The organism is Paenibacillus sp. GCM10028914 (assembly GCF_042666275.1).
In the GTDB taxonomy this organism is placed as follows: Bacteria; Bacillota; Bacilli; order Paenibacillales; family Paenibacillaceae; genus Paenibacillus_AQ.
Map to the genome: position 1 here is coordinate 57,672 of NZ_JBHTFO010000002.1, position 230,686 is coordinate 288,357.

175 protein-coding genes, 5 pseudogenes and 1 riboswitch (2 of these 181 only partly in view) are annotated in these 230,686 nt (G+C 43.3%); of the genes and pseudogenes, 138 read left to right on the forward strand and 42 right to left on the reverse strand.

Annotated elements, in window-relative coordinates:
- The 8 genes and pseudogenes from ACFQV5_RS01100 to ACFQV5_RS01135 all read left to right on the forward strand — a co-directional run.
- Positions 1-918, forward strand: partial view of an MFS transporter gene (locus ACFQV5_RS01100; protein WP_379242749.1) — the 3' portion only. It extends 291 nt beyond the left edge of the window; the window shows 918 of its 1,209 coding nt (coding positions 292-1,209); its start codon lies off the left edge, out of view; its stop codon occupies positions 916-918.
- A gap of 298 nt (positions 919-1,216) precedes the next feature.
- The gene (locus tag ACFQV5_RS01105) at positions 1,217-2,320 is read left to right on the forward strand and encodes a DUF1648 domain-containing protein (protein ID WP_379242751.1); all 1,104 of its coding nucleotides are present in this window, start codon (positions 1,217-1,219) and stop codon (positions 2,318-2,320) included.
- Positions 2,321-2,631: 311 nt separating this feature from the next.
- A pseudogene (gene ftsZ / locus ACFQV5_RS01110) lies at positions 2,632-3,579 on the forward strand (cell division protein FtsZ); the annotation flags it as partial.
- A 35-nt stretch (positions 3,580-3,614) separates the two neighbouring features.
- On the forward strand, positions 3,615-4,862 hold the full coding sequence (locus ACFQV5_RS01115) for an amidohydrolase (protein WP_379242753.1): 1,248 nt from the start codon (positions 3,615-3,617) through the stop codon (positions 4,860-4,862).
- Positions 4,859-5,164: an amidohydrolase family protein gene (locus tag ACFQV5_RS01120; protein WP_379242755.1), complete on the forward strand. Its 306-nt coding sequence runs from the start codon at positions 4,859-4,861 to the stop codon at positions 5,162-5,164. Before ACFQV5_RS01115 ends, ACFQV5_RS01120 begins: the two co-directional genes overlap by 4 nt.
- Positions 5,140-6,081 (forward strand): amidohydrolase family protein, encoded by a 942-nt coding sequence (locus tag ACFQV5_RS01125; RefSeq protein ID WP_379242757.1) that lies wholly within the window; start codon positions 5,140-5,142, stop codon positions 6,079-6,081. Before ACFQV5_RS01120 ends, ACFQV5_RS01125 begins: the two co-directional genes overlap by 25 nt.
- Positions 6,082-6,309: 228 nt before the next feature.
- Complete coding sequence (locus tag ACFQV5_RS01130; RefSeq protein ID WP_379242759.1) at positions 6,310-6,771, forward strand: DUF1097 domain-containing protein; 462 nt, start codon at positions 6,310-6,312, stop codon at positions 6,769-6,771.
- A 247-nt stretch (positions 6,772-7,018) separates the two neighbouring features.
- Positions 7,019-8,206: an MFS transporter gene (locus tag ACFQV5_RS01135; protein WP_379242761.1), complete on the forward strand. Its 1,188-nt coding sequence runs from the start codon at positions 7,019-7,021 to the stop codon at positions 8,204-8,206.
- A 13-nt stretch (positions 8,207-8,219) separates the two neighbouring features.
- Here the strand turns inward: ACFQV5_RS01135 and ACFQV5_RS01140 are convergent, their stop codons facing one another.
- Complete coding sequence (locus ACFQV5_RS01140) at positions 8,220-9,134, reverse strand: LysR family transcriptional regulator (protein ID WP_379242763.1); 915 nt, start codon at positions 9,132-9,134, stop codon at positions 8,220-8,222.
- A 123-nt stretch (positions 9,135-9,257) separates the two neighbouring features.
- Here ACFQV5_RS01140 and ACFQV5_RS01145 point away from each other — a divergent pair, with 123 nt between their 5' ends.
- From ACFQV5_RS01145 to pcp, 5 genes are all read left to right on the forward strand, one after another.
- On the forward strand, positions 9,258-10,502 hold the full coding sequence (locus ACFQV5_RS01145; RefSeq protein ID WP_379243141.1) for an amidohydrolase: 1,245 nt from the start codon (positions 9,258-9,260) through the stop codon (positions 10,500-10,502).
- Positions 10,499-10,981 (forward strand): nucleoside deaminase, encoded by a 483-nt coding sequence (locus ACFQV5_RS01150; protein WP_379242765.1) that lies wholly within the window; start codon positions 10,499-10,501, stop codon positions 10,979-10,981. The genes ACFQV5_RS01145 and ACFQV5_RS01150 overlap by 4 nt, the downstream gene beginning before the upstream one ends.
- 309 nt (positions 10,982-11,290) lie before the next feature.
- Entirely contained in the window at positions 11,291-11,986 is a 696-nt protein-coding gene (locus tag ACFQV5_RS01155) for a DUF969 domain-containing protein (protein WP_379242767.1), read from the forward strand.
- Positions 11,986-12,915, forward strand: coding sequence for a DUF979 domain-containing protein (locus ACFQV5_RS01160; protein WP_379242769.1), 930 nt, complete (start codon positions 11,986-11,988; stop codon positions 12,913-12,915). Before ACFQV5_RS01155 ends, ACFQV5_RS01160 begins: the two co-directional genes overlap by 1 nt.
- A 40-nt stretch (positions 12,916-12,955) precedes the next feature.
- Positions 12,956-13,597: a pyroglutamyl-peptidase I gene (gene pcp / locus ACFQV5_RS01165; RefSeq protein WP_379242771.1), complete on the forward strand. Its 642-nt coding sequence runs from the start codon at positions 12,956-12,958 to the stop codon at positions 13,595-13,597.
- Positions 13,598-13,813: 216 nt separating this feature from the next.
- On the opposite strand, the gene ACFQV5_RS01170 is transcribed toward pcp, so the two are convergent.
- Positions 13,814-14,728, reverse strand: a complete 915-nt coding sequence (locus tag ACFQV5_RS01170) for a phosphotransferase (RefSeq protein ID WP_379243143.1) — start codon at positions 14,726-14,728, stop codon at positions 13,814-13,816.
- 449 nt (positions 14,729-15,177) lie between these two features.
- Between ACFQV5_RS01170 and ACFQV5_RS01175 the strand changes: the two genes are divergently transcribed.
- The 4 genes and pseudogenes from ACFQV5_RS01175 (at position 15,178) to ACFQV5_RS01190 (ending at position 19,599) form a co-directional block, all read left to right on the forward strand.
- Complete coding sequence (locus ACFQV5_RS01175) at positions 15,178-15,834, forward strand: cohesin domain-containing protein (protein WP_379242773.1); 657 nt, start codon at positions 15,178-15,180, stop codon at positions 15,832-15,834.
- Between the two features lie 3 nt (positions 15,835-15,837).
- Positions 15,838-18,066 (forward strand): dockerin type I domain-containing protein, encoded by a 2,229-nt coding sequence (locus tag ACFQV5_RS01180; protein WP_379242775.1) that lies wholly within the window; start codon positions 15,838-15,840, stop codon positions 18,064-18,066.
- A gap of 99 nt (positions 18,067-18,165) precedes the next feature.
- Positions 18,166-18,369 (forward strand): annotated as a pseudogene (locus tag ACFQV5_RS01185) (FMN-dependent NADH-azoreductase); the annotation flags it as partial.
- 261 nt (positions 18,370-18,630) lie between these two features.
- Positions 18,631-19,599 carry a tRNA dihydrouridine synthase gene (locus ACFQV5_RS01190; RefSeq protein ID WP_379242777.1) on the forward strand — a complete coding sequence of 323 codons (969 nt, stop codon included), beginning with the start codon at positions 18,631-18,633 and terminating at the stop codon, positions 19,597-19,599.
- Positions 19,600-19,730: 131 nt separating this feature from the next.
- Here ACFQV5_RS01190 and ACFQV5_RS01195 read toward each other — a convergent pair whose 3' ends face one another.
- Positions 19,731-20,336: a hypothetical protein gene (locus tag ACFQV5_RS01195; protein WP_379242779.1), complete on the reverse strand. Its 606-nt coding sequence runs from the start codon at positions 20,334-20,336 to the stop codon at positions 19,731-19,733.
- 189 nt (positions 20,337-20,525) lie between these two features.
- On the opposite strand from ACFQV5_RS01195, the gene ACFQV5_RS01200 reads away from it, so the two are divergent.
- The 4 genes from ACFQV5_RS01200 to ACFQV5_RS01215 all read left to right on the forward strand — a co-directional run bounded on the left by ACFQV5_RS01200 (position 20,526) and on the right by ACFQV5_RS01215 (position 24,286).
- The gene (locus ACFQV5_RS01200; protein WP_379242781.1) at positions 20,526-21,470 is read left to right on the forward strand and encodes a phosphodiester glycosidase family protein; all 945 of its coding nucleotides are present in this window, start codon (positions 20,526-20,528) and stop codon (positions 21,468-21,470) included.
- Positions 21,451-21,876 carry a hypothetical protein gene (locus ACFQV5_RS01205; RefSeq protein WP_379242783.1) on the forward strand — a complete coding sequence of 142 codons (426 nt, stop codon included), beginning with the start codon at positions 21,451-21,453 and terminating at the stop codon, positions 21,874-21,876. The genes ACFQV5_RS01200 and ACFQV5_RS01205 overlap by 20 nt, the downstream gene beginning before the upstream one ends.
- 8 nt (positions 21,877-21,884) lie before the next feature.
- A complete protein-coding gene (locus ACFQV5_RS01210) occupies positions 21,885-22,901 on the forward strand; it encodes a glycosyltransferase (RefSeq protein ID WP_379242785.1) in 1,017 nt (338 codons plus the stop codon).
- Between the two features lie 224 nt (positions 22,902-23,125).
- Positions 23,126-24,286, forward strand: a complete 1,161-nt coding sequence (locus tag ACFQV5_RS01215) for a cobalamin-independent methionine synthase II family protein (RefSeq protein WP_379242787.1) — start codon at positions 23,126-23,128, stop codon at positions 24,284-24,286.
- A 498-nt stretch (positions 24,287-24,784) separates the two neighbouring features.
- On the opposite strand, the gene ACFQV5_RS01220 is transcribed toward ACFQV5_RS01215, so the two are convergent.
- Together ACFQV5_RS01220 and ACFQV5_RS01225 are read right to left on the reverse strand one after the other, a co-directional pair.
- A complete protein-coding gene (locus ACFQV5_RS01220; RefSeq protein WP_379242789.1) occupies positions 24,785-25,513 on the reverse strand; it encodes a CopG family antitoxin in 729 nt (242 codons plus the stop codon).
- Positions 25,514-25,515: 2 nt separating this feature from the next.
- Complete coding sequence (locus tag ACFQV5_RS01225) at positions 25,516-25,782, reverse strand: BrnT family toxin (protein ID WP_379242791.1); 267 nt, start codon at positions 25,780-25,782, stop codon at positions 25,516-25,518.
- 449 nt (positions 25,783-26,231) lie between these two features.
- Between ACFQV5_RS01225 and ACFQV5_RS01230 the strand changes: the two are divergent.
- From ACFQV5_RS01230 to ACFQV5_RS01250, 5 genes and pseudogenes are all read left to right on the forward strand, one after another.
- Positions 26,232-26,429: pseudogene (locus ACFQV5_RS01230) on the forward strand (class I SAM-dependent methyltransferase); the annotation flags it as partial.
- Positions 26,430-26,786: 357 nt separating this feature from the next.
- A complete protein-coding gene (locus ACFQV5_RS01235) occupies positions 26,787-27,179 on the forward strand; it encodes a YbaN family protein (RefSeq protein ID WP_379242793.1) in 393 nt (130 codons plus the stop codon).
- Positions 27,172-28,923 (forward strand): ABC transporter ATP-binding protein/permease, encoded by a 1,752-nt coding sequence (locus ACFQV5_RS01240; RefSeq protein WP_379242795.1) that lies wholly within the window; start codon positions 27,172-27,174, stop codon positions 28,921-28,923. The genes ACFQV5_RS01235 and ACFQV5_RS01240 overlap by 8 nt, the downstream gene beginning before the upstream one ends.
- Positions 28,916-30,574, forward strand: coding sequence for an amino acid ABC transporter ATP-binding/permease protein (locus tag ACFQV5_RS01245; RefSeq protein WP_379242797.1), 1,659 nt, complete (start codon positions 28,916-28,918; stop codon positions 30,572-30,574). Before ACFQV5_RS01240 ends, ACFQV5_RS01245 begins: the two co-directional genes overlap by 8 nt.
- A gap of 191 nt (positions 30,575-30,765) precedes the next feature.
- Positions 30,766-31,335: an SF0329 family protein gene (locus ACFQV5_RS01250; RefSeq protein ID WP_379242799.1), complete on the forward strand. Its 570-nt coding sequence runs from the start codon at positions 30,766-30,768 to the stop codon at positions 31,333-31,335.
- A 50-nt stretch (positions 31,336-31,385) separates the two neighbouring features.
- On the opposite strand, the gene hcp is transcribed toward ACFQV5_RS01250, so the two are convergent.
- On the reverse strand, positions 31,386-33,074 hold the full coding sequence (gene hcp, locus ACFQV5_RS01255; RefSeq protein WP_379242801.1) for a hydroxylamine reductase: 1,689 nt from the start codon (positions 33,072-33,074) through the stop codon (positions 31,386-31,388).
- Positions 33,075-33,283: 209 nt separating this feature from the next.
- On the opposite strand from hcp, the gene ACFQV5_RS01260 reads away from it, so the two are divergent.
- Both ACFQV5_RS01260 and ACFQV5_RS01265 read left to right on the forward strand, forming a co-directional pair.
- Positions 33,284-34,306 carry a 2-oxoacid:acceptor oxidoreductase family protein gene (locus ACFQV5_RS01260; RefSeq protein WP_379242803.1) on the forward strand — a complete coding sequence of 341 codons (1,023 nt, stop codon included), beginning with the start codon at positions 33,284-33,286 and terminating at the stop codon, positions 34,304-34,306.
- Positions 34,303-36,600, forward strand: coding sequence for a thiamine pyrophosphate-dependent enzyme (locus ACFQV5_RS01265; RefSeq protein WP_379242805.1), 2,298 nt, complete (start codon positions 34,303-34,305; stop codon positions 36,598-36,600). Before ACFQV5_RS01260 ends, ACFQV5_RS01265 begins: the two co-directional genes overlap by 4 nt.
- Before the next feature lie 137 nt (positions 36,601-36,737).
- Here ACFQV5_RS01265 and ACFQV5_RS01270 read toward each other — a convergent pair whose 3' ends face one another.
- On the reverse strand, positions 36,738-37,280 hold the full coding sequence (locus ACFQV5_RS01270; RefSeq protein WP_379242807.1) for a GNAT family N-acetyltransferase: 543 nt from the start codon (positions 37,278-37,280) through the stop codon (positions 36,738-36,740).
- A gap of 233 nt (positions 37,281-37,513) precedes the next feature.
- On the opposite strand from ACFQV5_RS01270, the gene ACFQV5_RS01275 reads away from it, so the two are divergent.
- From ACFQV5_RS01275 to ACFQV5_RS01315, 9 genes are all read left to right on the forward strand, one after another.
- Positions 37,514-39,160: a formate--tetrahydrofolate ligase gene (locus ACFQV5_RS01275; RefSeq protein ID WP_379242809.1), complete on the forward strand. Its 1,647-nt coding sequence runs from the start codon at positions 37,514-37,516 to the stop codon at positions 39,158-39,160.
- Between the two features lie 457 nt (positions 39,161-39,617).
- On the forward strand, positions 39,618-40,568 hold the full coding sequence (locus ACFQV5_RS01280; RefSeq protein WP_379242811.1) for an ABC transporter permease: 951 nt from the start codon (positions 39,618-39,620) through the stop codon (positions 40,566-40,568).
- 25 nt (positions 40,569-40,593) lie between these two features.
- Positions 40,594-41,478 (forward strand): carbohydrate ABC transporter permease, encoded by an 885-nt coding sequence (locus ACFQV5_RS01285; protein WP_379242813.1) that lies wholly within the window; start codon positions 40,594-40,596, stop codon positions 41,476-41,478.
- A 123-nt stretch (positions 41,479-41,601) separates the two neighbouring features.
- Positions 41,602-43,164, forward strand: a complete 1,563-nt coding sequence (locus ACFQV5_RS01290; RefSeq protein ID WP_379242815.1) for a type 2 periplasmic-binding domain-containing protein — start codon at positions 41,602-41,604, stop codon at positions 43,162-43,164.
- A gap of 126 nt (positions 43,165-43,290) precedes the next feature.
- Positions 43,291-45,246, forward strand: a complete 1,956-nt coding sequence (locus ACFQV5_RS01295) for a heparinase II/III domain-containing protein (RefSeq protein WP_379242817.1) — start codon at positions 43,291-43,293, stop codon at positions 45,244-45,246.
- A gap of 65 nt (positions 45,247-45,311) precedes the next feature.
- Positions 45,312-47,648 carry a helix-turn-helix domain-containing protein gene (locus ACFQV5_RS01300; RefSeq protein WP_379242819.1) on the forward strand — a complete coding sequence of 779 codons (2,337 nt, stop codon included), beginning with the start codon at positions 45,312-45,314 and terminating at the stop codon, positions 47,646-47,648.
- 231 nt (positions 47,649-47,879) lie between these two features.
- Positions 47,880-49,100: a phosphoenolpyruvate hydrolase family protein gene (locus tag ACFQV5_RS01305; protein WP_379242821.1), complete on the forward strand. Its 1,221-nt coding sequence runs from the start codon at positions 47,880-47,882 to the stop codon at positions 49,098-49,100.
- Positions 49,101-49,225: 125 nt separating this feature from the next.
- On the forward strand, positions 49,226-50,434 hold the full coding sequence (locus ACFQV5_RS01310) for a Tm-1-like ATP-binding domain-containing protein (protein WP_379242823.1): 1,209 nt from the start codon (positions 49,226-49,228) through the stop codon (positions 50,432-50,434).
- A 25-nt stretch (positions 50,435-50,459) separates the two neighbouring features.
- A complete protein-coding gene (locus ACFQV5_RS01315) occupies positions 50,460-51,290 on the forward strand; it encodes a phosphoenolpyruvate hydrolase family protein (protein ID WP_379242825.1) in 831 nt (276 codons plus the stop codon).
- Positions 51,291-51,385: 95 nt separating this feature from the next.
- On the opposite strand, the gene ACFQV5_RS01320 is transcribed toward ACFQV5_RS01315, so the two are convergent.
- Entirely contained in the window at positions 51,386-53,338 is a 1,953-nt protein-coding gene (locus ACFQV5_RS01320; RefSeq protein ID WP_379242827.1) for an FAD-dependent oxidoreductase, read from the reverse strand.
- Between the two features lie 228 nt (positions 53,339-53,566).
- Here ACFQV5_RS01320 and ACFQV5_RS01325 point away from each other — a divergent pair, with 228 nt between their 5' ends.
- Complete coding sequence (locus ACFQV5_RS01325) at positions 53,567-54,391, forward strand: MerR family transcriptional regulator (protein WP_379242829.1); 825 nt, start codon at positions 53,567-53,569, stop codon at positions 54,389-54,391.
- 69 nt (positions 54,392-54,460) lie between these two features.
- Here ACFQV5_RS01325 and ACFQV5_RS01330 read toward each other — a convergent pair whose 3' ends face one another.
- From ACFQV5_RS01330 to ACFQV5_RS01345, 4 genes are read right to left on the reverse strand one after another with little or no spacing between them, the layout of a single operon-like run.
- Positions 54,461-54,976, reverse strand: coding sequence for a thioredoxin domain-containing protein (locus tag ACFQV5_RS01330; RefSeq protein ID WP_379242831.1), 516 nt, complete (start codon positions 54,974-54,976; stop codon positions 54,461-54,463).
- A gap of 23 nt (positions 54,977-54,999) precedes the next feature.
- Positions 55,000-56,010 carry an aliphatic sulfonate ABC transporter substrate-binding protein gene (locus ACFQV5_RS01335; RefSeq protein WP_379242833.1) on the reverse strand — a complete coding sequence of 337 codons (1,011 nt, stop codon included), beginning with the start codon at positions 56,008-56,010 and terminating at the stop codon, positions 55,000-55,002.
- A 1-nt stretch (position 56,011) separates the two neighbouring features.
- A complete protein-coding gene (locus ACFQV5_RS01340) occupies positions 56,012-56,713 on the reverse strand; it encodes an ABC transporter ATP-binding protein (protein WP_379242835.1) in 702 nt (233 codons plus the stop codon).
- Between the two features lie 28 nt (positions 56,714-56,741).
- Positions 56,742-57,521 carry an ABC transporter permease subunit gene (locus ACFQV5_RS01345; RefSeq protein ID WP_379242837.1) on the reverse strand — a complete coding sequence of 260 codons (780 nt, stop codon included), beginning with the start codon at positions 57,519-57,521 and terminating at the stop codon, positions 56,742-56,744.
- A 319-nt stretch (positions 57,522-57,840) separates the two neighbouring features.
- Between ACFQV5_RS01345 and ACFQV5_RS01350 the strand changes: the two genes are divergently transcribed.
- Together ACFQV5_RS01350 and ACFQV5_RS01355 are read left to right on the forward strand one after the other, a co-directional pair.
- Positions 57,841-58,545 (forward strand): demethylmenaquinone methyltransferase, encoded by a 705-nt coding sequence (locus tag ACFQV5_RS01350; RefSeq protein ID WP_379242839.1) that lies wholly within the window; start codon positions 57,841-57,843, stop codon positions 58,543-58,545.
- A 124-nt stretch (positions 58,546-58,669) separates the two neighbouring features.
- Positions 58,670-59,836: a DUF4317 domain-containing protein gene (locus tag ACFQV5_RS01355; protein ID WP_379242841.1), complete on the forward strand. Its 1,167-nt coding sequence runs from the start codon at positions 58,670-58,672 to the stop codon at positions 59,834-59,836.
- 93 nt (positions 59,837-59,929) lie between these two features.
- On the opposite strand, the gene ACFQV5_RS01360 is transcribed toward ACFQV5_RS01355, so the two are convergent.
- A complete protein-coding gene (locus ACFQV5_RS01360) occupies positions 59,930-61,501 on the reverse strand; it encodes an acetamidase/formamidase family protein (RefSeq protein ID WP_379242843.1) in 1,572 nt (523 codons plus the stop codon).
- A 345-nt stretch (positions 61,502-61,846) separates the two neighbouring features.
- On the opposite strand from ACFQV5_RS01360, the gene ACFQV5_RS01365 reads away from it, so the two are divergent.
- From ACFQV5_RS01365 to ACFQV5_RS01385, 5 genes are all read left to right on the forward strand, one after another.
- A complete protein-coding gene (locus tag ACFQV5_RS01365; protein ID WP_379242845.1) occupies positions 61,847-62,905 on the forward strand; it encodes a LacI family DNA-binding transcriptional regulator in 1,059 nt (352 codons plus the stop codon).
- A 388-nt stretch (positions 62,906-63,293) separates the two neighbouring features.
- On the forward strand, positions 63,294-64,565 hold the full coding sequence (locus ACFQV5_RS01370; RefSeq protein WP_379242847.1) for a Gfo/Idh/MocA family protein: 1,272 nt from the start codon (positions 63,294-63,296) through the stop codon (positions 64,563-64,565).
- A 94-nt stretch (positions 64,566-64,659) separates the two neighbouring features.
- A complete protein-coding gene (locus ACFQV5_RS01375; protein WP_379242849.1) occupies positions 64,660-65,637 on the forward strand; it encodes an ABC transporter permease in 978 nt (325 codons plus the stop codon).
- Between the two features lie 19 nt (positions 65,638-65,656).
- Positions 65,657-66,529 (forward strand): carbohydrate ABC transporter permease, encoded by an 873-nt coding sequence (locus ACFQV5_RS01380; RefSeq protein ID WP_379242851.1) that lies wholly within the window; start codon positions 65,657-65,659, stop codon positions 66,527-66,529.
- Positions 66,530-66,592: 63 nt separating this feature from the next.
- Positions 66,593-68,194 carry an extracellular solute-binding protein gene (locus ACFQV5_RS01385; RefSeq protein ID WP_379242853.1) on the forward strand — a complete coding sequence of 534 codons (1,602 nt, stop codon included), beginning with the start codon at positions 66,593-66,595 and terminating at the stop codon, positions 68,192-68,194.
- A gap of 184 nt (positions 68,195-68,378) precedes the next feature.
- On the opposite strand, the gene ACFQV5_RS01390 is transcribed toward ACFQV5_RS01385, so the two are convergent.
- A complete protein-coding gene (locus ACFQV5_RS01390) occupies positions 68,379-69,410 on the reverse strand; it encodes a LacI family DNA-binding transcriptional regulator (RefSeq protein ID WP_379242855.1) in 1,032 nt (343 codons plus the stop codon).
- A 326-nt stretch (positions 69,411-69,736) separates the two neighbouring features.
- Between ACFQV5_RS01390 and ACFQV5_RS01395 the strand changes: the two genes are divergently transcribed.
- The 18 genes and pseudogenes from ACFQV5_RS01395 (at position 69,737) to ACFQV5_RS01480 (ending at position 93,237) form a co-directional block, all read left to right on the forward strand.
- Positions 69,737-71,083, forward strand: a complete 1,347-nt coding sequence (locus ACFQV5_RS01395) for an ABC transporter substrate-binding protein (protein ID WP_379242857.1) — start codon at positions 69,737-69,739, stop codon at positions 71,081-71,083.
- A 140-nt stretch (positions 71,084-71,223) separates the two neighbouring features.
- Positions 71,224-72,114, forward strand: coding sequence for a carbohydrate ABC transporter permease (locus ACFQV5_RS01400; protein ID WP_379242859.1), 891 nt, complete (start codon positions 71,224-71,226; stop codon positions 72,112-72,114).
- Positions 72,114-72,950, forward strand: coding sequence for a carbohydrate ABC transporter permease (locus ACFQV5_RS01405; RefSeq protein ID WP_379242861.1), 837 nt, complete (start codon positions 72,114-72,116; stop codon positions 72,948-72,950). The genes ACFQV5_RS01400 and ACFQV5_RS01405 overlap by 1 nt, the downstream gene beginning before the upstream one ends.
- A gap of 84 nt (positions 72,951-73,034) precedes the next feature.
- Positions 73,035-76,265, forward strand: a complete 3,231-nt coding sequence (locus ACFQV5_RS01410) for a cellobiose phosphorylase (RefSeq protein WP_379242863.1) — start codon at positions 73,035-73,037, stop codon at positions 76,263-76,265.
- 61 nt (positions 76,266-76,326) lie between these two features.
- Positions 76,327-79,077, forward strand: coding sequence for a GH36-type glycosyl hydrolase domain-containing protein (locus tag ACFQV5_RS01415; RefSeq protein WP_379242865.1), 2,751 nt, complete (start codon positions 76,327-76,329; stop codon positions 79,075-79,077).
- Between the two features lie 97 nt (positions 79,078-79,174).
- Positions 79,175-80,068, forward strand: a complete 894-nt coding sequence (locus tag ACFQV5_RS01420; protein ID WP_379242867.1) for a hypothetical protein — start codon at positions 79,175-79,177, stop codon at positions 80,066-80,068.
- 190 nt (positions 80,069-80,258) lie between these two features.
- On the forward strand, positions 80,259-80,636 hold the full coding sequence (locus ACFQV5_RS01425) for a hypothetical protein (protein ID WP_379242869.1): 378 nt from the start codon (positions 80,259-80,261) through the stop codon (positions 80,634-80,636).
- A 218-nt stretch (positions 80,637-80,854) separates the two neighbouring features.
- Positions 80,855-81,511 (forward strand): TetR/AcrR family transcriptional regulator, encoded by a 657-nt coding sequence (locus tag ACFQV5_RS01430; protein ID WP_379242871.1) that lies wholly within the window; start codon positions 80,855-80,857, stop codon positions 81,509-81,511.
- A gap of 64 nt (positions 81,512-81,575) precedes the next feature.
- A complete protein-coding gene (locus ACFQV5_RS01435; RefSeq protein ID WP_379242873.1) occupies positions 81,576-83,888 on the forward strand; it encodes an ABC transporter permease in 2,313 nt (770 codons plus the stop codon).
- Positions 83,889-83,892: 4 nt separating this feature from the next.
- Positions 83,893-84,652 (forward strand): annotated as a pseudogene (locus tag ACFQV5_RS01440) (ABC transporter ATP-binding protein).
- Between the two features lie 212 nt (positions 84,653-84,864).
- Complete coding sequence (locus tag ACFQV5_RS01445; protein WP_379242875.1) at positions 84,865-85,041, forward strand: hypothetical protein; 177 nt, start codon at positions 84,865-84,867, stop codon at positions 85,039-85,041.
- Complete coding sequence (locus ACFQV5_RS01450; protein WP_379242877.1) at positions 85,034-85,621, forward strand: ATPase; 588 nt, start codon at positions 85,034-85,036, stop codon at positions 85,619-85,621. Before ACFQV5_RS01445 ends, ACFQV5_RS01450 begins: the two co-directional genes overlap by 8 nt.
- A gap of 169 nt (positions 85,622-85,790) precedes the next feature.
- A complete protein-coding gene (locus ACFQV5_RS01455) occupies positions 85,791-86,153 on the forward strand; it encodes a BlaI/MecI/CopY family transcriptional regulator (protein WP_379242879.1) in 363 nt (120 codons plus the stop codon).
- 2 nt (positions 86,154-86,155) lie between these two features.
- A complete protein-coding gene (locus ACFQV5_RS01460) occupies positions 86,156-87,934 on the forward strand; it encodes a M56 family metallopeptidase (protein WP_379242881.1) in 1,779 nt (592 codons plus the stop codon).
- Positions 87,935-88,104: 170 nt separating this feature from the next.
- Positions 88,105-89,427: an EndoU domain-containing protein gene (locus ACFQV5_RS01465; protein WP_379242883.1), complete on the forward strand. Its 1,323-nt coding sequence runs from the start codon at positions 88,105-88,107 to the stop codon at positions 89,425-89,427.
- Positions 89,428-89,438: 11 nt separating this feature from the next.
- Positions 89,439-89,813, forward strand: a complete 375-nt coding sequence (gene cdiI / locus ACFQV5_RS01470; protein WP_379242885.1) for a ribonuclease toxin immunity protein CdiI — start codon at positions 89,439-89,441, stop codon at positions 89,811-89,813.
- Between the two features lie 392 nt (positions 89,814-90,205).
- Positions 90,206-90,910 (forward strand): ABC transporter ATP-binding protein, encoded by a 705-nt coding sequence (locus ACFQV5_RS01475; protein WP_379242887.1) that lies wholly within the window; start codon positions 90,206-90,208, stop codon positions 90,908-90,910.
- A 2-nt stretch (positions 90,911-90,912) separates the two neighbouring features.
- The gene (locus ACFQV5_RS01480; protein ID WP_379242889.1) at positions 90,913-93,237 is read left to right on the forward strand and encodes an ABC transporter permease; all 2,325 of its coding nucleotides are present in this window, start codon (positions 90,913-90,915) and stop codon (positions 93,235-93,237) included.
- A 417-nt stretch (positions 93,238-93,654) separates the two neighbouring features.
- Here ACFQV5_RS01480 and ACFQV5_RS01485 read toward each other — a convergent pair whose 3' ends face one another.
- Both ACFQV5_RS01485 and ACFQV5_RS01490 read right to left on the reverse strand, forming a co-directional pair.
- Positions 93,655-95,034, reverse strand: coding sequence for a WG repeat-containing protein (locus tag ACFQV5_RS01485; RefSeq protein WP_379242891.1), 1,380 nt, complete (start codon positions 95,032-95,034; stop codon positions 93,655-93,657).
- Between the two features lie 221 nt (positions 95,035-95,255).
- Positions 95,256-96,131 (reverse strand): annotated as a pseudogene (locus ACFQV5_RS01490) (GNAT family N-acetyltransferase).
- 327 nt (positions 96,132-96,458) lie between these two features.
- Between ACFQV5_RS01490 and ACFQV5_RS01495 the strand changes: the two are divergent.
- The 23 genes from ACFQV5_RS01495 (at position 96,459) to ACFQV5_RS01605 (ending at position 136,413) form a co-directional block, all read left to right on the forward strand.
- The gene (locus ACFQV5_RS01495) at positions 96,459-96,686 is read left to right on the forward strand and encodes a hypothetical protein (RefSeq protein ID WP_379242893.1); all 228 of its coding nucleotides are present in this window, start codon (positions 96,459-96,461) and stop codon (positions 96,684-96,686) included.
- Between the two features lie 563 nt (positions 96,687-97,249).
- Entirely contained in the window at positions 97,250-100,072 is a 2,823-nt protein-coding gene (locus tag ACFQV5_RS01500; protein WP_379242895.1) for a DEAD/DEAH box helicase, read from the forward strand.
- Between the two features lies 1 nt (position 100,073).
- Complete coding sequence (locus ACFQV5_RS01505) at positions 100,074-104,795, forward strand: Eco57I restriction-modification methylase domain-containing protein (RefSeq protein WP_379242897.1); 4,722 nt, start codon at positions 100,074-100,076, stop codon at positions 104,793-104,795.
- A gap of 36 nt (positions 104,796-104,831) precedes the next feature.
- A complete protein-coding gene (locus tag ACFQV5_RS01510; protein WP_379242899.1) occupies positions 104,832-111,164 on the forward strand; it encodes a DEAD/DEAH box helicase in 6,333 nt (2,110 codons plus the stop codon).
- Complete coding sequence (locus ACFQV5_RS01515; protein WP_379242902.1) at positions 111,164-113,257, forward strand: UvrD-helicase domain-containing protein; 2,094 nt, start codon at positions 111,164-111,166, stop codon at positions 113,255-113,257. Before ACFQV5_RS01510 ends, ACFQV5_RS01515 begins: the two co-directional genes overlap by 1 nt.
- Before the next feature lie 523 nt (positions 113,258-113,780).
- Positions 113,781-115,997 (forward strand): MrcB family domain-containing protein, encoded by a 2,217-nt coding sequence (locus ACFQV5_RS01520; RefSeq protein WP_379242904.1) that lies wholly within the window; start codon positions 113,781-113,783, stop codon positions 115,995-115,997.
- Positions 115,969-118,380, forward strand: coding sequence for a DUF2357 domain-containing protein (locus tag ACFQV5_RS01525; RefSeq protein WP_379242906.1), 2,412 nt, complete (start codon positions 115,969-115,971; stop codon positions 118,378-118,380). Before ACFQV5_RS01520 ends, ACFQV5_RS01525 begins: the two co-directional genes overlap by 29 nt.
- Before the next feature lie 301 nt (positions 118,381-118,681).
- The gene (locus tag ACFQV5_RS01530) at positions 118,682-120,058 is read left to right on the forward strand and encodes a Wadjet anti-phage system protein JetA family protein (protein WP_379242908.1); all 1,377 of its coding nucleotides are present in this window, start codon (positions 118,682-118,684) and stop codon (positions 120,056-120,058) included.
- On the forward strand, positions 120,055-120,699 hold the full coding sequence (locus tag ACFQV5_RS01535; RefSeq protein WP_379242910.1) for a DUF4194 domain-containing protein: 645 nt from the start codon (positions 120,055-120,057) through the stop codon (positions 120,697-120,699). Before ACFQV5_RS01530 ends, ACFQV5_RS01535 begins: the two co-directional genes overlap by 4 nt.
- Entirely contained in the window at positions 120,696-124,058 is a 3,363-nt protein-coding gene (locus tag ACFQV5_RS01540; RefSeq protein ID WP_379242912.1) for an ATP-binding protein, read from the forward strand. Before ACFQV5_RS01535 ends, ACFQV5_RS01540 begins: the two co-directional genes overlap by 4 nt.
- A 1-nt stretch (position 124,059) precedes the next feature.
- A complete protein-coding gene (locus tag ACFQV5_RS01545) occupies positions 124,060-125,289 on the forward strand; it encodes a Wadjet anti-phage system protein JetD domain-containing protein (protein ID WP_379242914.1) in 1,230 nt (409 codons plus the stop codon).
- Positions 125,290-125,692: 403 nt separating this feature from the next.
- Positions 125,693-127,372 carry a DUF262 domain-containing protein gene (locus tag ACFQV5_RS01550; protein ID WP_379242916.1) on the forward strand — a complete coding sequence of 560 codons (1,680 nt, stop codon included), beginning with the start codon at positions 125,693-125,695 and terminating at the stop codon, positions 127,370-127,372.
- A gap of 408 nt (positions 127,373-127,780) precedes the next feature.
- On the forward strand, positions 127,781-128,725 hold the full coding sequence (locus ACFQV5_RS01555; RefSeq protein WP_379242918.1) for a WXG100 family type VII secretion target: 945 nt from the start codon (positions 127,781-127,783) through the stop codon (positions 128,723-128,725).
- Positions 128,726-128,730: 5 nt separating this feature from the next.
- The gene (locus tag ACFQV5_RS01560; RefSeq protein WP_379242920.1) at positions 128,731-129,237 is read left to right on the forward strand and encodes a hypothetical protein; all 507 of its coding nucleotides are present in this window, start codon (positions 128,731-128,733) and stop codon (positions 129,235-129,237) included.
- Between the two features lie 118 nt (positions 129,238-129,355).
- Entirely contained in the window at positions 129,356-129,640 is a 285-nt protein-coding gene (locus ACFQV5_RS01565; RefSeq protein ID WP_379242922.1) for a hypothetical protein, read from the forward strand.
- Positions 129,641-130,039: 399 nt separating this feature from the next.
- Positions 130,040-130,177: a helix-turn-helix domain-containing protein gene (locus tag ACFQV5_RS01570; protein WP_379243145.1), complete on the forward strand. Its 138-nt coding sequence runs from the start codon at positions 130,040-130,042 to the stop codon at positions 130,175-130,177.
- A gap of 14 nt (positions 130,178-130,191) precedes the next feature.
- Positions 130,192-132,390, forward strand: coding sequence for an alpha-galactosidase (locus ACFQV5_RS01575; protein ID WP_379242924.1), 2,199 nt, complete (start codon positions 130,192-130,194; stop codon positions 132,388-132,390).
- Between the two features lie 190 nt (positions 132,391-132,580).
- A complete protein-coding gene (locus ACFQV5_RS01580; RefSeq protein WP_379242926.1) occupies positions 132,581-132,763 on the forward strand; it encodes a hypothetical protein in 183 nt (60 codons plus the stop codon).
- A gap of 168 nt (positions 132,764-132,931) precedes the next feature.
- Positions 132,932-134,215 carry a WXG100 family type VII secretion target gene (locus tag ACFQV5_RS01585; RefSeq protein ID WP_379242928.1) on the forward strand — a complete coding sequence of 428 codons (1,284 nt, stop codon included), beginning with the start codon at positions 132,932-132,934 and terminating at the stop codon, positions 134,213-134,215.
- Between the two features lie 17 nt (positions 134,216-134,232).
- Complete coding sequence (gene cdiI / locus ACFQV5_RS01590) at positions 134,233-134,625, forward strand: ribonuclease toxin immunity protein CdiI (protein WP_379242930.1); 393 nt, start codon at positions 134,233-134,235, stop codon at positions 134,623-134,625.
- A 395-nt stretch (positions 134,626-135,020) separates the two neighbouring features.
- Positions 135,021-135,281 carry a hypothetical protein gene (locus ACFQV5_RS01595; RefSeq protein WP_379242935.1) on the forward strand — a complete coding sequence of 87 codons (261 nt, stop codon included), beginning with the start codon at positions 135,021-135,023 and terminating at the stop codon, positions 135,279-135,281.
- Between the two features lie 207 nt (positions 135,282-135,488).
- Positions 135,489-135,980: a hypothetical protein gene (locus ACFQV5_RS01600; RefSeq protein WP_379242937.1), complete on the forward strand. Its 492-nt coding sequence runs from the start codon at positions 135,489-135,491 to the stop codon at positions 135,978-135,980.
- A gap of 97 nt (positions 135,981-136,077) precedes the next feature.
- Positions 136,078-136,413: a hypothetical protein gene (locus ACFQV5_RS01605; RefSeq protein WP_379242939.1), complete on the forward strand. Its 336-nt coding sequence runs from the start codon at positions 136,078-136,080 to the stop codon at positions 136,411-136,413.
- A 153-nt stretch (positions 136,414-136,566) separates the two neighbouring features.
- On the opposite strand, the gene ACFQV5_RS01610 is transcribed toward ACFQV5_RS01605, so the two are convergent.
- On the reverse strand, positions 136,567-138,420 hold the full coding sequence (locus tag ACFQV5_RS01610) for a glycosyl hydrolase family 18 protein (protein WP_379242941.1): 1,854 nt from the start codon (positions 138,418-138,420) through the stop codon (positions 136,567-136,569).
- 351 nt (positions 138,421-138,771) lie between these two features.
- Between ACFQV5_RS01610 and ACFQV5_RS01615 the strand changes: the two genes are divergently transcribed.
- The 6 genes from ACFQV5_RS01615 to ACFQV5_RS01640 all read left to right on the forward strand — a co-directional run bounded on the left by ACFQV5_RS01615 (position 138,772) and on the right by ACFQV5_RS01640 (position 147,340).
- A complete protein-coding gene (locus ACFQV5_RS01615) occupies positions 138,772-140,580 on the forward strand; it encodes a cache domain-containing sensor histidine kinase (protein ID WP_379242943.1) in 1,809 nt (602 codons plus the stop codon).
- Positions 140,581-140,586: 6 nt separating this feature from the next.
- The gene (locus ACFQV5_RS01620; RefSeq protein ID WP_379242945.1) at positions 140,587-142,164 is read left to right on the forward strand and encodes a response regulator; all 1,578 of its coding nucleotides are present in this window, start codon (positions 140,587-140,589) and stop codon (positions 142,162-142,164) included.
- A gap of 258 nt (positions 142,165-142,422) precedes the next feature.
- A complete protein-coding gene (locus ACFQV5_RS01625) occupies positions 142,423-143,352 on the forward strand; it encodes an ABC transporter permease (protein WP_379243147.1) in 930 nt (309 codons plus the stop codon).
- A gap of 18 nt (positions 143,353-143,370) precedes the next feature.
- Positions 143,371-144,285 (forward strand): carbohydrate ABC transporter permease, encoded by a 915-nt coding sequence (locus tag ACFQV5_RS01630; RefSeq protein ID WP_379242947.1) that lies wholly within the window; start codon positions 143,371-143,373, stop codon positions 144,283-144,285.
- 71 nt (positions 144,286-144,356) lie between these two features.
- Positions 144,357-145,883 (forward strand): ABC transporter substrate-binding protein, encoded by a 1,527-nt coding sequence (locus tag ACFQV5_RS01635; RefSeq protein WP_379242949.1) that lies wholly within the window; start codon positions 144,357-144,359, stop codon positions 145,881-145,883.
- A gap of 65 nt (positions 145,884-145,948) precedes the next feature.
- Entirely contained in the window at positions 145,949-147,340 is a 1,392-nt protein-coding gene (locus ACFQV5_RS01640; protein ID WP_379242951.1) for an alpha-L-fucosidase, read from the forward strand.
- A 176-nt stretch (positions 147,341-147,516) separates the two neighbouring features.
- On the opposite strand, the gene ACFQV5_RS01645 is transcribed toward ACFQV5_RS01640, so the two are convergent.
- On the reverse strand, positions 147,517-148,059 hold the full coding sequence (locus tag ACFQV5_RS01645) for a DUF2812 domain-containing protein (RefSeq protein WP_379242953.1): 543 nt from the start codon (positions 148,057-148,059) through the stop codon (positions 147,517-147,519).
- 199 nt (positions 148,060-148,258) lie between these two features.
- Here ACFQV5_RS01645 and ACFQV5_RS01650 point away from each other — a divergent pair, with 199 nt between their 5' ends.
- Positions 148,259-148,774, forward strand: coding sequence for a DUF4241 domain-containing protein (locus ACFQV5_RS01650; protein ID WP_379242955.1), 516 nt, complete (start codon positions 148,259-148,261; stop codon positions 148,772-148,774).
- 112 nt (positions 148,775-148,886) lie between these two features.
- On the opposite strand, the gene ACFQV5_RS01655 is transcribed toward ACFQV5_RS01650, so the two are convergent.
- Together ACFQV5_RS01655 and ACFQV5_RS01660 are read right to left on the reverse strand one after the other, a co-directional pair.
- Positions 148,887-150,290, reverse strand: a complete 1,404-nt coding sequence (locus tag ACFQV5_RS01655) for an MFS transporter (RefSeq protein ID WP_379242957.1) — start codon at positions 150,288-150,290, stop codon at positions 148,887-148,889.
- A 23-nt stretch (positions 150,291-150,313) separates the two neighbouring features.
- On the reverse strand, positions 150,314-152,614 hold the full coding sequence (locus tag ACFQV5_RS01660; RefSeq protein WP_379242959.1) for a glycoside hydrolase family 2 protein: 2,301 nt from the start codon (positions 152,612-152,614) through the stop codon (positions 150,314-150,316).
- Between the two features lie 162 nt (positions 152,615-152,776).
- Between ACFQV5_RS01660 and ACFQV5_RS01665 the strand changes: the two genes are divergently transcribed.
- The 4 genes from ACFQV5_RS01665 to ACFQV5_RS01680 all read left to right on the forward strand — a co-directional run bounded on the left by ACFQV5_RS01665 (position 152,777) and on the right by ACFQV5_RS01680 (position 156,618).
- Positions 152,777-154,015 carry a helix-turn-helix transcriptional regulator gene (locus tag ACFQV5_RS01665; protein WP_379242961.1) on the forward strand — a complete coding sequence of 413 codons (1,239 nt, stop codon included), beginning with the start codon at positions 152,777-152,779 and terminating at the stop codon, positions 154,013-154,015.
- 145 nt (positions 154,016-154,160) lie between these two features.
- Positions 154,161-155,171: a Gfo/Idh/MocA family protein gene (locus tag ACFQV5_RS01670; RefSeq protein ID WP_379242963.1), complete on the forward strand. Its 1,011-nt coding sequence runs from the start codon at positions 154,161-154,163 to the stop codon at positions 155,169-155,171.
- 240 nt (positions 155,172-155,411) lie between these two features.
- Positions 155,412-155,936, forward strand: coding sequence for a sigma-70 family RNA polymerase sigma factor (locus ACFQV5_RS01675; RefSeq protein ID WP_379242965.1), 525 nt, complete (start codon positions 155,412-155,414; stop codon positions 155,934-155,936).
- Entirely contained in the window at positions 155,929-156,618 is a 690-nt protein-coding gene (locus tag ACFQV5_RS01680) for a DUF3600 domain-containing protein (RefSeq protein ID WP_379242967.1), read from the forward strand. Before ACFQV5_RS01675 ends, ACFQV5_RS01680 begins: the two co-directional genes overlap by 8 nt.
- 72 nt (positions 156,619-156,690) lie before the next feature.
- On the opposite strand, the gene scfB is transcribed toward ACFQV5_RS01680, so the two are convergent.
- The 4 genes from scfB to ACFQV5_RS01700 form a co-directional block, all read right to left on the reverse strand.
- Positions 156,691-158,082 carry a thioether cross-link-forming SCIFF peptide maturase gene (scfB, locus tag ACFQV5_RS01685; RefSeq protein ID WP_379242969.1) on the reverse strand — a complete coding sequence of 464 codons (1,392 nt, stop codon included), beginning with the start codon at positions 158,080-158,082 and terminating at the stop codon, positions 156,691-156,693.
- 97 nt (positions 158,083-158,179) lie between these two features.
- Positions 158,180-158,329: a six-cysteine ranthipeptide SCIFF gene (gene scfA, locus ACFQV5_RS01690; RefSeq protein WP_379243149.1), complete on the reverse strand. Its 150-nt coding sequence runs from the start codon at positions 158,327-158,329 to the stop codon at positions 158,180-158,182.
- 190 nt (positions 158,330-158,519) lie between these two features.
- Positions 158,520-159,434: a methyl-accepting chemotaxis protein gene (locus ACFQV5_RS01695; protein ID WP_379242971.1), complete on the reverse strand. Its 915-nt coding sequence runs from the start codon at positions 159,432-159,434 to the stop codon at positions 158,520-158,522.
- A gap of 139 nt (positions 159,435-159,573) precedes the next feature.
- On the reverse strand, positions 159,574-159,726 hold the full coding sequence (locus ACFQV5_RS01700; protein ID WP_379242973.1) for a hypothetical protein: 153 nt from the start codon (positions 159,724-159,726) through the stop codon (positions 159,574-159,576).
- 207 nt (positions 159,727-159,933) lie between these two features.
- On the opposite strand from ACFQV5_RS01700, the gene ACFQV5_RS01705 reads away from it, so the two are divergent.
- Positions 159,934-160,536 carry a sugar O-acetyltransferase gene (locus ACFQV5_RS01705; RefSeq protein WP_379242975.1) on the forward strand — a complete coding sequence of 201 codons (603 nt, stop codon included), beginning with the start codon at positions 159,934-159,936 and terminating at the stop codon, positions 160,534-160,536.
- A 124-nt stretch (positions 160,537-160,660) separates the two neighbouring features.
- On the opposite strand, the gene ACFQV5_RS01710 is transcribed toward ACFQV5_RS01705, so the two are convergent.
- Positions 160,661-162,013 (reverse strand): uracil-xanthine permease family protein, encoded by a 1,353-nt coding sequence (locus tag ACFQV5_RS01710; protein ID WP_379242977.1) that lies wholly within the window; start codon positions 162,011-162,013, stop codon positions 160,661-160,663.
- 41 nt (positions 162,014-162,054) lie between these two features.
- A complete protein-coding gene (guaD, locus tag ACFQV5_RS01715; RefSeq protein ID WP_379242979.1) occupies positions 162,055-163,419 on the reverse strand; it encodes a guanine deaminase in 1,365 nt (454 codons plus the stop codon).
- A gap of 236 nt (positions 163,420-163,655) precedes the next feature.
- Here guaD and ACFQV5_RS01720 point away from each other — a divergent pair, with 236 nt between their 5' ends.
- The 4 genes from ACFQV5_RS01720 (at position 163,656) to ACFQV5_RS01735 (ending at position 168,722) form a co-directional block, all read left to right on the forward strand.
- Positions 163,656-164,504 carry an aminoglycoside phosphotransferase family protein gene (locus tag ACFQV5_RS01720; RefSeq protein WP_379242981.1) on the forward strand — a complete coding sequence of 283 codons (849 nt, stop codon included), beginning with the start codon at positions 163,656-163,658 and terminating at the stop codon, positions 164,502-164,504.
- A 294-nt stretch (positions 164,505-164,798) separates the two neighbouring features.
- Positions 164,799-166,412, forward strand: a complete 1,614-nt coding sequence (locus ACFQV5_RS01725; RefSeq protein ID WP_379242983.1) for a Na/Pi cotransporter family protein — start codon at positions 164,799-164,801, stop codon at positions 166,410-166,412.
- A 181-nt stretch (positions 166,413-166,593) separates the two neighbouring features.
- The gene (locus ACFQV5_RS01730; protein WP_379242985.1) at positions 166,594-167,469 is read left to right on the forward strand and encodes a radical SAM/SPASM domain-containing protein; all 876 of its coding nucleotides are present in this window, start codon (positions 166,594-166,596) and stop codon (positions 167,467-167,469) included.
- Between the two features lie 155 nt (positions 167,470-167,624).
- Positions 167,625-168,722, forward strand: a complete 1,098-nt coding sequence (locus ACFQV5_RS01735) for a leucine-rich repeat domain-containing protein (protein ID WP_379242987.1) — start codon at positions 167,625-167,627, stop codon at positions 168,720-168,722.
- A 144-nt stretch (positions 168,723-168,866) separates the two neighbouring features.
- Here ACFQV5_RS01735 and ACFQV5_RS01740 read toward each other — a convergent pair whose 3' ends face one another.
- Complete coding sequence (locus tag ACFQV5_RS01740; protein WP_379242989.1) at positions 168,867-170,225, reverse strand: sulfatase family protein; 1,359 nt, start codon at positions 170,223-170,225, stop codon at positions 168,867-168,869.
- A gap of 150 nt (positions 170,226-170,375) precedes the next feature.
- Here ACFQV5_RS01740 and ACFQV5_RS01745 point away from each other — a divergent pair, with 150 nt between their 5' ends.
- The 9 genes from ACFQV5_RS01745 to ACFQV5_RS01785 all read left to right on the forward strand — a co-directional run bounded on the left by ACFQV5_RS01745 (position 170,376) and on the right by ACFQV5_RS01785 (position 183,288).
- Entirely contained in the window at positions 170,376-171,254 is an 879-nt protein-coding gene (locus ACFQV5_RS01745; protein WP_379242991.1) for a helix-turn-helix domain-containing protein, read from the forward strand.
- 159 nt (positions 171,255-171,413) lie between these two features.
- Positions 171,414-173,132, forward strand: coding sequence for a sensor histidine kinase (locus tag ACFQV5_RS01750; protein ID WP_379242993.1), 1,719 nt, complete (start codon positions 171,414-171,416; stop codon positions 173,130-173,132).
- 3 nt (positions 173,133-173,135) lie between these two features.
- Complete coding sequence (locus tag ACFQV5_RS01755; protein ID WP_379242996.1) at positions 173,136-174,740, forward strand: response regulator; 1,605 nt, start codon at positions 173,136-173,138, stop codon at positions 174,738-174,740.
- A 447-nt stretch (positions 174,741-175,187) separates the two neighbouring features.
- On the forward strand, positions 175,188-176,546 hold the full coding sequence (locus ACFQV5_RS01760; protein ID WP_379242998.1) for an ABC transporter substrate-binding protein: 1,359 nt from the start codon (positions 175,188-175,190) through the stop codon (positions 176,544-176,546).
- A gap of 74 nt (positions 176,547-176,620) precedes the next feature.
- Positions 176,621-177,550, forward strand: coding sequence for a carbohydrate ABC transporter permease (locus ACFQV5_RS01765; protein WP_379243000.1), 930 nt, complete (start codon positions 176,621-176,623; stop codon positions 177,548-177,550).
- Between the two features lie 23 nt (positions 177,551-177,573).
- Positions 177,574-178,356: a carbohydrate ABC transporter permease gene (locus tag ACFQV5_RS01770; protein ID WP_379243002.1), complete on the forward strand. Its 783-nt coding sequence runs from the start codon at positions 177,574-177,576 to the stop codon at positions 178,354-178,356.
- A gap of 182 nt (positions 178,357-178,538) precedes the next feature.
- On the forward strand, positions 178,539-179,489 hold the full coding sequence (locus ACFQV5_RS01775) for a peptidyl-prolyl cis-trans isomerase (protein ID WP_379243004.1): 951 nt from the start codon (positions 178,539-178,541) through the stop codon (positions 179,487-179,489).
- Between the two features lie 47 nt (positions 179,490-179,536).
- Positions 179,537-181,483 (forward strand): carbohydrate binding domain-containing protein, encoded by a 1,947-nt coding sequence (locus ACFQV5_RS01780; RefSeq protein WP_379243006.1) that lies wholly within the window; start codon positions 179,537-179,539, stop codon positions 181,481-181,483.
- 143 nt (positions 181,484-181,626) lie between these two features.
- The gene (locus ACFQV5_RS01785; protein WP_379243008.1) at positions 181,627-183,288 is read left to right on the forward strand and encodes a type 2 periplasmic-binding domain-containing protein; all 1,662 of its coding nucleotides are present in this window, start codon (positions 181,627-181,629) and stop codon (positions 183,286-183,288) included.
- Positions 183,289-183,345: 57 nt separating this feature from the next.
- Here ACFQV5_RS01785 and ACFQV5_RS01790 read toward each other — a convergent pair whose 3' ends face one another.
- Positions 183,346-184,983, reverse strand: coding sequence for a response regulator transcription factor (locus ACFQV5_RS01790; protein ID WP_379243010.1), 1,638 nt, complete (start codon positions 184,981-184,983; stop codon positions 183,346-183,348).
- Complete coding sequence (locus ACFQV5_RS01795) at positions 184,980-186,719, reverse strand: sensor histidine kinase (protein ID WP_379243013.1); 1,740 nt, start codon at positions 186,717-186,719, stop codon at positions 184,980-184,982. The genes ACFQV5_RS01790 and ACFQV5_RS01795 overlap by 4 nt, the downstream gene beginning before the upstream one ends.
- Positions 186,720-186,875: 156 nt before the next feature.
- Between ACFQV5_RS01795 and ACFQV5_RS01800 the strand changes: the two genes are divergently transcribed.
- The 3 genes from ACFQV5_RS01800 to ACFQV5_RS01810 are packed head-to-tail and all read left to right on the forward strand — an operon-like array spanning position 186,876 to position 190,724.
- Positions 186,876-187,850: an ABC transporter permease gene (locus ACFQV5_RS01800; protein WP_379243015.1), complete on the forward strand. Its 975-nt coding sequence runs from the start codon at positions 186,876-186,878 to the stop codon at positions 187,848-187,850.
- Positions 187,851-187,867: 17 nt separating this feature from the next.
- Complete coding sequence (locus tag ACFQV5_RS01805; protein ID WP_379243017.1) at positions 187,868-188,746, forward strand: carbohydrate ABC transporter permease; 879 nt, start codon at positions 187,868-187,870, stop codon at positions 188,744-188,746.
- Positions 188,747-188,756: 10 nt separating this feature from the next.
- Positions 188,757-190,724: a beta-galactosidase gene (locus ACFQV5_RS01810; protein WP_379243019.1), complete on the forward strand. Its 1,968-nt coding sequence runs from the start codon at positions 188,757-188,759 to the stop codon at positions 190,722-190,724.
- On the opposite strand, the gene ACFQV5_RS01815 is transcribed toward ACFQV5_RS01810, so the two are convergent.
- Positions 190,725-190,871 (reverse strand): hypothetical protein, encoded by a 147-nt coding sequence (locus tag ACFQV5_RS01815; protein WP_379243021.1) that lies wholly within the window; start codon positions 190,869-190,871, stop codon positions 190,725-190,727.
- Positions 190,872-190,915: 44 nt separating this feature from the next.
- Here ACFQV5_RS01815 and truA point away from each other — a divergent pair, with 44 nt between their 5' ends.
- Positions 190,916-191,653: a tRNA pseudouridine(38-40) synthase TruA gene (gene truA / locus ACFQV5_RS01820; protein ID WP_379243023.1), complete on the forward strand. Its 738-nt coding sequence runs from the start codon at positions 190,916-190,918 to the stop codon at positions 191,651-191,653.
- Positions 191,654-192,037: 384 nt separating this feature from the next.
- Here the strand turns inward: truA and ACFQV5_RS01825 are convergent, their stop codons facing one another.
- The 5 genes from ACFQV5_RS01825 to ACFQV5_RS01845 form a co-directional block, all read right to left on the reverse strand.
- Positions 192,038-193,600, reverse strand: coding sequence for a response regulator transcription factor (locus ACFQV5_RS01825; protein WP_379243025.1), 1,563 nt, complete (start codon positions 193,598-193,600; stop codon positions 192,038-192,040).
- On the reverse strand, positions 193,601-195,274 hold the full coding sequence (locus tag ACFQV5_RS01830; protein ID WP_379243027.1) for a sensor histidine kinase: 1,674 nt from the start codon (positions 195,272-195,274) through the stop codon (positions 193,601-193,603).
- Positions 195,275-195,448: 174 nt separating this feature from the next.
- The gene (locus ACFQV5_RS01835; protein WP_379243029.1) at positions 195,449-196,336 is read right to left on the reverse strand and encodes a carbohydrate ABC transporter permease; all 888 of its coding nucleotides are present in this window, start codon (positions 196,334-196,336) and stop codon (positions 195,449-195,451) included.
- Between the two features lie 18 nt (positions 196,337-196,354).
- On the reverse strand, positions 196,355-197,293 hold the full coding sequence (locus ACFQV5_RS01840) for an ABC transporter permease (RefSeq protein ID WP_379243031.1): 939 nt from the start codon (positions 197,291-197,293) through the stop codon (positions 196,355-196,357).
- 299 nt (positions 197,294-197,592) lie between these two features.
- Positions 197,593-199,119 carry an ABC transporter substrate-binding protein gene (locus ACFQV5_RS01845; RefSeq protein ID WP_379243033.1) on the reverse strand — a complete coding sequence of 509 codons (1,527 nt, stop codon included), beginning with the start codon at positions 199,117-199,119 and terminating at the stop codon, positions 197,593-197,595.
- 204 nt (positions 199,120-199,323) lie between these two features.
- Between ACFQV5_RS01845 and ACFQV5_RS01850 the strand changes: the two genes are divergently transcribed.
- Positions 199,324-200,079, forward strand: coding sequence for a sugar phosphate isomerase/epimerase family protein (locus ACFQV5_RS01850; protein WP_379243035.1), 756 nt, complete (start codon positions 199,324-199,326; stop codon positions 200,077-200,079).
- 227 nt (positions 200,080-200,306) lie between these two features.
- On the opposite strand, the gene ACFQV5_RS01855 is transcribed toward ACFQV5_RS01850, so the two are convergent.
- On the reverse strand, positions 200,307-201,155 hold the full coding sequence (locus tag ACFQV5_RS01855; protein WP_379243152.1) for a LysR family transcriptional regulator: 849 nt from the start codon (positions 201,153-201,155) through the stop codon (positions 200,307-200,309).
- Positions 201,156-201,283: 128 nt separating this feature from the next.
- Between ACFQV5_RS01855 and ACFQV5_RS01860 the strand changes: the two genes are divergently transcribed.
- On the forward strand, positions 201,284-202,024 hold the full coding sequence (locus ACFQV5_RS01860; protein WP_379243037.1) for an SDR family NAD(P)-dependent oxidoreductase: 741 nt from the start codon (positions 201,284-201,286) through the stop codon (positions 202,022-202,024).
- Between the two features lie 89 nt (positions 202,025-202,113).
- On the opposite strand, the gene ACFQV5_RS01865 is transcribed toward ACFQV5_RS01860, so the two are convergent.
- Both ACFQV5_RS01865 and ACFQV5_RS01870 read right to left on the reverse strand, forming a co-directional pair.
- A complete protein-coding gene (locus ACFQV5_RS01865) occupies positions 202,114-202,941 on the reverse strand; it encodes a WYL domain-containing protein (RefSeq protein WP_379243039.1) in 828 nt (275 codons plus the stop codon).
- The gene (locus ACFQV5_RS01870) at positions 202,928-204,238 is read right to left on the reverse strand and encodes a helix-turn-helix transcriptional regulator (RefSeq protein ID WP_379243041.1); all 1,311 of its coding nucleotides are present in this window, start codon (positions 204,236-204,238) and stop codon (positions 202,928-202,930) included. Before ACFQV5_RS01870 ends, ACFQV5_RS01865 begins: the two co-directional genes overlap by 14 nt.
- 200 nt (positions 204,239-204,438) lie before the next feature.
- Here ACFQV5_RS01870 and ACFQV5_RS01875 point away from each other — a divergent pair, with 200 nt between their 5' ends.
- From ACFQV5_RS01875 to ACFQV5_RS01885, 3 genes are all read left to right on the forward strand, one after another.
- Complete coding sequence (locus ACFQV5_RS01875) at positions 204,439-205,239, forward strand: nucleotidyltransferase domain-containing protein (protein ID WP_379243043.1); 801 nt, start codon at positions 204,439-204,441, stop codon at positions 205,237-205,239.
- A gap of 19 nt (positions 205,240-205,258) precedes the next feature.
- Positions 205,259-206,485 (forward strand): RtcB family protein, encoded by a 1,227-nt coding sequence (locus tag ACFQV5_RS01880; protein ID WP_379243045.1) that lies wholly within the window; start codon positions 205,259-205,261, stop codon positions 206,483-206,485.
- A gap of 208 nt (positions 206,486-206,693) precedes the next feature.
- A complete protein-coding gene (locus ACFQV5_RS01885; protein WP_379243047.1) occupies positions 206,694-208,193 on the forward strand; it encodes a glycoside hydrolase family 5 protein in 1,500 nt (499 codons plus the stop codon).
- Positions 208,194-208,253: 60 nt separating this feature from the next.
- On the opposite strand, the gene ACFQV5_RS01890 is transcribed toward ACFQV5_RS01885, so the two are convergent.
- A complete protein-coding gene (locus tag ACFQV5_RS01890) occupies positions 208,254-209,234 on the reverse strand; it encodes an Ldh family oxidoreductase (protein ID WP_379243049.1) in 981 nt (326 codons plus the stop codon).
- A 221-nt stretch (positions 209,235-209,455) separates the two neighbouring features.
- On the opposite strand from ACFQV5_RS01890, the gene ACFQV5_RS01895 reads away from it, so the two are divergent.
- The 3 genes from ACFQV5_RS01895 (at position 209,456) to ACFQV5_RS01905 (ending at position 212,726) form a co-directional block, all read left to right on the forward strand.
- The gene (locus tag ACFQV5_RS01895; protein WP_379243051.1) at positions 209,456-209,773 is read left to right on the forward strand and encodes a hypothetical protein; all 318 of its coding nucleotides are present in this window, start codon (positions 209,456-209,458) and stop codon (positions 209,771-209,773) included.
- A gap of 213 nt (positions 209,774-209,986) precedes the next feature.
- Positions 209,987-211,405 carry a DEAD/DEAH box helicase gene (locus ACFQV5_RS01900; protein ID WP_379243053.1) on the forward strand — a complete coding sequence of 473 codons (1,419 nt, stop codon included), beginning with the start codon at positions 209,987-209,989 and terminating at the stop codon, positions 211,403-211,405.
- Positions 211,406-211,607: 202 nt separating this feature from the next.
- Positions 211,608-212,726, forward strand: a complete 1,119-nt coding sequence (locus ACFQV5_RS01905) for an SGNH/GDSL hydrolase family protein (protein ID WP_379243055.1) — start codon at positions 211,608-211,610, stop codon at positions 212,724-212,726.
- 85 nt (positions 212,727-212,811) lie between these two features.
- On the opposite strand, the gene ACFQV5_RS01910 is transcribed toward ACFQV5_RS01905, so the two are convergent.
- Positions 212,812-213,789, reverse strand: coding sequence for an aldo/keto reductase (locus tag ACFQV5_RS01910; protein ID WP_379243057.1), 978 nt, complete (start codon positions 213,787-213,789; stop codon positions 212,812-212,814).
- Positions 213,790-213,960: 171 nt separating this feature from the next.
- Between ACFQV5_RS01910 and ACFQV5_RS01915 the strand changes: the two genes are divergently transcribed.
- Positions 213,961-214,896 (forward strand): AraC family transcriptional regulator, encoded by a 936-nt coding sequence (locus ACFQV5_RS01915; protein WP_379243059.1) that lies wholly within the window; start codon positions 213,961-213,963, stop codon positions 214,894-214,896.
- A gap of 123 nt (positions 214,897-215,019) precedes the next feature.
- On the opposite strand, the gene ACFQV5_RS01920 is transcribed toward ACFQV5_RS01915, so the two are convergent.
- On the reverse strand, positions 215,020-216,732 hold the full coding sequence (locus ACFQV5_RS01920) for a DUF4127 family protein (protein WP_379243061.1): 1,713 nt from the start codon (positions 216,730-216,732) through the stop codon (positions 215,020-215,022).
- Positions 216,733-217,068: 336 nt separating this feature from the next.
- Here ACFQV5_RS01920 and ACFQV5_RS01925 point away from each other — a divergent pair, with 336 nt between their 5' ends.
- The 7 genes from ACFQV5_RS01925 to ACFQV5_RS01955 all read left to right on the forward strand — a co-directional run bounded on the left by ACFQV5_RS01925 (position 217,069) and on the right by ACFQV5_RS01955 (position 222,232).
- Positions 217,069-217,413, forward strand: a complete 345-nt coding sequence (locus tag ACFQV5_RS01925; protein WP_379243063.1) for a sigma factor-like helix-turn-helix DNA-binding protein — start codon at positions 217,069-217,071, stop codon at positions 217,411-217,413.
- Entirely contained in the window at positions 217,365-217,583 is a 219-nt protein-coding gene (locus tag ACFQV5_RS01930) for a helix-turn-helix domain-containing protein (protein ID WP_379243065.1), read from the forward strand. The genes ACFQV5_RS01925 and ACFQV5_RS01930 overlap by 49 nt, the downstream gene beginning before the upstream one ends.
- Before the next feature lie 64 nt (positions 217,584-217,647).
- A riboswitch (TPP riboswitch) is annotated at positions 217,648-217,751 on the forward strand.
- A 135-nt stretch (positions 217,752-217,886) separates the two neighbouring features.
- Complete coding sequence (gene tenA / locus ACFQV5_RS01935; RefSeq protein WP_379243067.1) at positions 217,887-218,573, forward strand: thiaminase II; 687 nt, start codon at positions 217,887-217,889, stop codon at positions 218,571-218,573.
- 41 nt (positions 218,574-218,614) lie between these two features.
- Positions 218,615-219,460: a hydroxyethylthiazole kinase gene (gene thiM / locus ACFQV5_RS01940; RefSeq protein WP_379243069.1), complete on the forward strand. Its 846-nt coding sequence runs from the start codon at positions 218,615-218,617 to the stop codon at positions 219,458-219,460.
- Complete coding sequence (gene thiD / locus ACFQV5_RS01945) at positions 219,457-220,284, forward strand: bifunctional hydroxymethylpyrimidine kinase/phosphomethylpyrimidine kinase (RefSeq protein ID WP_379243071.1); 828 nt, start codon at positions 219,457-219,459, stop codon at positions 220,282-220,284. Before thiM ends, thiD begins: the two co-directional genes overlap by 4 nt.
- Positions 220,281-220,949 carry a thiamine phosphate synthase gene (gene thiE / locus ACFQV5_RS01950; protein ID WP_379243074.1) on the forward strand — a complete coding sequence of 223 codons (669 nt, stop codon included), beginning with the start codon at positions 220,281-220,283 and terminating at the stop codon, positions 220,947-220,949. The genes thiD and thiE overlap by 4 nt, the downstream gene beginning before the upstream one ends.
- Before the next feature lie 347 nt (positions 220,950-221,296).
- Positions 221,297-222,232, forward strand: coding sequence for a serine/threonine protein kinase (locus tag ACFQV5_RS01955; protein ID WP_379243076.1), 936 nt, complete (start codon positions 221,297-221,299; stop codon positions 222,230-222,232).
- Between the two features lie 114 nt (positions 222,233-222,346).
- Here the strand turns inward: ACFQV5_RS01955 and ACFQV5_RS01960 are convergent, their stop codons facing one another.
- Positions 222,347-223,588 carry a vWA domain-containing protein gene (locus ACFQV5_RS01960; protein WP_379243078.1) on the reverse strand — a complete coding sequence of 414 codons (1,242 nt, stop codon included), beginning with the start codon at positions 223,586-223,588 and terminating at the stop codon, positions 222,347-222,349.
- A 445-nt stretch (positions 223,589-224,033) separates the two neighbouring features.
- Here ACFQV5_RS01960 and ACFQV5_RS01965 point away from each other — a divergent pair, with 445 nt between their 5' ends.
- The 7 genes from ACFQV5_RS01965 to ACFQV5_RS01995 form a co-directional block, all read left to right on the forward strand.
- Positions 224,034-226,202, forward strand: coding sequence for a transcriptional regulator (locus ACFQV5_RS01965; protein ID WP_379243080.1), 2,169 nt, complete (start codon positions 224,034-224,036; stop codon positions 226,200-226,202).
- 110 nt (positions 226,203-226,312) lie between these two features.
- A complete protein-coding gene (locus ACFQV5_RS01970; RefSeq protein WP_379243082.1) occupies positions 226,313-226,738 on the forward strand; it encodes a membrane-associated protease 1 in 426 nt (141 codons plus the stop codon).
- 138 nt (positions 226,739-226,876) lie between these two features.
- Positions 226,877-227,320 carry a J domain-containing protein gene (locus tag ACFQV5_RS01975; protein ID WP_379243084.1) on the forward strand — a complete coding sequence of 148 codons (444 nt, stop codon included), beginning with the start codon at positions 226,877-226,879 and terminating at the stop codon, positions 227,318-227,320.
- Between the two features lie 54 nt (positions 227,321-227,374).
- Positions 227,375-227,968, forward strand: coding sequence for an FHA domain-containing protein (locus ACFQV5_RS01980; RefSeq protein WP_379243086.1), 594 nt, complete (start codon positions 227,375-227,377; stop codon positions 227,966-227,968).
- Between the two features lie 31 nt (positions 227,969-227,999).
- Positions 228,000-228,518 (forward strand): FHA domain-containing protein, encoded by a 519-nt coding sequence (locus ACFQV5_RS01985; protein WP_379243088.1) that lies wholly within the window; start codon positions 228,000-228,002, stop codon positions 228,516-228,518.
- Positions 228,519-228,529: 11 nt separating this feature from the next.
- Complete coding sequence (locus ACFQV5_RS01990; RefSeq protein ID WP_379243090.1) at positions 228,530-229,369, forward strand: PP2C family protein-serine/threonine phosphatase; 840 nt, start codon at positions 228,530-228,532, stop codon at positions 229,367-229,369.
- Between the two features lie 26 nt (positions 229,370-229,395).
- Positions 229,396-230,686 carry the 5' portion of a PP2C family protein-serine/threonine phosphatase gene (locus tag ACFQV5_RS01995; RefSeq protein ID WP_379243092.1) on the forward strand. Its footprint extends 491 nt past the window's final position, so the window shows 1,291 of its 1,782 coding nt (coding positions 1-1,291); its start codon is at positions 229,396-229,398; the stop codon falls past the right edge of the window.

Consider the following 230,686-nt stretch of genomic DNA (forward strand, 5'->3'; position numbering starts at 1 on the left):
TATCTATTTAGATTTATCGCAGGAATCGGTGCCGGAGGAGAATATGGTATTGGTATGGCGCTTGTTGCAGAAGCTTGGCCCAAAAATAAACAAGGACGTGCGTCATCATATGTTAGTGTAGGTGCTCAATATGGTGTTATTTTAGCAGCATTACTAAGTGCGGTCATCCTTCCTACTTTAGGATGGAGAGCATTGTTCTTTGTTGGTGTAATACCTGTTATCTTTGCCTTTATCGTAAGAAAGAATTTAGATGAATCACCTGAGTGGCTCGCTGCTCAGAAGGATAAAAAAGCTAGTAAGAAAGATGAAAAGGGCAAGTTAGTACAATTGTTTGAAACGCCACGAACAGCGATTACAACAATTTCTTTAATCATAATGGCAACTGTTCAAATTGCCGGTTATAACGGATTAATGATTTGGCTACCATCGATGTTGCAAAAGTCACAAGGTTTATCTGTTTCAGGCTCTGCTATTTGGACAATTAGTACTGCCGTTGGCATGATTATTGGTATGTTAACCTTTGGACTATTCTTAGATCGATTTGGCGCAAAGCGTGCCTTTGGCCTCTTCCTTATCGCCTCTGCATGTGCTGTGTTTTTATACTCTTATGCGACTGGTAGTATGGGTGTGCTAATAGGTGGTGCAATTGTAGGATTCTTCTCAAATGGAATGTTCGCCGGATATGGAGCGTTGATTGGTGGTCTATATCCCGTTCAAATTCGAAGTACGGCAACAAACACCATTTTTAACTTTGGTCGAGCTATAGGCGGTTTTTCACCAATACTTGTCGGCTACATTCTCCAAAATTATGATATGAAAGTTGCGATGCTCTACTTAGCAGGTTTATATTGTATTTCCTTTGTTGTCATGCTAATGCTTAAAAAAGATGATTTAGGGAATGTAAGCAAAACTATATAGCCAAGTAAGTTATTTAACCATCAACTAAAATGCCTTTGCATTTTAATTGGTGGTTATTTTTTTACTATATTCAAGTGTCAGATGAGTAGCTCTGCGTAGCAAAAAGATCTGGATAAAATGTTAATTTCACCCTTGTGGTCACTAAAATCGATTATAATTAAATTTATGTTCAAGTCGATTACCTATCTTAAGTTAATAGGATAATCATACGCAAAAAGGCGTCGTGATGAATTACCTATGCTCTAAGGGTTATAGAGTATTTCTAATACACACTTATGTATATGTGGAGGCGAATGATATGACGATAATGCCTGTTATAGTAATGATCTTTGTATTTGTACCTACTATTGTCCTCATGGTAAGCATGCCTTATTTAACAAGAGAGACGATTAGTTTTGGGGTCACCGTCAGCGCTGTACAATTCCACAGTGAGCCTCTGCGCCAGATGCGGAAGTCATATGCTTGGATTAGTGCCACCCTGCATACCATCCTATTCATTGTTTGTATCATCTGCCTAATATACGGTGATGAACATTCCAAGCAACAAAGTTGGATCATTGTCACTTATTCACTCGTCATGGTCGTAATCTCCTTAGTCATAAACATGAGCTATCATTTTAAAATGAAAAGTGTACTACCTATGCTGCCTATTGCTCCGGAACCATCGATCATGGCAGTGGACACTGGTTTTCGGAAAAGAAACATTGGCTTGTCCAGTTATTGGTTTCTCATTCATGTTTTATTTATTATTGTTAGTATTGTAACTGTGCTACGCAACTACGATCTCATTCCTGATCAGATTCCGATCCATTACAACAGCAGTTGGAATGTAGACCGCTATGCAGCTAAATCTTATAGTTCTGTGTTTATGCCTACGATAATTCAAGTGTTCATAACACTTTTGTTCATATTTGAGAATTGGAGTATTCGCAGAGTGAAGCAGCAGGTTCATCCCACTGATCCGAACCGTTCCATCAGACAAGACGTAACTTTCCGCCGTACTTGGTCATGTTTTATGGTTACAGCAAGCTTCTTAATAGTTATCCTGTTATCCGTTGTGCAACTCAACATGATATCTCTGCTTAACATCAATTTCGCTATCCCCATTATCCTAATCATAATAGCCTTTATCATCCTATATGCCTTCGCCTTATCGTTCTGGGCTGGTCAGGGCGGAAGCCGCTTGGAGCGATCTGCCGATCACTCCAATGTCAGACCTGTCCATGATGATGATAAATGGCTTTTAGGTATGATTTATTTCAATCGCAAGGATCCAACCCTAATCGTCGAGAAAAGGTTCGGAGTCGGCTGGGGATTAAATTTCGGTCACCCAGTAGCCTGGCTGATTTTGCTCGGAATTATTGTACTGTTAGTTGTGGTAAGAACAAGGTTTGGAGGTTAGTACTCACCGGAGTATTCTAGCTTCACCTGCGCTTTGATCTCATGGTTGGTTCCGCCGACAACTTAATTGCTTATCAGGTTATATTATATTAAAATTATAAACGAAGATACCCCATTTGACGTTAGATCCTACTGATCTTGGGGGAGTAGAAGAATTTAATGAAGGCATTGTTAAAGTAGCTTCCTTTTAAGGAACAGCTTTAATAATGCCTTTTTCTTTAAATAACAATAGGGCAATAGGTGCTTTGAAAAAAAGTTAATGTTGGATCATTTGAGAAAGGGCATATGCAAGAGCCAGAGGGAGCGATGGAGATGGAGTTTGATACAAATTCAGTTACCATTAAGGTAATCGGTGTGGGTGGCGGAGGAAACAATACAGTAAACCGTATGATCGAGCATGGGACACAGGGTGTAGAGTTTATTGCTGTTAATACAGATATGCAAGCTATCAAATTATCACAAGCAGAGACTAAGATACAAATCGGTACAACATTGACAAAAGGTCTAGGAGCAGGCGCTAATCCGAAAATAGGTGAAAAGGCAGTCGATGAAAGCAATGAAACGCTCCGAACGAAAATGAAAGGTGCAGACATGGTGATTGTTACAGCCGGAATGGGAGGTGGAACAGGAACAGGTGCCGCTCCAGCAATTGCGGAAATTGCCCATGAGCTTGGCATTCTCACCGTTGGCATTGTAACTTATCCCTTTACGTTTGAGGGCCGTCAGCGTACAACACGAGCGGAAATTGGAATCGACTCACTGAAGAAGGCAGTAGATACTCTAATTGTTATTCCAAACGATCGTTTGTTGGGGATGATAGATAAGAATACACCTATGCTTGAAGCGTTCCGTGAAGCAGATCATGTGCTACGCCAAACGATCCAGGGAATTTCGGATATCATTACCGTACCAGGTTTAATTAATGTTGACTTTGCCGATGTCAAAACAATCATGTCCAATAAAGGTTCAGCATTAATCGGCATTGGCAGCGCAACAGGTGAAAACCGTGCTGCCGAAGCTGCAAAAAAGGCTATTTCTAGTCCATTATTTGGGGCTGAAACCTTCATAAATGAGGCTCAAGGTGTGCTGATGAAAATTACAGGCGGAACAAATTTAAGCCTATATGAAGTACAAGAGGCTGCAAATATTATTGCTTCTGATGGAGGCAACGAGTCAAATATGATTATCGGTTCTGTCATTAATGAAAACTTACGAGATGAGATTATCATAACTGTTATTGCTACCGGCTTTAATGATTCGCCCTACTAAAAAAATTTAAAAGAGGAGAGATTCCTTTGACATTATTATTAAAGAATGTGCGTTTGGAAACAGGGTATTTGGTTGACCAATCGTTTGTTACAGCTACAGAAACCAAAATAGTTGATGTCTTGATTGAAGATGGCAAGTTTATTGAAATAGCTCCAAATATCGAAGCTAGCGATGCAGTAGTAGTAGATGCCAAAAACCAACTACTCGTTCCATCGTTCAAAGAAATGCATACACATATTGATAAAACATACTTCAGTGGTGAGTGGAAAGCACCAACTCCAGCTACGGAAGGTATTTTTTCTCGTTTAAAAGAAGAAGCGACCTTATTACCTGAACAACTGGATGTAGCTGAAGAGAGAGCTCATGCAATGGTGCGACATTATATTAAAAACGGTCATACACATATTCGTACTCATGTAAATGTTGACCCCCAAATTGAGACGAAACATATAGAAATAGCGAAGCGCGTTTTAGAAAGTTATCAAGATCAAATCACATATGAAATCGTTGCATTCCCACAACATGGTGTATTACGTAATGGTCCAGAATTTTTAACAATCCTTGAAGAAGCATTACAAATGGGAGCTACTCATATCGGAGGGGTAGACCCTGCTTTAGTAGATCGCAATAGCGGTGAAGTTTTAAAAACAACTTTTCAATTAGCCGAAAAATACGATGTAGCAATTGACATTCATCTACATGAACAAAACACATTAGGGGAATTTGAAATAGGGCAAATCCTGAATGAAATCGAACAAAGATCTTTTAATAAAGAAGTAACCCTCAGTCACGCACTCGCATTTGCAGACTTGCCCCAACAATCATTAGACAAGCTAATAGATCAGATGGCTACACATAATGTCGGAGTGACAACAACGGTTCCAATTGGGGCAGGTCCGATTACAATTCCTGTGAAATATTTGTATGATCGGGGCATCAAAGTTTCTTTTGGACATGACAGCCTTATTGATCACTGGTCTCCTTTTGGAAGTGGCGATACGATTCGAAAATTAAATCAATTTATACAACGTTTTGGCTATATTGATGAATGGCATATTGGGCAGTCTTTGAAATATGCTACAGGCGGATTAACACCATTAAATGACGCTGGCGAGCAACAGTGGCCAAAAGTTGGCGATACGGCCAATGCGCTACTCGTCGATGCCGTAAGCTCTGCGCATCTGATTGCCAGACAATGTCCTATTTCGAAAGTAATTTCAAAAGGGAAGATAATTCATGATGAAGAGATAGAGCTAAAGGGGGAATTTCGATGAGTACATGGCTGCGAAATGTTCGACTAGAAATTGGTGAAACAACGTATGAAGATGGAAGCATTCAAACTAAAACCGATTTGTTTCATATTCAAGTTGCAAATGAAGGAGTCATTCAGACGATTATCCCCGCAACTGAAAATGTACCGAATACAGATGCCATGGATATGGAAGGGAAATTAGCACTTCCTGCATTCAAAGAAATGCATAATCATTTGGATAAAACGTATCTCTCATTAGGTTGGAGAGCTTGTCGTCCTGTGAAAAATTTTCCGAGAGATTGGCTCTTGAAGCAGCTGAGTTAGAGGAACTTGCTGAAACAGCGGAACAAAGAGCATCTGCCATGATTGAACTGCACTTGAGTAATGGTGTGAATCATATTCGAACGCATGTCAATATTGATCCCTTTATTAAATTGAAAAATTTAGAAGGTGTCAAAAAAGCACTGAAAGCCTATGAGCAATATTTAACATATGAAATTGTAGCGTTTCCTCAACATGGCTTGCTTGCTCATGAAGAAATGCCTGACTTATTAAGACAAGCATTGGAATCTGGTGCAACAATCTTAGGGGGACTTGACCCGGCAGGCATTGATAAAGACATCGAACAATCATTGCAAGTCACAATGGATATAGCTAAAGAGTACGATGTGGATGTCGACATGCATCTGCATGATCGTGGACAAGTAGGTTTCTATACCATGGATAAATGGCTGGACATGGTGAAAGAACAAGATTATAAGGGAGCCACTGCTTTTAGTCATGCATTTGGTTTAAGTACATTGTCACCTCATATGCAGAAGCAATTCGCCAAAAAATTAAGCGAGCATAATGCGAAAATTATGTCTACTATCCCTATTTCTATAAACTCTCAACTCATTCCAATTGATATTCTGAGAGCGGAGGGCGTTAAAGTTGCCTTGGGCTGTGACGGTTTTTTTGATTCTTGGAGCCCTTATGTTCCTGGAGATGTTTTAGAAAAAGTGCATAATTTTTGCGACTATACTGGGAAATCAAGCGAACGCTCGTTACGTGAAAGTTTAAGCTTAATTACACAAGGAGTAACGCCATTGAATGGTGAAGGTACACAAGAATGGCCTAAGACTGGAGACGATGCAAGTTTTGTATTTGTAGATGCTAGCTGCAGTGCAGAAACAGTTGCCAGACTACCGAAAAAAAGACTGTTGATGAATAAAGGGAAGTTATACAACTCAAAGCATTGAGCAAAACCGTTTTGGTTTGCCTCATCAGCAAGTAGGACGATATTGATAATCTGGCTGCCTTCAAGGCAGCTTTTTTATGGTTAAATACCGCCTCATCGTTCTTTGTATCTCGATCGAGATATCTGCAGCTATCTTCGTATAAATAAATGACGTTTGAGAAATCTAATACATATGTGCCCGTAAGTCTTTCGACTTGGTTAATGTGCTGAAATTGTAGGAGGATAGCAAATGTCATCATTGATCGTGATCGGGATTGTAACGGGAATATTGTCGGGTATTTGGGCAGCGCTAAGCATGTCGCTCGGGCTTATTACTTTTGCTGGTTTTCTAGGGTGGTCGACCTTTTTTGCCGTCGGCGGTGGAAGTAAGGGACTCAAGTCCACCTTGATAACGAATTTTAGCGGCGTGATCTGGGGGTTTCTCATGATGCAAATGTCCAATGTATTCGCTCTGTTCTTAGGTGAGACAATGGGTCTCGGTGTTGCTGTAGCGATTGGTGCATGTGGCATGTGCCTACAGTCACGTTTCAAATGGCTAGGGTTTATACCAGGGACGTTTATCGGAGCTTCTACATTTTTTGCAACGGGATTTAATCTTAGCGGGAGCATCGGTACATTGATTCTGGGTGCTTTATTCGGATATGTATCTGAGAAGGGCGTGCATGTATTAAGCCCGAAGAATAGAGGATGATGAAAGAATCGCATCGCATTTACTCCAGAAATTAAGAGAACGCTCTTTCAACTTTAGGGGCGTTCTCTTTATGATATAGATACAGCACCCTTCATGTATATCAAAAATATTAAGTCCTTATATGTTTTTCATATTTTTAATGTAGATAGCCACATGCTAATATATACAAATGCAAATGCAGATGGAGAGGGAACGGGTATTCAGTTTCTGAATCATATATTTATCTATTTAATAGAGGAGATCGTAAATGTTAAAGAAGTCAGCGTTTCCATTACTGCTATTGAACATGTTTCTAGCCAATCTAAGTATGGGTCTTGTCATCCCGATTGTGCCTGAACTTCTCGAGTTGTTTAACGCAAGTGGTCAGGCTGCGGGATATCTGGTCTCCTGCTTCGGTTTGACTCAATTTCTATTCTCACCCCTTGCAGGCAATTTGTCAGATAAGTATGGCCGTAAACCAATGATTATTATAGGTTTGATCTTATTCGCATTCTCAAACCTGCTCGCTGCGTTAGCAACCGATCTATCTTTATTATTCATATCGCGAATGATTGGCGGAGTGGGTTCAGCAGCCTTAATCCCGTCCATTATTGCGTATATTGCTGACATTACAGCAGATGATCAGCGCAGCAAGTCTATGTCATGGCTAGGTGCGTCGATGACTTCTGGGTTTATTATCGGACCAGGTATCGGAGGAATGCTAGCGGAATGGGGCATCAAAACGCCATTCTATGTATCCGCATGTGTAGGACTCATAGCGATGATTTGCAGTCTATGGGGATTGCCTGAATCGCTGTCGGAGAACATTCGTCAGATGCGTCGGCAGGTGCAGGAAAAGAGGGATAATGTTTTCAAGCAGATTGTGCTTTCGGTTCGATCTCGCTATTTTCTCCTGTTATTCATTATTTTCGCTATGACCTTCGGTTTGACGCATTTCGAAGCGATTTTTCCGCTTTTTGTCGTACAAGTTTACGGATTTACAACGCGTGAAATCTCTATACTGCTTACCGTATGTTCGCTCATCGGTACTTTGAACCAGCTTTTGTTAACCGACCGGATCACTCGACGATTCGGGGAAAAGCGGATTATTGGTGCGATGTTGTTGTTATCGGCGGTATCCCTTGTACTCTTATTATTTTCTGGCCATTTCTATTATGTCATGGCAGTCACGATGTTATTTTTTACGTTTAATAACATTTTGCGTCCCACGATTAATACGCTGCTGTCCAAAGTGGCAGGGGATGAACAAGGATTTATGGCAGGGATGAATAATGCCTATACGAGTCTCGGTATGATATTTGGACCGATGCTGGCAGGGATTTTGTTTGAAGTTCATTTCGACTTGCCCTATCTGTTTGGTGGATTTGTACTGCTAGTGAGCAGTATCTTATCGGGAAGCAGATTAAGGAAGGTACTTTCGTCTGAAGGCACTTAAACGGTCATAGCAATCAATTCATTTCCTTATGGGCATGATGCTGCTGATGCCGCCCTTCTTTTTTGAATAGTTCGATAAAATTCCGGGCCATGTTGGATAAGCGATGATTTTTAAGCCATATTAACCCAAGTGGAGAAGACATCCCAATTGCAGGAGGAATTTTATATGCATGAATCGCAATACCTTTATACCGATGAAGAAGTGTCTCCGGAATAATCGATGAACAAAAGTCAGTAGAAACTAAATCCATCAAAAGCGCAACGTCGGAACATTCGCCGATAACAGGGGGGGCCAGCTGAATCTTAGAGAAAGCTTCCAAAATGGAATAATGCACACCTAATCCCTGCGTGCTTGGCAATAAGATCCGCTCGTTAGTCATGTCCGTGAGCGTTACTTCATGTTCTAATCGTTTCTTTTTCCTGGATGTAATGAAATAAAATGGTTCAGTATACAGGTGAAGAACTGAAAAATCGTCCAATTCAAGTGGCAATCGTATGAATGCCAATTCAATAGCACGATCCCGGACTAGCTGACAAAGATGAGCGGACTCATTTTGCTGAATTTTGTACGTCACCTTTGGATATTGCTTTTGAAATTGATGTAGGATTTCAGGTAACTCAGCAACTGAAAACGTATTCACTCCAATCGTCAATCTGCCGTTTAACCCATTTCCGACTTCATTCACTTCCATTTTTGCCTCTTGCATTAATTGATCCATTTGCAATGCATAGGAATATAAGGTTTTTCCTGCATCCGTTACGACCATGTTTTTCCCGCTTCTTTCCAACAATACCGCACCGAGTTCCTCCTCCATGGCTTTCATTTGTTGGCTTAAAGGCGGTTGAGAAATATGAAGTCTTCTCGCCGCGGCTGAGATGCTCTTCTCCTCCACAATTGCAATAAAATAGCGAAGCTGTCTGATATCCATCGTTGAATAGATTCCTTTCTCATATATGCAAAACATATACAAAACTAATTTATTATATAATTTTCATTTGGTTTGTCCCATGTTAGCATATTTGTAAAGAATGAAAAAGGAGGCACATCTTCTTTGAATATTACATATTGGTTAACTAATGTTCTGTTGGAAACGGGTTTTCAAGTGGATAACGATGCGATTACGGGTACCAAAACCGATTGCTTTCATCTCTTGATCCAGGATGGGAAAGTGGCAACAATCGTTCCAGCGTGTGATTCCATTCCGGACGGCTTCCCCAAGAAAGATGCGAAACGGCTGTTAGCACTTCCCTCGTTCGTCGAAAAACATTGTCATTTGGATAAAACATTGCTTGGTGATCGATGGCGTGCGGTAACACCTGCAAGCAATATTTTTGAACGACTTGAAATCGAGAAACAAATACTTTCTACTGTGCAGACATCAACGCAAGAACGCGCGGAACAACTACTTGGTATCTACTTGAAATCGGGTGTCACGCATGTGCGTACCCATGTTGATATTTATCCTGAGGTTGGATTGAAAAACTTAGAAGAAGTAAAGCGAGCGCTGCAAACATTTGAAGGGAAGTTAACCTACGAAATCGTTGCCTTTCCACAGCATGGTTTATTGCGTTCAAAAGCTAAACAATGGGTCAGAGAAGCCCTTCGCCAAGGAGCAAGCTTCGTGGGTGGTGTCGATCCGGCTACGGTGGACGGTGATATCGAAGCTTCCTTGCAGGAAATGATGGAGCTCGCTGCAGAAGGTCATGCCGGCATTGACCTGCACTTGCATGACGCCGATCAACTTGGTGTTTTTACGATGAAACGATTGGCCCAGCTGACGAAAGAAGCAGGATTGCAAGGCAAGGTTGCCGTCAGTCATGCCTTTGGGCTGGGGGACATCTCACAAGCTCAAGCAGAAGTCATGGGAGAGCTTTTGGCGGATGCCGGGATCTCCATTATTACTAGCGTACCGGTTAGACGAAAGTTTCCGCCAGTCGGTTTATTACATAGGAAAGGTGTCACGGTTGCCGTCGGATGCGATAATATTTTGGATGTTTGGTCGCCTTTTGGCAATGGGGATATTTTGGAACGCGCCGGTCGTTTGGCGGAAGTGTCGGGATGGGTCGATGAGCGGTCGTTAGCCCAGACGCTGCAATTTATTACCGATGGCAAGACGCCGTTAAACGATAATGGCGAACAAGTATGGCCCAGAGTCGGTGACGAGGCCAATATCGTGCTGGTCGAAGCCTCATGTTCCGCTGAAGCTATTGCAAGAAGATCTAACCGTGTCGCGACGATGTTCAGAGGCGATATCGTATCAGGTTACTCCCAAATGAAAGGAATGGACATATTATGATTAATGATTCAGATATGAAGCATCTTAAGCGTTGTATTGAACTTGCAAGGACTGCTCTGGAAGCTGGCGATCAGCCATTCGGTTCTATCCTTGTCTCAGAGAGTGGAGAGGTACTTGTAGAAGATCACAACCATATTGCCGGTGGTGACCACACCCAGCACCCAGAATTCGCCTTGGCGCGTTGGGCAGCTGAGAATATGACACCAGAAGAAAGAAGCAAAGCGACCGTATATACCTCAGGTGAACATTGCCCTATGTGTGCTGCGGCCCACGGCTGGGTTGGTTTGGGGCGGATTGTTTATGCTAGTTCCTCCGTCCAACTGGTACAGTGGCTGAATGAAATGGGAATTGCCCCATCGCGTGTACGCAGTCTTCCGATCCAAGATGTTATTCGCGATACAGCTATTGACGGTCCTGTTCCCGAGCTCGCGGAGCAGGTTCATGAGCTTCATCGTAAGTACTACGAGAAGAGATCATGAACACGGTACGTTAGGGAGGAAGTTAGAGCACTTCATTAGGCTGTTATCAGTGATGACTCGACACATATAGAGAGTGTTTGGAAACTCATTTTTAATTAAGGCAGTCAGCCCTCTGATTAGGGGGCGCTGCCTTTTTATGTTTCTTGAAATGGATTAACGAAACTATAAAGAGTTCACGATAGTTTCTTTTTTATCCATTTAAAGCATTAAACTACCAAACAATACTATTTTACAATTTTAAAGGTACGATTTTATAATGAACTTTAATTACATTAAATAATTACTATTCTTAGAGAAGGAGAGCGACTTGTGGAGTTAATAGGGATTTTAATTATCATAGTAGGCTTTGCCTTGAAGTGGGATACCATTGCAGTAGTTGTTGCAGCGGGTATCTCTACTGGATTAGTAGCCAAGATGAATCCTATTGAAATTTTAGATACACTGGGGACAGCCTTTGTATCCAATCGAATAACCTGTTTATTCTTGATCACAATTCCTGTTATTGGTTTGTGTGAAAGATATGGTTTGAAGGCGAAGGCAGTTATGCTGATTAAGAAAGCAACTAACTTATCGGTTGGTGCACTACTCAGCGGCTATACTTTAATAAGAAAGATAACGATTGGGATGGGGGTAACGCTAGGAGGACACCCACAATTCGTTCGACCTCTGGTCAGCCCAATGGCTGAAGGAGCAGCTATTGCTAAATACGGAGAACAAATAGAAGAAAAAGATATGGAAAAGATTAGAGCGTATGCAGCGGCATCTGATAATATCGGTAACTTCTTTGCACAGAATGTATTCATGGCAAATTCAGGTGTGCTTTTAATTGCTTCTACATTAGAAGGAATCGGCATGCCAGTTGATACACTGCAAGTTGCTAAAGTGGCAATTCCAGTAGCCATCATTTCATTTGTGCTGTGGGTCATTCAGAATATGTTATTGGATAAAAGGCTTAAGCAAAAATATGCCGCTAAAGAAAGTGGAAAAATTAGAGGTGAGCAGTAATGGATATGACACAACTCTCTAATTTGTTATTACAAATATTTTATATCATCATCGGCTTATTCATGGGGATCACCATGGTATTCACAATCAAAGATACAAACCATAAAACAAGAATCGGTACAGCTTTATTTTGGGGCATTCTTGCTGTCATTTTCATTCTAGGAGATTATATTCCAAGTACGATTGTCGGTTTCTTAGTCGTTGTAATTGCTATTTTATCAGCAACAAAGCAAATCAATATAGGGACGTTTAAGCAGTTAGATGATACATTTGCGACTTTAAAAGCAGAAAAATTAGGGCTGAAAATCTTCATCCCATCTCTATCCATTGCAATCATCGCTATGCTTGTAGCATCTTTCACAAGCTTTCCAGGTACGGTTGCGATCGGTATTGCAGCATTGTGTGCTCTCGTACTGACGTTCATCATCACAAAAGCAAAACCGAAAGAGCTGTTGGCGGATTCGAACCGAACATTCCAATCGATTGGATCATTTGCTATCCTTCCTCAATTATTAGCATCTTTAGGTGTGTTGTTTACAACTGCGGGAGTAGGCGATAAGATTGCCTCCATCATTTCCAGTGTAATCCCGACAGGTAATGTCTTGATTGGGGTAGCAACATACTGTATCGGTATGGCATTATTTACAATCATTATGGGTAATGCATTTGCGGCATTCGCTGTTATTACGGTTGGTATTGGTGTACCGTTCGTATTCAGCATGGGTGGTGATCCTGTAATCTGTGGAACGCTTGCTCTAACAGCAGGATACTGTGGAACATTATTAACACCAATGGCGGCAAACTTTAATATGCTTCCGGCCGTATTGCTTGAAATGAAAGATAAAAACGCAGTCATTAAAGCACAAGCTCCTATCGCTTTAACATTGTTAGTTGTTCATATTTTCTTGATGTATGCTTTTGGATTTTAAGATTAAGGGTATATTACTATTTTTAATAGGAGAATGAGCCATGAAAGTACTATTAACAGGATTTGATGCATTTGGCGGAGAGCCGGTTAATCCGGCAGAAGAAGCAGTTAAAATGGTTAGTGACCAGATCAACGGAGCTGAGGTCATTAAAGTTATTATCCCTACAGTTCAAACCAAATCCGTTCAGGCTATTGAAGCTGCAATTGAAAAGCATAATCCGGATATTGTCATTTCGGTAGGTCAAGCGGGAGGAAGATTTGATATCACTCCTGAAAGAGTTGCCATTAATCTCGATGATTACAGAATTAAGGACAATGAAGGCAATCAGCCAATAGATACAGTTATTCAAGCAGATGGGCAGCCAGCTTACTTCTCGAGCCTGCCCGTAAAAGCGATGGTTAAGCATATGAATGAGCATAACATACCAGCAACTGTATCTTATACCGCGGGAACATTTGTATGCAATCATGTGATGTACGGTATTTTATACATGATCGATAAAAAGTACCCTCATATCAAAGGCGGATTTATTCACATTCCTTATATGACTTCACAGGTTGTAGATAAGAAAAACACGCCGTTTATGTCGTTGAATGATATTGTGAAAGGCTTGGAGCTTGCAATTGAAGCCTGCATTATCCATGACAAGGATATTAAAGCAGTAGGCGGAGAAATCTGCTAATGAAAAATTGTTTATAGTAAGTAATAGGCAAGTTAAGATTTTGCTAACACCAACCTATGTGTTGTCATTACACTCCACACATGTGGAGTGTTGCTCACTGTTAGTCAGGAAAGACTAATAGTTGAGGTGTATTGGCGTATAGAACAACGGAGCGGGCATTGTCCCGCTTCTTTTTTTGACCATGAACTAACGATTTCGTTAGCGGAATGACATTTCTTAATCAGCGAGAGCACGTTTTATGTTCGCTTTTGCTTCATCAACTAACCTCTCATCATTATCATCAATTGCCTGCATCATTATTAAAATGGGAATATATATGGCAATCAATCGAGCTAATATCTTCGTTTCTTCATCAACTTCCCCATATTCTTTGAAAAAGTTTGAACGCGCATTCGGGGGTAAAAAGCTATACACAACATTCAAGTCACAAGCAGGATGTCCTATATTGATATCTCCCCAGTCGATAATCCCTGAAACTCTTCCATTCTCATCTACTAGCATATTTTTAAAATGAAGGTCACCATGTAGGAATACGTACTTTTGCTTCACTTTTTCAGTTCTAAGCTGTTCTAAATAATTCGATAATGCACGATACTCTTCTTCACTAAAATGAAGGGCAATGTCGGAAAGGAATTTATGCATCTTTTCCTTACGCATCGCAATATCAGTCAGATTTCTATGGTCATGTTGAACTCCATTTTCTTGGGCAATTTGCACAGGGAATGCATGTAAGCTTTTTAAAAATTGCGCGAGCGTTGTTGCTGATAATGCACGTTGCTTGTCATTTAATCCGATTGGAAACTCTCCGGATAAATAGGGGTAGCCTAGGAAGGGTGCTGGATAACCATAATCCCCTACCCCAAAAAATAACGGTATCGAGTATGCAATGGAAAAATAATCTTTAAGCTTAGGTAGTATCTTTCCTTCCATCCTTAAAGAATTAATTGCAACTTCTCTTCTTGGAAAGCGAAATACATATTCGGTCCCGACAAGATAAACAGTGTTATCCCAGCCATGACCTAGTTTTTGTACGCTTTTTGAAGCTAACTGCGGGAACTGACTGCATATTAATTTATGAGCTAATTCTTCTGATACTTCCCATTCTGCATCCCATTGATTCGAACTTCCCATATTTATCGACTCCATCGCAAAAATAGATAATCTACTCACCTGACCTTGACTCATTTACCACATCATACCATGGATTTAATTTTCTGCTTGAGAATAACCTAACCACTTTCGTTCCTTTATCCTGCCCGTTAACGCAGCTGCAAGTCTACAACTTTAGAAGATTAACAAACCTAATTCAGCAAATTCTTGTTGTTTATCTTTTTCCACACCTGAAAGGGCCAGTACTAGCAAGGGAGGGACAGATATAGTCATGGAAGAGAAGAAAAAGAATAATAGGGATGAAAACGCTTAATTTACGTTTGGTGATTAATGCGCTATTTTAATAAAGCGGAAAATATTCGCTTGTAAAGACGACCGCTTTCGTTCCTTCCTATGATTTTAGAAGAAAGGAGGCTCTGTACAGATTCTGCTTAAATCTAAATGAAGATGAAAGAAAGGTGAGATGATTGATGAAACCAAACAGAGTCAGATGGAACAAGCTATTAAAAGTCGCAGCAGTTATGCTGCCGGTTATGCTTATTGGAAGTGCATTACAGCCCAGTGCATTTGGCACCACGGCCTCATTAGACGATCATTCAAACCCAGGCATATACCAGGAGTATAAATCCGGGAAGCCAGAACGGCCGACTGTTGGGAACGGCAGCGAGCGGAGTGCCGGGGTTATTGAAATCGAGGTTCCTGCCGAGATAAAGAGCGGAAATATGATTGAAATAAAATTAAACGTGGATGACGCCACTGATTTGTTCGCAGTGCAGGCGGTTCTAAATTACGATCCAAATGTATTTGAGTTCAAGTCAGTCAAGCCTGCAAAGCAGTTTAGGGAAGGAAGCAAGGGTGGATTTTTCGCTGAAGACCACAGCATCCCGGGTCAAACTCAGATCCTTGCATCTCAACTGCAAGGCAGTTCTCTAAATGGAGATGTGGAGGTGGCCCTTATTACGCTGAAAGCGAAGAAGCTGGATAAGTCCAGAGCAACCCAGATCACACTGGATAAGCAGTCGCTCACAGCTCATCCGGATGCGGACGAATCAGGTGTTACATATCCGCTTGCACAGAATCAGGTTCAGCAGGTTACAGTTACTGTGAAATCCAAGGGAGGTAAGTAGCAGATGACAACAACCCATTTTAGGACAAGGTTCTCTCTCTTCCTGGCCTTCATTCTTATTCTGCCGGGATTTCTGGCAGCCCAGCCTGCCAAAGCAGAGGCTGGAGGCATTAACAAGACCTTCGGAGCCCCAGAGAGGCTGGCATCTCCGATTCAGCAGATTGCTGTATTTGACAGCGCTTACGGCCAAGAGGATGGTAAAGACATCATGTACACCACCGTCAACGGCGATCCTGCAAAATTTAATGTCATCGATTTGAACAACAAGCAGTTGCTGCGCTCGTTCCCTCTAGCCGGCGCAGTTAACGCTTGGTCACATATTGTAACAGCTGACGGCACGGTCTATATCGGCGGTGGTGACAAGCTGTTCCAATATTCTCCGTTGACTAGGGATTTGACCGATCTCGGCATCGCTCTCCCAGGGGAATCTTCCATTTGGTCCCTTACGGCGGATGAACAGGGGAATGTATACGGAGGCACTTTCCCGAACGGCAAGGTTTTTCAATTTGACCCTGTATCCCGTACATTTAAGGACCACGGCTCCATGGTACCAGGGCAGCAGTATGTGAGATCCATCGATTACAAAGACGGCATCATCTATGCAGGTGTTGGATCGACTGGTCACATCATCAAGCTGAACCCAGAAACCGGAGAGAAGACCGAGTTGCCGATCAGAGAGATTCCGGGTGTAACCACACTTCCGTTCGTATACGGTCTGGATATCCGGGGAGATTATCTGTTGGCTTATATGAGCGGCAATGGCATAGCATCCCTGATCATCTATGATATGGTGGAGAACCGTTGGCTGGATGAAATCTATGACGGGTACGGCGGAGTTCATATATCACCAGAGCAGGACGGCCACGTTTATTTTGTACAGAACAAAAAAATTATGGCCTTTGATCTATCTACAGCACAAGTGACCGATACAGGCATGAGCTATGGCTCCGGACTGCGGAGCTCGGGCTGGGTAACCGAGTCTGGCGACCCTGATTTCCCGGGCAAGTCGCTGGTGACGATCCAATACGGTGGCAAAGTAACGTATTTCAACCCGCAGACGGCGAAGGTTAAGAACGTGGATGTCGGAGTTGAAGGCCAGCCGACACAAATTCACGCACTGGAAATGGGTCCTGACGGTGCGATGTACATGAGCGGTTATACCGCAGCGATCGCATCCAAGTATAATCCAGCTGACGGAAGCATTTTGACCTTCCCGATGGGGCAGGCGGAATCGATTGGCCAGCTAAATGAGAAGCTGTATTTTGGCGTCTATGCCGGAGCTGATATGAGAGTATTTGATACGACGATGCCGGTGAAGGCTAACGAGAATCCGAAGTCACTGTTCAAGATCGGAGAGAACCAGGATCGTCCATATGTAAGCACGACAGGCGACGGCAAAATATTTTTCGGATCCATCCCGGATTATGGACATCTGGGCGGTGCGCTAACCGTATATGATCCGGCGGTAGGAACCTCTTCAGTCAAGGTATTCCGTAATATTGTGCAGGATCAGAGCATTGTGGGGCTCGCTTATAAGGACGGCAAAATTTATGGCTCCACTACAATTCGTGGCGGGCTTGGCATTGATTCGTCGGCAACAGAAGCCAAAATGTTTATCTGGGATGTAGAGAAAGAACAGAAGATCGCTGAGTTTACACCAGAAATTCCTGGCGCGGTTAAAGCTCCAATCATGATTAGTGGCCTGACGTTCGATGCTAACGGCAAGCTGTGGGCAGCTGCAGATGGTATTCTCTTCTCTATTGATATGGAAGCCCAGCGTGTGATCGACAGCAAGGTAGTCTATCCGGGTGTTACCGATTATGGCATGTGGAGACCGATTCATATTCGTGTGGGCAGCGATGGTCTGCTATACACCGATCTGCATGGCAAAATCACCATTCTCGACCCGGTTACGCTGGCTCATAAGGAAGTGGGCGTTGCCGCACAGTTGATGACCCTTGGCAAGGATGGACATATTTATTATGCGGAAGGAGCCCAGCTGAAGCGGATTAAAGTATCCGAGGGTGCGGTGAATCCTCCGGTTGATCCGCCGACCGATCCGAAGCTTGGTGATGTGAACGGAGACAATGTTGTTAATGTGCTGGATCTGATTGCTATTGGCAAGCATGTAGGAGCAGATGCGAGTCAGAACAAGAAGTATGATCTGAACCAGGACGGCAAAATCACCAAAGCGGATATGGATATTGTCGCTGAGATTATTTTCAAAAGATAAGTAAATAGACAAATTGCAATCCGAAGTAAGCTTGATAATTAAGTTAAAGAGGGGCGATGGCCCCTCTACTTTTATGGTTTGAAAAGATGATATGCAGTAAGTGGTGGAATATACACCAATAATGACTGGTATACTGAAGTGGAATACTCACATAAGTATCTTAAATCCATGTTTAATTTCTTGGGTGTTGATGATTATCAAATTCTTCGAGTGCAAGGGACTAATATACTGGATCGAGAAGAAGTATTACAAAAGGGATATAAAGAGGCTGAGGAAGCCGCTTCTAAATTAGCATTGAAGTAAGGCGTCGGAGGAAAACCGAGATCCATCAAGCCGTTTGAACTGATTGGTGTAACTAACACTCAAAGTCATGTAATAAGTCGAGCGAAATGCAGGTAACCACTCCTGTTTTTCCTCGGCTTTTTTTCTTGAGTTGAGGAAGATAGAAGGCTTTGTTTGAAGATGATAAATGAATAAAGCTAGGGTATACTTTAAAATGATTTCGTTACTAATTTTAAATTGGATTTTATGATTTACTTATAATGAGAGGATTTGATTTAAACTATGGTAGAAAATTTTTGGCGGGATTTACCCAAGCCATTTTTCATACTTGCACCAATGGAAGATGTAACGGATGTCGTATTCCGTCATGTTGTAGCTAAAGCAGGCAGACCCGATGTATTTTTCACAGAGTTCACAAACTCGGAGAGTTATTGTCATCCAGAAGGAATGAAAAGTGTTCGAGGGCGCTTAATGTTTACGGAAGATGAGCAGCCAATGGTTGCGCATATTTGGGGAGATAATCCTGAGAATTTCCGACGAATGAGTCTTGGCATGGCGGAGATGGGCTTTAAAGGGATTGATATTAACATGGGCTGTCCGGTTCCGAATGTCGCACAAAGAGGAAAAGGCAGTGGTCTAATTCTTCGTCCAGATGTTGCGGCAGAATTGATTCAAGCGGCAAAAGCAGGCGGACTCCCTGTAAGTGTGAAAACACGCCTTGGCTTTAAGGAAGTAGATGAGTGGAAAGAATGGTTAACCCATATTTTAAAGCAAGATATCGCGAACCTTTCCATTCATTTGCGTACAAGAGATGAAATGAGTCAGGTCGATGCGCACTGGGAGCTCATTCCGGAAATCAAAGAGTTACGTGACCAAATTGCGCCCAATACGTTACTTACAATTAACGGCGATATTCTTGACCGTCAAATGGGGATGGAGCTTGCCACAAAATATGGTGTGGACGGCGTGATGATTGGGCGTGGTATTTTTAAAAATCCGTTTGCCTTTGAAAAAGAACCGAGAGAGCATAGTAGCAAGGAGTACCTTGATCTCCTAAGATTGCAGCTTGATCTGCATGATCAATATATAGAAGCATTGCCTCGTTCTGTTTCAGCGCTTCAGCGCTTCTTCAAAATATATGTAAAAGGATTCCGAGGAGCAGGCGAATTAAGAAATCAATTGATGAGCACGAAATCAACGGATGAAATACGAACAATGCTTGATCAGTTTGAAGTGAACAATATGGATTGATCCAGTCGGGATCACTTGAAGCACGGCAATGAATGAAGTTAAAGAAGGGATTCCTTCCTCAGACTGTCGACAAGATACCTTGTCGACAGTCTTTTTTATACATAGAAAATGGTATAAGTCATACGTAAATCTCAGTAACCTCTGCGCCAAAATCCATCAAGCATTCTCTTGGTTTCTGCTAAGGATCGAAGTTGGACAATATCCCCTCTTTCATCGAGTGTAAAGTGTCCCTTGAAAGCATCTGGCATGGCATGATATTGTTTTTCCTCTTGTTCATATGCCTGAATAAAACAATCATACCCATACTTATCCACTAAAAATGGTAACCCAAAAGCAGAACGAAGCAGCTCATATTCTTGATAGTTATAGGGTGTGCTTTCAGGGCGCTTCATCAGAATTTCTATGAATTTAGACATCAGTTTCTCGACTTCGTTCTCCGTTGCATACTTTGCATATCCTCGAATTGCAGTCAATCTCATATCTAGATAACGCTCTTTTTTAAAAGCTTTGAAGAAAAACTCCTTTAAATTGATGTCTTCACAAAATACAAGTGACTTCAATATGGTGTTGCGAATGTATAAGTTTTTAGCTAGAAAATATAGTTCTGTTAAAAATTCAACATCTGCACTTGATAACTCTATTTCCTTACATTTTTCCAGCAATTTTTGAAAATCGTCTTTATTTTCAAACCCCTTTTTTTGAGACATTTCCTTAAGTTCTTCAATGACGTCTGTCATTTGCATTCCTCCATTAAAATCGGGTTTACGCCTTTAATAGTTTCTATTATATCCCAAAAATAAATCTTGGTTTTCTGCTATGAAGAAACACCGGGTCATTTAAGTTTCATTAAAGCTTCGCTCTTTAGAATAAGAGTAAACAAAGCAAAACGCTGCTAACACTTCTATATAAGAAAGGATCAAACCGGAATGAAAAATATGTTATCCAGGCCATACAGATGGGCTGTCATTTATTCTATCTTACTGGCGTTTTCCGTTTCCTATACGCTACTAGATACCTTTGTGCTGCCTAAATCGTTAGCCGATGCTTCACAAATATCTCTACCTTCAACAACAACATCAGGATCATCTACGGAGGCAACATCCCCGGAGGCTTCAACTGGATTGGAGCAGTCTGAGGCTGTTGTAACGGATACGTCCTACGAGGACGAAAACATAAAAATCAACATTGATACGGTCCGGAAGTATGACTCAACACTTTACATTGCGGATATTCAAGTGTCAGATCCGTCGTATCTGAAAACAGCCCTTGCCAATCATGCTTATGGACGAAATATAACGGAAACAACCTCTGATATCGCAGAGGAGAACAATGCGATTTTTGCCATTAACGGAGATTTTTACGGGTTTAGGGATGACGGATATGTGCTGCGGAACGGTGTTGCTTATCGGGATACAGCCAGAAGCGGGGATAATGATGCCTTGGTTATCGATAAGGACGGCAACTTGTCCATTGTTTCCGAGGGAGAGGTAAGCTTGGATTCCCTAAGTGACCAGGGAGCATGGCAGGTATTATCCTTTGGGCCGGGGCTTGTAGAAGATGGCAACATTGTGGTTGACAGCTCTAGTGAAGTAGGACAGGCCATGAGAAGCAATCCTAGAACGGCCATTGGTCAGGTCTCTGAGCTTCATTATATTGTCATTGTCTCCGATGGACGCACGAGTGAGAGTGAGGGACTATCCCTTTTACAGCTTGCGCAGGAGCTTAAGGATCTTGGATGTACGATAGCCTATAACCTGGACGGTGGCGGATCCTCAACGATGTATTTTAACGGAGAAGTTATAAATAAGCCGACAAGCGGTAGAAGTATAGGAGAAAGAAAGGTGAGCGACATTGTCTACATTGGCTATTAATAAGGGGAGATATGAAAAGCAGCTTAGTAGAACAGCATGGATCTACTTGATCATTTCAGCTGCAGCTGTAGCTGTTGACAAGGTTTATGGTATTTACAGCCATGGAGTCGATTCAGCGGCCATGACTTGGATGTTTTTATATCCGCTGATCGGAGGTGCGCTGTACTGCTTCATCGTGGGCAAGCTTTTTCCGCGCATCACTCATTCTGCCAGCTGCCGGGTGTTTTTAAATCTTCATAATTCAGGAATTGCTGCACTGACGATTTCCAGCCTGCTTAAGGGTGTATTTGAAATTGCAGGTACAAATTCTCCCCACTTGGTTTATTACAATGCGGTGGGGTGGGGATTCCTAGCGGCAGGTCTGATTACGATGGTTGCTCCACTACTAGTGGACGTGAGAAAGTAGGGATTTTTATGATTATCTTAATTCCAGCTTACGAACCCAATGAAAGGTTAATAGACTTGATTTATGATTTAAAAGACATATGTGACTATGAGATTCTCATTGTAGATGATGGAAGCGGGCCGTCATATAAGTCTATTTTTGATACGGCTTCGAGTCTTGGATGCACGGTGTTAACCCATGAGCGCAACAGAGGAAAGGGAGCCGCATTAAAAACAGGCTTCGACTATATACAGGAAATGAAGGAAGCGGCAGGTGTTGTGACTGCGGATTGTGACGGGCAGCACTTGCCGAAAGATATTATTCGAATTGCGGAGGAAGTGCAGAAACACCAAAAAACAATCGTACTTGGCAGTAGGAAGTTTGTCGGGAAGGTTCCCTTCCGCAGCCGCTTTGGAAACAGTGTAACAAGGGGCGTATTCTCCTTTGCTAGTGGTGCGAAGGTTTATGATACACAAACGGGACTTCGCGGATTTGCGCCGGAGATGCTTCCGTGGCTGTGCAAGATTTCGGGTGACAGATTCGAGTATGAAATGAATATGCTGCTCGAGGCTGTTCCAGCAGGCTACAAGTTTAAGGAGATTGACATCGAAACCGTATATCTGGAGCAGAACAAGTCTTCTCATTTTCATTTTCTAAAAGATTCTTTCCGTGTATACCTGCCTATTGTTAAATTCAGCATGTCTTCTCTGATGTCGGCATTGCTGGATGTGCTGCTTTTTTTACTCATTCAGATCTTTACTTCGAACCTATTACTCGCTGTAGTAGGGGCACGAATCTGCAGCGCAGCGTTTAATTACACCGCTAATAGACATTTTGTATTCTCAAGGTCGAGTGTTGTACCTGTTAAGAACTCTCTGCCAAGGTATATGCTCCTTGCATTCGTTGTCATGCTTGCGAACTACGTTGTCATCGATTTTTATTACAGTACACTAGGGCTGTCCTTGATCCTTGCTAAGATTTTCACGGAGACAACCATCTTCTTGTTTAGTTATTGGGGTCAAAGGAAGTTTGTTTTTGCTAGGTAAGGTGTACTACAAACGAAATATGCATTGAAAAGCTTCTTCATCACGAAGAGGCTTTTTTCTAGTTCGCCAATAGGAGGCGTTGATAGCTGCAAGATAAGCTTAGATGTTTGTTATAGCTTTTAGCTATAACTAGATATTGTTTTTAAGTGTTACGTAGTTCGCTTTCCTTCATGCTAGAATCAAAACATTACATAAAGAGATGTGCTAACTTAGGAGGAATTTTCATGTGCAATAGATTTCAAATCGTGGGCAGCCTGCTGCGTCCGTCTGATTTATTAGAGTATAAACAACAAATTGAACATCGTGATGATATCAATTATCCGTTTTACGAAGATTTTCAAGGGTATGAAAAGACCGAATCCGATTCGATTCAAGCTGTAGTTAATAAAGAAATCGAAAATGGTTTGTCCGTTCTTACGGATGGAGAACATTCTAAATCAATGTGGCATCTGGACTTTGTCTGGGGCTTCCAAGGGGTTAGCCGCTATATAGCAGACCATGGATATTTTTTCAGAGATATCGATGGAACTTCAAAATATGAGACTCGAAAAGATATCGGTTTGCGCATTACAGGCGAATTGAGTGGGAAAAATCATCATTTTATTCAGGTGTATAAAAAACTTCAAGCTCTTGCTGGCGACCGTGAAACAAAGCTGTGCGTACCTTCTCCATCACATATTTTTGGTGAGTTATCATGGTCTGATAACATTGGCGGCAAGGATGCAGTTTATAAGGATCGACATGAGCTTAAAGATGGTCTTGTTAAGGCTTATAAAGAATTTGTCCAGGAATTTGCCGATGCTGGAGGGAAAATCCTTCAATTCGACGATTGCTTATGGGAGCTATTTGCAGATGATAACCCGAACTCCCCATATACCGGCGAGAATATCAATCAAGAGGAAGTGCAGGCTCTAGCTGCAGAGTTTATTGACATTAACAATACAATCATTGATTTTGGCCATAGCTTAGGCCTGAAAATGTGGACTCATAACTGCCGTGGTAACTATGATTCCCGTAATATGGGCGGTGGCTCCTATGCCAAAATTGCGAATCTGTTCTTGAAGCAGCTTAAATACGATCGCTTTTTCCTGGAATGGGATGATGATCGTGCAGGCTCACTTGAAGCGCTGGCGGTATTCAAAGATAAGCCTGAAACAGAAATTGTGCTTGGCTTGTTATCTTCTAAATCCAATACGCTTGATGATGAGGAACGTGTAGTTAGAATGCTTGATGAAGCATCGAAGATTATTGATAAGGATCGATTATTACTTTCGCATCAATGCGGTTTTGCATCCTGTGATGGCGGGAATGAATTAACGGAAGATGAGCAGTGGGCGAAAATTAATCAAGGACAACGTATTGCCGAGCAATATTGGGGTAAGTAAAATAATACCCTCTCCTATAGGAGAGGGTATTATTTTGTCTAAATAGCTTTAGCTAAGTTGTTACTCACTAATGCTTCTTCGATACTTAGATGGATTCTATCTGCAAAATATATCTTAAACGATGTTTCTCTTTGTAGGAGTTATAAGTGACAGATTCGCTCAAATGACTCTGTACACTTAGGTCAAGGGCTAGTTTAAAATCATACGGGGTGAGCCGTATCATAAGTAAGGGCAAGTTTTTTGAAAACTTGCCTCATAAACAAGCAAAAAACGTTTGAATGAAAAAAACTTATGATTTGGACATTTTTTTCGATAATCTGCGTCTATGTTTATTGGAAAATTACATAAAAAGATGATGGTGTCTCGGGGAGCGGGATTTCTACTTGAAGAAAATAAAAGCCCCTCCCTCGGTTCTGCGGAAGGGGCTACAATTAAAAAGCACTTTTTTACCTTTTTCTCGAACTCTTATGGTTACAAGTAATGGCTTTCTGTTTCCGCTTATGAGTTTGGTTTTCCAAGTCCAGGTGCATAGCCAGAATTATTCGATTTCAATTTGAATTGTTTCGATATGTTGTAGTTCGACTCAAATTGGACACTTGTTCGCATTTCGTTGTATTGAAATGAAAAGTTAAGAAGAATCTCCCCGTTCGTCCAATTTGTTTTGTGCTTGAGAGCTTCGATTGCATGTCTCAATAATGATCGCTGCTGTAATTTTGTTAATCCTTGCGTCTTTACCTCGACTTGGTCGTCTGTCTCCTTCGAAGGTAGGGTTCGAATACCGAACCTGCCGATTTGATTATTCCGGATTTGCACGAATATGGTCCCGGAAACCAACTGAGACAGTTCCTGCTGTAATTCAGCAAATATCAACTCCAGTTCTCGTTCCAAATACAGCTGATCGACATTCGTAGGGGGAAATATGTTCTCCTCTTTAAAAGTAGGGGCCTTCTTTTCCTCTTCGTAAGTGCGCTCAATCAAAAATTCTTTTATGAGTGTCTGATAACCCTTATTTCTCTGTTTAGCCAAAGTGCGGATGCGCTGGAGCAAGTCCCCGTCGAGACGAATTGAAATAGTTGCGGATTTTCTTTTCGGCAAATCGTGATCCTCTTCTTCGATAATGGAAGCTTCCAACAGTTCATCGCTCAAAGTGTGGTATGACCAGAATTCCGCTGCTTCCGCATCGCTCATATGTTCCGGAATCTGGTCTCTTGACGTGATGATTTTCATAGTTATCGATTCCTCCTTTTGTAAGTTCTGGCCTCAGATTCGGTGGCATCCCGTGCGGTTATAACTCGTATTTTTCCTAGTACTTTCTTTATATAAATCACGACTAATCGTCTTCCGTCTTCTGTTGAACCAATAATACCCATGTTGCCACTATGTGCAGAAAATTTTATACGCTGCGGGTCCATCAAAGCATCTTCCGCTTCGAATGGTTCAACATTATGACGAGAAATGTGTTGTATGTTTTCTTCATCCCATAAGAATAGTAACACTTAGCTTCTCCTAACAATGTATATTATTTTGTATATACAATTGTAACTCATTTTATGCTAAAAAGGTTTAGTTTCTAGAGAAACTCACCAATTCACATTGGGGGGACTTTCCGTTATAGACAGCACAGAGAGCCGTACCATAATTGTCGGAAAAGCGAAGAGTCTCGATTAGTAACTGGAAGGGATTCGCCATGTTTTGATTCATGCTTTGCGCTATCTCAACTTGGTGTTTGGTGTCTTTTATTTAACATTCTGGAAATTACTCGATTGGAAAGTTGAATTAAGCGGGTGTCATCAAGAACCCTCACTTGTTTTTTTGATAAATGAATACAACTCTCGCTCACTTCAGTTTCCTAATTATGTTATATTTTTGTCTCAGCTAGTGGGAAACGGACGGTAGTTCTATATTGTATTTGTATGATATTGCATTCGTGGAAGAGGGGGATCTCATGTCTGAACAAACAAAGATGGAGAAGGTTCATCATGTATTTGAAAAAATATCGAATCAATACGACTCGATGAACTCGATCATCACTTTTAAGAGACATACCGCATGGCGTCAAGATGTCATGAAGCGGATGAATGTTAAAGAAGGGAGTAAAGCTCTTGATGTGTACACTGGAACTGGGGAATGGGCGATTGCTTTAGTAAATTATTTTGTCTTTTTAGCCGGAAGCAGGGGTTGTGTATTAATATTCTCGAATAACCCAAGATAACATGCTGCGGACACTGAACGGGGGACACCCAGATCCATCAGGCCTTTCCTTTGTTTTTTAACATCGCCGGCTTTTAAGTACAATTTCCCCCTTGATATCCATGAAGCTACTAACGGAATGGCAGTCATATACTTTTGTGAAAAATATCACGGTTGAAATTATAAATTTAAGCTATATTCACATCTAGTGATAATGATTCTCATCGTCATTAGCATGATAGAGATCACGTTGGTGATCTTTTTTTATTTTGTGATGAAGTATTAATTTAATCTTTGGAAGGGGACTACGATGAGACCTATATATTTAGCACTAGGATTTGTTTTTTTGGGATTGGGTATCTTAGGTACCTTTCTACCCGTCCTACCTACAACACCTTTTTTGTTAGCCGCATCATTTTTCTTATCAAAGGGTTCCAAGCGATTCCATCAATGGTTTGTAGGAACCCAAATCTATAAGAAACATCTGGAGAGTTTCGTGCAGTCACGCTCGATGACATTACGGACAAAGATCGCGTTGCTTTCATTTGCTTCATCGATGTTATTGATCTCTTTTTTTATGATTCAAAATGTAGTTGTCAAAGGTATTATCGTTATCATTATGATTATTAAATATTGGTATTTTATAACCCAAATCGAAACGATCAAAGAATCAAAGAAAGGTCTGATTCTAGGTGATGATTAATAAACGGCTCATTGGCGAGCTGAAGTCTTCTAAGCAATACATTGGATGGAGTGTCCTGTTCCAGTGGCTTAGGCTGTTGGCGAACGTCCTTGCGATCTTTGCGATTGGGCATTTGCTGCAAATTCTATATCAGAAGGATTTTCATACGATTCCACTTACGGCAGGGATTCTGATTGGATCGATTGTCATTCAATGCATCTGCAGTTTGTATGCCTCGAAGATGTCATATAAAGCATCTTCTTTAGTTAAAGTTACATTACGTGAAAAAATATATCGTAAGCTTCTCAAGCAAGGCGCTTCTTACAACCAAAAGGTGTCCACGGCTGAAGTCGTCCAGGTTTCTGTCGAGGGCGTAGAGCAGCTTGAGATTTATTTTGGCAAATATCTTCCGCAATTTTTCTATAGTCTATTAGCGCCATTAACATTATTTGCGATCTTGGCATTCGTTAATTTGAAGGCTGCAGTCATTTTGTTAATCTGTGTTCCACTGATTCCGGTTTCGATTATTGCGGTTCAGAAATTCGCGAAGAAGCTTCTAAGCAAGTATTGGGGCATCTATGTGAACCTAGGAGATAGCTTCCTTGATAACTTGCAGGGTTTGACCACATTGAAAATTTATCAAGCAGATGAATTTAAAAATCAAGAAATGAATGAGCAAGCAGAGAAATTCCGCAAAATCACGATGAAGGTACTCGTCATGCAGCTTAATTCGGTTACTTTAATGGATCTCATTGCATTTGGCGGAGCCGCGCTTGGCGTCATTACAGCCGCTACGGAATTAGCTAAAGGCAATGTGGACTTTGCTGGAGCTTTTGCTATCATTTTATTATCAGCAGAATTTTTCATCCCGCTTCGCTTATTGGGGTCATTCTTTCATATTGCGATGAATGGAATGGCTGCAAGCGATAAAATCTTCCGCATTCTCGATCTGGAAGATGAGCCGGAACGAACGATGTCATTAAAGCCGCAGCAGCTAGATGTGAACTTGCAGCATGTTCGCTTTGCCTATGAAGAGCAGCGTCCGATTCTGAAGGATGTGTCGATGAAGTTCCCGCAGCAAGGCTTCACGGCTATTGTTGGACAATCCGGCTCTGGGAAGAGTACGATTGCTTCGCTTGTGATGAATCACAATAAAGGCTACGAAGGGCAAATTACAGTAGGCGGGCTAGAGTTATCCGATGTAACGGAAGCGAGTATTCATCAGCATATCACATTGCTTACACATCAGAGCTACCTATTTAAAGGCACCGTTCGAGACAATCTCTTGATGGGGAATCCACATGCGAGTGAAGAGCAAATGCTGCATGCCTTGAAGCAAGTGAATCTATATGGATTTCTAATGGAAGAACAGGGTCTGGATACGATTCTGGAGGAGAAAGCATCAAATTTATCTGGTGGACAGCGGCAGCGGTTAGCCTTCGCACGGGCATTGCTGCATGATACACCGATGTATATTTTCGATGAAGCGACCTCGAACATTGATGCCGAGAGCGAGAATGATATTATGGCAGTCGTTCACGAGTTGGCACGGGAGAAGACCATTGTACTCATCTCGCACCGACTCGCAAATGTCGTTCATGCCGATCAAATCTATATGCTGCAGGATGGCTATGTGATCGAGCAGGGGACACATGCAGAACTGTTAGTGAAGCAAGGGGAATACGCTCGCCTCTATGCACATCAAATGTCTTTTGAGCAATATGGACAAGACACAACGGACAAGGAGATGGTCTTACATGCGTAAAAGAAGCGGTTTAAATATTATGCGTAGACTGATCATTCTTGTTGCACCGTTGTGGCATGTGATGCTATTAGCGATCGTAACAGGTGTAATCGGGTTTGCATGTTCTATTTTCATACCGATATTTGGTGGATATGCCTTAGTCGATTGGTTGGAATTTAAGACTTGGTTAACGATTCCGATGATCTGTGTTGCCGTGCTTATCTTTGCTGTAATCCGTGGCGTTCTTCGATATGTGGAGCAATCCTGTAATCATTATATTGCCTTTAAACTGCTAGCAATTATTCGGGATAAGGTATTTCAATCTTTGCGTCGTCTTGCGCCTGCGAAGCTGGAAGGCAAGGATAAGGGGAATCTGATCTCCATCATTACAAGTGATATTGAGTTGCTGGAAGTATTCTATGCACATACGATTTCACCGATTGCCATTGCAAGTATTGTGAGTATCGGAATGACCTTGTTTATCGGACAATATAGCGCCTTGTTAGGAGCGGTTGCGCTGCTCGCCTATATCGTTGTCGGGGTTGTGCTGCCGTTAATTACATCTCGGATTGGCCGGGAGAACGGGGCTGCGTATCGAGAAACGTTTGGTGAGCTGAATAGCTTCTACTTGGACAGCTTGCGAGGAATGAAGGAGACCATTCAATATGCTGGCGGAGAGAAGCGTCTCGAAGAGATTAACGAACGTAGCCAGCGTCTCGGAATGACTCACAAGAAGCTAAGTGAATACGAGGGCATGACAAAAGCGATGACAGATGTGATGATTTTGTTATTCTCATCGATCATGCTGTTCACGTCCATCTATTTATACTATATCGGTACAATCGGGCTTGATGGAGTCATTATTGCAACGATTGCTATGATGAGCTCCTTTGGACCGGTTGTGGCGCTGTCTAATCTAGCCAACAATTTATTGTTAACACTAGCGAGTGGAGAACGGGTATTGAATTTACTCGATGAAGCTCCTGTTCTTGATGAAGTTACGAACGGTGTGGATGCTACGTTCGAGGATCTAGTGGTGGATCAGGTTGATTTTGCCTATGGAGCAGAATCGGTATTAAATAGCGTTAGCATGTCGGTGCCTAAGCATGCAATTATTGGTGTTCAGGGCAGAAGCGGGTCAGGCAAATCAACGCTGTTGAAATTGATGATGCGATTCTGGGATCCAACACAAGGACAGATTCGGATATCTGGGAGTGATCTGCGAACGTTGAATACGTCGAACCTGCGCGGCATGCAGAGCTTAATCACACAAGAAACTCAACTTTTTCATGATACGATTCTGAATAATATTAAGATTGCTAACCCGGCTGCAACCCATGAGCAGGTAGTCAAAGCGGCGAAGAAGGCGGCTATTCACGATTTTATTATGAGCTTACCGGATGGGTATGAGACCAATGTAGGTGAACTAGGTGATCAATTATCTGGAGGAGAGCGTCAACGGATCGGAGTTGCGCGTGCATTTCTCTATGATGCTCCGCTTATTCTGATGGATGAACCTACGAGTAACTTGGATAGTCTGAACGAAGGGATTATTCTGAAGTCGTTAAAAGAAGAAGGGGAAGAGCGCACCGTAGTGCTTGTCTCACACCGCAAATCTACCATGAACATTGCAGATCGCGTCATTAGTGTAGAGAGCGGCCGAATTTCATAGCCTAACTCTAAGCTGTCATCATCGTCTATAGCGAGTGACAGCTTTTTTTCTTATTACAATAGGTTCTTGGGTATCAATAAAGGTCGAAGTATAAGAAGATATGTTATGATCTGTAAGTGGCTTATTGTATGATGGATAATAAAATGACTGCCTCAGGTAGGTACGGATAATATAGAACATAGGAGGATTTCATGTCCTGGAGTAAATTGAAACAACAATTGGAGAGCTTTCTCTCTCCTGCGTTGAGTGGAAAGGTCGAATACCGCGCAACGAGCTATAGTTATTTACCTGGTAAAGCAGGTAATTGTTATATTACCGTAGATAAAAAGAATGTATTCAATATGAGTGATAGCGCTGGTTCAATCCGATGGTATCAGACAGAGCAGGAAATTAAGAATGATCCCAATATTCAAATCCCGATTAGCAATGAAGAGATTGAAGCGGTTAGACAAGATACCAAAGGAACCGTTCCGGAGGATCGTCTAAAAGTAATTGCAAGAAATCGAAAAATAACAGAACTTGCAAAAGAGCTTTTGTCAGCACAGACATCAATAAGTAAATCGAATTTTGTCGTTGTAGCTAATAAGTTCCTATCTACTTCTATAGATGAAAACTTAGAGAGCAATGATATCTTATTGAATATTCTAGCTTTGGTGGACAGACGAGTTGGGAAAAAGCGGATTTTAAACATGTCCGAGAAGATAAAGTTGAAGCATCCCATTGTGCAGTATTTTTATGAGCTGCGGCGTAGTACATTGTGAGAATAAATACAGAATAAAAAAGAATGCCCCGACGAAGGGCATTCTTTTTTTCAGGCACCTAGGAACATTTTCATGTCATCTTCCACATTGGTAATGCCGCCGATCCCGAAGTTCTCTACGAGGACTTTGGCAACGTTAGGCGACAGGAATGCAGGGAGCGTAGGACCCAGATGAATATTTTTGACGCCAAGATAGAGCAGGGCAAGCAGCACGATAACCGCTTTTTGCTCGTACCAGGCAATGTTGTAGGAAATCGGCAGATCGTTAATATCCTCAAGGCCGAATACTTCCTTCAGCTTCAATGCAATAACGACTAGGGAGTAAGAGTCATTGCATTGACCGGCGTCCAGAACCCGCGGAATTCCGCCGATTTCGCCTAGATCCAGTTTATTGTATTTATATTTGGCACAGCCTGCAGTCAGGATCACTGTATCTTTCGGAAGTTCAGCCGCAAAGTCGGTGTAATAGTTGCGGGACTTCATCCGTCCATCGCATCCGGCCATGACGAAGAAGCGGCGGATCGCACCGGATTTCACGGCATCGACAACTTGATCGGCCACATTCATCACAGCGGCATGGGCGAAGCCGCCGATAATCTCGCCAGTTTCAAGTTCCGTTGGAGCGGGGCACCCTTTTGCTTGCTCGATCAGTGCAGAGAAGTCTTTGGCAGCGCCGTTCGTTCCTTCTGGAATATGGCGGACGCCCGGAAAGCCGGTATTGCCCGTTGTATAAATACGGTCCTTATAACTGTCTTTCGGTGGAATAATACAGTTGGTCGTCATCAGAATCGGTCCGTTAAAGGTTGCAAATTCGCTATTCTGCTTCCACCAGGCATTTCCGTAATTGCCTACAAAATGCTCGTATTTCTTGAATGCAGGATAGTAGTGGGCAGGCAGCATTTCACTGTGTGTATACACGTCCACGCCAGATCCTTCCGTCTGCTTCAGCAGCTCTTCCAGATCCTTCAGGTCGTGGCCGCTGATGAGAATGCCGGGCCGGTTTCTAACCCCGATATTTACCTTCGTAATTTCCGGATTTCCGTAAACGGAAGTATTCGCTTCGTCAAGCATCGCCATTGCGTTTACGCCGTATTTCCCCGTTTCCATCGTTAAAGCTACCAGGTCTTGCACTTCAAGGCTGTCATCAAGCGTAGCCGCAAGTGCACGACGCATAAACCGGTTCAATTCATTGTCATCCTTCTCCAAGTGAAGAGCATGGTATGTATAAGCAGCCATCCCCTTCAAGCCGTAAGTAATCAATTCGCGCAGTGAACGGATGTCAACGCTTCGTGTGGAGAGGACACCAACCGTACGTGCTTTTTCATCAAAAGCGGCTTCGTTATCCGCTTCCCAGACGGCAGCATCAGGGAGAGTAGCCGCTGCATCCGGATATTGTTCGTTATAAAAGCCTCGTACCTCGCCGCGGAGCGCAATTGCTTCTCGGATTCTCCCCACAAACACCTCGCGGTCAAAGTTGGCATTTGTAATGGTTGCAAACAAGGAGTCCATGATAAACAGCGATACGCGCTGTTCAAGCACTTCCGGCAGCCGGACATCCAGACTGAGAAAAGAGATACCTTTTAGCAGATAAATCAGCAGATCCTGAAGATTCGCCACATCATGCGGTTTGCCGCATACTCCGACAATCGTACAGCCTGTTCCTTTGGATGCCTCCTGGCATTGAAAGCAGAACATGGACGGCTGGTGCTTTAAGGTTTGTTCTGTCGCATTGTTATTCATTATTTTCCTCCTAGTTTCAAGTGTTCATTATCGTTAAAGTCAGCATAAGACCCTCGCAATTGGATTATCAGAAGACAGTATACCCCGCCTCCGAAGTCGGATTGGTGATTGGAATCACAATTTTTTCAGTTGTGACTAAAATCACAAACCCGGCCTGGTTCTTCTTTTAAACTGAGATTAATGACCATAGAAGAAATGAGGAGAAGAACATGTCTATTTTGCCTCAAAAAAATAAACTGGGATTTTTCGAGATCCGTCTCGAATCCATCGGCGGGCTTGGCGCCAATCTGGCAGGAAAAATGCTGGCCGAAGCCGGAGTGACCGGCTCTGGACTTAACGGTTCCAATTTTTCCAGCTATGGTTCGGAGAAAAAAGGATCGCCGGTAAAGAGTTTCGTAAGATTCTGCGATCCCGAGGTAGAAATCCGTGATCACAGTCCTATTGAGCAGCCGCATGTAGTCGGCGTATTTCATGAAGCATTATATAAAACGATAGATGTCATAAGTGGATTACAGCCTGATGGAACGGTGCTTGTGAATACAGCGCGAGACCTTTCTGAAGTGGCTGCGGATCTGAATATGACACAGGGAACACTGGCCGCGATCGATGCGCTGAAAATTGCCGTTGAGGAAAAAACGAAAGTCAATACGGCGATGCTTGGTGCTTTGTTCCGGATTTGCAGTTTCCTTAACCCGGACGATATGCGACAAGTTATTCGCAAAACTTTTGAGAAAAAGCTACCACATCTCGTGGAACCGAATGTGCGGACTTTTGATAGAGGATATAACGAAGTGAAATTTCTTTCCTTAGGAAACGGCGCAGGGCTTATGGGCCAAGCGGCTTTCGTAAGAATGGAGCCGGTTCTCGGATTTGAAACGCAGGAGCTAGGCGGGATTCTGAAGGTTACGGCAAACAGCGTGCTGAAGGATCTTAGCGGCTCCCGGCAGGGTTATTTGCCGGAATACAAGCAGGAGGACTGCATTAGCTGCGCCGCCTGCGATACGGTATGCCCGGACTTCTGCATCGTATGGGAGCAGAAACCGGATAAGCGCGGCAACTTGCAGATGTTTATGAAAGGCATCGATTATCAGTATTGCAAAGGTTGCCTGAAGTGTGTGGAAGCTTGCCCGACCACCGCTTTGGCTGCCATGTTGGAAGAGCCGCATTATGCTGAACAGCATCGTGTGCCGCAATCATTTCCCTATTTAACTGCGGAGGGAGTCAAATCATGAGCATGGAAATTAAAGAAATAACGGAGCAAAAAGTGCCAGCCGCTCAAACGGCGGTATTCGAATCGGGCAACGAAATGGCCGCCATGGCGGCTGCCCAGATCAACTATCATATTATGGGTTATTTCCCGATTACACCGTCTACGGAAATCGCCCAATATCTTGACATGATGCGTACGCGCGGCGAACACGATATCAAGCTGATTCCGGCCGATGGCGAACACGGTTCAGCGGGAATCTGCTACGGCGCAGCCGCAGCCGGAGCACGGGTATTCAACGCTACTAGCGCGAACGGTTTTCTGTATATGATCGAACAGCTTCCTGTGCAGGCGGGTACTCGTTTTCCGATGGTTATGAACTTGGTGACGAGGGCGGTCAGCGGACCGCTCGATATCCGCGGTGACCATTCAGATCTTTACTATGGCCTTAACACCGGCTGGGTGATTCTGACCGCCCGTTCGCCGCAGGCGGTATATGACATGAATATCATGGCACTGCGTATCGCCGAACATGAAGACGTACGCCTGCCGGTCATTGTGGCTTATGACGGCTTTTTCACGTCGCACCAGAAACGCCGGGTGCAAATATTTACGAACCGGGAAACTGTCCAGGAGTTTGTAGGGGAACAGGCACCGGAATTCCCGCATGTGCTGGACGAGAACAATCCGATTGTCGTTGGGGCTTATATGAACGGCGACGATTTGATGAACAACCACTTCCAGCAGTCAAACGCCATGTACCGTGCGGGAGAAGTATTCAAGGAAGTGGCGGAGGAATACGAGGCTTTGTCTGGAAGATCCTATTCGCCGCTTGATCTGTACCGTATGGAAGACGCAGAGGTGGCTTTGTTCCTGCTCAATTCGGCGGCCGAATCCTCCAAAGACGTTGTGGACCGGCTGCGGGCACAAGGAATCAAAGCGGGCGTGATCAGCCCGAATATTATCCGGCCGTTCCCAGCTAAGGAAATCCGCGAGGCGCTGACAGGTGTCAAAGCGTTGCTGGTCGGCGAACGCGCGGATTCTTATGGCGCTAACGGTGCCAATCTGACGCATGAGGTCAAATCGGCCTTGCAGGAAATCCGCGGTCCGCAGCCGATTGTGCTGTCCCGCATATTTGGCCTTGGCGGGAAAGATTACTACGCGGATGATGCGGAAGCCTTCTTTGCCTTGACGATCGAGGCAATGGAGCTCGGTTATGCCAAAGTGCCGTTTGATTATTACGGCCAGACACCGGGCGATGAGGCGAAAAAGCTGCAACCGGTCATTGCACCGATGAACGGGGACAGCTTTAAATCTGGCCTGATCACAGTAAAAGTGGATGAAGAGACGAATAAGCTGTCCGTTAAAGTGCCTCCGATGCGGGCGCTTGCCGCTAAGCCAAAACGGTTCGCTTCCGGTCACGGAGCTTGTCCGGGCTGCGGTATTTTCCCGGCGCTGGAGCTCTTTTTCAAAGGGATCGAAGGCAATGTCGTCACTTTATTCCATACAGGCTGCGCTTATATCACCACAACGGGGTATCCATATAACTCTCATAAGCAAAGCTTCATTCATAACTTGTTCCAGAATGGACCGGCTACTTTATCCGGTACAGTAGAGGCGTTCCTTGAGAAGAAACGCCGGGGAGAAATTGAAGTTCCTGAGGATTTCACTTTTGTTATGGTGACTGGGGACGGCGGCATGGATATCGGGATGGGTTCAGCAATTGGGACGGCGCTGCGGGGCCATAACCTGATCATTCTGGAGTACGACAATGAAGGCTACATGAACACTGGCGCACAGCTTTCGTATTCCACGCCTTTAGGACACATGACCAGTACGTCCGGTGTTGGCAAACAGCAGCAGGGGAAATCGTTCCATCACAAAGATACGGTGCAAATGATGGCGGCGGCGAATATTCCATATGTATTTACAGGGACAGAAGCATTCCCGCAGGATCTTGTGAAAAAGGCGGCAAAAGCGCAGTGGTACGCCCAGAACGTAGGTACCGTCTACGGTAAGCTGCTCATCACATGCCCGCTGAACTGGAAATCGAGCGACAAAGATGGGGAGAACATCGTCCGTGCGGCCGTGAATTCGTGCTTCTTCCCGCTGTATGAAGTGGAACAGGGTCAAACGAACATTACGTTCGATCCGGATGCGAAGAAGAAACGGGTACCGCTCAGCGACTGGCTGAAATATATGGGTAAATCAAGACATCTGCTCAAGGAAGAAAACAAAGAAATGCTTGGTGCATTTGAAAGCGAAGTGGAGCGGCGCTGGTCGATTCTGAAAGCGAAACACGAGAACCCGCTGCTGTAGTGATAGGGGAATATATCAAATTAGATTTTTTACGTTAGATAAAATAGAGGAAAGGATGAAAGGAGATCAGGACGAACCTACCTCCATCAAGCCTTTCCTCTGTTTTTATATTAAGACATTATTCAGAACTACGTTGGTTAGATATTCGTTGCTCTTAGCCATTCCTTTTTAAGTAAGGCATACTGAAAGGTATTTTCGTATTTGGGTGTTCCGTCTTCATATTTAGTGAACGATATAAATTCCAAGAAACAGCCCTCTTTACGCATACCTAATCGCTCACATAGCTTCTGGGATCTATAGTTGTCATCCTCAACGTATGCATATATTCTTCTTGCTCCTTTTTGATCGAAGAGATAGTGTAATAAGGCTTTTGCACTTTCACTTGCATACCCTTTTCCCTCATATTTATGGTTGAAATTCCAACCTATATTATAGGTGTCAGGTTCTTCTTTCATACAGAATAACTCCCCGACCAGATCGCCACTATCTTTCAGGCAGACAGCAATAAAAGAGTCATCTTTACTCTTTTTATTAGCATTAGAGATGGCTTCCTCCAATGTTGAAATTTTATCGCCAAGGAAACAGTTCACTCTGGGATTAGATAAATACTCCAACATGCCCTCAGCATCTTTCTCGGTAAAATTTCTTAATATTAGCCGATTGGTTTCAACGTTTTGCATAAGTAAGACTCCTTATCGTGTTAAACGAGAGTTTAGAGGCAGAATGTGAACAGAATAAATTTGCTGGTTTTTTATATCATTTTTGATATCTATAAATAACATGCGGGCTTTACATATATAAAGCCTGTACTAAATTCGCCTCAAGATAGTTAACTATATTATGGCGAGTTTTTTTATAATACTCTATAGTAGGAAAAAAATTAACCATAAAAATAAAATTTAGTGGAATAGGCATGGAGGCTTATATGAAACCAATCACAGAAGTTGCAGCACAACTGGGCCTTGCGCCGGATCAGCTTGAACTTTACGGGAAATGGAAAGCAAAGTTATCCGAGGATGTATGGGAATCCATCTCGAAGCGGCCGGACGGAAAACTTATCCTCGTTACCGCCATGAATCCAACACCGGCGGGAGAAGGCAAGACGCTAACAACGATTGGGCTCACGCAAGGATTGAATCGGATCGGACGGAAGACGGCTGCCGCACTGCGCGAGCCATCACTTGGACCGTGCATGGGTATGAAGGGTGGCGCTACTGGCAGCGGCAGAGCGCAGATTGTGCCGGCCGAAGATATTAATCTGCACTTTACGGGAGACATCCATGCGATTACATCAGCGCACAATTTGCTTGCGGCACTCATTGACAATCATCTTTTCCAAGGCAACGATTTACGCATTGACCCAGCGCGCATTGTATGGAAACGAGCGCTCGATATGAATGATCGGCCGCTCCGCCAAATCGTTATCGGTATTGGCGATAACAATGGTACTGTGCGCGAAGACGGCTTCCTTATTTCAACCGCTTCGGAAGTGATGGCGGTGCTATGTTTAGCGGAAAATATGACTGATTTGCGGGATAGGCTCGGCCGGATCGTCGTGGCTTATGATATGGACAAGCGGCCAGTGACGGCAGGAGAGCTTCAAGCGGTGGACGCGATGTGCGCCCTGCTGAAGGATGCAATCCATCCAAATCTGGTACAGACGCTCGAGGGTGACCCGGTGTTCGTACACGGCGGGCCGTTCGCTAACATCGCCCACGGGTGCAGCAGCGTACGGGCGACCCGTCATGCTCTCAAGCTGGCCGATTATGTCGTGACAGAAGCAGGATTCGGCGCCGATCTGGGCGCAGAGAAATTTATGGACATCAAGTGTCGCTTGGGTGGTCTACATCCTTCAGCTGCGGTCATCGTCGCGACCATCCGTTCGCTGAAATATAACGGCGGCGTACCGAAACAAGAACTCTTGATGGAGAATGCCGAGGCAATACAGTCCGGATTCAGCAACTTGCGGCGTCATGTCGAGAACATGACAGCCTTTGGCGTACCCGTAGTCGTTGCTATTAACCGCTTTGCGGCGGATACGGATGCAGAGCTGGAACAGGTTATCGCTCTCTGTGCAGAGCTTGGTGTCAAGGCGATCATCTCGGACGCCTGGGAGCGTGGCGGTGAAGGCTGCCGTGAGTTGGCGCAGGAAGTAGCCGCACTGGCTGATGGATCGACAGGGGATACGTTTCAGCTGCTCTATCCTGATGACATGCCGATTGCAGAGAAGATTGAGACGATTGTTAAACGTATCTATCGAGGAGACGGAGTCAAATTCCGCCCAGCTGCGAAGCGGGCGTTGCAGGAATTGGAGCGCCTTGGTGTGCGCGACCTTCCCGTCTGTATGGCGAAGACGCCGTACTCATTCACAGACCGTGCCGCCGTGCTCGGAGCGCCGGAGGATTTTACGATTGAGGTCCAGGATATCCGCTGGTCGGCCGGTGCAGGATTCGTCGTCGTGTTGACGGGGAAGGTGGTCACGATGCCAGGTCTACCCGCGGAACCGGCGGCGTGGCGCATAAGGCTGGATGAGTCGGGACATATCGAAGGCCTGAGCTGAAATTGATGTACTGTTGGTGTAGGAAACTGATAAGTTGAGCATTGGAGGATTTAGTGAAGAGGGGGGAGTTTACCCCCTCTTTATTCTTAGGAAAAATGATAAGGTATGGACTGGTCGCAAGCATTAAGCTTGATTTTATCTCTAAAAATTTTTGAAAATATGCTTCAAACACGCTAAACGCTGTCCCTGGTCTTCCAGCGAGCCGGCGTTTTTCTTTTCCCAGCAATAACACTCTCCTAATCCCACTCATCCCGCCAACCCGCACCACTCCGCCATTCTTCTCATAAAACCGTTATAAAATACCGCCCTTTTCACAAAAATCGCCACTTTTTCCGATGGACGTTGTTGTCAAAAAATCGCCATTAGGGCGAATATGAATCATTGCTCGGGCCCGATCCGGGCGGTAATATTGGACCCATAAATTGAATGCGCTTTCAAAATATTATGGAGGTGACCCATGCAGCGCAAACCGATTGCTCTGCCCGGTGCTGCGGAGCGAAGAAGTTATCCCACACTCAAAAGCTACGCGATGCACCGGTATTATTTTCTGATGCTGCTGCCCGTCCTGGCCTACTTCATTATCTTCCATTATGTTCCTATCTACGGGGTGTTAATGGCATTTCAGGACTACCGGATCTTCAAAGGCATCTCGGGAAGCGAGTTCGTGGGACTGAAGCATTTCCGCGAATTGTTCGACGGTATCTATTTCCTGCCCGTGCTGAAGAATACGCTCATCATTAACGCGTACAAAATTCTGTTTGGCTTCCCGGCTCCGGTCATTCTGGCGATTCTGATCAACGAGGTAATGCGGCCGAGATTTAAGAAGATCGTGCAGACGATCAGCTACTTGCCGCACTTCCTGTCGTGGATTGTGCTATCGGGCATCGTCATCGAGGTTCTATCCCCGAGCCGCGGCATTATTAACGTGATTCTGATGGAGCTGGGCTTTCAGCCGGTGTTCTTCCTCGCCAGCACGGACTGGTTCCGAACCGTGCTCGTCAGCACGGAAATCTGGAAAGGCGTCGGTTTCTCGGCGATCATCTATCTGGCCGCGATCGCGGGCATCAGCCCCGAATTGTACGAAGCGGCGGAGGTGGACGGCATCAGCCGGTTGAAAAAGGTCTGGTATATTACTTTGCCGTCGATTGCGCCCGTCATCGTCATTATGATCATCCTCAACTCCGGCAGTATTATCAACGATGACTTCGACCAGATCTTTAACCTGTTGAATACGAACGTGTTGAGCGTGGGTGATGTTATCTCAACCTATACGTACACTGAGGGGATTGCCAAGATGAATTACAGCTATGCCGCCGCAGTCGGATTGTTCAAGAACGTGATCGCCCTGATCATGGTGCTGACCGCGAACACGATCGCGCGCCGCTTCAGCGACCAAGCGATCTTCTAAAGCGAGAGAGAGGAGGGCATACCTTATGAAAATCAAACATCGCAGTTGGAGCGACCGAATCTACATCGCGTTCGTGTACGTAATTCTGACCCTGCTGTGCGCTTCGATTATCGTCCCGATGCTGCAGGTCGTGACCCTGTCGGTCAGCCCGGTTGAAGTTATCAATAGCTACGGGATTCATCTGTTCCCAACGAAATTCGATTTCAGCGGCTATGAACAGGTCTTTCGCAAGTCGATCATCTGGACCGCTTACGGCAATACGATTATCCGGACCTTGCTCGGCACCGCGTTGACCGTCATGCTGACCTTTATGGGTGCTTATCCACTGTCAAAGAAGAGTTTGCCGCATCGGCCGTTCTGGACTTCTCTGATCGTATTCACGATGTTCTTCTCCGGGGGACTTATTCCTAGCTATATGCTGATCAAAAGTCTGGGCCTTATGAACTCCGTCGGGGCGCTCGTGCTGCCGGGAGCAGTCAGCGTCTTCCTGCTGCTCATCGTCCGTAACTTCATCTCCGCGCTACCGGAAAGCCTGGAAGAGTCGGCTAAGATCGATGGCGCCGGTGAGGCGTACATTCTCTGGAAGATCATCATGCCGCTGTCGATGCCGATTCTGGCGACTGTCTCCCTGTATAGCGCCGTCGGGCACTGGAACTCCTGGTTCGACTCCATGCTGTATATCCAGGACGAGAACAAACAGGTACTTCAGCTCATTCTGCGTCGGATTGTCATCGAAGGTACGCTTGATCCCGCCGCTGGGGGCGGGGCTGATCTGATCGACAAGCCGGTCAACAGCGAATCGATGAAGATGGCGACACTCGTGGTATCGATTCTGCCGATCGTCTGCGTATATCCTTTTTTGCAAAAATATTTCGTCAAAGGTACCATGCTCGGCTCAGTCAAAGGTTGACCCCTTGATATAGTCGGGTTCACAGGTCGGACAAAGTCCGATATAATTTACTCGGACGTGTATACGGCGGCCAGTCCTAAAGATTGGCACCGGTGTACATGCCGTAAGTTGGAGGGAATGTTCATGAGAAGAGAGCGATTGGGGAAGAAATGGACAGGATTGATCGCGGCAATGCTGCTGGCGGGAATGTTGTCAGCATGCGGCGGAAACAGCTCGTCGGAATCCGCCGAAGCGTCCGACTCGAAGGGAACGGTAACTTTGGACTGGCTGGCCTATAACTCGTATGCGCAACCGGACTCGAACTCGGAAATCTTCAAGATGGTGGAGAACAAGTTTAATGCGAAGTATAATGTCTGGTACGTGGACGCGCAGCAATGGAACGACCAGGTTAACGTAAAGTTCGCGGCGGGCGAGATTCCGGACGTGATGCAGGTTCGCGAGCAGATTCCGAAGTATGTAGCGAACGGAATTTTGGCGGAGGTTTTCGAAGATGATATTCGCAAGTACGCGCCGACGTATGCGAAGGTCATCGATGAATACGACGCTTCGCTGTGGAACACGGTCAAGTACGAAGGCAAGATGTACGGTCTGCCCGCCATCAACCTGAACGGAGACTATCCGCAGTCGCTCATTTGGCGCAAAGACTGGTTAGATAAAGTCGGTATCACCAAGATTCCCGAAACACTGGATGAATTTGAAACCGCTTTAATTAAATTCCGTAACGACGATCCGGATGGCAATGGGAAAAAAGACTCGTATGGCATGTCTGATTATGCGATTCCTTATGTGCTTGGGGCATTCGGCATGCCGGCGGACGGTACGAATTATGTGCTGAAGGACGGAAAGATTGAATTTGCGGCAGTGCAACCGGAAATGAAGGAAGCGCTTGCACTGTTGAACAAATGGTACAAGGAGGAGCTGATCGATCCGGAATTTATCACGGGTGAGAATACTGGCGGCTACTGGGCGGATTCGCAGGCCTTCTACAATAACCGCATCGGCCTGACCGGGCGCGGCATGTTCTATCACTGGCGCAATCAGTCGCTGGGCGAAGGCGATGGCGGCGGCAGTCAGTACGTGAACTTCAAGAAAGCACAGCCAAATGGGGAGATTGCTTTCGGCGTGCCGCCGGTCGGACCAAACGGGCAATCGGGCGCCCCGCAATGGGGCGTGAGCAGCACGCCGGTCGGCATTACGCCGAAAGCAGCTGAAGATCCGCGCAAATTGCAGACGATTCTGACTATGTTGGAGACGAGCTTCACGGATTACGACTATTACATGACGGTATACCGGGGCACGGAAGGCGTCGACTGGAAGCAGGAGGGCGACACAATCGTCAATATTAAGGACCCGAATGACGCCAACGCTAGCTTCAAACGCGGCGCGCAGGTATTCAGCATGATGGAGAACCCGGAATTCGGCAAGAAAGCGTTCAGCGGACTTTACAAGTTCGGCGATTCCGTCAAGACGACGGGATATCCGCCGGTGATCGCGCCGGCCGTCGACAGCCTGTCTCAGTATTCCGGCAACCTCATCAAGCTCCAGAAAGAGACATATACCAAGATTATCATCGGCGAGCAGCCGGTTGACAGCTTCGATACTTTCGTGAAGACCTTCATGGATAACGGAGGTTCACAGGTCACGCAAGATGTTAACGAAGCCTATAAAACAATGCTCGGCGAATAAAGGAAGAAGAGGGCGCTTTGCCGTCCGCCTCTTCTTATATAACCGCATCAGCGCCGCCGTCCGGGAGACGGCGGCCGCTTGCGGATGTACAACACAATCCCATCGAAACGATCAAGGAGGATAATCATGATTGCCTATCATCGATTGAGGGAAGCGATTTTGCAGGTGAAGCAGCGGCCGGACGATCTGGCTGGCGCGGTCATTACACCGGAGAAGCTAGAGGAGCTGCGCTCTTCGCAGCGGCTGGCCGAGCTGCTCGGCGAGATTCGCACCGAAGCGGAAATGGGCAGCAGCGAAGTGCTGCCAGCGCTGGAATTTGCCGATTTCCGCGCGTTCCGCGAGCGAGGCACGCGGTTTGAGTACGAGCGGCCGTATTTCCGCCGCCGCGCCCGGCTACTGGCGCTCACTCTGGCTCTGCTGATCGACGAAGACGAGAAGTATGTGGCGCCGCTTGAGCGCACGATATGGGAGATTTGCGGCGAATACAGCTGGGCTGTACCGGCGCATCTGCCGTATGCAGGTGCCGGTGAAGATGAGCAGCTGCCGACTGACCGGAGCGTCGATCTGTTTGCAGCGGAGACAGCCCATGCGCTGGCCGAGATGCTGCTGCTCGTGGGCGAGCGCCTTCATCCGTGGATATCGCAGCGGGTGCGGCTTGAAGTCGAACGCCGGATGTTCGTGCCGGTATTTGACAGTGAGCGTCCGTTCTTCTGGTTCTCAGTCGAGAACAACTGGTCCGCCGTATGTGCCGGAGCGGTCGGTATGGCCGCGCTGCTGCTGGTCGAAGACCAGGAGCGTCTGGCCTGGATGCAGACGAAGGTCGTCGACGGCATGGAGAGCTTCCTAGCTGGGTACGGCGACGACGGCTGCTGCATGGAAGGAGCCGGCTACTGGACGTACGGTTTCGGCTATTATGTCTATTGGGCGGAGATGCTGCATGCCTATACGGGTGGAAAGCTGGACCTGCTGCAGGACGGCAAGATTCGGCGGATCGCGGAATACGCGGGCAGCGTATCGCTGACGCTGCCCGCCTGCGTCAACTACTCGGACTGTTCGCCATCGATGCGGCTGCATCCCGGTCTGATGAGTCGGCTGCGCCAACGCATCGGTGCCTCGGTGCCGACTGTGCCGCTGCCGCCTTCGTTCCACGACGACCACTGCTATCGCTGGCCGCATCAGGTGCGCAATCTGTTGTGGACCGACGAAGCGTCGCTCAAAGGCGAGAGTTCGTCCGGTACGATCCGATTCCCAGACGCCGGCTGGGTAATCGACAAGCGGAACACGTCTGCTGGGCTGTTCGCGTTCTCCGCGAAAGGCGGCACTAACGCCGAATCACATAATCATAACGATCTGGGGCATTTTATCGTCCATGTGGGCGGCGAGACGCTGCTGACAGACCTGGGACCAGGCGTGTACACGAAGGACTATTTCGGTCCTAATCGCTATGCTCATCTACAGACTTCGTCACAGGGGCACTCGGTGCCCGTGATCAACGGCCAAGAGCAGAAGGAGGGACACGAGCACCGTGCAGAGATCTTGCGCAGCGAGAACGACGGGGATCGATTGTACTTCGATCTCGATCTGACGCGGGCTTACGGCGAAGAGGCGGGGCTATCGTTCTATGGTCGGCATTTTATCTGGACGAATCGGAACGAAGAACCGTTCGCCACGCTCGAAGTACGGGATGTGTTTGAATTTGGTCTGCTTGCTGGAGTGGTTGAATCCGCCGAGACGGAAGCGTTGCAGGCTGTATCCGATAAATCGCAGCTTGAAGAGGACGGCAATCCATTATCGGGGGGCGAAATCGCGCCGCTGCTCGAAGACGCGGCTGGCAATCACGTGACGGAGCACTTCATCAGTCTTTATCACCCGGAAGTATCGCTCGGTTCGATTGTCTGGAAGGGCGAACATGGTCGTGTGGAGCTGGATTACGACCCGACCATCTTCGAAGCGGTCGTTGAAGACTTGGAGATCCATGCGCATTTGGGCAGAGCGCAGCAGGTCTACCGGACGGCGCTGATCGCCCGCAATCTGGCGCAGCGCTTCGTCGGCGAGTGGACCATGACTTGCTCGGCGAAATAGGAAAATGACCGAATAACCGAAGCAAGAAAACCGGCTGTAAGAGGAGCTTGAAAGGAGGAAGCCGCGTGCCGAACCGACAACCAAATCGCAATCAATCGATCTCAAATGCTGCCTTGGCTCCCAAGGGATCCGGCATGCGAGCCGCGGATCATCCCGAACCCGCGTATTATTTCTCGAGGATGCTCTTTTTTAACATTATGCTGATCCTTCTGCTCGGTGTGCTGCCGCAGATCGGCATTTTCCAGTACATGATAAAGGCTTACAACAACGAGCTGTACCGGTTCAACACCCAGTCAGTCAAACAGATTCAGAATATGGTGGACGAGCAGCTGCTGATGCCGACCGTGCAGATCGCCAAGCGCAATCTGACCGAGATGCCGGATGTCAATACCGCATTGTTTTACCCGATGACGAACGATATCCGCAACGACTATTCTGCGATCGTCAATGTACAGGAGACACTGTCCGCGCTTCAGTCCGAGCAGCCGTTCATTCGCTACGTGGACATGTATTATTTTAATGGACCGGTCTTCTTCTACGGGACCCGTTTCTTCTATTTCCCGGAGGAATCACGGCGTGATGCGGGCTTCCGCAGCCCCTGGCTGAACGATTTCCTGACCAAGGACGCCCAGGTTGGTTGGTATACCGCTTCCGCGCCGGACGCCAACGGGACGAACGAGAAGTTGATCAGCTACGTGCGCAGCTATCCGTATTTTGCACCAGTTGATCGTCGGAAGGCGGTCTTCGCCATTCACCTGAAGGAAAGCGCGATCCAGCAAGCCTTGACCGACACATTCGATCCATCAAGTGGTCTGGCTCTGATCATGGACGAACGCGGCAATCTGATCTCGGCCAACGGCGACACGGAAGGCAGCGAAGCTTATGCGCGCGCGGCGCAGCTTTGGGCCGGACGATCGGGTGGTTCGCAGAGTGGTGCAGATGACGAACAGGGGAGCTTCGAGACGACGATGGATGGGAGAGAGGCCGTTGTCGCCTACGCCCATTCACGCGTCAACGGCTGGGATTACGTCACGCTTGTCGACAAGAGCCTGTTCTACAAGAAGGCTGCCGATCTTAAAAATCTGATGTATGCGCTCTGGGCGGGACTGCTGGTGATCGGCATACTGCTTCTCTATATACTGACCAAGCGCCAGTATCGGCCGATCGACACGACGCTGAAGCAGTATTCGCTGCAACTGCACGATCTGAACGAGCAGCTTGCCATCAATAAGCCGGTGATCAAATATCATGCGATGATGGAGCTGTTGACCGGCGGAGAGTCACGGGAAGGCGTTGATGTGGAGAGCGATATGAGTCGTTTCCTCGATCTCGAACTGCGCGGAGAGCGGGTCTGCTGCTTCATTCTGCAGCCGCGTAGAGAAAGCGGTGGCCCTGTGCCGCCGCAGTTGGCCGAAGCATACCAGCTTGCCGAAAGGCTCGAAGCACAGGCGTCAGGCGAGACGCGTCTATGGGCAATCGTGGCGCAGGACCGGAGTATTTACGGTCTGCTTAACGCTTCACTGCCCATCGAAGAGATGGAGGGACTATTGGAGCGCCTGATCGCGACAGTAGCTGGGGACGGTTACACACTATGCGTTGGCGGTGTGCACGAGCTGGAACAGGAGCAGGGCGCGGTTGCCGATTCCCACCGCGAGGCGTTCGAAGCGGGCAAATACGCTTTCTTTCATCCGGAGCTCTCACGTCTGGATTACGGTGAACTGAATGTCGCTGAGCGGGTATCGACGGGCGGCTCTGTGCGTTTCTTCGCTGAGCTGGAGCAGGCGCTGCGGGCGGGCGAAGAGAACCGTGCGCGGCAGGCAATCACCGGTGCCGTGGACGAGACGTTGGCCGGTGCTTATACCGCAGACTACGGACAGCACCAGCTCGTCGAGCTGGTCTATACATTCCATAAGACGCTCAAAGGGCTGGGCGTCGATACGCAGCAGCTGTTCGGCGCAGACATTCGCGGCGAGGCGAGCAGGCAGCCGAACATTGAGGCTTTCCGTCGTTGGCTGGACGATCTCGCCTTTCGCGCGTTCCGTCATCTTGACGAGCGCCGTCAACGAACCAACCGCGATCTGGTGGAAGGCGTTCGGCAGTTTATCGCCGACAATCTGTACGGCGAAATCAGCCTCGACCGCGCGGCTGGGCATCTCGGTGTGACCTCGAACTACGTTAGCCGCCAGTTCAAGTTGAATACGGGCATGACGTTTATCGAATACGTTACGGCTCGTAAGCTGGAAGCGGCGGCCGAGCTGCTGCAGGAGGGAGGTCTGACTGTTAGCGCGATTGCCGAGAGGTTGGGATATCAGTCCACCAATCACTTTATTCGCATCTTCAAGGAGAAATACGGCGTGACTCCGAAACAATATCAGAAGAACGGACCTGTGGACGGCAGTTGATCGCCGGGGCATCCGATTCAAGCTGAACAGAAGACGCTTTGTCTCAACATAAGTGTTGCGCTCGGTCGAAAGTGACTGGGCGTTTTTATTTTTCTAATCCTGTTTTCAAAGTAATCTATCTATTAAAATAAAGTAAAGAGGGGATAACAGTAATCGTAAGAACAATTCACTTACGTAGCTTAGCTAAATGCATCCATGGTTCAACTACTAGGAATAGGGGGATTCGCAACCATGAACAGAGATCAAATCCTAGACAATCTCAAATCACAAATAGAAATGGGCAATCATATTATTGGCGTAGGTACAGGTGCGGGAATAACGGCAAAGTATGTGAAGCAAGGTGGGGCTGATTTTATTCTGACGTTAAACTCAGGTAGATTTCGTCAGATGGGGAGAAGTTCACTCGCTGGTTTTTTACCATTTTGTAATAGCAATGATATGGTTATGGACTTTGCATCTAGAGAGATCCTCCCTTTAGTAAGAGATATTCCTATCATATTTGGTCTGAACGCAACTGATCCGACAAAGGATATGGAAGCTTTCATCCGTGAAATAAAAGATAGGGGATTTGCCGGTATTAATAACTACCCCACGGTTGGATTAATAGACGGTCAATTTAGAGAAGCGCTCGAAGAAGAGGGAAATGGTTATGGACGTGAAGTAGAAGCGATAAGAATAGCTCACGAGAAGGATCTGTTTACGGTTGCCTTTGTGTTTGATGAAATTCAAGCGGCTCAGATGATCGAGGCTGGAGCTGATGTGATATGTGCGCATTTAGGCTTAACTGAAGGGGGACTGTTAGGAGCCAAGAAAGTATTCTCCCTCGAAGCGGCCAAGGTTAAAGCGGCCAAGATTTTTAATATATGCAATGAGTTAAAGCCTGGTTTAATTAAATTAGTGTATGGCGGACCTGTAAAGACACCCATTGATGTTCAGTATATGTATAGTAACAATGAGAATTTAATGGGGTACATTGGGGGATCTGCTTTTGAGAGAATTCCCTCAGAGAAATCCATTACCAATATAACGAAAGCTTTTAAGGGATCGGGGAAGCTGGATGAAGATGATCTCATGGTCAAAATGTTAGACGGAATTACCAAACACTATGACTATGTTGAATTTGTAAAAGAATACGTGGCCCAGAATTATATGAATGAGATTTCATTTATCGATTTAGCCAAGGTGGCACATGTCTCCAGAAGTTATTTGAGCAGCTTATTTACCAAGCAAGTAGGTTGCAGTTTCCAGACGTATATTGTGCAATATCGCATGGATAAAGCGGCCGAAATATTAGACAGAGAAAATGTTCAGTTATCCGAGTTAGCGCCATTAGTTGGTTATCAAGATTATGCGCAATTTAGCAAAATGTTTAAGAAGTACAAAGGCTGCACTCCTAAACAATACAAATCTAACATAAACACAAAAACACATGACATAAAAGCGTTTTCATAATTGAATCTAAGAAGTATGATTAAGTTGTAGTTAATCATACTTTTTTTATTTCAGAACGTTCTCGAAATGATGATTTAGCACATTATACCGCTAGCTCATTACAATTGAAGAGGGGGCCCGGAACTGTGAAAACCATTGCTATCGCAGGAACATTTGACACTAAGGGTGACGAGTATCTCTATATTAAAAAATTGCTTGAGGATTTAGAACTCGGGACTTTTATGATTCACACGGGTGTATTCGAGCCTACTTTCACACCAGATGTATCTAACCGTGAAGTAGCCGCTGCCGCTGGTGTAGATATGGAAGAACTCGCTGCCAAGAAGGATCGGGCATTAGCAACTGAAGTGTTATCTAAAGGTATGGAAAAACTAATACCTGAACTATATAAGCAGGGTAAATTTGATGGAATCATTTCCTTTGGGGGTACCGGAGGAACCTCACTCGTAACACCTGGTATGCGGGCATTGCCTATTGGCGTACCGAAAGTGATGGTCTCGACCGTAGCATCGGGGAATACGGCTCCCTATGTAGGGACTAGTGATATTGTTATGATCCCATCTGTCGTTGATGTTGCTGGTCTTAACTCTATTTCAACGAAGATTTTTACGAATGCAGTATTCGCCATCGCAGGGATGGTCAAATTTGAAAATAAACAGGTTATCGAGAAGAAGCCCTTAATCGCTACAACCATGTTTGGAGTTACAACTCCTTGTGTAACAGCAGCCCGAAACTACCTTGAGGCAAGAGGATATGAGGTGCTTGTGTTCCACGCAACAGGTGTGGGTGGACGATCCATGGAAGCGCTGATTGATGCAGGATTTATTGAAGGGGTACTGGATCTGACCACAACAGAGTGGGTTGATGAAATCATTGGCGGGGTACTTAACGCTGGACCACATCGATTAGAAGCAGCTAGCAAAAATCGTATTCCACAGGTTGTATCTGTAGGTGCGCTCGATATGTGCAATTTTGGCCCTTATGATACGGTGCCCGTGAAATTTTCTGGACATAAGCTCTATAAACATAATCCTACCGTAACACTTATGAGAACAACGGTGGAAGAGAATGAAGTCATCGGTAAGAAGCTAGTAGAGAAATTGAATATGGCTCAGGAGAAGACCGTTTTAATGCTGCCTCTTAAAGGAATATCCGGCATTGATGTTGAAGGTGAAGCCTTCTATGGAGTCGAGGAAGATCAGATGTTATTTGATACATTAAGAAATGGTATTAATCGAGATGTTATCGAGCTGATTGAAATGGATTGTGCGATCAATGATGTAGAATTTGCCGAAGCAGCGGCGCAGAAGCTAATTGACCTCATGAGTAAATAATACGAACTAGATGGAGGAGTTACACATGAACAAACTTACGAGAACCGAAATTATGGCGAAGTTTAGAGAAGAAGTTAAGAATGGAAAGATTCTTTTGGGAGTAGGAGCCGGTACAGGGATTACGGCGAAGAGCAGTGAAGCTGGCGGAGCAGATATGCTTATTGTCTATAACTCTGGAAGATATAGAATGGCAGGGCGCGGATCGTTGGCAGGGTTATTATCTTATGGAGATGCGAACCAAATTGTCGTTGAAATGGGCTCTGAAGTATTGCCTGTTGTTAAAGAAACTCCAGTACTCGCAGGTGTATGCGGAACAGATCCTTTCCGCGTGATGGAAGTGTATTTGAAAGGACTCAAGGAACAAGGGTTCAGCGGCGTTCAGAACTTCCCAACCGTAGGTTTGATTGATGGCGTGTTCAGACAAAACCTTGAAGAGACAGGCATGGGATATGATCTAGAAGTCGAGATGATTAGAGTAGCGCATGAACTAGATATGCTGACAACACCGTATGTGTTTGATCCGGAGCAAGCCAAAGCGATGGCAGAAGCGGGAGCTGATATTTTGGTAGCCCATATGGGATTGACTACGAAGGGTACCATTGGAGCGAAGACAGCTCTTACACTAGATGATTGCGTAGAGAAGATTGAAGCGATTATCAAAGCTGGGAAAGAGGTTAATCCAGACATTATGGTCATTTGTCACGGTGGACCGATTGCTGAACCTGAAGATGCAGCGTACGTCATTGAAAGAACAGAAGGCATCGATGGATTCTTTGGGGCATCTAGCATTGAGCGTTTTGCGGCTGAGAAAGGTATTAAGGAACAGACCGAAGCGTTTAAGACCATTAGCAAATAAGATCAGCATAAAATAAAGAAAGACATACACTCCTATTAATAGAGATGTATGTCTTTCTTTGTTGTTAATCCCACACTCAAATGAATATCGTTATTCTAATCCTTCGTTACTTCTGCAGCAGCATTCTCTCCGGCAATTCGTCCAGAACCATAGGCAAAGCCGAGTGTTCCGCCTTCAAGATAAACATAGCTGTCGCTGTATACGCCGCTTACTTCGCTTCCGGCAGCATATAGTCCATCAATAGGCTTTCCATCCTCATCAATAACCTGAAGATTCTGATTCACTTCAATACCGCCCAAAGTACCAAGGAATACAGAAGGGGTAATCTTAACAGCATAAAGCGTACCTTCTAAATTATCTAAGTACTTCGGATCTTTAAAGTGGTCTGTGTCCTCTCCATTTGCACAAAGCTCGTTGTATCGATTAATGGTATCTACCAAGTTAGACATTCCAAGCTTTTCAGCCATTTCTTCAGGGCTCTCCGCTTTGATAATGACGCCTTCTTCAACTAGCTTATTGATTTCTTCTGTTAAATCCTCAGGTGTGATACTAGCTTCATATCGTGCAGAGGAATCAATTTCATGTCCCACTTCGATAAATTTCGTAGGGTCCGTTGCTAACTCACCGCTAAATACATCGGTAATCCCTGCAAATCCTTTTTCTTTCACCGTCTCGATCAACGTAGAATCAAATAATTCATATGCTGTATGCTGTGGAAGGGATTTAATTACATTGGATGACTTGATAGGCTCAAATGTGAATTCTTCATTCATGAAACGATTTCCATCCACATCGACATGCAGATAAGGGTTAAGCAACGCTGAGTTTAACGTCGTATTCCAGCTTGTTCCGCCTCTGGATACACCATAATGCATCATGATCGCTTTATCATAATCAGCGTCTCCGCCTGCTTGCTTAGCCATCTCAATACCCGTTCCAATGTTGGTTGCTACACGACTTTGACCAAAGCCTTCACCAAAGGTTTCAGCCACTTTTTCTTCATTACCACCAAATCCGCCAGTAGCCAAAATAACGGCATCAGCATGAACGGTCAATGTTCCACCATCCGCTTTTTCGGCAATAATGCCAGTAACTTTACCATTGTCTAAAATAAGTTCTTTAGCTGTTGTTTCATACAGTACTTGTCCGCCATTATTCTGAATAGAATTGTGCAATGCGGTAATTCCCTTCACTCCACCCTCTGTATATCCATGAAGAGTGGAAGCTGGATGCGTCTCTTTATGTTCGTAATAACCACCAGTAGCTGGATGAGCAAGGGTTAGTTTCACCCCATTGTCAATTAGCCAGTCCACTGTATCTCCTGAATTTTGAATAACCTTAGACAGCAAACCACCATTGACTTGATAGTTTCCTGTATTCACGAATTGATCATAATACCACTGAGGATCAACCGTTTCACCTTTTGCGATCTGTTCTGAAGATGATGTGGCAAACATGCCTCCTGCCATCGTTCCTTGTCCTGCTGGACTAGCCGTTGTCTCAACAACCACTACTTTTGCACCGTTCTCAGAAGCTTTCAAGGCTGCAGCTGATCCAGATGCCCCACCGCCGACCACAACGACTTCGGTTGTGATTTCTTCGTCAACGCCATTTTTTACGATGGTTTTGGACTTGAGTTTCTCTACATCTCCACCCGCTTGCTGCACACAGTCGGCAACAGCTTCGATAATGGCATTACTTGTAACGGTAGCGCCAGAAATCGCATCGATCGCTAAAGATTGACCTTCCAGGATGCTGGCTGGAATCTTCTCTATAGCAGGGTCGGAGAGTCCTTCCGTTTCTGAACCTTGGTTTACTTCAATGTTGGTAATTTCCTTATCTGAGAAAGTAACTTCCACCGTTACATCCCCGTTTTTACCCTCTGCCTTGCCTGTATAAGTTCCAGCTTTGTAGCTTTCTTCAGCTGTTGTACTGTCTACTGTACTAGTAGTATTACTCTCTGCATCTCCACTGCATGCACTAAGAACAATACAACAACTAAGAAGAACTAGTGAGAGCTTTGAACTCAGCATTCTCAACTTTTTCATTACATTGCCTCCCCTAAGCAATTTGAGTAATATGATTTCTTTTCGTAGTGTAAAACCGAGGGTTACTTCCAGGTCAATTGACAAATAAATGAATGGAATCTTAAAAAAAAGTGAAAAAAATAATAGTTTGTTACAAATTTCACAAATAAAATGAAGGATGTGAACATCTACTCTTAAAAAAAATTAATGAAATAACTAAAAAATCATAAACGCCAGGTGATAAATATTATGGAAAAATATAAGATTGGGGATTTCGCTGCTAATCTAGGTGTAACTCCCGACTTACTCAAACATTACGAGAAGTACAATATTATCAGCAGTGAGAAGCGGGGGGAAGGTGGATACCGTTTCTATCATTTCACTCAAGTACCACAGATTCTAGAAAGTAAAAAATATCAAAAACTAGGCTTTAAGCTTCGTGAAATTGAAAATATGTTACACCATAATCCCATAGATACCTTAGTTGATAGCCTTTTCGACAAAACAGAAGCATTAGCTGAAGAAATTAGAGATAAACAGCTTGTGTTACATTATGCTCAAAATTTATGTAAGCTATTACGAGAATTACAGGATGATACCTTTAATGGTAAATGGTATATCGGAAAGCTAGATTCGTTTTATTTTTTTCCGCATTCCAAAGGCTATAACTTTGCACCTCAATCAAAATCTGTTCGAAATCATCTATCTAATTGGATCAATTCTATACCTGTCGTGGAGCAATGTTCGCGTATATCTTTCAATAATAAGCGATATAATAATTTGACTTTTGGCCTTTCTGTTAACAGGGAACATGCTGAGGCTCTTAAGCTTTATGTTGAAGATCCTGTTGAGGAATTTGTTGAAAGCTGGGGGCTTATCTATCAAAGTACACAAGCTGGGGGAAGTCCGAAAGAACAAGACTTCATTAAACGGATTCTGGAAAAACCTTTTCATGTGTTAGAAAAGCATCATTTAACGCCGAATGGAGATATCCTCATTCGAACTTTACTAGAAACCCTTGATAAGGGTGAAAAAAAATATCACCGTATGATAATGATTCCCTTGGAGAGCTAAAAACCAAACCCCGAAACCACAACGGTTCCGGGGAAGATTGTTTAAGTATTTCAATATCATAATAATTCCTTATACTAAAGCCTCTTCAACTTCTTTCTTCAAGTCCTTGGCATCAAGCTCAACAGGGTATTGAAACTCTTTACCGTTAATAAATACGGTCGGCACCATCGTAACCTGACGTTGAATGGCTTCAGCTATAATCTTTAAACTTAATTCAATATTCTCGGGCTGCTCTTGTAAGCCATACTCTTCAGTTAACAGCTTTTTAATCGAATGGCTGTCAGATTCGCTCCACTGGCTTTGTTTGTCAAATAAATCCTTCATCAGCTCGTAGACCCGCTGTGGATCTTTATAATCTAAAAATGCGTTTGCTAGCGTGCCGTATAACAGCATTTCGCGTGGTTTGTCATAATGCTTAATGACATATTGTACTTGTCCGCCGGTAATATAAGGGGTCAAGATTTCGTCAGCAGCTTGAAAGAATGTGGCGCAATACGGGCAGGCCAAGTTTAAAAACACTTCTACTTTTACAGGTGCATCTGTCTTACCGTAGCTTAAAAATGCATTTTCGATAATGGTAGTCATGTGCAATCCTCCAGTGATTGAAATTACTTGACGTTGCTTGGAATAATGGAACTGTCAATGTTAACGGCTTCTTTGATGCTGATCTTGGAAGTGAGTAGTCCGGCTTCAACGAATTTGTCAGCAAGCTTTTGCTGGCTTGCAATAATGGTATCGTCGATCTCTTGTACACCAAATGTACGGCGGTCATTGGCTTTTTGAATAGGTTCTACGTCCAGCCCCAATTCCGTGGATAAGATATTAGAGATCTCTTGTTTATTGTCGTTTGCCCAAAGATCGGCGTTGTGCAGTTCTTGGAGAATGATTGTCACGACGTCCGATTTTTGATCCAAAAGGTCTTTGGTTGCAAAATAGAAGGTCCGATTCTCCGAATTGTCAGTGCCATTCACAATGGTACGCGTCTCAACGGTATTCTCTACAATTGCTAAGTATGGATCCCATGTACCGTATACGTCGAACTCATCTTTTGTAAAAGCAGCTAATCCCTCGGCAGCATCTTTATAGAACTTAATGTTTACATCTTTCTGGTCAATTCCTGCCTTCTCTAAAGCGACCAACAGCAAGTAATGCTGGTTGCCTCCTTTGGTTACCCCGATCGTTTTCCCCTTCAGGTCATTTACACTCTGTATGCTTGAATCGGCTTTAACAACTAAGGCAACACCTTCCGGATAAGGGGATTCAGATGCAACATAGTTCAGCGGGTGACCGCCGGCTTGCATAAATACGGCGTTGCCGTCTGAAGCATGACCGAAGTCGATATTATTCGTGTTTAAAGCTTCCAGTAATACGGTGCCGGTGGAGAAGACTTTCCACTCCACTTTGTAGCCTTTTTCATTTAACGCCTTATCTAAATTACCGTGTTCTTTCAAAATGTTTAACGTATTTCCTTTTTGATAACCGATGGTAATAACGCCTTTTTGATCGCTTGCAGGTGTACTAGCTGATCCACCTTCAGAGCCAGCGGTAGTGTCTTTTCCGCAAGCTGATATAACTAGTGCAAAGATGGCAATTAGAGAAATCCAAAGTGTTTTTTTCATGTTAAACCCCTACCCCTAATATTTGATTTAGTATTTTTTCTTCATAATAAGTAAATTTATCACTGCGCTCCCGAGGCCTTGGTAAATCAATACGTTCATCCAGTTGAATGGCACCCTGGTCGATTACAATCACGCGATCCGCTAAACGTACGGCTTCCGTTACGTCATGGGTCACTAGAAGAGAGGTAAATCTCTGCTGCTGCCAAAGTTCCTCAATAAGATTTTGCATTTCAATTCGGGTTAACGCGTCAAGTGCACCAAGCGGCTCATCAAAAAGTAAAATATCAGGATTGCTCGCTAATGCCCGGGCCAGGGCAACACGCTGCTTTTGCCCGCCTGACAGCTGGTCAGGCCAATCCTTCTGTTTCTCGATCAATCTCACTTTTTCGAGAGATTCCTTGGCAACATTCGGATCAACTGCGCCAAGTTCAATGTTCTTTATAATGTTCTTCCACGGCAAAAGCCTATCATCTTGGAACATGATGCGGATTTTTGGATCGTTATCATCTTTACCGGAAATATGTAAGGTGCCTTTCGTGATTTGCTCCAGCTTAGCAATAATTCGCAGCAATGTACTTTTGCCACAGCCGCTTCGTCCCACGATGGCGGTAAAGCTTCCTGGTTCGATCGATAGGTCAATATGATGTAATACTTCGATATCGCCATAACTTTTGCCGACATTGTTCAGTTCTATCTTGGTCATAGCAACACCCCCCAGTTGATTCGGCTAGTTATTTCTTACGGAAAACGGGATTCCAGTTTAAAAAGCGGCGTTCGAACATTTTGGCAATGACATCGGACAGCTTTCCAAGTATCGCGTATAGAACGATGGTTAGGACGACAATGTCCATTTGCATGAATTCACGAGCACTCGTTGCCATAAAGCCAATCCCTGAATCTGCGCCAATGGTCTCTGCCACGATTAGAGACATCCACATCACACCAAGTGCATAACGAATACCAACTAGAATGGAAGATAAGGAACCAGGCAAAATAATGTTCACGAACAATTTCCACTTGGATAATCCATAAACGGATCCCATCTCGATGAGCTTACGGTCCACATTTTGAATGCCGCTGAACGTGTTGATGTATATGGGAAACATGACACCAAGCGCAACGAGAAATATTTTCGCCGATTCACCGATACCGAACCATAGAATAACTAGTGGAATGAGTGCTAAATGAGGGATAGTACGGATCATTTGCATCGTGGTATCCGTCGTTCTCTCGAAAAACTTAACCGTTCCATTTAATAGGCCTAGAACAAAACCGATAATGCCTCCAATGAAAAAACCGATTAAAGCACGTTGTGTACTAATCAGAACATGCTCCTGTAATTTACCGGACTGCGTTAATTGAACCCCGGCTTCTAAAATTTTCAATGGCGTAGGCAGTATGGTTGAGCTGATAATCCCGGATTGCCCAAGGATCTGCCAAAGCACAATCGCTATGATTGGGAGAAGCCATGGAACCAATTGATTCTTATACCATTGATTGATTGTTTTCATCTGCTGACCACCCGTCGCTGGAGAAATAATAGAAAAAGGAATAAGTTGGATTGATTATAGGTAATTCCGATTGGAATTGTCAACATTAAAAAATGGTAATGTTGTTTAAATATGCACAAGTGACCACTTAACTGGAAAAATGAACGTATGAGCGAGAAGATGGAGATAAAGCATCCCATTATTCCGTATTTTTATGAACTGCGGCGTAATGAAGACTACCCTCGCTCATTATTGTTAATTATTTATGGTATATTTGTATTCTCAGCTAGTGGGCAACAGGCGGCAGTTCTATATTGGATTTGTGGAAGAGAGGGATTTCATGTCTGAACAAACAAAAGCGGAAAGAGTTCACAATGTATTTGAAAAGATTTCGAATCAATACGACTCGATGAACTCGATTATTACGTTTAAGAGACATATCGCATGGCGCCGGGACATCATGAAACGGATGAATGTTCAAGAAGGAAGTAAAGCTCTTGATGTGTGCACTGGGACCGGGGATTGGGCGATTGCTATAGCAAATGCTGTAGGAACGCATGGAGAAGTCATTGGATTAGATTTTAGCCAAAATATGCTCAAAGTTGCACAAGATAAAAAAGATCAACAAGCTTTAAAGCAGCTTACACTTATCCAAGGAAATGCCATGGAACTTCCATTTGAAGATCATTCATTTGATTATGTAACCATTGGTTTTGGTTTAAGGAATGTACCCGATTATTCAACCGTGTTACGGGAGATGTACCGAGTAACCAAACCAGGCGGACAAGCCGTTTGTTTGGAAACATCTGAGCCCACATTAATCGGTTATAGACAAGCTTCTCTCTTTTATGTTCGCTATATCATGCCCCTGCTTGGAAAGTTCATCGCCAATAGTTATGATGAATATTCATGGTTACAGGAATCAGGTCGTCATTTTCCTAATAAAAATGTACTGAAACAAATGTTTTTAGATGCGGGGTTCACCAAAGTCGATGTGAAAAGCTATAGTGGCGGCGTCGCGGCAATGCATATGGCTATAAAATAGATAGGATCATGGCAGTCTGCAACGGAACTGAAGAAAAGTGACGCTAAAACCCTTCTAGCGAAGGGTTTTACTATCGTATATACTGGTAAAGCCAATTTACTTTCTAGGAGTTGTCTAACGAACTATGAACAAGAAAGAAGTCGCGCACATACGTAAGCAATTTAAGCTGGATAATGATCTGATGAATATTTACGATATTCTTAATGTCTACATTATGAAGGAAACGAACGAAATCTATCACTGGGAGCGGCATCCTTTTGAGTTAGTGGACCGTGAGAAGCAGGAGCTGTACATGGGCAATTTCAAAAAGCTGCTGACTGGTGAATTGGATCATAAGCTGTTCGAGTTGAAGTTTCTGCAGGAAGCTGAAGATCCTTCGCGAGAGCTGCTGCACCAAGCTCTGTTGACCGGAGATCCCGATGAATGGAAAGACTTGATGCTGCTGTTAGTAGAAAAAATGATGGTCGATACGAAGTATGAACGGGATACAGTAATTACGTTCGTACGTGGACAGTATTACCGGCCGACCAAGGCGAGGAATGAGGAAGCCGAGGAGACTGGGAAGGACGAAGTGTTTGGGCATCCGTTCATTTTATGCAGCGTGAACTCTACGGAGAAGCAGCGGAAGGCTCTCTTGTTTGACTATGTGGAGAGAGAGTTTAAGTACAATATCATTGTAGATCCGATTATCAAGCTTAGCACACCGGAGCAAGGGTTCTTTTATCCTAGTGTGACGGACAATTATTCCGACGTGAATCGGGTTCTATATTGTACGGGGAAATCGAACGATCCGAATCAGCATTTCATCGAACAGGTCTTGAATGCCGAAAGGAACATGACGGCACTTGAGGAGAGAGCGATCTTCGAAGATATTGTGAGGGAAGTGGCGGGTGAAGAACTCGACGCGACTACGATCGGGCAGTTGTATGAGGAAATACACCAAATTATCGAATCCAACCAGGAGGAGGAAGAACCTCCGAAGCTGGATTATACAGATGTGGAACGTGTGTTGACCGTAAGCGGCATAGAGGACGTGACGCCGGAGAAAGTGGAACGAGCGTTTGAGACGATTGTCGACGATAGGAATTATGAACTGAAGGCGAACAGCGTAATACCGAAATATACGTCAAAATCAATTAAGATCAATACCAAAGTAGCCACGATTTCGGTCAGCCCACAGGATTTAAAGTATGTGAAACAGGTGAATTTTCAAGGCCGGCGGTGCGTTATGATCGAGGTCGACGAAGATATTGTCATCGAAGGATTTACGCTTAGTACAGAGACATTATAGAATATGTCCCTTGGATACACCAAAGTCCCCCTTGATAGCATTTTTAGCTATCAAGGGGGACTCTTTTTAATGAGGAATTACGTAAGAGGGGGATTAATCTAGCGAAGGCGTTACGGTGGCATTCAGCACATTTCCGCTGGTAGTCCAGTTGACATGGGCTTCAAAAAGAACGGGGATGGTCTTGATCGGAATCATAGTTACGCCATCTTTCTTGATTGCGCTATCGCTGTTATATACGGCTTTGCCGTCAATTTCATAGATGGCCTGCCCGATAGGGACGGTCACGGTCTTACCATGGGCAACCGCTACTGCAGCGTGCAGCTTAGGATCCCATTTCACTTCATAACCGAGGTTTTCTGCCAGCACACGGAGGGGAACATAGAATTCGTCCTGAATAATGGAAGATGCCAAGGTGGAGTCGTTGATATCTACAGACAACTTGAGGTTGTTAATAAAATGTCGTTTATCAATGAGGGCGTGTATTCCTTTGGTTCTGTCGACCACCTGGGAGACTTCATAGTCCGTAGCCGCACTCATGTAGGCGTAAGCCGTTGCACGGTCCATGCCCAGCTTCTCATTCAAGAATCCAAGCGCTTCGCGAACCGCTTCCTTCATGGCCTCATCCAGATCGGGATCGAGACCGACGGGAATCCAGTAATCCTCCGTTTCAGCAAAAGGCTGCTTGAGTTCTGCTCGCGGAAGAGAAGGATCGCCTGCTTTCAGCACTGTCAACCGGAAGGTACCGCGGAGAGAAGCTTCCATTGCCGTCAATGCAACTTCGCCATCTCCCTGTGCAAAGTGAGGGTCGCCAGTATAGAAGAGTCCGCCTTTAACCTGGATCGGAAGATAGAGGGTAGACCCGACACCCAGCTCGTTAATATCGATGTTACCGCCAGTTTCGATCGGCGGAATACTGCTTACTTTTTCGCTCGTATCCGGGGCGACGCCCATAAGTCCCATAAAAGGTTTGAGAGGGAAGCGGACCTCCCCGCCTTTCTCAATCGGAAGCACACCATAGAGCTTGCCGTTGATTTCTTCTACCGGTGTGAACTTGGATATATTTTGATATAACGCAGGATTTGCTGCATTTGCGCCATCCTTGCGCCCGTCGTTCTCGGGATATTCGCCGGGAAGGGCTCCTTTGTAATGACGATTGGATATCACACCATAAGGAACACGGGGTGTAAGAGACAGCACCTCGACCTTGAGCACATCTCCAGGCTCAGCGCTTTGGATTTCGATGGGTCCCGTTACGACATGCGGCCCATCTTTGTCAAAATCATGTTGAAGCTCAGAGGAGGCAATCGCTTTTGCGTCATCAAGTACTTGATCAGGATTAACACCGAATGAAGCAAAATACTTCTCCGGATCCCTTCCTTGGTCTTCGAGGATTCCTTCATGGGATAACGTATCAAACGTGATGGTGCTGCCGGATGCAATGGATAAAATCGGCTTGCTGTCGCGATTCGGAAGGTATCCCCAGCTGATGTTTTCCAGCTTACTGGACACATAATAATCTGCCTTGACTTGATCTTTACTAAAGGCTTGCAGGATAGGAAACCTATCAGCGGTTGCGGCTTGTGCGGGTACTGCGCTTAATAAAGTAAGAGTACATAAAGCTGCTGTCAGTGAATGAAATCGAAGACTTCTCCTTTTTGATGTCATGTTTTCTCCCCCGAATCCTATGTAATTTATGAATATAGGAGCATTATATATCGAAAATGAAATTTTTAACAATACCTATGTCAGGTTATTTAACATTTGCTGTTCAATATTTTTGAGAATGATTTCCTGAAGGGTGATTAATATCGAAGTTCTACAAGGGAGAAATATTCATTACTTTTGGTGGTTTGGACACTGCAAATCTAACAAACGGTGGCTTCTTTGTGTTATCTATGTGTGAGGAGGACGTTTAATTAATCTTCTTGTGTAGAAATGATTGGAATAATGGTATGATCAAAATATCAAATATATTTGGAGCCAATTTGGCTAAGAGGAATGGTGGGAAAATTGACAAAACTTAAAGATATAGCTGAGCGAGTAGGTGTGTCTATATCTACGGTCTCTCGGGCAATCAGCAATGATAAAAACCGCCCGGTGAATGAACAAACAAAGCAAAAAATATTCGAAACAGCGATCGAACTCGGATACTCTTTCAAAGAAAAATACAGTCCAAAACTTAATCATAATGTTACACCTGTAAAGCAGATTGCTTGTATTGTTCCTCGGCACCTTCTGGGGGACCACCCTTACTTTTCTCAAGTGCTGGAAGGATTTCATGATCAGATAAATGAGTTGGATCAGCTTCAGGTCATCGTCCGCACTGCGGATGAGATTGCTGGACCTGATGGGATCAGGACACTGATCCAAGAAGCGGGCGTCCAGGGAATAGTCGCGATTAGTTGGTATGATAAAGAGTTGTTTGAGCTTCTCGATCATTTGAAAATTCCAATGATAGGGGTTAGCTTTAATGATGAGGAGCTTTCAATTCCTGTCGTAGACTGCGATCGAATCTACTCTGCGAGAGTAGCTGTCAGGCATTTGATAGACCAAGGACATTCAAAAATCGGTTTTATCGGTGGTCCTCCTTATTCGGAGTGTATGGATAATGATGAGCGATATATGGGGTATAAATTTGCTATGCTCGAGAATAACTTTCCATTCCCGAGTGAATGGATTATTAATACCCATTGGCAAGTAAATAATAGCTACAGTATGCTGTCGGATTTGTTGTCAACCTATCCAAAAGAGGAGTGGCCGACTGCATTCTTTTGCGCAAGCGATATGCTGGCTATTTCTGCGATGAGAGCTGTAGTGGAAAAAGGGGGACGCATACCACAAGATATTGCTTTTGTTGGAATGGATGATATCTCAGTTGCTCAATATACCAGTCCTCCACTTACATCTGTGCGTGTTCCTAAATATGAAATTGGAAGGGGAGCGGCACAGTTTATGGCTAATTATTTAGAGGGGCAGTACCCATTCTTACCTAAAGTTTTACTGCCGTGTAGTCTGATCGTGAGAGAGTCATCTACGTTCGATCGAAGATCGTATAACTCGGTGAGCTAAGCGAATAGGGACAAGAAAAAAACCTGACGTCATCATAATGACATCAGGTTTTTTAGCGTCTAAATACAAATGATGAAGTTGGATTCAATCCAAACAATCCAAAAAATAATCTTGACACACCAAATAACGCTATATTATCATGAATGAAATCCAATTGGTTTGGAAAAAAATCCAAAATACTACGAAAGGCGCAGAATTGTAACTAAAATCATTCTTAATTACTTCTCTTTATGACAGCGATTACATTCCTTTATTAGAAGCACTTCCATACACTCTCCCCTTGATTACATATTAACTTCTTGTAAAACACCAATAACCAAATTATTATCCAAAAACTTAATGCTTGTCTGAGTTTCATCAAGAACGATCTAGAAAGGCAGGAACTATCATGAAGAAATTATCAGCTGTTCTCATTGGAGCTGGAGACAGAGGAGCCCGTGCATATGCTCCATTTGCACTTAAATATCCACATGAGCTTGACATCGTAGCCGTGGCAGATCCGAACGTGGATCGAAGGCACAAAGTTATGAAGGAGCATCAAATTTCAGAGGAGAATGGTTTCGAATCGTGGGAAACATTGCTGAATGGTACTCAGAGGGCTGACATTGCCATTATTTGTACGATGGATCGCATGCATTTGGGACCGACGATCGCAGCACTAAAGTCGGGCTATCATGTTCTCCTTGAAAAGCCGATGTCACCAGACCCGCTTGAATGTATCGAAATGGAACGTACGGCGAGAGAGCAAAATAGACTCTTAACCATTTGCCACGTACTGCGGTATACCGAGTTCTGGTCAAATATTAAGAAGATCATAGACGAGGGACAGATTGGAGAAGTCGTTTCGGTTCAGTTAAATGAGAATGTTGAATTTATGCACATGTCACATAGCTTTGTTCGAGGCAACTGGAAGAACAAGGAACAATCAAGCCCGATGATTTTACAGAAGTCCTGTCATGATATGGATATTCTCTCCTGGATTATTGATAAACCTTGTTTACGGGTGAGTTCCTACGGTTCATTAATGCATTTTAACGAGAATAACGCTCCTCTTGGCGCGCCAGACCGCTGCCTTGATGGATGTCCTGCCGAGAACGATTGTCCATTCCATGCCGGTAGATATTATCTCGGAGAAGGTAAAGGCTGGGCGAGGAAGTTTACCGAAGATCATACGAATGAAGGGATCATTTCCGCGCTGGAAACAACGGATTACGGAAAGTGTGTTTATAAATCGGATAATAATGTAGTCGACCATCAAGTTGTTAACATGGAATTTGAGGGCGGGACTACAGCCACATTCAGCATGTGCGGTTTTACGAGAGAACAGACAAGAATCGTACAGATTATGGGGACCAAAGGGGAGATTCGCGGGAATATGGAAGATAACTCTATTTCCCTGTTTAACTTCCTAACAAAGCATGAATCGATAATACGTCTTTCCGAGCCTATTGGCGGACATGGCGGTGGGGACGCGAAAATCGTTAGAAGTTTTCTGAATGAAGTAAGACATTACGACGTAGGAGTTACGAGTTTGTCTTCAGCAAGTGTATCTTTACGCAGCCACTTAATGGCTTTTGCAGCAGAAGAGTCTCGCATGCAGAAGGGCAAATCGATTGAACTGGATGAATATTACCATGAAATCGCGTTGACTAGCGTTTAAGTGTTGAGAACAATCTGAAGCTCATAGGAGACAAAAGTGTAAGAAGCAGTGAAGTGCAATCTCCAGAATGAAGTATAAGGAAGTGAAATCGTAGATGAGTGAGTTAACACAGATTGAATCTAAAAAACTGGATAATGATCAAATTCACATTCAACCTTCCCGGAATAAAAAGAATAAACTGAAAAATTTATGGAGCGAGCGTTATCTATTCCTGCTGCTGCTACCAGGTCTTGTCTATTTCATTGTTTATCGCTATCTACCGATGGCAGGGAATATTATAGCATTTCAAGATTTCAGTCCCTTCCAAGGATTTCTGAAGAGCGATTGGGTCGGCTTCAAGCATTTTAAAACGATATTTGAAGATCGGGAAGTCGTTCGAGTATTGTGGAATACCCTATATTTATCCTTCCTTCAAATTCTCTTTGCCTTTCCGGTTTCGGTTATTTTGGCCTTAATGCTGAATGAATTGCGGAGTAATGCTTTTAAGAGAGTTGTTCAATCCATCGTATATCTGCCCCATTTCTTATCCTGGGTTATTATTGTTGGGATCTCGACCGTTCTATTGAAATACAACGGGATCATTAACAAGTTTCTAGATACTGCTTTTGGTATAGATGCCATCGGTTTTTTACAGGACCCCAATTGGTTTATGCCTCTAATCGTACTGCAAGTAATATGGAAGGAATCGGGATGGGGAACGATCATTTTCCTTGCTGCTCTTTCCGGAATCAATCCGAGTCTTTATGAAGCTGCGGCCGTAGACGGGGCGACTCGTCTAAAACAAATATGGCATATTACATTGCCAGCTTTGAGAGCCACAATCGTAATCTTGTTAATCTTGAGACTTGGAAGCGTACTTGATGTTGGCTTCGAACAGATCTATCTCATGTTGACTCCGTTTACGATGGAGGTTGGTAATGTTCTGGACACTTTTGTCTATTTCAAGGGGATTCAGGATTCCGACTTTAGCTTCGCTACAGCTGTAGGATTGTTCAAGTCCGTTATTGGATTCATTTTGATCGTTGGAGCGAACCGGTTGTCGAAGCGGTTTGGTGGTGACGGAATCTACTAGAGGAAAGAGGGGGAAACCTGTGCTCTATAACACAAAAAAGGACAAGATACTCGATATTGTCAATATTGTTCTCTTGGCGCTCATTGCACTCACGATGCTCTTCCCGTTCTATTATATGTTTGTTGTATCTTTTGCAAGTTATGAGGATTATGTAGCGTCCGAATTACTTCTCTGGCCTAAAAAGTGGGTACTGGATGCTTACGAATTCATTCTGTCTTCCAAAGAATTTATGAGGTCGATTGGAGTAACGGTTTATGTAACCGTAGTAGGTACAATTGTCAGCTTGTTGATCACGTCTATGATGGCGTATGCCTTGTCAAGAAAAATAACAGGCCAAAGATTTTATATGGTTATGGTGCTGTTTACATTTGTATTTAGCGCAGGCATGATTCCATCCTACATGATTGTTCAAGAAACCGGTTTGATGGACTCCCTATGGGCTCTGATTATTCCGGGAGCTGTAAGCTCCTTTAACCTTATCGTCATGCGGCAATTCTTCTTAAATGTCCCTTATGATTTAACGGAAGCCTCTATCATTGATGGCGCTAATGACCTTCAAATCTTCGGGAGAATTATTCTTCCATTATCGAAACCTGCATTAGCTGCATTTGGATTGTTTTACGCAGTGGGATTATGGAATGCTTACTTTAATGCTCTACTTTATTTAAATGATCCGGCTAAATGGACGTTGCAGGTTATTTTGAGACAAATGATTATCCTGAATCAAGGCAATCTCGTCGATCCTGGAACAGCAGGCTTTGTAAACCCACCTCCAGCGGAAACGATTGGTATGGCTGCCGTACTTGTGGCGACGATTCCAATATTAATTGTATATCCATTTCTGCAAAAGCACTTTGCGAAAGGAGTGATGCTTGGTTCTGTAAAGGGATAGAGCATTAGACTTCATTATTTTTCGCAATTTCCGGTTTTAAAAAAGAAGGGGGATTGTATCACGATGAAAAAGGTTTTGATGCTGACTTTGGCGGCAGTTATGGTTACTGGGTTACTAAGCGGATGCACATCTAAAGGTGAGCAAGGCGCTTCCGGAGGAGATAAGGCTTCAGCTAGTGGAGATACAGCCATGACGATTACTTGGTTTGATGGGACTTGGGCAAGCCCTGTTCCAGAACTAAATAATGAAGCGAACAAGAAGCTGAATGAGAAGTTTAATATTACGTTTAAGCCGCAATACATCCCATTTGACTTATATACAGATAAACTTACTGTTAAGATGGCTTCAGGAGATATCCCGGATGTCATTGGAACGGAACTTGTCGATGCGAACTATGTGAAGTGGGCAAGACAAGGTGCGTTTTTACCTCTAAACGATTATGTCGATAAGTATGAGACATATAAATCTATTCCTGATTCCGTATGGGATGCGGTAAGCGTAGATGGAAAAATTTATGGTATCCCGTTGTATTTTCCTGCAAGTGGAGGAAAGAAGCCACTGATCCGAAAGGATTGGCTGGATAAGCTGGGTCTCGAAATGCCAACTAACTTTGAAGAGTTAAAAGATGTTGCCGTCGCATTCGCTACGCAGGATCCAGATGGAAACGGGAAAGATGATACCATCGGATTAGGTTTGGCTAAAGGCATTGTGTATGACCCATCCTTTGGGGCATACTGGAGCAGCACTTGGTATCATAAGAACAGTGAAGGACAATTAATTCCGGGACAAATCTCCCCAGGAGTTAAAGAAAAGGTCACAGCAATTAATGATTTATATCAAGCGGGTGCAATGGACAAAGACTGGACCACCAAGCCATATAATGATGTATTTAAAGATTTCAACGCAGGTAAAGTTGGAATTTGGTACGAACAGGTAGGAACGAATAAAGGGGCACAGGCTGGAGTACTTGATATTCCGACACTCAAGAAAAACGCCCCGGGTGCTGAAGTTGTTTCCATGCCAGCATTTACAGCACCGGATGGATCACAGGGATACGTTTCAGGTTCAGGCTATTATCGAGTTTGGATGCTCAGCTCTGCTCTGAAGAAGGATGAGGCAAAAGTAAATAAAATACTAGAAATGATAGATTATATGCAACAGTATGTTCCAGCAGAGGAACAAAATCCTGACAATGAATATTTTGACTGGATCTCTGGCGGTGAAGGAAAAGGCTACAATATGGTCGATGGTGTTCCAGAACCAACAGAAGAATCTAGTAAGTACGCTCCAAAAGCCCTTTTCAATGATTCTTTGGGAGGCTGGGCAGTAGGAGACGAATCGATGAGAGACTATGAAGCTCAATCCAAAACGCCGGAATCCAAAGCATTTAACAAAGATATGGTAGGAATGCTTGAGAAGTCTGATTTCTACATTAGTCCGGTTGGACGGATTCAATCTTCAGTTTACTATTCTAAAATCTCTGCATTGAATGAATTTGCTACCAATGAAATGACTAAATTTATGGTTGGCCAACGCCCGATTTCGGATTGGGATAAATATGTTGAAGAGTATTTGGCGAAGGGCGGCAAAGAGGTTATCGATGATGTGAACAAGCTTCTAAGCGAAGCGGGTATTCAAGGCGAGTGGAAAAAAGCTGGACAATAATTGAAACTTCGAAGTGAACCATGTGAAATCTAAAAAACCTTGAGGGGTGATGACCCTTCAAGGTTTTTTTATAATGCAAACCATATACAAAACAACTGCTAACGCAAGAATTGCGCGCAAAAAAAGGCCCGCTAATCAAGAGATAACTTAGAGTATCTCTTGGTTAGCGGGTCTTATCAGTGATCTAGCCTTGCATTTCTGAATAGAGACCGTAGCTGCCACTGTGGTTGCCACAGGAATTACGAATTACAAGTTCAGGTTCTACAACAAATGAACTCATACTTGATTGATTGTTGATGAGATCGTACAGCATTAAGGCGGAGAGAATACCGAGTTTCTCTTTATTCTGCCTCATGGTTGTCAGTGAGGGCTGTACATATTTGCAGGCTTCGATATCATCACAACCAATAATGGCGATATCATCCGGAATCTTGAGGTTATGTTCTTCAATTGCTCTCATGGCACCGATAGCGAGCAGATCGGAAGCGGCAAATATCGCACGAGGCAATGTCTCAGCCTGCAGAATTTGCTTCATCGCATCATAACCACTCTGTTCGAAAAAGTCCGAACCGTTCACAAACCAATCTGGGTTAATTGTTAAACCTAAAGCTTCCATCGCATCGCGGTAACCTGATTCCCGAATATTCGAAATACTGGATAAGGTCGAACTGCCGATATAACCTAAATCTCGGTATCCCTTCAGGTAGAAATGCTCGACAACTTTCGAAGTCAGTTTGTAATTATCGGACATAATATGCCCGGAATTCTTACCTGTAAGCTTGATATCTACGCCAAGACAAGGGATATCACTCTGATCCAATGCATCTATAGACGGTTCAAGATCTTGACCGGAGATAATGATGCAGCCAGCCACCTGATAAGCTTGACAGCGTAACAGATAGTCACTTTCTTCGTCTCCGCCCTTCGTGTTTGTTAAGAACAGTAAGTCATACCCAAGAGACCCCATCTGCTTCTTAAATGAATTTAGCACTTCACTGAAGAAGGGGTGAGTAAAATCAACATTCTGCTTACCCGCAAAGATAACAACAATTAAGTTAGATTTTTTTAGAGAAGGCGTGGGTGTGTAACCGTTCTTACGCATGATCTCAAGGACACGGTTCCTTGTTTCTTCGGAAACGTCACTATAATTATTAATAATTTTCGAAACGGTGGACAATGAAACGCCCGCCATCTGAGCTATAGTCTTATTATTCACAGTGAAAGCCCCTTCGTCGAATGTATTTTCGTAGAAAAAGCTGTAATAAGCTTAATGAAAAAAATGAACTTACGAAAAATATTTCGTAAATTAATTGTATGTTGTTTATATATAGAAGTCAATGTTTTTCAAATGTGATAAAACCCTCTTTACAAGAACAAAAAGTGGTGTAATAATAGGTTTGCGAAACTATTTCGGAAACATTTATCATTTTGACGAAAAAGATTTCGTTGTAACTAGTGAGAAAGCATAGATTAAAACGAAAACGTTTTCGGAAAGTTTCGGAAAATTAGTTAATCACTTAGATAAACTGGGGGGTAAATGTCATGTTAAAAAAACTGTCTGCGCTGTTGCTCGCATCCTCGCTCGTTGTAGGTTTGACAGCATGCGGGGGAAGCGACGAATCGGGTGATTCTGGATCAACCGCGACTGGAGAGAAAAAAGTAATCAAAATGCTTCACTGGAAGCAAAGCAATGTTAATGCGGTGATTGAAGACATCAACAAACAGTTTGAAGAGAAATACCCAGAGTACAAAATCGAGTATATAACTACAGGGCCTAATGATGAATACAAACAAGCAAGTCGTACGCGCATTACCGCTGGCGATGTAGATATCTTCGCTGATTTGTCAGGTATGAGACTTTCGCCGAAAGAATGGACTCCTGGTGCAAAGGTGCCGGATTGGCAGCAATGGATTGATTCTGGTCTCATCGCAGATTTGACGGGACAAGAGTTCATTAAAAACTATGAGCCAACGGATATCGAACAAGCTGGTACTTACAACGATAAAGTATACGGCATTCCAACCGGTAAAGTTGTGATGTCTGGTATCTTCTATAATAAAGACATTTTCGCTCAATATGGTTTGGAAGTTCCAACAACCTGGAGCGAATTTATCGAAGTATGTGAGACATTGAAAGCGAACGGCGTGACTCCAATCGGTATGGCTGGTAAAGATGTATGGCCTCTTAAAATGCCAGCATTCGGTTTGCAAGCGCATATCCTTGGCGGCGGCGACCAAGAGAAATTTATCGAAGGTGTATGGAAGGGGACTTCTAAGTTTACAGATCCAGATGCGGTAGAAGTACTGGAGAAAATGAAAACGATTCAAGATAAATACACTATCGACGGATTTATGGGTATTGACTACGGCACAATTCCTTCTTACTTTGCAACAGGTAAAGTAGCAATGATGCCGAACGGTTCTTGGGAAGCTCCAACAGTTGAGGCTGCTAATCCTGAATTGAACTATGGTTATTTCCCAATTCCGGCAACAGAAGATGCTGACGTGAACAAATCTCTGGTTGGTAAATATGATATGACTTGGTATGTAGCAGAGAATGGTAAGAACAAGGAAGGCGCAATTAAATGGCTTGAGTTCTTCTCACAACCGGAAGTTTACTCTCAATTCGTTAAAGCAGCAGGTTTCTTGCCTACAATGCCAGATGTGAAAACAGACAGCAAGTTCTTTGATGAAGAAGTAATGCCATATATGGAAGGTTTCCAATTGGCTTATGAAATCTTGATGATTAACCGTGAAAATGTCGGCGAGCACTTGGCTGCAGAAGGTGTGCATACAGAGTACTTGGCTCCAGGCGGTGAGTTCAAGACTGCGAAGGAACTAGCAGAGGTTCAACAAAAAGAATGGGACGCTGCTGCACCTAAGCAATAGTTTTTGGACAATGTCTTGTATGGGGCCTGAACATTACTTGTTCAGGCCTTGTATATTTCAGGTCACAGATATGAAGAGCTATCGGTTTGGTGAACTTTGAAGAGCTAGAATCGTGAATTAGGAATTGCGAGGTGTCCTTTATGTATCCATTCGGAAGAGGCGTTAAGCGTTTAATGCCTTATCTGCTGCTATTCATCCCGTTTTTGTTATACGTGGTGTTTTATGCAGGGCCGTCCATCATGACGGTAATCTATTCCTTTACAGATATGAAGAATATTCCGGGTTCTGAAGTTAATTTTGTTGGCTTAGAAAATTATAAAAGCTTGTTGTTTTCAGGTAACTCAGGTGAACGCTGGGCCTCTATAGGTCGTTCATTATACTTTATGTTTATTGTAACGATTCTGCAAAATGGTATTGCGCTGCTTGTTGCTGTCGTTATTAACCAGAAGCTAAGAGGGGATAAGATTTATCGTGCTGTCTTCTTCCTACCTGTTGTGCTCGGTGTAGCGGTAGTAGCTTTGATCTGGTCCCTTATGTTTGATCCGATCAGCGGACCGGTTCAACAATTATATGGTTTATTCGGGTATAAGGATACGTTCTTCGGAAGTTTTACGAACGCCTTTAACTATATCATCTTCGTACAGATCTGGATGTATATGGGGTATTCCATGCTGATTTTCCTCGCAGGTCTGCAATCTGTGCCTAAAGATCTGTATGAAGCTGGACATATTGATGGAACGAATCGCTGGCAATCTTTCCGCAGCATAACGTTCCCGCTTATCGCACCTTCTTTCACTGTAAATATGCTTCTATCGATTATCGGTGCGATGCAGACATTCGATATTATTCTTGCTACTACAGATGGTAACTTCAACACGCGGACAATGGCTTATGACGTTTATAAAGAAACGTTCCGCGGCAGCCTCGATATGGGTCTACCAGCCGCCTTGTCTGTGCTGCAATTCCTTGTTGTCTTGGTCTTTGTTGTTGTTGCAGTTAAACAAATGCGTAAGCGGGAGGTGGAATATTAATGAAGAGATCAAAATCAGTCAACATTCTGTCCTATTCATTAATCGCGATTTTGCTCATCATTTATGTGATTCCACTCCTGTTCGTATTCAATGTATCGTTTAAATCGTTTAATGAGTATTTGCTTGATCCGCTCGGATTCGTTCAGAATATCAACTTTTCTAACTATACCGAAGCATGGAAACAAGGTAATTTCTCGAATTATTTCGTAAATAGCTTGCTGTATACGGGTACTTCTACCGTATTTACGATTCTGATTTCACTTTTCGCTGCGTTCCCTATAGCGCGTGGCTATGTGAAGTGGGGCGGACTCATTTACTTTTTCTTTATCATGTCTCAATTTTTGCCGAATCCGATGGTATCACAGTTTAAACTGATGCTGTTCTTCAAAGATCACCTGCCATTTATGGGGTATGACTCTCAGCTCGGTTATATCCTGCTTAAAACATCAGGTACGGGTGTCGTATTTATGATGTTCGTAGGTTACATCAAGTCCATTAGTCGTGATCTGGATGAAGCTGCAGGTATGGATGGCTGTGGGTATAGCCGTTATCTTCTTCAGATTGCATTGCCGCTTATGAAACCCATCATTGCAACAGGGGTAATCTTGACAGCGATCGCTACATGGAATGACTTTGTTGGGCCGATCATGTACTTGTCCAGCCCTGAGAACTGGCCGATTACTGCGGGCCTTAAAGAATTCAAAGGACAGTACGGAAACAACTGGCCACTGCTTGCATGCGGAATTACGATCGTTGCTGCACCGCTCATCGTACTTTATGTATTTATTCAAAAGTACATCGTAGATGGAGCATTAGCTGGAGCCGTTAAGTCGTAGGAATACGACTTGCGGTTCTCTCTATGTTACTGAACATTCGCATGTAGAGACATGCATATTTTGAATGTGAAGGAGAAGATCTAAATGAATCAGCGGTACACATTTGATGATCAAGGACGTTTTGTGATAACAGGTTATAACCGGTTGAAGCCGTTTGCATCCTTTTTGCCAGGATTAGCGGGTTTGAAAGGAAAGCCGCTCTGGAGCTTCTATGTTAATCGAGGCCAAGGGATTGCAAGCTTTGGGGTACAGGATAAGGATGGTGCCATTCTGGAGTTCCAACCGGCTAACAAATCTTATCAAGCTGTGCCACTACAAGGTTTTCGTACGTTTATTAAGCTTGATGGTCAAGTACATGAGCCTTTTTCTTATCAGAACGGATCAGGTTCAGTGCAAGAGCAAATGACGATTGAAGCGAATACACTGCAGATTGAATCTATTGATGAAGCTAAAGGGATCGCGGTGAAGGTGACTTACTTTATCCTGCCGAACGAATCTTTTGCTGCACTGGTTCGTCAAGTGACGATTCAAAACCTGAATTCCGAAGCGAAGAAGATTGAAGTGATCGATGGATTGCCAGGAATTCTGCCTTACGGCTTGTCGAATGCGGCATATAAGGAGCTTGGCCACACGCTGAAGAGCTGGATGGAAGTTTATAATCTGGAACAGAACATTCCGTATTATAAACTGCGCGCCAGCACAGCGGATTCCGCTGAGGTTACAGGCATTGAGGGCGGGCATTTCATGCTGTCCTTCGGTGATGATGGTGTGAAAGAACAAGTATTGTCTCCGATTGTGGATGCAGAACTTGTATTTGGAAGTAACAGCTCTTTGATCACAGCTGACAGCTTCAGTGATGCATCTCTTCAGGAGTTATGGAGTAGACCGCAAGTAACGACAAATAAAGTACCAAGCAGCTTTGCGACAGTAGATGCGACTCTTCCAGCGGGGGGCAAGTATGAGGTGTATACCCTCATCGGGCATGTGCATGATGTCGAGCATATCAATGCAAGACAAGCGGAACTCGTTAGCCGCGAATACATTGCGCAGAAGTTGAATGAAGCACGCGAGTTAACGGAGCAACTGACGAATGTCATCGCAACGAAGTCCGCGGACCCGCGTTTTGATGCGTATTGCCGTCAGTGTTATATGGATAATGCGCTTCGCGGCGGACATCCGATTATGCTGGACAGCGGCAATCCGGAAGAACCGTTTGTCTATCATGTGTACTCCAGAAAGCATGGGGATTTGGAGCGGGATTATAACTTTTTCTCCGTTGCACCGAGCTATTATTCACAAGGAAACGGCAACTTCCGGGATGCGAACCAGAACCGCCGGAGCGATACGTTAATGAATCCGGATGTGAAGGATTTCAACGTGAAAATGTTCATGAATTTTATCCAAGCTGACGGTTACAATCCGCTTGTTATTCAAGGATGCAGCTTCCATTTAAACGATAACGCGACGCAAAGATGGATGTCACGGGTAAGCGAACAAGATCGGGAGAAGGTCTCAAGCTTCTTAAGCTGTTCGTTCACACCAGGCGGACTGCTCGGATTTATCGAGAATGAGGCTATTGGATTAACGATAGATGCAGAATCATTCTTGTTCGAAGTGTTGTCTGAATCGGAGCAATATGCAGAAGCTGTATTCGGTGAAGGATACTGGATTGATCACTGGACCTATAATATGGATCTGATTGAGAGCTATTTGTCCGTATATCCAGATCGAAAAGAACAGCTGCTGTTTGATGATCAATCTTATATGTATTACGACAGTCCTGCTGACGTTCTTCCACGTGATGAGAAGACGGTACTTACGGACGGTAAGGTTCGAAGATACGGAGCTGTGCGTGAGAGCGAAGAGAAAGAACATCTGCTTAATGCTCGCAAGAACCTCAAGACATGGGTTCGGACACAGCAAGGGCATGGTGAAATATATAAGACTTGTCTATTTGAGAAATTAGTATCCCTCGCACTGCTGAAATTCGCCACCCTTGATCCGGAAGGGATTGGCGTGGAGATGGAAGCGAACAAACCAGGCTGGAATGATTCCCTGAATGGTTTGCCGGGATTATTCGCTTCAGGCTTCGGGGAATTGTGCGAGCTGCAGCGAGTGCTTTCCTTCATCGAACAGGTAGAGAGCCGTGAGCGGACAATCTCTGTTCCTGTAGAGCTGGCAAAGTTACTGGAAGAAGTTGAAGTTCTGCTGGATCGATATTTAGCTTCCTCTCAGGAGCCAGCGGATGCATTCAAGTACTGGGATCAGGTGTCTTGTGCGCGTGAAGCTTACCGCGAGAAAGTTCGTTTTGGCTTCGATGGGGAGTTAAGCGAGCTTGCGGTTTCTGATATCAAGCGGGCTATCCATAAATTCCTGAATCATGTAGAGCGGGGAATCGCCAAAGGCCTAGAAATCGGCAATGGCGTATATCCAACGTATTTTGCATATGAGGCTGTGGATTATGAACCTGTAACCGACTCGCATAAAGGGCCGCGGGTGAATCCAAAAGGGCAGCCTTTCGTAAGAGTAACTTCATTCCGCAGAGTAGACTTGCCATACTTCCTGGAAGGACCTGTACGTGCGATGAAGACAATATCGGATGCTGAAAGCAAACGTGATCTCTATCAGCGTATCCAAGAGACAGAACTGTATGATCGCAAGCTTCAAATGTACAGAGTAAATGCCTCTTTGGCTGAGACGACTCCGGAGATTGGACGCTCCAGAGCATTTACACCAGGCTGGCTAGAGAACGGATCTGTATTCTTGCATATGTCATACAAATATCTATTGGAGTTATTGAAGGGAGAGCTTTATAACGAGTTCTTCACTGAGATTAAGCATGGCCTTGTACCATTCTTGGACCCGGCCGTCTATGGGCGGAGTACGCTTGAGAACAGTTCTTTTATTGCGAGCAGTGTAAATCCTGATCCATCACTGCATGGAACAGGATTTGTTGCTCGTCTAAGCGGATCTACAGCTGAGTTCATCTCCATGTGGAATCTGATGATGTGGGGTAAACATCCATTCGTGATGCAGGAAGGACAACTTCAGCTTCAGCTCCAGCCGGTGCTGCCAGCTTGGTTGTTCGATGATAACGATAAGATCCAAGCGGTATTCTTGGGCGAGATTGAGGTTGTCTATCATAATCCTTCAAGAAAAAATACGTTTGGTGAGCACGCTGCTAAGGTATCCGATATGGTGTTGACGCTTATGGATGGCCGGACGATTCATGTAGCGGGTAGCGTTTTGAATGAGGAACATGCTCTACTTGTGCGTAATCGGGAAGTGCGCCGAATCGAAGTTACATTACAATAACGGATTAATTATAAGGCAATAAATTGAGTCAGGTTTAGCTGAGTCGAAGGGACGGGGAAATATGACACAGAAGAAACCAACAGCAGGTTGGACATTTACAGGAAAGCATGGAGAATTCCAGTTAGCGAATCCTGATCGAAGCAGTTATCTTTATTTTCCGCTTGTGAACGAGGCGGGGATGATGTCGTCCATTACACCAACATGGCATGGTGATAGTAAGGCGGATCAGAACTCGTTCCTGTTAGCGCCTGTATCCTCTGAGGATCTGCACAATTCCCGGGCAGCACGTAATTTCTGGGTATATGTAGACGGCAAGGGAGCTTGGTCTGCTGCCGGGAACTCGGCAAGTCAGATCGCTTCCCGTACCGGGAATGTAGATGAGGCAGATGAGGTACACTTGGAGGCTGGATTACTCTGGCATCGCGTTACACGTCAGAATAAGAAATTCGGTATCCGTGCCGAAGCGACGAGTTTCGTACCTATGACGGACGACAAAGTCGAGCTTATGCAAGTGAAACTTACGAATGTAAGTGACGAGGAGATACGGGTAACTCCAACGGCGGCGATTCCATTCTACGCGCGCTCGGCAGATGATATTCGTGATCACAGGCATGTAACATCCTTGCTCCATCGTACGTATACGATGAATCATGGTGTTGAGGTGCAACCGACATTATCTTTCGATGAGCGTGGACACCGGGTGAATGAAACTGCATATTCTGTTCTTGGTAGTGAAGCCGATGGAACAGCTCCGGTTGGATATTTCCCAATTGGGGAAGAGTTCATTGGCGAAGGAGGCAGCTTTGACTGGCCTGAAGCTATTGTAACGAATGCGGAGCCGCATGAGACAAGCGGTGCTGAGATTGACGGGTATGAGTCTGTAGGAGCGCTGCGCTTTAAAGATCGTATCCTCGCACCAGGTGAATCGGCAAGCTATGTGATCGCCATGGCGATTACGGATGGACGCGTGAATGAAGCACGGTATGTGCAAGATTATCTGTCTGCGGCACGTTTTGAAGCGCTACTCGAGGATAATAAACAATTCTGGCAAGCGAAAGTCGGAACGGTAGAATTCCATTCTGGAGATTCCAATCATGACGAGTGGATGAAATGGGTAACACTGCAGCCAGTATTACGCCGACTTTATGGGTGCTCCTTCCTGCCGCATCACGATTATGGCCGTGGTGGCCGCGGTTGGCGTGATCTGTGGCAGGATTGTCTGGCGCTGCTCATTATGGAGCCAAAGGATGTACGTAATCTCCTGTGGAATAACTACGCAGGTGTGCGTATGGATGGCAGTAATGCAACCATTATCGGATCTGCACCAGGGGAATTCCGCGCAGACCGCAACAATATCCCGAGGGTATGGATGGATCATGGCGCATGGCCGTTCTTGACAACGAAGCTGTATCTGGATCAGAGCGGTGATACCGAATTCCTGTTCGAACAACAGACTTATTTCAAGGATGCCTTCGTGAAGCGTGCGAAAGCGCGTGATGATAGATGGACTCCTGAGTCGGGACAGCAGCTGAAGACGGCAGATGGAAATGTATATACAGGTACAATTCTTGAGCATATATTAATCCAGAATGTAATTCCGTTCTACCATGTGGGCGCGCACAATAATATTTTGCTTGAAGGCGCAGACTGGAACGATGGTCTGGATATGGCGACGAAGCTGGGCGAGAGCGTTGCATTTACTGCATTTTATGCCGGCAATCTGAAGGATTTAAGCGACATGCTGCTGCAAGTGAAACAAATGACGGGGTTGAGCCATGTAGAGATCAACGAAGAGATGTTGGATTTGTTAGATACATTGACAGCGGAGAAGATTGATTATGCATCGGTAGCAGCCAAGCGCAATCGCTTGGAGCGTTATTACAATACGGTACTGACAACGGTAAGCGGGGTTAAAGTGTCGGTTGATATCGAGCAGCTGGCTGCAGATCTAATGAATAAAGCGGACTGGATGATCTCCCATCTTCGTCAGAATGAATGGATTCAGAATAGCGAAGGTTATAGCTGGTTCAACGGCTACTACAATAATGACGGTGAACGCGTTGAGGGTGATACTCCGGAGGGTGTGCGTATGACCTTGACTGGACAAGTATTCCCGATCATGAGCGGTGTCGCAACGGAAGATCAAGTTCGCGAGACAGCTCGAGCGGTAGATCAATACTTGAAGGATGAGAAGATTGGCTATCGGTTAAACTCGCGTTTTGGCGGTATTCAGCAGAACTTGGGCCGTGCTTTCGGTTTTGCTTTCGGTCACAAAGAGAATGGTGCGATGTTCAGCCATATGACGGTTATGTATGCGAATGCGTTATATAAGCGCGGCTTTGTTCATGAAGGCCGGATCGTGCTTAAGTCGGTATACGACCTTAGCAGTGACTTTGAAACCAGCCGGATCTATCCTGGAATTCCGGAGTACATCAATGCGAAAGGCCGTGGTATGTATCACTTCCTAACAGGCTCGGCCAGCTGGTTATTGCTCACGGAACTAACGGAAGTCTTCGGCGTAAAAGGGAAGCTTGGCAAATTGCTTCTGGAACCGAAGCTTGTAGTGGAGCAGTTTGACGGTAATGGAGAAGCATCCGTGGAAACGCTGTTCGCTGACAAGAAACTACGGATCATTTATCGTAATGCAGGCAAACTCGATTATGGACAGTATCGTGCGCAAGAAGTGAAGCTGAATGGTGAGACGATCTCTTGCACGGCTGCAGGACATGGCTGCGTACTAGATCGTGAGCTAATCGATGCCTTGGCAGATGATCAGCTCCATACGGTAGAAGTTACACTTTCCGCTAGATAAGTCATGACATGATAGGATATGAAACCCTGGCCGGAGCAAGAATAGCCAGGGTTTCACGTTTTAATTGCTTAATTCGAAGTACAAATGGGGCATAACTATGGGACATATTTTAAAGAATGACAGACTATCTGTAGAGATCGCTTCTATAGGAGAAGCTTATCGTGGAACACGATTTGATTGGACGGGTTTTATTACGCAGGTGAGCTGGAGGGATGAGCAGGATGGAATGCATACCTTCTGTGTTCCTGAAAGCTTGACTCCCGGTGAGGGTACAGGCGGAGAAGGTCTGTGCAACGAGTTCGGTATTTTTGATCCGATCGGTTATGATGAGGCGCTTCCCGGAGACAAGTTCCCGAAGCTTGGTGTCGGCCAGCTGACCCGAATTGATGAAGCAGACTATGACTTCGCACGTACGTATCCGGCTGAACCTTATCGCATGGAGGAGGATGTGACAGCGCAAGCGGCCACTTATAAAGTCCACGCTGAGGATTGTAATGGTTATGCTGCTCTGTATACCAAGACAATTCACATAAAGGACTCCAGACTGATTCTGGAGTATCAGCTTCATAACACAGGAGTGAAACCGATTATGACACATGAATATGTGCATAACTTCATTCGTGTAGATCAGCATTCCATCGGTCCGGATTATGAGCTAACCCTTCCAGAAGTGATGAAGGCACAAGATATGGAGCAGGAATACACGCCGTCTGTACTGCGTACTCAGGATATGAAGGTATCGTGGAACGAGGTTCCGAGCCAGCCCTTCTATGGGCAATTGCCTGAGGTCAGCACGGTGACCGGTCCAACTTGGGAGCTTGTACACCTGCCAAGCGGTGTAGGTATTCGGGAGCGAGATAACTTCCCTATCGCCTCCATGGCATTATGGGGAGAAGGGCATGTTGTCTCGCCGGAGGTCTTCGTCAAGATTGCGATTCAGCCTGGCGAGAGCCAGAGCTGGATACGGGAATATGAGTTTTTTAAGAAGTAGGTTGTTTATCGCGTTACTTGTAGCTTATGAGTAAGCGAGGTGAGCATTAAGAAGTTTGTCTTTGAGCCTTGGGATACATGTTGTGCTGCACATATAATGCTGTCAAAAACATCAGGCTGTCGAGAAAATCTCGACAGCCTGATGTTTTCTTATTCCAGTGCTCTTTAACGTTACGTTAATTGCAAGCGCGATGAGCCCAATAATGGGGTTGTTGTTATCTAAAGCGGATAACAGCAATGATGTGCAAGGAAACCAACAATCCGTACAGACACAAGTCAAACAGAATGACAAACAGGAAGTAAATCAGGAAGACAAAGAACCTGTAAAAGAAGAGACGAGCCATGATCAATGGTCTTCATTACCTGAATATGACACCATTATGCAGAATATCGATTTGAAGGACGTTATCTTCAAAACACTGACGGACAATGAAGGCAAACGTATTCTTCTACTGTCGGACGAAGATGGTAGAGAGAAGTATAAGAGCATATTTATCAAGAAAACGAATCGTCTTAAAATCATTAAGATCGATGGAGAAGGACAAATCTTCAATGGAGTACTAAAATAGTAGATAGTAGGTCGAACGGCTGTGTTGTAGATGACTATGGATTCAGAAGGAGCAACCTTTAAGAGGTTGCTCTTTTTTTATAATAACTTATCCAAGCTTCTCTCCGTAAGTGCGATAACATCACCTAACAACAACATATCGCCCTTGACGATAAGGAAAAACATGGTATTATCTAACTAACAGACAGACAGTCGGTCTATTCGAGGAGGGGGATAAAGATGAGGATTGTCAAAGAAGCTGAGGAACGTATAAATGAAATACTTGATGCGGCAGATGAGCTTTTTTTTCAGAAGGGCTTTGACGGCACAAGCACCAACGATATTCTTGCAAAGGTTGGGATTGCGCGGGGAACTTTGTATCATCACTTCAAGTCGAAGGAAGATATTATGGATGCGCTGATCGATCGGTATAAGGTTCGGATGTTAGATGCTGCGCAGGAAATTGCCGCTAACAAGAACATTCCTGTAGTTGAGCGAATTATCGCTGTAGTTATGTCATTGAACATAAGCGGCGGAAGCAGCGCGGAAATTATGGAGCATATTCATAAACCCCAGAATGCACTTATGCATCAGAAAATACAAAAAGTCATCATCAGCGGAGTTACGCCTATTCTCGCAGGAATCATCCGTGAAGGCATTGAGCAGGGACTGTTTAACACCCCGTTTCCATATGAATGTATGGAAATGGTTGTGATCTATGCGAATACGGTTTTTGATGATGATTATGTTGAAATGACGAACGAAGAGCTTGCTGCACGTATGCATGCATTTATTTTCAATATTGAAAGAATGCTAGGAGTCGAACAAGGGAGCCTCATGCACACCATGAAGATGTTTGACAACAAGAATGGCGGAGATGGCGATAGCCATGAATAGTGACAGGAATCCATTCGGTAATTTTTTCTTTTATGGTGGATGAGTTTGAGGACAGAGGTGGCTTATGTATTTTCGAATAATGCGCAATGATATTTTAAAGAGCAAGGCGGTTACGCTGGCAACCGTGATATTTGTCTCTGCCGCTGCCATGCTTGTTTCTCTCGCGGCAATCCTCGTCGTCAATCTATCAGGCGCGCTGGATATGCTGATGACACAAGCGAAAACTCCGCATTTTATGCAGATGCACTCGGGTGAAGTGGATACGGCACGGCTTACATCATTTGCCGATCAGAATAGCAATGTCGACGAATACCAGGTGGTCGAATTTCTTAATATAGACGGTGCCCGGATTATTCTGGGCGGTCATTCTCTTGCGAGCAGTGTTCAGGATAACGGATTTAGCATACAGAGTGAGAAATTTGATTATCTGCTTGATCTTGACGGCAACAAGATAAGCGTCTCCGACGGAGAACTTTATGTTCCAATAAGCTATATGAAGGATAACACCACAAAGGTTGGTGACAAGGCGTCTGTAGCCGGTAAGGAATTTACCGTGGCGGGATTTCTTCGCGATTCGCAGATGAATTCTGCACTCGCCTCTTCCAAGAGATTTCTCCTCAGTCCAAATGATTACACAGAAATACAAAGCCTTGGCAGCACGGAGTATCTGATAGAGTTCAGGCTAAAGGACATGTCGGAGCTCGGCGCATTCGAAACGGCTTATGCCTCTGCAGGTCTTGAAGCCAACGGCCCAACCATTACATATCCGCTGTTAAAAATGATCAATGCACTTTCTGACGGCATGATGATCGCAGTGATCCTTCTGGTAAGTATTCTTATCGTTGCCATCGCATTTATGTGCATACGCTTTACGCTCCTTGCAAAGATCGAAGAAGATGTTCGCGAGATCGGAGTGATGAAGGCCATAGGGCTGCGAGTTTCCGATATCAAGAATATGTATCTTGCGAAATACGCTGTATTAGCGGCTGCAGGCAGTATTATTGGTTTTGTACTTTCGCTTATGTTTAAAGGTATGCTTCTTGAGAATATACGCCTTTATATGGGGGATAGCGGGAATTCATCTCTTGCCTCACTGTTTGGATTTATCGGCATACTACTTATATTCCTAGCCATCATAGCCTATGTAAATGGAGTGCTGAGACGCTTTCGGACCATATCTGCTGCGGAAGCTATTCGTTATGGCACTTCACAGGAAAGAAACACCGGCGCGAAGCGGTTTAGCTTGAGCGGAAACAGATGGTTTAGCACTAATATTTTTCTCGGCATAAAAGATGTTCTTGCAAGAAAAAGGCTTTACACGACAATGCTTGTGATTCTTGTGATTTCGGCATTTATCATGATTGTTCCACAGAACCTGTACAACACGATTTCATCGAAAAGCTTCATTCAATATATGGGGATTGGAACTTATGATATGCGGATGGATGTTCAGCAGACAGATCAGATCTCTGCAAAAACAACTGAAATCGAAAACCATAGTGACAGTGCCATTTCCAAATATGCCGTTTTAACCACAAAAACATTCAAAGTAAAAACAGAGAGCGGTTCAGAGGAAAATATAAAAATTGAACTCGGAGATCATTCGATATTTCCTATATTTTATTCCAAAGGCGAAGCACCTATTGCAGAAACTGAAATTGCCCTTTCGGCATTAAACGCCGATGAACTGGGCAAAAAGGTCGGCGATCGCCTTACGCTGGTGATTGAGGGAGTAGATAAAACGTTAACGGTAAGCGGAATTTACTCTGACATTACGAATGGTGGCAAGACCGCAAAGGCTGTGTTTACCGATCATACAGCAGACATCATGTGGTCTGTGATTTGCGCAGAGCTTTCAGATCAGTCGCTTGTAGCCAACAAAACGTCAGAATATGCGGACAAATTTACTTATGCAAAGGTCTCAGATATTGATGAATTTGTTGCCCAGACATTCGGCTCGACAATAAGTTCTGTCAAAAAGGCATCCTTCGCTTCCGTTGTGGTTGCGTTAGTTATAACGCTGCTCATAACCTTGCTGTTTATGAAGCTGCTAGTCGCGAAAGACAGATATTCCATCGCCGTAATGAAAGTGTTCGGTTTTACAAGCTCGGATATAAGGACGCAGTATATTTCACGGTCGGTTTTTGTCCTCATTGTCGGAATGGTTCTGGGTACACTTCTGGCTAACACGGTTGGAGAGCTGATAGCGGGTGCGGTGATTTCCTCCTTTGGAGCGTCGGTATTTACTTTTTCGATCAATCCACTTTCAGCGTATCTGCTTATTCCATTGATGATGATTGGTTCGGTACTTATCGCAACGATCATCGGCATATCTGGCGTGGGACACATAAAAATTTCCGAGAATATGAAGGAGTAGGCATATGAAGAAGATGATTATCGGTGACCATATTGTAAAATCTTTCGGCGAGGGCGATGAAAAGCGTAATGTTCTAGATGGCGTATCCGTTGAAATAAACGAGGGAGAGTTCGTTGCCGTTATGGGTCCTTCGGGTTCAGGAAAATCAACGCTAATGTTTTGCACTCAGCGGTACGGATGGCGTGGATAGCGGAACCATTGTGGTCGACGGACAGGATTTATCGACCATTGGAGAGAATGAGCTTTCAGATCTACGCCGAACAACCATGGGGTTTGTATTCCAGCAGCCGACGATGCTTAAGAATCTAAATATCCTCGACAACATCATTCTTCCAGCCATGCGTGACAACCGAAAGAATGTAGCGAAAATTTCGGAGAAAGCAAGAGGGCTTATGAACAGGGTAGGCATTGCAGAGCTTGAAAAGCGTGATATAACGCAAGTTTCGGGAGGTCAGCTTCAGCGTGCGGGTATATGCCGAGCGCTTATGAACAATCCGAGAATTATTTTTGGTGACGAGCCTACGGGTGCGCTCAATTCCAAATCCGCACAGGAGATTATGGACATATTATCGGAAATCAATGCGGAGGGTACTGCCGTAATGCTTGTAACGCATGACGCCAAAGTCGCGGCGCGGACAGAGCGTATTATGTTTATGCGGGACGGAATCATCGTAAGCCAACTGAAGCTTCCGAAGTTTGAAGGAACGGATATGGATGGAAGGGTTGAGGAAGTAACGGAGAAGATGCGGGAGATCGGGATTTGATCGTCTGGATTAAATAGATTATCTTAATAAAGACCTTCCTTTGGACGGTTTTTTTCTATACAATAGGGGCGAAGTTGCCTCGTGGGTTGATACATTAAATGGGGTAAATCAGCTTTATGTATTTTTGCAACTGAGCTTACTTAGCCAAAAGTTTATTGTGTTATAATTAATGTATATTTTTGCAGATACTAAGTTATAGGATGGTGAAACATATGAATCAAATTAAAGACCTCCAAAAACTTATTAAACTCACTGGTGATCGCGCTAAGTTGGATGCTAAGGCTAACGAGACATACATTGTTTATAAAACCGCAGAAGGCCGGATTGTAAAGGAATATAATGACGGTCACGTTATTCCAGTAACCGAGCAGGAAACACCTCATGAATGAATTGTTACCGATGATGTACATTTTTGCCGGGAACAATGGAAGCGGGAAAAGTACGATTCGGAACCTCATTGTCGATAGGCTCGGAATCAGTGTTAATATTGATCCCGATGCTTTAGCTCGAGCAATCGATTCGATTCATCCTGAAAGCCGTAAAATATCGGCAGGGAAAGAAGCCATTAAACTAGCCAAAGATTGTATTCGAAACAGACGCGATTTTTCAGTTGAAACTACACTGGCTGGAGGTAATGCCATCCGTCTTATGCGTGATGCCAAGGCCAATGGATTCGAAGTTACAATGTTTTATGTCGGTTTAGGCGACTATCATTTGAATTTGGAGAGAGTGGCAGTGCGAGTTAAGAACGGTGGACATCATATCCCTTCTGAAGATATCATAAGGAGGCATGAAACATCGATTCAAAATTTACTCTCTCATCTTGAGTTAATTGATCATTTAATTGTGATTGATAATAGTTTATCGGAGGGAAGAATTGTTCTGGGAGCAGACGATGGTTCAATAACTTATCGATCGGACTCCATTCCTTCTTGGATTGAATGCATTGTGCAAAAGATCGATACATAGCAAGAACAGCCATGTAATTAGAGCTGTTCTTTTTTTCTGTCTTTTTTGTGAGTAAGGTTGTAAGTTAGATAATAATCGCCTTTAAGAAAGTTATTGACTTCCCGGTCTATAGGTCGTAGACTTATAAATCAATGAGGTCGATAACATATAGACCAAAGGAGGTGCTGTCATGAAAGAATACACACTGACCGAAAGTGAAGAGAAGTTCGCAGATATTATCTGGCGGAATGAGCCGATCGGCTCCGGAGATCTGGTGAAGCTATGTGAGGACGAGATGAATTGGAAAAAGTCCACTACGTATACTGTTTTGAAAAAACTATGTGAAAAAGAGATTTTTCGGAATAAAAACGCGGTGGTTACGTCTTTAATCCATAAGGATGAATATGATGCTAAACAAAGTCAACGTTTCGTTGAAGACACCTTCGGAGGTTCGTTACCTAAATTCTTAACAGCCTTCATGGGCACGAAGAAATTAAGCAAACGCCAGGCTGATGAATTAAAGAAGTTAATTGATGAACACAAGGAGGATTAGAAATGCTTGAGCTGTTTCTTACGACATTAAACATGAGTCTGACAGCCAGTTATGTCATCCTCTTTGTGATCCTTGCCAGACTCCTGTTGAAAAAGGCGCCAAAAATCATCTCCTATGCCTTATGGAGTGCAGCTGCATTCCGTCTTGTATTTCCATTCTCATTCGAAAGTATGTTCAGCCTGTTCCCCCGAAGCACGAATAATTCGGTCATCCCGCCTAAGATCATCCAGCAATCAAGTCCTCTGATGGATAGCGGCATTACGGCGGTTAGTTCGCTGGTAAGGGGGACGTTTCCTGCCGTTGATTCCGGAACAAGACTTAACTCTCTGTTGATGTATGCCAATATAGGGGCCTTTATCTGGATTGTTGGAGCAGCAGTACTGCTCCTTTACAGTGTAGGATCGGTTGTGATCTTAAAGAGACAACTTAAACATGCGCGGTGGATAGAGCAGAATATTTATGAAGCTAACAATTTGAAAACACCATTTGTGCTTGGTCTGGTAAGACCTAAGATTTATCTACCTATGGGAATGAGTATGGAGGAGAAAAAGTATATCCTCCTTCACGAACAGACGCATATCCGGCGTAAGGACCATATCATTAAAGCGCTAGCTTTCATCATATTATCCTTCCACTGGTTTAATCCACTGGTGTGGATCGCGTTTATTCTTATGAGCACAGATATGGAGCTGTCCTGTGATGAACAGGTACTGAAGAAGATGGACGCAGATGTGAAGAAGCCTTATGCGGCTTCCTTATTATCGCTTGCTGTTGGAAAGCATATCATGAACGGAAGTCCGCTTGCTTTTGGTGAGGGGAGCATAAAAGCAAGGATTAAAAATGTTCTTAAATACAAGCGGCCAAGGTCTTGGGTAATGGCATTCTCCATTATTTTTGTAATCGCCATTGGTATTGGGCTTATCGCTAATCCGAAAACGACTATATTAACAAAGGCAGAAGAGTCACTCTTACCGGAGAAGATCGAGGTCCACGAGGAGCTGTGGAAAGCCCACACCCCGTATATTGGGAATGCCTCCGCGGTTGGAAAGCTGATTGGCTTGCTGACTATGCCAAGCGATGTGCAGTACGACCACATGGAACTGAAGACAAGTGAACGGCCATATGAAGTTAAAATAGTGTACTCTGCTTCTTCCGAGGTGTTAGATTCGTATAACAAGCAAGAAGGGAATCGTTTGAGCCCGTTCTTTAACAATGCGCTGCTCCTGCTTTCCCTGATTGATAATGCAGACGGTGTTCAGATAACCCTGACAGATGGTGACCGTGAAGTAAACTTTACGTATGGACTGGAGTGGGCGAATTCCACGGTTGGAGAAGACATCAAAAACTATGCCGATACTCCTGAGAAGCTGAAAGAGCTTATAAACCTTGAACCAGCACAACAAAATGTGGATAAGATCAGTAGTTATCTGATGGAAGAGAGCCAGCGTGTCTTTTCTCCATATTATGAGCTGCAGAATTTTATCATATCGGATTATAAGGAAGAAATGATTGATGGGATTGTGGAGGCTACTTTCTCCTATAAGATAAACTATAAGAACTATGATAGAGACCCGGATACCGTGAAGTATATTAAAGATGCCAAAGAGAGCGGCAACAAGCATTATCAGCAGTTATACGATGAGTATCTGGAGACCAAAGAAATGAATTTTTATTTTAAAGTGAAGATGGATCAGGATGGTGGAATGACTCTATTTAGCGCTAATCCTGCTATAAATGAAAGATGGGATGAAATACAGATGTCTGATTTTATACTTAAATAAAGTAGGAGCTTAGATAGAGTATATGAGGATGCCTCGCGGAAGCGGGGTATTTTTTTATATCGGTATGAAACTGATTACAGGACAAAAATCAATAAATTCAGGACCTTGGAATGTTTTCCATTTATTTGTAATTGGGTATAATCTGTTTAGCGAATAATGGAGTGATATATATGTCCAAAATCCTGGTTCCACCCGAGGTGTTGATGCAAGTCGCTGAGAAGTTCCGTTTAGAGTCTCTGCAAATGGAATGGAGAATAAGTTCACTGGACCATCAAATGGATACCATGCTGATGTGGGAAGGGACGACGAGGCAGAATTTTTTTGATAATTATAAAAAAGCCCGCAGTGATATGACCAAAACGATTGAACATATGACATCCATTAGTGATGAACTAAAAGCTATAGCTGATAGATTTAAATTAGTAGATGAAGAGCTATTACCTCTTGCTCTGGTAGGCAGCAAAGAGGAGCCTAAGGGTTGGATGGAAGAGACCTGGGACAGCTTGAAAGAGTTAGGAAACGGAATCATGGCCGCTTCTAATGAGAGATATGATAAACGGTATTCTTCAGTCTGGAGCTTTTTAGATTATTGGACAGCTGGTATACCGAAAGGTGCGTACCAAGGGTATGTTGAAAGAGCCGATAAGTTATTTGATTCCCGGAATGACTTCGCGAATGGTATGACCTTTGGAATACACGGAACCATTAGAGAAGCCATACTTCCTAAAAATGCTTGGTCTACAGAACATGTTGCTAATATGATTGGAGCAGCAGGAATTGTTGCCGGAGTAACAGTACCTCTTATGAGACCGAAAGATGTATTGAGTCCATCTGTTAAATATGATGTTGGAAATGGTAAGAAAGGATTGAAGCATGATTCGGGTGGAGATGGAGGGGGAGCGCCGAAGAGGGTTGAGGGGCCGGGTGAAGGGACGTCAAAAGCTACAAATAGTAGTGCAATAAGTGAATATGTTAGCGAAGTTGAAAAACTGCAAAGACCATATGATCATTTAGTTAACGTGGATGGAATTAAGAGAGGGGGTAGACCAGGAATAACTGGTGGCCATAACATTGGTAATTTTTATAAAGCTTTAGAAGAGGACGCAAATAAGTATGGATTGAATGTCGAAAGGGATTACATTGTAGGTGTACCAAAGAAACACTCTATTGAAGGGATATATGAGGTGGAGTATCAGATCCCATCCTTGCAACGAAATGAATTAGATAGAAGTATTTTTGAACCGATAAAGGACTCAGAAGGCAATGTGGTAGGAAAGAGAGTCAATGATCCCAAAACAGTATACGATCCGAATATTATATCCGATGAAAAAATGTATAATTGGGGAAAAGCGGCATTAGAGCCACAGATACACGCTGGAAATGTGAAAAATGGAATAGTTAAAGGAGAATTAAACGGTTTGAAATTTATAGGATTCGTAGACGAAAACGGAAAAGTGAAGAATTTTTATCCTACTTTTGATTTTAGAAATTAAGGAGAGATAGTATGTACAAAATATTAATGACAAAAGAAGAAATAGATAGGTTGGTCGAATCTTATTTCTGGGTTATTGATTTTCCGAGAGCTTTAACATACTTCGGAGATCGTGAGAGACATGGTTATGGTTCAGGTCCGCTTGAGGTGCAATTTTCATCCTATCATGAGCCAGAAGAAGAATACTACATTGGTGACAAGAAAGTTTGCTTTATAGGAGAGCCTCCAGCTTATGATGAAGATGTGATGGCAATAATGGAGTATGGTGAATTTTATAACTATTTAATTTTTTATAGTGAAAAATATCTTGACGAACACCCGGAAGATAAATATAAGATTAATGATTTACTAGAAGTAATAAAGAAAAGATTGGATTTACATTCTTAACAAGATCGTACAATAAAAGCAGTAAAACAAACATTAAATGATTCAAACACTTGATAAATTTCATTAACATCCAAATATACCTTTCTGAGTTAGATCATGATTTCAAGCGAAGAACATTTTAGGGGATTTATCCATTTTGTTTGTACCCACATCCATTCTTGAATTTAATAACAAATTGCAATGTTATAACGGAGAGCCTTTAGGGGTTGCTCCGTTTTTTTGCGTTGAGAAGCACCATGACAACGGGTGAGCAAACTCCTTCTGGAGACCGAGCCGAAGATACATCGGCTGAGGGAAGTGATTTTATCTGACTTATATATGATGGAAAGAGCTGAAGCAAGCGGGAAGGTGAAACCAAGTTTCAAACAAATGATCAGGAGGAGATGGAAGAAGTGAATACATTAATCGAATTCAAAAACGTAACGAAAGAGTACAAGGTAGGTGAGGTGAGCATTAAGGCGCTTGCCGGGGTTGATTTTTCGATCTCAGAGGGAGAATTCGTTGTTATTCTGGGTGCCAGCGGTGCCGGTAAAAGCACGATCTTGAATATCCTTGGGGGGATGGATACGGCATCCTCGGGTCAGGTGCTGGTTGCTGGACAAGAAATTACAAGATGGAACGAGAAAAAATTAACCGAATACCGCGGTGAGCAGATTGGTTTTGTCTTTCAGTTTTACAACCTGATTCCGAATTTAAACGCACTGGAGAACGTTGAGTTCGCTGCGGAAGTATGTAAGAACCATCTGAATCCTAAGGATATTTTGCGTAAGGTTGGACTGAGCGATCGGATGAAGAACTTCCCTTCCCAGCTCTCTGGAGGAGAGCAGCAAAGGGTTGCAATCGCAAGAGCGGTGGCCAAGAATCCTCTGCTTCTGCTCTGTGATGAACCGACTGGAGCTTTGGATTATGTGACAGGAAAGTCTGTCCTAAAGCTTCTTCAAGATCTGAACAAGGACACGAAAAAGTGTGTCGTGGTGGTTACCCATAATTCGGCCATAACGCCAATGGCTGATAAAGTGATTCGGGTGAAAAGCGGAAGGATCGAGAGCATCACCCTGAATGAGAGAAAACAAAGCGTTGAAGGGATTGAGTGGTGATCATGAAGCTATTGATGAAATTATTCAGGGATATGAAGCAATCGATCGGACAGTTTATTGCTTTTGTATTGGTAATCGCCGTAGGGGCATTTTTCTATACGGGATTGGTCACGTATAGCGACAATCTTAGCGCTTATTCGAAAGCGTATTTTAAAGAACATAACTTAAGTGACCTGAATGTATATTACAGTCAGATGTCGGTTGAGGATGTGACCCGTTTAAGCCAAATAGATGGCATCCGTAAAATCGAAGGGCGTTACACACTGGAGGCGAAGCAAGCTGCTGAAGATGTGAAGGCTACGATAAAGATACATTCGATTCCAGATAATAATGAAATTAATACACCTAAGATGATTGAAGGCAGTATCCCGACACATAAGAATGAAATCCTAGTAGATTCCCATTATGCCGAGGAACATCAATATCATGTGGGGGATGTGTTCAGTCTAAGGGTGGATGACAAGGATATGACGTTCACCATTAGTGGATTGATTGAGAATGTTGAATATGCCAAGAAGAACGAAACCCAAGATCATAAAGCCTACGGATTCGCTTATATTGCCGAAGAGGCCATATCGGATATCGCAGACGGTTTCTATTATAATGAACTCATGATTGATGCTGTGGATGGTTACGATGTGAATAAGATAGGTCAATCGATTGAAGAACAGACCAGATCACTCCCGTACTTGAACCAGATAAGCAAAGAACGCTCTTTCAATTACGCTCAAATTACGCAGACGATACATAATAATAAACTGATGAGTATGGTTATACCGCTCGTGCTGTTTCTGATTGAAGCGGTGATCCTGTTTCTTACCATGTCGAGGATTATCGACTCGCAAAGGAACCAAGTGGGCATTATGAAGGCTTTGGGTGTGAACAATAGAAGTATCATGCTGCATTACATGGGGTATCCGGTGCTGGCAGGTATTATCGGTTCCATCCTGGGTTATGACATAGCCGCGTTTGTATTTATTCCGATGGTTACGACTTCGCTTGGAAATTCCTATTCCCTGCCTGACATTACATTCTCACTATCGTTATTCTCGATCATTCCCCCCATTCTATTCTCAAGTGCCTTCGGGATCTTGTCGTGTTACTTAAGTGGTAGAGCCATTTTGAAAGAACGTGCAGCCCAGGCCATGCGTCCGAAACCACCCAAGAAGATGAAGAAGATATTCATCGAAAGAATTCCAGGGATCTGGCGTCAACTTCCGTACAGCTATAAGATTATTTTGAGAAATATATTCCTGAATAAACAAAAAGCTATAGCGAGCTCCGTTGGTGTTGTGGTAAGTACGGTTCTATTGATCACGGCTTTTGGTACGCAGACGGCTCTGCTCAAAGTCGCCAACCAGACGGAAGAAGTGTATGGCTATGATCTAAGAGTAGACTATGCGCAGGGAACTTCTTCGGATAAGGTTCAGCTACCCTCTGGTATCACAGACCATTACGAGTTATCCACCTTTCCCGTTGAATTCATTAAGGGTGACAACCAAGAAAATGCCACGTTAGTGGTTACGGAACAGAACAACAACCTCATACATTTTTTTGACGATAATGACCAGCAGATATCTTTAGCTAATAACGGTGTGCTCGTCCCTAAATCTTACGCAGATAAGTACCATATAACCGAAGGTGATACGATTGAGCTTAAGTTCACAGCACCTGAGATGAACAATACATCGGTAGAGATGAAGGTCTTAGATATATCCACCCAGTATTCGAATCCGTCGTTCTATAGCACAGCAGAATATATACAGAGCTTCGGCATAGAGTTCGATCCAACCTCGCTGTTAGTGAAAACAGGTAGCTCTTCAGATCTGGTAAGCACGCGCAGCTTCTTCGAGCAAGATCAGCGTGTAGAGGCCATTGCCGACAGGAATGATCTAAGGGAGTTAGCTGAATACATGTTGAAGCAGAACAACTTCGTGTTCATTATGTTTATTATCTGTGCTGTCACCCTCTCCTTCGGCGCGATCTATACAATCTCTTCTATTAATATCTATGAAAGAAGTCGCGAGCTGGCGACCTTGAAGGTGCTTGGCTATCAGAAGAATAGAATAAACCGGCTTATCTTTTCCGAAAACCTCATCCTAACCGCCTTCGCGGTAATAGTAGCTTTACCGATCAGCGGTTATGTCTACGGCATTGTTGTAAAGGCGCTGTCGAGCTCCCATCAGCAGATTCCAGATCAACTAAATATGATTGTGATGCTGATCTCTGTTGTTCTGGCGTTCTTGCTTACGGTGCTTTCGAGTATGCTGCTGCGGAGGAAGGTGGAGCGGGTTGATATGATTGGGGCGTTGAAGGGGGTGGAGTGAGGGGGCAGATTGGAACTAACCTTTCCTTACTAGGTTTGTGACACTGTTGAATTTGATCGGAGTCCACTATCGTCCATTAGAATGCCTCGCGGAAGCGGGGTGTTTTTTTGTCTAGTTGACTCGGGGGAGCCGTCATCTGTTGACTTATGCAGGTGAATTTACTGGGAATGTCGCTGGTCTCGAGAGCAGCTTTGGATGGTTATTTGTGCCGTTTGTCATGAGATGCCGGTATACGTCCGGAATACATATACATCCTCTATAATCTCGGTAAAGCGGTGGCGAATTGGATCATGTTTAGATGGTCATCGTGATGACGCGGTCCCCCTAAAAATAACAAAAGACTGGAGCCTAGTTAAGGATTGCCTCCACCATTTCTCCAGTCTTTTTCTATGTCTTTTTTAGCGTGTAGCTATAAACTTATAAATCTACTTCTTTTATAAACTCCAAAGTATTCATATTTATTAATATGTCGGTTTCATCTAAGGTGGCTGGATCTGTAACACTTGCTCGAACAATTTGGTCACCCATGCTGGACACAGAGTTGATTTTACGGTCTTCACCGATCAACTCTTCTCCTTGTGGAGAAATCAATCTGTAATATTCGCTGCCCTCTTCCCAGTGGGGTTTATTGTAGTAAAGAGCTTGTTCTAATTGGATTCCAACTATATTTTTATTTGTAATGGGTGTTCCCTTTAGATCATAGAAGTTCCATACTCCATCATCTCCGCTAAAAAATCTTGAAACGATAACGTCATATTGAATGAGGAAGTTACCACCATCAAAAATAACTTCACCGTCTACATTCATAATTTTACTGCCAACTATAAATTGATTCGATTCAGCAAGATCGTTAGGAGTGTATAGCTTTAAGTCAGTAGAGGTTAATTCCCCGACGTCTTCCTCTAATTCAGCTGCTGACAGAGGATAAGAGAATTCTCTTATTAGCTTGCCTTGTAATGAATATACCTTGATCTTATTGTCAAATATGGTCACAACCTGATCGCCGATAATTTCATAGTCTTTGAAGAAGCCATCTTCTGTTTCATTGAAACCAGGAATGAAATTCATATCGAATAATTGTCCATCTTTGTTGTAGACACCGCGGCTTGTTTTTACATATCCGTTCTTAAAGCTATCCACCATGACAGAAGCATCCTCAGGATCTTTGCCTTCTTCATATGTAGAAATCTCAAACAGTTCGTTTCCTTCTTTATCGATAGCGATGGTACGCGAATTTTGCAGATCATCACGGTCTTCTTCGATGGTTTCTACCACAGCAACCCCTTCAGAGAATTGATTCACGGAGCGGAACTGTGGCTTAATGGCCCATTCCCCTTTTGTATTCATATAACCCCATAATAGATCATCGTCTTTTCGAGGGCGGTCATCCTGAACAGCTAATGCAATTAACCCATCTTGAATGATTGGAGCATCCTCACCTTCGTAAATGACAAGATCATAATCTGTTTGGGAAAAATAACGATCATCTTCCATGTCTTTGATCTCATTGGTTGGTTTCAGTACCCAATCAAAGTTGCTATCCATCATAGCGTAATAATCGTCGCCTTCACGATTGAGTTCAAAAAAGACAACATTATCATGCTTAAATGTATACGAATGTTCGATTTCAAAGCCTTGTTCAGCCAGTCTCATTTGGGCCTCTTCTTCTTTTGTTGCTCTATCCGCTGCTTTTGCACTGCTTACTTCATTTACGGTACTATGTATAACCTCTTCTTTCTCACCACACCCCGCTATCAATAAAAGTGCCAAGGATAGTACTGCTGCTTTGCTCTTCATAAGTGTGTTCCTCTCTTGTTGGATTATTTTGTTATGTAATATGTATAGGATAATCATACCATGTAAATTTGATGAATTTGGTAAAATGTTTCGTTGAATTAGGTCTGATGACATAGGCTGAGAGGGCTTTTATGTATGTGGTGTGAGCGGAAACGCGTGGATGAACATCATTATTCTGATAAAATGACGAAGAGGGGCGAGAGGCCCCTCTTTTTTGTCGTCTAATTCATTTTATTAAAATATATTACTTCTTCCGCATCCACAGCGAATCCAACCGATTCATATAGTGGCAAGGCGGATTGATTTGTAGTTAACACCATAAGCTTCGCTTACTGCAGCTGATGAGACTTCAGATATTTCAGAGCTTCGGTAAGCAGGTACTTGGCTATGTCGCGCTTCCTCCACGGTTCGAGTACAAATACCTCCTCTATAACCCCATGATCCTGTTCCTGCCATGCTATAAGTCCACCGATGATCGTATCTGCTTATCGTACGACCATGGATGTCCATAGCTTATTATTCTTGTATTCCGTTAACCGATTCTGACCCAGCGGAGTGTCAGGCCATATTTCGGCTTCTATACTGAGATAGTCTCTCTCTTCGTTAGACGTTTCCATCTTCCAAAAGGAGAAATGATATTCTTCATCGAGCGTTAATTCCATAATCTGTTCATTCAAATCTCGCTTCATAGAGAATAGGGTGTTCAGCGAAAGGTATCCCTTTTGGATTAAATACTGATTGTTTGCTGTTTCTGCTGCATCGTTACCCACACATAGATTTGTTCCATATTCGGTAGGCAATGTATCCTTTAGTTGTTGCGCTTTCGTAACAAGATGTTGGTAGAGCTTATCGAGCAGCTCCACATCATGTTCTCTGTCGGGAATGGTCTTGAGATTGATGTATATGGAGTGCTTGTTATCTTCGAAACGACCTGGAGGCACTACATTATTAATAATGCTAACCTGCCCCTTAGCGACCATCTTTCCATCCTCAAAGGCACAATACACATTACACCAATTCTCTTTATCGCCGACCCACCAGAATACTACATTTTCTTTTGTTATTACGGAATGATATAACTCACCAAGCAATGGCATATCTTCATTTTGGAAATTACGGATGTGCAATTTAGTAGATGATTGACTCAAAAATATTAACCCCTCTCATATAGCAAGGGTCTCGCAGTTTAGAGGGCTAGCTATGCGGGTTCCCCTTGATCAAATGGCCCTTGGTTAATGTTTGTTTACTCATAGCAAACGCCCTCTTTTGGTTATTATTACCCTGCATTAACGTGATTGGGGCGGGGAGGGGAAGTTAAAGTGAATGAATTTTGGATATAATGAGGTGGCTAGAGTGAGAGGACGTTTAAGAAGCAGGATAAGGGCACTACACTTTAAAAGTGTATCAAGGAGGGGAAGAGGTTTATGAAGAATAAGATATGGGTTCGTAATCTATTTGAAGATGGAATACAGATCATGCCATATTCGATTGTTCTTTGTGCTGTGTTGGTTATTTTGTTTTTTGTTGTGAATTTTTTGTTTGGAAAGGCAAAGAAGTTGGACCAATTGATGTTGTGTCGTAAGGTGAGATTCATTATAAATAGAGTTGAATCGATTCCACTCGGAACTATAAAAATGAGCGGAAGTGCTTAACTTAAAAGAACAGCCAAGGTTTTTGGTTGTTCTTCTTTTCATTTAATCCCAATAGCTTTATTTTCAAGTAATGTACCGATAAGATTGAATATTTGGTACTATAAACAGTAGTGCAAACGATCTAAAAATTTGCTAAAGGTAGAGCTCAAGATGCATATCTAAATCTCCTTGGTAAGATTTATAATTCAAGAATGTTTGGTGAATGTTGACGATACTCAAGAAGTAATAACTTTTGTAATATCATATTTATACAAGTTCGATCTATTGAAAATGAATATTGATTGGTACGACAGGACTTGGACAAAGTTCATTTGATAGTGCGTTTTAAAACCTCTTCTTTGGTCGACTTAGATCAATTATTACACAATATAAATGTTGAGTGATCCGACTAATTTAAAGTTATTATTTTAATAAATTTTTAATCGCAAATATAAATAAAGTATTAGTGAATGAAAACAATAGCATCCACCAATATGATAAGCTAACCTTCTCGTTTTTATACACTACAGTCATCTGTGTATTGTCTCAGCTGGCTTCAAACTTAATAAATGAGGTGCGAACAAATGATAGATTATTCTCCAGGAATGCGCGTTATTATCCGTGACGAAGAGTGGATGATTAAAAAAGTTGAAACCAATAGTTTGGGCAAAAAAACGATATACTGTATAGGAATTTCCAAATTGGTAAAAGACAAGGAAGCAATCTTTCTTACTGATATTGAAAAAATTGAGCAGATCGATCCTTCAAAAATAAAACTCAGCATTGATGTGTCACCTTTTTTCAAAAGGTCACGATTGTATGTGGAAAGCAAATGGCGTCAAAAAATACCTACGGACTCAGAACTTCACATTGGTAGTAAAGCTGCGATGGACTTGATGAATTTCCAGCTTGAGCCGGCACAGGTTGCACTTCGCCGTCCTCGTCAAAGAATACTGATTGCAGATACCGTTGGCCTTGGTAAGACACTTGAAGCAGGTGTTTTGATGGCCGAGCTCATAGCCCGGGGAAAAGGAAAGAGAATTCTTGTTGTAACAGTAAAAAGCATGATGACTCAATTTCAAAAGGAGTTATGGAACAGATTCACCATCCCATTAGTACGACTTGATTCCAATAAAATTGCAAAAATTCGTTCACAGCTTCCTTCAAATTACAATCCATTTTTTTACTATGATAAAACCATTGTATCTATTGATACGCTGAAACGAGATGTAGAATACAGAACGCATCTGGAAAATGCATGGTGGGACATTATTGTTATTGATGAGGCCCACAATGTTGCGGAAAGGGGAGGGCGTCAGGCGCAAAGAGCAAGGCTTGCAAAATTGCTATCAGAACGCTCGGATACTCTTATAATGCTCTCTGCGACTCCCCATGACGGACGGAGTGAAAGTTTTGCTTCCCTGATGAATATGCTCGATCCAACTGCAATAGCCAATCCTCATAATTATACAAAAGAGGATATTAAGGGGCTTTGTATTCGTCGTTTCAAAAAAGATGTAAAAGATCAAATAAAAGGCTCCTTTAAAGAAAGAAAAGTTAGCATAGAAAGATGTGATGTATCCCCTGAAGAAGAATTTGCGTATCAGCTTTTTGCTGATATGCAGCTTGAGATGGATATGAATAGAAAGCAAATGACAGGACAGTTATTTAAGACAAGTCTTGAAAAAGCCATGTTTTCAAGCCCAGTAGCGTGTATAAAGAGTATCGATGAGCGTCTAAAGAAACTTCACAAAAAATATGATGCAGAGCAAATAGGCGACATTGCAAAACTTGAAGAACTTAAAGAAGCATTGCTCAGAATTACTCCGTCGACATTTTCACGTTATCAGAAATTGTTAGGGTTGCTACTCGATGGAAATTACGGTTGGAACGTAAAAAATAAAGACGATCGTATTGTTATATTCACTGAAAGAATTGAAACAATGCGCTACCTAGTAAAACAACTTCGAAGCGACCTTCTATTGGATGAAAATACCATTGTGGAATTGTACGGCGGGATGAGTGATGCGGAACAACAGAAAATTGTGGAGAACTTTGGGCGTGAGGAATCCCCAATTCGAATTCTTGTTGCTTCTGATGTAGCTTCAGAGGGCATAAATCTGCATTATCTGAGTCATAGGTTGATCCATTTTGATATTCCATGGTCGCTTATGGTGTTTCAGCAAAGAAACGGACGTATTGACCGCTATGGTCAAAAAGAGCAGCCTGATATTCGTTATTTTCTCATTAACAGCAAGAATGAAAAAATTCGTGGTGATATGAGAATCATGGAAATTCTTGTTGCCAAAGAGGAACAAGCATATAAGAACATCGGTGATCCAACATTGTTGATGGGGGCATTTAATGTTGAAGAAGAAGAACTCATTACTGCAGCAGCAATAGAACAAGGGGTAAGTGCTCAACATTTTGGCATGCAAATAGATGAATCAGCAGATGACTTTGATCCGTTTGAACTATTAATGCAAAGTGCAATGTCTGATGAGGATCCTCCTATTGTGTCTAACAATGAAACGTTGTATAGCGATTCGGATTATCTTCAAAGTGCACTAACCTATTTTTCACAAATGGAACAACATCCAGTGCAAGAACTTAATACAGTAAAGGGATTTGAAATAACCATTACACCTGAATTGAACCGCAGGTTAAGTGCTCTGCTTCCGGAAGAAGCTGTACCTAAGACGGACTATTTACGTTTAAGTCCGGACAAGCAGTTTTGTATGGATGAGATGAAACGCAGTATGAATAACAATATGGAAGATAAAGCTTGGCCGAGAACCCAGTATCTATGGCGGCTCCATCCTATATTTGAATGGTTAAATGATAAAGCGGGGCTCCTTTATGGCAGAGGAGAAGCTCCTCTAATTGGTCTGCAGGGAAAATTGTCTGTGAATGAGTTTATTTTTATCGTGGCAGGGACTATCCCTAATAGAAAATCTACTCCTGTTGTGGATGAGTGGTTTGGTCTTCGATATGTAAATGGACAATTTTCAGAAGAACTGAGTATGGAACAGGTAATATCCAAGTCCGGATATGGAAATAGTGATATGCCTAATAGTAATACGCTTCTTGAGGAAAGCAGGCAAGCAGCTGAAGCAATGCTTCCTACTGTAGTTTCTCATGCAAAAGAAGTACTTAAACGATATAGTGTAGTTTATCGTAATAAAATAAATCCTCTGATTGATGCGGAAATTGATAAGCTTTCTGAGCTTGAAGAGAGACATAAGGATTACCAGCTATCGCTTTTTGAAGATGATAGTAGGAAAAACGCAAAAGAGCGAGAAGTGGAACGGATATTTAGTGAGTTTACGGAATGGGTAAGAGATACACTTGAAATAAAGGACAATCCATATTTGCGGATTATTGCAGTACTTACGGGAGTGAAATGATATGTCTATTGACTTAACTGGAATTAGGAATGTAAACGAATATTATACGAACCATTATTTAAATTCTATATTCGAGGAAAATGCTGCTGAAACTATCAGTGCATGGCGTATTTCTGCCAAAGAAAACGAAGAATTGCGTACTCCGTGGTCGTTACTACGAGAGTCTGCGAAACAGTATTATGTAATGCATGATAAAAGTTCCCGTTCTCGTTCTTCGCATATGTTCTCACTTATTCGAGACATGGCTGATAATTATTTATCTGCTCTTGGTTATGAAAAGTCCGAATCATTTACTATTCCTGTTGATGATGGACGGCAACATGCATACATCTATTCGGAAATTAAAAAGCAAAACGGGGCTCCACTGCTTTGGATCATGCTTTCCCACAAAGAGTACGACGAAGAAACTGCATTACTGCATGAATACTGTTTTGATGCAAATACCGCTGACGGCCTTGAACCTAATAGGTCTTCTCTTAATAACGAAGAGATGGTGACGAAGCTGTTTTTTTCAATAACAGAAGCCCCACGTTGGTTGATCGTTGTCGGTGAGAATGTTATTGCCCTACTTGACCGTAACAAATGGAATGAAAAAAGATATCTTGAATTTGATCTCGAAGAAATATTCCGGCGTCGTGAGGAGAGCACCTTACAGGCGATGGCCGTTCTCCTGCACAAAGACAGTCTTTGCCCTGAAGAAGGAGCCCCACTACTGGATGCTCTTGAAGAGAATAGTCATAAGCATGCTAGCGGAGTTTCTAAGGATTTGAAATATGCATTACGTGAATCAATTGAATTGCTTGGTAATGAAGTGCTTTATGACATGGCACATAGACAAGAAATTAACCTTGAGGAAAACTCCGTTGATGCCGGAGAATTGTCTATTCAGTGCTTGCGTTATATGTATCGTATGTTGTTTGTGCTATTTATCGAAGCTCGGCCAGAACTGGGCTACGCACCAATGAAATCGCAAGCCTATGTACAGGGTTATTCTCTCGAAAGTCTAAGGGACATTGCGGACAATATAAGAAAAGAAATTAACGAAGTAGGTGAAGGTTATTATCTAAACGATACTCTATCACAGTTATTTGGTTTAATATATAACGGCTATCCAAAGACCGAAGAGGAATTGAAAGAGTTGTCTTCAATAGAGTCCTTCCATGATATTTTTGTTATCGACCCTCTAAAAGCACATATTTTTGATCCAGAGTATACACCTCTGCTTACAAATGCCAAGTTGCGGAACAGTGTTATGCTAAAGATCATAGATCTTATGAGTATCACTCGCCCTACAGGGCGAAGAAACGATCGCCGTGGGCGTATTTCCTATGCTGCTCTTGGCATTATCCAGATGGGAGCGGTATATGAAGCCCTGTTGTCTTATCGGGGGTTTATTGCTCAAGAAACCTTATTCGAAGTAAAACGTGCTCGTGATGATTTTAATGAACTTGATGTTGGTTATTTTGTTCCCGAACATGAGCTTGAAAATTATACAGAGGACGAACGTGCTCGTTACCATGATGGAAAGCTCCGCAAATACGATAAAGGTACATTTATCTATCGACTCGCTGGACGTGAACGAGAAAAATCCGCATCCTATTATACGCCAGAAGTTTTAACAAAATGTCTAGTTAAGCATGCGTTAAAAGAGTTGATGGAAAGGAAAACCGCTGATGAAATACTGAATCTTACCATTTGTGAGCCCGCTATGGGGAGCGCTGCGTTCTTGAACGAAGCCATCAATCAGTTGGCTGAGGCTTATTTAGATAAGAAACAGAAGGAAATGGGAGAATCTATTTCACATGAAGAACGCTTTAATGAGCTACAAAAAGTAAAAATGTACATCGCGGATCGTAATGTATTTGGTATTGACTTGAATCCTATTGCAGTGGAGCTTGCGGAAGTATCGTTATGGCTAAATACAATATATAAAGGTGGTTTTGTACCATGGTTTGGAACTCAGCTCGTATGCGGCAACTCACTGATTGGAGCAAGAAGGCAATGTTATCGTATCGAGCAGTTGCAAACAACATCAAGTGGTATACGTTGGTATGACAGTGCTCCAGATCGTGTTTCTATGGATAGTAAGCGTATGCCTAAAAAACAAGTGTATCACTTTCTTACGGGTGACCCAGGTATGGCAAACTATACAGATAAAGTCATTAAAAGTCTGTTACCTAATGAAATAAAAATGATCAAGGATTGGAATAAAAAATTTACAGGACGTTATAATGATGATGACATTGAAAACTTATTACGACTGTCTAGGATTATTGATGAACTATGGGAAAAGCAAATAAATTTGCGTAAAGAAGTAAACGAAAAAACTTCCGATGCTCTAAAAGTTTACGGTCAAAATACTGAAACGGAATCTTCCCATACGACAATCCGTGAAAAGGACAAGATATATAAAACACTCTATAAATCAGAGGAGCAAAGAAATGCTGGGCCATATGCAAGGCTTAAATTTGCTATGGACTATTGGTGCTCCTTTTGGTTTTGGCCTATCGAAAAAGTAGAGCTTTTGCCTACAAGAAGTGAATTCATTGCTGATATGTATTTGATATTGGAAGGTACAATCGACACTTTAAAAGGTGTTAGTAATGAAGTCAAGATGGGTCAAATTTCCTTATTTCCAAATGAGCAGGAGCAGTTGGTACTGAATATAAATCAACTTTATGCAGGAATGGGGGTTGTAGATATTCCAAGGCTGTGTCAGCAACAGCCTCGCCTTGCCTTGGTAAAGGAAATAGCTGACAAGCAGAAGTTTATGCACTGGGAGTTAGAGTTTGCCGATTTGTTTGCTGAGCGTGGTGGCTTTGATTTGATAATCGGTAACCCACCATGGATTAAGATGGAATGGAATGAACAGGCTGTTTTATCTGATAGAAATCCAATGTTTGCGGTAAAAAACTTGACTGCAACACAGACCACGCAGCACAGGGCTAGAGCTCTAGAAAATGCTAGAACAATGGCTTTGTACCTTGAAGAGTATGAATCTATTTCGGGAACACAAGGATTTTTGAATGCTGTGCAAAATTATGGAGATTTAAAAGGACAACAGACAAATTTATATAAATGCTTTTTACCTCAGGCATGGGATTATGGTAGCAAAATAGGTGTAAGTGCCTTTATACATCCTGATGGTATTTATGATGATCCAAAAGGTGGAGTTTTGAGGGAAAAACTATATCCAAAGCTTAGAAAACATTTTCAATTCACTAACGAGTTGAAATTATTTGCTGAAGTTCATCATAACACAGTATTTAGTTTGAATGTGTATTGTAATTTAGCATCTTCATCGTTTGATACTATAGGGAATCTGTTTGCTGTAGATACTATTGAACAATGTTATGACCAATCAGTAACTGGTGCTTTGCCAGGAATTAAAGATGAAGATAATAACTGGAATGTAAAAGGTCATCCCGGACGTGTTGTTAAGGTCAGTAAGAAAGAGCTTGGACTTTTTGCAAAGCTATTCGATGGTAGCGATAATTGGAAACAGGCTCGATTACCGATAATTCATGCACAGGCGTTGATTGAGGTATTGTTTTGTTTTGCTAATCAGGATGAGACACTAGGGAGTATTCGTAATGGGATTTTTACAACAGAAATGTGGCACGAAACTAACTCACAGAATGACGGGACAATTGTGCGAAACGTACATTTTCCAGAATCAACGTTGGATATGATCTATTCTGGGCCACACATTGGTATTGCAAATCCGCTATTTAAAGCATCTCGTAAGGAGTGTAGACTGAATAGTGATTATGACAACATCGATCTAACTACTGTTCCAATAGACTACTTACAAAGGTGTAATTATTCACCTGCGTGTGAGATAGGTGAATATAATCAGCGTATACCTGTAACTGGGTGGGGTGATAAAGTGCATCAATCTTTTCGCATTATTGCACGAAAAATGCTTAATTTGAGCGGTGAAAGGACGCTGATCTCAGCGATACCCTCCAAGGCTACAGGCCACATTCATGGTATCTTTGGTGTATCATTTAACAGCCTTACGATGGCAATACAAGCTGTAAGTCTTTGTGCTTCAATACCTTATGACTTTCTTGTGAAGGTTTTGGGGAAATCCAATCTTCAGGCTGATATAGTTCGACGCTTTCCTATATTTAACTTAGACGATATAAGTAAATCTTTATGTTTGAGAGGTATACTATTAAATTACCTAACATCTGAATATAAACAGTTATGGAGTGAATCATTCAAGCTTGTATCTGGTTTCGAAAGTTGGTCGAAGCAGGATCCCCGCTTGCGCCCTGAAAAATTCACTTCCCTCACTCCCGATTGGACTTGGGACACGCCTCTGCGTACCGACTACGAACGCAGGCAGGCATTAGTTGAGATTGATGTGCTTTCCGCAATGGCATTAGGAATGACTTTGGAACAGCTGAAAACCATATACCGTATCCAATTTCCTGTACTACAACAATACGAGGCAGACACTTGGTATGATAAAAACGGTAGAATTGTATTTACCAACAATCGTAGCTTAACGAGTGTTGGCTTCAGTCGTCCAGAGTTCGAGTCGATTAAGAATGCCAAAGCGGGCGAAAAATACTATCATATTATTACAGACGATACTATGCCCGGTGGTCCAGTGGAACGGACCATTGAATATTTGGCGCCATTTGATCGATGTGATCGGGAGCAGGATTATGAAACAGCATGGGAATTCTTTGAAGAAAAGTGTAATGTATAAATTTATTTTACTTAACATGAAGTGAGGGGAAAGTAAGTGATACCGTCAGTACTTGCAAGGCAGCTTCAGGAAGGATTATGTGATTACATTGAAACAACATTTCCTATGTCTAATTATGCCTTTAAGGGTACATTATCAAAGATGCTGAGTACAAAAAACTCAGTATTTCGTGAGCCCTATGTTTCTGTACGTTTGCCGTTCAGAGTTGCCCAGGAGGAGACTGTAATATTTAATGCTATCCATCCTAAATACAAACCTTATCTGCATCAACAACGGGCTTTCGAACGGTTAACGGGTGAAGATGGCCGTTCCACTTTGATTGCCACAGGTACAGGCAGTGGTAAAACGGAGTGCTTCCTCTATCCGATTCTTGAGTATTGTTATAAACATCGTGGAGAAGCTGGAATTAAAGCGCTTATCATTTATCCAATGAATGCACTCGCTTCCGATCAAGCAAAGCGTATTGCAGAACTCATATACGAAAGCCCTGAATTACGGGGAAATGTTACTGCGGGGATGTATGTCGGAGGGTATGAGGGAAATGCTTCTCGGATGATGACTGAGGATCGAATTATCACCGACCATGAAACAATGTTATCTAATCCTCCTGATATCCTATTGACCAACTATAAGATGCTAGACTATCTATTAGTACGGCCTAAAGATGCAAATCTCTGGGCTGCTAATAATCCCGATACCTTGAAATATATAGCAGTTGATGAGCTTCATACATTTGACGGTGCACAAGGAACAGACCTGGCGTGCTTATTAAGACGTTTAAAAGCACGCTTATACACCCAGCAGGGTTATCTGTGCTGTGTAGGAACTTCTGCAACAATGGGATCAAAGGACAGTGCACAATACATCAGAGAATATGCCAGCAGTATTTTTGGAGAGGTATTTGAAGACAACTCTGTTATTACCGAAGACAGATTGACTGTTTCTGAATTTTTTGCGGGATATGAAATGGAGGATTTTTCATATCCTACAGAAGAACAATGCCAAAATCTATTGTCCCTTATTAACGAAGGTCAGTTAGATTCTTACCTGACATGCTCTGCTGAAAGCTGGTTTGAAGATAGCTTTGATAGAACAGATATTATGTCTGATAAGGGTAGGCTGCGAATTGGCAAACAGTTGATGAAGCACAGCTTCCTACAGCAAATGCTTGGAATTATGTCGGGAAAATATGTACAGGACGAATATATCTGTGAACAATTAAAAGGTAGATTCCATGACATTTCTAAACTAAGCGATCCTTCGCTGGCACTTGATGCGTTATTTGCTCTGATTTCCCATGCGAGAATCGGAACGGAAGGGAACTTGCGTCCATTTTTAAATGTTCAAGTACAGTTTTGGATGAGGGAACTACGCAGGTTACTAGCCAAAGTGAGTGAAGATAACATTGAATATGCTATTGCAACAGACTTGAATGAAAATCAGGCCAAGTATTATTTGCCCGTTGTAAACTGTCGTGATTGTGGGGAAACAGGTTGGGTTGGCATCCTCAATGAAAGAAACAATATGAAAATGGTTAACTTGGATACCTTTTATAATTTGTATTTTAACCAGGATAGTAAAGTTAAAATGGTATATCCTTACGATGGAAGAACCATACCACAAGGTATGATTGCTGCTCGTCTATGCACAGATTGTTTACAACTTGATTTAGGCGATGGAGTAAAAGGTTGTTCATCCTGTGGTAAAAGAAGCATTCAAGTTATTCTGCCTCGAGACAATATTAAAGGAAAAGGTGAATTTAAGCATTTTGTTTGTCCGTTTTGCCGAAGTGGCCATGGATTGTCGCTAATGGGCTTAAGAAGTGCTACCGCGATTAGCGCTGAAGTAACACAGCTATACTCATCAAAATTTAATGACGATAAGAAACTGCTTGCATTCTCTGATAATGTTCAGGATGCCTCACATCGAGCGGGCTTCTTTAATTCCCGAACATGGAAATTTGGATTGCGTGGTGCAATACAGCGTTTCGCACTTAGTGAAGGAAAAGATTTGACTTTAGATATATTTCAAACACGTTTTGTAGAACACTGGCACAAGAATTTGTCAGATGAAGAATTTGTAAGCTTATTTATTGCACCCAATATGACTTGGATGCGTGCATATGAAAAAATGAAATCTGAGGGAATCTTAGGACATAGCAGTGAAGCAACAAAACTTATGGAGGGTATAGAAAATCGAATAAAATATGAAATTATGTTGGAATTTGGTAGGAGGTCCCGTGTTGGGAGAACTCTTGAGAAGTCAGGCTGTTCTGTTTTAAGTTTTGATGTGCCAAATATAAAAAAAATAGCAGATAGGGTCAGTAAAAGAACAGCAAATGAAATTGGAGTGCTTACTAAGAATCAACCTGAAGTTTTCCAGCGTATGGTTGTAGGATTTTTACATATCATGCGTTCTAACGGGGCTTTTAATGATACGATTTATGATATTTTTACGAATAACGATGGTAATGACTTTTTACTTATAAAAGATAGAAAATGGATGCCAGGAACACAGGCTGGTCGGAACGTTCCTCGTTTCATTTATAAACCGATTAAAGGGATGAAACGGCTTCGAAGCTTTGATGGACTTAGGGGGTCAAAATACGTCGATTGGATATATGATTGTATCGATGAGATTCTAATCGGTGAAGATATACCAGAACATATTGCTGATATCATATTGGATGAACTTGTTAAGTCCGGTACTGTTAATACTATTCAATCACCACCAAGCTATGTTGCCTATGCTATTAATAAATCTGCTGTTAAGGTATCCACAAGTGTGCGACAGTTTGTTTGTGATGAGTGCGGCACAGGGGTTTCAACCTCAGGAGATAATAGCACCTTATGGGAGGATGCTCCGTGTATTCGTAATCATTGTGGTGGACATCTAATTGAAGATGAAGAACAAGAGCTTGGATACTATGGAAAGCTATATAGTAATGGTGATATGGTCCGTGTTATTGCACAAGAGCATACTGGTCTTTTGGAAAGAGATAATCGCGAAGAGCTGGAACGCATATTCAAAAGAGGTCATGAGGACCAGAAACCATGGGATACGAATTTACTTTCCTGTACGCCTACTTTGGAGATGGGTATTGATATTGGTGACCTTTCTACAGTTGTATTGTGCAGTATGCCGCCTGCTCAGGCTCAATTTTTGCAAAGGACAGGGCGTGCTGGTCGTAAAGATGGTAATGCTTTAACCATTGCAGTAGCGAATGCACGGCCTTATGATCTTTACTTTTATGCCGAACCTATGGAAATGATACAGGGAATGGTTCAACCTCCAAAAATATTCCTGCGTGCTTCTGCTGTTTTGGAAAGACAATTTGTTGCTTATTGTATGGACAGTTGGATCAAACGTGGTGTCTCGGTAAATGCTATTCCAGATCGTGTGGGTATATGTCTGAACAAACTAACGCAGCGACCTCAAGACATCTTTCCTTTTAACTTTCTATATTTTGTACAAAGCAATCTATCCAGCCTCATCCGAACCTTCATTCAAATGTTTGCACGTTCAAATGATGGCCTGGATGAGGACACGATTCGGGAACTTGAACGGTTTGCAGAGGGTAATGGATTGGATGATAGCCCAATGCATATGAAGATACTTGAGGCCTTCGAATCTTTAAAGTCACAAAGAGATGCGATGTACGTGAATATTAAGCAGTTAAAGGAATTGATAAAAATTGTTGAAAGCAAGCCGAAAGATTCTTCTTATGAAGAAGAAATCAAAGAATTAAAAAGCGAATTGTATGCTCTCAGCAATGTAGTCAAAAGTTTAAATAATAAGAATGTTTTTAATTTTATGTCTGATGAGGGGTTAATGCCAAACTATGCATTCCCGGAAGCAGGAATCGTATTAAAAGCTGTTCTCTTCCGTAAAGAAGAACCTGCTGAGATCGATGATAATAAACGCAATTTTGAGAAGATGGTTTTTGAATATAGCAGAAGTGCATCGTCAGCATTGAGTGAATTTGCACCAGCTAATAATTTTTATGTGGATGGGAAGAAGCTTCAAATCAATCAAATCGATCTTGCAACAGCACAACGTGCGAAATGGAGGCTTTGCCCAAACTGTTCACATGCAGAGGAAAATACACACAATATTAATGTTGCTGCATGCCCTCGGTGTGGTAGTCCCGCATGGGCCGATGCTGGGCAAAGAAGAACCATGCTAAAAGTGAAAATGGTTTACTCTAATATGCCTTATGATAAAGCTCAAATCAGCGATGAAAGTGATGATCGTAGCTCTGTGTTTTACTGTAAGCAATTGCTTGTCGATGTGGATGAAGATCAAGATATATACAAAGCATATCGCATGGATAATGACGATTTCCCGTTCGGTTATGAATTTGTAAAGAAAGCTACTTTGCGGGAAATTAACTTTGGCGAAAGAGATATTCAAGGGGAAAGGCTTACTGTTTCCGGTATAGAAGATGTCCGAAAGGGGTTTAAGATTTGTAAATATTGTGGGCGGATACAATCTAATAATGGCACACCTAATCATACTTTCACCTGCCGTGCTAAGAACCCACAGTTGGGTGATAACGAACCATTTGAGGAGTTCCTTTTTTTATATAGGGAGTTTGCAACAGAGGCTTTAAGAATTCTTGTTCCTGCAACAACCCTTGATTTCACGAAAACAAGACAAGAATCGTTTATAGCGGCCTTCATGCTTGGCATGAAAGAGTACTTTGGAAATGTTGATCATTTGCGTGCTGCACTTAGTGAAGTTCCGGTACAGGATGCTGACTATCGAAAGCAATATCTTGTTATATTTGACTCTGTTCCAGGTGGAACGGGATACCTGAAACAGTTGATGCAACATGACAATGCATTAATTGAAATATTTGAAAAGGCTCTTATGGTTCTAGAAAATTGTAACTGTAAAGATGATCCACAAAAGGATGGTTGCTATCGTTGCTTGTTCGCTTATCGTCAAAGTCAAAATATAGGAGAAATTTCTAGGAAAACTGCTATTCGTTTACTGCGACAAGTTCTTAGTGGAAAAGATAATATCGAGCAAATTGAAAAGCTAGGAAAAGTGCCTGTGAATTCACTTTTTGAAAGTGAACTTGAACGTCGCTTTATCCAAGCACTTGAATTGATGAGCAATGATAGTAGAGCGGTTCATATAGAAAAAGCTTTGATTAATTTAAAAGAAGGATATTTACTCAAGGTTGGAGATTGTTCGTGGGAAATCGAGCCACAGGTTCTTCTTGATGACCGATATGGTATTTCTTTGAAATCTCGTGCGGATTTTGTACTGTGGCCAAGAAGAAAATCTGAAGAACAGAAACCAGTTGCGATATTCACTGATGGATTTTTATACCATAAAGATAGATGTGCTGATGATACTTTGAAAAGGGAGGCAATCAGAAGAAGTAATGTGTTTCGTGTATGGACATTTAGCTGGAAGGATATTCAAACAACTTTTAAAAACCAAGGTGATTATGCAACGTCTACCTTTATTCCCGAGAGTATGCCGTCTGGAACATCACTATACAGATCGACAATAAAAAACGGTAAAGCAGAAGCCCTTCAGCTTGATAAGGCAACTCCAATCGAGCTATTAATGCGCTATTTGGAGATGCCGAATGCGGAGAAGATATTTCATGTTCATGCTAAGGCAGTATCCTTATCTTTATTGGATATACGCAAAGCTACGGATAGGGGCGCTTTTGAGGATTGGTACGAAAATATTAATGAAATATTAGATGAATTTCAATTTTTCGATTCTGATTTTAAGATGAATGAGAGTATTTTTGGAGCATGGAGTCCCCGTATGGCAAATACTCACATAAGGATTTTCTCTGGGATTAAAATATCAAAGATGAAAGAGAAGAAAGGTGAAGCACTGCCCCTTGTATGCGCATTACTTCAGGATTTAGCTGATAGCAGAACAGACAAATATGAAGCTGATTGGAATGGTTTTTGGCAATTTTATAATTTAATGCAGTTCTCGGATAATTTCGTGGGAGTAACAACTACAGGCATTCAACAATTGATTTATAGTAAATTACCGATCATCGACAATGCTATGCAAGATTCTGATGTTTTTATACAACCTGAAACAGATGAGTGGTCAGCTATTAGAGAGGACCTGTTTGATGATGAAGCTATTGAACTCGCCGTTAAGTTGCAATCCAGTAATGCAAGAATACCTTCATCTATCGGTTATGAATTAACAGACGCAAATGATGCTGTTATTGCTGAATGTGAGATGGCTTGGGAAAAGGAGAAGGTCGCTGCTTTGTTGATGGAACAGATTGATAATGAGGAAACATTTAGATGTGCAGGATGGATTGTATTTACCCTGAATGATGATATTCCATTAAGCATCAAAGGAGGTGATAATTAATGGATAAATTTGTTATGGCAATATCATCAGATTTTTTAACTTCATTTTCTGTATTACCGAGGCAAATACAGGGTAAAGTTACGGAATTTATTAACAAATTTAGAAATAATCCACGATCATCAGGAATAAACTATGAAAAAATCAAGAACGCGAGAGACAACAAAATTTGTTCTGTTCGTATCGATGATTCCTATCGAGGCATTGTTGTTCGTCAGGAAGAGACAGGTGTTTATCTTCTCTTATGGGTAGACCATCATGATGATGCATATGCATGGGCTGAGAAAAAGAAATGTATTATCAATCCATTTACAGGAAATGTTCAAGTCTTCGATGTTACTACGGAAATTCCAAATGTTTCAGTAGAAATAAACAAATTATTTGATGGAGTAACTGATAATGAACTCATCTCTCTAGGAATTCCGTTGGAACAGATTACTTTGGTTAGATCAATAGGTTCTGAGGAAATGCTATATTCATTGAAGGATTCATTTCCAGAGGATGCTTACGAAGCTTTGGAATGGCTTGCTAATGGTTTCACAGTGGAAGAGGTATCTCAATTGTTTAAGGCTGAAACGGATGAGGCGGTTAATAACGATAATCTTGCGGAAGCATTAGATAATGTAAGGAGCCAGAAAAGTTTTGTCATTATTGAAGGCGAGGATGAGCTTCGACGGATTATGGCAGAACCATTAGAAAAATGGAGGGTGTTTCTTCATCCAACGCAAAAGAAAATCGTGAAGAAAAATTATTCCGGTCCTGCTCAAGTTTTAGGTGGCGCAGGTACAGGGAAAACAGTTGTTGCCATGCATCGAGCAAAATATCTCGCCTCACAAATACAAGGCAAAGAAAAAATATTATTTACAACTTATACAACAAATCTTGCTGGTGATATTAAAGAAAATCTCAGAAAGATATGCACCCTAGATGAACTACGACGTATAGAAGTTATGAACCTGGATTCTTGGATTATGCAGTTTATGCGAGAACATGGATTTTCCTATACAATTGCATACGATGAACAGTTGAGAGAAATTTGGGAAGAAGCAATAGTACTCGCAGGGGATTCTTCCGGTTTGACATCACAATTCTTTATGGAAGAATGGTTGAAAGTAGTTTCTGCTCAGGAAACATATACAAGAGAGGCATACTTGAAAGCCTCTCGTATTGGAAGGGGCACACGGCTAGATCGAAAAATGCGTCTACATGTATGGAAGGTTATAGAAGAATACCAGGCATTAATGAAAGATAGGCAGATTAGAGATGTAGAAACTGCCATGTATGAATGTAGACTGATTATCTTGAAAAGTCCTGATATGACTCAATATTCTGCTATTATTGTTGACGAGGCTCAGGACTTCAGTATGAATGCATTCCGTCTTTTACGATCAATTGCAGGGGACCAACATCGAAATGACATGTTTATTGTAGGTGACTCACATCAAAGAATTTATAAGAATAAGATCATTTTATCTAAATGCGGGATTAACATACGAGGAAGAAGCAGCCGTTTAAGAATAAACTATAGAACTACTGAAGAAATTAGAAAATATGCTTTTGGCCTATTAAAAGGAATATCTTTCGATGATTTGGATACTGAATATGATAACGATGATAGCTGCCGATCATTGACGCACGGTATAATGCCCGTTATTAGGAACTTCGATACGGCAGCAGATGAATTGGAGTATATAAAAGAAGAAATTAATAGGCTACATTCACTAGGTACTGATTTAAGGAGCATTTGTATAGTGGCGCGTACACATAAATTGCTTGATAGCTATATTTCAGGTTTAACATCAAAAGGAATTAAAATATATGAAATCAAACGGAGTAAAATTGACGACAGAAATATTGATGGCGTTCGTATGGCAACTATGCATCGTGTAAAAGGAATTGAGTTCAAGCATGTATTTGTTGTAGCTGTGAATAAACGTGTTGTACCGCTTCACTCTGCAATTATTACAACAGATCCCACAGTAGAAGAAGAATCTATCACCGCAGAAAAATGTTTATTATACGTAGCACTAACACGAGCGCAAGAGACAGCATATGTTACCAGCTATGGTCAGCACTCGGAGTTAATTTCCCAATGACTCGGGGGCTAGATGTATCTATGCTTTAGTTTAAATTGTGTAAAAAAGCTTACAAATAAGGTTGTATCGGGGAACTTGACTGCGGATTAAAATAATATCAATCCAAAGAATCTATTCTCTTTCAAGTCTACGCTTGAAAAAAACAGACAGGGGTTATACCTGAAATCGCACCAAAAATCTGGATGTGGAAGATAGGACCGATTCGGATCATGTTATTAAACGTATGAAGCATTTATTGCATAAAGTCGAATAACCCACTTCATAAGTGGGTTATTAATTATTCCATTAATTATACTTGATTATTTATCTACAGATGATGTGTCAAAAAAGCCGGATTTGGTCCTGATTGTATCGGTGAAATTTCAGCTGACATCCTTTTTTCTAAAGTACAGACCGACCTTCGTGACGGAAGTTCTGCTCTTGGTTAACATCCACCTCCATTCCAGCTGTAAAAGATGATATTATATAATCATCTTAAGTAGGCATTTTAACCTACAACGTTACATAACCCTGGAGGTCCCAATTGCTACCAGAACAACTATCATCCATCTTTCGTGTGAAACAGAAATCTTACAAAATGATTCTGATTCTATCATTAATCCAATACTATGAACAAACTAAGTCTCTATCTTTCCCGCTCAGCACAATCGCTGAGCGGTTTTTGGCATACTTTCAAGAGAATAGCGCCGAGGGGAAGAAAGTAGACTTACCGCCTGGGAAGGCAAGTCAATGGAGTGATATTACCTTATCCCAATCGATGTCCTTGCTTAAGACACCGTTAGAAGCATTGTCCTCTATCCTAGAAATAGATGATTCCAAGCAAGTAATCACTTTCCACCCGGATGTAGCTGATCAACTTGATGATTCGGTTATTCAAGAGTTAAAACAATATGCTCTCAGCGAATTGCAAAGTTATAACGATAAATTGACCACACACGTATTCTCGCTTCATCATGCATTAACTGAAATTATGGATAGTTACACATCTGCAAGAAACCAGGCCTTTGCAGGTCACCCGCTAGGAACGCTATTTAGACAAAGTATCCCTGAGCAGATTAAATCTCTTTCCTTTATCGGTCCAAACTATAAAATCCAAGGCTCTGTTGGCCAAGGAAACTGGGCTAACATCCCTTGGATCGCGGTAATGGATAAGCGGATTACGGATACGACGCAGCATGGCGAATATATCGTCTATTTATTCTCAGAGGATATGGAGTCGGTCTACCTGACATTGGCTCAAGGTGTTACAGCACCTAAGGATGAACTAGGCAAGAAAGAAGGCTACCAATACCTTGAGGATAAAGCCAATGAGATGCGTAAACTCCTTCCACTGGAGGGTATGCAGAAGGACGATGGCATCCACCTTACTTCTAAAAACGGTTTAGGACGCGATTACCAAGTCTCTACTGTGGCATATATCCGCTATGATCGTGGAGCGATTCCAGATGATGCTCAATTACAGGCCGATCTAGAGAATGTGGTTACCAACTATAAAATGTATGTCGAGCATGTTTTGCAAAACAAGAAAGCTGATAATAAATCGTCATCGGTAGACGGGAAGGAGAGCCCATCCTTGAGTACACTCACGGTATCCGAACAAGTTAAGCAAATCAAAACCCACATCACCCACCAAGGCTTCCACTATCCGGGCGGCCTGATCGAGAACCTATACCTTTCCCTCAAGACCAAACCTTTTGTTATTCTGGCAGGGGTATCGGGCACAGGTAAAACCAAGCTTGTGAAACTGTTTGCTGAAGCGGTAGGTGCGACAAAAGATAATGGACAGTTTGCACTCATTCCCGTTCGGCCGGATTGGAGCGATCCTTCCGATTTGCTGGGATATAAAGACTTGTCTGGTGTATTCCGTTCGGGGCGTTTAGCTGAGGTGCTGGTGGATGCTTCAAAACCGGAGAATCAGCATAAGCCGTATTTTATCTGCTTAGATGAAATGAACCTGGCGCGGGTTGAGTACTATTTTAGCGATATCCTTAGTGTGATTGAAACCCAAGAGTGGAAGCAGGACCGCATTGTCACTTCGGCATTAATCCATAGAGAGTCCTTGCTGCCTGAGGATCAGTCGCTGTATGGAGGCTTGGCTATACCAGATAATGTGTACCTGATTGGTACAGTCAACATGGACGAAACGACACATCCTTTCAGCAAAAAGGTACTAGATCGTGCCAACACGATTGAGTTTAACTATATCGATCTTCAGCAATACCCGATGACAACGTCTCGGGAGGAAGAGACGCTTCTTCCTGTGCATAATTCATTCCTAAGAAATGAGTATTTACAGCTCGTTGATGTGTATTCGGAGTACACGGAACTGGTTCAGTCTACCACGGAGAAGCTCGTAAAGATTAATCATATATTAGAAGAGATCCATTCCCATGTGGGATTCCGGATTCGCGATTCGATCTGCTTTTACATGATATATAATGAACGGTTTGGACTTCTCTCTAAGGAGGAGGCCTTTGATCTCCAGCTTCTACAAAAGATTTTACCGCGTGTCCAAGGTAGCAGCTTATCGGTAAAACGGGTTCTTTTGAAACTTCTGCAGGGTACGTTAGGTGAAAAGTTACCTATAAATAATCTTTTGGATGATGCCTCAGAAGTTTATCTGAAGTGGAATGAGAACCAAGAGGAGAAGAAGGCGAAGCATCCTCAAAGCGCTCGGAAAATTGCTTTTATGCTGCGGAGGTTAGAAGAAGATGGATTCACCTCATACTGGCTCTCTTAATCAAAGCGTGGAGCTGCTGCGGATCGAGACGAATCTGTTTAACCTTTACATTCAGGGCAAGCCCTATCATCCTACGGTAGAAACAATGCAGCTGCATCGTCAGGAGGACGGAGAGTGGATTGATACTAGCCTTCAGGTTCAGTCTCTTTCAAGCGAGCTGCATGTTGAGCGAATCTCGATGTTCACACCTGAAATGGGGGACCTAACTCCTTGGATGGTAGGAGAGAGAAGTCGGCCTTTGTTTTTTGAAACGCAATCCTATGAACTTGTGGTGGAGAAAAAGCATCCGATTGCTCTAACATTCCATCATGAGAATGCTAGCGTAAGGCAGACCATTAAGCCGCTTGGTCAAAGTATTCTATCCGGGATCTTGAACTTCCAGAATGAAGTAGGGTTATCTGAGTTGGAGCTCCGGCTAGGTGGACAGGCTATTTTTCAATTGCAGCTTGAAGTCTTCCCTTCCAAAATGGATTACAAAAAAGATTATCAAATGATCCTGGACGATGTGAATCGGCAGATCTATAACTTGTCCTTTGATTTTTTTCGGAAAACCTATCATCTAACTGGATTAAAAGAAACGAAGCACCAAAGCTTGACGGAGTTTTTTGCGATTTTGCAACATGTGTTTGAGCAGCTGGTTCGTGCGGTGGAACGGATCGATCATTCGCCACATTATAAGCTGGAAAAGGAAATGCGGAAGGTCGAGGCTGCCAGAGTTAAAAAGGCTGGTAAAGAAAATATTTCGTATCTGAGCAAGCACCCGCATGTGCTTCGCCATGATGATAAACTTGGCTTCATTCCCGTGAACGGCCAAACCTTGTATCCCAGTCATGCGCTGGAAACAAAGCGGCGGATTGAGTATGACACGATGGAAAATCGTTTTGTACGATGGGTACTAGAGCGAATATCAAGCAAATTGAAGATGTTGCAAACAAGGTTGTCCAAGGCAACCCGAATGCAGGATCCTCTTCTTCTGGATAAGATCAGTTCGATGCAGAACCAGATCAGACGGCTGCTAAGGCTTGATTTTTTGAATGTAAGTGGAATGAAGCAGTTCTCCGTTTCTTTAGTGCTGCAGATGGCACCCGGGTACCGTGAGGTGTACCGCAACTACTTGATGCTGATGAAGGGGCTGGCGATCCAAAGCGATTTGTTCCGCCTCTCGATGAAAGACTTAGCACAGCTGTATGAGTATTGGTGTTTCCTGAAGATCCATGATCTGCTTAGCCAGAAGTATGAGCTTTTGAAACAGGATATTATCAGGGTGCAGCGTACCGGAATTTTTGTGACTCTGGACAAGTCTGCACAAGGCAAAATGGTGTACCGGAACCCGAACAACGGAGAGGTATTTACGCTATTTTACAATGCGCTTCCCAAAGGTGACCGGAGTGTGACGCTTGGGCAGAGACCGGACAATGTGCTGACACTGAAAAAGAACGATGCTGCCGTGGAGTACAAGTATATTTTTGATGCCAAGTACCGTCTGAACCCAGCCTACGAAGGAACCTATTATTATGATAAATATAAGCAGCCGGGCCCGGAGGAAGATGATATTAACACGATGCATCGGTACCGGGACGCGATTGTGTATGCCGATGGGCAAGGACAGGAATATGAACGGAGTATGTTTGGTGCTTATGTGCTCTTTCCGTATCATGATGAAGAGAAGTTCCGAGAGCACCGTTTTTATAAAAGCATAGAGCTTGTGAATGTAGGGGCTTTTCCATTCCTACCTAACTCCACGGATCTGATGGAAGCCTTTCTGGATGAGATCATTATGGACAGTCCGGAAAAAGCCTATGAACGCTCTACTCGCCCAAGAGGTACGAAGAGTTACTATCAGAACAAAATGGCTGGGAAAAATGTTTTGGTCGGTTCGTTACGCGAGCCTTCCCAGTTGGATCAGGCGTTGTCGCTGGGCTTTTATCATATGCCGCTTGAAAATGTATCGGAGCACAAGGTGTTAACCCAGATCGAATATATTGCCCTATATCAGTCGAAAGGCAAATTTGCTCCTACCGGAGAGACCGGCATTCACTGGTATGGTCGGGTGGTCGATTGGAAGGTACTTCGCCGTAAGGAGATTACCGAACGTCCTGCGAGAAGAGGTTCGGAGGAGAAGCTGTATGTGAAATTTACGATCGAGCAGTGGCTAAAGCGGGATAAACCGATCGTTCCGGGCGGTCGTGGAATTTACACAGCCTTGTATACGTCCAAGTATATTTTTGACCGTGCTGCAGAGATTGCGGAGTTGAAGCTAGAGACGGAAGAGGATCTGGTGAAGTGGCGTGAACAAAGACGTGCAGGTAGCGTGAAAGTAGAGCTGGATCATGAGCAGGTGGATTTGGCGAAGCGAGTGTTGGGGATTCATGGGATAGAATAAGGGTAGAAATGCTTGGCCTGGTTTGAGAGGAACTGCACGCGGAGGGAAATAACAAACACTATTGGAATTCTATTCTGTTTGTTTTTAATAAGCGGTAAGCGCATAAAAGAGGAAAGCGACAATACGTGCGCTTTCCTCTTTTATGTTGGTGCATGTAAATGTCAAAATGCACGACTCCTCCTCCCTCCTAATAAAAGGAAATCGCGATCAATCTGTCGAAATGATTAATTTGTTGATTTGACTCGAAATTTGTTTGTTGAAAAGAGACAATAAGGATTTTAAATTGCGAGGAGTTGGTCTGGTGCCTCTATTTGATACTATCCCTGATTCATTCTTTTCCCTACTATCCTCAAAACATCGTCATATTTATTTGAGAGCCTTATTTGTTGTTCTTGAATGTTTCCAACGTGAAATCACCGTACGCAAAGATGATTTGGTATCTCTGCTAATATCTTCTCTTGAGGAGCAGATATATTATTATAACGGCGAAGAAAATGAGTTGCTAGAGACAAATATTTCTGAACGAGCTCATGCCCTTTTACGAAAATTCCGGGAAACTGGGTGGCTAGAAACGGAGCAAACATTTAATTCTTTTGATGAATACTTTATTATCCCTGATTATTCTTTAAAGATTATTACTGTGCTAAAAGATATTAATGATGATCAGCAAAAGGATTACGATTCGATCGTCTCATCTACTTATTTCACATTAAGAGGTGTTGAGCAAGAGAAAGGGGAGTATGCGTATGATGCTCTAGTTCAAACTCACCGGATGACGCTCGAACTTCGCGATAACTTAATTCGGCTATTGAATAATATGCGCCGATACCATCTCATGGTCCAAGATATTTCCGAAGCCAGCGGCATTCTTCAGCAACATTTTGATAAATATCAAGAAGCTGTCAATGAGAGGATCTACCACCCACTCAAGACATTTGATAGTGTGGACCGTTTTAAGGTCAGCATTACCCGCATTTTGCGCTCTTGGATGATAGATGATCCATTCATTGAAACAATGTCTTCTCGATCAAGAAATTTGAATAAGGCTTCTGCTCAAGAAGAGATATTACATCAAATCAATGAGATTATTGATATCTATACGATTGTATTGCCGCGGTTGGTTGCTGAAATTGATCGTAAGCACAATGCGTATATACGGGCTACAGTACAACGATTTCAGTACTTAACGAACAGGGATCGCGATTTTAAAGGTCGCTTAGTCTCACTATTAAATCAATCTAGAAATTCGAAATCCATGGAATTTGTAAATGAACTTCAAAATTTACCTTTCTTTCGAACGGAATTTATTAGCGAAGAATCGTTATTTAAAAGGCAAAAACGGAGACAACCACATGAACCCGACGATATGAATGATGCAGCTGTAGATGAATCTCTTATGAAACAGGAGATTAATGAGTTGAAAGAAAAAGCGAAGAGGGCAATTACGCGCAAGAAAGTGGTTCAATTTATCGAGCAACTGCTTGAAACTAAAAGTGAACAATTCAGCAGTGAACTGGCAATAAACGACATAGATGATTTCCTAAGCACAATTATTTCCGTCATTATTAGTGACGAGAAAGATATCCCTTTTGACATTGAATTTCTTGAGGGCGATGTTCTCATTAATGGATACCGAATTCCAAATATGTTATACAAAAAGGTGGGTGGGTCCCATTGAAGTTTTTAGATACATATACGGGGTTTAGCGAACCGGAAAAAGAACAGTTCGCTAAAGTTGTTAATGCCCTCTTGTCTCACACATTTGTGGTGAGAGACAGTATTAATCCCAAAACTTACTCAATATCAACTAATCGTGACTTCCATTTCATTACCCGCTATCAAGATGAAATACGAGAATACCTATTATTGTCTGGTTGGAAACTAGAAATCGATGATATTTATGGTTTCTGTTCAGTTTCCAACATTATTGGGAGTCAAAGAAAAACCTTGGATAAACTAGAGACCGTGATGCTATACGTTCTTCGTCTGATCTATGAAGAAGAACGTGAAAAACTACAATTAAGCTATCATGTGACAACATCACTAGGTGAACTAAAGGGGAAGATTGAATTATTCCGTCTATATGAAAAAAGCCCCAAAAAAACCCACTTGTCTGAAGCACTTCAAACTCTCAAGTACTATCGGATTATCGAACGGATGGATGGGAACGACATGAGCGAGGACTCTCGCATATTAATCTTACCCACTATTTTGCAACTCATAAATAATGAGAAGCTTCGGAATTTAGAATCGCTGACATCAGATTCAATTGCTGCAGAAGATTTATCTGAAGGAGAAGAGATGGGGGAAGCGCAATGAAACTCTTAAATCGGGTTTACATTAGAAATTGGCACCATATTATCAACCAAACTATCCCTTTTTCTATGCTGAATTTTTTAACTGGTAAAAATGCGGCGGGAAAAACAACATTTATTGATGCGTTGCAGTTTATATTAATTGGTGATAAAAGAGGTAGTTATTTTAATAAGGCTGCAAATGAGAAGGCAAACCGCTCATTAAAAGGTTATCTCTATGAACTTACTGGTTTTAATGACAACACTTCCAGTTATGTATATAAACGTGAAGGAAAGACTTTTAGCACGTATTTAATGGCCGAATTTCATGACACAAAGAATGATTCATATTTTACAATTGGGGCAGTTTTTGATTGTTACAAAGATCTAGATTATGACATGAGATACGTCGTGTATGAAGATAAATTACCTGATCATGCTTTTACCGAGAACAGTAAACTCATGAATCTGGATAAGCTAAAGTCGTTCTTTCAGCAGAATTACCCTGGACAGACTTGGGAAATAGTCGAGTCTCCCGAACGTTACCAACAATTGATGAAAAAATTATTCGGTCCAGTTAAATCTAATTTTACGGAACTTTTACGTAAGGCTGTGCCTTTTTCACCAATTATGAATATCAAGGAGTTCATCACGAATTTTGTCTGTAATTCACAGGAAAATATAGATATCGAACATCTGCGAGATAATATTCGACATTATAAGATGTTGGAACGCCAAATGTTTCAAATCAAGAAGCAGATAGAGCAACTGGAGCAAATCGAGGAGGAATTTCAAAAATATCAAGGCTACATCGATGAAGAACACCTGCATAAGTATTACTTAGACCGGGTAGAGGTAGATAAAAAAATAGAATCCATTGAACGCAATCTATTGGCTATTCGTGACAACAAGGAAGCGATTCAGATTGAGGAAAATCATAAAAGAGAGCTATATGACCAAATTGCTTTGAAAAGGCAAGAATTATTGAGTTTAATTGAAACAAATGCATCGATCGAGAGTGCGTGGAATAATCTAAACCAGCGGTTTACGATTGCGAAAAAGGAACTAACCGACTCTGAATCTGCTAGAAAAAAAGTAGAAAATGCGATTGGTCTACCACTTAGAAAGTGGAACGCAGTGATTTCTGAAATACGTTCTTCTAGTTCAGAATTTTCTACTTTATCCGAATTAGAGAGAACGTTTCATCTTTTTTCTTATAATTATGAAAAAGACCCTTTCGCTTTCAACTATAAAGAAATAAATTCACTTAACAATGTGATTAAAAGCTTTTTATCAGAGATTAGACAAGAAGTCGCATCCCAGGCCAACCAACTTGAAACATTAAAACAACAATTTCAAACTATTGAGAGTAAATTAAATTCATTACGAAACGGAGTCAAAGAATACCCAGATCTGGGTGTGTCTGTTTTGCGAAATGAAATCATAGCGAGACTGAGTGAGAAATATCAAGAACAGGTGCAAGTATCCGTTTTTTGTGAGCTATTAAAGATTAAAGATCCCGTCTGGATAAATGCGATTGAAGGGTACCTGAACACTCAAAAATTTTATTTGATTGTAGATCCGAAGTATTTTAAAGATGCATTGAATATCTATGATGAAATCAAACATGAGAAAAAACTTTATAATATTGGTCTTGTTGATGTCAAAAGGATTATGGCAGCCTGCCCGCGTGTGATTAAGGGTAGTTTAGCCGAAGAAATCAATACTGATGATCCATTTGCAAGAGCTTATGTAGATTTTTTATTAGGCCAAGTTATGAAGGCTACTCATGTCAATGAATTCGAAAAATATGATCGTGCTATTACTCCAGGGTGTATGTTGTATCAAGGGTATGTAGCCCGGCAAATTCATCCAAATACATATAAAACTCCGTATATTGGACGGGATTCCATATTGGTGCAAATCCAACAATGCGAAGAGGATCTAGATGCATTACAAATTGAGCTGGATCGGTGTAATGAAAAATTAAGAGTTTATCGAGTTTGGTCCAACCGTGAACCGTGGAGCACCTCTGAATTATCGATTTTGTTTAGTAGCGACTCAACGATGGGTTATCTTCAGTTGGCTATGCTGTTTGAAGAACGTCAACATGAAGTTGATACGGCGCAAAGTGAACTTTTACGTTTTGATCAAAAAGAACTCCACAATTATCACGATGAAAAAAAACAGTTAGAAGCTAGTGTCCGGGAAATGGAAGCTCTCTATTCTGATACCGACAAGAAAATTGGCGGACTAATTCATGATTCAAAAACACTTGCTCAGAAACACATTGATTATGAAAGTGCTGAAGTAGAATCCAGAAAATTGATTGAATCATCCTACCCATTACCGTGGCGAACTGAACTTGGTGAATCGGCATATAGCGAAATAATTAAGAAATACGGGAGCTTAAATAAAGTGATAGCTACAATTACTCCACTTATAGAGAAAATCAGGGTGAACAAGAAAGAAGGGTTTGATGAAGTCGTTCAGTTACGAGATCGATATGGATCGGAGAATAAAGGATGTTCATTAAAGTATACCGACTTAACAAATGATGCCTGGCTCAATGAGCTAAACCAACTCCGAGATACTGCTCTTTCTAACTATGAAGAAAAAATTAATCTAGCGAAGCACAGAGCACAGGTACAGTTCCAAGAGGACTTTATTAGTAAGCTACGGGCGAATATCGAAAATGTCCGAGATGAGATAAACGATCTTAATCATTCCATTGCTAATTCCCCATTCGGTAGAAATCGATATGTATTCGATATGCGACCTAACCCTCAGTATATTGAGTTCTACAAGATGATCATGGATGATCTCTTGGTCCAAGGTTTTACGCTTTTCTCTTTTGAATTTATGGAAAAGCACTCTGAAGCTGTTGACTCTCTGTTTAAGCAGATTCTTGATACGGGAGAGGATTACTCACGTGAACATTTGAAGAAATTAGAAGAGAATCTGGCGAAGTTTGTTGACTATAAGACCTATTTAGATTTCGATTTAATCGAACTTGGAGAAAACGATTCTTCATCCCGATTGTCTAAAGACTTATCCACTAAATCCGGAGGAGAAACACAAACACCATTTTATATCGCAGTTCTTGCGTCTTTTATGCAAACGTATCGAGTTAAGGTCAGTGCACATAACAATACACCACGGCTTGTTATCTTTGACGAGGGATTTAGTAAAATGGACCATCAGCGTATTCAAGAAAGTTTGAAACTCATTCGAAGTATGGGGCTCCAGCTGATTATCTCAGCGCCAACTGAGAAAATTGCAGATATCGCACCATTAGTAGATCGCAACCTGATAGCCGTCAGAGTAGGCGAGCAATCTGTGATTAAATCATTTGATCCGGCAGAGATTTTGGAAGGTGCTTAATATGAACTACGCTACAAAAATCCTAAATGAATTAATAGATAAATATAATAACAGTTCCCATCGCAAGGGTAGTGCAAAGATTAATCGGAGAATTAAATACGACTTTACAGAATCCAATTTTCCTGAATACTTCCACGATGGACTCCGGAATCAAAGAGATGTCATCAACCATGATATGATTACAGCAGCTGGAATGAACTTTATTTCTATCGAATGGCTCTACGTGAATCAAATCATCAAAAAAGTTTATTTGAACATTGATTATTCTGATCAGGTGTGCGAATGGTTGGGGCGACCGAAGATGAATACAATTATCGAAGAAAGAATCATTTGGTTTGAACAGCTGGAATCCAAGCTGGAAGGGACTTGGATGCAATTGTTTGCTCAAGATTGTTTAACAAAGCTGTATAATCAAGACCTGCCTAGTGTTGCTCAAGAATTATCACTGCTCAACTTACTTGAAAAGGCTTTAGTTGGATTAAAAGATAAAGGTGAGGAAACCTTACCTGAAAGGCTATTTAGCAAAAAATATTTGGGTGATAGCAAAATTTTTGAGCAGCAATTACGTAATCGAATTATATCCTTATATAAGAAATATAGCGGTCAAATCTTTGATTGGGAAATTGATGTGCATGTCCTCGAAGAATTAGGGATCGAAACATCCAATGAAGAGCCTCAGGTTACGGGGAATTTGGTATATGAACTAAATGGGATCCGAATCGATTTAAGTCCCTTTCAATTTGGAATTGGCTTGAATAAGCAAATGATTCGTACAGGGCAAATCTTAGAAGTGAAAGCTGATCAATTACTCATTATCGAAAATAAAGCTGTCTATTTGGAGTATATCAAAAAACACAAAAAGACTAATGAGGTGGTTGTCTATGTTGGAGGATTCCCAGGAGCATATAAGAGAAGATTGCTGATGCAGATTTACAACGCAGCCACTCATAACCGATCTGATTTCGTATCATTCTTTTGGGGTGATATTGATCTCGGGGGGTTCAATATTTATACCCATATTCGCGAAAGAGTCATACCTAATTTGCAAACATATAATATGGACAAGGATACTTTCATTAGATATAAATTGTACGCTGAACCTATTGATATCACATATAGATCTAAGTTATCTCGTATGCTGGGAGATCCACGCTATGAACTTTTTCAAACAGTCCTAGAAGCTATGCTCGAAGAAGACTTACGTTTAGAACAAGAAGCGCAGCTGCTTTAATTTATAATCTCCCATGTTAGTCCTCTGATGTGTTGCAAACAAGGGCTAACCAGTTAATAAATGGTGATGCTACAGAATGGGTCTTTTAGTATTATATTTATACCGAAAGTGTACGTAATCGAAGAATAATAGTTGGGTTCTGTGGCAAAATAGTGAAAGCAGAGGAAATAGCAAAGAGGGGCCAATAGCCCCTCTTTTTCGTTGTCTAATTTAATTTAATAAAGGACGATCTCAATGATTTTCTCCTCGCTTCAAGCTCCTCAGTACGAACTCTTCTGAGAATTAGCTTGGGCTATTCCATTTACACATTCTATTGTAAAATTAGGATTATAGTACTAGATAAATATGAACGAACCCGATCTCTAACACCCCATAATCTACTCTATAAAGGAGCAATATATACATGACTACTCTATCTGCACAAGAAATGCCGCTACATAAGGTTTTTTCGGATGATTATTTGTTTACAATTCCTGCTGTTCAGCGGCCATACTCCTGGACGACAGATCAAGCAGGGGAGCTGCTGGATGATTTGTTGCAGTTCATTGAAGAGAATGGGATTACGGATACCAATGTGAATCAAAAGCAAGAACCCTACTTCTTAGGCAGTATTGTTCTGGTAAAGCAAGACAAACCGGAGTCAGAAGTATTAGATGGTCAACAAAGGCTCACGACGCTAACTATTTTGCTTGCCGTGTTGCGCGACACATTAGGGGGAGAATACGCTGCTAATATCGAAGCGATGATACTCCAAAAGGGTAATCGAATATTAAACAAGTCCGATATGTATCGTTTACAACTTCGGAAGATTGATAATGAATTTTTTAAAAATCACATTCAAATCAACGGCTCTACATCTAAACTTACTTCTGAAACATCGGTAAAGACAGATAGCCAGAAAGCGATAAGAGATAATGCTTTATTCTTTATTGAGAAGTTAAATGAATTAAATGAAGAAACGATCAATAGTCTACCAAGTGTTATTGCAACATTGTGTTATCTCGTTATCGTTTCTACTCCTAATTTTGATTCTGCATTTCGTATCTTTACCGTGCTTAATGACCGAGGGCTTGATCTTATGACGAGTGATATTTTTAAGGCGAAGGTCATTGGTGATATAGAGGATAATGAGAGAGAGGCATATACTCAGAAATGGGAAGATATAGAGGTTTCTCTAGGAAGAGATCATTTCAATAAATTGTTTGATCATATTCGAATGATTGTCCAGAAACGTAAAGGCAGTGCTAATTATAAAGAAGAATACAATGAGATTTTTTCAAAAATCAGCGGGTGTAAATTTATTGACGAATATTTAATTCCGTATGCTGATGTATTTCAAAAAATCACGAATTATCGAGCCTACTATAATGATCCTGAGATTGTGAAGATACTCAGTTTACTTAATCGGATTGATAATAATGATTGGATTCCACCTACGATGTATTTTATGAAAAATTATCAATACGATCATACAACTTTAATAAAGTTTTTATCTCGATTAGAAGTATTAGCGGGAGTAGCCATGATTTTAAGAAAAAACTTCAACTGGAGGATGTCAAAGTATTCACAGGTCTTAAGAGAGATGGAACAAGGAAAAGATTTGTATTCCCATGAATCTTCGCTGGAAGTTATAGATGTAGACAAAAAGGAAGTTCTGGAGAAACTACAAGGCGATGTTTATTCTGATTTAAAAGATACAGCCAGACGGTATCTTCTACTTCGCTTAGATTCTCTTTTGACAAATGGACAGCCTTATTATGACCACTCCGTTATTACAGTTGAACATGTGTTGCCGCAGACTCCTAAATCAGATAGTGAGTGGTTAAAGCATTTTAAGAATCCTGAACAATATGTTCACAAGTTAGGCAATCTGGTATTGCTTACACGTGCTAAAAACTCTCAGGCTAGAAATTATGACTTCAAGAAAAAGAAAATGTCTTACTTCCAATCTAGTAATGGAGTCAGCTCATTTGCTCTAACTTCCCAAGTTATACAAGAGACGGAATGGACTCCGGATGTGTTATTCTCACGGCAGAATAAATTAATTCAATTGTTGAAGACAGCATGGAGATTGGATGCTTAGTGAACCACTATTATTTCATCTTCACATAGGTGTTTATGTGATACTTTAGTCAAGTGACTTTAAGTTTATCTATAGGAGAGGGGAAAGCACCCTCTCCTTATTTCATTTTTGAGATGTGGAAGTGAACTGCGAAGGGAATCAAGCAGATTCCACACCTCTTAGCGTAAATACGCAAAATTACTGGCTCTATTTAACTGTTACAACCTTTCACAAAAAGTACAAAAGCACCTTTTCCACTTATTTGAAATTATGTAAAATAAGTAGTTAACAAAGAGTGGAGAGGTGGAACATATGTCTAGAATACTTGTCCCACCGAATGTGCTGCTAGCCGTAGCGGATCAATTCGATCGAGCATCCAATCATTTAGAAGCAAGTAAAGATTCATTAAACAACTAGATATCGATGCTCATGCTGTTGTGGGATGGAACAACGCGCCAACGGTTTTTCGAGGATTTTCAGCGGACCAGGGAGGACATGAAGCTGACGATCAACCACCTACAGGTTACGAGCCAAGAATTAAAAAATATAGCCTACAGATTTATGCAGGTAGATAATGAGGATGGTGGGCTGGATCCGAGATGTGCAGCACCAATTGAAATTGCGGGCGCCGATCAGGGAGCGAACAAAGATAAAACTTGGCAAGATGAGCTGAATGAGTTCTGGGGCGGTTTGAAATCAGGTGGTAAGATGATGGCAGATTCAGTGGGCGACATGGTAGATGCATTGGTTGAAGACCCTGTTGGCACAGTGGGCGGAATGGCTTATAATGCCACAATCGGGACTTTGGAAGAAGTTGTGGATACAACTGTGTGGGGAGCCAAAATGGCTTTCGATGTTGGTGATACCCGAGAGAATTTTAATGAGCAGGTCGAAGCAGAGCAAGCCAGAATGAATGAAATGGGCACGTCCAGTTATATAGGCCAGCAGGCAGCAATGATCTTAGGAGGCGCTGCACTTCACAGAGCTGGCATAAAAAAGGGACCGAATCTCAAGCCTCATAACGATTTGGATGGCGGTAAGAAGGATGGGCTTGTGGGGATGGGTAATGGTATCAATCGAGATACTATTATTAATTCAGCAACACAAGCAAAAAAAGGTGGAGAGACGGTTGTAGGTCATGCTCTACAAAAACATGCTGGAAGAAATCCTGATATTTGGGGCAAAGTTAAAGGTGGATCAGAACAAATAAATCAGACAGCACAGAGGCATTTGGAGGATGTTATTGATGCTCCTGGAGATTTTGTTAAGGTAACAAATGATAGGGGGATTACTTTCCTAGAAAAGAAATTGCCTGATGGTCGGGGAGTAAGACTTAATCAAGATGGGACATTTAAAGGCTTTATTGACCAATAAAAGGAGTGGAAAGTTTGGAAAACCTTGAAATTATACTAGAGGACTTCCGAAAAGATGAGTTAGACAAGTTAGTTTCTGGTGAACTTAAAATAAACTCGTCAGAAATTAGGTCCTCTCATTTTTTTGACAACAATAGTGGAACAGATATTGAATTTCATCAAATCAAAAGTCTCTGGGAAGTACTATCACCGATAGGAACGGGGAATGTGTTTCTGAGCCAAATGGAAATAGGATGTAGCTTAAAAGATGTGATGATAATATTTTCTTTCGATAAAGAATTTGGGGATATTACAATTAATTTTTCAGAGAATGAACTTTACGAGGGCAAGAGTTCTGATGTAAGGCAGAAAGCCCAAAAATTATTAGAATCTCTTGTAGTCCTAAAAGATAAATTCAACATTCCAAAAATCAGAATCGGATTTGAACCTGCGACTGACGATGATACTTGTCTAGTGGAGATTGGGCAGGAGAAAGTTGATATAGAGAGTACCTTAGAACTTATTTTGAGATAGTTGATAGGATGAATAAAATAAATTTGTTGGAAGTATTGTTAGACCCCAACGCGGAGAAGAGCATTGGACGGATCCGGTTACGCCACTGGAAGTAGCACCATTCTTTCACGGATATCTTATGGAAAAGGAATATCGGAGAAGAATCGACTTTTCAGATAAGGATTCTAAACGTCTCTGGGAATATAATGAGACTGGAGTTAGTCAGCTTATTGAGCGAATGCCGATGACAAAATGGGGTTCGGCTAAAGGAAGTATGACTCGGTTTGAGGATGGTATGTTTAGTCTAAGATTTGATCCTGAGCCTAGCCATCGTTCTATTTTATATCGCTGGACGAAGGGAATTTGCCTATATAGGCTGCATCATCACTTTGAACGTAAAGAACAGAAGAATAAGAGTCATTAAGTCATGAGTGTGGATCGATAGTAGAACTGAGATTTGCTAATTATAAGTTAATATTTTTCTAGTCTACGAGTATCTGAGCGTAAATATTTTATTTAAATAAAAGAGGGGGAGTCCCCTCTTTTTGTTGTCTAAATTAACCCCAATGAAGCCCAGGAATTATAAAATTATCCGTTTTAGTAGGAGAACTTATGGGAGCAGCTTGGACCAGAAAAAGGCGTAAGAAGCCGAGATCTGCAGGAAAGAACAACAAGAAAGCTTCTACAACTGGTACGAATACGAAGAAAATAATCATCATCATTGCCCTAACACATCTCAAAAAGATCCCTATATTAGTCATAATGGATGTATCGCACCAAAACTGTCTTTGTTATTATAACTATAGCGCTTACATTTAAAAGGATGCTAGCGGATCGGATCTTGCAAGTTCAGCAGGTCATGGAGAATGTTGGCTATTATAGCACAAGACATTTTGCCAAATGTTTTTATGATTATGAAGGATGCTCACCATCGGAATATCGAAAAAAAATAAGTACATAAATGGAGGATTCCCTATGAATATTAGATATGATGAGAAAGACCAAGTCTTTCATCTACAGACGAAACACACAAGCTATATCATGCAAGTGGTTAAAGGCGGATATCTGGCTCACCTATATTGGGGACGCAATGTAGAGAAGCTTGGTGAACATAATCGATTAACTTACCCTGCACGCTGCTCTTTTCATCCGAATCCGGATGCTCAGGATCATACACTCTCAACTGACTGGCTGCCGCAAGAGTATTCTGGTTATGGCTGCGGAGACTTTAGACATCCTGCTTATCAGATTCAATTCGCGAATGGTTCAACAGCCTCCGAGCTTCAATATAAGTCGCATCGTATTACAAATGGAAAGCCAGTTCTGGATGGACTCCCAGCGACTTATGTAGAATCAGCAGATGAAGCGATGTCGCTTGAAATAGAGCTTGAGGATCAAGCTACTGGAATCAGCGTTGTCATGAGCTATACCGTCTTTGCAGAGCATGATGCCATAACGAGATCCGTCCGATTTGTGAACCATAGTGCTGATCAGATGAAGCTTATGCAAGCGATGAGTATGAGTGTGGATTTCCCACATGCGGATTATGATATGATCCGTTTGCCTGGAGCTTGGGCTAGAGAAAGACATATGGAGCGTCATTCGCTTGCGACCGGAGTACAGTCTGTAGAGAGTCGCAGAGGCTCAAGCAGCCATCAGCAGAATCCGTTCATTGCTCTAATGTCCAAAGGGGCTAATGAAGAATATGGTGATGTTTATGGATTCAGCTTGGTGTACAGCAGCAATTTCCTGGCTCAGGTAGAGGTTGATCAATTTCATACAGCACGTGTCTCCATGGGAATAAACCCGTTTGATTTTGAATGGCAGCTTGATGCTGGAGCCTCTTTCCAGACGCCAGAGGTTGTTATGGTGTATTCAGGTGAAGGCTTGGGAGAAATGTCACGGACGTATCATCGATTGTATCGAACTCGTCTATGCCGTGGTGAGTTCCGTGATCAGGTTCGCCCTGTGTTAGTCAACAACTGGGAAGCGACATATTTTGATTTTAATGCAGATAAGATTGAAGCTTTGGCGAGTTCAGCGGGAGAGCTTGGGATCGAGCTGCTGGTTCTAGATGATGGTTGGTTTGGCAAAAGAAATGACGACCGCAGTTCATTAGGGGATTGGTTCGTTAACGCGGATAAGCTTGAAGGCGGTCTTGAGGAAGTTGCTGGACGTGTGAAGGCTCAAGGACTACAGTTCGGCTTGTGGTTTGAACCTGAGATGATCTCGCCAGACAGCGAGCTATATCGAGCTCATCCGGATTGGTGCTTGCACGTTCCAGGTCGCAGAAGGACACAGGCAAGAAATCAGTTGGTTCTTGATTTTACTAGACAAGATGTGTGCGATGCGATTGTGGAAGCGGTCTCGAAGGTGCTGTCTAGCGCCCCTATTACGTATGTAAAATGGGATATGAATCGCAATATGACCGAGATTGGTACGACGAGTTTGCCTGCGAGTCGCCAGCGCGAAGCTTGTCACCGTTATATTCTGGGTGTATATAGCGTGATGGAACGCATTACTTCTCAGTTTCCGCATATTCTGTTCGAGAGCTGCTCAGGTGGTGGCGGACGTTTTGATCCAGGTATTCTTTTCTATATGCCACAGACGTGGACAAGTGATGATACAGATGCGGTGGAACGCTTAAAGATCCAGTATGGCACAAGTCTTGTTTATCCGGTAAGTAGTATGGGTGCTCACGTATCTGCTGTACCGAATCATCAGGTTGGACGCGTGACCTCGTTAGAAATGCGTGGGCATGTTGCGATGTCAGGGAACCTAGGCTATGAGCTTGATCTGACGAAGCTCCCAGAAGAAGAGAAGCATATCATTCGAGAACAGACTACGAATTATAAAGAAGTGATCGGATTAGTTCAGAATGGAGAGATGTATCGTCTGATCAGCCCATTTGAAGGTAGCGGAAACGAGACTTCATGGATGTTCGCCTCACAGGATCGTCAAGAAGCGTTATTTGGATTCTTCCGTGTGCTTGCCGAACCGAATCCGCGGTTGACCCGTGTGAAGCTGAGAGGTTTGAGTCCGAAGACACAATACAGATTAGTTGGAACAGAGGAGATTTATGGTGGCGATGAGCTCATGTATGCGGGTATCCAGCTGCCGCTGACAACTCATGATTTCAGCAGCCTGATGTATCATTTTGTTGCGGTAGAGTAGAATTATAGCGGAAGAGCTAGTGTGTAAGCACTAGCTTTTTTTGTATTGGAGTGGTAGTTCATTCGTCGCTTCCGGAGCTTAGCTACATAGCTTCAAATAAGGAATGCAATCGTCCATTTTATGGATATAATTGGATGAAAGGTAAGCGCTGATGATTCTATTTTATAACTAACAAGGGGATGTACTGCTTATGAACAACAGGATCGCATACGTTTTAGTTGTATTCATTCCGATATTGGGTGTAACAGGAGTTCTATGGATTCGTAACCTGTCTGACAAAGGAATTCAAATTATGCCTTATTCAATCGGCTTATGTGCTGTTCTTACCATTCTGTTTTTTACTGCGATGTTTTTGTTTCGGAAAAAAGTGTGATTTGAATGATGCTTACATAAGTACGCACGAGTATCTCAATTAAACAATCATATTAACGAATCTTACAATCTTAATAATGACCAAAATCAATAAATTCAGGACCTTGGAATGTTTTCCATTTATTTGCAATTGGGTATAATCTGTTTAGCAAATAATGGAGTGATATATATGTCCAAAATTCTGGTTCCACCCGAGGTGTTGATGCAAGTCGCTGAGAAGTTCCGTTTAGAGTCTCTGCAAATGGAATGGAGAATAAGTTCACTGGACCATCAAATGGATACCATGCTGATGTGGGAGGGAACGACGCGGCAGAATTTTTTTGAAAATTATAAAAAAGCCCGCAGCGATATGACCAAGACGATTGAACATATGAGATCCATTAGTGAGGAATTAAAAGCTATTGCTCATAGATTTAAATTAGTAGATGAAGACCTATTGCATCTTGCTCTGGTAGGCGGCAAAGAGGAACCCAAGGAGTGGTATGAAGAGGCTTGGGACAGCGTGAAAGAATTAGGAAACGGAATCATGGCTGCTTCTAATGAGAGATATGATAAACGGTATTCTTCGGTGTGGAGCTTTTTAGATTATTGGACAGCTGGTATACCCAAAGGTGCTTACCAAGGTTATGTTGAAAGAGCCGATAAGCTTTTTGATTCCCGGAATGACTTCGCGAATGGCATGACCTTTGGAGTACATGGAACCATTAGGGAAGCCATACTTCCTACAAATGCTTGGTCTACAGAACATGTTGCTAATATGATTGGAGCAGCAGGAATTGTTGCCGGAGTGACAGTACCTCTTATGAAACCGAAAGATGTATTGATACCATCTGTTAAATATGAGGTTGGACCAAAAGGTAATGATGGGGTGAAACATGATTCGGGTGGAGATGGAGGGGGAACGCCGAGGAAGGCTGAGGGGCCGAGCAATGGTAATGCCCTTTCAACCACAGTTAATAGTGATAATACAGAGTTAATGGAACATTTGGTTGATGGACATGGTATTGGTAGAAAAGGTAAACCAAGTGTGAAAGGTGCACATAATTTGGATAGTTTCTATAAAATAATAGATGAAGAGGCGGCAAGTTATGGCTTGAATCGATCAGATTTTATTATCGGCGATCCCAAGCCACATCCTCAAATAGAAGGGTTATTTGAGATTAAGTATCGTATACCTTCATTAGAAACAGATTATGTGAATGGAGGAACAAAACTTAAATTAGATAATGATGGAGTTGTAGTTTACAAAGCGGTTCAACGTCCCAAAACAGTTTATGGTCCACCTATTACTAATGAGGAAATAGTAAGATGGAGCCAAGAAGCAGTGAATGGAGTAGAAAAAGCAGGTACTTCAATGGTAGAAGGAGTAAATCGTGGAGTTGCTTTAAATGGGTTGAAATTTGAATGGTTAATTGTGGATGGGAAAATAAATTCAATTTATCCGGTTTTCTGATAGAGGAGGAGTATGTGATGAATGAAAATATACAGGTTAAAGATACGGAAAGGAAAGAGTGGATTATTCATCAGTTATTTTTATCAATGGGTTTCTTTGATACAAATACGCGAGAACCTTTTAGAATGTTAAGTGAATTTCAATATGAGTCTGGAGATAACATTTGCGGATCTGAGGTAATAGGATGTGCGTTGTCTGCCTATTATACGACAGATGATGAATATTATATAGGTGAGAATAATGTTTCAATAAGTTATGACATAACAAATGAAGAGGTAATTATGAAAGAATCGGAATTTTATCCTTATATAGAGAAATACAGCATGGAGTATGTTACAAGAAATCCAGATCAAAAAGAAGAAGTTATGGAATGTTTAAAAAATATCAGAAAGAGATTCAAATTAGAATGACGAATCGAAGATCTATTCTATTACACTTAACTTATGAAATGCTCGTATGAAGATTTTGTGAAAATGGTTGAACGCATATTAAGCTTGAATTTTTATAATAAAAATGAGTGTAAAATCAGGGGAACAAGCGATTCTGTTAAATCAAGGGTAGAATACATCTTAGATTTGAAGGCGGATCAATCCTAGTGTTATAAAGGTGGTTACTTCCGATCATATTCATGGGAGGGCACTAGTGCTGAATGAATCATAATTCAATCTGTAACGCATATAACATGTGTAGCACTTTGTATAATTCTGGATTCTTACGAACTATACCCAAAAAAAATGGAACCTGTTAAATGAAGCTGAGCAACTACAGCTAACTGGTACATTACACAATATGGAGGTGTTCGTTAATGAAGTTATTGAGAGAAAGAGCAGAACAACTAGCGCTTGAATATGTAAATAAAGATAAGAATGAAAACTTCAAATTAGTTCTACTTGGTGTAGAAGTCTCCAATATTTCTCCTCAATATTGGGCCGCTACTTTTGAGGTTAGAACTTCTGAAGGGCATAGTATAGAAGGTCCTTTACTAATACTTGTAGATGATGATTTAGAAAAAGCAATGAGTTTAGATGAGGCTGTCGGGGCTCACTTAGCCTATAAGGATATGTAATGTAGCCTTTCAGTATTGTATTGGATGAAACCTTGATTGGCTACAAGCCTTCTAAGGTTTCCTTTATAGGTGGGGCTACCCAGTGCCGAATGAATCCATCATCCAACGAACATCACATATAACCCTTATAATACTTGTATGAAGATTTCCTGAATTATTGTACACATTGAAATGCTTGCTCGAAGAGTTAGGAGGAGTTTTAAAGTAATGGGGATGTCATCCTTTTTAGTATTTAAAAGTGGAGAGAGTATTCCAGCAAATGAATTATTGAGGAAAATTAGTGATATATGTATACAGGAGAATCTTTTCTTTGATAGTGATGAAGAAACATACAATGGTGAAGGGAAACTAAAATATACTCGAGTCTACATAAGTGATAAACCATTTAGGGAGAATTTTTCAAGAACACTCAGCTTTAGCGTTTATGATGAACCGTATGAATATCAAATAGTTAGTTTTAAATGGGATGATACGAGTAATGAGTATTTTAAAGCAATAGTATCTGACGATTTTTATGAAAATGAAGACCTATTATTACGATTTTCCCATGCAATTCTTAAGATCTATCCCTCAGCAAAAATATGGGTTGAAGAAGAATGGTTTTATACTTTAGAGAACTTAGATATTGTTACCGGTATGCCGTACGATAACAATTGGTGTTATAAAAATCCGGAAAATATAATTCAACTAATAAAGTGAGTCTCAGGGAACATTTCGTTTCGTTGCGGATCAATTATGGTCATTAAAAAACTCAAGAGTAAAGATCATTTATTTAGAGTAAAGAAGGTGATTTTTAATGGCTCATAGTGCAATACGTTATCAAAATAATACACAGTATATTCAAGATGCTCTCCTAGGAGGGGCCTTAAGATGTATTTTTATTGCAATTGATAGTAAAGTGTCGGAGAACCCAAGTAAATATGGTTGGTTGCTACAAGCTATGAATAAATGGTGGAGTGATTTTGAGGATTTTCCTCCCGGTTTAAAAGACGTTGAACTTGATGAATGGTTAGTTGATTCGGAAAGGAAAGCAGATTTTGAGGAGATATTAAATCTTTCTCTTGAGAATGTGAATAACGAACTCTTTATTGAAGTCATGAAATTCAAACGTGTTCTAGATTTAGAATCTTAATTTTTGATGCAATCCGCCTGTTACATCAAAAAGTTATCCCCCTTTGAATTTGATGCAAAAGCCCGATCAGCCGAAATATGGCTGAACCGGGCTTTTGCAATTCCAACTGCATGGGCACCGCCATAAATCTTACCCCAGGCCATGCGTCGAGTTTTATTTATTGTAGACTTCGAATTCGTAGATTCCCAGATTGTTGAATTGCGAGAAGCTGCCGCTTGGAATATTCGGTAGCTCGGCCGAAGTGATAAGCACCCTGATGTTGCTCGTTGTAATGGCAGGGAAGTTGATCACTTTATAAGCTCCCATCAGATCGCCTGAGTAGATATCCACCCATTGCCCACCGGACCAATTCTGCACCTTGAATGACCTTACGTTGTTTCCATGCTCTTTGAGCACGACCGTATTTAACGTCGTTGCTTGCTTGAAGTCGAGCTGCAAGTAAGCATTGCTGGTCACGCCTGCCGGTGCTTGCCAATACGTCGTTTTGTCGTTGCTATCGAAGGCCTTATGCACATCAAATCCCGACCCGTCGCTGACATTGGCGTCATACCACTGATTGGCGGCCAGGTTCGTCATGCTCCGATAAGCTTGATGCCCGTCTTTCTCATCCGTGATCGCTTTGAGCAGCGATTTAGAATCGCTAACCGGTACATCGGCGAACAGATGCCACATCATGACACCGCCGACTTCCATATCCTGAGCGAGAAGCATTTTTCTTTTGTTCATATCGATTCCGTTGAAATAGATGTTCTTTAGAATAGGAGAGCCATTGTTTACGTCCACCTGATAGTTATACACAATGTCTGTTTCCGGAGTGATCGAGGCTGTAGAGTTGATCTCGTCATAGCCCGGCCAGTAGGCGGAGCCGTCGAACGGTCTGCCGTACCAGGCGAGGCCGAGATTGATCTTTTCCTTAGGCACGCCAAGGTTCAGGAAGTAGTTGATGCCGGAGCGTGAGTTCTCGAACGGTGCATGATAGTAGCCGGCGTCATAGTTCATATAGTTAATATGATCGACGCTAGCGAATGCGTTGGCGCTCAAGCTTACACCCCAAGCGGACAGCGCGAGGGAGATGCTTTTGCCGTTTTTGCCAAGCGTTTGCTGCATCTCGATAATGGTGGTGCCGAAGTTATTCCACTGGGTCGCATTGCTTGGATACTCCCAATCGATATCGACGCCGTCGAAGCCGTATTGGGTGAGAAAACTGTCCACTTGTGCGATATAATTGGCTCTGGCTGTCGGATTGCCGACGACTTGGGCCATCGTAGTCGCATCAGCGTTTAGTGTAATCCATTTTTTGACCGGTCTGTTGCCGACAGCTTGATGCATTGTGCTCACGTATTGAGGCCAATTCGCTAAGTTCGGATCATCGGTTCTCGTTACAATATTGCCGCTTGTATCCAAGGTGTGGAAGCCGATGAGGATGACATCGGTGATGTAATCGAACGCGGCCGAATCGATGTCGTTATAGCTGAAGCTCGCAGGGTGAATATATCCGGCTACCTTGAACGTCTTCGGAGATAGCGAATATTTATCGATTTCTACACCGTACGTAAAGGTTGAGCCGCCGTCATTCTGGAGCTTGATGCTGTTCGTTGCCCCGGCATTCAGCGTAACCTCTACCGTTTTATTGACAAAAGTATTCCATCCTCCTGTCGAATTGAACTGTAGATCCGCCACTTTGGCGCCATTTACATACAGTGCTTTTGTTGCGATGGCATCGCCTGTTGCGTATCGAATGGTAAGCTCGTACTTGCCCCCGGCTTGTCCGCCGTCCACATTCTGGATTTGGGTATAAGCGTTATTATTATGCATGCTCCCAATGGCGCTGCCGCCGGACGCATTCGACTTGCTTGCGACAGCTGCTCCGCTGCCGATCGTGCCGTTCTCAGCTTCGTAGACTTGCTGGTTGAAAGCAGCCAATACCTCGTTCTGCGGCGGAACTAGCACAAAAGAAGTAAAAACGAGGAGTACGGATAAGCTAGCCATCATGAAACATTTCTTCATTAATTCATTCTCCTTCCTCAAGTTGTAATCGTTTTCACGTTTGATTATGGGTAAATCCGATACGATCCAAAAGGGGAAAAAGTTAAGAATGACCGTCTTAAATCAATATAGTTAGCGGTCTGATATAAATATATTTAAATTGTGTATTGAATCGCCGCAGCAGGTTCTTTATGATAAGACTACATTTAATTTCCAGTGTGATACCTGTATATTCACGTCATACGATGTGCACGAATCGGGCGTACGAAGCGAAGTGTATGAGGCTTGATTAAATATAAGCTGGTTCTATTCGAGGGTGAAATTGTAAGCGTATTCAGCAGTGCTGGGCAGAAAGGGTGAAGAAGAGACAGGATGAGAAGGTTGACACGCATGGTAAGTGAGCTGTATCGTACCCATTTTGCAGAGAAGCTGTTTAATAAAATATTGCTAACCTATTCGGTTATTATCATGGTCACTTTGGTTGCGCTTGCCTTCTTTATCTATCAATATTTCACGCAATATATGATCAACAAGGAGACATTGCAGATGCAGGAGGCATCCGCCAATGTCAGCGCCTATATCGATCAGCGCATGGATGCGTCAAAAATGATGCTGGAGAGTATATACTCGAACGAAAGCTTTATGCAATATTTCGAGGTGCTGCTCGAGAAAGGTTACGCGGAATTTTTATCGTATCAGCTTGATCGGTATTTCGACGTCGATACCCCTATCAATAATTCTTTAAAATCGCTGTCCGCTTACTTCAACAACGGGTCCGACCTCGACTCCATCCTATTCCTAGGTAAGGAAGGAGAGGTATACCGGGTGACTTCCCAACTCTCGCTGGAGATCGTCACGCCGAATGAACTGCCGGCGCGCGTGGCGGAGGATCGTGAGTATTATGCCAATTCGCTGCCTATTTCTCCTGTGATGACCAATAAGAGTGCAGATAATCAGCCACTGTACGTCTACGCAGCCGAGCTGAAAAATCCGGATACGCTGGAGCCGATCGGCCAGATCATGATCCAATATAGGGCTAACGCCATTATGAAGTCGAGTCAGCGCGCCCCTTCTGATTTGAAAGGGGAACTTATGGTCCTCACGCGTGATGGCGACGTTATCTATGATTCCTCTATGCAATGGTACGGGCAGCGCTATCCGGTCGAAAGCTTGCTCGACAGCGACGCGCCGAAATCGAAATGGGAGTTTATGGTTTCTACCGCGAACAAGGCTGGCGTCATCGTTGCAGGGATCATGTCTGGCGAGCAGCTCCGCTCGGGCACGAAGGCGCTGCAACGATGGATTGCGATATTGACCGGCCTATTCATTGCCGTCGCGCTGCTGCTGACCTATATTTTGATTCTGCGGTTTTCCATGCGGACGAAGGTGATCGTTCGGGCAATGGAGAAACTGGATGAAGGTCAATGGAATGTACGCATTCCGCTTACTAAAGGGGACGAGTTATACCAGATTTCCTCGAACTTTAACAAGATGGTTGAGCGTGTTAACGATCATATCGAGAAAGTGTATATATCCGAAATTAAGCAGAAAAACGCCGAGATCGTTGCCATGCAGATGCAGATGAATCCGCATTTTCTGTACAATACGCTGGAGGCGATCCGGATGAACGCGGTCGCTCAAGGGGCCCGGGAAGCGGGCCATATGATATTCTTGCTCGCAGCTTTGTTCCGCACCACGATGAAAAGCGCGATGAAAGTAGATGTGGCGGCGGAGATGGAACGCTGCCGTATCTATCTGGAGCTCTTCCAGATTCGTTATCCGAATCAGCTTCAGGTGGAGTTTGATATTCCGGAGGAAGTCGGACGCCATGAGATTTTAAAGCTGTCCGTACAGCCTCTGATCGAGAACTATGTACTCCATGGTTTCAGAGCGGACCGGCAGGACAATTTAATTCTCATCGAAGGGATTTTGAAGCAAGACGTTATCATAGTACGCGTAAGTGACAACGGCAGGGGAATACCGCTTCCGGAATTGACAAAGCTGCGCCAATCCTTGACGGAGAAGAGCGAACTGGAAGCGAAGTCCGATTCTCTCGGCTTAAGCAACGTTCATATGAGACTGCAGATGGTGTACGGCAGCGAATTCGGTTTGGCAATTGAAAGCATGGACGGAGCTGGGACGGAAGTTATTTTGAAGATTCCAGCCGTCATCAAGGAGTGAGACAACATGTACAAGATCATGATTGTAGATGACGAGCCGCTCATCTTGAAAGGCATGTATTCCGTTATCGATTGGGAAGAGCACGGTCTACGGATCGCGTCGCAAGCTTCGAGCGGTGAGCAGGCGTTGGAACAATTTCTGGATCAACCGGTTGACGTCGTTATGACCGATATCCGAATGCCCGGCATGGACGGCCTGAAGCTGATCGAGACGATTCGCTCCGTCGATCCACGTGTTAAGTTCATCGTTCTGAGCGGCTATGACGATTTCCAGCATGTGAAGGAAGGGATGCGTTTCGGCATCGAAAATTATCTTCTCAAGCCCGTCGATGTGAACGAGCTGTCCGCGACGGTAACGACAGCTGTAAGAAAACTGGAGCATGAAGGGCAGCGACGGATTCGATCCATCGAAGAGAAGCAAATATTGCGAACCAACGTGCTTAATCGGTGGATGAGCCGCTCGATTCCAATGGCGGAGTTGAAGCAGCGCGCGGAGATGGCAGACATTCCGCTTCATCACCGCGCGTATGCTGTCGTAACCGGCAGCCTTCTAAGAAGTGATCAAGCCGGAGATAGCTTTCCGCCCGACGTGCGTAACGAGCTTGTATCTGAAGTGTGCGAGATGGTCCGTAGAGATACATCGATGCTGCTCTCCACTTATACGACACTCGAATTTGTAGATTTAGACGGCGACATCGTGATCTTGTTCTCAGAGTATGGCGGCAGCCTGAATCGCGAAGTATTGCATAAGGAGCTGGAGAGTCTCTATGAGAGCATTAAGGATCGATGGCGGATTGATATGCTGTTCTCCATAGGCGCGACAGTCGGCAGTTACCTTGAAGTACCAGAGAGCTATCGGCAGGCCAAAGAAATGCAGATTCAGAGGAAGATTAACGGAGACCGGTTTATCGTTGACGGGGAGCATGCCGGCAAGCGGTCGTCCAGCATCGCATTCCTGCAGGAGTTACAGACGCTGACTTCGCTGCTCGCCAAGAAAGACCGCAAGGGGCTCCGGCAATGGGTCGACGAATCGTTTGATGGATTGAAGGAGGATATGCGCGCGTCTCTTGCGGATGCGCAGGACGGCGCCCTTGAAATAATGCTTCAAGTCGCTAAGCAGACCGGACGCCATAACTTTATTGAGAGCTTCGCTCCGTTGTTCCGATTAAGGAGTGTAGACCAGATTAAACAATATATACAGCAATTTGCAGACGAGTCGCTCGACGCTGTCTCTGTAGCGGAAGAGAACCGAAGTCCGGTTATTAGTAAAGTCGTTCAGGATATCCATACCCGTTACGAATCGGAGTTGTCGTTGAAGACGCTCGGTCAGATCTACAAAGTTCATCCCGTCTACTTGGGCCAATTGTTCAGGAAGGAGATCGGCGTCGGATTTACGGACTACGTTAACGGTTATCGCATCCAAGTCGCCAAGGAACTACTTCTTCAGACCGAGCTGAAGGGCAACGAAATCGCGGCCAAGGTGGGCTGCCTCGATCCCAACTACTTCTACAAGCTGTTTACGAAATTTACGGGCGTATCGCCTACCGAATTCCGTTCCGCTAGCAAAGGAGTGCAAAGAGGGTAAGAAAGCATACTCCGATATCGATAATTCGCCGGTTGCGATAGGAGCAGCCGGCGATTTTTTGTGTTCTCATATGCTTTCGGCATAAACGGTCATCTATCTTCGAAATGTCTAAACCAGTCGTTTTCTCATTGAGTTCCGACGGTTCATCTTGGATTTTTCCTCTTTCTGCAAGGCCGTGTAGCAAGGATAATAGAACCAAGATGAAAACGCTTTAAGTAACAGGTGAAGACAACTTGGGATAGAAATGGAGAGTGGAGAATGGCTACAAAATGGAAACGGCTGAAACGTAATCGAATTTTTCTGCTAATGGTGCTTCCTGCGACTTTATGGTTCATCATCATGAAGTATATGCCTATATTCGGCAATTTAATTGCTTTTCAGAAATTCACTTACAATACCAAAGGCATATTCCACGGCATCTGGAGTGCGGAATGGGTCGGCTTTGATAATTTCAAGTTTCTGTTCCAGACGAACGACGCCTTTATCATCACGCGCAATACGCTGCTGTATAATCTCGCTTTTATTTTACTTGGCGTCATTATTCCTGTGGCGCTGGCCATTGTGGTCAGCGGGCTGACCAATAAGCGGATGTCCAAGTTTTATCAGACAGGCATGATGCTTCCGCACTTTCTGTCTTGGGTCGTTGTCGGTTACTTTGTATTCGCTTTTCTCAGCATGGACAAAGGGTTTCTTAATAACGTCCTGGTAAGCTTGGGAATGGAGCCTAAGATGTGGTACAACGAAACGGTTTACTGGCCGTTCATCCTCATTCTTGCGCAGGTGTGGAAGACGATCGGCTATTCCAGCGTCATTTATATCGCGGCGATCGCAGGCATAGATCGAACTTATTACGAAGCGGCAGTTATTGACGGGGCCAGCAAATGGCAGCAAATCCGCAGCGTGACGATCCCGCATTTGAAACCTTTGATCATCATCCTGACGATACTTGCGGTCGGCCAAATCTTTCACTCCGATTTCGGTCTGTTCTATCAAGTGCCGCGCGAATCCGGCTTGCTGTTCCCGGTTACGAACGTAATCGATACGTATGTCTATCGCAGCATGAAAGAAATGGGCGAATTTAGCATGAGCGCTGCCGCTGGTCTATATCAGTCGATTGTCGGCTGCATTCTGGTTTTGACAGCCAACTACGCGGTCCGCAAAATCAGCAAAGACGACGCCCTATTCTAAACGAAGGAGGAAGCTTGCATGAAATCAAAGAACAGCGCGAATATCGAAGGTTTTACTCGAGGCTGGAACTGGTTTTGGAATATTGTGGCCGCGCTGGTCGCATTCGCTTGTATCATGCCGTTTGTATTTACGATCATTATCTCGCTGACGGAAGAGAAGTCGTTGACGCGTAACGGATACCGGATCTGGCCCGAGCAGTGGAGCTTTTCCGCCTACTCGTACTTACTGGAGGATTCCGGTCAGATGCTGAACTCCTTCCTTGTCTCCATCCTGATTACAGTGCTCGGCGTGATCATTAGCTTGCTCTTGATTCTGCCGTACGCTTACGCGATCTCGAGGTCGGAGTTTGCGTACCGCAAACTATTTACGTTTATCGCATTCCTGACGATGCTGTTCAACGCAGGTCTCGTTCCTTTCTATATGATGGTGACACAAGTGCTGCATATGAAGGATACGATATGGGCACTGATCCTTCCGCTTAGTGTCAACGCCTTCTATATCATTGTCATGAGAACCTTCTACAAGACGACGATAGAAGAGGGGATGATCGAAGCGGCCAAGATCGACGGGGCCGGAGACTTCTCCATCTTCGTACGAATGGTGCTTCCAATCTCGTTACCCGGCATTGCGACCATCGGCTTGTTCAGTGCTTTGGCTTATTGGAACGATTGGTTCAATGCGATGCTCTTCATCGACAAGCCGGAACTGACGCCGCTTCAATACATGCTCTCAAGAATTCAGAACAACCTGCAGTATTTGCTTGAAAATACCGATTCATTGTCTACATCAGATGCATCATTAATCGCGAACCTACCGCAAGAGACGATTCGAATGGCTATGGTTGTTGTGGCAACAGCGCCAATCGTACTCGCTTATCCGTTTTTCCAGCGGTTTTTCATTCAAGGGTTGACCGTAGGTTCCATCAAGGGGTAGTTGTTTAAAGTGGCGGGCGCCTCCAAGCGAACGGTACATTAAATAAAACAAACAATACAGGAGGGTATAATATGTTTCTGAGAAATAAAAAAAGAGGGTTGATTTCATTAGCGGCGATCTTGCTGCTGACCATCGTTCTCAGCGCTTGCGGCGGAAAAAACAGCACCGAGAACACACAATCGGAGGCAAACAATTCCCCGACGCCTGAGGCGACTGGTCAAACAGAGGAAACTGCATTGAAACCGTATGAGCTGGTGCTGTATTTCTTTGGCGATCCACAGAAAGATACAGAGCTTATTGAGCAGAAGGTCAACGAGTACATACAGCCGAAGATCAACGCGACAGTCAAAATCAATTTTGTTCCTTGGGCAGAAGCTGAGCAGAAAGTGCCAGTCTTCCTCGCATCCGGCCAGAAGATCGACGTCTTGTTCGCACAAGCGAAGCATATGGTTCCGCTTGCCTCCAAAGGCGCTCTGAATCCAGTCAATGAACTGCTAGAGAAGCATGGTCAAGACGCGCTGAAATCAATGTACAGCAAATTCTTGGACCTATCCAAGGTTAACGGACAAAACTACGGGGTTCAAAATCCGAAGGAAATCGCTTCGCAATGGGTATTGCGCTTTAACGATCCACTTCTGAAACAGCATGGCATTGACGCATCTGGGGTGAACTCGATTGCAAGCGCAGAGCCAATCCTGAAGCAGCTGAAGGAGAAAGATTCGACGATTTACCCAATCGAGCCGACGCAGCAATCGCTATGGTACGTGCCGTTCGATTATGTTATGAACGAGAACATTCCATTCGGTATGGTCTATGAACCGATGTCAACGGACAATAAGATCATAAACATGTGGGAGACACCGGAAGCAAAGCAAGCGCTGGACACAGTGCACGCCTACTACAAGGCCGGCTATATTCGCCCTGACGTTGCAACCTACGCCCGTCCTGAGAATGAGGAGCAAGCAGGTAAGTGGCTGACCGGTATATCCGGCGGTATTCCGACAGCAGAGGTTATTTGGACGAACCGTGCTGGCTTCGATGTCAGCTACAATCCGGTTGAGAAGCCGATCGTCACAACGAACTCCGTTATGGGCGCGATGCTGACGATTCCGAAGACATCCGAAGATCCAGAAAGAGCGATGATGTTCATCAACATGCTGCATGGCGATGTATATCTCCATAACTTGTTCGTTTACGGTATTGAAGGCGTACATTACGAGAAAGTATCCGATAACGTGGTCAAAGATTTGCCGGCGAGAAAAGAACGCTGGAACACGGGTTGGTTCCAATTCGGGAACGGCTTCTTGAACTACTTGACGGAAGCGGACCCTGCGGACAAATGGGAGCAATTCAAAAAGTTTAACGACGAAGCGCAAGTTTCGCCGCTGGTCGGATTCGTCTTCGATCCGGCTCCAGTACAAGCCGAGATTGCTGCAATTCAGAACGTGACGGCAGAAGTGAGATTGCCTTTAATTACGGGTTCCGTTGATCCGGCGCAGTTCTTGCCGAAAGTAAATGAGAAGTTGAAAGCTGCCGGCTCAGAGAAGGTCATTGCGGAAATGCAGAAACAATACGACGCTTGGAAGGCGACTCAATAACATAGATTAAACAGCGAAGCCTCCTGATACGACCGGGGGCTTCGCTTCATGAGAGGAGAATCGCTATGGCGGGAACAAAAAAAGATGCTATGAACAATGGTGTCCATGATTATACGGCAGAGGACATGTATGTGCGTCCTCATAACCCGGAGGTATTGGAGGCACTGGATAAATTCCGTGACCACAAGCTTGGGTTTATGATTCATTGGTCACCTGCATGCCAACTGGGCATTTACGAATCCTGGTGCATGTCCGACGACAGTGCCGATTGGTCGAAGAAGGATGTAGATTGGACCGATGATATGAACGAGTTTCGGCAGCAATACCGGAACCTGAGAACGACGTTTAATCCGATTCGCTTTCAACCGGAGGTGTGGGCGGATCTTGCGAAGGAATGCGGATTCCAGTACTTGCTGTTCACGACCAAGCATCATGACGGATTCTGCATGTGGGATACCGAAACGACGGATTACAAAGTGACCAGCCCGAACACACCGTTCAGCTCGAACCGGTACGCGGATATATGCCGGCACCTGTTCGATGCATTTCGAGAGCGGGGTATGGATGTTCACGCCTACTTCTCTAAGCCGGACTGGAATACACCTTATTATTGGTCTCCGGACTTCACCCGTCCGGATGGTAAGACGGATCGCAATGTCAATTACGATGTGGCGGAGCATCCCGAGTTATGGGAGAAGTTCGTCCAGATGACGCATCGTCAAATTACGGAGATCATGACGAATTATGGCCGGATTGAAGCACTCTGGCTGGACGGCGGTTGGGTTCGCCCAGACAACAAAGGACAGGATGTACGAATTGGAGAGATTGTTGAACGAATTCGCGAGACGACGCAGCCGCATCTGATGGCGGTAGATCGTACTGTCGGAGGCCCTTATGAAAACTTCATTACGCCAGAGCAAACGGTGCCGGATCATCCGATTATGGTTCCTTGGGAGAGTTGTGTTACAGTCGGCAAGAGATTCTCGTTCAACTACGACGACGAATTCAAATCGGCGAGACAACTTGTCCACATGCTGGTTAACATTATTGCAAAAGGCGGAAACTTGGCACTCAATATTGCACCTCAGCCGGATGGCAGGCTTCCAGCCAAAGGGATGGCGGCGCTGCGAGATCTTGGCACATTCCTGAAGCGGAATGGCGAGGCAGTATACGGTACCCGTGAATGCGCGCCTTACATGGTGGACGGCATGGCATTTACAAGAAAGGGAAGCATGGTATATGCATTCCATCTCTATCCTGACGATTCATCCGAAGTTCGCGATTCATTCATCTTGCCAAATTTCGGACAGTTCGTCTCCGTTTCCTTGTTAAGCGATGACGGAGAAGTGAAGGCGGAAGAGATCGAAGAAGGCAAGATCCGAATTACTGTTTTGTCTCGGACGACGCCAGAGACGCCATATGCAGATGTATTCCGAATTGAGCTACGTGATCTGTAGCTGTAATCAGGGGAGAGCTTCGAAAAGAACTTTCATCTAATAGAAATATAAGCATACGCAGTAATAGTAAGAGGCATTGAGCTTGGCCGCGCCGAGAATTTCAATTCATGTAGCTCAGTTCTTCAAATAAATAGCCTCCAGGCTCGCTATCTAAAGCAGCCTGGAGGCTATTTTTTTTACTCACTTAGCTCAGCTTCCTTTTTCAGCTGATTAATATGTTTTTGATAGAATAGAGTCGGAAGGAAAGTGATAACTGAAGCTACTAAGAATAGCCAAGTTGATAGGATGAACCATTCTTCCTTCACAAACGAATTTCTTATGAACAGAAAGAGAGAAAGTAGGAAAAGAATGAAGTACGCATCTCGTTGTGGCTTATAGTAAGTCATTTTATCTTCATTTGTAGAATGCAGTGCAAATGGTTTATCGTCATGGTGTCTCTCGATAATTAAGACTTCTTTATTATTGTTGAATTTCATATTTTTCGTGATGACGCGATATCCAAAATCCCTTAAGAACTTCATATAGTGTTTCTTTTCGGAATTCGATTTATGGCCTACAAAATCAATGTAATATTCATATTGGTTGGGTTCACATTCTTCAAATTCAAACCATAGCTTGCCTGTTCTGATTAAGCGATACCCTTTAGCTGACATTCTGTTCAACCATCTTTGCTCAGTTTCTATGAATCCGCCAAAATAACGTATGTGTTTTTTACTCATGCCCTAGGCCCCTCTATAATTTTATGAGCAATAGTGATAACTTCGCTCAATCACTATTAGTGTATCACTACGTTAATAGACTAACAATTAGATCGTGAGGATTGTTTGTCATCAAGACAAACAATTATACTGTAGAAATACATTATAGATTTAATGTCGTTCTACAAACCATCATACGCAGTTATTGGAGGTATCCCCATTGGTTATTCAACTAGGCAATTTTGAAGTGAATTCTGGGCAGTTGGTTGTTGCTGACCCTTGTTATGAACTGGATAAGAACATCATTATCATGGGTGTGCTGGAGTCTGCTGAGAATGGAACCTGGACTGCGGAAGTGGAGAAGGTGGAGATCCCGGACTGGGGTGAAGCCAACGCCAAGCTGACAGCTTATCATCACTCGGTAGCTGAACAGGGGGTATTCCTTGAATGGATCAAGTGTCCTTTTGTGGCGGGTGTAGATAGCGGTCAGGCTGGGATTTTTGATATCAATCATTACCGTATTCCAGATGCAGAGGATCTTGACGATCAGGTGGATACAGATAGCGATTGGTATCTTGCCTGCTGTGATATCACGGAAAGTGGGGAAGAAGCGGGTGTTCTGACTGGTGGCGTCGTATCACGTACCGGCATCGGTGACGGGGCATACGGCGTGTATAAGGCAGTGAATGAACAGGATCAGGTGGTTGGTGTGAAGATTGTGTTTATTAAGAGTTAATCAGGTGCGAATGAAACTGAAAAAGAGTATGGTCAAACAGCTCAAACATAAACAAGCTGGCACCAAGTAAATACCGGTGCCAGCTTGCACAGCAGGGTTCACAATACCTTTCTTAATACTTATTTCTTCTCGCCGATAAATCAGAAGCTAACTGGTTCGTGCGCTGCTTGTTCAGTGGGTAGAAGAACACGAGGATGAGGAATACCGCAAGAAAGATAACGCCAGGTACTAAAGTACCGAGAGAGAAGATTCCGTGTAAGGTCTCTTCCGTCTGCTTCTCTAAGCTAGCGTTATATCCGACCGCTGCAATAGCGAATCCGCCAATACCACCTGCAATAGCCTGACCGATTTTTCTGGCCATAGAATAGAGCGAATACACGGTTGCATCTTCACGCAGCCCGGATAAGAACTCATGATAATCGATCACATCGGTAACGAATGCCCACGAAACGATGCTCATGAAGCCCATGCCGAACATCCCGATTGCGGCTATGATGATGTATTGTGTCACCGTTGGCTCCGGTAGAAGAAAGATGATGAAATATGATATGGATGCGATGAGCATTCCCAACGAAGCGACTTCCTTCTTCCCGAACCTTGCAACCAATGGCTTTGCTAACGGAATCGCAAGGAACGTAGTGGCGATCTGGGATAAGCCTACCATGCTCAAGGCAGTGGTATTACCGAAATAATCTTTAAATAAATAGGTGTTTACCGTTCCGGAGAGCATGGTGCAAACCAACATGATTAGTGAGGCAGCCAGAATTGAAATCAAAGGCTTATTTTTGACCAAGCTTTTCATCGTGGTTCTCATATTCATATTTTCTTTCGTTTCTTCAGGCGCTACAATCCGTTCTGTCGACAGCTTGTAGCATGCTAAATAGCAGCATATTGCCAGAACTCCGAAGACGATAGCAGCCATGAACATCCGATCGGCGGAAATTTTATTATCCACAAACACGATCAAAGGACCGAGTACACCGATGACGAGGCCTGCTAACATGGCGCCCATCGTTCTCCAAGTGGATAATGCCGTGCGATCTACCGAGTCATCGGTTATGACAGACGCCATGGATCCGTAGGGAATATTCACTGTGCTATACAAAGTTCCCCATACGATATACGTTACGAATGCCCAGGCGAGATAGAACCCGTTAGACATGCCTGGAATGGAGACGAACATTAATACCCCGGAAATGACGAGCGGTAAGGACATTCTTAAAATCCATGGCTTGAACTTCCCATGAAGAGTCGCCCTTCTTGTATCGATGAACCGTCCCCAGGCCATATCCGCGAAAGCATCCCACAAACGGGCGATTAGGAACAGTATACCGACCGTCGCCGCGCTTATATGAAAAACGTCCGTGTAGAAAACCATTAAGAAAGTGCTGGTGAGAATAAAGAAGAAGTCGTTCCCCAAATCGCCGAACAAATAACCGAATTTATCTCGCCATCCGAACGGACGGTTTTTGTTGATCGAGGTGTGCACATCGCTCCTCAGAGCAGGTTTGGACATATTTGCACGCTCCTTCTTTACCTCTACTTCTTAATTTGAATCAATTCTTTGTTTAATCGGTAAAGCAATTTGTCTGAGAATTCGTCCGACAGAGAAGCGATCATATCTATTTTGAGTGATTTCAACATGTCGAACATTGGATTCTCGCTTAAGTCGCCCATGTACTTTTTCAGCACTTCGTTGGCTTGTTCATTGTCCATCAGCGCCCCGATTGTATCGCGTGACGAATACACATGTGGAGTAATTTCGAGATCTTCCATGACAATGTCATCATCCGCATCCTCCGGCATCTTAAACCAGTTCGAAATGACTCCGCCTTTATCTTCAGGAGCCTCATAGCTCAAGTTTGGCTCGGCTATTTTGTTAAATCTGGCGACATCTTGATGGATTACATCGCCTATTCTAGAAACCGCTTTGATCTCGTTCAAGCCGTCCTGCATGAGAACATTTTCAAAAATAAAGACATGATTATTGCCCGTCTTCGCCGCCACTTCTGCACCGTTAACATGGAGGATCACTTCATCGCAGTTTGAATAAATTTTTACGCTAATTTCGGAATCTGGCCGATCAACGAAACGTTTGCCGGTAATATGAACGAACTTAGCATCAGACCAGTTTGCCTTGTACAGATAGAAGGCATCTTTCTTAATTTTGCGATCATACGTGACCAGTCCTTTGTTGTTTCTTCCCTTCACACCGCCTTCATTGCGAATGTTTGCCCCGAAGTCGAACATGTTCCACACATAGGTTGCCCAGAGGTAAGGGCGCTTCGCAAAAATATTCCACACTTTTTCATGGACGAGAGCATGATATTCTTCCGTATAATCCTTCACCTTGGGATTGTTGGTGTGATATTGCAAGATTCCCTCGACGCCATATTCGGAAATGCATAGTTTTACTTTCGGATTCAGCTCATGATATCGATCTAGCCATCCGGCGAAGTCTTCCGGTTTTCCTCCATACCAGCCGAAGTAATGGTTGTACCCGATCGTATCGGTGATGTAGTTGTATTCATCATCCATTTCTACGAAGCTGACATTCGCCATCGTTGTGAGACGAGTCGGATCTTCCTTTTTCGTCAGATCGTTTAATTCTTTGACCAGTCTTCTAACTTCCGGTCTGTCGCCGCCGATTTGGATCTCGTTCTGTACTCCCCAGAACATAATCGATGGATGATTGAAGTTCTGACGGATGAGTTCCATCATCTGTTGCTTTGCGTTCGTGCCTTCGAGTTCTGTTCTCGACATGACTGAAATAAAAGGAATCTCCGCCCAGATGACCATGCCTTCTTGGTCGCAAAGATCGTAGAAATATTGATCATGCTGATAGTGAGCCAAGCGAATTGAAGTGGCACCGATTTCTTTGATGAGTTCCATATCTCCTTTATGTTCTTGCTTCGTAATGGCCCAGCCCATATCTTTGCGATCTTGATGCCTGGATACCCCATGCAGTGGAAGGTGTTCACCATTCAAGAAGAATCCTTGATCCGGGTCCACCGTAAAATATCGTACGCCGAAGGGAATAGAAACCTCATCAATCGTATCGTTGAAGCTTGTTAAGGAGACATTGGCTTTATAGAGATAGGCATTTTGTCGTCCATTCCATAGTTCAGGATTCTCGATCACAGCAGGAACCGATACTTCCTTCGTTTCTCCGCTTGCCAAGAATACTTCTTGCGCCGCGTATGCAGCTGATTGTCCTTGTTGATCGAGAAGATTCACCCATAGCCTTACTTTCATTTCTTGGTCCCGCTCATTGGTAATCTTCGATTTAATACGCAAGCTAGCCCGCTCATCCGTGACTTCATCCTGAACGATATAAATACCTTGAGAGCCGTAATCGAGCAAATCGAAATGGACAGGATTCGCGATCACCAAGTTCACATCACGATATATTCCGCCAAAGAACGTAAAGTCGGCCATTTGGGGATAAACATCGTCGTATACCGTGTTATCTACTTTGACAGCTAATATATTTGTCTTGCCGAACTCAATCGCTTCGGTAATATCGAAGCGGAAGATAGAATAGCCGCCTCTGTGCTGGCCGATATGGAGGGTGTTTACATAAACATCCGTAATGCTGTTGGAACCTTGAAATTCGATATAAACTCTATTGCTTTGCTCACGGGAAGATATCGTAAACTCTTTTCGATACCAGCAGGCCCCTTTGTAGTATTCGAAACCGTTTGCTCCGTCAATCGCATTCCAAGTATGAGGAAGATCGACGGGTTCGCAGTTCTCGTTTTGAAAGATAGCTTGAATGGCATCTACGTCATCATCCTTTAAAAATGTCCAGCTTTGATTAAGATTCAATGTCTTTCGCACAGCAAGACCTCCCTTGGTTAATAAAGTCCTTAGTACTAAAAAAACAATTGTGTAAGCGCTTTAATTGGATTATATTAGTTCTGAGGTCTTGGGTATCGCACGATTTTTTCTGTGTTAGCACATTTTCTATAATTTTCGAATCGTGAAGAAGGGGACATTTTTATGAATAATATCCTTGAAACTTTTCACAATGACTTCCCGAAAATTGGGTTTGTAATCAATACGCTTACAAAAATGGATGTGCGAATCCTCGACCAAAGCGGAATGGTGTTTGCTCAACAAGTCAGTCATGAGATTCCTGCCGTATTGCACAATATCAGTGAGGACTTTACCGTCATAAGCAAAAGTCTTGAAAATCATCCATCGAATCGTTTTATCTATTATGTGAATTCCTATGAATTCGGGTATATTGCGGCGGGGATTTGGGATAAACAGCAATTTTATGGATCCATTGCGATAGGACCCTTTTTATCAAGCATTCCTCATGAAGGCTCCATGAGCTCTATCATGACCAATAATCAACTGCCGATCGGTCAGCAGACAGCCTTATGGAAGTTTTACGAGTCGCTTCCGGTGATTTCTAGTAAGGAGAAGGATGCACTGGGAGATTTGCTTGTCCGTCTGTCTAACTATGAACCCATCCAGGCACACGAAATAGCGCTACAGCCGAAGCGCTACCCTACTGAGTATAGAACTGAAATCCTTGCTGAAAGTAACACATCCATCGAGGAGAGATACGAAGGTGAGAAGATATTGATTGATTTAATTTCGAAAGGAGATAAGAAAGCGCTCCGAATGATCATGAAGGATCAGGATCCGCTTCATTTATTTCTGAATCGCTTTCCGGGTCAACCGATTCGCGCTGTCAAGAACAGTCTGCTGGTGTTAAATACACTATGCAGAATCGCTGCTGAGAAAGGGGGCGTTCACCCCTTATTCATTCATCATATATCTGGGAAATTCTCGCTTCTGATTGAAAGAGTATCCTCACTCCATCAAAGCAAAACGATGCTAATCCAAATCATTAATGAATACTGCGAAATGATTCATACCTATTCGACTCGAAATTATAGCTTCATTGTGAAGAAAGCAGTGGATTATATTCAATTATATCTGGATCATCCTTTGACATTAGAGGAGATAGCCGAAGCCATTCAAGTGAATTCAACTCTTCTTTCTAGAAAGTTTAAGGAGGAGACAAAGATGAATGTGATTGAATATATCCATTGTATGAGGGTCGAGAATGCAAAACTATATTTAGGCAGGGGAAAGTATAGCATTACCGAGGTTGCGTTCATGGTAGGATTTAATGATGGGAATTATTTCGCGAGGATATTTAAGAAAATCACTTCTCAGACTCCATCCCAGTATATAAAAAGTTGCGAGAAACGATCGGAGTAGCACACTTATAAGACTTACATGGGCTCTGCCTGATGGCAGAGTCTTTTTTCGTATATCTGAGTGTACTGGCTCCAGCACCTGATCTATAATAAGAGGCGTGGCAATTATTTGCAAAATCCAATCATCAGTGGAATAGGAGAACAGGATGAATAAACTAAAAATGGCCGTCATCGGCTTAGGTCATATGGGACGGGTTATGATTCACCGCTTACTGCCCCAATATGCTGAAAGAATTGAATTAGTTGCACTTTGCGATAGTGATGAATCTAGTTTGCAAAGGGAAGTCGAAGCAGCAGGAATTAGTCCCCGACTGTATACCGACTACCGCCAGCTGCTGGACGAGGTTTCGCTTGACCTCGTATATATCGCGGTTCCGCCGTCCTTACATTATGACGTGGCGAAGATCGCGTTTGAGAAAGGCATTCACGTCTTCTGCGAGAAGCCGCTAGCGAACAGCTTGACTGAAGCCCGGAGTCTGGTGGAGTTGGCAGAGAAGGCGGACGTGCTCCATGCAGTTCATTTCTCACTTCCACTCGAACCGGCGGTCCAGAAGCTGAAGGCTTTACTTGACGATCAGGCGATCGGCCAGATCCTTAAGATGGATCTCTATCTGGAGTTTCCGCAGTGGCCGAGAGCTTGGCAGCAGAATCCATGGATCTCCTCAAGACAGCAGGGCGGATATCTGCTGGAAGTTGGCATTCACTGGATTCAGATGATCCAGCAATTGTTCGGACCGATTACGGATGTAAAGAGTGAGGTTGAGTTCCCTTCGGATTCGAATCAGTCTGAAAGCCGTGTACGGGCCGTCCTGCGATTACATAATGATATTGAGATTCACCTCTCTGGAACCGACGAGCGGGAAGGAGAGGAACGTGTTTCCCTAGTGATTCACGGGGAGGAAGGTACCTTGGCTCTTGAGAATTGGGACAATCTGTTTAGAAGTGGCAAGGAGGCCGATCTTCAGCCTGTGCCGGTGGACGACGTCGTTAGTCCACTGCCGATTCTGAAGCAGATCATTCAGATTTTGAATGGAGAATCTGGTATTTTCTATAATTTCTATGACGGGTATAACGCGCAGGTCGTACTCGAAGCCCTGCGTAAGCCGGGAGAGGACTTTACGGATTTAAGACCTGAATTGATGGGAGCTAAGCAGTAGAATTTCATTTTGAACAAATTGTTGTTAGCGCTGCTATCTACTAAAAACATATAAGGGCATGATGGTACGAAGTAGGTACTGTCATGTCTTTTTTTGTATTGATCTACTATTAAGCTAGTGGGTTAGGTTATATTAAATGTTAAATTAAGGAATTACATAAAAATAATTTGGAAATATTTAAGCCAAAAACCCTTCCCGTTTATCTAATAGATGTAAACCCAAACGAAAGGAGGAGCCGTGATGAAAACGGAACGTTTAGTAAAGAAAGCACAACAAGGTAATGATAAAGCCTTCTTATTGCTTTTCCAGCAGTATGAAGCGGATATTTATCGAATGGCCTATGTCTATGTGAAAAATCAAGACGACGCATTAGATCTTGTTCAAGAAGTGGCCTATCAGTCATTTAAGAATATCAGCACTTTGAAAAAGCCGGAGTATTTTAAGACTTGGCTCATGAAAATTACGATTAACTGTGCATTGAACGTAATCAACAGGAACAAAAAAGTGATTCCGTTAAATGCAGACTTTGAAGTGCTTAATGGAGCAGACGATGAAGATATCGCACTTACGATATCGTTAAATAAGCTGATTGATACTTTGAAAGAGGATGAGAAGAGTGTCATTTTACTGAAGTTTTACGATGATCGTACATTAAAGGAGATTTCAGAGATATTAGACATCCCACTTGGTACCGCAAAGTCTGTCCTATACCGTGCTTTAGATAAGCTTCGTCAAAATGTAAAGGAGGTAGGTATCTATGGATAATCACTTTAAACAAGAGTTATCAAGAATCGAAATCCCTGTGGAGCTTCATGAAAGAAGTAAATTGGGCGTTCATAAAGCAAAGTCAGAAATGGGTGGCAAACGAAATCGTTTTTTTAGAAAACGGTTGGCTATCGCTATTATTTCTGCTTGTTTAATGATTCCAACAGGTGCGTTTGCTTATCAAGCGTTACTTGCCGATGATTTCTATGGTTCATTTGAGAATCTAAAAAAACGTGCGTTTAATATTACAATGGAGAGCTACTTATTATTTAATGCAAAACTAACTCAAGCAAAAGGTGATCTAGGAAAAGAAGAATTTAAACAATTCAAAGTTTTACTAAATGTAGTTACAGATGCAAAACTTGAATATGGCGATAAGAATGGAAACATCGATTATTCTCAAGTACCTGCAGAACAATTAGAGAAAATGAAAGTAGCAATGAGCGAAATTCAACCCTACTTTGACAAGCTAAACGGAGATCCATCCAGTAAAGAGGTTTTAACAGCTGAAGAATATGAACAGTACATTCAAACCTTAATAACTTATGAAACGATTCAGGCAAAAATAGGCGTTTCAAGTATTAGAGACATCGATACAGTTCCTGCAGAGTTCAGAAAGGAATTCAGCAAAGCCCGAGACTACTTATATTATGTATATGAAAAACAAACTGAAAATAAATGAATTTTATTGATAAAGAAAAAGGCTGCCGCGGCAGCCTTTTCTTCGTGTTGAAGTGTAGTACATGATTTAACTTTAAGAGTCGCTCTCCATCGCTCTCATTGACTCGGCAACCTTCACCATCATAGAGCATTCAACCCGCTTGCGGAACACATCACAGCTAAAGTCGTAGATGCCGTTGATGTCGCCCGTTGCATGCAGGGCATTGGCAGGACAGCCGCCGCTGCAGTAGAGCTTAGCCCAGCAATCCTTGCATTCCGGCTTTGAGTAGCAGTTGCTCTCCTTGAATCGGCATTGCAGCTCCGGATTTGTGATACCATCCCAGAGGTTCCCCATGCTGTAGGCTTCGTCACCGACGAACTGATGGCAAGGGAAGAGCTCCCCCCATGGTGTGACAGCGAGGTATTCCGTTCCTGACCCGCAGCCCGTAATTCTTTTCTGGATACAAGGGCCTTCCGAAAGGTCCAGCATGTAATGATAGAAGGTAAATTCATCACCTTGCTCCCCACGCTCGATCATTTCTTTGGCGAGAATTTCGTACTGGTTATAAATCTCCGGGAGATCTTTCTCGGTTAGTGCATAAGGCTCCCGCGGATCACAAATAACCGGCTCCATCGAGATTTTATCAAAGCCAAGGTCCGCGATATGAAAAATATCGTTCGTGAAATCTACGTTGTTACGCGTGTACGTTCCTCGCACATAGTATTCCTGGTCTCCGCGTTTACGGACGAATTCTTGGAACTTCGGTAAAATATGATCATAGCTGCCTTTTCCATTAACGGTTGTGCGGAGTCGGTCATGAACCTCTTTTCTTCCATCCAGACTGAGTACAACATTGTACATTTCCTGATTTAAAAATTCGGTGACTTCATCGTTCAGCAGCATACCGTTCGTTGTGAAGGTGAAGCGGAATTTCTTCTTATATTCTTTCTCTTTGCTTCTTGCGTAGGCTACAATCTGCTTGACGACTTTCCAGGCCATAAGGGGTTCTCCGCCGAAGAAGTCAATGTCTAGGTTCCGGTGATGGCCCGAATTTTCCAGCAGGAAATCGATCGCCTTTTGTCCAACTTCATAGCTCATGATGGCCCGGTCGCCGTTGTATTTACCCTGGCTTGCGAAGCAATAGTCGCAGGATAAATTGCAGGTATGCGCGACATTGAGGCATAACGCTTTAACATAGGTTTGACGATTCCTTAAATCCAGGGAGAGATTCTCATACGGATCTTCGGTAAAGAGCTGTCCATCATCTTTAAGCTCCTGAACTGCCGCGATGGTCTCTCGAATGTCATTCTCGGTAATATCCAAATCGTGCTCATGTCGTGCAAGCATCAATGTCAGGATTTCCTCCGGAGATGTATGCTCATAAAGTTCAATAATTTCATATGCCAGATCATCAACAACATGCACCGATCCACTATAGGTATCCAGCACGATGTTGTATCCGTTTAGTTGATATTGATGAATCATACTTGCTAATCAAGCTCCTTTAATATGCGAGTAGAAACGGCTTAAAAAATAGACGCCCATCTACTAGAGCAGTGGGCGGTGAACATTTGATAAAACCTTATTTGTTCATTGGATTTTCACAGCGCTGGTTAGCAACGCCGCAGGAAGTCTTACAAGCGGACTGGCAAGATGTCTGGCATGCGCCGCATCCACCGTGTTTTGCGGTATCCATCAGTCTACGGGTACTTAGTGTTACGATTCTTTTCATCATGAATTACTCCTCTGCCATTTCATTAGTTCAATAACAAAAAATAATATGGTGAATGAACTCACTCTACTTCTTGAACATGGTAGCAACTACTGTGTAAGTAAAACAATCAAATAGGTCACACTCACTCGATCATCTTGAAAAAAATAATAGAGCCACCTAAAGGCGGCTCTATTATTTATGATTAGATCTATGCCATTTCGCTCAATATTTTAGCTTGTACATCTAACTTGCTAACCGCTTCACTAATCCCTGCAAACTCAGCGACTACCTGTTCGATTTGAATCTGACTGCTCGCGATTGCTTCCTGTGAAGTCATCGTTCCCTCACTAACTCTGGTAACATACTTTGAAATACCTTCGACGGTAGCTTGGATCTCTTGAGCGGCTTCTTGTACACTTTTCGATAGTTTACGGACTTCGGTTGCTACAACATCAAAGCCGCGTCCATGTTCACCGGCATGCGCCGCTTCTATGGCCGCATTCAACGCGAGCAGATTCGTCTGTGATGCGAACTCTCTGATCATCTGTACAATACGCCGAACAGCTGTAGTCTGCTGCTCCAAGTCATGAAGATCATTCAGGTTGTTTTCGTTATCGTTCTTCAGCCGATTTATTGCTGTAGCTACTTGTTGGTTACGTGAAATGCCTTCCTCCGTACGAAAGAGTAAATCCTCTGACATTTTTGTTAATTCGTTGATAACTTGAGTTGTGCCAGTCTCTCTTTCCGTTATATCCGTTGCCACTTTAAGAACAGCAATCACTTGTCCATCTTCGTCTTGAATTGGCATATAAGTTGCTTCAAGGCTAATATGACTTCCGGCTTTTGTCACACGAGTAATTTTCTCTTGAAACTTGTCGCCATTTCTAAGATTATCCCAAAACTTCTTATACTCCGAACTTTCAAGAAAATCAGGTGTACAGAATTGACGGTGATGTATTCCCGGCAATTCCGACATGGTATAGCCCATCGCTTGAGCGAAATTATCGTTTGCCCATAGCACTTCTCCTTGCATGTTAAATTCGATCATAGCCAGCGATTGCTCTAGAGCGGCAAGTACAGATTTTTCGTCTAGAACTTGCGTAGAGTGTTTTCCCACCAACATAGCTACCTTCCTCTAAGTCAGAATATAAATCTAATATTTAATATTAAAAATAAGACTTATTTACCATTTACAACAGGGAAATTATACTATTAATAATGGGATAGTGAAAGGGTAAAATCAATAAAAAAAAGGCGATCATTTAGTCGCCTTCTAATAATTCTGCGAGTTCTTGAAATTCAAGTAAAATTAGCACAATAAGAAGAATAATAATAACTGATTTATCTGCACCTGATTTTTTTAGAAGTAAAATAACGATTGGAAGATATACACGAAAAAAATCTCCTTTATTCATGAGTTCAGTCCTTTTTTGCCAGTATATGCAGTTGGTCGTTAAAAAGGGTTAGATGAATACCTTCTACAATGGCTCATTTTCTGTGAACATCCTATGATTTTCTGGTCATGAATCTTATGAAGTTGGGAGTAGTCATGCTCTTGTGTCTAGCGAAAGCGGACTATTTAGTCTATCGTAAGTAGTAAATTGTAGGAGGGATTAAGCAAAATGACAGCATACGAAAAAATGCATTCAGGTGAGATCTATAGCTGCACCGATGAAGAGCTGATGAAAGAACAAGCGAAATGCCTGGAGAAACTCTATGATTTTAACGCCACCCGTCCGTCCGAAGGGGAAAAGCGTCAAGGGCTTCTGAAGGAAATGTTCGCTGAGATGGGTGAAGACTGCTACATTGAACCACCGTTTCATGCCAACTGGGGCGGAAAGCATGTGCATTTTGGAAGTCATGTGTACGCGAACTTTAATCTGACGATGGTAGATGATACACATATATATGTGGGAGATTATACGATGTTCGGCCCTAATGTGACGGTTGCTACAGGAGGCCATCCCATTCTACCTGAGCTACGTGAGCCTGTAACACAATTCAACATACCGGTTCATATAGGCAGAAACGTCTGGATTGGTGCAGGGGCTGTTATTCTTCCAGGAGTAAAGATTGGAGATAATACCGTGATCGGAGCGGGCAGTATTGTAACTAAGGATATTCCTTCGAATGTTGTCGCGGTCGGTAATCCGTGTCGTGTCCTTCGTGAAATCAATGACCATGACAGAGAATACTATTATAAAGATCGGAAAATTAATATATAACAGGTATCTGCAGTTATTGGAGTAGTCTACGATTAGTGAAATTATAGAACGAGGATGCCCCCAAGGCTTCGATGAATGAAGCTTTTTGGGGGCATCCTCGTTTAATATTAATTCGCTATAAAGCTTACTTCTCACTCGGCAATAATTTATTCAGCAAGATCGCTGCCAATGAAGCAGCTAGAATAGGTGAACCGAGTAAATATTGTACGAAAGTAGGCAATGAATATAAGAAATCTTTAGGAATAAGCACTAACGCCAGTGTCAGGATCATAGGGATCGAAATGATATACATTTCTTTTTCACCAATTTTTACGTTCTTCATGACCTGTATACCGTTAATCGAGATGATACCGCAGACGATGGCGAATACACCGCCGATAACAGCCGTTGGAATCGAAGAGATCAAAGCGGCTAATTTACCGGAGCAGCCGAAGAGGACAAACCATCCCCCCACAGCAAGAAAGACTCGGCGGCTTGCAACGCCTGTGATGGAAATAATACCTGCATTCGTAGAATAGCCAGTAACCGGTGTGGAACCGAGTCCAGCAGCGATTAGGCAGCTAAGCCCTTCTCCCACAACACCTTGATTAATGTTTTTATCGGTTAATGGTTTATCAATGACGTTGCTGATCGCAAACCACGTACCTGTTGTTTCAGCTAACAGTACGAGATAGATAATAAGCATGGTGATAATAGCCGAGAAGTCGAAAGCAAAGCCGAAATCTTTAAAAGGAATCCGCGGCATGCTAAACCACTTGGCATTTTGAACAGCAGAAAAATCTAAGACACCCATGAATTCTGCAGAAATACATCCGACAATGAGTGCGACCATCACGGACGTAATTCGGAAGAGGCTTCCTTTACTGCCGAATAGGGAACCGAGAATCACGAAAATAATAAGTACAGCAGCCGAAATAAGAGCCAGTAGTACGTTTTGGTTGATAGTAGCGTCAGTGGCACCATAAATATTGTCTCTGATCGCAACCGGTAATAATGAAAGACCTACAATGAATATGATCGTACCACCTACGATCGGCGGGATAAATGATTTAACGATTTTATTGAAAATACCGGTATAACCCAAAATAATAACAAAGATCGCACCGATTAAGCTGGCACCTAATACAGAGCTCCATCCTAAATCCCCGCCACCGCTAGCGGCATAAATGGTGACAATAGCACCAAGCGGTACATAAGAAGGACCTTGAGCCATCGGCAGTTTCATACAGAAATAAGTTTGCACAATCGTGGCAAGTCCGGCAGCAATAAAAGTAGATTGAATCAGGGCGCTTGACTGACCGGATTGTAACCCGATTAACATCGCAATAAGGAACGGAACGACATAGACGTCCATGGCTAATACATGTTGTAAACCTAAGATGGCTGATTTACCGAATGAAATTTTGTCATCAGGTAAAACCGTTAAATGCTGTGAATTCGTTTGGGCGTTCTCTTGTTTCTCTGCTTGTGTTTTCACTCCGCTGCACACCTCATATTTTCTGTTTAGATTTCGATATCTTAACGCGAATGAACTTTTTCACCTTGTACCCAGACTTCTCGGATATTCTCTGGTCTGACAAGATACAAGATTTTCTGGAACACATCATGTAAGTCTTCATTCTCATTGAATATGGGCAGCTTCGCAGTTGGACATTTCGTATCGATAATTTGAACATCCCATGCGTAGTTTTCTTCAATACGGCCGATAGGCAGACTTAGACTTTCACCGCCGCCGGCAGTAGCAAGATAGAATGCTTCATGAATGGTTATTCGTGATTCAGGTACACCGCGATCTTTAGCAGGAAGAGCGGGATTAACACCATCCTCCAGCATTCTGGAAGATATGACAGCTTGTCTTATATTATCGAAAAGACTAGGGGAAAAGCCTCCGGAAATATCAGAGCCTAAACCAATCTCCACACCTTTAGAGTGGAAATGAGCAACCGGGATAACACTGTTGGCGAAATAGGCGTTGGATACCGGGCAATGAGCAATAGCTGTTCCGGTCTCTGCAAATAAATCTACATCTTGATCATCTAGGAAATTACAATGTGCCATGACAGACTTATCACCGAGTAGACCGAAATCATGAAGGGCGAAAGCATCGTTCTTCTGGAACCGATCTTTTACATAACCGTGTGCCCAATCACTTTCACTGCAGTGAGATTGAACATACGTATCATATTTAGCTGCTAGCTCTCCTAAACCTTTTAAGCCTTCATCTGTACAGCTCGGAATGAATCTCGGAGTTACGACAGGATAGACACCTTGTTTCGTAGATTTGGCTAATTGTTGTACCGCTATAATGAATTCTTCGGTATCCGCTAGTGCCGTAGTTGTATCCGCATCGCGATAGATTTCTGGATTTTGTTCAGGATCATCCATTACGACTTTACCAACGAGTCCACGCTGACCTTTGCTTGCACATATTTCAGCTAACAATAAACTTGCTTCCTTATGAACCGTTGCAAAATAAAGAGCGGTCGTTGTTCCGTTTGCGAGCAGAGTGCTTACGACATCGTCGTAGACTTGTTTGGCAAACTCTAAATCTGAAAATTTAGATTCCAGTGGGAAGGTATACGTATTTAACCAATCATAGAGAGGAATGTCTAATGCGGTACCAGACTGAGCCCATTGTGGTGCGTGGACATGTAAATCGACAAAGCCAGGCAAGAAATACTGTCCATCAGCTAACTGATGAAATTTGTCAGTACCTTGATACGCATCTAGTAAAGATTGATATTCGGTATCTTCGGGTGCAACGATTTTCTCAATCATTCCATCCGCATTGATACAAAAGAGGTGATCTTTCAATATTTGTAATTCCTTGGGGGATTTGCTTGAAAAAGCAGTGCCTTGAAATAATTGCATATAATTGTTCATGATTACCGCCTTAATGTTCGTTTTTTCGTGATGTAATTGTTATTATAATTTGTTAAAAATGATAAGTCTATACTAAAAGGCGAATAAATATGTCGTCTGTGTTTACAGTGGAATAGGAACTACTATAATCTGTTTCATGGTTATCTATTGTATAATTATGGTAGTACATAGAAGGATGCCAATTTATATAAACCTATGAAGAGAGGAAGATTGTTATCAGTAACTCTATAGGTATCATGAACTGGATCGAGAAGAATGAGATACTTGATGCTTTATTAAATAAGGAAGAAACCTTAACTGCGGATTCAATGGATCAGGGCTTTGAAGCGGAAGTGTTGAAGATAAGTTCGAATAAAGAGAGTTTTGTATTGAAAGTTTGGAATAAGAACTCCAAGCCTGATATTCGCTTTCAGTATCGTTTGTTGAATGAGCTTCATGAATGTGGATTGCCAGTCTCGAAGCCTATAGGTTGGGGGATAGATCCCCACGGAAACAAGGTGTTATTCACATCTTTTGATGGAACACGGGTATTTAGACTAGATGACAAGAAGATGACAGAAATTGCGAACATATTATCAAGCATCCATCGTATCAACCCCGAGAAGCTGACAAGCACATCTCTTCCTAAATATGATTTCATAGACTACTTTTTTTATGAAGCACGGAAGTATGAAGATATTTATAATGCACTCATCCCTCTTGTACAACAAGCTCAAATGAAGCAGGATCGTTTGATTCATGGTGATTTCCATTTAAATAACCTATTAGAAGACCAGGGAAAATACAGCGTAATCGATTGGACGAATGGGCAATTAGGTGATTTTAGATACGATTTTGCATGGTCCCTCTTACTGCTGAAAATATACGTACCAGAGCAATTTGTGGAGATATTTTATTCCGCTTATTTAATGGACAATAATATATCATATGAAGAACTTCAGGTGTATGAAGCTCTTGCCCTTCTCAGGTGGATGACACTTAATCGAATCGCTGCTACACCTCTAGTACCTGATATCAAAGTGAGAGTGAAGAGTTTTATTTCCAGCAATCCATACCTCAACGAGTTAGAATTTACAGGATTTTAAAGCCAATTTAGTTATTGATGAATAAAGACATGATGTTTAAGGGAATAAATTCAAGAAGAGTGTAGAATTTATGACGAATTCATGCTAATTAGACAAATTTTGCAGAAAACTATCTTAGTTACCACAATATATAGACGATACATTCGAATTCACATCAACATACTGATATTTAGAGTGATTTGAATTAGAGAATAATGTAGTCATATGTCTAAACTTAGATACTTCATATTTTCAATGCAAGATGCTAAATTAAATGGGTTAAAAAATGAATGACAACTAGGGGAGGCTTCACATTTGGATTGGCAGGATGTGTTGTTTAAGTTTATTGGTGGACTAGGTATTTTTCTGTTTGGTATTAAATACATGTCAGACGGGCTTCAGAAATCGGCCGGGGATAAAATGCGTGGCATTTTGGAGAAATATACTTCGAATCCGATTCTTGCTGTCCTTGTCGGTGTTAGTGTAACCATATTGATACAGTCTTCTTCCGGTACTACCGTCATGGCGATTGGACTTGTGAATGCTGGGCTAATGACTTTACGTCAAGCCATTGGTGTAGTCATGGGCGCTAATATCGGGACAACGATGACTGCATTTATTGTAGGGATTAAGATTGAAGAGTATGCTCTTCCAATTATCGCGGTAGGTGCCTTCTTCTTATTCTTCCTGAACAAGAAACGCTATCAGTATATCGGACAAATCATTTTTGGTTTCGGTACCCTGTTCCTCGGTTTGTCCACGATGAGCGGTGGAATGAAGCCGCTTCGGGAACTGCCTGTTTTCACTGATTTTATGGTCGAGTTGTCTCACCAGCCAGTCTTCGGCTTGCTAGTCGGGACGGTATTTACACTTATTGTTCAAAGCTCGAGTGCAACGATTGGTATTCTGCAGACGATTGCTGATGAAGGCATGATCAGTCTGGAAGGGGCATTACCGATATTGTTCGGAGACAACATTGGTACAACCATTACAGCTGTACTTGCATCGATCGGTGCGACAGTTGCCGCGAAACGTACGGCTCTCGTACATGTTATCTTTAATGTTGTCGGTGCGATTATCTTTATGATCTTGCTTCCTGTCGTTTATAACGTCGTACTATGGCTCGGCCAAGGCGTGAATATTCGTATGCAAATCGCCTATGCCCACGGCGTGTTCAACTTTACTAATACCCTCATCTTCCTGCCACTCATTCCGGTACTGGCTTGGATCGTAACCAAGGCTATTCCTGGAAAAATGGAGGAGATTGAATTCAAAGCGATCTATCTGGACGATCGTCTTCTTGCTACACCAGCCATGGCTCTGAGCCAGGCTCAGCATGAAATTGTACGTATGGGGCAATATGCACATCAATCCCTTAAAGATGCAACAGGGTTCTTCTTCAGTAAGGACTCCAAGAAGGCAGAGCTGGCGTTCCAGAAAGAAGAGCTCGTGAATGAACTGAATCGTAAAATTACGGATTATATCGTGAAAATTCACCAGAACGGTCTTTCAGCCGGAGAATCAGAATCAGCGACAGGCTGGTTCCAAACGGTAAGTGATCTGGAGCGAATTGGTGACCATGCTGAAAATATTGCAGAGCTTGGCGAATTCAGAATAACTAACAAGCTGGAGTTATCGGCAGAGGCTGCAGAAGAGTTGAAGGAAATGATCATGGTTGCCGATCAAGCGGTAGATAAAGCGTTGAACGCGCTTGAGCATCATGACATAGAGGCTGCCAAAGAAGTACTCATCTTGGAATCCAAACTTGATGAGCTTGAAGCGAAATGCCGTAAGAATCATCTTCAACGTCTAAATAAACATTTGTGCTCCATCGGGACAGGATCGATTTATTTGGATCTGTTAACCAATCTGGAACGCATAGGTGATCATAGTAAGAACATTGCACAGTTCGTGCTGCACGAGAAGTAAGTTTTAATAAATTAGCTGTCCTTTAAGACAAAGGACGGCTTTTTTTTGTGATGTAAGACTCCATCTTTTTGTCCAAGATGATTGATAACTGTACCAGCAATGGGGCGACCTATGATACTATATGGAAAGGTTCTAACAAACCTCATTATGAACATAGATCGTTGAAACGGAGACGAAATACTTGAAAACATTCAAAAAAGTTTATATAGAAATTACAAGCATCTGTAATCTAGCCTGCCATTTCTGCCCGCCAACGGAGCGTAAAGCTAATTTCATTAAGGTGGATGATTTTGCGAAAAGGCTGGATGAGATTAAGCCGCACACCAGCTACATTTATCTACACGTTAAAGGGGAGCCGCTTCTTCATCCGAAGATTGATGAACTACTGGATATTAGCCATGAAAAAGGGTTTAAGGTCAATATCACAACGAACGGCACCTTGATCGCGAAGAATCGGCATAAGCTGCTGGGTAAGCCTGCGCTGAGACAGATGAATTTCTCGCTGCACAGCTTTGACGGTCATGAAGGCTCGACCAATCGTGAGGGATATTTGAGAGAGATCCTCTCCTTTGTCCGTGAGGCAGAGGAGCACAATGTTATCTTTTCATTCCGCCTATGGAATTTAACACAGGACAACGCAACGAACCTGGAGAAGAGTAGAAACCGTCAGACACTTGAGATTATTGAGAAGGAATTCGGACTGGATTACAAGATCGAGGAGATGGTTGTTCCGGGCGGCGGTGTGAAAATCGGCAAGCAGATCTATCTAAACCAGGATTATGAGTTTCAGTGGCCTAGCCTAACAGCGCCTGAGGATGATGGGAAAGGCTTCTGTCATGCGCTTCGCAGTCAAGCAGCTATCCTGGTAGATGGAACAGTCGTGCCATGCTGTTTAGATGGGGAAGGGGTAATTAATTTGGGCAACCTGAATCAGAAATCCTTCACCGACATCGTAGATGGCGAGCGCGCGAATAATCTAATTGACGGATTCTCCCGCAGGGAAGCTGTCGAGGAATTATGCAGAAAATGCGGGTATCGTCAGAGATTTGGAGCTTAGAACGAACGAATGAACAATAAAGCAACTTTATAACGAAAAAAAAGCATCCCCTTCCTAGGAAAGATCAGCAGACTTTACCTTGGAAGGGGATTTTTGTATAGATCAAATCGATCATAAAATTTTGCGATGTGAGTAGCAACCCAAGGAGGAGAACCATGAATATTACTCAAGATTTCATAGATGAACGCTTCAAAGCGTATGTTCTGGAGACATTTTGCGATAATCGCGAATCGATTGAGACAAGCGATGTGGATCACATCGTATTGCTGCAACTTGCGAATCAACAATATTCAAGCTTGAAAGGGATTGAGCACTTCACTTCTCTTGAAGAGTTGGATTGCTCTAGAAATCACTTGATAGAGCTCGACATTAGCAGCAATCGTCAGCTGAGAACGTTGAATTGTGGTTTTAACCGTATTCGAAATCTGGATATTAGTCAGAACAACAAGCTTACCAAGCTGGAATGTTACTGGAACATCATATCGGAATTGCATGTGGGTCAGAACGAGCAACTGCGTGAGCTTAATTGCAGCTACAATGCTCTTTTCGATCTGAATTTGGATACAAACACACGACTTATTCATCTTGATTGTGGAAATAATCATCTGATCAGCTTAAACGTAGAAGGCTGCCATAACTTAATTGAAATTCGCTGTAATCACAATCATCTTACGAATTTAGATGTAACCGGCAATTCGGATTTACAAAGTTTACGCTGCTTCAACAATCATATCAGAGACTTGGACCTGAGCCAGAATACATATTTAGAAGAGCTTTATTGCGAGGAAAATAAAATTTCGAAGCTGGATATGAGCCACAATACTAAGCTTGAGCGGAAGAACATTTCCAATAATCTCATCACCGAACCGGACCATGTGATAAAGGATATCGGTACTTTTGGGTATGACGTCTCGTTATCTTCCTATACATTCACATTTCTATATAAGGGGAGAGAACTTTCCGTTAAAGCAGACGTTCCTACGGAGCCGGAGATGAAGAAACTGGAGCCCATTATTAAGAAAGCATGGGGGCACTTTGACGAGCTGAACGATCAGGCACTAGGATTGATTGCTGAAGCGAATCCAGACGAAGATGTGAGCGAATTAGTACTGACTGAGCTTGAATTTGATCGAGACAGCACATTTCGACTGGGCTACGATGCGGGCGATACCCCAGCAGGCCAGCTATCTATTTATGTGATGTTCAATGCAAAGCTGGAAGTGAACAGCGATCTTGTGTATGAAGTGTATTAGAGGCGATCAAACAAGCTAACTAATAACTAAATATAAGTAACAATAAACGATCCACCAAGCACATCATGCTGGGTGGATCGATTTTATCTCTGTATTAATATTTGAAATGGTAGGATCAGTCGTTGATAAAAATGAGGAATCCGGTTATAACTTTAGTCGAAGCTCTTCGATAGATACTCTCCGCTGCCCTGCTGCTCTCGGTTCTGCAGGATGAATGGTTGGAGCTTCTTCACCAGCTTCAATCATACGAATAATTAGTCTGTTCTTTAACTCATCGGAAACCGTACGATAAGATTCGATCCCCGCCAAATTTGTCAGCTCATAAGGATCTGCCTGAAGATCATATAACAGCGTTTCTACATAATGCTTCGAGCTTGAATCATTCCATCCGTTCAGATCAGGGGCAATAACGGCATATTTCCAGCGTTTTGTTCGAATAGCGCGACCCACTTGAGACTCACTGATCTGAATAAAAGCTTCCTCTGGCCAATCTGTATCCTCTCGCCGAACAAGTGGCATTACTGAGCGCCCTTGCATATGGGACGGAATTTCTATACCTGCAGCAGCAAGCAAGGTTGGAGGAAGATCAAGCAAGCTTACCATTTCCCGAATTTGCCCGCCCTGCATAAATCCAGGACCATAGAATGCCGCAGGCACCCGGATCGAGCTTTCATGGGCGGATCGTTTATACTCACCATTACGAGTCTTGAAATGATTCCCGTGGTCTGAAGTAAACAATATGATGGTGTTATCTAATAAACTCAGACTTTTTAAGGTATCTAGTAGTCGTCCGAGCGCTTCATCGAGCCGTTTGACCATCCCATAATAGCCGCCAAGATGCTGGGGTGATGATCCCCCGAGTGCTTTCAGATCAGGTGGAGTGAAGCGATCTATGTATAGCTGCTCATACCCGTCGGGAGCGGGGTAATTGTCCGTATGGTTTTGATGATGAGGCTCAAGATACGATAAGAATAAGTAGAATGGTTGTTCCTGATGAGCGTCAATGTAGCGTATGGCAGCATCGGTCTGCGCATCCACCCGGTAACCTGGCAGCTTCACTTCCTTGCAATCATTATCATACAGTACCGTGTTGTAAGCGTCTGAAGATAACTCCAGCAGATTAGCGGCGAGCCAGTAATCATAGCCTCCGCGCTCTTCTAATGGAACAGGTTCATGTTCAGCAAGATGCCATTTGCCAATGTAGCCTGTCTCATAGCCAGCGTCTTTAAAGTAATGAGCCAGCGTGCGACTATCCGGTGGAAGTGGAATCCCGTTTCGATAGCAGCCCGTAGTGGTTGCATACATACCAGTTTGAAGGCAAGATCGTGCTGGACCGCACACAGGTTGGCAGGTGAAAGTATTGTAAAGATGAGTTCCTTCTTGTGCAATACGGTCAAAATGAGGGGTTAAGCCTAAAGGGTTTCCATGGACTCCTGTTGTATCCATGCGCTGCTGATCGGTGAAAAAGACAATCACATTCGGCTTATTTTGTTTTTGATTCATGTCCACACGCTCCTGTTAATATGAATTTTCGACGGTCCATATTTTTCTTTTTTATAATATAATGAATACCAATTGCTTATTAGTAACGAACCAAAGATAAAATATAAGAAAACGAAGATGGTGGATAATTGGGGAAAGGGTGGTGACTAGTTGAGTGATTATCAGATATACCGTGCAGCAACCGGAGATTATGATATCTCGTTACACTTTGTATTTGAGTGGAATAGGGACAGAGAGTGGAATTTCCATGAATATTGCATTCCAGTGACCACGATCTGGTATGTTCTAGAAGGAAGACGAAAGCTAATCTTTTCTGAAGAAGAGTATTTTCTAGAGCCAGGGAGCATCGTGATATTGCCCTCACATGAAAAAGTTACGACCCTCCATGTTGTTCCAGAACATGAACACATCCGATACTTATCGATGGGCATTCAATCTGTCATTGGGGGAATCGAATGTCATCAGTTATTTGGGATTCCACCGGTGTTTGCGATAACAGAAAGCTCCAAAGCTATTGAATTAAAGACCATTTGGCTTGAATTGGTTAGCGGTTTCTATCGATTGGGCCAGCAAGGACTTGAACTATCCGCAGGTAACACAGGATTTGCTCTTTCCATTGAAGCGAAGACAAAACAGTGGCTGTCTTTAATGATCCAGCTTGCGGGGCCATTCATGAAGACGCCCAATCCGGTTTCAGATAAAAGAGTGCGAGAGATCTGCACGTATATTCGTGATCATTATGCAAATTCTCTTAGTTCAGAAAAAATAGCATCCGCTGTATGTTTAAGTGAGGGTCATATGCGAGCGTTATTTCGCCGATATATGTTTATGTCACCCCATCAGTACATCCTTGAGGTTCGAATGGAGAAGGCGAAAGAACTGCTAGGAACATCTGTATTGTCTCTTACAGACATTGCAGAAAGGGTCGGGTTTGAAGATGTCAGTTATTTCATTCATACGTTCCGCAGACGGGAAGGTATAACACCGGCTGTTTATCGAAAGTTACTTTATCCTTGGAGAGCAAATTAATCCGTATTCGGTAGCGAATTCGAATATCTATTCCTTGGCTATATGATGTGTTAATGAAGAGAGAAGGTTTATGCTCACATGATAAAAAAGAGTATTAAAAATAAAATAATTTTATCCTTCTTATTGGTTTTGATTCTTCCAACAACCATAATCAGTATTATGTCTTATCGCATATCCGTAAATTTGCTAGAGGAAAAAGTAAGCGATTCCTTTTTGTCCAATCTGACCTTCATCGGCGACAATATTGAAAAAGAACTTGAACAATGGGAGCACATCTCTAAATTCATCAATGTAAATCCTGTTATTCGGAATGTTCTGATGACCTCTTATGATAATGATCTTGATTTCTATTATGATATGAAACGTGTGGAGCAGCAGCTTGATACCTACTCCATTAATACAAATATTTTCGCTTATGTATCTTCTCTTGTGGTGATGGGGAATAACGGTAGAAACCTCTTGTACGGCGCGGATGCGAACAGTTTGGATATTGATCGAATTAAAGAACAGGACTGGTTCAGTGAAGTGAATGACTTGAATGGACAAGTCATGTGGCTCGGTATCCATAAAAACATAGCTAATTATAGGACACAAAATGAAAGCGTTATCGCCCTTGGGCGAGCGATTAAAGGCGATAAGAACGATAAAATAATAGGTACTTTGTATTTAACCTTTAAAGAATCGTATTTTACAGGTCTACTAAAAAATATTGAATTAACGGATGGTGGAAGGCTCTACATTGTTGATAATAGAGATCACATTGTATTTGATTCTGATATGTTGTTATTAAATGAGCCGTTTATCGGGATGGAAGAGATAAGAGCTCAGGAAGACAAAGGTTATTTCCTTACCGAGGGCGCAAGACAGGAGCAGCTGCTTCTCGCGCATGTTCCAATCTCTAAATACGACTGGAGAGTTGTTGAAACCGTTCCGTACGCCTCACTTACAAAAGGTACCGATGGAATTTTCAGAAATACGCTAGGTGTTTTTCTTATATCGTTTATTTTAACATCGATAATCTGGTTGTTTGTCTCCTCCCATATCGTACGCCCAATTCGGACGTTAACGAATTCCATGAAAAAGGTTCAGGAAGGGGATTGGTCTGTCCGAGTGGATATTGAGCGGCCGGATGAGGTCGGAGTCATGTACAAGCATTTCAATTTTATGATCAGGCGCATTCAGGAATTGTTTCATTCCAATTTAGAAGAACAAGAGAAGAAGAAGAATGCCGAATATAAGGCTCTTCAGGCACAGATTAACCCACACTTTTTGTACAACACACTAAATACGATCCGTTGGATGGCGATTATACAAAAATCAGACAATATAAGAGAAGTTGTAGAGGTACTTGGAAGATTGCTGAAAAACACAATTAAACATGAAGGCCACTTTGTTACCGTAGAAGAGGAATTATCAAACCTGAGAGATTATGTTTATATCCAGAAAATACGTTATAACAACAATTTTGATGTTACATATGATGTGCAAGATGATCTCCTCGGTATGCCCTGCATAAAATTCATTTTACAGCCCATTGTCGAGAATGCGATATTTCACGGTATAGAACCCAAGGAAGATTCGCGCGGAGAAATTATCGTTTCTGTGAAGCGCCTTGATGATGAGCTTATTATCCGGGTGCGGGATAACGGGGTGGGGATGTCGAGTGAAATGCTGGAAGAACTCGTTAAGCGTATGGAAAGCCCAGAAGCAAGCGGTGGAATCGGGCTGTCCAATGTCAAGGAGCGGTTAAAATTAACCTATGGCAATTCAAGTGATTTTCATATCCGAAGCGAAAAAAATGTATTTACTGAGATAGAAATGATCATTCCAATTGCTGTTTCCGACTTAAGGTTGCAGGAATCAATCGAGGTGAAGTAAGCCATGTACAAGGTAATGATCGTGGATGACGAGATGTTAGCCAGAGTAGGGATTAAATCGTTAATCAGGTGGGAAGAGAATGGATTTATTGTAGCTGGTGAGGCGGAGAACGGGAGAAAGGCTTACGAATGGCTGATGGAAAACCCCGTGGATATCGTGATTACAGACATAAAAATGCCTATTATGAACGGAATTGAGTTAATCTCCAAAGTGCGACAGCATCGTCCTGAAATCAAATTTTTAGTTCTCAGTTCCTTTGATGATTTTGAATACGTTAGAGAAGCTCTGAAAAATGGAGCAGAAGACTATTTTATAAAACTGCAGATGAATCCCGAGGAACTTCTGGATCAATTAAAGAAAATTGCTGAGAAGCTGGATCATGAGAATGTCCAAAAGAAACAGGAGGCAGGGCACGATCGGGTCAGAGCAAAAGAGCTCGCTCTTCTGAGAGATAATTTCTTGAAGGATCTAGTGTATGGATGGATTCATACAGAGTTTGAATATCATCAGAGAATGAGGGAAGCGGAACTGGTACTGCCTGATGGATTTGGTGTTGCTCTGATGTTTCAAACGGACGGTATGGAAATCTATGAGAGATATGGCGAAGATGAAATCCATCTTTTGAATTACGCCATCATTAATATTCTGAACGAGATATCATCGGAATATAAGTTTTCTTTCCCTATATCCATGCATCCTAAAGAGTTTGTAATACTGTGTTTTTCTCCTCCCCATGTGGAAATAGAGGACGCATTGGAGCAAGCATATCACTTAGCTGGATCGATAAAGGATGCACTGAAACAATATCTGAATTTTACAGTGTCGATTGCTGTGAGTGAGCCCGTTCCAACATTTGTTGATATTAAGCAAAGCTATAGACAAGCACAGGAAGCTCTTCATTTTCGTTATGCATATGCCGCAGGAACTACCATTTTATATAGAGAGATTAAATCTCTTGGGAGTACAGCGGAGGCAACGGATATAGCCAAAGAAATACGTAACCTGGAGTTCTATCTTAATAGGCGTGAGGATAACAACGTCATCAAAGCCATTATTAATATGAAGCAATTATTAGGTAACCTTAATGGATATTCTCTGAACAGTCTAAAGGTGTATTGCGCACCCATTCCTTTTCTTCTGTCTTCTAGATGGGGAGAGGATGCATCTGTCTGGATGGACGGGCATCTGAAACGGATGGATAGATGGAGTGTGAAGACCGATATCATCAAGTGGCTGGAAACGATCCAAGAGGAATGGATTGAAGGAATAGGAACAATATCAGATAGTTCGCGACTAATCAATTCGGCCATGAGATTCATACAGAAGAATTATTCAAATAGTGTCACCCTTGAATCCGTAGCGGAGTACCTTAAACTTTCACCATCTTATTTGAGCAATCTGTTCAAAAAGGAAACGGGTCAAAATTTTATCGATTATCTAACGAATATACGAATTGAGCAAGCGAAGGTATTGTTGCGGACGACAGAATTAAAAATCTATGAAGTGGGTTATAGGGTTGGATATGAGAATGAGCACTATTTTAGCAGGGTTTTTAAAAAGGTTGTAGGCAGCTCACCTTTTCATTATAAATCGGATACCTCTTTATAGAACATATGAACGTGAAGAGTGCACCCCTTACACATTTGGGTACCTTTAGGGTCATCCGATGTCTTCTAGGGGTGCATTTTTACTGCTGGTAATGAAATGAATGTTAACCCTACAACGGAGAAGGCGGAATCATTTTGGAGAAGCGGAGCGGTCGCCTTTGCCCACGGATTTCCACATTAATTGAAAAACAAAAGAAATCCGGGGGCAAGAGCGATCGGAAGAATGATCCGCATTCGTAGTGATGAATAGGCAATCACATTTTTATAGTCAAAAAGCAATAATGTGCATGATTTCATTAAAAAGTGCATCCCCCGCTCAAAGGTCATAACAAATAAAAGTACGAAGCCAAAATAAAAGACATTAGATCATTAAGATGTGCATGTAAACCGAAGATTGGCAGCTCTATAATTTGGAGGAATCATATTTTAAACATACGGAGGGGTTATTGTGGCACTAAAGACAAAGAGACATACTAGCATTATTTTGCTAGTGTTCATGCTGCTTATGACGGCTTGTGGAAACGCTTCAGAATCACAATCAGGTTCAGAAGATCCATCATCCCAAGATGGAAACGTGGCTCAGAAAGAAAGAGTTGTCACTGTATATGAGGATGCTAAGCGAGCGGAAAGTGAAGAGATAAAAAAGAAAAATGCAGATTTCACAGCGGAAACGGGCATCAAGATCGAAATGAACGTCGTTCCGGGTGATGGAATCGAAGTATACAAGAAAATCGATGTTGATATGATTTCCGGTGAAAAAACAGACGTGATCCGTCTCTCCAACCCGATTCTGATCGATAAATATGGATCTAATGGCTGGTTGTACCCGTTGGATGAGTTTATGACTAAAGATAACTATGACTCAGCTAAGATCTATGGCGAGTATCTACCGCAATTCGCAGATGGTAAAACCTATGTATACCCTGACCAAGCCGGTAAGTGGGCTGTCTATTATAACAAGAAAATTTTTGACGAAGCAGGAGTGCCTTACCCTTCTGGAGACTGGACATGGGATGAGTATATCGAAACAGCCAAAAAATTGACCAATTCGGAAAAAGGGATCTACGGTTCCTACATGCTGGACTACGATAACTACATGTACATGCTGGCAAGACAGTATAACGTCAGCGGTTATAAAGAAGATGGAACTTCTAACTATGATGATCCTGCATTCAAGAATGCACTCCAGTTCTTTGGTGACCTGGGAACCGTTCATAAAATTCAGCCAAGCTGGCTTGAGTTTAAGTCCAAGAAGCTTTCATGGGATGGATTTATGTCCGGCGATTATGGAATGCACTTTATCGGAACATGGTACACCAATCAGTTTAAGGATAAAACAACATATCCAAGAGATTGGGAAGTGGGGATAACTCAAATTCCTGTGCCTGCGGACGGTAATGGCAATAACAATTTTGGTATTGTAGCCGGATATGGCATTAATAAAAATGCAGAGCATCCGGAAGAAGCTTATACCTATATCAAGTGGATGGCCGAGAACAGTTATAAATATAACGGGAATCTGCCAGCTCGCGTTGATTTGAGCGATGAAGATATTAAAGGGTTGTTCCAAAAAACTTCGGATGATTTAAGTGGTGAGATTACAGTGGAAGATCTGGATAAAGCACTTATTTCGAATAATCTAGGTTTTGTGGATGAGAAAATTACAGGCCCTGGTTCTACAGAATACAGTAATATTATCCTTCAAGAATCTGAGCTGTATCTGGTAGGGCAAAAGTCATTAGAGGACACAGTGAAGTCGATTAAAACGCGTGCTGACCAAGCGATTAAGGATGCCGGCGGAGAGTAGAACGCATGATTGAGAAGGATTCCTTTGGTCAAAAAGCCGCTGGAATCCTTCATTCTTCCTAAGGAGCCATTCATATGAAAAGTAACTTAAAGACAGGCAGACCTAGTTTTATATATAGGATTTCTCAGATAGGTTATCGCGAAAAGGGAACTGCTCTTATCTTCGTTCTTCCTTTTGTTATTGGATTTATTATTTTTAACGTGATCCCGATGTTGTATTCGATCATGATAAGCCTGATGGATTTCAACACATTTAAACCACTAAATATGATTAAGTTTATCGGCTTCGATAACTACACGCGGTTATTCAACGATCCTATTGCTTTAAATGCATTTGTTAAGAGTTTTATATACACCTTATTTTATGTGCCAGGGCTCATTATTCTTTCTTTTATAATGGCGACTTTATTAAATAAGACTTTTGCTTTGCGGGGGCTTACCCGGACATTGATCCTTATGCCGTATGTAGCAAATGTTGTGGCAGTGTCCATTGTATGGTCCATTCTACTGGATCCATTCGGAGGCCCGATTAATCAGATTATTGAAAAACTGGGGGGAACCCCACCGATGTGGTTAAGTGGCGTCAAAACAGCCCTTCCAACGATTGCAGGCATCAATGTATGGCAAAGCCTTGCGTTTCAGACGATTGTATTTCTAGCTGCTCTGCAGGGTGTTAATAAAGAACTTTATGAAGCGGCGGATATGGATGGAGCCAGTCGCTTGAGAAGACTATGGTCCATCACGCTTCCAGCTATCTCACCAACAACCTTTTTCCTGGTGATCACAAGCATCATTGGTTCTTTCCAAAACTATGCTTCTGTCAGAATGTTGACGAACGGAGGTCCGGGCACTTCCTCACGTGTTATTTCCTTAAACATCTATGAAGAAGCCTTTACCTTAAATCATTACAGTTATGCATCCGCGCAAGCGATGATCCTATTCGCCATTGTGCTAGTCATCACGATTATTCAATGGAAAGGACAGAAGCGATGGGTACATTATTAAGAAAAAGCGTGTATAACCTATTCATGTTGGTCATTGGCATCATTATGGTCGTCCCTTTTGTATTTATGATCTCAGCCTCCTTAAAGGCACCGGCGGATGTGTTCGTTAATCCGATGCAGATTATACCGGAGAACATTTATACTTTGAATTATGAAACGATATTTAATCACAAGTATTACTTCCAGTGGTATTGGAATTCATTTAGCACCGTCGTGTTAACCGTTATTTTTCGAGGGTTTTTCGTGACGATGGCAGCCTATGCATTTGCTAGACTTTCATTTCCCGGTAAGAATATTTTGTTCTTGTTTCTCTTAAGTGCGATGATGATTCCACATGATACAACCATCGTGGCCAAATTCATGCTGTATAAGTACATGGGGCTTATAAATACACACTGGGTTATTATCCTTCCAGCAGCGTTTGATGTATTTTTCATTTTCCTGCTTCGTCAATTTTTCATGGGAATTCCTAAAGATCTTACGGAATCATCACTCATTGATGGTGCATCGCATTTCGGGATTTATTTCAAAATCATTCTGCCGCTTGCGGTACCTGCGTTAATTACGATGGGACTCTTTACTTTTATCTGGACTTGGAATGATTTCATCACTCCGTTTATTTTTATCAATGATATTGATAAGCAGCTGGTTACGGTTGGCTTGGAGTATTTCCAGCTGGAGGCGGGTAAGAACTATGCCTTGCAGATGGCCGGCGCCTGTCTGATTGTTGTTGTTCCAATCATCATTTTCGCTGTATTGCAGAAATACTTTGTTCAAGGTATAGCGATGTCAGGAATTAAGGGTTAATTATTCAGAAAAAACGGGATTCTTGATCCAGTTACTATTGTAGCGCGGTTCAAGAGTCTCGCTTTTTTTAAAATGGTTGAAAATATGGCTTAATTCTTAAGATTCAGGCATGTTCCTAGATTACATAATGGGATATTCTGAAGCAATAAAATGTAAGCGCTTAAATTATCTGAGGTGATTGCATGAAGAAAATGATGTTGCTCTTAGGTTCGGTCTTGTTTATTGGACTGGTCATGTTATTCATATTGAGCACGCCAAGAGATCAAGAAGAAACAACACAGATGGAGTCCGGGGATATTGTGGCATATGTGAATAGCATTCCTGTGGCGCAAGAGGAAATGAACTTAATTATGCAGTTATCCGGGCAGTCCGCAACAGGCGGTCACAATAGCGATCAGGCGATAGATCGTATGCTGGAGATCAAGACAGCTCAACAGATCGCTGTAAAATACGACATTATGAAGGATAGCTCATTTTCAGTGTTTTTGAAGGAGTTAGATGCAGAAAACAAGAGAAGAGCAGATGCACTTAACAATAAGGAAGTCATCTATGGTCCTAAGCAATACACAAAGCTGACTTATTATGATTACCGCCATTCCAATATGTTAAATTCGCTTAAACTCATGTGGTCTGAGCAAGAACTAGATATCGGCGATCAAAAGCTCATGGATTATTATGAACAGCATCGCGATAGATTAGCGAAAAAGCACGATACGATAAAGATTTATAAAATCGTTCAGCCGAAGACTGCTTCAGGGGATGCAGAGCAAAAGATATTTGAAATCGAGCGGGATTTGAAGGCAGGACAAGCTTTTATGGAGATCTATCAACAACTTGAAGAAGAACAGGGATTAACAGAAATTGAGACGATAAATGAAGACAATTATAAAGAAATATCCAAGTATCACAGTGGCTACTATCACCTTGTGAGTGGTTTATCGCAAGGAGAAGTCAGTGATGTATTAGAGGATGAAACAAGTTTTTTCATCGTTAGGATTGCTGATGTGAAACCAGGTGGATATAAAGAGTTTGCTGAGATGAGGGAGGAGGTGATTCGGCAATATACCGATGACTACTTTGAATCTTTTCTCGAGCAGCAAATGTTAAATTCAGAAGTGAGATTAGAGCATTAAGTATGGAAGTAAAACGGATTTCAAATGATTATAGGAGTGAATGATGAATGATAACCAAGTTTATGCGAAGCTTCTGTATGACCGTAGTTCTATTTTTGGCAGGTGCTGCATTCTACGCAGTTTCGGCATCGGCTGCAACGTATTATGTTGATTCAGCAGGTGGGAGTGACGCCAACTCGGGTACAGATATAAGTAGTGCATGGAAATCATTAGATAAGGTTAACGCGGTAACCTTTCAGCCAGGTGATACAATTTTATTCAAGCGTGGGGGAAGCTGGACAGGAACCCTTTGGCCAAAGGGCAGCGGAACCAGCGGCGCACCGATTGTTATTGATCAATATGGATCGGGAAATTCACCATTCATCAACGGTAACGGCAATGAGGCAGCCGTATATTTATATAATCAGCAGTACTGGGAAATTAAGAATCTCGAAATTACGAACAGCAATGGATCAAGTTCAAGACGTAATGGTATATACGTAGTCAATCAGGATGCAGGAACGCTTAACCACATTCATCTCATTGGAAATAACGTCCACGATGTTTATGGCAACAACGTGAAGGACGGAAACGGAAGTGCCGGAATTAAAGTACGTACGATTGCAGGCTCGGTCAAATCGAATTATCAAGATATCCTGATTGACGGAAATACAGTCGGACCTCGCGTAGATCGGACGGGTATCGATATTAACTCGGATTATTGGTGCCGGACTGACAGTGGCTGCAGCGGAACGAATAACTGGTATCCTAGCACAAATGTGAAGGTATCGAATAACTATGTTACAGATGTTGGCGGAGATGGAATCGTACCAATGGCTACTAAGGGAGCTATTGTCGAATATAACACGGTGAATGGTTTCAATATGAGATCAGGAACGGTGAATGCAGGTATTTGGGCATGGAATGCAGACGATACAATCATCCAATATAATGAGGCTTTTAACGGAAATACGACACAGGACGGTCAAGGATTTGATATTGACTATGGTCAAACCGGCACGATTGTACAGTACAATTACAGCCATGATAATGACGGTGGTTTTATTTTGATATGCCAACCAGCTGGTGCGAAGAATGATGGCGGCATTGTAAGGTACAACATTAGTCAGAATGATTATGCAAGGGTGTTCCAGCTTGCTGGGCCTACAACGAATACCCAGGTGTATAACAACACGATCTATCTTCCAGCTGGCAGTTCGACCATGCCGATCTATGTGAATAGCTGGGGCGGATATACCAAGTCGATATCTTTTACGAATAATATATGGATGCTTCAAGGTGCAGGCAGCTGGCAAGGACTATCGAATATAGCGAGTCTTCAGTTTGATCACAACACGATCTATGGAGTCCATACCGCGGGAGAACCGGCAGATGCTAACAAATCTACACTGAATCCTATGCTGGCTGGTGCAGGCAGCGGTGGAATTGGCAGAGTCTCAGTTGATGGATATAAGCTTGTAACAGGATCTCCGGCAATGGGTACGGGGAAAGTTATTTCAAGTAACGGCGGCAAGGATTATTGGGGGAACTCCGTTTCTTCCACTGCCGCTCCAAACCGTGGTGCTTATAATGGCCCTGGGATTATGACAACTTCGAATCTGATGATTAACGGCGGGTTTGAACAGGGTGTGCTGACGCCATGGTACAACTGGAATACAGCCAGTGTAGTAAGTGGTAATTCAAGAAGTGGAACGTATGCTGTTCAGTTGTCCGGGGGACCGGGATCGGCAGAACAAATCGTGAATGTAGAACCGGGTACGACATACACGCTTACAGGTTATGCTAAGACAGCTAACAGCAGTCAGCCCGTCCGTATTGGCGTGAAAAATTATGGTGGTACAGAGCAATATTCGGTCATCACCACTACGGATTATTCTCAAGGAAGTATTACGTTTACAACCGGCCCAAGTAATACAACGGCAACGGTCTATGTATATAAACCTTCCGGTAGTGCTAATGCGTATGGTGACGATTTGACGCTTACTAAAAATTAAGGACTCATACGGTCTCTGAGCAGCAGAAGCAGGTTAATAGTTCTTTTTCAATCATAGATGTTTATTATCGGGCATATACGCTCTATCTAGTATTTCAATATACTTAAGATATTCGAAAGGTTATTACCTAAGGGGGTTACAATATGAAAATCAAAAAGAGATTGAAGAGTTCACTATTACTGCTTCTCATGGTTAGTTTCATTGCAGGCTGTTCAGGCGGGAACACGGCGGACAGCGGAACCGATCAAGCACCTGCTGCTGGAGAGACAGCAGAAGCGGGGCCTATTACCATTACTACAGCAAGACCTGTAGGCAGTGATGTTATTTTTGTGAACGGAGAAGATATAACGAACAATATTCATAATAAATGGGCTAAGGAGAAACTGGATATCGATTTCAAAGATATCTGGACGACGGCTGATAATAACGCCTACCATACGAAGCTAAGACTGGCTTTATCGACTGGAGAAGAATTGCCCGACATGTTCATTGTTCAGGACAGATCACTGGTTGCTGATTTTATAGCATCCGGCAAAGTCATGGAAATATCAGAAGCTTTTGATCAATATACATCAGAACGATTGAAGAGTTTATACACTGAATTTGAGTCGTCTTTGAATCAGCTGAAGACGGAGGATGGCTTGTACGGTGTTCCTATCTTTTCAGCGGGGGATGGAACGAACCCGGTACTATGGGTAAGACAGGACTGGCTTGATGCATTAAATCTTCAAGCACCAAAGACAATCGATGAATTTGAGGCAGTCATGGATGCTTTTACAAATGGTGATCCGGACAAGAACGGTAAGAAGGACACGATTGGTTTTGCTTTCTCAGCTCGTGAAGGATTCTCAAACTGGATGTCTGATACAAGCTTTATATTCGGTGCTTATACAGGTAATTCCATTCCGGGAACCTGGGCTGAAATTGATGGGAAATTAAAGTTTGGATCCGTTCTTCCAGAAATGAAGCAAGGACTCGGGAAAATGAAGGAATGGGCGAAGAAAGGATACATAGATCCTGAATCTCCAATTCTTGATCCGATCAAAGCTACAGAAAGCTTCATTCAAGGCAGATCTGGTATGATCGCTGCTCCAAGCTGGGCAGAGGGCTGGCCGCTGGCAGATTTATACGGTACTAACCCAGATGCAAAAATTAATGTTTATCCTTTGCCGACTGGACCGGATGGAAAATCAGCTAGATTTATGAATACGCTTAACGAGAACCGAGTGATGCTGTTCAATAAGGATTTCAAGCATATGGATCGTTTCTTTGAATACTTTGATAAGATTTATGATTTTGCTTACGAGACAGGAGATTTTAAATACGGATTCTTCGAAGGCTATGATTATGCATTAGTTGATGGGAAGCCTGAATATGACGGTAAGAAATTCCCTACACCTGTGGATAGCAAAGGCACGCCGAGCAAGTACACACTGTTCTGGAACGCACCACAGATTCCGTTAAAGGACTCAAAAACAGCTTATGACCTCTTTAATGGTAAAGAGCCGACTACGGAAGGTGAAAAAAGAGCCATGACACAGAACGAGGTTACTATGAAGGCTGGTGCTATAAACTACGAATTAAAGGATTCCAATACACCGGATAAATTCTTGGGCGCACCGACAAAAACGATGCGGAGCAAGGGCGGAAGCTTGGACAAGATGCTTCTTGAAACGTATGCAAAGATCATATTTACGGAAGAGCCTCTAGATAGCTTTGATAAGCTGGTAGCTGATTGGTATGCAAAAGGCGGCCAGGAGATTGAAAACGAAGTGAATGAATGGTATGAAAGTGTAACTAAATAATCGAAATCCCCCTTTCTAAGTCTACTAGCGACTGGAAAGGGGGATTTTTGTGATAGCTTATTTTCTGTCTGCAGATTCAACTAGCTGCTTGTCCCTGAACTCTTGAGGGGTGAGCAGATACTGTTCTTTGAACAGGCTGATAAAATATTGAGGTTTATGATATCCGATCTCTTTGGATATTTCGAATATTTTCTTGTTGGTCTGTGTTAAGAGATATACAGCCTTCTCTAAGCGGATTTTTGTAATGTAAGCAGACAGTGTCATCCCCATCTCTTTCTTGTACAGTCTCGACAGATAAACGGGGTGTAGATAGATATGATCTGCAATCGTCTTCAACGTGACATCCTCATTCAGATGCTGATCTATAAAGCGATGAACCTGCATAATGATATGGGAATGCTTTCTGGATGTAGGCTCCTCAAAGCTTTTCTGGAATTGTTCAATTAAGGATAACACCCAGTTCTTTAATTGAGCTGGTGTTTTGAAATAGTACCCGTTTCGCAAGTATTCCGGCTGCTCTACCAAATCTAATAATCTTAAACCTTGTTTATGAGCAATGTAGGATAGAGCATTACATAAATAATAATAAATTTCTAGTAAATGATCCTGCGTTCGGTATAGATCAGACTCCAATTCTTGAAATATAAAATTCAGTCTGTCACTGGCTTCATGCCATTGTCCGGATTCCAATAGATTTTGTATGGATGGCGGTTGATACAATCGACTTAATGGCCTGTATTCCGTCCCTTTTATAGAAGTGTTCATGTACTGAAGTTCGTCGGTGTGACTTCCAATGTGCTTCCAGAAGTACTTTAAAGCTTCTAGGTATACATGATCAAGTTGCTTAGGAAACACGTGTGACTGGCTGATAAGGATGGATACTGAGCGATTGAGATAGAGCTGAACCTGCTGTTGAAAAGTTAAAAATTTATTATGAAACTGATCTTCGTCCTTCCAATAACTCTCATTGAACAGAACAATTGTGTAATTATGAGGATCTCGGCAGCTCCAGAAACAAGGCTCTGATAATCCTGTATTGAAAACTTCCTCAGCTATATTCGCTAGAGAATAAGAGAGAAGCTGGATGTCCTCAAGAGAGTCTTGAGTATCCGACTTTTTCGCTTCCAGACGCAAGATTGCCAGTTTCACGTGAGAATCAGAAAGGTTCTTCATCCCGAGTCCGGCTATCCGTTCGGAAACAGTGCCAACGGTATAACGGCTTCCTAGAAGAAGATCAAGTAATAGCTGCTCTCTCGATGACTGAATATTCGTCAATGTCTTCTGATCTTGTTCACGGTCATTATGTTTAATTTGCTGATCATGTCGTTGCCGCTCTTTAAGGGCTTTATCTATGCACTCATTTATTTCGTCTGGAGAAGCCGGCTTAAGCAGATAGTCAAAGGCACCGTGGCTTAGTGCTTGCTTGGCATAATCAAACTCGGCATAACCAGATAAGAGAATAACGATCGTACCTGGTGTTTGATTCCGGATTTGTGCGAGCAGCTCAAGCCCACTTTTTTCGGGCATACGAATATCTGTAATGATAATATCAATTACATTTTCTCCGACGTAACATAACGCTTCACCTACTGAATTAGCACGAAATATTTGCTGGATGCCGAACTGCTCTTTTTCGATATGATCGGTCAGGTAGTCTAATACAAAGTCCTCGTCATCTACAATTAACATATTCATAGTAAGCGTTCGTCCTCCTTCGATGTCCAATGAACGGTAACCTTCAAGCCGCCTAATTCAGAATGTTCAATTCGAACACCTGAAGAGTTACCAAAGCGGTGCTGCAGCCTCTGATGAATATTCCAAAGCCCAAATCCCGATCCATCACTATTGTGTTTATTTATAATCCGAGAGATGAGCTGGTTCATTTCCTCTGGATTTAGACCATATCCATCATCTTCAACGGAGAAGCAGTATATGCTATCCACTACTTGGCCGCTGATTCTAATCTGTCCCGCACCAATTTTGTTATCGATCCCGTGAACAATACTATTTTCAACAATGGGCTGTAAAAACAGTGGTGGTACTAGCAGTTGTTTCATGGATTCTTCAATATCAATGGAATATATAATTTTAGGATTCCTGAGACTTTGAACGGATAAGTAGCTATTGATCCATTTCAGTTCCTCCTCCAAGGTGATCTCATGCTGTACATTGTTTTTGGTAATAAACCTGTAATACTCAGCCAGATTCTGTGCCATTTGTGTAACGGCATTTGGATCTTTTTTGGCCATGCTGACGATGTAGAAGAGACAGTTGTACAGGAAGTGCGGGTTAATCTGCGACTGCAGCTGCTTGTAAACCGCCTCACGGGATAACAGCTTTTCTTCATAAACATCCTCAATCAAGGTTTGTATTCGAGCCGCCATCTCGTTGAAACGTTCGAATAAATAATCATACTCATTGTTTAACTTGAGATGGACTCTGCTTTCGTAAGCGCCTTTTCCCAGGGCTTCAATTTTTCGAATGAGATAACTAAATGGTTTCATGATATTGCGGTATAGAATCAGAAGCATCAATATGCCTGATAACAGCAGGAACACAAGGCTGAACCGGGTTATGGTTTTCGTCTTGTTAAGCGGTTTCAAAAAATCGTCTAATGGAATGTAATGAACTAGCTCCCAATCCAGTACTGAGCTTGAAGCTGACTGAATTAAGTAGTGTTCTTGATTTATTTTAACCGTCTGATGGTTTAGCTTTCCTGCTGAAAATTGATTGGTTGCATACAAGTCGCGAATCTGCTGAAATAGCGGTTCATTCAGTTCTCCCGAGGTTACCGGGTCAAAGTTAGGATTATAAAAGAAAGCCTTTCCGTTTCCCACTGCTTCAACGCCAGTTAACACATTCTGAAGAAATCGTTCTCCGAGAGATGTTTCCACCGTGAAATTAACGTCGCTGAGGTTCTGCGTCTTCAGGAAAGGCGCGACCAGAATATAACGAAGCTCAAAGACATTCTCATCACTAATAAACCATTTAAACTTGGGCAGTTCTGGCCATTCTTCTTCGTTATAAGTGCGGATTGTCCTGTTGTCTGGTGAAGTAAGAACTTGATTAAGCTGCGGCCAGTATACATAAACGCTGCTATGTACGATATTGGCGTAGCTTTGGGTTAATAATTTTTCTTCGATTGTTTTGCGCAAGAGCAGACTGTTCAGGTAAGGTGCGAAGTCTTTGGAGGTATCGTAGCTTTTAATGCTGCTGTCATTGGAGAGAAGTACAGTTAGTATTTCAAGCTGCTTAAGATCTTGCTCCATTTCCTGTAGTGCATGTTCAAGTTGATTTAACGATGTGTTTTGCAGGTTCTGCTGAAGTACATTCTCACTTACCCGTTCTGTTATCGCAAACAGTAAGCTGATCGCAAGCAAAATGGCTATAAAGGAAAAAAGTAAAATTCGGAACAGTTTGTACTTCACCATTGTTGGCACCTCATGTTATGTGGACAGTTAAATAGTTCTGAGTGAGGACATAGAAGTTAAGATCCGGACATAGGAAGATTCTCCCACGATAGGTACAATTATTATAACACAGAACACATCCTACACGGTTCGACATTTGAAGGGAGAAAGAGAGATATGTCCAATTTGAATGGAGAGAATAGTCGAGAAGACTTGAACATTCAGCTTCCGAAGAAATACCCTAAACGACCGAATTTGAGAGGGGATTTTAAGAAAACGTTGCCACTGCATGTTTTGATTTTACCGGCGTTTGTGCTTACCATTCTTTTTCAATATGTACCGATGTTCGGACTTGTTATTGCGTTTCAAGATTACAAGCCTTGGCTCGGGTTCTTTGGATCAGATTGGGTAGGTTTATCGCATTTTCGAGAGCTTTTCTTATTCGATGACACGGTTAGTGTGATATGGAATACGTTTATCATCGCTGTGCTCAAAATATCCATTGGAATGATATTTCCGATTGTTTTTGCACTGTTATTGAATGAAGTTCGTCATATGGGTCTTAAGCGCTCCATCCAGACACTTGTTTATCTGCCGCACTTTCTATCTTGGGTTATCTTAGGGGGAATCCTCATAGATATACTTTCAATCAACGGCGGCTTGATCAATCAGATTCTACAGTTCTTTGGGATTCAGCCAATATTCTTCCTTGGGGATGGGGACTGGTTTAGGTTCACGCTCGTGGTCAGTGATATATGGAAAGAGTTTGGGTTTAGCGCCATCGTATATCTTGCAGCTATTGCAGGAATCAATCCTTCGATCTACGAGGCGGCTGAGGTTGACGGTGCCTCCAGATTAAAGCAGGTGTTAAATGTCACGTTGCCTGGAATGCTTCCGATTATTGTAGTTATTGGAACACTTCAGTTAGGAAACATTCTGAATGCAGGCTTTGACCAAGTGTTTAACCTCTATAATCCACTGGTCTATGCAAAAGGGGACATTATAGACACGTTTGTATATCGTAACGCTTTACTGGAGGGTAATTTCAGCTTCGCTACAGCAATTGGACTATTTAAGTCCGTCATTAGCTTTGCCTTGGTGGTTTATTCCTATCGGTTAGCTTATAAATATGCCAATTACCGAATCTGGTAGGAGAAGGAGAGATCGATATGTACTATAAAAGTAAGGGATATAAGGTTTTCAGCGTAATAAATTCATCTTTTCTTATTATATTGGCTCTATTATGTATTTTTCCAATGATTCATATCTTGGCTGTTTCTTTCAGCGGACGCGGTGCAGCTAATGCGAATATCGTTGGATTATGGCCTGTTGATTTTACACTAGAGTCTTATGATAAAACGCTTAATAATATCAACTTTGTCCGTTCATTCTTCGTCTCGATTCTGCGTACCGTATTGGGAACAGCTATAGGCATGAGTTTGATTATAGCGGCGGGATACGCACTCTCCAAAGAATATCATTATTTTAAAAGCCGGAATTATTACATTTGGATCTTTGTATTCACGATGATGTTTAATGGTGGTCTGGTACCTACATATCTATTAATCTCAAACCTTAATCTTGTAAATACGATTTGGGCGTTGGTGCTTCCAGGAGCCGTGGGTGTATATAACATGATACTCATGATGAATTTCTTTAAAGCTATTCCGAAGGAACTGGAGGAAGCTGCATATCTCGACGGAGCAGGTATTTTCTCGACCTTGTGGCGGGTGTATTTACCGGTATCCATGCCTGCCATCGCTACCATTGGATTGTTTACGTTAGTATGGCAATGGAACTCCTGGTTTGATGGTCTTATTTATTTGACAGATTCGAATAAATATCCGATGGCAACATATTTGCAAACGGTAGTGGTTCAACAGGACTTCAGCAAGATTAGTCTGGACCCAAGAGACTTGGAGAATTTATCTCAAAGAACTGTGAAAGCTGCGCAGATCTTCATTGCAGCCTTCCCGATTTTGGCCGTGTATCCGTTTCTACAAAAGTACTTTGTTAAAGGTATCGTATTAGGAGCAGTCAAAGAGTAAGGGGGATTCCATGTTGAACACTATTGAATTTGACAAGTTTGTTCCTGTCTCGGGTTCGATTTCTATTCAAAAGCAAGTGGATCAATATCATGTTCAGGCGGGGAAAATGGGTGGAGAGCTTCGATTAGAGACTCCAGAAATCAATTGGACGGATTATGAATACCTGCAATTTGATCTGTATCATGAATCCCACGATGTATTGGTTGTTGTGGTGACCTTTGAAGAGGAAGAACGGAATGGACACTGTAAGCGGATTGAAATTCACGTGGGAACATTGCCTTATGTAAGAACAAGAATTTGTGTGCCTCTAGCTGTTGTAAATGGACAGAAGCTCTTTCTGAAGAGGTTCCCGGGAATGATGCAATGCGTTCTGAGAGGTGATGATTCTATTGATCCGGCCAAGATTAAGGCAGTATCATTGACCAGCATTCCTTCCGTAAACGATAGGGAATGGACCATGGGCCCATTGTATTTGAGTCAAGTACCGCTTGAGCAGAAGAATGACCATCTTCCTTATATAGATTCGATGGGACAATGCCTACATAAGAACTGGCCTGAAAAAATGCAGTCAGAGGAAGAACTGATGTCTTTCCTTCAGGGCGAACGAAACAGCGTGTCTTCATCCGTTGATAATGGTTACGGGGGATGGAACAAGCTTCAGTTTGAATCTACAGGATTTTTCCGTACACAGTATGATGACGGAAGATGGTGGCTCGTAGATCCGGACGGATATGCATTATTTAGCGCCGGTATGGATTGTGTCCGCCCTCATAGTGAAACTTCCTATGAACAAGTGAGTCATCTGTTTCCGAAACAGCTTCAGACAGGTGATGAGTTTCAAGAAGCGGTATCCGAGCGCGGATATGACTTTGCAGTAGCCAACTTAATAAAGGCATTCGGTGAAACGTGGAAGGAAGAGTGGGCAGCACTTACAAAGCATAGGCTCATAAGCTGGGGGTTTAATACGATTGCTAACTGGTCAGACCCGGAGTTCATTGAGTATGCCCAAATGCCGTTTGTGTATCCGATGGATAATTATCCGTCAACAGAGCATTTAGTATACCGTGATTTTCCCGATGTATTTTGTGATACCTATGAACAGCGGGCTCAGCAATTTGCTGAACAGCTCCTGACCATGCGTGATAACCGTTATATGGTTGGTTATTTTATGCGAAATGAACCACACTGGGCGTTCGTGGATGATCTTTGTTTAAGTGAAATGCTGCTTAAGAATCCAGCGCCACTGAAAAGTAAGCAACATTTAATAGAGTGGCTGAGTGTGCGATATGGAAGTATCGAAGAACTGAACAAGGCGTGGGCGAGTCAATATGATAACTTTGATCAAATATTAACGACGACACATGATGTATTACGCAAACCGGATGTTCGTGAGGTTCTGCAGCAGTTTGATCGAATTATGATCCGTCGTTATGTTGAAATTCCAGCTTTAGCTTGCAGAAAAGCGGCCCCGAATCATATGAATCTGGGTATGCGGTATGCATTCATATCTAGACCGGAAATACTTGAGGGATGCGAGTATTTCGATGTCTTTTCCTTAAATGCCTATCAACTGAAACCAGATGAAGAGCTGGTTCAGCTCATTTCTAACCAATTGAACATGCCTGTTATGATTGGCGAGTTTCATTTTGGAGCGACCGATGTAGGGATGCTCGCGAGCGGCATTCGAGCATTTTCCACACAGGAAGAGCGTGGGCAAGCCTATCGTTATTATGTTGAACAAGCTGCAGCAAACCCTAATATTATAGGCGTTCATTATTTTCAGTGGAATGATCAGCCAGTTCTTGGCCGTTTTGATGGTGAGAACTATCAGATCGGAGTGGTGGATGTTTGTCAGCAACCGTATATGCCATTCGTCTCGCACATGATGAAAGCCCATGATAACATATACGCTGTTAGAAGTGGATCACGTTTACCATACTCCGATATACCACAGGAAATACCGAAAACAGGATTCTAACTACTGGCATAACAACCTCCATCTCCGCATTTCACGCGGGAATGGGGGTTCTTTGTTATAATAACTGACTCTCATCTCTGGTAAATCAGCAGCAATATCGGTATACTGTTCATGCATCCGAGTGACAAGCATATCTCGTGAGATCATAGGATGAATGACATCCTTGTGATATAGGAAAAGGGAGTAAACATATGAATAACTATAAATTAACCATTCAATATGATGGTGGACGTTATAAAGGCTGGCAGCGGCTGGGAGATAGCGAGAATACGGTTCAGGGGAAAATAGAAAACGCCATTTCTGTTTTGACAGGCTACCCGGTCGAAATTATCGGTTCGAGCAGAACCGATGCGGGAGTTCATGCACTAGCGCAGGTGGCGAATTTTAAGATCAGCGACCAACTGCCTGAATCTAAAATTATGAATTTCTTGAATCATTATCTTCCACCGGACATTAGCATTACTGAAGTTGAACAGGTGGATGATCGTTTTCACGCTAGATATAACGCTAAGGATAAAACCTATATCTATAAAATCTGGAATGAAGCGTATAGCCACCCCTTTATGCGGAAGTATAGTATGCATGTCGCGAAGAAGCTGGATATCGAACTCATGAAAAAGGCAGCACAGCATTTTATCGGGGAACATGATTTTACGGCGTATTCCAATGCCAAATCCAAGAAGAAGGACTCAGTGCGTACCATCTATTCGCTGGATATCGAAGAGGTGGACGGATTTATCCAGTTCCGGGTAAGCGGCAATGGATTTCTGTATAATATGGTTCGAAAAATAGTCGGTACGTTGATTGAGGTCGGATTAGGCGACAAGAAAGCAGAAGACATTCCTGCGATTATAGCCTCCAAAGAACGAAGCCAAACGGGTGGTATGGCAGAGGCTTACGGGCTTTATTTGGAGAAGATTCAATTTTAGAGATTGAGGACAAACGACAAAAGGAGGTGTCTCCTAAGAAGATTTCTACTTAGGGACAGCTCCTTTATTTGTTTACTTATTTTCGCCCAGTTTAACAGATTGTGAATAAGGGAAAAGCGGCTTTTCGTGCGCTTCTTCTGATGGATATGCACGAAGCAGCGGAGGGGACGAAGCGTTTCCGGACAAGCGATAGCGGTCGCCTAAAAGCTTTTCAAAGAAAAGCTCACATCGGAAGCATATCCTTTGTGTTCCAATTTCTACAAAGATAAAACCAGTTCAAAGAAATTGGAATACAACAGCGATGGGAGGAATGATTCGTACGCGTAGCGTCCAGGCTACAGGGAAAAGGATATATGCCGCAAAACATGGATCTTTGGGTTTCACTCATGATTCCTGCTGCTGCCGATATTCAATCGGAGTCAGGCCACAGTGCTTTTTAAACACCTGTGAGAAATAAGAAAAGTTCGAATACCCCACCTTGGATGCAATGATATGCACCGGAATATGCGTGCTCGTTAGGAGCGATTTCGAGATCTCCATCTTTCGGGTAACGATAAAATCATTCAGGGATATGCCCTTCTCCTTCTTAAACAACCGGGATAAATATTCCGGATTGAGGTAGATGGCTTCAGCGACTTCCGCGCGGCTGAAGTTTTTCTCGATATTCTGATTGATATAGTCAATGGCTTTTTCAATAGGTGACTGAATTTTGCTCGCCTCTGTGGCATGCACCTCAATATAATCGAGGGTGAAATTGACCAGATCAATCATCTTGTCAAGCGAAGTATAGGCCTGGATATAGTCAGCATATGGGTATTGCTCAAAGAAGATGTTATTCACCTCGAGCTTCATATGGTTGGCCGCTGTCAGAAATAATTGAATGAAGTCCTGATGGAATCGGGCCAGAAATTCAGCAGACATATTGCCAAGCTGCTTTTGCTGGAGAAGGTAGCTATGGATCTGATCACGCACGGTTTTACTACTGCCATGGGATATCAGTATAGACCAGTTCTGCATGTCTGGAATAGAGTAGAAGTTTTCTTTTATTTGATTGAGTTGCTGCATCGTAAAGACTTTACTGTATAAAGCGACATTTTGCTGCCGCATATGGATAAGAGATTTGTAATGGAGCTTGAGTTTATCAGGTTGCCCAATATCGGAGACATAGCAAGCGGCTGAACAACCCAGCTCATTCTGTATTGCAGTTATAAATGGCTTCATTAAATCTGTAATATGTACATCGAATACGCCTTCGGTATATAGAAGCGCTAAATAATTCACCCGATCCAGCTGCACGAATAGAAGGTTTAGCTCAAAAGGCTCAATGAGTTTAGTTAATACATGTCTCAGTTCATATTTCACAGGTTCCTTGTTCGCACTGGTAAGCTGGATCAGGACGGAACAGAACTGCGTATGAGGAGAGACAGAGATATGAATGTTACTCAAATCTCGAAGAAGCTGCTGAGGTTGTTTCCCGGGATCGAGCATGAAGCTGCGGATACAGTTCTCCAGCAAAAATTCTTCATTCTGTCGCCAGTAAGCACCATACTCATATATTTGCTGCATATGGGTATCGGCATGAATCTTGTGAATCGCACGTTCAATGGATGCCTGAATATTCTCGTATCTTGCAGGCTGGAGAATATAGTCGAAACATCCTAGTTGAATGGCTTCTTGAGCATATTCAAATTCGGAATAAGAAGAGAGGAAGATACACTCAATGGCAGGATATTGAGTCTTTACCCATTTGAACAATTCCAGTCCATTCTCCAGCGGCATTTCGATATCACACAGCATAATATGTACTTGATTCGTATGTAATATGGCTCTTGCCTCATCTGGACCATAGGTAGGATAAACGTTGTCTATATGCAATTCCTGCCAGTTCACTCCTGCGATAACTCCTTGCACAACATCATATTGATCATCCACGACTAGAACGTTCATTTAAGATTCCTCCTTGTCCTTCATTCTTGAGTTGATTGGGAGAATAATTTCGACAACCGCTCCCTTATCATTATTGAAAAAGGCAAGCATGGCTCGTTCACCGTACAGCATGGACAAGCGATGTCGTACATTACTTATTCCGATGTGTATATCCGTATGGATGCTGCTGTCACCATGATTAAGCTCGGGCAGAATCGAATCCATAAAGCCATCTCCATTGTCCTGAATGATTATATCTGCATAATCTCCATCATCGCTCTCCAGCAAAATGATTTTGATCTCAATTCGGAGTTGTTCATTCGGCTTCATCGCGTATTTCACACTGTTCTCAACGAACGCTTGTATGGATAAGGGTGGGATGACAAAATCATTCAGTCCACTGTCTATACTGCATTCGCACTGAGGAGGGTTATGAAGACCAATCTGCTGAATACGAATGTAATTAAGAACATGATCCACTTCTTGATGAAGGGACACCAGCTGCAGATTATCTTTGAAATTGTAGCGAAGGTGATTGGATATCGCCAGAATCATATGTTGAATCCGCTCGTAACTTTGCTGCTGTGCCATCCCGTACAAGCTCTTTAAGCAGTTAAGGAAGAAGTGAGGGCGAATCTGCAGCTGCAGATGCTGAAGCTCTGCCTTCTGCCGCTCAATCTCATGTTCATAGGCGACAATCTTCAATTGATTGATCTGGTTGGTCATATGGTGAAAAGCAGCATCCACTTGTTTAAACTCTTCAATATAATACTCTTCTGTCCGCTCTTGTTCAGAACCTTTGCCTATACTCGTCATTAGACGATGCCATGGTGAGAGGACGGAACGATTCAGGAAGAACAGGCTGATCGTAACGAGCAATATGGTGAACAGGGATAGTGAGAACAATAAAGCTAATCCCCCCTTGAAAACACCTGGTTTCGGTACGGCAAAGATCAGTTGAATATCTGTGTTATGTATGGGTTGTCCGACCAGTATGAAATTATCATTGCTTTCGGTTAGCCGGATACGGTTATCTGCAATAAATTGTTGGTTTGTCAGCGGTACACCTTGTTGGTTAGCGTAGATGACTTCAGTTCCCTTTTGAACAAGATCCATTGAAGGAATCCGATCAAAGTCCACCATGACTGCAGCGTAAGTGCCGCTCTTTCCAAGAAGTCTAAAAAGATAAGCTTTCCCTTCAACTTCGAAAGAGAGCCAGCCATTGTAATAATGGTTCTCGTAGGCATGTGTTAGTGTGCGCATCTGCTGCCGGATGGCTTCTTTTGTTTCATAGCTATACCCGCTCTCAAAAATATCTCGGTAGGTGTTATTGACCGCACTATAGATGAAGAAGGCGTTGGCCACTTCATAAGAGTTGAGCGCTGTATTGAACTGCGTCATAATTTCATGAGACGCAACATGAGCCCGGAGCGCATTGACAGGGCTGTTTAGCGTAAGATAGTTGTAATCGCTTACGGCGACATTAGATAAGAACTTATCTACGGCATCCAGATCGGTTTGCATATTTCGAGCATACAAATCGAAGGATTGCTCATTTGATTCCACAAACTTTTCGTTATAGGCGTAATAAGAATAGAAGTTGAACACAAGAAGCATCCCGATCAGGGGAAACGTGATCAGAAGTAAAGCACGGAACACATTCATCTTAAATGAAGCACTATACTTTCTTATCATGATGTCGTCACCTTAGCTAAATTTGGTTTTAAAAGATATTATATCATGTGGCTACTCTACTAGGACTTTAGTATTTCTTATCTATCTGATTAATGATGTTAATTGGACAAAAAACGGACAATAGGCAGGCAGGAATTCATGCTGCGCTTCTTGTCCGTTTATGTGTGAATTTATCTAGCCTTTAACAGCCCCGACCGTAATCCCTTTTACGAAATACTTCTGGAAGAATGGATACACAATGATGACCGGTAAAGCCCCAACGACGGCAATCGCCATCTTAATGCCTACGCTTGGCAGGGTAGCGGCAATTTCGCTAGCATTGCCGCCAGCTCCACCACTGGCGAGGAATTGTACATCCTGCAGCATCGTATTCAGCATATTCTGAACACTGAACAAGCTATGGTCAGTCAGGTAATACAGACCATTTCTCCAGTCGTTCCAGTAGTTAAGTCCGATGAGGAGCGAAAGCGTAGCAACCATCGGGAGGGACATCGGGAGAACGAGGCGGAAGAGAATACGAAATTCTCCTGCGCCGTCCATTCTTCCGGCTTCAATGACTTCATCAGGTATGGTTGTCGTAAAGTATGTACGCATCATAATAACATAGAAGGCATTGAGTAATAGTGCAGGGATGATCAAGGCCCAGATCGTATTATCGATGTTTAAATATCGAGTCCACATAATGTAGGTAGGTACTAACCCACCGTTAAACAGCATCGTGAAAAAGACGAAGAAAGCGAATTTTCCGCGATGAGGCATGTCTCTTCTGGAGAGAGGATATGCCAGCAATACCGTGAGCAGCAAGCTAGCAACCGTACCAACAACCGTTACAATGACGGTAACGCTATAGGCTCTTACAATCGTATCCAGCTTTTGAAACATGTACGCATAGCTTTCCAAACTGAACTTCTCCGGGAACAGTGAGTAACCGTTACGAATCAGTGTGCTTTCATCTGTAAAAGAAGAAACGACCAGCAGTACAAACGGAAACAAGCAGAATATCATCAACAAGAACATAAAGATATTCGCGATGATCTGAAAGGCTCTACCATTATCAACCATTTTCGATTCTCCTTTGCGTCAGAATAGCGCGTTCTCTTTGCTGTATTTGATAACGAGTCGATTGGCGATATAGACGAGTGTAAAGCCGACCAGTGATTGATACACCCCTGCGGCAGAAGACATGCCGACATCGTTCAGTTTGATCAATCCGCGATAAACATACGTATCGATCGTATTCGTAACATCATACAATGGACCGGAATCCATAGGCACTTGGTAGAACAGGCCGAAGTCAGAATAGAAGATCGTACCGATGGCAAGCAGTACAAGCGTTATCATTGTCGGCTTGAGCGCAGGCAATGTGATATGTACGATCTGCTTCCAGCGGTTGGCACCGTCAATTACAGCAGCTTCATAATAACCGCGATCAATACCGACCACTGTAGCATAGTAGATGATACAGCTGTATCCAACCGTCTTCCATAGATGCACAGTGGTTATGATATAAGGCCAGTACTTCGGCTCTGTATACCATGAAATGCTCTCTAGACCGAGAGGCTCCAGAATTGAATGATTAACAAAGCCGGACTCCGAGCTGAACATGGCGAATACCAGATAGCTTACCACGACCATGGAAATTAGATAGGGAAGCAGGATGATCGTCTGGTAGCTCTTTTTCCAGAACTTTGAGCGAATTTCATTCAGTATTATTGCAATGGCAACAGCCAGCAACGTGCCGAGAATAATAAAGGCAAGATTATATCCTAAGGTGTTGCGCGTAATGATCCAAGCTTCCTTCGTCTTAAAGAGATATTCGAAATTGCTGAAGCCTGCGAATGGACTGTCGATGATGCCTTTGTTCCAGTTAATATGTTTAAAAGCGATGATGATACCAGCCATTGGAACATAGTTGTTGATAAGCAGGTAAATGAGCCCGGGAATCATCATGATGTACATGGGAATAAAACGTTTGTATTTGGCTGCAAATTCAGTTCTCTTTACCTTAGGCGCTGCCATGATGGCCATTCTCCTTCCAGCTTATAGTGAAGCAAAGCAATCTAATATAAATTGAGACTAGAGATATTCAGCCCTTGCATCACTACGAATGCGGATCATTCTTCCGATCACTGTTGTCCCCAGATTCTTTTGAATCTTGGTGTTAATGGTCTAAATCTGGGGACAAAGCAAATGCTTCCGAAGCAGTTTTCCTTAGAAAACTTTTAGGTGACCGCTACGCTTCTCCAGAATAATTCCGCCTTCTCCGTTGGAGGGTATTTTCTTTAGATCAATCTGTATAGTGATTGCTCTTTCCAGGATTATTTCTTGTCAGCAGCCCATTTATCAAGCTGAGATTGCTTCTCCGCAATAATGTCGTCGATTCCCGCATCTTTCAGTTCTTTCTGGAAGATTGGTAATGTAGTTTCAGGGTCAAGCACGCCAGACATCAAGGCATCGTGGTATTTAGCAACTACGTTAGAAGCAGCAGTGAACTGGTTGCGAACACGGCTTGAATCGAAGGTGAAACCATATGCTGCTGAACGGATTGCGGTATCGTTAAATTCCTTCTGAACTTCCCAGTAATCTGCGGGATTGCCGTTCCAAACGTGACCGATGGTTTGGTTCGTCCAGATCCAGCCGCCGGTTGGAGGATATCCGCTATTGGAAGCATCCGTGCCTTCAGGATAATCGATAATGGATTGTCCATTCGCAGCATCGCCAACAGTCACATAGTGCTTGTCTTTGATACCGTAAATCAAGAGGTTCATGATATCAGGATCTGTATACATTAGATTTAGCAATTTCATAGCTGCTTCAGGGTTTTTGCTGCCATTGCTGATCGCCCAAGTAGCCATTTGCACGTCAGAAGTCGTTGTGTAGGCAGGAACAATTTCAGAAACGACAATCTCTGTAGCGTAGTTTCTTGTTTCCTGAACATCAAAGCCAGGCTTCAGGTTGGTAAATCCACCGAAAGCACTGCCTGCTTTCATCATCGTACCGACATTTTCCGTGTTGTTGATCGCATCTTTCATAATCAGACCGGAGTTATACCATTTGTTCATGCGTGTAACAAACTCTTTGTAGAAGTCCGTTTCATATAAGTTAACAACCTTCAGTTCCTTGCCGTAGTCCAGTAGTACACCAAGGTTCGTCATATCGTCGCCCAGTGTGTCCCATCCCCAGTTACGAACCAATTCACCATTCGAAGGAACAACTGGAATAATGTTAGGCTCATTTTCGTGGATCGTCATTAATGCTTCTTCTAACTGATCGAGCGTTTTGATATTTGCATAGTCGATGTTGTATTTATCAGCCAAGTCTTTTCTCATCTCAAAGCCGTAGGCTTTGGCAAGGTCACGACCGGTTGTAATACCATAAATGTCTTCACCTACGCGGCCGCTCTCGATGTATTCTGCTCCGATCTCCTTCACGAGATCTTGTCCATACTTCTCAAGCAATTCGGTTAGAGGGATGATCTGACCGTTGTTTGCAACCGTAGCTAGCGGTGTCATATAGATAGGAAGCAGATCCACACCTTTCCCGGATGACAACATCATTGTAGTCTGCTGTACATAATTACCGTAGGAGATAAAAGTGACATCCATCTCGACATTCAGCTTTTCTCTTGTAATCTCGTTAACGGCATTAACGACCTCTGCCGTATCATTCTTATTCGAAGCCATCATGACCACATTCAGCTTCACAAGTTCCTTCTCTTTCAAATCTCCGGCAGCAGCTGTTCCTGTGTTGCCTTCAGCGCTTGAATCGGTATTTTTGCTTCCACAAGCCGTAAGGATGGAAAGCGCCATTACCATGACTAGTAGACATGATAGCGTTCGTTTCATTTTTCGATAACACCCTTCCCAAATTAGAATCTTGTTTTATATCTTAGCAAACTAGCTGAATGCATATCTGTAAAAATAATGTCGTAAATATATTGAAAAAATGACTTGTTGTCTTGGAATTAACATCTGATCCTGAACAGCGTGCTATGATGGTGCTGAAATTTATGCCATGAACATAACATCGGAAATGAGGCGAAGGAAGACATGACAAATTTGAAGGTAGCACTGCAACTATATACTTTGCGCGATTATGATCAGGAAGATTTCGCTGCAAAACTTAGAAAAGTAAGTGAAGCTGGCTATGATGGTGTTGAGTTTGCAGGATTTGCGAATATTGCAGCAGAAGAGATGAAGGTCATGCTGGAGAAGGCGAATCTAAAAGCGATGGGAAGCCATACGCCAATAGATGAATTGCTGGGGAATCTGGATGAAGTGATTACTTACAACCAAGTGATTGGTTCTTCCTATATCGTTATTCCTTACTATAAGATCGAATCGATGGAAGACGTACATAGCTTGATTGCAATCGTGAAGGAGATTGGTCCGAAGATCAAGGCGTCCGGTATGGATCTTCTGTATCACAACCATTATCATGAGTTCGTGAATGAATTCGGTGATCAGCCAATTCTGGAGATGCTGCGTGAAGCAACAACAGAAGAGGAATTTAACTTTGAGGTCGATATGTTCTGGACAACGCATGCGAATCGTGAGCCTGTAGAGGTCATGAACAGTTTCGGTTCGCGCTGCAAGACGGTTCACGTGAAGGATATGGTGAATAAAGAGGACAAAGAGATGACCGAGGTAGGAACCGGACTTCTTGATCTGGAAGGGATCATTAAGAAAGCGAAGTCTTCCGGTTATGAGTGGGTTGTTGTGGAGCAGGACAGAATCAAGATCGATGGGTATGACAGTGTTAAGATTTCGCTTGATAATGTAAGAGCTATGCTAGCGAGCGTTTAATAGAGAATAACTGAACAAATGCACCCCGTAGCATGGACTGTCTCAAAAGTAGGTTAGCTTACTCGACGAAGACAACTTGTTTGATGGGAAACTGTCAAAGATAAGAAATGGCGGTGTCAGGGAGGTCATCCCTGCACCGCCGTTTCTTTGTTTTGGTCAGCGGCCGCCTAAAAGCTTTCCAAAGGAAAGCTTACTTCGGAAGCATATGCTTTGTGCTCCAATTTCTACTACTGACTAAATGTTCTCTGTAAGAACTGAATAAACTTCTTTAAACTTTGTGGGTGTTGTTTTCTAGGTTTAATTATGAAATCTACCTTGATAGTTTCAGGCAATTCTTCATATTGAATTGTCGGTGATTCTTCTCTTCTGAAAGCCACATCTGCAGGTATGATACTGATGCCCAGCCCATCGTGAACGGCTTGTAGAATAGCTTCAAGTGAATCAAACTCCATGATAACTGGGTCACGGAAGTGATGTATCTTGGAATAATCTAATGTTTTATTTCTGTAGATGCAGTGAATATCACTATTAACAATCAATGTATGTTCCTGCTTATGAAATGGAGCATCTTTCGGGGATATGAGTACGATGTTCTCGAAATAACTATAAACGGTCTCGAATTGCGAGTGATGATATGTACCATGAATAAAGAGGCCATCAACTTCTCCATAGGAAAGCATTTCTTGCAGCTGCTGCTTATCACTTGTTCTTACTTTTACATCAATATGATGATGTTCTCGCAAGAAAGAAGAAAACAGTCGAGGTATTTTAACTGCTGAAATGGTCTGTGGAGCACCAATTATTAAAGATTCTCTCCATTTATTAGGGTTAATTAGTGACTTAACTTCATCCATTAACAGTATGATTTGATTACTATACTCGAGCAGGGTTTTTCCTTCCTCCGTTAACGTTACCCCTCTATTGTTACGCAGCAATAATCTAACGCCTAGTTCATCTTCCAAACTCTTAATTCGCTGACTGACATTAGGTTGTACGTAACCTAGTCTCTCAGCAGCTTTGGATACCGACTGCAGCTCAGCCACATGTTTAAAAATTCTCAGATCATGACTTTCCAAAAAGAACAGTCCTCTCTTGGTATCACTGAAAATGATACCCCCTTTATTATTAAGCATTATACTCTTCTAGGTCTTAAAAATATAATGGAATCTAAGCAATCACAAACCAGGTAAGGGATGGATCTAGAATGAAACTACAAGATAAAGTAGTCTTGATAACCGGCGGTGGCACTGGAGTGGGGAGAGCAACAGCTTTGAGGTTAGCCGCTGAAGGCGCAAAGATTGTTATTAATTATAGCCGATCTGAAGAAGAGGCTACTGAGGTGGTCAAGGAAATTACTCAGAGTGGGGGAACAGCAATCGCTTATAAAGCGAATGTAGCTATAGAACAAGAAGTGAATGATTTAGTATCCCATACGGTTAAATTTTTCGGAACAGTTGATGGTTTAGTGAATAATGCGAGTATTACAGCTCAGATCGCCATGAATGATTTAGACGCCGTAACAGATGAAGTATGGGATTCTCTTTTCAGCGTAAATGTGAAGGGAATGTTTCACTGCGTTAAATCTGTTGTCCCTTATATGAAGAAGCAACAATCAGGCGTTATTGTGAATATGGGGAGTGTTGCAGGAATGACAGGAATAGGGTCATCTATTCCATATGCAGCAACAAAATCAGCTATTCATACGATGACAAGGTCTTTAGCTATCGCGCTAGCTCCTCATATTAGAGTGAATAGTGTATCTCCTGGGGCAGTTGACACAAGATGGTGGTCAGGCAATGAAGAGAAGATGTATCAACTTGCGGGACATTTGCCGCTCAAGCGAATTTCAACACCAGACGATATTGCAGAGGCTATTCTTTTTCAACTGACTCAAGATTCTGTCACAGGTCAGGTCTTTACCATTGATAATGGTCAGACACTCTAAACATCATATTATACACCCTCTTATCAGAGTTACTTACTCATAAGAGGGTGAATTTATCATTTCAGCACATGTTACGACCGCATAAACAGCTACGGCTGCGAATGATAGATAATAGGTGTACTTTCGTACCTTGCGAGTGCTTTTGTAGAAGCTTCAATCATTCTTCTCTTTAAGTAATCGCCCTGAACAATCCGTACACGCTTTCCGAGAAAACGGATCTTGGAGAGCAGGTATTCCGCTTCATCCCCAGAGTAGCAGATCCTCACTCGGTAGATATCGTTCTCCGCATCATATTGGGTTTCCTTCTCAAAGCTGGAGAGGGCGTACAAGATACGAGACAGCTCTTCGTTGTAGGAAGGGACAACTTCAATAACAGCCTCTGTTTTGCGGGAGTCCAAGATCTGGTTGATTGTCTTCAGGTGTTCATCCGCCTTGGATAGGGAGATGCTCTCTGGCGAGAAAGATATGATGGTATGAAGCCTTGTCTTCATGAAGTTTCGCTGCTCGAGGTGGTACCAGAGCAAATACCATTCCCGCTTGACCATGGAGTATTCCAGCTTATATGGAAACCCGGAATGATCCGAATGAACGCGTCCTCCCTTGATCCCGTAGGTCAAACATATCCCGTTCTTATTCATGATCAGGTGGGATAAAGCACGCAGAAGCGGGTGATACACTTGCTTTTCCATACTCCGAGCTTTTTCAATCAAGTAATATGAGGTATCCATCACCTGATCTTCTTGCTCAAGGATGGAGCGGAGTTTGTCTAAAGTAACCTCAGTGAAAGCAATATCGGCTGCTGAATGATTCAGCATCGTTCTTAGCCATGATCTTTCGTGTGAAGTACTCATGAAGGTTCCGGAATCCTCCAGACGGGAGACGATCTGATAGTTAAAAATCTTCTCAAACAGATTCATAGTAGGACTGAATCTCCTTCCATTCGGCAATCATTTCATGGCGAAGTGAGGCAGGAGCAAGAACTTCACAGCTGGAACCGAAGCCCCGCAACCAAGGTTTGATTTCGGTAGTCCCGTTTACGGTGATTTCATAGATGAAGCTCTCCTCGTCTTCATGTACGATTTTCCCCCATTGTCCTTGCAGCAGAACCCGCTCCTTGACGAAATTCGATTCCCCAAGTCCAGAGTTGAAGAAACGTACTTTCACGTTTACGGGTTTTCCCGTATCAATCAGCCAGCTGTATTGGATTCTCTCCATGAGTTCTTTTGTTTTTGCTTCAAAATACTGCTCGGTCACAAACTCATCCTCTTCGATCTGCGTGATTCCTTCCATACGGTGCTTGCGGATACCCTCTCTGCCATTAGAAAGTAAGTACCATCGTCCATACTGGTGATCGTAAATCACTTTAAGCGGGAGCACGGTATCTAGCTTGCCTTTTGTTTCCCGTTCGAACAAAGGGTTCGTGTTCATTGAAGCATAGCTTTTTTCTGATTTTGGCGAAAAATAGAGGAAACGGACTTTACGGCGCTGCCTTATAGCATGCAAGAGCGTGAATAAATGCGATTCATCCAGTATCCGTGAATAATAATGGTACTTATATAAGAATGGCTCGGTAGCAAGCTGGTTCGCATGGTCTCGAAGAAGATGCTTCTTAAGACCATCACGCAGTAGATATCCTTGAACAGAAGGAACCTGCGTGTTCGCCATCACATCGATAAAATGGTATAAATCAATCAGCTCCTCATCCGATAATTGCCGGACCAAATCGTTCTGAATGCGGTACCGGTAAGGACGAGTCCCGGGTTCCTTTTTGATGACGCCAACCTTCTCCAGATACCTGAGATCAGATCGAATGGTCTTCTCATCAGGGAGGGGAAGATCGGCTGTAATGCCGCCGCAGCAAATATCAAGAAGCTCCATTGCAGTCAAAGGCTGATCATTCATTGCGCCCAGAAGCAGCGATAGCCGCTGACTTTCGGACTCCTTTACGGACTTGGCACGATATAAAAATAACAGCATGGGATCACTGGAATCATAGTAATTAAATCGAAGGGTCTCGGTGAATTCTTTGCTCTGTTCCTGAGGAAGCTGCTGGTACATCGAGTTTACGATTTCCTTAAGCCGCCGGATGGTTTTATCGAAGGTGTGAACGGATATACCCAATCGCTTTGCATATTGCTGTCTAGTGAATGCACCGCTTGTAAGCACAAGCATACGCAGAAATTGGATCTCTTTATCAAAGCTTTCTTTGGCCATCACCATTCTCCTTCCTTAATAAACGTTTGTTATTATTGTAACAGGGGAGAGATATGGGTGAAACGGCAAGATTTTCTCATGTCGTCATACTTATGCCATGTTCGTTATACCCGAAATGAGCGATTATAGATTACAGAAGCTTGCATCCCGGATGTAATTAGCAAGTACATATATGAACAATGAAGGCGAGGTAGAAGCTCATGCCCATTAGCCGGCAACACATTATTGAAGAGCTGCATGCGATTGAAAGAGAGGAACAGATCCGAATCCTGTACGCCTGTGAATCGGGCAGCCGCGCATGGGGATTCCCATCCAAGGACAGCGACTACGATGTAAGATTTATATATATTAGACCGCTGGATTGGTATTTATCGATTGATGAGAAGCGGGATGTTATTGAACGACCTATTAGCAATCTACTGGATATAAACGGCTGGGATCTGAAAAAAGCGCTGAAGCTGTTTCGTAAATCGAATCCTCCTCTACTGGAGTGGCTGTATTCCCCTATTCCGTATATGGAGAACTATTCTGTTGCAGGGCGTATCCGTGATATCTCTCCACTCAGTTTTTCACCTAAATCCTGTATGTATCACTACCTACACATGGCGAAAGGGAACTACAGGGATTATCTACAGGGAGAGCAAGTAAAGATCAAAAAGTATTTCTATGTGCTTCGTCCAATTCTGGCCTGTGAATGGATTGAGCGACATAATAGCCTGCCACCGATTGAATTTCAAGATCTTGTTGACGGCTTAGTGCCCGAAGGTAGTGATCTGAAGGCTGTGATTATGGAATTGCTTAACCGTAAAATAGCAGGTGACGAAATGGATTACGAGCCAAGAATCAATCCGATCAATGAATTTTTAGAAGCGAAAATAACGTATTATGAACAGATCGCGCGTAGTATGAGGGATACTGATAACAGATTAGATGACCAACTCGATGAGTTGTTCCGATCGGCATTAACTGAGGTGTGGGGAAAAGGGGCAATCAATTTATGACAGGAGCTGAGTTCAATTTATGGCTTATCAGATGATAGACGGTGTACGTGTCTGGGGTAGACCCGACGAAGGTGCACTTGTTCAGGCGAGAATGTGCGCGCAGACAGGGAATGTTGTTCAAACGCTGCTGATGGCAGATCATCATAAAGGATATAGTCAGCCGATCGGCGGAGTCGTTGTGTACGACGGACAGATTTCTCCATCGGGTGTAGGGTATGACATTGCATGCGGGAACAAAGCAGTGCGGACTCTGCTGCGTGTAGAAGACATAAAGCCTAGACTTGGGAAGATCATGGATGAGATTTCGCGCAAGATCTCTTTTGGTGTGGGTCGCATCAATAATGAAAAGGTTGACCACGAGCTGTTTGATGATCCGGACTGGGATGTATATAAGGCCGTAGGCCGGCAGGAGTATGATAAATTAAAGGCGCTTGCCCGTGATCAATTGGGGACTGTCGGGAGCGGCAATCATTATGTGGATTTGTTCGAAGAAGCAGGAACAGGCCGGGTGTGGATCGGGAATCATTTCGGTAGCCGCGGATTCGGGCATAAGACCGCCAGTGGGTTCATCAACCTGATGGCCGGCAGAGGGTTTCTGGCCAACGCCCCAGGTGAGAAGATGGATCAGCCTCCTCTATTGCTTGATTTGAATAGTGAGCTCGGTGATATGTACTATCGCGCTATGAAGCTGGCAGGTCGCTACGCCTATGCTGGACGGGACTATGTGATGAGAGAGGTCTTATCCATTCTGGGGACGGAAGCAGACTTTGAAGTACACAACCATCATAACTATGCCTGGAAAGAGACACATAACGGGAAGGAAACGGTAGTTGTTCGTAAAGGAGCAACCCCATCAGCACCGGGGCAGCTTGGTTTTATTGGCGGCAGTATGGGGGACATTTCCGTGATCGTTAAAGGTAAAGATACTGCTGAGAACCGAGAAGCTTGTTACAGCACGGTTCACGGGGCAGGGCGCATCATGAGCCGGACCCAGGCTGCAGGCAAAATGAATTGGAAAACGCGTGCTCGAAGTGGCGGACAGATCTCTAGAACACAGATGCTTGAAGCGATACGGGAGTATGGTGTTGAGCTTCGCGGTGCAGGTACCGACGAGAGCCCGTTCGTATACCGGAAGCTGCAAGAAGTGTTGGACGCTCATGCAGAGACGATTGACGTACTGCATGTCCTAAAGCCAATAGGTGTTTGTATGGCTGGTGCGGATGAATTCGATCCGTACAAGGATTGAAATAAGGGATAGAGTTGTCAGATCCAGATCTGAGCTCTATCCCTTATTCCTGTTCTAAAGGCAGGAAAGCGTTCTCTATATATAGAACTGTTCTGGGAGATGGAGCAATCCAGCACGTTTCAGGGCATAGAGCATCTAAATGAGTTTTTTTTTGCAAGGGTTCATTAAATGGGAAGCTGTTCCACAGACAAAAGGGGGAGCCGGTGTCATGAAAAAGCTAACGATTAATGGTCAACGGATTGTGGATGAGGACGGAGCACATGTCATTTTAAGTGGGGTGAATCTCGTATGCAAGAATAAATCACTCGGATATGTTGATCCTTGTAATGAAGATCTGTTTCAGTGGTTTCAGGAGCAGGGCTTTAACGTCATCCGCTTAGGTCTGATCTGGGATGGCGTGGAGCCGGAGCCTGGCTGTTACGACGATGTGTATTTGAGCAGATTGAAGCAACAGGCCACGTGGGCAGCGAAATACGGGATCTATGTCTATCTTGATATGCACCAGGATTTGTTCAGTCAGTTATATGGAGATGGCGCGCCGGCATGGGCTACCTTGTCGGATGATCTGCCACATGTGACAGGAGACATGTGGAGTGATGCCTATCTTGCGAGCCCAGCGGTTAATCGGGCTTTGGATCACTTTTGGCAGAATACTCCTGCGGAAGATGGAATTGGGCTTCAGGATCATTATGCAGCGATGTGGAAGCATGTAGCGGCCGTTTTCTCAGATTGCCCCAATGTGATCGGTTATGACATGATGAATGAGCCTTACCCGGGAAGCAGCGGACAGCAGATATTTGGTGCTATCATTGCTGCCTATGCCCAAACGGTCATGGGAATGAATGAATCCGATATGGATCAGTTAGCTGGACTGTGGTTTGATGAAGAGAAGAAGCAGGAGATCCTGCAAGGTATGGCGGATATGGACATTTACCGTGTGCTTGTGGAGAGTGCGAAGGAAGCCTCACAAGCCTTCGATCGGGATGTAATCACGCCTTTCTTCAATAGAATAGCAGCAGGGATTCGCTCGGTGGATCCGGATGGATTTTTAATGCTTGAAACGAATTATTTCACGAATATGGGCGTGGAGTCAGGACTTGAGCTTGTGCGAAATACGGATGGAACGATAGCACATCATCAGGTGTATACTCCTCATGGCTATGATTTGGTTGTGGATACAGATCATTACGAGATCTATAACCAGGAGAGAGTAGACTTTATTTTTGCGACTCACCGCAAGGTTCAGAAGCGTCTGAATACACCCGTCTTGATCGGGGAGTGGGGAGCGTTTAATGCGAATCCGGCAACCTATGCGTTAACCAAGGCGGTGAACCGTATTTTTGAACAATACTTATGGAGTAACACGTTCTGGTGCTGGTTCGAAGGCTTTAAAGATACTCCTTTCGCAAAAGCGTTGAACCGCGGATATCCGCAAGCTACGGGAGGCGTACTAAAGGGTTATCAGTATGACTATGACTTGGAGAGTATTAGAGTCGAATATGTACCAAACGGGGGAGAGACGCGTGTCTATCATCCTCGTGCAGCCTTGTTAACTGCAGATCATGTGCGAATCTCAGGAGCTAAGAATTATCGCATTGAGCTGCACCCTTACCCGAATTCGGATAGTGGCTTGATGATAATCAGAGCTGAGAAGGATGAACATCCGGTAATTGTTGAAATTGGATCGTATGTTTCAGATCAACGATAGAATGATTAAAAGCTGGCGCCAATTTAGTGGCTGCCAGCTTTTTTATGTTATGGAGAATGGTTAGAATGGCAGATCGACGCCAAATTCCTTGCCTGCAGCTTCCAGAATCGATTGATGCTCTCTGCTTATTGGAATGCCGCTAACCGCCCAATTACGTTCACGTTCTGACTCCAGAACCCCTGGAAGTGTGGCCCTATCATAGCCAGGCATAGGCTGCATTTCACTTGTTATCTTCATATAAGTATCCATCTCATTCTTGAAAAGATCTGGTTGTATAAATCGTCCTGCATCAAGCGCTATAATCAGTGCTCCTTGATTGGCACCTACGTAATCTTTCCCTTCATCGTTTCTCACAACGGGAATTCCTGCTAAGAATCCGCCGAGAGCTTGACACATAAAACCGAGTCCCATGTTGCGAAATATGAGTCCGGGTGCGAGCTTAAACAGCTGATCCAAGTGGGGGGCATCGGGAAAGATATCAAGTGTTGCTCCGAAATCCAGCACCATGGGGACTTCATTGCCGGATGGTACCGCGAAGGACATGGGTGATCCGCCGGCTGCATTCACAATGGAATCTTCTGCTTTCAAGTCCAGTTGATGTCCAGAGGTCACGTAACCTATGAGCCCTTCTTCCGCCAGCAGGCGTGAATAAATGCCGGCAGCACCGATATGTCCGTGATTTCGCGTGACGGCTGCAGCAATTCCGTTATTACGGCAGCGCTCTACTAGCTCCTGTACGGCTTGGTATACTGCAAAATATCCAAGTCCTCCATCTCCATCCACAACAATCGTGGAAGGTGCTTCATTGACGGTACGGACTTCTGGATTTGGATGAATCAAGCCATCCCGCATAATACGGGCGTAGGTTGCGATTTGCTGAGAGCCGTGGCTAAATACACCCCGAAGATCGTTCATAACGAGTAGATCTGCTAGAAATTCGGATCGTTCATGAGACATGCCTGCCTTGCGGGCAAATGATGTAACCAAGCTTCGGAGCTGATCAGGCATGATTCGGATACTGTCCTTTGGTTCCACGTTCATCTTCGAGTCCCTCCCCATTTATGATTCACATGATCAATATAATAAAGCGGTAACACCATATCATTCTTCAGGAGAAAGCTGAATCCTTCCTTCTAATAAAACGCTTTCTAATTTATTTATGCTGTTGACTGATTAGATCAGGCCGAGAACCGTTTAACTATTTAGAGTGTCTGTTTACAAGTCGTGCCTTGCCTATGACTAACTTAGAAGGAGGATTCAAAATGGCACTAGGATTATTATTCTTACTGTATATCGTTTTATCGGTAGTTGGCTTGCTTAGCATCGTACTGCTGTTTACAGTGAAAGATCCGAGAAAGAACAACAGTATATTCGGTTTTACGGTAATATTCGGTATAGTCATTAGCTATATAGCGGCAACTTCGCTTCCAACAAATTTTAATGTTGCAAGAATCTTTGCAGCATCCTTGGGTGTGCTTGCGGTCATTGCTATTGTACTGAAAGTGATGCACAAGAACATTGCAGCTAAATTATTGGTTACGGCTTCCGTGATTTTGGGTCTGACTCAGCTGTTCTTTTGAGTTAAACTCTGATTTGAAATACAAGTTCATTTGTGGAAAAGTGACGGAATATTACGTTAAACAAGGAAGCGGAGAAAAATTCCGCTTCTTTTTTTATACTGATCTGTGGTATCGTTATTTGTTATGACGTATAAAACGGCTTGTGGAGACTCTTAATGAGATGCCTGAAGTTACGTGATCGAGAATAAATGTGTTCATAATTAAGGAGACCTAATGACATTTAACGAATTAAATATTTCACCTGCTATTTTAAAGGCTTTAGATAAAGAGAACTATACGACACCAACCCCAATACAGGCACAGGCAATACCAGCTATATTGTCCGGTAGAGATTTTCTTGGCTGCGCTCAAACAGGTACAGGGAAGACAGCGGCTTTTGCCATACCTACGATCCAGCTCTTAAACGAACACCCGCCTAAACCAGGTATGGGACGTCGTATTCGGTCATTGATATTATCCCCAACTAGAGAACTTGCTCTTCAGATTTTTGATAACGTCAAAGCGTACAGTCAATTTACGAAGCTGCGTGCAACCGCCATTCTGGGCGGAGTATCTCAAAAAACGCAGGAGCGGTCCCTTCAACAAGGAGCGGATATTGTTATTGCAACACCAGGCAGACTGCTGGATTTAGTGAACCAGAGACGTATTGATCTGCAGTATGTTGAAATTTTGGTTTTGGATGAAGCTGACCGCATGCTGGATATGGGATTCATTCATGATGTGAAACGAATTATTGCTAAAATGCCGAATAAAAAACAGACGCTCTTCTTCTCGGCTACGATGCCTAACGAGATTACCCAGTTGGTTAAGACACTATTAGATAATCCTGTGAAAGTAGAAATTACACCCGTGTCTTCGACGGCGGAACGTATTAAGCAATCGGTGTATTTGCTGGAAACGGGTCATAAGCAGAAGCAATTGAATGAAATATTGCAGGATAAGACGATTACTTCGGCACTGGTGTTTACTCGTACAAAGCGTGGTGCAGACCGAGTTGTACGCGATTTGACGAAAGTGAATATTTCAGCTCAAGCGATTCATGGCGACAAGTCTCAAATTAGCCGGCAGAATGCATTGAAGAATTTCAAGAGCGGCGAAACGCGAGTATTGGTTGCTACTGATATCGCGGCCAGAGGCATCGATATTGACGAGCTGTCTCATGTCATCAACTTTAACCTGCCTAACATTCCAGAGACGTATGTTCACCGGATTGGACGTACAGGGCGTGCAGGATTGAGCGGGACCGCGATCTCTTTTTGTGAAGTGGACGAGCTTCCATTTCTTAAGGATATTGAGAAATTAATCGGAAAGTCGATTCCTGAGGTAAAAGACCATGCTTATCCAATGCCAACTTCCGCGCGGTTCTCTAAAAGTAAAGGATCTTCGAAACCTGGAGCAAAAGTGAGATCAGCCAAGCCGAAGACGGACTCAGGCCGCAAGCCTAAAATGGACAGTGTTCGTAAGCCAAAGACGGATGCCGGTTCTTATACAAAGTCCGACGCAGGTCGCAAGACCAAGGTAGATTCAGGCCGAAAGCCTAAAGAGTATTCAGGTCGAAAGACGAATGAATATGGCTCCCGCAAACCGAAGTTTGGTGAAATGAATAAGGCAAGCAAGGCGAGCAGAGCGTAATACAATACCACATAGGGATAGCGTTGCCGGATCAACTCTGGCGCTCTATCCCTTTTTGCTTATTCGTACCTTATCCGTACCTCGCTTGAGTATTCGATCCGGACAGACTCTATTTCTTTCAAATCCTCAGTTTACAAATGCTGGAGATGACAGTAGACTAGGTGTGCCCTATTATACCGATTATGTCTGGAGGCGAAAGGTAATGGAGAAGCAAGACCGGGAGGCCGTGTCTCCCCATCAATTGGATCCTAATATGAAGATTGAGAACGGAACAACAGATGGTCTAACGTGGTATTCCCCGCTCAAAGAGCCGTTCCGGATATCCGGGCTCGCCTGGTTTAAAGAGGAGCGTATTTACCGCAGGCTTCCGGTATCACCTAGTTATAAGATACCGACGCCCGTTGATAACTTGGCTAACTGTACGTCAGGCGGGCAAATTCATTTTCGCACCAATTCAAGAAATATTTCCGTGCGTATTCGACTAGCTGGAGGTTCCAGTATGTATCATATGCCTGCTACCGGCGAGTGCGGGATGGATGCTTATTTTGGTGGACCGGGCCATTGGTTATTTGCAGGTACTGCAAGCTTTAAGACGGGCGAACCAGAATACGAAAGCCGGTTATTTCTATGTGATAGCAGCGAATGGCGTTCTTTTATACTGAATATGCCGCTTTATAAAGGTGTGAAGGAAATAGAGATCGGACTTGATCAGGGCGCTGAGGTCTTGCCACCGGAAGCTTATGTTTCGGACAAACAAATAATTTTTTACGGTACATCGATTACACAAGGCGGATGCGCTGCGCGTCCAGGTATGTCATATACGAATATTTTAAGTCGCAGAATCCATCAAGAATTCATCAATCTTGGTTTCTCCGGGAATGGAAAAGGGGAGCCGGAGCTTGCACATCTGATTACGCAGATCGATAATCCAGCCTGCTTCATCATTGATTATGAGTCGAACAGCGGCGGTACAGAGGCGTATCGTAAGACGCTACCTGAATTTATCCGCATTCTAAGAGCAGCCTATGAGGAGGTTCCTATCATCCTCGTCTCCAGATTCCCTTATGCAGCGGAAGCGTATAAGCCAGAGCTTCTTCAAGGAAGGCTTGAGCGTCGAGATTTCCAGTCTGATCTGATCCAGAAGCTGACGGAGGCGGGAGATCACCGACTTACCTTCGTGGATGGAGCAAGTCTGATGAGCAGCCGAACCGATGAGGCGACGGTAGATGGCGTTCACCCGACGGATTTTGGCTTCATGCAGATGGCTGATAATCTGGAGCCAGTGTTAAGACAGGTTCTTGCTAGTGTGGAGAACGATTAAGTTTCTAAATAAAAAGATGACTTCCGGCTAATAAACCAGGAGTCATCTTTCTTTAATAGAAGATACATTATGCCGATCTGAAACATTAATCCAGGCGATAGCTGGCAAACGGTTTTCCGTAAATAAAGGATTCGCTAGCCTCATCGAGTTTCTTGTTAAGCTCCTCACTAATCTGAATATCGAGGCTCTTTATATTTTCCTCCAGTTGTTCAGGACGTGTAGCTCCAACGATAACCGTGGAGACCGCTGGACGGTTCATAAGCCAGGATATCGAGAGGGTGCTCGAAGAATACCCGTGCTCTTCTGCAAGCCGGCTAACCCGTTGTCCAAGTTCAGTGTTTCTAGGCTCAAGAAAACGATTGAAGTTCGGATCGGTTTCTGCTCTGGAACCGGAAGGTGGTGCACTGGTGTTGCTGTTGTATTTTCCAGTCAGAATCCCGCCTGCGAGTGGGAAATAAGGAATAATGCCAATACCTTGATCCAGACACATGGGAACAAGCTCAAGCTCAGGAGTGCGATCCGCCAAGGAGTAACTGGTCTGTATGGATGTATAGCGCATATAACCTTTAATGTCGCTGATTCCGAGTGCTTTCATGAATTCCCACGCAGCGTAGTTCGAGGCACCGATATACCTTACCTTTCCTGAAGCAACCATATCATCGAGCGTTCGAAGCGTTTCATCAAGTGGTGTATTCGGATCAAATGTATGGATTTGATACAGATCTACGTAATCGGTCTTCAGCCGCTTTAGGCTTTTGTCCAGCTCTTGCATAAGATGATGACGAGATGATCCGCGTTCATTCGCTCCGGTTCCTGTCGGTAGACCCGCCTTTGTTGCCAAGATAGCTTCATGACGTCTGCCGATCAAAGCTTCCCCGATGATCCGTTCCGACTCTGTATTCGCGTAAATATTAGCTGTATCGATGAAATTAATGCCTCGATCTAGCGCAGTATGGAGAATTCGAGTGGAAGTTTCCTGATCGGCCCTTTTGCCAAACGCATTCGTTCCGAGTCCTAATTGAGAGACTTGAAGTCCACTATGTCCTAGACGGCGATATTGCATGTCATCCACTCCTTTTTTTCTATATGATAACAGTATTCTAAATTCGGTACCAATTAGATGCATGGTTCGGTGGTTCTCCATATTCAGCTCTTCCAAAATACAGGAGTTTGGAGTTATGATTCTATTTAAATCCCAACTTCCCACAATAAAATTGAAAAGGAATAGCATAAGATGAACAATGAATACTTGAATAGAATCCAGGCCAGTGTTCAGTATATCCAGGACAATAGCTCTGAGAGAATTACACTGGACGAGCTGGCGGAACATTCTCATTTCTCAAAGTTTCATTTCAGCAGGATATTTACTTCGATTATCGGTATTACTCCCATTGCTTATGTGAATAAGGTACGTCTGCACAACGCGCTATCCTACCTAATCAATACTGACCGAAAGATTCTTGATATATCACAGCTGTGCGGCTTTGAGTCGGTAGCCACCTTCAACTCTGCCTTCAAGAAGCATTTCAATAAAACGCCGAGTGAAGTGAGAGGGAGCGATAGGGGCAAGAATAGCAATAACTTATTGATCCTGGGCAATATGCAAGAAGAGTTATCCATTCCTCCGAAGTATGATGAATACAGAAGGCCTAATACATTTTTGAGGAGGATTTGGGATATGAACGTTTCACTTAAGGAACTTCCATCGTATGAGGTCGCCTATGTCAGGCACATAGGCAGCTACTTGGACACCCACATGGCATGGAACACTTTAGGCGTGTGGGCAAGCACGCATGGGCTGACACCCATGAGTCAGTATTTTATAGGCATTTCATTGGATGACCCTGAGACGGTCAATGAAGCTGAATGTCGTTATGATGCTTGTGTAACGCTGCCTGAAGGCTTTGACAAGAGTGATGATAGCGTCGTTCAGTTTAAGACTGTGCAAGGTGGGAAGTATGCGTCGTATCAGTTCTATGATAAGGTCGACAAGCTTGCCCTCGCATACCAGAGTCTATTCGGCAACTGGCTGCCGGACAGTGGTTATGATGTCGATGACAGACCTTGCCTTGAATTTGTCATGAATGATCCCAGCCAGGATGCAGAAGGAAAATGCAAGGTGGATTTATACATTCCAATCCGGAGTAGACTGGTAGAAGTGAAAGGGTAGACGATAGATATCCAAGCAGTTTATGAGCCTTTTCTTGCAGTGCGCGACCGAAAGCATAAAACAGCGATGCCCCTGTAACCGGAGGATCGCTGTTTTGTTTTGATTTTTTGAAATGGAATCGTATTAGGACAATGTAACGCTAGGATTCAAGGTAATCTCGAATGCTCGGTGCCAAATGTAGCTGGGATTCTCATATGCCAGATCTACACTTTTATATTTTGCATATCCCCACTTCGATTTTTTTATTTGACGAATATCGGAGGAAGCAGAAGATTGGCCGATCTGAAAAGCATTTGTAGCAGCAAGAGCAGCGGTATGCATCTGCATCTGTTCGTGCAAGATATCGATCAGATGACGGTAGTCACTCTCGGAATTAAACAGAAGCATATGGCCGTCCGCATAAGGAATATTCGTATATAGCGCATGGGCTCTGGAGTACTGTCTAATCTCTTTAATAGCCAAAGATTTATAATAGTAGTCTTTAAGGAAACGTTTGAACAAAAGTGACCCGTGCGAGTTTACGGCTTTATCAAGGGCAGGTGAACGCTTTTCTGTGATAAGAAATGCATACCGTGCTTGCGCCATACCGAGTGCAATACCGATCTTATTCCCGGCTGTATTCCATCCGCTGTACCCGAGAATTTGTCCTGTATATGGGCTGCTAAGCAGCCCTTCGGTGACGACCGCATTCGCCGCGCCTCCCCCAACAAAATCAATGACGACCGTTGGAATTTGGTTCAATCCATTAGCCTCAATCCGGCTTACGGCACTCGGTACTTCAGAAGTCTCCGTAATCGCAATGATCTCTACATCCACTTCTGCATCTGGGGAGCTAGTAACGAGCTGACCGCCAATAATATCAACGTGGTGCAGGATATTCTGGTGTACACTCATGTACTCATAGGGATTGATAATGGTTGAACCGTCTCGGCCAAAATAATGTACCGAATACCTCGTTTTGTCCTCCACATGTAGTAATTGATTTGCCATTCTAGCCAAGAGGGATTGTCCCAGGCCATCCGCGTCAGGAAGTATAATTGCACGTTCAGGACTTTGGCCATTCTCGCCGCCTAGTGAGGCTGTAATAAAACCCTCAATATAATCGATTTCGTTGGCTTGTACACCTTGAGTAGAGGAGTCATCAACACCGATGGCAAGGAAATCAATATAACCTAACCGGGCGAGGCGATCCAGAATGTATACATTCGATTTGAATTTATGCCTGCGAGCGTCATAATAAAGCTCTTTGTTAAAGGTGACCGTCTCCTCGTAAGGGGTACCATCCGGTTTCGTGTCATAGCCATTTAGAATTTCACTGAACTCAGACACACTCTTTCTTGGTTGTTTCATGAAGGCGCGGGACTCGTCGTAAGCATTCTGGAACACATTCTCGACGTATGTCGTGGTTGCGAGCCGCATAATGGTATCCAGTACATAAATCGGCTTACGTGGATAAGCTTTCTTCACCAGTCTAATGGTGTCCAGTAAATGCGTCGTTGCAGGATCATAGTCCGGGTATTCAGAGCCTCCGTTCGTACGCAGTCTTCTGCTCCCAATCAGTCCGCCATAAGCGAGCATGTCCACAGAGATAATGAAACCATCGACACCTGCAGCGTGATCGAGAATAAACTTGCGAATGTTCGAGGTGTTACCGAAGGTGGGTGACGACGTGGTCAAAAGGGTGTTATCAGAAGAAGTCTTTTCGGAATCCATTCGATTCTTGATATCGTCAATGCATGGTGTAATAACCTCGATTCCAGCGGATCTTCCTTGAACAATCACATCATCCAGGTTCACCGGTCGATCATCTAAAGGTACATACAGAACTTTTTTCATATCCATACAACTCCCTTATTTATTAATTTAGATAGGCCGTATACAAAAGGGAAGTGAAGAAATCGAGATGAACCTCTTCCCAAGTCCATTTCGTTTCTTTATTGTTAGGTGCCTTCACCTATATAGGTAATTGTTACATAGATAATACAACCACTGAAATAAAATTTTTAAAAAAAAGAATTTATTCATATAGTGCACTCCACACGATCACAGAAAATTTGAAATTCATTATTCCAAACCACATAAAAAGTGGTATTATGGAAAATAATCAGAACATACGTTCTTGTTTTTGTTTGAATTCTACGAGGAACTATACAGAATGGAGTGGATGAAGAAATGAACACAGAACAGACCGCTTTCGAGCGTGTTCAAGGAGAAGTTCACCGGATTGGCTGGAGAATTCAGTATCGTGCCAAGACGTTGAAGAGACGGGAGCATTCCTTCTATGATATGGAACATTACCATAGGGGAGTGAATTTCACAGACCACACCGATAACAGAATGATGGTTGAGCAGCTGATGAATACACTCCCGCCTCAGGGTAAGCTGGTTATTCATAAATTGTACATACAGGATCAGACGGAGTCAGAGGTTGCACGCGAACTCAATATCAGCCAACAGGCGGTGAATCGATGGAAACGAAGAATGATCAGGCAATTGTCACAGACCGTGAATTTATAGCATTGCTGCATGCAGCGCAGAAGAACGATCCGGAAGCGATGCTACAGCTTATCGATTTATTTAAGGAGGATATTATGAGAGCCAGTCAATATATCCAGTTGCCGCAAGAGGATGCGGTAGCGGAAATTGTGGTGGAGCTTTTGGAGTTTATTAAAGGAAGAGAGGAATAGATTAAGAGATTTCTATGTTTGACATATTTTCCAATCCTGTGTACAGTATTTGTCAATAGAATAGAAAGTCCACTAGGGGAGCCGTCAGCGGCTGAGACAAGAGCGTATCTTGGACCCTTTGAACCTGATCTAGTTCATACTAGCGTAGGAAAGTGGAGTCGGTCATATGGTCATCATGCGTTCCGTGCATTGGTAGATATGATGAAGCCGCTCCAGCTTTCGGGGCGGCTTTTTTTGCGTGCTCTGAAAGGTGCTAATCTTACGGGACTTTCTGCTCTTCATTATGTTGGAGGTGGAAAAAGGATGAGCTTTACACAAGAGCTTCGTCAGCAGGCGGATGGTATTTTTCAGGCGATATTTGAACATCCCTTCGTAAGAGGCATTGCCGAAGGGAAACTTACGAAGGACCAGCTGATTCATTATATCAAGCAGGATTATGAGTACTTGAATGCTTATATGCGGATATATGGGATTGCGATTTCCAAGTGTACAACACGGGAAGAGATCGCGGTATTTAATGAACAGATTTCTTTTATTCTGCACAGCGAGGTGCACCCGCATCAGAATTTTTGCCATGCAGCAGGGGTGATCTATGAGGATATGCAGGGGTATCCGCTGGCTCCGTCGGCGCATCATTATATCCGGCATATGTTGACGGTTGCCCATGAAGGCAGTCTTGGTGAGATTATGGCGGTGCTGCTGCCTTGTCCTTGGACGTATTTGGAGATCGGGCAAAAGCTGATGAAGGAAGTCGCACCGGATGAGTCCCATCCGTTCTATGAATGGATACATTTTTACGGAAACCGGGCTGAGGATGCAGCGGTCAAGTTTCGTGAAGAAGTAGACGCTTGGGCAGCAGCGGCAACGGTTGCTGAACGAGAGCGAATGACCGAGCATTTCATGCTTAGCTGCCAGCTGGAGTATCTGTTCTGGGACATGGCTTACCGTCAGGAAGAGTGGCCGGTTCAGATGCAGGCTGTAGCTCTGTGATAATACTGAAATAACTAATAATGAGAAAGAGGTTGATAGGTATGAGTATGATGCTAGATCACGAGATTTCTGAATTATTAGGTAAGGTGCAGCATAACAAACCGCTTGTACATAATATGACGAATGTTGTGGTGACCAATTTTACGGCGAATGGTCTTTATGCGCTAGGAGCATCGCCTGTTATGGCATACTCCCCCGATGAAGTTGCTGACATGGCGAAGATCGCAGGAGCGCTGGTTCTGAACATCGGAACGCTGTCTCGTGAATTGGTGGATGCGATGATCCTTGCAGGCCATTCGGCGAATACTCATGGTGTACCGGTGCTGCTTGACCCTGTAGGAGCAGGTGCTACGGCGTTTCGGACCGAATCAGCGCTGCGGATTTTGAAAGAGGTGGACATTACCCTTGTGCGGGGGAATGCAGCTGAAGTTGCCCATCTCGTCGGAGAAGCACGGGAGATCAAAGGCGTGGATGCTGGGGACAGTGCGGGTGAAAGTCATGTGGACCTGGCAATTCGGGCAGCACGGGAGCTGGAGACGACGGTCGTTATTACTGGGGAAGAGGATGTTATCACCGATGGCACCATGGTACGGGTAATAAGCGGTGGACACGAGCTGCTTACAAAAGTAACCGGAGCGGGCTGTTTGCTGACCTCGGTATTAGGGGCTTTTGTCGCCATCGAACGGGACTTGATGCTCGCAGGCGCGGCAGGGCTTGCCTTTTATGGAGCGGCAGCTTCTCGGGCTGCAGAGCGTACATCGGATGTTGGGCCCGGAAGCTTTCAAATCGCTTTTCTAGATGAGCTTGCTAAGTTACACAAGGATTCACTTGCAGGATATGCCGCTATCCGGGAAGTGGACGCAGCCCTTACAGGTGATAGACGATGAGCGTTACTTCTGTTCCTAGAGCGCTAACGATTGCCGGTTCGGATAGCGGCGGCGGAGCTGGTATTCAGGCGGATCTCAAAACCTTCCAAGAGCTTGATGTATATGGAATGTCGGCCATTACTGCGGTAACGGTTCAGAATACCTTGGGTGTTCACGGCGTATATCCGCTCCCCTCAAGTGCAGCAGCGGAGCAGATCGAAGCGGTAGGATCGGACATTGGGGTAAATGCGTTGAAGATAGGAATGCTGTTTAGCCCAGATATCATCCGCACCGTGGCAGAACAGATTCGGAGGTATGACTGGGATCAGGTTGTTGTCGACCCGGTGATGATTGCCAAAGGCGGTGCAGAGCTGCTGCGGACAGAAGCAGTACAGGCGCTGAAGTCGGAACTGCTTCCCTTGGCGCTGGTCGTTACACCGAATATTCCGGAAGCGGAAGTGTTAGCCGGGATGAATATTCGTTCGATGCAGGATCGCCGCGAAGCTGCGAGATGTATTCATGATTTGGGTGCAAAGATAGTGGTAATCAAGGGTGGTCATGCCATGGATATGGAGGATGAGGTCATTGACCTCATCTATGATGGCACCATGTTTACGGAGTTAACGGGCAAGTGGGTCAAGACGGTTCATACCCATGGAACAGGATGCACCTTCTCCGCTGCCATTACCGCAGAATTAGCGAAGGGGATGTCTCCCATGGAAGCCATTACGAGTGGCAGGGCGTTCATTCAAGCGGCGATTGAGGATGGACTGAATCTTGGGCAGGGTCATGGTCCAACGAACCATTTTGCTTATCGTCGCCGTCATCAGGAGGTACACTCATGAGTGGGAGGATTCTACCTGCCGAGATGCGAGAGTATCTTCGGATGTATTTGGTGATGGGAAGTGTGAACTGTTCGGTAGGACCAGAGCAGGTATTAACTGAGGCTTTGGCTGGCGGCGTGACGATATTTCAATTCCGTGAGAAGGGGAATGGCGCTTTGGGCGGTGAATCGCTGATTGCACTCGCCCGCAGGCTTAAAGAATATTGCCGTAAGTCTGGTGTGCCGTTTATCGTAAATGATGATGTGGAATTAGCGCTGGCACTGGACGCAGATGGCGTACATATCGGCCAGGATGATGAATCGGCTGAGTCTGTCCGTAAGCGGATCGGCGACCGGATTCTTGGCGTTTCCGCACATACGGTTGAAGATGCCCGCCTGGCCATCCTTCATGGCGCGGATTATTTAGGGGTAGGGCCAATCTACCCGACCATCTCCAAGGCCGATGCCAAGGATGCACGAGGCCCCGCGATTGTACGTGAGATGCGAGAAGCTGGCATCGATCTGCCGATCGTGGGGATCGGCGGTATTACGGAAGAGCGCTCGGAAGAAGTGATCCGCGCAGGTGCGGATGGCGTGGCCGTCATATCCGCGGTGACGCAGGCTGAGCAGGTAAGAGCTGCGGTAGAGAGGATTAAGGAGAAGGTTGTTCAGGTGCTGCAGCACTAGGGTCTGTTCTAAACACTCGATGGTAACTTCTCGTTTTTTTTGAATTCCAGTAGCTTTTGATGTCGTACTATTGATCTTTTAGTTGTTCTGTTTCTTCGATATCGGGAACCGCTCCTTCTTAGATAGTGCTTTGGCCCTACCAATCTAAAAGAATAGCGGTTTCTTTTTGTTATTTATTTTTTGGCTGAACATGCACGATGCAGCGATGGGAGGAATGATTCGTACCCGTAGCGTCTGACAATAGTAAAAAGTAAAGAAGACATCATCTCGGAAGATTGCAGATCTTAAATTATCTTGATTTCACTTTAACTCCTATATCTGGAAATCGATTATACTATAAGAAACAGATGCGAGTGAAGGGAGCAGACAACGGCATGATTCCTGAAAAGGACGGGCCATACCTGGAAACTAAAACGGTGCTTGGCAGTAGGTACAGGGTTCACCGACCTATCGCACAGAGCGAATTGTCTGTAGTGTATACAGGCCGATATCTAACAGGCGAAGCCGTGATTATCAAAGAGTTCTACCCGCGAGCTCTGGTTCTACGTGACTTGGATCGGAAAACTGTACTTTGTCGAAAACCTTCGGTTCATGACAAATTCGCTAAACTGCGGGAAGCATTTGAACGGGAAGCGCATATTCTGAAATCCCTCAAGCACCCTTCCATTGTTCGATGTTATGAACATTTTGAAGAGAACGGGACTTACTATACGGTATTAGAATACTGCAGAGGCAGGAGCCTGGAGCGTGTACTACGAAAGAGGAAACCGGATGTAGAACTATTCTTAAGCAAGACTGCACTACCTCTAATAAGCGGGATACAACACTTGCACCGTGAGGGATGGATTCATCGGGATATCAAGCCGGCGAACATTATGATTCTCAGTGATGGAGGAATCAAGCTGATCGACTTTGGCTCTGCTGTAGCCTTGGAGAGGGAAGAGGAGCGCGGTATCGTGACATCTGCACATTATTCCCCTCTAGAGCTGTACTCCAAGGACTCCAGGCAAGGTACCTTCTCGGATGTATATAGTCTGTGCGCAACGTTATATGCTTCCTTAGCAGGTAAGCCCCCCGCAGATATTCGTGAACGTCTAATCAATGACTCTCTGATCCCACTGCAAGAGCATGCTCCAGCGATAAGCGCTTTTCTAGCTGGGCGGATCCAGGCAGGACTATCGATTGATCGCAAGCGTCCGACCCTGGCCATGTTAAAAGCAGCCGTACATATCGAGCGTTATCGCGTTAGCCGTCGGCAGAAGAGTATTACAGCCAAAGTGTAATATCAACTATTGGTACCGCGTAATCACCTTCATCTTGGTTTAAAGCTCAAGGCGGTAGATAGCAATCATTCATCGAAGTGTGAAAAAAACTCAAACAAGCAAATAAGCCGGCAATTATGCCGGCTTATTTGCTTGTTCCTCGATATGGTCTTCAGAGTCTTGAAGGTTATATTCCTTACTCACAGATGGAAGAGGGACAATGAAACTTTTATAAGTCAATACCAGCTCGGTACGTCCGTCTTCAAAAGTAATATATAGTTGCTCTCGGTTATGAAGGATGACGCTTCGACCTTTCGGCAGTACCTTGCCGTTCTTAATTAGCACACAACGTCTGGCGCCTGTTATCTTCAAACTTCCATTTCTGCCTGGTCTGATCCGAATATCCGAAGCCTCTGGAAGAGATTCGTGTACATCCAGAAAATGAAATAGTTGCTGAAGTGTTAGGTGCTGATATCCCCTGACTCCTCTAAGCAGCCAGTTCTTTACTGCGGGTCTGCTACCACTAGCGGTACGGAGAAATACGCCCTCCAGACTGCCGTTAAAAGAACGTTTTCCCGTCATTACATATGCCCATGCCCCTCCAATAATCACGGCTGCAGCTAGTAGAGATAGCATGAAAGGCAGTGATGGACCACTATTTCCGGCCCCAGTCTCACTCAGAAGAAGCTCGGAGGTATGCAGTGCGTCTGACAGCTGTCCTGCGTTTAAGTACAGACCGCCCGTTTCACTCGCTATCCATTCTAAACGTGATAGTTTCACATTGTTAGTGGTATGAATGGCAACGGTATCGATTCGAATACCAAGATTCTTGGCGTCCTTAATGACTTCTTCCAACTTTAATAAATGCTCCGAAGTTAATTCCCCTTCGCGATAATCTATACCGCCGTCAGATAGAAGTATAATTCTATTAATTTTTGATTCCTTCTCGGTTCCCGATGTGCTTATGGAACGCAGACCTTCTTCCAATCCCATGATGAGATTTGAGAATCCGGTATTCTTCGTATCTGCTATTCTCTGCAGCAGAGCGGTTCGTTCATCGGAAGAAAGAATCGCAGGAGCGTTGGAATGAATAATCGTATCCTGATAGGCGATATAGCCGATAGAAGCCTCAGAAGCTGATTGACTGTACAGATGAATAATTTCGCCTGCTGTGCTCATCCCGCCGTTCCGATTCATCGAATAGCTGACATCCTGCACAAAAATTGCGGATTTAGTAGAGAGATTCGAAGTAGGTCCATCTGACTGGGAAGCTGCAGAAACCTCAGTCTGGTTGAGCGTGAATGATATGAACAAGGTAAAGGCAATCACCCGGATCAAATAAAGACGTACGTTCCGAACAGGGACAACGTTATGCATGACAACAATACTTCCTCTCTTTAGTCACTAGAGTTCTCATCATAAAGAAGGTACACCCGCACTGATAGTCTTAGATAAAATTACCTGTTAATCATAAGCATTTCAAGTAAAACCCTTCGACAATATATGCGAAAAAAAGATATCAAATCACGCAAAAAAAGGTAGATTTTTACTACCCTTGTATGGATTTATGAAATTCTGAGGAAAAAAACATGAGTTTATTTGTAGAAGTTCTTCCAATTATGAGGAAAATTAACTTTTAATATAAATTATTAAATTAAAAACGGGTCTTAAGTCTTGCCATATGATAAAAAAGACATGTTTTCCTTCATTTGACAAAAATTCAATATGATACTTAATATAGTTCTTGATTCATCTGATGTGAACGGAGTACTAGATGAGAGGAGGAAGTTGTCGGGAATCACATTTTCGATAACTGCAGATCATGGACATTATCAATCAGACCAATCGCACGATGTTGTTCGAGGAGATTAATCCGGAGGTGTTGGATCTACTTACTTTAGTAGGCGATGTCCGAGATATCGACAGCCTTAGCGATGACACAATCAAAGAAATCAACAAACATTTACTAGTCAAGAATTTCGATGAGTTTTTAAACAAGTTTTCACCAACGGTCTACTCCTTTTATAATGCAGCGAACCAGAAGGTTGTCTACACGCTCAAAAAGCCGGAGGGGATTCCCGCCGAAGCCATTTCGGAGATTCAGATTAATCAGGATAACGACTTCCTGAAAATGCTGTTTACCCTGATCGACACGAAAAAAAGCCAAGGTATGACCAATGTAGACTTCAAGTTTGAAAATCTGCTGGACATGATTTCGCCTAAGAAAGTCATGGATGACATTAGGCAGGTGCGCAAGGAAATTCATTTCCTGCACAGCCAGTATGATTCGCTGGATGAAGGAGATCCGAAAAAGCTGGAGCTTGGTGATAAGCTCAACTATATGTTTGAGGATGCAAGCCGGAATTACAATAACGTCATGGCGATGCTGCCGCTTGCCATTGAAGATATCAAGACCAGACTTCTTCTTGGCAGTGCGCAAGAGGATCAGAAGGCCGAAGCTTTCCAGATTGGAATGCTGTCGATCGGAGACAACGGAGAACTGAAAATCTTAGAAGCGCCTAAGAGTGACAGCACAGAGTTGGCGCTTTTGGAAGATTCGACAAGCGGTGAACTGGCCGAAGTATTCGGCGAGGATTATGACGCGGTGACGGAATCACCGTCAGCATACGTTAAAGACCTCGTTGTAAGAACATTTTGTCCGCTTCCAGCGGTTAGAGATGACATTAATATCGATACTGAGGTCAGCAATTATAATACATATCTTGAGTTTTACAAGAATGCGAAGGACGATTTCGTTAAGACCGTAAAACCTTTGGTTGAAAAAATGATCGGCGTCAAAATGTTCTTTGATCAGTACGCGACTAAAAACCGCGGTATGCAGCCGGCTCTGCTCGTTACGAATACGAAGCTGGATATGCTGGTCAAGAGCAGCAACATCAGCCGCCTTGAGGCCTATCTCAATACGGTAAATTCCAAGAACGATTTCTCGGATACCGTATGGTTTGGAATTGTACCGTCAATCGAGATGGACTCGCAAGGAAGAGCAAGAATCAGTCGTGAACGGTTCCGGGGCAGTGAACGTACCTCTCGTTTGGAAGGTAACACGATGGAATCTCTCTCAATGCTGCTAGATACCATTAAACGCTATAAGGTTCAGGTGTTCTTCAGTTTCCAATCTGGTGAAGAAACGACCTTTAACAACTTGTCAACGACAGGAGTGGATAAGTATATCGATAAGTGCGCTGTTCTCACACGTAAGGAATACAGTGAATATGCGATCCCATGCCTTCCGAATTTTACAGTCATTCCGAAGGATAAATCCGGAGTTGTCATCGATAGCCGTATGCTTCAAACAGAATACGGTGTCATGCTGTCAAAGGAAAAGGAAGACATCTTGAAGCTGTGGATTGAAGGTGTGTATATCGGCGCGGCATATGTGGCGGCCGGTATTGCTGCTGCTTGTCAGTGTCCTGAATATTTACGGGAGAACTTTAAAAATGTAAGCCGTGAATATCCTGGTGTTCGTTTTGACATCGAAGCTGGAGATAACAGTCTTCGAGCCGTAACGACAATGGCCAAGGAAATATCCGGGTTCACGAATAACATCAAGGATTCGATTAACCGCCGTAATTTCGGTTTTGTGTTCTCCTCGGAAAATGCGAAGCTGCAAGATAAGGATATTAGACGGATTACGGTATACAAGGCGAGAAGCCTTGCCTCATCGGAAGACGGTTATGATTCGATGTACAAGACTCTGGTCAGTACGTATATCGAACGGATGCTTCGTTTTCAGACCGGTGACTTCAAATATGAGAATATCGTACGCTTCTTCAGCAACAATCCAAGCAGCCAAAAGAGCCGCTGGATGACAAGCCGCGGATTTGTTAATTCAATTCTACAAGAAGGAGACGATATGAATTTCACGATTGATGAAAAGACCAATCTGTGCCATATCGACCTGGCTTATAACGGCAATGTCAAGAACCTGGAAGTGACGATTACGAAAGCAACCTCAGCTGCAAGAGTTTAGATCGAAGATCAGGGAAGGAAGCTCCGGGCCGGTTTGCCGGAACACCTTAAGTTAGGTGAGGGGGACCGGCCCGGAGACTAATTCATTTTAAAATTTTAGGAGGAATGAGAATGGGATTCAGATTGAAAGTAGAAGGCGCAGAAACGATTGAGCTTGGACTCGACAACATCAAGACGGTGAAGTATGACACAGACACACCGGACGATTCCAACGCTAGATCTACAGATGTTGGTGCAACACTGATCATCACAGGGAAAATTATCACAGCGGTTGACGGCGAAGCAGCTGACGACACTCTTAAGCTCGCGACTTGGTCGCTTATACCAGCAGAGAAAGCTGACTGCTATCGTAAGGTTACGCTGGAAGTTATCGCAGCGGATCAAGTGGTCCGGAAGGTGCATTTCCCGAATGCCTTTGTTGTAGATTACAACGAAACTTTCGGTGACACAGAAGGCGTAGGTACTTTCAGCGTTCTGATCAAGCAAAAGAAAGACAAAACCGAGCTTGCCAAAATCGAAGGCGGTTACGCAATTTAGTACATACATCCGGGTGTCCTTCAGTAATTATGCAGCATGTTAAGAGGCCTTTACGGCCTCTTAATTCCATATTTGCTTACGGCGCTGACACGAAGCGTGACATACAGAAATGAATCAAAGCATAAGGGTGAGAGCAATTTGAATTATTATCAAATCTTGGGTGTTGAACATACGGCCGAACGTCAGGAAATAAGAGAAGCATATCGCAGGCTTGCGAAGAAACATCATCCGGATGTCAATCAGAACAACCCGGAGGCCTCCCAGATGTTTCAGAAGGTGCATGAAGCCTATCGGATCTTATCGGATGAACGTTTACGCGTCGACTACGATAGGACATCCGGAGTCAGCGGCGGAAGTGATGATAGCAGCACAAAGTTCACTTCAGCCCGAACCGAACAGGGCTCAGGTATGGGAAAAGCTGCGTTTGATCCTTCGAATCCGGGAGGGCACTTTGAGACGTTTTTTGGGTTTAACCCGAAACAAGGTGCCGACGGAATGAAGAAACGAAAAGACACTTCAGCTGATGGGCCGATTGATATCGGAAAAACATTTGAGAGTTTCTTTGGACGCCGCAAAAGCTGATCTTTATGATCTGCTAGAGCATAAGCATCATTATGAATATCGGAGGGAATATCGGTGAGAAATTTATCAGACTTGCCGGCGGGGCCGGAACATCTTCCTCGGCAGGGGCGGTCAGGATGGCTGATTGCTGTTGATTTCGTTATTGCTGCGGTAATCGTTGCGGCTTTGACTTATGTGTTTGTTTACAGCGGCAGCGAAGCTCTCAAGTGGTCGATGGGCATATTGTCAGCAGCCCTTCTTACAGGATATATCGTGTATTACTACCGGAGCCGGAAGATAGATCGTGTGGCTGACGAGGATACGCTCACCGGCATATCCAAGCTCATTCTTCTGAATGAGGATGGCGACAAAATCAAGGAGTGGTATATCCAGGGAGAGACTTCGGTGCTTATTGGCAAAAGCTCGCAGGACGGCGAAGCGGATGTGGATTTGTCGGATACAGAATATTCTTCGCTGATCAGCAGGCACCACGCCGTTCTGAACCGTGTAGCCGGTCTTTGGTATATCGAAGATGTGGAGTCTCGTAATGGCACAGGTATTCAGCGAAGCGGCAAAGGAGCCAGGGTCAAGATCGAAACGGATAAGCCTTGCAAAATCGAGAGCGACGATGTTCTATACATCGCCAATACTAAATTAATCGTCAAGTAATACTTACATATCTATTACGGAGGGGAAAATCATGAGTTTGTCCAGATGCTCTAACGGCCATATGTTCAGCACCCGAAAGCATGGTTCAACATGCCCATATTGTCATATCTCGGTTGATCAGCCAGTGAAAGGAGAGGTTCGCTCTTCTGTAGCTGACAATGATGAAAGAACGATGCCATACATGGGAGAGACGGAAGGTGTCAGTCCAGTAACAGGATGGCTTGTCTGTATTGAAGGTCCGCAGATCGGTCAGGATTACCGGATTATGGCCGAGAAGAATTTCATTGGTCGTGCTGAAGATATGCATGTCCGAATTATTGGTGATAATGCGGTCTCCAGACGAAATCATGCTGTTATTGTATACGACCCTAAGAAGAGAAACTTTTATCTGCTTCCTGGTGACGCTTCCGGTCTCGCCTATCATAATAATGAGGCCGTTTACTCACCGGTTGAACTGACACCGTACGATATGATTCAGCTCGGCAAAAGCAAATTTATTTTTATACCGCTGTGCGGCCGCCACTTTGAGTGGGAAAACACGGCAGGTTAAGGGGGAGCGCCATGCGTGAACCAGATTATATCCCATATATCATCGTTCTTCTATTCGTTATAGCGGTGCTGTTTCTCTTGATAGGGCGCCGCTGGATTCACACAGCTATGGGAAGACCATCCGTTGCTGTCGGAAATGGGCAGACGATCGGACGGCGAAACGAACAAGATGACTATTTCTCCAGCATATCAACCTCTAATGGAACCCTCGCCGTTGTTGCGGATGGGATCAGTGGACTGACGAATGGCCGTTTGGCGAGCACGGTTGCGGTGACCACCTTTGTAAGGGAGTTTGTCAGTCAAGACCGAATTACGGATCTGCCTGCTTTCTTCACGCAAGTGGCACGGCAAGCGAACCGGGAAATTCTTCATCAACTGAGAGGCGCCAGGGGAGGAACAACCCTCGTAGCGGCTGTGGTACATCATTCGCGTCTATATTGGGGAGCTGTGGGCGATAGCACGATCACTGTTTATCGTAACCGACAATTCATTTCGCTGAACCGGATGCACATTTTGGAGCAGGAATTGAAGCTTCGCTGTCTGGCAGGAGAGATCACCCGTGAAGCTGCGATAAGTCATCCCATGCGCAAACGGCTTGTGAACTACTTGGGCTTTGACGGATTTAAAAATCTGGATGTCTGTACAGAACCTTTCTTGCTTCAAAAAGGAGATAAGGTTATTTTGCTTAGCGATGGCGTGTATAACACGTTGTCGGAAGTAGAGCTAGAGGATATTTTATCGAGGGAGTTGTCTCCATTCGAAGCAGCTGAGCAGATGATCCACGCCATTGAGCAGAAAGGATTCAAATTCCAGGATAATGCCACGGTTCTAATTCTGGAGCAGCGTCATTAAAACATAAGAAAGTAGCGGGGGTTAGGATGAGAAGGGAAAATAGCGAGTTCCTGACAGGGTTCCTATCTGAGGAAGGAACGTCCATTACCAATAAAAACTACTTTGCCTTCATGCAGCTGGATGATATGGCTTGCTGGGTATTGGCTAACGGAATTGATAACGATGACGAGCTTGAAAGTGCAGAGACGGCTGTGAAAGTTCTGATGGAGTGTTTCGAAGAAAAGCCGACGATGTCCAGGTTTCGGTTGAAACGGTATCTGAATGAAGCACATGACATCTTGAAATACGAAAGCCAGCGGGTTCGTCTTAAAACCAGTCTAGTTATGGTAGTGACCAACTATAACAAAATGGTATACGCCGTTTCAGGAAACAACAGGCTGTATCATTTTCGCCATGGAAGATTGGATGGCAAGAGCAAGGATCAGAGCCTGGCTCAAGTGTTGGCGGATAAAGGCCGCATGACAGACGAAGCAGTGGATCACCATGAAGAGCGGCATAATCTGCTCAATTATTTAGGGGCACCAGACGGATTTAATCCATACATATCAAGAAAAAAGAGACTTAACGACGGCGATATCCTCTTGCTGCTCACTCCCGGAATGTGGGAGGGTGCGAATAGAGGGGAGATCCAATCGGCCGTCAGCTCGGCGGACGGTCCTAACAGTCTGGTCGATACACTGGAGGATATTCTTCTCAGCAAGCAGCGCCAGGTTGTTCCTAATTATACGGCTGCGGCCATTTATGCGAACAAGATTTATAAGGAAGATCCAACGAGAAGAAAAAAATATATCAAACTGGCATTCGCTGTTCTGATCCCGCTCATCTTGGTTGGCGGAGGCACTTATGTATATAAGGTGCGGGACGCGGCCCGTAAAGCGGAAGCAGCCGCAGGTATCGTCCAGCATGAACAGAATGGTGACACTTACATCGGAGATGAGAACTATGCGGAAGCTGTTAAGGAATACAGCGAAGGCCGTAATGATGCTATGAAGGTCAAGAATAAGCTGCATGCGACACTTCTTGGCAAGAAACTACGGGTTACTCAATTAATCACCGCAGGGGATGCATCCCTGAAGGAAGGGGATTATGACAAGGCTCTGGGAAGCTTCAGCAAAGCCCGGAAAGAAGCAGAGAATCTTTCAGTATTCTCACAGGATGTGCTGCTCGAGAAAGAAGAAGCTGCCCGTAACCTGCAGAAGGTAATGGAGCTTGTGAAGGATGGCGAGCTTAAGATGCAAGGTGGCGATTATGCCGGCGCCAAGCTGGTGCTGGAGAGAGCTCGCCTCGCATCGATCGAACATTCCCTCACCGGTACGG

Coding starts and splice junctions, on each gene's coding strand:
- ACFQV5_RS01740 (WP_379242989.1), bottom strand. CDS start 170,225: ATGAATCAAAAACAAAATAAGCCGAATGTGATTGTCTTTTTCACCGAT.
- ACFQV5_RS01875 (WP_379243043.1), top strand. CDS start 204,439: ATGCCCATTAGCCGGCAACACATTATTGAAGAGCTGCATGCGATTGAA.
- ACFQV5_RS01890 (WP_379243049.1), bottom strand. CDS start 209,234: ATGAACGTGGAACCAAAGGACAGTATCCGAATCATGCCTGATCAGCTC.
- ACFQV5_RS01175 (WP_379242773.1), top strand. CDS start 15,178: ATGAAACCAAACAGAGTCAGATGGAACAAGCTATTAAAAGTCGCAGCA.
- ACFQV5_RS01515 (WP_379242902.1), top strand. CDS start 111,164: ATGGATAAATTTGTTATGGCAATATCATCAGATTTTTTAACTTCATTT.
- ACFQV5_RS01330 (WP_379242831.1), bottom strand. CDS start 54,976: ATGACTACCATTATCGAAAATGCATTTTTAAGCTACGGTAAGACAGAT.
- scfB (WP_379242969.1), bottom strand. CDS start 158,082: ATGATTCATCAATATCAACTAAACGGATACAACATCGTGCTGGATACC.
- ACFQV5_RS01105 (WP_379242751.1), top strand. CDS start 1,217: ATGACGATAATGCCTGTTATAGTAATGATCTTTGTATTTGTACCTACT.
- ACFQV5_RS01285 (WP_379242813.1), top strand. CDS start 40,594: ATGAAAATCAAACATCGCAGTTGGAGCGACCGAATCTACATCGCGTTC.
- ACFQV5_RS01500 (WP_379242895.1), top strand. CDS start 97,250: ATGATAGATTATTCTCCAGGAATGCGCGTTATTATCCGTGACGAAGAG.
- ACFQV5_RS01605 (WP_379242939.1), top strand. CDS start 136,078: ATGGCTCATAGTGCAATACGTTATCAAAATAATACACAGTATATTCAA.
- ACFQV5_RS01265 (WP_379242805.1), top strand. CDS start 34,303: ATGAGCATGGAAATTAAAGAAATAACGGAGCAAAAAGTGCCAGCCGCT.
- ACFQV5_RS01540 (WP_379242912.1), top strand. CDS start 120,696: ATGAAACTCTTAAATCGGGTTTACATTAGAAATTGGCACCATATTATC.
- ACFQV5_RS01200 (WP_379242781.1), top strand. CDS start 20,526: ATGAAAAATATGTTATCCAGGCCATACAGATGGGCTGTCATTTATTCT.
- ACFQV5_RS01830 (WP_379243027.1), bottom strand. CDS start 195,274: ATGATAAGAAAGTATAGTGCTTCATTTAAGATGAATGTGTTCCGTGCT.
- ACFQV5_RS01675 (WP_379242965.1), top strand. CDS start 155,412: ATGAAAACGGAACGTTTAGTAAAGAAAGCACAACAAGGTAATGATAAA.
- ACFQV5_RS01800 (WP_379243015.1), top strand. CDS start 186,876: ATGTCCAATTTGAATGGAGAGAATAGTCGAGAAGACTTGAACATTCAG.
- ACFQV5_RS01245 (WP_379242797.1), top strand. CDS start 28,916: ATGCGTAAAAGAAGCGGTTTAAATATTATGCGTAGACTGATCATTCTT.
- ACFQV5_RS01600 (WP_379242937.1), top strand. CDS start 135,489: ATGGGGATGTCATCCTTTTTAGTATTTAAAAGTGGAGAGAGTATTCCA.
- ACFQV5_RS01915 (WP_379243059.1), top strand. CDS start 213,961: ATGAACAATGAATACTTGAATAGAATCCAGGCCAGTGTTCAGTATATC.
- thiE (WP_379243074.1), top strand. CDS start 220,281: ATGAGTGGGAGGATTCTACCTGCCGAGATGCGAGAGTATCTTCGGATG.
- ACFQV5_RS01215 (WP_379242787.1), top strand. CDS start 23,126: ATGTGCAATAGATTTCAAATCGTGGGCAGCCTGCTGCGTCCGTCTGAT.
- ACFQV5_RS01640 (WP_379242951.1), top strand. CDS start 145,949: ATGGCGGGAACAAAAAAAGATGCTATGAACAATGGTGTCCATGATTAT.
- ACFQV5_RS01235 (WP_379242793.1), top strand. CDS start 26,787: ATGAGACCTATATATTTAGCACTAGGATTTGTTTTTTTGGGATTGGGT.
- ACFQV5_RS01550 (WP_379242916.1), top strand. CDS start 125,693: ATGACTACTCTATCTGCACAAGAAATGCCGCTACATAAGGTTTTTTCG.
- ACFQV5_RS01895 (WP_379243051.1), top strand. CDS start 209,456: ATGGCACTAGGATTATTATTCTTACTGTATATCGTTTTATCGGTAGTT.
- ACFQV5_RS01435 (WP_379242873.1), top strand. CDS start 81,576: ATGTATTTTCGAATAATGCGCAATGATATTTTAAAGAGCAAGGCGGTT.
- ACFQV5_RS01775 (WP_379243004.1), top strand. CDS start 178,539: ATGAAGAAAATGATGTTGCTCTTAGGTTCGGTCTTGTTTATTGGACTG.
- ACFQV5_RS01680 (WP_379242967.1), top strand. CDS start 155,929: ATGGATAATCACTTTAAACAAGAGTTATCAAGAATCGAAATCCCTGTG.
- ACFQV5_RS01625 (WP_379243147.1), top strand. CDS start 142,423: ATGGCTACAAAATGGAAACGGCTGAAACGTAATCGAATTTTTCTGCTA.
- ACFQV5_RS01720 (WP_379242981.1), top strand. CDS start 163,656: ATGAACTGGATCGAGAAGAATGAGATACTTGATGCTTTATTAAATAAG.
- ACFQV5_RS01905 (WP_379243055.1), top strand. CDS start 211,608: ATGGAGAAGCAAGACCGGGAGGCCGTGTCTCCCCATCAATTGGATCCT.
- ACFQV5_RS01505 (WP_379242897.1), top strand. CDS start 100,074: ATGTCTATTGACTTAACTGGAATTAGGAATGTAAACGAATATTATACG.
- ACFQV5_RS01900 (WP_379243053.1), top strand. CDS start 209,987: ATGACATTTAACGAATTAAATATTTCACCTGCTATTTTAAAGGCTTTA.
- ACFQV5_RS01335 (WP_379242833.1), bottom strand. CDS start 56,010: ATGAAAAAAACACTTTGGATTTCTCTAATTGCCATCTTTGCACTAGTT.
- ACFQV5_RS01570 (WP_379243145.1), top strand. CDS start 130,040: ATGCTAGCGGATCGGATCTTGCAAGTTCAGCAGGTCATGGAGAATGTT.
- ACFQV5_RS01480 (WP_379242889.1), top strand. CDS start 90,913: ATGAAGCTATTGATGAAATTATTCAGGGATATGAAGCAATCGATCGGA.
- ACFQV5_RS01325 (WP_379242829.1), top strand. CDS start 53,567: ATGGAAAAATATAAGATTGGGGATTTCGCTGCTAATCTAGGTGTAACT.
- ACFQV5_RS01790 (WP_379243010.1), bottom strand. CDS start 184,983: ATGAATATGTTAATTGTAGATGACGAGGACTTTGTATTAGACTACCTG.
- ACFQV5_RS01645 (WP_379242953.1), bottom strand. CDS start 148,059: ATGAGTAAAAAACACATACGTTATTTTGGCGGATTCATAGAAACTGAG.
- ACFQV5_RS01195 (WP_379242779.1), bottom strand. CDS start 20,336: ATGACAGACGTCATTGAAGAACTTAAGGAAATGTCTCAAAAAAAGGGG.
- ACFQV5_RS01345 (WP_379242837.1), bottom strand. CDS start 57,521: ATGAAAACAATCAATCAATGGTATAAGAATCAATTGGTTCCATGGCTT.
- ACFQV5_RS01240 (WP_379242795.1), top strand. CDS start 27,172: ATGATTAATAAACGGCTCATTGGCGAGCTGAAGTCTTCTAAGCAATAC.
- ACFQV5_RS01870 (WP_379243041.1), bottom strand. CDS start 204,238: ATGGCCAAAGAAAGCTTTGATAAAGAGATCCAATTTCTGCGTATGCTT.
- ACFQV5_RS01635 (WP_379242949.1), top strand. CDS start 144,357: ATGTTTCTGAGAAATAAAAAAAGAGGGTTGATTTCATTAGCGGCGATC.
- ACFQV5_RS01250 (WP_379242799.1), top strand. CDS start 30,766: ATGTCCTGGAGTAAATTGAAACAACAATTGGAGAGCTTTCTCTCTCCT.
- ACFQV5_RS01140 (WP_379242763.1), bottom strand. CDS start 9,134: ATGGATATCAGACAGCTTCGCTATTTTATTGCAATTGTGGAGGAGAAG.
- ACFQV5_RS01840 (WP_379243031.1), bottom strand. CDS start 197,293: ATGGCAGCGCCTAAGGTAAAGAGAACTGAATTTGCAGCCAAATACAAA.
- ACFQV5_RS01280 (WP_379242811.1), top strand. CDS start 39,618: ATGCAGCGCAAACCGATTGCTCTGCCCGGTGCTGCGGAGCGAAGAAGT.
- ACFQV5_RS01670 (WP_379242963.1), top strand. CDS start 154,161: ATGAATAAACTAAAAATGGCCGTCATCGGCTTAGGTCATATGGGACGG.
- ACFQV5_RS01320 (WP_379242827.1), bottom strand. CDS start 53,338: ATGAAAAAGTTGAGAATGCTGAGTTCAAAGCTCTCACTAGTTCTTCTT.
- ACFQV5_RS01960 (WP_379243078.1), bottom strand. CDS start 223,588: ATGCATAACGTTGTCCCTGTTCGGAACGTACGTCTTTATTTGATCCGG.
- ACFQV5_RS01290 (WP_379242815.1), top strand. CDS start 41,602: ATGAGAAGAGAGCGATTGGGGAAGAAATGGACAGGATTGATCGCGGCA.
- ACFQV5_RS01375 (WP_379242849.1), top strand. CDS start 64,660: ATGAGTGAGTTAACACAGATTGAATCTAAAAAACTGGATAATGATCAA.
- ACFQV5_RS01400 (WP_379242859.1), top strand. CDS start 71,224: ATGTATCCATTCGGAAGAGGCGTTAAGCGTTTAATGCCTTATCTGCTG.
- ACFQV5_RS01180 (WP_379242775.1), top strand. CDS start 15,838: ATGACAACAACCCATTTTAGGACAAGGTTCTCTCTCTTCCTGGCCTTC.
- ACFQV5_RS01620 (WP_379242945.1), top strand. CDS start 140,587: ATGTACAAGATCATGATTGTAGATGACGAGCCGCTCATCTTGAAAGGC.
- ACFQV5_RS01755 (WP_379242996.1), top strand. CDS start 173,136: ATGTACAAGGTAATGATCGTGGATGACGAGATGTTAGCCAGAGTAGGG.
- ACFQV5_RS01210 (WP_379242785.1), top strand. CDS start 21,885: ATGATTATCTTAATTCCAGCTTACGAACCCAATGAAAGGTTAATAGAC.
- ACFQV5_RS01395 (WP_379242857.1), top strand. CDS start 69,737: ATGTTAAAAAAACTGTCTGCGCTGTTGCTCGCATCCTCGCTCGTTGTA.
- ACFQV5_RS01695 (WP_379242971.1), bottom strand. CDS start 159,434: ATGTTGGTGGGAAAACACTCTACGCAAGTTCTAGACGAAAAATCTGTA.
- ACFQV5_RS01965 (WP_379243080.1), top strand. CDS start 224,034: ATGGACATTATCAATCAGACCAATCGCACGATGTTGTTCGAGGAGATT.
- ACFQV5_RS01925 (WP_379243063.1), top strand. CDS start 217,069: ATGAACACAGAACAGACCGCTTTCGAGCGTGTTCAAGGAGAAGTTCAC.
- ACFQV5_RS01770 (WP_379243002.1), top strand. CDS start 177,574: ATGTTGGTCATTGGCATCATTATGGTCGTCCCTTTTGTATTTATGATC.
- ACFQV5_RS01835 (WP_379243029.1), bottom strand. CDS start 196,336: ATGGTTGATAATGGTAGAGCCTTTCAGATCATCGCGAATATCTTTATG.
- ACFQV5_RS01655 (WP_379242957.1), bottom strand. CDS start 150,290: ATGTCCAAACCTGCTCTGAGGAGCGATGTGCACACCTCGATCAACAAA.
- ACFQV5_RS01810 (WP_379243019.1), top strand. CDS start 188,757: ATGTTGAACACTATTGAATTTGACAAGTTTGTTCCTGTCTCGGGTTCG.
- ACFQV5_RS01860 (WP_379243037.1), top strand. CDS start 201,284: ATGAAACTACAAGATAAAGTAGTCTTGATAACCGGCGGTGGCACTGGA.
- ACFQV5_RS01305 (WP_379242821.1), top strand. CDS start 47,880: ATGAACAGAGATCAAATCCTAGACAATCTCAAATCACAAATAGAAATG.
- ACFQV5_RS01785 (WP_379243008.1), top strand. CDS start 181,627: ATGAAAATCAAAAAGAGATTGAAGAGTTCACTATTACTGCTTCTCATG.
- scfA (WP_379243149.1), bottom strand. CDS start 158,329: ATGAAAAGAATCGTAACACTAAGTACCCGTAGACTGATGGATACCGCA.
- ACFQV5_RS01460 (WP_379242881.1), top strand. CDS start 86,156: ATGCTTGAGCTGTTTCTTACGACATTAAACATGAGTCTGACAGCCAGT.
- ACFQV5_RS01765 (WP_379243000.1), top strand. CDS start 176,621: ATGAAAAGTAACTTAAAGACAGGCAGACCTAGTTTTATATATAGGATT.
- ACFQV5_RS01350 (WP_379242839.1), top strand. CDS start 57,841: ATGTCTGAACAAACAAAAGCGGAAAGAGTTCACAATGTATTTGAAAAG.
- ACFQV5_RS01575 (WP_379242924.1), top strand. CDS start 130,192: ATGAATATTAGATATGATGAGAAAGACCAAGTCTTTCATCTACAGACG.
- ACFQV5_RS01455 (WP_379242879.1), top strand. CDS start 85,791: ATGAAAGAATACACACTGACCGAAAGTGAAGAGAAGTTCGCAGATATT.
- ACFQV5_RS01525 (WP_379242906.1), top strand. CDS start 115,969: ATGGATTCACCTCATACTGGCTCTCTTAATCAAAGCGTGGAGCTGCTG.
- ACFQV5_RS01260 (WP_379242803.1), top strand. CDS start 33,284: ATGTCTATTTTGCCTCAAAAAAATAAACTGGGATTTTTCGAGATCCGT.
- thiD (WP_379243071.1), top strand. CDS start 219,457: ATGAGCGTTACTTCTGTTCCTAGAGCGCTAACGATTGCCGGTTCGGAT.
- thiM (WP_379243069.1), top strand. CDS start 218,615: ATGAGTATGATGCTAGATCACGAGATTTCTGAATTATTAGGTAAGGTG.
- ACFQV5_RS01880 (WP_379243045.1), top strand. CDS start 205,259: ATGGCTTATCAGATGATAGACGGTGTACGTGTCTGGGGTAGACCCGAC.
- ACFQV5_RS01420 (WP_379242867.1), top strand. CDS start 79,175: ATGGGACATATTTTAAAGAATGACAGACTATCTGTAGAGATCGCTTCT.
- ACFQV5_RS01580 (WP_379242926.1), top strand. CDS start 132,581: ATGAACAACAGGATCGCATACGTTTTAGTTGTATTCATTCCGATATTG.
- ACFQV5_RS01545 (WP_379242914.1), top strand. CDS start 124,060: ATGAACTACGCTACAAAAATCCTAAATGAATTAATAGATAAATATAAT.
- ACFQV5_RS01930 (WP_379243065.1), top strand. CDS start 217,365: ATGGAAACGAAGAATGATCAGGCAATTGTCACAGACCGTGAATTTATA.
- ACFQV5_RS01425 (WP_379242869.1), top strand. CDS start 80,259: ATGAGCCCAATAATGGGGTTGTTGTTATCTAAAGCGGATAACAGCAAT.
- ACFQV5_RS01295 (WP_379242817.1), top strand. CDS start 43,291: ATGATTGCCTATCATCGATTGAGGGAAGCGATTTTGCAGGTGAAGCAG.
- ACFQV5_RS01450 (WP_379242877.1), top strand. CDS start 85,034: ATGAATGAATTGTTACCGATGATGTACATTTTTGCCGGGAACAATGGA.
- ACFQV5_RS01355 (WP_379242841.1), top strand. CDS start 58,670: ATGAACAAGAAAGAAGTCGCGCACATACGTAAGCAATTTAAGCTGGAT.
- ACFQV5_RS01815 (WP_379243021.1), bottom strand. CDS start 190,871: ATGATCTCACGAGATATGCTTGTCACTCGGATGCATGAACAGTATACC.
- ACFQV5_RS01275 (WP_379242809.1), top strand. CDS start 37,514: ATGGAGGCTTATATGAAACCAATCACAGAAGTTGCAGCACAACTGGGC.
- ACFQV5_RS01865 (WP_379243039.1), bottom strand. CDS start 202,941: ATGAATCTGTTTGAGAAGATTTTTAACTATCAGATCGTCTCCCGTCTG.
- ACFQV5_RS01220 (WP_379242789.1), bottom strand. CDS start 25,513: ATGAAAATCATCACGTCAAGAGACCAGATTCCGGAACATATGAGCGAT.
- ACFQV5_RS01465 (WP_379242883.1), top strand. CDS start 88,105: ATGTCCAAAATCCTGGTTCCACCCGAGGTGTTGATGCAAGTCGCTGAG.
- cdiI (WP_379242885.1), top strand. CDS start 89,439: ATGTACAAAATATTAATGACAAAAGAAGAAATAGATAGGTTGGTCGAA.
- ACFQV5_RS01805 (WP_379243017.1), top strand. CDS start 187,868: ATGTACTATAAAAGTAAGGGATATAAGGTTTTCAGCGTAATAAATTCA.
- cdiI (WP_379242930.1), top strand. CDS start 134,233: ATGAATGAAAATATACAGGTTAAAGATACGGAAAGGAAAGAGTGGATT.
- ACFQV5_RS01130 (WP_379242759.1), top strand. CDS start 6,310: ATGTCATCATTGATCGTGATCGGGATTGTAACGGGAATATTGTCGGGT.
- ACFQV5_RS01485 (WP_379242891.1), bottom strand. CDS start 95,034: ATGAAGAGCAAAGCAGCAGTACTATCCTTGGCACTTTTATTGATAGCG.
- guaD (WP_379242979.1), bottom strand. CDS start 163,419: ATGAACAATTATATGCAATTATTTCAAGGCACTGCTTTTTCAAGCAAA.
- ACFQV5_RS01700 (WP_379242973.1), bottom strand. CDS start 159,726: ATGAATAAAGGAGATTTTTTTCGTGTATATCTTCCAATCGTTATTTTA.
- ACFQV5_RS01955 (WP_379243076.1), top strand. CDS start 221,297: ATGCGAGTGAAGGGAGCAGACAACGGCATGATTCCTGAAAAGGACGGG.
- ACFQV5_RS01920 (WP_379243061.1), bottom strand. CDS start 216,732: ATGAAAAAAGTTCTGTATGTACCTTTAGATGATCGACCGGTGAACCTG.
- ACFQV5_RS01160 (WP_379242769.1), top strand. CDS start 11,986: ATGGATATGACACAACTCTCTAATTTGTTATTACAAATATTTTATATC.
- tenA (WP_379243067.1), top strand. CDS start 217,887: ATGAGCTTTACACAAGAGCTTCGTCAGCAGGCGGATGGTATTTTTCAG.
- ACFQV5_RS01315 (WP_379242825.1), top strand. CDS start 50,460: ATGAACAAACTTACGAGAACCGAAATTATGGCGAAGTTTAGAGAAGAA.
- ACFQV5_RS01585 (WP_379242928.1), top strand. CDS start 132,932: ATGTCCAAAATTCTGGTTCCACCCGAGGTGTTGATGCAAGTCGCTGAG.
- ACFQV5_RS01795 (WP_379243013.1), bottom strand. CDS start 186,719: ATGGTGAAGTACAAACTGTTCCGAATTTTACTTTTTTCCTTTATAGCC.
- ACFQV5_RS01970 (WP_379243082.1), top strand. CDS start 226,313: ATGGGATTCAGATTGAAAGTAGAAGGCGCAGAAACGATTGAGCTTGGA.
- ACFQV5_RS01150 (WP_379242765.1), top strand. CDS start 10,499: ATGATTAATGATTCAGATATGAAGCATCTTAAGCGTTGTATTGAACTT.
- ACFQV5_RS01845 (WP_379243033.1), bottom strand. CDS start 199,119: ATGAAACGAACGCTATCATGTCTACTAGTCATGGTAATGGCGCTTTCC.
- ACFQV5_RS01410 (WP_379242863.1), top strand. CDS start 73,035: ATGAATCAGCGGTACACATTTGATGATCAAGGACGTTTTGTGATAACA.
- ACFQV5_RS01595 (WP_379242935.1), top strand. CDS start 135,021: ATGAAGTTATTGAGAGAAAGAGCAGAACAACTAGCGCTTGAATATGTA.
- ACFQV5_RS01780 (WP_379243006.1), top strand. CDS start 179,537: ATGATAACCAAGTTTATGCGAAGCTTCTGTATGACCGTAGTTCTATTT.
- ACFQV5_RS01135 (WP_379242761.1), top strand. CDS start 7,019: ATGTTAAAGAAGTCAGCGTTTCCATTACTGCTATTGAACATGTTTCTA.
- truA (WP_379243023.1), top strand. CDS start 190,916: ATGAATAACTATAAATTAACCATTCAATATGATGGTGGACGTTATAAA.
- ACFQV5_RS01340 (WP_379242835.1), bottom strand. CDS start 56,713: ATGACCAAGATAGAACTGAACAATGTCGGCAAAAGTTATGGCGATATC.
- ACFQV5_RS01270 (WP_379242807.1), bottom strand. CDS start 37,280: ATGCAAAACGTTGAAACCAATCGGCTAATATTAAGAAATTTTACCGAG.
- ACFQV5_RS01405 (WP_379242861.1), top strand. CDS start 72,114: ATGAAGAGATCAAAATCAGTCAACATTCTGTCCTATTCATTAATCGCG.
- ACFQV5_RS01190 (WP_379242777.1), top strand. CDS start 18,631: ATGGTAGAAAATTTTTGGCGGGATTTACCCAAGCCATTTTTCATACTT.
- ACFQV5_RS01555 (WP_379242918.1), top strand. CDS start 127,781: ATGCTGTTGTGGGATGGAACAACGCGCCAACGGTTTTTCGAGGATTTT.
- ACFQV5_RS01610 (WP_379242941.1), bottom strand. CDS start 138,420: ATGAAGAAATGTTTCATGATGGCTAGCTTATCCGTACTCCTCGTTTTT.
- ACFQV5_RS01360 (WP_379242843.1), bottom strand. CDS start 61,501: ATGACATCAAAAAGGAGAAGTCTTCGATTTCATTCACTGACAGCAGCT.
- ACFQV5_RS01120 (WP_379242755.1), top strand. CDS start 4,859: ATGAGTACATGGCTGCGAAATGTTCGACTAGAAATTGGTGAAACAACG.
- pcp (WP_379242771.1), top strand. CDS start 12,956: ATGAAAGTACTATTAACAGGATTTGATGCATTTGGCGGAGAGCCGGTT.
- ACFQV5_RS01990 (WP_379243090.1), top strand. CDS start 228,530: ATGCGTGAACCAGATTATATCCCATATATCATCGTTCTTCTATTCGTT.
- ACFQV5_RS01415 (WP_379242865.1), top strand. CDS start 76,327: ATGACACAGAAGAAACCAACAGCAGGTTGGACATTTACAGGAAAGCAT.
- ACFQV5_RS01665 (WP_379242961.1), top strand. CDS start 152,777: ATGAATAATATCCTTGAAACTTTTCACAATGACTTCCCGAAAATTGGG.
- ACFQV5_RS01565 (WP_379242922.1), top strand. CDS start 129,356: ATGGAAAAGGAATATCGGAGAAGAATCGACTTTTCAGATAAGGATTCT.
- ACFQV5_RS01885 (WP_379243047.1), top strand. CDS start 206,694: ATGAAAAAGCTAACGATTAATGGTCAACGGATTGTGGATGAGGACGGA.
- ACFQV5_RS01445 (WP_379242875.1), top strand. CDS start 84,865: ATGAATCAAATTAAAGACCTCCAAAAACTTATTAAACTCACTGGTGAT.
- ACFQV5_RS01615 (WP_379242943.1), top strand. CDS start 138,772: ATGAGAAGGTTGACACGCATGGTAAGTGAGCTGTATCGTACCCATTTT.
- hcp (WP_379242801.1), bottom strand. CDS start 33,074: ATGAATAACAATGCGACAGAACAAACCTTAAAGCACCAGCCGTCCATG.
- ACFQV5_RS01985 (WP_379243088.1), top strand. CDS start 228,000: ATGAGTTTGTCCAGATGCTCTAACGGCCATATGTTCAGCACCCGAAAG.
- ACFQV5_RS01850 (WP_379243035.1), top strand. CDS start 199,324: ATGACAAATTTGAAGGTAGCACTGCAACTATATACTTTGCGCGATTAT.
- ACFQV5_RS01735 (WP_379242987.1), top strand. CDS start 167,625: ATGAATATTACTCAAGATTTCATAGATGAACGCTTCAAAGCGTATGTT.
- ACFQV5_RS01910 (WP_379243057.1), bottom strand. CDS start 213,789: ATGCAATATCGCCGTCTAGGACATAGTGGACTTCAAGTCTCTCAATTA.
- ACFQV5_RS01385 (WP_379242853.1), top strand. CDS start 66,593: ATGAAAAAGGTTTTGATGCTGACTTTGGCGGCAGTTATGGTTACTGGG.
- ACFQV5_RS01750 (WP_379242993.1), top strand. CDS start 171,414: ATGTCTTATCGCATATCCGTAAATTTGCTAGAGGAAAAAGTAAGCGAT.
- ACFQV5_RS01495 (WP_379242893.1), top strand. CDS start 96,459: ATGAAGAATAAGATATGGGTTCGTAATCTATTTGAAGATGGAATACAG.
- ACFQV5_RS01630 (WP_379242947.1), top strand. CDS start 143,371: ATGAAATCAAAGAACAGCGCGAATATCGAAGGTTTTACTCGAGGCTGG.
- ACFQV5_RS01825 (WP_379243025.1), bottom strand. CDS start 193,600: ATGAACGTTCTAGTCGTGGATGATCAATATGATGTTGTGCAAGGAGTT.
- ACFQV5_RS01370 (WP_379242847.1), top strand. CDS start 63,294: ATGAAGAAATTATCAGCTGTTCTCATTGGAGCTGGAGACAGAGGAGCC.
- ACFQV5_RS01705 (WP_379242975.1), top strand. CDS start 159,934: ATGACAGCATACGAAAAAATGCATTCAGGTGAGATCTATAGCTGCACC.
- ACFQV5_RS01430 (WP_379242871.1), top strand. CDS start 80,855: ATGAGGATTGTCAAAGAAGCTGAGGAACGTATAAATGAAATACTTGAT.
- ACFQV5_RS01170 (WP_379243143.1), bottom strand. CDS start 14,728: ATGGGAAGTTCGAATCAATGGGATGCAGAATGGGAAGTATCAGAAGAA.